This is a genomic window from Pantoea sp. EEL5, assembly GCF_049892805.1.
Lineage (GTDB): Bacteria > Pseudomonadota > Gammaproteobacteria > Enterobacterales > Enterobacteriaceae > Pantoea > Pantoea ananatis.
Genome location: NZ_JBNDNJ010000002.1, coordinates 57,672 through 285,107, shown reverse-complemented (window position 1 = coordinate 285,107; position 227,436 = coordinate 57,672). Strand labels below are relative to the sequence as shown.

Annotated in this window: 221 protein-coding genes, 1 tRNA gene, 1 other RNA gene, 4 pseudogenes and 1 riboswitch (2 of these 228 running past the window's edge); of the genes and pseudogenes, 96 read left to right on the top strand and 131 right to left on the bottom strand. The window is 54.4% G+C overall.

All coding sequences use genetic code 11. From position 1 onward, the window contains the following. Positions 1-361: the beginning of an amidohydrolase gene (locus ACPXSQ_RS12925; RefSeq protein ID WP_014605053.1), read on the bottom strand. Its footprint begins 794 nt before the window's first position; only the first 361 of its 1,155 coding nucleotides appear in the window; the start codon lies at positions 359-361; its stop codon lies beyond the left edge, outside the window. Positions 362-387: 26 nt separating this feature from the next. Then, on the bottom strand, positions 388-1,389 hold the full coding sequence (locus ACPXSQ_RS12920; RefSeq protein ID WP_426143976.1) for an LLM class flavin-dependent oxidoreductase: 1,002 nt from the start codon (positions 1,387-1,389) through the stop codon (positions 388-390). Between the two features lie 295 nt (positions 1,390-1,684). Here ACPXSQ_RS12920 and ACPXSQ_RS12915 point away from each other — a divergent pair, with 295 nt between their 5' ends. The 3 genes from ACPXSQ_RS12915 to ACPXSQ_RS12905 all read left to right on the top strand — a co-directional run bounded on the left by ACPXSQ_RS12915 (position 1,685) and on the right by ACPXSQ_RS12905 (position 3,703). Beyond that, entirely contained in the window at positions 1,685-1,924 is a 240-nt protein-coding gene (locus tag ACPXSQ_RS12915; protein ID WP_022623165.1) for a hypothetical protein, read from the top strand. A 53-nt stretch (positions 1,925-1,977) separates the two neighbouring features. Continuing rightward, positions 1,978-3,144 (top strand): amidohydrolase, encoded by a 1,167-nt coding sequence (locus ACPXSQ_RS12910; RefSeq protein ID WP_013027197.1) that lies wholly within the window; start codon positions 1,978-1,980, stop codon positions 3,142-3,144. A 76-nt stretch (positions 3,145-3,220) separates the two neighbouring features. After that, positions 3,221-3,703 carry a YlaC family protein gene (locus ACPXSQ_RS12905; RefSeq protein ID WP_014594608.1) on the top strand — a complete coding sequence of 161 codons (483 nt, stop codon included), beginning with the start codon at positions 3,221-3,223 and terminating at the stop codon, positions 3,701-3,703. Here ACPXSQ_RS12905 and ACPXSQ_RS12900 read toward each other — a convergent pair. Further along, complete coding sequence (locus ACPXSQ_RS12900) at positions 3,700-5,103, bottom strand: PLP-dependent aminotransferase family protein (protein WP_024471042.1); 1,404 nt, start codon at positions 5,101-5,103, stop codon at positions 3,700-3,702. The genes ACPXSQ_RS12905 and ACPXSQ_RS12900 overlap by 4 nt on opposite strands. A 70-nt stretch (positions 5,104-5,173) precedes the next feature. Then, positions 5,174-7,270 (bottom strand): putative bifunctional diguanylate cyclase/phosphodiesterase, encoded by a 2,097-nt coding sequence (locus ACPXSQ_RS12895; protein WP_022623167.1) that lies wholly within the window; start codon positions 7,268-7,270, stop codon positions 5,174-5,176. A gap of 694 nt (positions 7,271-7,964) precedes the next feature. On the opposite strand from ACPXSQ_RS12895, the gene ACPXSQ_RS12890 reads away from it, so the two are divergent. From ACPXSQ_RS12890 to ACPXSQ_RS12870, 5 genes are read left to right on the top strand one after another with little or no spacing between them, the layout of a single operon-like run. After that, positions 7,965-8,531: a spore coat protein U domain-containing protein gene (locus ACPXSQ_RS12890; RefSeq protein WP_014594610.1), complete on the top strand. Its 567-nt coding sequence runs from the start codon at positions 7,965-7,967 to the stop codon at positions 8,529-8,531. 24 nt (positions 8,532-8,555) lie between these two features. Further along, positions 8,556-9,077, top strand: coding sequence for a Csu type fimbrial protein (locus tag ACPXSQ_RS12885; protein ID WP_013027201.1), 522 nt, complete (start codon positions 8,556-8,558; stop codon positions 9,075-9,077). A 23-nt stretch (positions 9,078-9,100) separates the two neighbouring features. Further along, positions 9,101-9,799 (top strand): fimbrial biogenesis chaperone, encoded by a 699-nt coding sequence (locus tag ACPXSQ_RS12880; protein ID WP_014594611.1) that lies wholly within the window; start codon positions 9,101-9,103, stop codon positions 9,797-9,799. Positions 9,800-9,805: 6 nt separating this feature from the next. After that, complete coding sequence (locus ACPXSQ_RS12875; RefSeq protein WP_426143971.1) at positions 9,806-12,250, top strand: fimbria/pilus outer membrane usher protein; 2,445 nt, start codon at positions 9,806-9,808, stop codon at positions 12,248-12,250. Then, a complete protein-coding gene (locus ACPXSQ_RS12870) occupies positions 12,247-13,218 on the top strand; it encodes a Csu type fimbrial protein (RefSeq protein ID WP_014605046.1) in 972 nt (323 codons plus the stop codon). Before ACPXSQ_RS12875 ends, ACPXSQ_RS12870 begins: the two co-directional genes overlap by 4 nt. Here the strand turns inward: ACPXSQ_RS12870 and ACPXSQ_RS12865 are convergent. The 3 genes from ACPXSQ_RS12865 to exbB all read right to left on the bottom strand — a co-directional run bounded on the left by ACPXSQ_RS12865 (position 13,215) and on the right by exbB (position 16,010). Beyond that, a complete protein-coding gene (locus ACPXSQ_RS12865) occupies positions 13,215-14,537 on the bottom strand; it encodes an MFS transporter (RefSeq protein ID WP_019104833.1) in 1,323 nt (440 codons plus the stop codon). The two genes, ACPXSQ_RS12870 and ACPXSQ_RS12865, sit on opposite strands and share 4 nt — an antisense overlap. Positions 14,538-14,856: 319 nt before the next feature. Continuing rightward, positions 14,857-15,279 (bottom strand): TonB system transport protein ExbD, encoded by a 423-nt coding sequence (exbD, locus tag ACPXSQ_RS12860; protein WP_013027206.1) that lies wholly within the window; start codon positions 15,277-15,279, stop codon positions 14,857-14,859. 5 nt (positions 15,280-15,284) lie between these two features. After that, on the bottom strand, positions 15,285-16,010 hold the full coding sequence (exbB, locus tag ACPXSQ_RS12855) for a tol-pal system-associated acyl-CoA thioesterase (protein WP_014594615.1): 726 nt from the start codon (positions 16,008-16,010) through the stop codon (positions 15,285-15,287). A 415-nt stretch (positions 16,011-16,425) separates the two neighbouring features. Between exbB and ACPXSQ_RS12850 the strand changes: the two genes are divergently transcribed. The 3 genes from ACPXSQ_RS12850 (at position 16,426) to ACPXSQ_RS12840 (ending at position 19,873) form a co-directional block, all read left to right on the top strand. Continuing rightward, the gene (locus ACPXSQ_RS12850; RefSeq protein WP_013027208.1) at positions 16,426-17,922 is read left to right on the top strand and encodes a PTS transporter subunit EIIC; all 1,497 of its coding nucleotides are present in this window, start codon (positions 16,426-16,428) and stop codon (positions 17,920-17,922) included. A 72-nt stretch (positions 17,923-17,994) separates the two neighbouring features. Further along, positions 17,995-19,011 carry a Mal regulon transcriptional regulator MalI gene (malI, locus tag ACPXSQ_RS12845; RefSeq protein ID WP_013027209.1) on the top strand — a complete coding sequence of 339 codons (1,017 nt, stop codon included), beginning with the start codon at positions 17,995-17,997 and terminating at the stop codon, positions 19,009-19,011. A 244-nt stretch (positions 19,012-19,255) separates the two neighbouring features. Then, positions 19,256-19,873 (top strand): hypothetical protein, encoded by a 618-nt coding sequence (locus ACPXSQ_RS12840; RefSeq protein ID WP_426143967.1) that lies wholly within the window; start codon positions 19,256-19,258, stop codon positions 19,871-19,873. Between the two features lie 41 nt (positions 19,874-19,914). Here ACPXSQ_RS12840 and ACPXSQ_RS12835 read toward each other — a convergent pair whose 3' ends face one another. Next, positions 19,915-21,291 (bottom strand): MFS transporter, encoded by a 1,377-nt coding sequence (locus tag ACPXSQ_RS12835; RefSeq protein ID WP_210501726.1) that lies wholly within the window; start codon positions 21,289-21,291, stop codon positions 19,915-19,917. Positions 21,292-21,575: 284 nt separating this feature from the next. Continuing rightward, entirely contained in the window at positions 21,576-23,468 is a 1,893-nt protein-coding gene (locus ACPXSQ_RS12830; RefSeq protein ID WP_072139051.1) for a bifunctional sugar phosphate isomerase/epimerase/4-hydroxyphenylpyruvate dioxygenase family protein, read from the bottom strand. Positions 23,469-23,696: 228 nt separating this feature from the next. On the opposite strand from ACPXSQ_RS12830, the gene pcaH reads away from it, so the two are divergent. Genes pcaH through ACPXSQ_RS12815 form a run of 3 tightly spaced genes read left to right on the top strand, consistent with a single transcriptional unit; the run spans position 23,697 to position 26,047 of the window. Then, positions 23,697-24,437 carry a protocatechuate 3,4-dioxygenase subunit beta gene (gene pcaH / locus ACPXSQ_RS12825; protein WP_024471045.1) on the top strand — a complete coding sequence of 247 codons (741 nt, stop codon included), beginning with the start codon at positions 23,697-23,699 and terminating at the stop codon, positions 24,435-24,437. Next, the gene (gene pcaG / locus ACPXSQ_RS12820) at positions 24,434-25,054 is read left to right on the top strand and encodes a protocatechuate 3,4-dioxygenase subunit alpha (protein ID WP_013027214.1); all 621 of its coding nucleotides are present in this window, start codon (positions 24,434-24,436) and stop codon (positions 25,052-25,054) included. The genes pcaH and pcaG overlap by 4 nt, the downstream gene beginning before the upstream one ends. A 60-nt stretch (positions 25,055-25,114) precedes the next feature. Next, the gene (locus ACPXSQ_RS12815; RefSeq protein WP_028715803.1) at positions 25,115-26,047 is read left to right on the top strand and encodes a LysR substrate-binding domain-containing protein; all 933 of its coding nucleotides are present in this window, start codon (positions 25,115-25,117) and stop codon (positions 26,045-26,047) included. 9 nt (positions 26,048-26,056) lie between these two features. On the opposite strand, the gene pcaC is transcribed toward ACPXSQ_RS12815, so the two are convergent. The 6 genes and pseudogenes from pcaC to ACPXSQ_RS12785 all read right to left on the bottom strand — a co-directional run bounded on the left by pcaC (position 26,057) and on the right by ACPXSQ_RS12785 (position 31,106). Beyond that, entirely contained in the window at positions 26,057-26,443 is a 387-nt protein-coding gene (pcaC, locus tag ACPXSQ_RS12810; protein WP_210497953.1) for a 4-carboxymuconolactone decarboxylase, read from the bottom strand. After that, positions 26,444-27,199, bottom strand: a pseudogene (gene pcaD / locus ACPXSQ_RS12805) (3-oxoadipate enol-lactonase); the annotation flags it as partial. Then, positions 27,196-28,536, bottom strand: coding sequence for a 3-carboxy-cis,cis-muconate cycloisomerase (locus ACPXSQ_RS12800; protein WP_072138313.1), 1,341 nt, complete (start codon positions 28,534-28,536; stop codon positions 27,196-27,198). The gene ACPXSQ_RS12800 and the pseudogene pcaD, both read right to left, overlap by 4 nt. A 3-nt stretch (positions 28,537-28,539) precedes the next feature. Then, on the bottom strand, positions 28,540-29,742 hold the full coding sequence (gene pcaF / locus ACPXSQ_RS12795) for a 3-oxoadipyl-CoA thiolase (RefSeq protein ID WP_072138314.1): 1,203 nt from the start codon (positions 29,740-29,742) through the stop codon (positions 28,540-28,542). Between the two features lie 10 nt (positions 29,743-29,752). Next, positions 29,753-30,406: a 3-oxoacid CoA-transferase subunit B gene (locus ACPXSQ_RS12790; RefSeq protein ID WP_013027219.1), complete on the bottom strand. Its 654-nt coding sequence runs from the start codon at positions 30,404-30,406 to the stop codon at positions 29,753-29,755. Between the two features lie 10 nt (positions 30,407-30,416). Continuing rightward, on the bottom strand, positions 30,417-31,106 hold the full coding sequence (locus ACPXSQ_RS12785; protein WP_014594624.1) for a 3-oxoacid CoA-transferase subunit A: 690 nt from the start codon (positions 31,104-31,106) through the stop codon (positions 30,417-30,419). 186 nt (positions 31,107-31,292) lie between these two features. Here ACPXSQ_RS12785 and ACPXSQ_RS12780 point away from each other — a divergent pair, with 186 nt between their 5' ends. The 3 genes from ACPXSQ_RS12780 to ACPXSQ_RS12770 all read left to right on the top strand — a co-directional run bounded on the left by ACPXSQ_RS12780 (position 31,293) and on the right by ACPXSQ_RS12770 (position 34,247). Then, positions 31,293-32,099 (top strand): IclR family transcriptional regulator domain-containing protein, encoded by an 807-nt coding sequence (locus ACPXSQ_RS12780; protein WP_013027221.1) that lies wholly within the window; start codon positions 31,293-31,295, stop codon positions 32,097-32,099. A gap of 77 nt (positions 32,100-32,176) precedes the next feature. After that, a complete protein-coding gene (gene metC / locus ACPXSQ_RS12775; RefSeq protein WP_013027222.1) occupies positions 32,177-33,367 on the top strand; it encodes a cystathionine beta-lyase in 1,191 nt (396 codons plus the stop codon). 217 nt (positions 33,368-33,584) lie between these two features. After that, positions 33,585-34,247, top strand: coding sequence for a DedA family protein (locus ACPXSQ_RS12770; protein ID WP_013027223.1), 663 nt, complete (start codon positions 33,585-33,587; stop codon positions 34,245-34,247). Between the two features lie 12 nt (positions 34,248-34,259). On the opposite strand, the gene ACPXSQ_RS12765 is transcribed toward ACPXSQ_RS12770, so the two are convergent. After that, a complete protein-coding gene (locus ACPXSQ_RS12765) occupies positions 34,260-35,168 on the bottom strand; it encodes an AraC family transcriptional regulator (protein WP_014605038.1) in 909 nt (302 codons plus the stop codon). Positions 35,169-35,360: 192 nt separating this feature from the next. On the opposite strand from ACPXSQ_RS12765, the gene dkgA reads away from it, so the two are divergent. Together dkgA and ACPXSQ_RS12755 are read left to right on the top strand one after the other, a co-directional pair. After that, positions 35,361-36,188: a 2,5-didehydrogluconate reductase DkgA gene (dkgA, locus tag ACPXSQ_RS12760; RefSeq protein ID WP_014594626.1), complete on the top strand. Its 828-nt coding sequence runs from the start codon at positions 35,361-35,363 to the stop codon at positions 36,186-36,188. Positions 36,189-36,691: 503 nt separating this feature from the next. Continuing rightward, positions 36,692-37,627, top strand: coding sequence for a flagellin (locus tag ACPXSQ_RS12755; RefSeq protein ID WP_014594627.1), 936 nt, complete (start codon positions 36,692-36,694; stop codon positions 37,625-37,627). 56 nt (positions 37,628-37,683) lie between these two features. On the opposite strand, the gene ftsP is transcribed toward ACPXSQ_RS12755, so the two are convergent. The 3 genes from ftsP to parC form a co-directional block, all read right to left on the bottom strand. Continuing rightward, positions 37,684-39,114, bottom strand: coding sequence for a cell division protein FtsP (gene ftsP, locus ACPXSQ_RS12750; protein ID WP_013027227.1), 1,431 nt, complete (start codon positions 39,112-39,114; stop codon positions 37,684-37,686). 145 nt (positions 39,115-39,259) lie between these two features. Continuing rightward, positions 39,260-39,997 carry a 1-acylglycerol-3-phosphate O-acyltransferase gene (locus ACPXSQ_RS12745; RefSeq protein ID WP_014594628.1) on the bottom strand — a complete coding sequence of 246 codons (738 nt, stop codon included), beginning with the start codon at positions 39,995-39,997 and terminating at the stop codon, positions 39,260-39,262. 44 nt (positions 39,998-40,041) lie between these two features. Further along, the gene (gene parC / locus ACPXSQ_RS12740; RefSeq protein WP_014605037.1) at positions 40,042-42,315 is read right to left on the bottom strand and encodes a DNA topoisomerase IV subunit A; all 2,274 of its coding nucleotides are present in this window, start codon (positions 42,313-42,315) and stop codon (positions 40,042-40,044) included. A gap of 392 nt (positions 42,316-42,707) precedes the next feature. On the opposite strand from parC, the gene ACPXSQ_RS12735 reads away from it, so the two are divergent. The 6 genes from ACPXSQ_RS12735 to ACPXSQ_RS12710 all read left to right on the top strand — a co-directional run bounded on the left by ACPXSQ_RS12735 (position 42,708) and on the right by ACPXSQ_RS12710 (position 48,007). Next, a complete protein-coding gene (locus ACPXSQ_RS12735; protein ID WP_015699499.1) occupies positions 42,708-44,270 on the top strand; it encodes a BglG family transcription antiterminator in 1,563 nt (520 codons plus the stop codon). An 18-nt stretch (positions 44,271-44,288) separates the two neighbouring features. Then, the gene (locus ACPXSQ_RS12730; protein WP_014594631.1) at positions 44,289-44,759 is read left to right on the top strand and encodes a PTS sugar transporter subunit IIA; all 471 of its coding nucleotides are present in this window, start codon (positions 44,289-44,291) and stop codon (positions 44,757-44,759) included. A gap of 22 nt (positions 44,760-44,781) precedes the next feature. Continuing rightward, positions 44,782-45,096 carry a PTS fructose transporter subunit IIB gene (locus tag ACPXSQ_RS12725; RefSeq protein WP_013027232.1) on the top strand — a complete coding sequence of 105 codons (315 nt, stop codon included), beginning with the start codon at positions 44,782-44,784 and terminating at the stop codon, positions 45,094-45,096. Between the two features lie 11 nt (positions 45,097-45,107). Then, positions 45,108-46,199 (top strand): PTS fructose transporter subunit IIC, encoded by a 1,092-nt coding sequence (locus tag ACPXSQ_RS12720; protein WP_013027233.1) that lies wholly within the window; start codon positions 45,108-45,110, stop codon positions 46,197-46,199. Positions 46,200-46,208: 9 nt separating this feature from the next. Beyond that, positions 46,209-47,060, top strand: a complete 852-nt coding sequence (locus tag ACPXSQ_RS12715; RefSeq protein ID WP_014605035.1) for a class II fructose-bisphosphate aldolase — start codon at positions 46,209-46,211, stop codon at positions 47,058-47,060. Positions 47,061-47,146: 86 nt separating this feature from the next. Further along, on the top strand, positions 47,147-48,007 hold the full coding sequence (locus ACPXSQ_RS12710; protein WP_014605034.1) for a ketose-bisphosphate aldolase: 861 nt from the start codon (positions 47,147-47,149) through the stop codon (positions 48,005-48,007). Positions 48,008-48,334: 327 nt separating this feature from the next. Here ACPXSQ_RS12710 and ACPXSQ_RS12705 read toward each other — a convergent pair whose 3' ends face one another. Further along, a complete protein-coding gene (locus tag ACPXSQ_RS12705) occupies positions 48,335-49,147 on the bottom strand; it encodes a transporter substrate-binding domain-containing protein (RefSeq protein ID WP_426143956.1) in 813 nt (270 codons plus the stop codon). Positions 49,148-49,260: 113 nt separating this feature from the next. Between ACPXSQ_RS12705 and ACPXSQ_RS12700 the strand changes: the two genes are divergently transcribed. Both ACPXSQ_RS12700 and ACPXSQ_RS12695 read left to right on the top strand, forming a co-directional pair. After that, positions 49,261-49,842, top strand: a complete 582-nt coding sequence (locus tag ACPXSQ_RS12700; RefSeq protein WP_014594633.1) for an NAD(P)H-dependent oxidoreductase — start codon at positions 49,261-49,263, stop codon at positions 49,840-49,842. A 31-nt stretch (positions 49,843-49,873) separates the two neighbouring features. After that, positions 49,874-50,182, top strand: a complete 309-nt coding sequence (locus ACPXSQ_RS12695; protein WP_013027237.1) for a putative quinol monooxygenase — start codon at positions 49,874-49,876, stop codon at positions 50,180-50,182. 60 nt (positions 50,183-50,242) lie between these two features. Here ACPXSQ_RS12695 and parE read toward each other — a convergent pair whose 3' ends face one another. From parE to nudF, 5 genes are read right to left on the bottom strand one after another with little or no spacing between them, the layout of a single operon-like run. After that, positions 50,243-52,138 (bottom strand): DNA topoisomerase IV subunit B, encoded by a 1,896-nt coding sequence (gene parE / locus ACPXSQ_RS12690; protein ID WP_014594634.1) that lies wholly within the window; start codon positions 52,136-52,138, stop codon positions 50,243-50,245. A gap of 48 nt (positions 52,139-52,186) precedes the next feature. Beyond that, positions 52,187-52,768 (bottom strand): esterase YqiA, encoded by a 582-nt coding sequence (gene yqiA, locus ACPXSQ_RS12685; RefSeq protein ID WP_013027239.1) that lies wholly within the window; start codon positions 52,766-52,768, stop codon positions 52,187-52,189. Positions 52,769-52,771: 3 nt separating this feature from the next. Beyond that, on the bottom strand, positions 52,772-53,599 hold the full coding sequence (cpdA, locus tag ACPXSQ_RS12680) for a 3',5'-cyclic-AMP phosphodiesterase (RefSeq protein WP_014605032.1): 828 nt from the start codon (positions 53,597-53,599) through the stop codon (positions 52,772-52,774). Positions 53,600-53,641: 42 nt separating this feature from the next. Then, complete coding sequence (locus ACPXSQ_RS12675; RefSeq protein WP_014605031.1) at positions 53,642-54,067, bottom strand: DUF1249 family protein; 426 nt, start codon at positions 54,065-54,067, stop codon at positions 53,642-53,644. Beyond that, a complete protein-coding gene (nudF, locus tag ACPXSQ_RS12670; RefSeq protein WP_013027242.1) occupies positions 54,064-54,699 on the bottom strand; it encodes an ADP-ribose diphosphatase in 636 nt (211 codons plus the stop codon). Before nudF ends, ACPXSQ_RS12675 begins: the two co-directional genes overlap by 4 nt. A gap of 211 nt (positions 54,700-54,910) precedes the next feature. Here nudF and tolC point away from each other — a divergent pair, with 211 nt between their 5' ends. The 3 genes from tolC to ACPXSQ_RS12655 all read left to right on the top strand — a co-directional run bounded on the left by tolC (position 54,911) and on the right by ACPXSQ_RS12655 (position 58,363). Next, the gene (tolC, locus tag ACPXSQ_RS12665; RefSeq protein WP_024471050.1) at positions 54,911-56,380 is read left to right on the top strand and encodes an outer membrane channel protein TolC; all 1,470 of its coding nucleotides are present in this window, start codon (positions 54,911-54,913) and stop codon (positions 56,378-56,380) included. 142 nt (positions 56,381-56,522) lie between these two features. Then, positions 56,523-57,194, top strand: coding sequence for a DUF1190 family protein (locus ACPXSQ_RS12660; RefSeq protein ID WP_013027244.1), 672 nt, complete (start codon positions 56,523-56,525; stop codon positions 57,192-57,194). A gap of 8 nt (positions 57,195-57,202) precedes the next feature. Next, on the top strand, positions 57,203-58,363 hold the full coding sequence (locus ACPXSQ_RS12655; RefSeq protein WP_426143950.1) for a glutathionylspermidine synthase family protein: 1,161 nt from the start codon (positions 57,203-57,205) through the stop codon (positions 58,361-58,363). A 38-nt stretch (positions 58,364-58,401) separates the two neighbouring features. On the opposite strand, the gene ygiD is transcribed toward ACPXSQ_RS12655, so the two are convergent. Both ygiD and ribB read right to left on the bottom strand, forming a co-directional pair. Next, a complete protein-coding gene (gene ygiD, locus ACPXSQ_RS12650; protein ID WP_029570670.1) occupies positions 58,402-59,184 on the bottom strand; it encodes a 4,5-DOPA dioxygenase extradiol in 783 nt (260 codons plus the stop codon). A gap of 182 nt (positions 59,185-59,366) precedes the next feature. Continuing rightward, the gene (gene ribB / locus ACPXSQ_RS12645) at positions 59,367-60,023 is read right to left on the bottom strand and encodes a 3,4-dihydroxy-2-butanone-4-phosphate synthase (RefSeq protein ID WP_426143948.1); all 657 of its coding nucleotides are present in this window, start codon (positions 60,021-60,023) and stop codon (positions 59,367-59,369) included. A gap of 112 nt (positions 60,024-60,135) precedes the next feature. Beyond that, a riboswitch (FMN riboswitch) is annotated at positions 60,136-60,284 on the bottom strand. A 171-nt stretch (positions 60,285-60,455) separates the two neighbouring features. On the opposite strand from ribB, the gene ubiK reads away from it, so the two are divergent. Further along, positions 60,456-60,788 (top strand): ubiquinone biosynthesis accessory factor UbiK, encoded by a 333-nt coding sequence (ubiK, locus tag ACPXSQ_RS12640; protein WP_013027248.1) that lies wholly within the window; start codon positions 60,456-60,458, stop codon positions 60,786-60,788. 36 nt (positions 60,789-60,824) lie between these two features. Here ubiK and hldE read toward each other — a convergent pair whose 3' ends face one another. From hldE to ACPXSQ_RS12625, 3 genes are all read right to left on the bottom strand, one after another. Continuing rightward, on the bottom strand, positions 60,825-62,249 hold the full coding sequence (gene hldE / locus ACPXSQ_RS12635; protein ID WP_029570671.1) for a bifunctional D-glycero-beta-D-manno-heptose-7-phosphate kinase/D-glycero-beta-D-manno-heptose 1-phosphate adenylyltransferase HldE: 1,425 nt from the start codon (positions 62,247-62,249) through the stop codon (positions 60,825-60,827). 70 nt (positions 62,250-62,319) lie between these two features. Further along, complete coding sequence (gene glnE / locus ACPXSQ_RS12630; protein ID WP_426143945.1) at positions 62,320-65,172, bottom strand: bifunctional [glutamate--ammonia ligase]-adenylyl-L-tyrosine phosphorylase/[glutamate--ammonia-ligase] adenylyltransferase; 2,853 nt, start codon at positions 65,170-65,172, stop codon at positions 62,320-62,322. Between the two features lie 29 nt (positions 65,173-65,201). After that, on the bottom strand, positions 65,202-66,512 hold the full coding sequence (locus ACPXSQ_RS12625) for an inorganic triphosphatase (protein ID WP_426143944.1): 1,311 nt from the start codon (positions 66,510-66,512) through the stop codon (positions 65,202-65,204). 265 nt (positions 66,513-66,777) lie between these two features. Here ACPXSQ_RS12625 and ACPXSQ_RS12620 point away from each other — a divergent pair, with 265 nt between their 5' ends. Both ACPXSQ_RS12620 and ACPXSQ_RS12615 read left to right on the top strand, forming a co-directional pair. After that, the gene (locus ACPXSQ_RS12620) at positions 66,778-67,398 is read left to right on the top strand and encodes a TIGR04211 family SH3 domain-containing protein (protein WP_013027252.1); all 621 of its coding nucleotides are present in this window, start codon (positions 66,778-66,780) and stop codon (positions 67,396-67,398) included. A gap of 156 nt (positions 67,399-67,554) precedes the next feature. Continuing rightward, entirely contained in the window at positions 67,555-68,772 is a 1,218-nt protein-coding gene (locus tag ACPXSQ_RS12615; protein WP_015699493.1) for a multifunctional CCA addition/repair protein, read from the top strand. Between the two features lie 34 nt (positions 68,773-68,806). Here the strand turns inward: ACPXSQ_RS12615 and bacA are convergent, their stop codons facing one another. Next, positions 68,807-69,625 carry an undecaprenyl-diphosphate phosphatase gene (bacA, locus tag ACPXSQ_RS12610; RefSeq protein ID WP_014594643.1) on the bottom strand — a complete coding sequence of 273 codons (819 nt, stop codon included), beginning with the start codon at positions 69,623-69,625 and terminating at the stop codon, positions 68,807-68,809. Between the two features lie 194 nt (positions 69,626-69,819). Then, positions 69,820-70,179, bottom strand: coding sequence for a bifunctional dihydroneopterin aldolase/7,8-dihydroneopterin epimerase (gene folB / locus ACPXSQ_RS12605; RefSeq protein ID WP_133344943.1), 360 nt, complete (start codon positions 70,177-70,179; stop codon positions 69,820-69,822). A gap of 108 nt (positions 70,180-70,287) precedes the next feature. Between folB and plsY the strand changes: the two genes are divergently transcribed. Beyond that, positions 70,288-70,887 carry a glycerol-3-phosphate 1-O-acyltransferase PlsY gene (plsY, locus tag ACPXSQ_RS12600; protein ID WP_013027256.1) on the top strand — a complete coding sequence of 200 codons (600 nt, stop codon included), beginning with the start codon at positions 70,288-70,290 and terminating at the stop codon, positions 70,885-70,887. A gap of 35 nt (positions 70,888-70,922) precedes the next feature. Here the strand turns inward: plsY and tsaD are convergent, their stop codons facing one another. After that, the gene (tsaD, locus tag ACPXSQ_RS12595) at positions 70,923-71,936 is read right to left on the bottom strand and encodes a tRNA (adenosine(37)-N6)-threonylcarbamoyltransferase complex transferase subunit TsaD (RefSeq protein ID WP_426143940.1); all 1,014 of its coding nucleotides are present in this window, start codon (positions 71,934-71,936) and stop codon (positions 70,923-70,925) included. A gap of 278 nt (positions 71,937-72,214) precedes the next feature. On the opposite strand from tsaD, the gene rpsU reads away from it, so the two are divergent. The 3 genes from rpsU to rpoD all read left to right on the top strand — a co-directional run bounded on the left by rpsU (position 72,215) and on the right by rpoD (position 76,575). Then, entirely contained in the window at positions 72,215-72,430 is a 216-nt protein-coding gene (rpsU, locus tag ACPXSQ_RS12590) for a 30S ribosomal protein S21 (RefSeq protein WP_001144069.1), read from the top strand. 116 nt (positions 72,431-72,546) lie between these two features. Beyond that, the gene (gene dnaG / locus ACPXSQ_RS12585) at positions 72,547-74,292 is read left to right on the top strand and encodes a DNA primase (protein ID WP_426143938.1); all 1,746 of its coding nucleotides are present in this window, start codon (positions 72,547-72,549) and stop codon (positions 74,290-74,292) included. 438 nt (positions 74,293-74,730) lie between these two features. Further along, positions 74,731-76,575 (top strand): RNA polymerase sigma factor RpoD, encoded by a 1,845-nt coding sequence (gene rpoD / locus ACPXSQ_RS12580; RefSeq protein WP_013027259.1) that lies wholly within the window; start codon positions 74,731-74,733, stop codon positions 76,573-76,575. A gap of 70 nt (positions 76,576-76,645) precedes the next feature. Here rpoD and mug read toward each other — a convergent pair whose 3' ends face one another. Next, on the bottom strand, positions 76,646-77,161 hold the full coding sequence (mug, locus tag ACPXSQ_RS12575) for a G/U mismatch-specific DNA glycosylase (protein ID WP_029570675.1): 516 nt from the start codon (positions 77,159-77,161) through the stop codon (positions 76,646-76,648). Between the two features lie 299 nt (positions 77,162-77,460). Here mug and ACPXSQ_RS12570 point away from each other — a divergent pair. From ACPXSQ_RS12570 to ACPXSQ_RS12555, 4 genes and pseudogenes are all read left to right on the top strand, one after another. Further along, positions 77,461-77,536, top strand: a tRNA-Ile gene (locus tag ACPXSQ_RS12570). 94 nt (positions 77,537-77,630) lie between these two features. Continuing rightward, positions 77,631-78,526 (top strand): annotated as a pseudogene (locus tag ACPXSQ_RS12565) (phage integrase). An 11-nt stretch (positions 78,527-78,537) separates the two neighbouring features. Continuing rightward, positions 78,538-79,152 (top strand): hypothetical protein, encoded by a 615-nt coding sequence (locus tag ACPXSQ_RS12560; protein ID WP_426143935.1) that lies wholly within the window; start codon positions 78,538-78,540, stop codon positions 79,150-79,152. Next, entirely contained in the window at positions 79,152-79,589 is a 438-nt protein-coding gene (locus ACPXSQ_RS12555; protein ID WP_070099681.1) for a hypothetical protein, read from the top strand. Before ACPXSQ_RS12560 ends, ACPXSQ_RS12555 begins: the two co-directional genes overlap by 1 nt. A gap of 537 nt (positions 79,590-80,126) precedes the next feature. On the opposite strand, the gene ACPXSQ_RS12550 is transcribed toward ACPXSQ_RS12555, so the two are convergent. Next, positions 80,127-80,318 carry a toxin-antitoxin system HicB family antitoxin gene (locus tag ACPXSQ_RS12550; protein ID WP_014604974.1) on the bottom strand — a complete coding sequence of 64 codons (192 nt, stop codon included), beginning with the start codon at positions 80,316-80,318 and terminating at the stop codon, positions 80,127-80,129. Positions 80,319-80,455: 137 nt separating this feature from the next. Between ACPXSQ_RS12550 and ACPXSQ_RS12545 the strand changes: the two genes are divergently transcribed. Then, complete coding sequence (locus ACPXSQ_RS12545; protein ID WP_426143932.1) at positions 80,456-80,986, top strand: hypothetical protein; 531 nt, start codon at positions 80,456-80,458, stop codon at positions 80,984-80,986. Positions 80,987-81,365: 379 nt separating this feature from the next. Here the strand turns inward: ACPXSQ_RS12545 and ACPXSQ_RS12540 are convergent, their stop codons facing one another. The 9 genes from ACPXSQ_RS12540 to ACPXSQ_RS12500 all read right to left on the bottom strand — a co-directional run bounded on the left by ACPXSQ_RS12540 (position 81,366) and on the right by ACPXSQ_RS12500 (position 88,428). Beyond that, positions 81,366-81,587 (bottom strand): ogr/Delta-like zinc finger family protein, encoded by a 222-nt coding sequence (locus ACPXSQ_RS12540; protein WP_014604972.1) that lies wholly within the window; start codon positions 81,585-81,587, stop codon positions 81,366-81,368. A 73-nt stretch (positions 81,588-81,660) separates the two neighbouring features. Next, complete coding sequence (locus ACPXSQ_RS12535) at positions 81,661-82,818, bottom strand: contractile injection system protein, VgrG/Pvc8 family (RefSeq protein WP_426143930.1); 1,158 nt, start codon at positions 82,816-82,818, stop codon at positions 81,661-81,663. Position 82,819: 1 nt separating this feature from the next. Further along, complete coding sequence (locus ACPXSQ_RS12530) at positions 82,820-83,323, bottom strand: phage tail protein (protein WP_014604970.1); 504 nt, start codon at positions 83,321-83,323, stop codon at positions 82,820-82,822. Positions 83,324-83,329: 6 nt separating this feature from the next. Beyond that, entirely contained in the window at positions 83,330-85,576 is a 2,247-nt protein-coding gene (locus ACPXSQ_RS12525) for a phage tail tape measure protein (protein ID WP_426143928.1), read from the bottom strand. After that, positions 85,569-85,691 (bottom strand): GpE family phage tail protein, encoded by a 123-nt coding sequence (locus ACPXSQ_RS12520; protein ID WP_013027268.1) that lies wholly within the window; start codon positions 85,689-85,691, stop codon positions 85,569-85,571. The genes ACPXSQ_RS12525 and ACPXSQ_RS12520 overlap by 8 nt, the downstream gene beginning before the upstream one ends. Before the next feature lie 32 nt (positions 85,692-85,723). Further along, positions 85,724-86,020: a phage tail assembly protein gene (locus ACPXSQ_RS12515; protein WP_013027270.1), complete on the bottom strand. Its 297-nt coding sequence runs from the start codon at positions 86,018-86,020 to the stop codon at positions 85,724-85,726. Between the two features lie 54 nt (positions 86,021-86,074). Continuing rightward, positions 86,075-86,587: a phage major tail tube protein gene (locus ACPXSQ_RS12510; RefSeq protein ID WP_013027271.1), complete on the bottom strand. Its 513-nt coding sequence runs from the start codon at positions 86,585-86,587 to the stop codon at positions 86,075-86,077. 12 nt (positions 86,588-86,599) lie between these two features. Next, positions 86,600-87,769 (bottom strand): phage tail sheath protein, encoded by a 1,170-nt coding sequence (locus ACPXSQ_RS12505; protein WP_014594650.1) that lies wholly within the window; start codon positions 87,767-87,769, stop codon positions 86,600-86,602. 80 nt (positions 87,770-87,849) lie between these two features. Then, on the bottom strand, positions 87,850-88,428 hold the full coding sequence (locus tag ACPXSQ_RS12500) for a recombinase family protein (protein ID WP_022623189.1): 579 nt from the start codon (positions 88,426-88,428) through the stop codon (positions 87,850-87,852). 584 nt (positions 88,429-89,012) lie between these two features. Here ACPXSQ_RS12500 and ACPXSQ_RS12495 point away from each other — a divergent pair. Together ACPXSQ_RS12495 and ACPXSQ_RS12490 are read left to right on the top strand one after the other, a co-directional pair. Then, complete coding sequence (locus ACPXSQ_RS12495; RefSeq protein ID WP_158639816.1) at positions 89,013-89,165, top strand: hypothetical protein; 153 nt, start codon at positions 89,013-89,015, stop codon at positions 89,163-89,165. A 35-nt stretch (positions 89,166-89,200) separates the two neighbouring features. Beyond that, the gene (locus tag ACPXSQ_RS12490; RefSeq protein WP_105078894.1) at positions 89,201-89,419 is read left to right on the top strand and encodes a hypothetical protein; all 219 of its coding nucleotides are present in this window, start codon (positions 89,201-89,203) and stop codon (positions 89,417-89,419) included. A 165-nt stretch (positions 89,420-89,584) separates the two neighbouring features. Here the strand turns inward: ACPXSQ_RS12490 and ACPXSQ_RS12485 are convergent, their stop codons facing one another. Continuing rightward, positions 89,585-89,773, bottom strand: a complete 189-nt coding sequence (locus ACPXSQ_RS12485; RefSeq protein ID WP_104932939.1) for a hypothetical protein — start codon at positions 89,771-89,773, stop codon at positions 89,585-89,587. 309 nt (positions 89,774-90,082) lie between these two features. Between ACPXSQ_RS12485 and ACPXSQ_RS12480 the strand changes: the two genes are divergently transcribed. Continuing rightward, the gene (locus ACPXSQ_RS12480; RefSeq protein WP_128391736.1) at positions 90,083-90,400 is read left to right on the top strand and encodes a gp53-like domain-containing protein; all 318 of its coding nucleotides are present in this window, start codon (positions 90,083-90,085) and stop codon (positions 90,398-90,400) included. A 1,080-nt stretch (positions 90,401-91,480) separates the two neighbouring features. Here the strand turns inward: ACPXSQ_RS12480 and ACPXSQ_RS12475 are convergent. The 12 genes from ACPXSQ_RS12475 to ACPXSQ_RS12420 form a co-directional block, all read right to left on the bottom strand. Next, a complete protein-coding gene (locus tag ACPXSQ_RS12475) occupies positions 91,481-92,089 on the bottom strand; it encodes a tail fiber assembly protein (protein WP_105078895.1) in 609 nt (202 codons plus the stop codon). Next, positions 92,089-93,168 carry a phage tail protein gene (locus ACPXSQ_RS12470; RefSeq protein ID WP_105088577.1) on the bottom strand — a complete coding sequence of 360 codons (1,080 nt, stop codon included), beginning with the start codon at positions 93,166-93,168 and terminating at the stop codon, positions 92,089-92,091. Before ACPXSQ_RS12470 ends, ACPXSQ_RS12475 begins: the two co-directional genes overlap by 1 nt. Continuing rightward, positions 93,165-93,773 carry a phage tail protein I gene (locus ACPXSQ_RS12465; RefSeq protein WP_426143922.1) on the bottom strand — a complete coding sequence of 203 codons (609 nt, stop codon included), beginning with the start codon at positions 93,771-93,773 and terminating at the stop codon, positions 93,165-93,167. Before ACPXSQ_RS12465 ends, ACPXSQ_RS12470 begins: the two co-directional genes overlap by 4 nt. Continuing rightward, complete coding sequence (locus ACPXSQ_RS12460; protein ID WP_013027277.1) at positions 93,766-94,674, bottom strand: baseplate assembly protein; 909 nt, start codon at positions 94,672-94,674, stop codon at positions 93,766-93,768. Before ACPXSQ_RS12460 ends, ACPXSQ_RS12465 begins: the two co-directional genes overlap by 8 nt. 3 nt (positions 94,675-94,677) lie before the next feature. Then, entirely contained in the window at positions 94,678-95,028 is a 351-nt protein-coding gene (locus tag ACPXSQ_RS12455) for a GPW/gp25 family protein (RefSeq protein WP_015699482.1), read from the bottom strand. Next, positions 95,025-95,609 carry a phage baseplate assembly protein V gene (locus tag ACPXSQ_RS12450; RefSeq protein WP_013027279.1) on the bottom strand — a complete coding sequence of 195 codons (585 nt, stop codon included), beginning with the start codon at positions 95,607-95,609 and terminating at the stop codon, positions 95,025-95,027. Before ACPXSQ_RS12450 ends, ACPXSQ_RS12455 begins: the two co-directional genes overlap by 4 nt. A gap of 92 nt (positions 95,610-95,701) precedes the next feature. Continuing rightward, a complete protein-coding gene (locus tag ACPXSQ_RS12445) occupies positions 95,702-96,172 on the bottom strand; it encodes a phage tail protein (RefSeq protein WP_028715821.1) in 471 nt (156 codons plus the stop codon). Then, a complete protein-coding gene (gene lysC, locus ACPXSQ_RS12440; protein ID WP_227008744.1) occupies positions 96,102-96,377 on the bottom strand; it encodes an Rz1-like lysis system protein LysC in 276 nt (91 codons plus the stop codon). Before lysC ends, ACPXSQ_RS12445 begins: the two co-directional genes overlap by 71 nt. Beyond that, on the bottom strand, positions 96,259-96,693 hold the full coding sequence (gene lysB, locus ACPXSQ_RS12435) for an Rz-like lysis system protein LysB (RefSeq protein WP_041930921.1): 435 nt from the start codon (positions 96,691-96,693) through the stop codon (positions 96,259-96,261). Before lysB ends, lysC begins: the two co-directional genes overlap by 119 nt. Further along, positions 96,690-97,199: a lysozyme gene (locus tag ACPXSQ_RS12430; protein WP_426143918.1), complete on the bottom strand. Its 510-nt coding sequence runs from the start codon at positions 97,197-97,199 to the stop codon at positions 96,690-96,692. The genes lysB and ACPXSQ_RS12430 overlap by 4 nt, the downstream gene beginning before the upstream one ends. After that, positions 97,183-97,407 (bottom strand): HP1 family phage holin, encoded by a 225-nt coding sequence (locus tag ACPXSQ_RS12425; protein WP_426143916.1) that lies wholly within the window; start codon positions 97,405-97,407, stop codon positions 97,183-97,185. The genes ACPXSQ_RS12430 and ACPXSQ_RS12425 overlap by 17 nt, the downstream gene beginning before the upstream one ends. Before the next feature lie 5 nt (positions 97,408-97,412). After that, positions 97,413-97,616, bottom strand: a complete 204-nt coding sequence (locus ACPXSQ_RS12420; RefSeq protein ID WP_014604961.1) for a tail protein X — start codon at positions 97,614-97,616, stop codon at positions 97,413-97,415. Between the two features lie 927 nt (positions 97,617-98,543). Here ACPXSQ_RS12420 and ACPXSQ_RS12415 point away from each other — a divergent pair. Beyond that, entirely contained in the window at positions 98,544-99,125 is a 582-nt protein-coding gene (locus ACPXSQ_RS12415; RefSeq protein ID WP_024471099.1) for a DUF6886 family protein, read from the top strand. A 29-nt stretch (positions 99,126-99,154) separates the two neighbouring features. On the opposite strand, the gene ACPXSQ_RS12410 is transcribed toward ACPXSQ_RS12415, so the two are convergent. Then, positions 99,155-99,592: an NUDIX hydrolase gene (locus tag ACPXSQ_RS12410; RefSeq protein ID WP_024471100.1), complete on the bottom strand. Its 438-nt coding sequence runs from the start codon at positions 99,590-99,592 to the stop codon at positions 99,155-99,157. A 433-nt stretch (positions 99,593-100,025) separates the two neighbouring features. Here ACPXSQ_RS12410 and ACPXSQ_RS12405 point away from each other — a divergent pair, with 433 nt between their 5' ends. Beyond that, on the top strand, positions 100,026-101,327 hold the full coding sequence (locus tag ACPXSQ_RS12405; protein ID WP_024471101.1) for a hypothetical protein: 1,302 nt from the start codon (positions 100,026-100,028) through the stop codon (positions 101,325-101,327). Then, the gene (locus tag ACPXSQ_RS12400; protein ID WP_024471102.1) at positions 101,324-101,962 is read left to right on the top strand and encodes a LysE family transporter; all 639 of its coding nucleotides are present in this window, start codon (positions 101,324-101,326) and stop codon (positions 101,960-101,962) included. Before ACPXSQ_RS12405 ends, ACPXSQ_RS12400 begins: the two co-directional genes overlap by 4 nt. Here the strand turns inward: ACPXSQ_RS12400 and ACPXSQ_RS12395 are convergent. Beyond that, a complete protein-coding gene (locus tag ACPXSQ_RS12395) occupies positions 101,933-102,751 on the bottom strand; it encodes a helix-turn-helix transcriptional regulator (protein ID WP_024471103.1) in 819 nt (272 codons plus the stop codon). The two genes, ACPXSQ_RS12400 and ACPXSQ_RS12395, sit on opposite strands and share 30 nt — an antisense overlap. 346 nt (positions 102,752-103,097) lie before the next feature. Here ACPXSQ_RS12395 and ACPXSQ_RS12390 point away from each other — a divergent pair, with 346 nt between their 5' ends. The 3 genes from ACPXSQ_RS12390 (at position 103,098) to ACPXSQ_RS12380 (ending at position 105,203) form a co-directional block, all read left to right on the top strand. Beyond that, positions 103,098-103,694, top strand: a complete 597-nt coding sequence (locus tag ACPXSQ_RS12390) for a hypothetical protein (RefSeq protein WP_024471104.1) — start codon at positions 103,098-103,100, stop codon at positions 103,692-103,694. After that, positions 103,666-103,893, top strand: coding sequence for a hypothetical protein (locus tag ACPXSQ_RS12385; RefSeq protein WP_126843381.1), 228 nt, complete (start codon positions 103,666-103,668; stop codon positions 103,891-103,893). The genes ACPXSQ_RS12390 and ACPXSQ_RS12385 overlap by 29 nt, the downstream gene beginning before the upstream one ends. Before the next feature lie 392 nt (positions 103,894-104,285). After that, positions 104,286-105,203, top strand: coding sequence for a restriction endonuclease (locus tag ACPXSQ_RS12380; RefSeq protein WP_426143912.1), 918 nt, complete (start codon positions 104,286-104,288; stop codon positions 105,201-105,203). 141 nt (positions 105,204-105,344) lie between these two features. Here the strand turns inward: ACPXSQ_RS12380 and ACPXSQ_RS12375 are convergent, their stop codons facing one another. Beyond that, on the bottom strand, positions 105,345-106,241 hold the full coding sequence (locus ACPXSQ_RS12375) for a PhzF family phenazine biosynthesis protein (protein WP_024471107.1): 897 nt from the start codon (positions 106,239-106,241) through the stop codon (positions 105,345-105,347). A gap of 233 nt (positions 106,242-106,474) precedes the next feature. On the opposite strand from ACPXSQ_RS12375, the gene ACPXSQ_RS12370 reads away from it, so the two are divergent. Further along, on the top strand, positions 106,475-106,930 hold the full coding sequence (locus ACPXSQ_RS12370; RefSeq protein WP_014593516.1) for a GNAT family N-acetyltransferase: 456 nt from the start codon (positions 106,475-106,477) through the stop codon (positions 106,928-106,930). Between the two features lie 222 nt (positions 106,931-107,152). Here the strand turns inward: ACPXSQ_RS12370 and ACPXSQ_RS12365 are convergent, their stop codons facing one another. From ACPXSQ_RS12365 to ACPXSQ_RS12340, 6 genes are all read right to left on the bottom strand, one after another. After that, entirely contained in the window at positions 107,153-108,148 is a 996-nt protein-coding gene (locus ACPXSQ_RS12365; protein WP_024471108.1) for an IS110 family transposase, read from the bottom strand. Between the two features lie 497 nt (positions 108,149-108,645). Continuing rightward, the gene (locus ACPXSQ_RS12360; RefSeq protein WP_227008678.1) at positions 108,646-108,813 is read right to left on the bottom strand and encodes a hypothetical protein; all 168 of its coding nucleotides are present in this window, start codon (positions 108,811-108,813) and stop codon (positions 108,646-108,648) included. 264 nt (positions 108,814-109,077) lie between these two features. Beyond that, positions 109,078-111,141: a replication endonuclease gene (locus ACPXSQ_RS12355; protein ID WP_426143908.1), complete on the bottom strand. Its 2,064-nt coding sequence runs from the start codon at positions 111,139-111,141 to the stop codon at positions 109,078-109,080. Then, a complete protein-coding gene (locus ACPXSQ_RS12350; protein WP_014594660.1) occupies positions 111,138-111,365 on the bottom strand; it encodes a TraR/DksA C4-type zinc finger protein in 228 nt (75 codons plus the stop codon). Before ACPXSQ_RS12350 ends, ACPXSQ_RS12355 begins: the two co-directional genes overlap by 4 nt. Further along, positions 111,365-111,583, bottom strand: coding sequence for a DUF2732 family protein (locus tag ACPXSQ_RS12345; protein ID WP_014604959.1), 219 nt, complete (start codon positions 111,581-111,583; stop codon positions 111,365-111,367). The genes ACPXSQ_RS12350 and ACPXSQ_RS12345 overlap by 1 nt, the downstream gene beginning before the upstream one ends. 66 nt (positions 111,584-111,649) lie before the next feature. Further along, positions 111,650-112,018: a hypothetical protein gene (locus tag ACPXSQ_RS12340; protein WP_014604958.1), complete on the bottom strand. Its 369-nt coding sequence runs from the start codon at positions 112,016-112,018 to the stop codon at positions 111,650-111,652. Between the two features lie 423 nt (positions 112,019-112,441). Here ACPXSQ_RS12340 and ACPXSQ_RS12335 point away from each other — a divergent pair, with 423 nt between their 5' ends. Next, entirely contained in the window at positions 112,442-113,026 is a 585-nt protein-coding gene (locus tag ACPXSQ_RS12335; RefSeq protein WP_015699474.1) for a phage repressor protein CI, read from the top strand. Positions 113,027-113,232: 206 nt separating this feature from the next. Here the strand turns inward: ACPXSQ_RS12335 and ACPXSQ_RS12330 are convergent, their stop codons facing one another. The 7 genes from ACPXSQ_RS12330 to ACPXSQ_RS12300 form a co-directional block, all read right to left on the bottom strand. Then, positions 113,233-114,090, bottom strand: coding sequence for a ketose-bisphosphate aldolase (locus ACPXSQ_RS12330; protein WP_014594662.1), 858 nt, complete (start codon positions 114,088-114,090; stop codon positions 113,233-113,235). 3 nt (positions 114,091-114,093) lie between these two features. Next, positions 114,094-115,503 (bottom strand): PTS fructose transporter subunit IIC, encoded by a 1,410-nt coding sequence (locus ACPXSQ_RS12325; RefSeq protein WP_426143904.1) that lies wholly within the window; start codon positions 115,501-115,503, stop codon positions 114,094-114,096. Positions 115,504-115,523: 20 nt separating this feature from the next. After that, positions 115,524-115,997: a PTS sugar transporter subunit IIA gene (locus tag ACPXSQ_RS12320; RefSeq protein WP_014594664.1), complete on the bottom strand. Its 474-nt coding sequence runs from the start codon at positions 115,995-115,997 to the stop codon at positions 115,524-115,526. Continuing rightward, the gene (locus ACPXSQ_RS12315) at positions 115,990-117,495 is read right to left on the bottom strand and encodes a BglG family transcription antiterminator (RefSeq protein WP_230957776.1); all 1,506 of its coding nucleotides are present in this window, start codon (positions 117,493-117,495) and stop codon (positions 115,990-115,992) included. The genes ACPXSQ_RS12320 and ACPXSQ_RS12315 overlap by 8 nt, the downstream gene beginning before the upstream one ends. Before the next feature lie 212 nt (positions 117,496-117,707). Then, on the bottom strand, positions 117,708-119,186 hold the full coding sequence (locus tag ACPXSQ_RS12310) for a SulP family inorganic anion transporter (protein ID WP_013027296.1): 1,479 nt from the start codon (positions 119,184-119,186) through the stop codon (positions 117,708-117,710). Positions 119,187-119,641: 455 nt separating this feature from the next. Continuing rightward, on the bottom strand, positions 119,642-121,186 hold the full coding sequence (locus tag ACPXSQ_RS12305) for a methyl-accepting chemotaxis protein (RefSeq protein ID WP_013027297.1): 1,545 nt from the start codon (positions 121,184-121,186) through the stop codon (positions 119,642-119,644). A 198-nt stretch (positions 121,187-121,384) separates the two neighbouring features. Next, positions 121,385-121,804 carry a hypothetical protein gene (locus tag ACPXSQ_RS12300; protein WP_426143900.1) on the bottom strand — a complete coding sequence of 140 codons (420 nt, stop codon included), beginning with the start codon at positions 121,802-121,804 and terminating at the stop codon, positions 121,385-121,387. A gap of 500 nt (positions 121,805-122,304) precedes the next feature. On the opposite strand from ACPXSQ_RS12300, the gene ACPXSQ_RS12295 reads away from it, so the two are divergent. The 3 genes from ACPXSQ_RS12295 to ACPXSQ_RS12285 all read left to right on the top strand — a co-directional run bounded on the left by ACPXSQ_RS12295 (position 122,305) and on the right by ACPXSQ_RS12285 (position 125,132). Continuing rightward, positions 122,305-124,233: a methyl-accepting chemotaxis protein gene (locus tag ACPXSQ_RS12295; RefSeq protein ID WP_022622442.1), complete on the top strand. Its 1,929-nt coding sequence runs from the start codon at positions 122,305-122,307 to the stop codon at positions 124,231-124,233. Positions 124,234-124,547: 314 nt separating this feature from the next. Continuing rightward, positions 124,548-124,805 carry a hypothetical protein gene (locus ACPXSQ_RS12290; protein WP_426143897.1) on the top strand — a complete coding sequence of 86 codons (258 nt, stop codon included), beginning with the start codon at positions 124,548-124,550 and terminating at the stop codon, positions 124,803-124,805. Between the two features lie 129 nt (positions 124,806-124,934). Continuing rightward, positions 124,935-125,132: a hypothetical protein gene (locus ACPXSQ_RS12285; RefSeq protein ID WP_071785155.1), complete on the top strand. Its 198-nt coding sequence runs from the start codon at positions 124,935-124,937 to the stop codon at positions 125,130-125,132. An 85-nt stretch (positions 125,133-125,217) separates the two neighbouring features. On the opposite strand, the gene ACPXSQ_RS12280 is transcribed toward ACPXSQ_RS12285, so the two are convergent. The 4 genes from ACPXSQ_RS12280 to ACPXSQ_RS12265 all read right to left on the bottom strand — a co-directional run bounded on the left by ACPXSQ_RS12280 (position 125,218) and on the right by ACPXSQ_RS12265 (position 126,864). Beyond that, positions 125,218-125,493, bottom strand: coding sequence for a biofilm development regulator YmgB/AriR family protein (locus ACPXSQ_RS12280; RefSeq protein WP_014604950.1), 276 nt, complete (start codon positions 125,491-125,493; stop codon positions 125,218-125,220). A 142-nt stretch (positions 125,494-125,635) separates the two neighbouring features. After that, positions 125,636-125,905, bottom strand: coding sequence for a hypothetical protein (locus ACPXSQ_RS12275; RefSeq protein ID WP_014604949.1), 270 nt, complete (start codon positions 125,903-125,905; stop codon positions 125,636-125,638). 141 nt (positions 125,906-126,046) lie between these two features. Next, a complete protein-coding gene (ycgZ, locus tag ACPXSQ_RS12270; RefSeq protein WP_014604948.1) occupies positions 126,047-126,286 on the bottom strand; it encodes a regulatory protein YcgZ in 240 nt (79 codons plus the stop codon). Positions 126,287-126,555: 269 nt separating this feature from the next. Then, positions 126,556-126,864, bottom strand: a complete 309-nt coding sequence (locus ACPXSQ_RS12265; protein ID WP_015699467.1) for a hypothetical protein — start codon at positions 126,862-126,864, stop codon at positions 126,556-126,558. A 736-nt stretch (positions 126,865-127,600) separates the two neighbouring features. Between ACPXSQ_RS12265 and ACPXSQ_RS12260 the strand changes: the two genes are divergently transcribed. Beyond that, the gene (locus ACPXSQ_RS12260; RefSeq protein ID WP_019104876.1) at positions 127,601-127,843 is read left to right on the top strand and encodes a biofilm development regulator YmgB/AriR family protein; all 243 of its coding nucleotides are present in this window, start codon (positions 127,601-127,603) and stop codon (positions 127,841-127,843) included. A 617-nt stretch (positions 127,844-128,460) separates the two neighbouring features. On the opposite strand, the gene ACPXSQ_RS12255 is transcribed toward ACPXSQ_RS12260, so the two are convergent. From ACPXSQ_RS12255 to ACPXSQ_RS12245, 3 genes are all read right to left on the bottom strand, one after another. Continuing rightward, positions 128,461-130,635: a sensor domain-containing phosphodiesterase gene (locus tag ACPXSQ_RS12255; RefSeq protein ID WP_028715829.1), complete on the bottom strand. Its 2,175-nt coding sequence runs from the start codon at positions 130,633-130,635 to the stop codon at positions 128,461-128,463. A 245-nt stretch (positions 130,636-130,880) separates the two neighbouring features. Next, the gene (locus tag ACPXSQ_RS12250) at positions 130,881-131,120 is read right to left on the bottom strand and encodes a hypothetical protein (RefSeq protein WP_014604946.1); all 240 of its coding nucleotides are present in this window, start codon (positions 131,118-131,120) and stop codon (positions 130,881-130,883) included. A gap of 422 nt (positions 131,121-131,542) precedes the next feature. Further along, the gene (locus tag ACPXSQ_RS12245) at positions 131,543-133,006 is read right to left on the bottom strand and encodes a methyl-accepting chemotaxis protein (RefSeq protein WP_014594672.1); all 1,464 of its coding nucleotides are present in this window, start codon (positions 133,004-133,006) and stop codon (positions 131,543-131,545) included. A 340-nt stretch (positions 133,007-133,346) separates the two neighbouring features. Between ACPXSQ_RS12245 and ACPXSQ_RS12240 the strand changes: the two genes are divergently transcribed. After that, complete coding sequence (locus ACPXSQ_RS12240) at positions 133,347-135,128, top strand: GGDEF and EAL domain-containing protein (protein ID WP_014604945.1); 1,782 nt, start codon at positions 133,347-133,349, stop codon at positions 135,126-135,128. Between the two features lie 16 nt (positions 135,129-135,144). Here ACPXSQ_RS12240 and ACPXSQ_RS12235 read toward each other — a convergent pair whose 3' ends face one another. Next, positions 135,145-136,722 (bottom strand): sensor domain-containing diguanylate cyclase, encoded by a 1,578-nt coding sequence (locus ACPXSQ_RS12235; RefSeq protein ID WP_014604944.1) that lies wholly within the window; start codon positions 136,720-136,722, stop codon positions 135,145-135,147. Positions 136,723-137,086: 364 nt separating this feature from the next. On the opposite strand from ACPXSQ_RS12235, the gene iraP reads away from it, so the two are divergent. Together iraP and ddlA are read left to right on the top strand one after the other, a co-directional pair. Beyond that, positions 137,087-137,440 (top strand): anti-adapter protein IraP, encoded by a 354-nt coding sequence (gene iraP, locus ACPXSQ_RS12230; protein ID WP_022622436.1) that lies wholly within the window; start codon positions 137,087-137,089, stop codon positions 137,438-137,440. A 98-nt stretch (positions 137,441-137,538) separates the two neighbouring features. Beyond that, positions 137,539-138,636: a D-alanine--D-alanine ligase gene (ddlA, locus tag ACPXSQ_RS12225; RefSeq protein WP_019104881.1), complete on the top strand. Its 1,098-nt coding sequence runs from the start codon at positions 137,539-137,541 to the stop codon at positions 138,634-138,636. An 18-nt stretch (positions 138,637-138,654) separates the two neighbouring features. On the opposite strand, the gene ACPXSQ_RS12220 is transcribed toward ddlA, so the two are convergent. The 4 genes from ACPXSQ_RS12220 to ACPXSQ_RS12205 all read right to left on the bottom strand — a co-directional run bounded on the left by ACPXSQ_RS12220 (position 138,655) and on the right by ACPXSQ_RS12205 (position 143,827). Continuing rightward, the gene (locus tag ACPXSQ_RS12220; RefSeq protein ID WP_014604943.1) at positions 138,655-140,079 is read right to left on the bottom strand and encodes a GGDEF domain-containing protein; all 1,425 of its coding nucleotides are present in this window, start codon (positions 140,077-140,079) and stop codon (positions 138,655-138,657) included. A gap of 261 nt (positions 140,080-140,340) precedes the next feature. Continuing rightward, positions 140,341-141,816, bottom strand: a complete 1,476-nt coding sequence (locus tag ACPXSQ_RS12215; protein WP_042677132.1) for a SulP family inorganic anion transporter — start codon at positions 141,814-141,816, stop codon at positions 140,341-140,343. After that, positions 141,813-142,445 (bottom strand): carbonic anhydrase, encoded by a 633-nt coding sequence (locus tag ACPXSQ_RS12210; protein ID WP_013027314.1) that lies wholly within the window; start codon positions 142,443-142,445, stop codon positions 141,813-141,815. The genes ACPXSQ_RS12215 and ACPXSQ_RS12210 overlap by 4 nt, the downstream gene beginning before the upstream one ends. A 572-nt stretch (positions 142,446-143,017) precedes the next feature. Continuing rightward, positions 143,018-143,827, bottom strand: coding sequence for a 5'-nucleotidase, lipoprotein e(P4) family (locus ACPXSQ_RS12205; RefSeq protein ID WP_013027315.1), 810 nt, complete (start codon positions 143,825-143,827; stop codon positions 143,018-143,020). Between the two features lie 108 nt (positions 143,828-143,935). Here ACPXSQ_RS12205 and ACPXSQ_RS12200 point away from each other — a divergent pair, with 108 nt between their 5' ends. Together ACPXSQ_RS12200 and ACPXSQ_RS12195 are read left to right on the top strand one after the other, a co-directional pair. Then, positions 143,936-144,643, top strand: coding sequence for a polyphenol oxidase family protein (locus ACPXSQ_RS12200; RefSeq protein WP_426143890.1), 708 nt, complete (start codon positions 143,936-143,938; stop codon positions 144,641-144,643). A gap of 162 nt (positions 144,644-144,805) precedes the next feature. Beyond that, entirely contained in the window at positions 144,806-146,827 is a 2,022-nt protein-coding gene (locus tag ACPXSQ_RS12195; RefSeq protein WP_105080636.1) for an NADPH-dependent 2,4-dienoyl-CoA reductase, read from the top strand. On the opposite strand, the gene rlmG is transcribed toward ACPXSQ_RS12195, so the two are convergent. Beyond that, a complete protein-coding gene (gene rlmG / locus ACPXSQ_RS12190) occupies positions 146,828-147,946 on the bottom strand; it encodes a 23S rRNA (guanine(1835)-N(2))-methyltransferase RlmG (protein ID WP_014594681.1) in 1,119 nt (372 codons plus the stop codon). Positions 147,947-148,028: 82 nt separating this feature from the next. On the opposite strand from rlmG, the gene ACPXSQ_RS12185 reads away from it, so the two are divergent. Next, a complete protein-coding gene (locus ACPXSQ_RS12185; RefSeq protein ID WP_014604939.1) occupies positions 148,029-148,532 on the top strand; it encodes a M48 metallopeptidase family protein in 504 nt (167 codons plus the stop codon). Here ACPXSQ_RS12185 and ACPXSQ_RS12180 read toward each other — a convergent pair. Next, positions 148,529-150,217: a chloride channel protein gene (locus tag ACPXSQ_RS12180; RefSeq protein WP_013027320.1), complete on the bottom strand. Its 1,689-nt coding sequence runs from the start codon at positions 150,215-150,217 to the stop codon at positions 148,529-148,531. The two genes, ACPXSQ_RS12185 and ACPXSQ_RS12180, sit on opposite strands and share 4 nt — an antisense overlap. Before the next feature lie 135 nt (positions 150,218-150,352). Here ACPXSQ_RS12180 and ACPXSQ_RS12175 point away from each other — a divergent pair, with 135 nt between their 5' ends. Both ACPXSQ_RS12175 and ACPXSQ_RS12170 read left to right on the top strand, forming a co-directional pair. Continuing rightward, positions 150,353-151,333, top strand: coding sequence for a Gfo/Idh/MocA family protein (locus tag ACPXSQ_RS12175; protein WP_426143886.1), 981 nt, complete (start codon positions 150,353-150,355; stop codon positions 151,331-151,333). Positions 151,334-151,593: 260 nt separating this feature from the next. After that, on the top strand, positions 151,594-152,565 hold the full coding sequence (locus ACPXSQ_RS12170) for a TerC family protein (protein ID WP_013027322.1): 972 nt from the start codon (positions 151,594-151,596) through the stop codon (positions 152,563-152,565). 54 nt (positions 152,566-152,619) lie between these two features. Here ACPXSQ_RS12170 and ACPXSQ_RS12165 read toward each other — a convergent pair whose 3' ends face one another. From ACPXSQ_RS12165 to uxaC, 3 genes are read right to left on the bottom strand one after another with little or no spacing between them, the layout of a single operon-like run. Next, positions 152,620-154,110, bottom strand: coding sequence for a UxaA family hydrolase (locus ACPXSQ_RS12165; protein ID WP_105088587.1), 1,491 nt, complete (start codon positions 154,108-154,110; stop codon positions 152,620-152,622). Between the two features lie 2 nt (positions 154,111-154,112). After that, on the bottom strand, positions 154,113-155,561 hold the full coding sequence (locus tag ACPXSQ_RS12160; RefSeq protein ID WP_072139065.1) for a tagaturonate reductase: 1,449 nt from the start codon (positions 155,559-155,561) through the stop codon (positions 154,113-154,115). A gap of 2 nt (positions 155,562-155,563) precedes the next feature. Beyond that, positions 155,564-156,979 carry a glucuronate isomerase gene (gene uxaC, locus ACPXSQ_RS12155; protein ID WP_105088588.1) on the bottom strand — a complete coding sequence of 472 codons (1,416 nt, stop codon included), beginning with the start codon at positions 156,977-156,979 and terminating at the stop codon, positions 155,564-155,566. 399 nt (positions 156,980-157,378) lie between these two features. Between uxaC and ACPXSQ_RS12150 the strand changes: the two genes are divergently transcribed. The 11 genes from ACPXSQ_RS12150 to ACPXSQ_RS12100 all read left to right on the top strand — a co-directional run bounded on the left by ACPXSQ_RS12150 (position 157,379) and on the right by ACPXSQ_RS12100 (position 164,600). Further along, positions 157,379-158,683 (top strand): MFS transporter, encoded by a 1,305-nt coding sequence (locus ACPXSQ_RS12150; protein WP_013027326.1) that lies wholly within the window; start codon positions 157,379-157,381, stop codon positions 158,681-158,683. A gap of 87 nt (positions 158,684-158,770) precedes the next feature. Then, on the top strand, positions 158,771-159,547 hold the full coding sequence (gene exuR / locus ACPXSQ_RS12145) for a transcriptional regulator ExuR (RefSeq protein WP_014594687.1): 777 nt from the start codon (positions 158,771-158,773) through the stop codon (positions 159,545-159,547). Between the two features lie 312 nt (positions 159,548-159,859). Further along, on the top strand, positions 159,860-160,534 hold the full coding sequence (locus ACPXSQ_RS12140) for a DedA family protein (protein WP_014594688.1): 675 nt from the start codon (positions 159,860-159,862) through the stop codon (positions 160,532-160,534). After that, on the top strand, positions 160,531-160,878 hold the full coding sequence (mzrA, locus tag ACPXSQ_RS12135) for an EnvZ/OmpR regulon moderator MzrA (protein ID WP_013027329.1): 348 nt from the start codon (positions 160,531-160,533) through the stop codon (positions 160,876-160,878). Before ACPXSQ_RS12140 ends, mzrA begins: the two co-directional genes overlap by 4 nt. Positions 160,879-161,065: 187 nt before the next feature. Then, positions 161,066-161,440 (top strand): DUF1090 domain-containing protein, encoded by a 375-nt coding sequence (locus tag ACPXSQ_RS12130; protein ID WP_013027330.1) that lies wholly within the window; start codon positions 161,066-161,068, stop codon positions 161,438-161,440. 35 nt (positions 161,441-161,475) lie between these two features. Then, on the top strand, positions 161,476-161,781 hold the full coding sequence (locus ACPXSQ_RS12125; RefSeq protein ID WP_014604934.1) for a DUF883 family protein: 306 nt from the start codon (positions 161,476-161,478) through the stop codon (positions 161,779-161,781). Positions 161,782-161,783: 2 nt separating this feature from the next. Further along, complete coding sequence (locus ACPXSQ_RS12120) at positions 161,784-162,179, top strand: phage holin family protein (RefSeq protein ID WP_013027332.1); 396 nt, start codon at positions 161,784-161,786, stop codon at positions 162,177-162,179. Further along, the gene (locus ACPXSQ_RS12115) at positions 162,179-162,463 is read left to right on the top strand and encodes a YqjK-like family protein (RefSeq protein WP_014604933.1); all 285 of its coding nucleotides are present in this window, start codon (positions 162,179-162,181) and stop codon (positions 162,461-162,463) included. Before ACPXSQ_RS12120 ends, ACPXSQ_RS12115 begins: the two co-directional genes overlap by 1 nt. A 202-nt stretch (positions 162,464-162,665) precedes the next feature. Further along, entirely contained in the window at positions 162,666-163,076 is a 411-nt protein-coding gene (locus tag ACPXSQ_RS12110) for a DoxX family protein (protein ID WP_024471122.1), read from the top strand. Between the two features lie 205 nt (positions 163,077-163,281). Continuing rightward, on the top strand, positions 163,282-163,842 hold the full coding sequence (locus tag ACPXSQ_RS12105) for a cytochrome b/b6 domain-containing protein (RefSeq protein WP_105082827.1): 561 nt from the start codon (positions 163,282-163,284) through the stop codon (positions 163,840-163,842). A 65-nt stretch (positions 163,843-163,907) separates the two neighbouring features. Continuing rightward, positions 163,908-164,600 carry a VIT1/CCC1 transporter family protein gene (locus tag ACPXSQ_RS12100; RefSeq protein WP_042677125.1) on the top strand — a complete coding sequence of 231 codons (693 nt, stop codon included), beginning with the start codon at positions 163,908-163,910 and terminating at the stop codon, positions 164,598-164,600. Between the two features lie 33 nt (positions 164,601-164,633). On the opposite strand, the gene ACPXSQ_RS12095 is transcribed toward ACPXSQ_RS12100, so the two are convergent. Then, positions 164,634-165,554, bottom strand: a complete 921-nt coding sequence (locus tag ACPXSQ_RS12095; RefSeq protein ID WP_015699449.1) for a formyltransferase family protein — start codon at positions 165,552-165,554, stop codon at positions 164,634-164,636. Between the two features lie 257 nt (positions 165,555-165,811). Here ACPXSQ_RS12095 and ACPXSQ_RS12090 point away from each other — a divergent pair, with 257 nt between their 5' ends. Beyond that, entirely contained in the window at positions 165,812-166,786 is a 975-nt protein-coding gene (locus tag ACPXSQ_RS12090; RefSeq protein ID WP_014604930.1) for a glutathione S-transferase family protein, read from the top strand. A gap of 89 nt (positions 166,787-166,875) precedes the next feature. Here the strand turns inward: ACPXSQ_RS12090 and tdcC are convergent, their stop codons facing one another. The 5 genes from tdcC to rsmI all read right to left on the bottom strand — a co-directional run bounded on the left by tdcC (position 166,876) and on the right by rsmI (position 173,320). Continuing rightward, entirely contained in the window at positions 166,876-168,204 is a 1,329-nt protein-coding gene (gene tdcC, locus ACPXSQ_RS12085) for a threonine/serine transporter TdcC (RefSeq protein WP_013027339.1), read from the bottom strand. Between the two features lie 10 nt (positions 168,205-168,214). Next, positions 168,215-169,204, bottom strand: a complete 990-nt coding sequence (gene tdcB / locus ACPXSQ_RS12080) for a bifunctional threonine ammonia-lyase/L-serine ammonia-lyase TdcB (protein WP_426143877.1) — start codon at positions 169,202-169,204, stop codon at positions 168,215-168,217. 731 nt (positions 169,205-169,935) lie between these two features. Next, complete coding sequence (locus tag ACPXSQ_RS12075) at positions 169,936-171,546, bottom strand: glucan biosynthesis protein (RefSeq protein ID WP_013027341.1); 1,611 nt, start codon at positions 171,544-171,546, stop codon at positions 169,936-169,938. A 474-nt stretch (positions 171,547-172,020) separates the two neighbouring features. Beyond that, an RNA gene (gene rnpB / locus ACPXSQ_RS12070) (RNase P RNA component class A) lies at positions 172,021-172,396 on the bottom strand. A 63-nt stretch (positions 172,397-172,459) separates the two neighbouring features. Further along, positions 172,460-173,320 (bottom strand): 16S rRNA (cytidine(1402)-2'-O)-methyltransferase, encoded by an 861-nt coding sequence (rsmI, locus tag ACPXSQ_RS12065; protein ID WP_014594693.1) that lies wholly within the window; start codon positions 173,318-173,320, stop codon positions 172,460-172,462. Positions 173,321-173,382: 62 nt separating this feature from the next. Here rsmI and ACPXSQ_RS12060 point away from each other — a divergent pair, with 62 nt between their 5' ends. Genes ACPXSQ_RS12060 through dolP form a run of 4 tightly spaced genes read left to right on the top strand, consistent with a single transcriptional unit; the run spans position 173,383 to position 176,958 of the window. Further along, entirely contained in the window at positions 173,383-175,416 is a 2,034-nt protein-coding gene (locus tag ACPXSQ_RS12060) for a penicillin-binding protein activator (RefSeq protein WP_019104890.1), read from the top strand. After that, positions 175,374-175,769: a YraN family protein gene (locus tag ACPXSQ_RS12055; protein ID WP_014604928.1), complete on the top strand. Its 396-nt coding sequence runs from the start codon at positions 175,374-175,376 to the stop codon at positions 175,767-175,769. Before ACPXSQ_RS12060 ends, ACPXSQ_RS12055 begins: the two co-directional genes overlap by 43 nt. A gap of 14 nt (positions 175,770-175,783) precedes the next feature. Next, complete coding sequence (gene diaA / locus ACPXSQ_RS12050; RefSeq protein WP_013027345.1) at positions 175,784-176,371, top strand: DnaA initiator-associating protein DiaA; 588 nt, start codon at positions 175,784-175,786, stop codon at positions 176,369-176,371. Positions 176,372-176,385: 14 nt separating this feature from the next. Continuing rightward, positions 176,386-176,958: a division/outer membrane stress-associated lipid-binding lipoprotein gene (gene dolP, locus ACPXSQ_RS12045; protein ID WP_014604927.1), complete on the top strand. Its 573-nt coding sequence runs from the start codon at positions 176,386-176,388 to the stop codon at positions 176,956-176,958. 199 nt (positions 176,959-177,157) lie between these two features. On the opposite strand, the gene ACPXSQ_RS12040 is transcribed toward dolP, so the two are convergent. Then, entirely contained in the window at positions 177,158-177,862 is a 705-nt protein-coding gene (locus ACPXSQ_RS12040) for a pirin family protein (RefSeq protein ID WP_013027347.1), read from the bottom strand. Between the two features lie 129 nt (positions 177,863-177,991). Between ACPXSQ_RS12040 and ACPXSQ_RS12035 the strand changes: the two genes are divergently transcribed. Beyond that, positions 177,992-178,915 carry a LysR family transcriptional regulator gene (locus tag ACPXSQ_RS12035; protein WP_013027348.1) on the top strand — a complete coding sequence of 308 codons (924 nt, stop codon included), beginning with the start codon at positions 177,992-177,994 and terminating at the stop codon, positions 178,913-178,915. Positions 178,916-178,918: 3 nt separating this feature from the next. On the opposite strand, the gene ACPXSQ_RS12030 is transcribed toward ACPXSQ_RS12035, so the two are convergent. The 12 genes and pseudogenes from ACPXSQ_RS12030 to yihU all read right to left on the bottom strand — a co-directional run bounded on the left by ACPXSQ_RS12030 (position 178,919) and on the right by yihU (position 189,296). Next, the gene (locus ACPXSQ_RS12030) at positions 178,919-180,829 is read right to left on the bottom strand and encodes a BglG family transcription antiterminator (protein WP_014604926.1); all 1,911 of its coding nucleotides are present in this window, start codon (positions 180,827-180,829) and stop codon (positions 178,919-178,921) included. Positions 180,830-180,955: 126 nt separating this feature from the next. Next, positions 180,956-181,696, bottom strand: coding sequence for a 2-dehydro-3-deoxy-phosphogluconate aldolase (dagF, locus tag ACPXSQ_RS12025; protein WP_013027350.1), 741 nt, complete (start codon positions 181,694-181,696; stop codon positions 180,956-180,958). Position 181,697: 1 nt separating this feature from the next. Further along, positions 181,698-182,813 carry a DgaE family pyridoxal phosphate-dependent ammonia lyase gene (locus tag ACPXSQ_RS12020; RefSeq protein WP_019104892.1) on the bottom strand — a complete coding sequence of 372 codons (1,116 nt, stop codon included), beginning with the start codon at positions 182,811-182,813 and terminating at the stop codon, positions 181,698-181,700. Then, positions 182,797-183,930, bottom strand: coding sequence for an amidohydrolase/deacetylase family metallohydrolase (locus ACPXSQ_RS12015; protein ID WP_013027352.1), 1,134 nt, complete (start codon positions 183,928-183,930; stop codon positions 182,797-182,799). The genes ACPXSQ_RS12020 and ACPXSQ_RS12015 overlap by 17 nt, the downstream gene beginning before the upstream one ends. Before the next feature lie 54 nt (positions 183,931-183,984). After that, positions 183,985-184,629: a DUF4310 family protein gene (locus ACPXSQ_RS12010; protein WP_013027353.1), complete on the bottom strand. Its 645-nt coding sequence runs from the start codon at positions 184,627-184,629 to the stop codon at positions 183,985-183,987. A gap of 13 nt (positions 184,630-184,642) precedes the next feature. Next, positions 184,643-185,419, bottom strand: a complete 777-nt coding sequence (locus ACPXSQ_RS12005; RefSeq protein WP_014604922.1) for a DUF4311 domain-containing protein — start codon at positions 185,417-185,419, stop codon at positions 184,643-184,645. 33 nt (positions 185,420-185,452) lie between these two features. Continuing rightward, positions 185,453-185,749, bottom strand: coding sequence for a DUF4312 family protein (locus tag ACPXSQ_RS12000; protein WP_013027355.1), 297 nt, complete (start codon positions 185,747-185,749; stop codon positions 185,453-185,455). 3 nt (positions 185,750-185,752) lie between these two features. Next, entirely contained in the window at positions 185,753-186,109 is a 357-nt protein-coding gene (locus ACPXSQ_RS11995) for an SFCGS family glycine-rich protein (RefSeq protein WP_013027356.1), read from the bottom strand. Between the two features lie 27 nt (positions 186,110-186,136). Beyond that, entirely contained in the window at positions 186,137-186,481 is a 345-nt protein-coding gene (locus ACPXSQ_RS11990) for a glycine dehydrogenase (protein WP_013027358.1), read from the bottom strand. A 294-nt stretch (positions 186,482-186,775) separates the two neighbouring features. After that, positions 186,776-188,212 carry an MFS transporter gene (locus tag ACPXSQ_RS11985; RefSeq protein WP_014604920.1) on the bottom strand — a complete coding sequence of 479 codons (1,437 nt, stop codon included), beginning with the start codon at positions 188,210-188,212 and terminating at the stop codon, positions 186,776-186,778. A 124-nt stretch (positions 188,213-188,336) separates the two neighbouring features. Further along, positions 188,337-188,573, bottom strand: a pseudogene (locus tag ACPXSQ_RS11980) (AGE family epimerase/isomerase); the annotation flags it as partial. 63 nt (positions 188,574-188,636) lie between these two features. Further along, positions 188,637-189,296 carry a sulfolactaldehyde 3-reductase gene (yihU, locus tag ACPXSQ_RS11975; RefSeq protein ID WP_426143869.1) on the bottom strand — a complete coding sequence of 220 codons (660 nt, stop codon included), beginning with the start codon at positions 189,294-189,296 and terminating at the stop codon, positions 188,637-188,639. A gap of 165 nt (positions 189,297-189,461) precedes the next feature. Between yihU and ACPXSQ_RS11970 the strand changes: the two genes are divergently transcribed. Both ACPXSQ_RS11970 and ACPXSQ_RS11965 read left to right on the top strand, forming a co-directional pair. Continuing rightward, positions 189,462-190,358 (top strand): sugar kinase, encoded by an 897-nt coding sequence (locus tag ACPXSQ_RS11970; protein ID WP_072137243.1) that lies wholly within the window; start codon positions 189,462-189,464, stop codon positions 190,356-190,358. Between the two features lie 34 nt (positions 190,359-190,392). Further along, positions 190,393-191,190, top strand: coding sequence for a DeoR/GlpR family DNA-binding transcription regulator (locus tag ACPXSQ_RS11965; RefSeq protein ID WP_128574250.1), 798 nt, complete (start codon positions 190,393-190,395; stop codon positions 191,188-191,190). A 36-nt stretch (positions 191,191-191,226) separates the two neighbouring features. Here ACPXSQ_RS11965 and cybC read toward each other — a convergent pair whose 3' ends face one another. Then, positions 191,227-191,613, bottom strand: coding sequence for a cytochrome b562 (gene cybC, locus ACPXSQ_RS11960; protein ID WP_426143866.1), 387 nt, complete (start codon positions 191,611-191,613; stop codon positions 191,227-191,229). Positions 191,614-191,708: 95 nt separating this feature from the next. Beyond that, entirely contained in the window at positions 191,709-193,049 is a 1,341-nt protein-coding gene (pmbA, locus tag ACPXSQ_RS11955; protein ID WP_013027370.1) for a metalloprotease PmbA, read from the bottom strand. Positions 193,050-193,162: 113 nt separating this feature from the next. Here pmbA and yjgA point away from each other — a divergent pair, with 113 nt between their 5' ends. After that, complete coding sequence (gene yjgA / locus ACPXSQ_RS11950) at positions 193,163-193,708, top strand: ribosome biogenesis factor YjgA (protein WP_014594709.1); 546 nt, start codon at positions 193,163-193,165, stop codon at positions 193,706-193,708. A gap of 85 nt (positions 193,709-193,793) precedes the next feature. Here yjgA and mpl read toward each other — a convergent pair whose 3' ends face one another. Continuing rightward, entirely contained in the window at positions 193,794-195,149 is a 1,356-nt protein-coding gene (gene mpl / locus ACPXSQ_RS11945; protein WP_014604911.1) for a UDP-N-acetylmuramate:L-alanyl-gamma-D-glutamyl-meso-diaminopimelate ligase, read from the bottom strand. 167 nt (positions 195,150-195,316) lie between these two features. On the opposite strand from mpl, the gene fbp reads away from it, so the two are divergent. Continuing rightward, positions 195,317-196,324, top strand: coding sequence for a class 1 fructose-bisphosphatase (gene fbp / locus ACPXSQ_RS11940; protein ID WP_006118345.1), 1,008 nt, complete (start codon positions 195,317-195,319; stop codon positions 196,322-196,324). A 34-nt stretch (positions 196,325-196,358) separates the two neighbouring features. Here the strand turns inward: fbp and ACPXSQ_RS11935 are convergent, their stop codons facing one another. Continuing rightward, on the bottom strand, positions 196,359-197,918 hold the full coding sequence (locus ACPXSQ_RS11935) for a methyl-accepting chemotaxis protein (protein ID WP_014594710.1): 1,560 nt from the start codon (positions 197,916-197,918) through the stop codon (positions 196,359-196,361). Positions 197,919-198,097: 179 nt separating this feature from the next. Here ACPXSQ_RS11935 and ACPXSQ_RS11930 point away from each other — a divergent pair, with 179 nt between their 5' ends. The 3 genes from ACPXSQ_RS11930 to ppa all read left to right on the top strand — a co-directional run bounded on the left by ACPXSQ_RS11930 (position 198,098) and on the right by ppa (position 199,649). Further along, on the top strand, positions 198,098-198,508 hold the full coding sequence (locus ACPXSQ_RS11930; RefSeq protein WP_072138345.1) for a lysozyme inhibitor LprI family protein: 411 nt from the start codon (positions 198,098-198,100) through the stop codon (positions 198,506-198,508). Positions 198,509-198,568: 60 nt separating this feature from the next. Then, a complete protein-coding gene (locus ACPXSQ_RS11925) occupies positions 198,569-199,018 on the top strand; it encodes a DUF441 domain-containing protein (protein WP_022622414.1) in 450 nt (149 codons plus the stop codon). Positions 199,019-199,118: 100 nt separating this feature from the next. Beyond that, positions 199,119-199,649 (top strand): inorganic diphosphatase, encoded by a 531-nt coding sequence (gene ppa, locus ACPXSQ_RS11920; protein WP_013027376.1) that lies wholly within the window; start codon positions 199,119-199,121, stop codon positions 199,647-199,649. A gap of 143 nt (positions 199,650-199,792) precedes the next feature. Here the strand turns inward: ppa and ACPXSQ_RS11915 are convergent, their stop codons facing one another. The 4 genes from ACPXSQ_RS11915 to tamA all read right to left on the bottom strand — a co-directional run bounded on the left by ACPXSQ_RS11915 (position 199,793) and on the right by tamA (position 207,461). Continuing rightward, positions 199,793-201,274, bottom strand: a complete 1,482-nt coding sequence (locus ACPXSQ_RS11915; protein ID WP_426143862.1) for a glucosyltransferase domain-containing protein — start codon at positions 201,272-201,274, stop codon at positions 199,793-199,795. A gap of 348 nt (positions 201,275-201,622) precedes the next feature. Then, on the bottom strand, positions 201,623-201,979 hold the full coding sequence (locus tag ACPXSQ_RS11910) for a gamma-glutamylcyclotransferase family protein (RefSeq protein ID WP_013027378.1): 357 nt from the start codon (positions 201,977-201,979) through the stop codon (positions 201,623-201,625). 2 nt (positions 201,980-201,981) lie between these two features. Beyond that, positions 201,982-205,749: an autotransporter assembly complex protein TamB gene (gene tamB / locus ACPXSQ_RS11905; protein ID WP_426143859.1), complete on the bottom strand. Its 3,768-nt coding sequence runs from the start codon at positions 205,747-205,749 to the stop codon at positions 201,982-201,984. Further along, entirely contained in the window at positions 205,746-207,461 is a 1,716-nt protein-coding gene (tamA, locus tag ACPXSQ_RS11900) for an autotransporter assembly complex protein TamA (protein ID WP_014594713.1), read from the bottom strand. The genes tamB and tamA overlap by 4 nt, the downstream gene beginning before the upstream one ends. 163 nt (positions 207,462-207,624) lie before the next feature. On the opposite strand from tamA, the gene ACPXSQ_RS11895 reads away from it, so the two are divergent. Together ACPXSQ_RS11895 and ACPXSQ_RS11890 are read left to right on the top strand one after the other, a co-directional pair. Further along, positions 207,625-207,792: a hypothetical protein gene (locus ACPXSQ_RS11895; RefSeq protein ID WP_165971879.1), complete on the top strand. Its 168-nt coding sequence runs from the start codon at positions 207,625-207,627 to the stop codon at positions 207,790-207,792. A gap of 182 nt (positions 207,793-207,974) precedes the next feature. Next, positions 207,975-209,294 carry a hemolysin family protein gene (locus ACPXSQ_RS11890; protein WP_013027381.1) on the top strand — a complete coding sequence of 440 codons (1,320 nt, stop codon included), beginning with the start codon at positions 207,975-207,977 and terminating at the stop codon, positions 209,292-209,294. A gap of 32 nt (positions 209,295-209,326) precedes the next feature. Here the strand turns inward: ACPXSQ_RS11890 and ACPXSQ_RS11885 are convergent, their stop codons facing one another. Further along, positions 209,327-209,533: a DUF1107 domain-containing protein gene (locus ACPXSQ_RS11885; protein WP_003855513.1), complete on the bottom strand. Its 207-nt coding sequence runs from the start codon at positions 209,531-209,533 to the stop codon at positions 209,327-209,329. 313 nt (positions 209,534-209,846) lie between these two features. Here ACPXSQ_RS11885 and ACPXSQ_RS11880 point away from each other — a divergent pair, with 313 nt between their 5' ends. Further along, positions 209,847-210,404: a YtfJ family protein gene (locus tag ACPXSQ_RS11880; RefSeq protein ID WP_426144115.1), complete on the top strand. Its 558-nt coding sequence runs from the start codon at positions 209,847-209,849 to the stop codon at positions 210,402-210,404. Positions 210,405-210,441: 37 nt separating this feature from the next. On the opposite strand, the gene cysQ is transcribed toward ACPXSQ_RS11880, so the two are convergent. Continuing rightward, positions 210,442-211,185, bottom strand: a complete 744-nt coding sequence (cysQ, locus tag ACPXSQ_RS11875) for a 3'(2'),5'-bisphosphate nucleotidase CysQ (protein ID WP_014604907.1) — start codon at positions 211,183-211,185, stop codon at positions 210,442-210,444. A gap of 294 nt (positions 211,186-211,479) precedes the next feature. Between cysQ and ACPXSQ_RS11870 the strand changes: the two genes are divergently transcribed. Next, positions 211,480-213,420 carry a bifunctional 2',3'-cyclic-nucleotide 2'-phosphodiesterase/3'-nucleotidase gene (locus ACPXSQ_RS11870; protein WP_042677605.1) on the top strand — a complete coding sequence of 647 codons (1,941 nt, stop codon included), beginning with the start codon at positions 211,480-211,482 and terminating at the stop codon, positions 213,418-213,420. Between the two features lie 36 nt (positions 213,421-213,456). Here the strand turns inward: ACPXSQ_RS11870 and fklB are convergent, their stop codons facing one another. Further along, positions 213,457-214,077, bottom strand: coding sequence for an FKBP-type peptidyl-prolyl cis-trans isomerase (gene fklB, locus ACPXSQ_RS11865; RefSeq protein ID WP_014604905.1), 621 nt, complete (start codon positions 214,075-214,077; stop codon positions 213,457-213,459). Between the two features lie 220 nt (positions 214,078-214,297). Between fklB and ACPXSQ_RS11860 the strand changes: the two genes are divergently transcribed. Then, the gene (locus ACPXSQ_RS11860) at positions 214,298-214,963 is read left to right on the top strand and encodes a LysM-like peptidoglycan-binding domain-containing protein (RefSeq protein WP_024471140.1); all 666 of its coding nucleotides are present in this window, start codon (positions 214,298-214,300) and stop codon (positions 214,961-214,963) included. Positions 214,964-214,997: 34 nt separating this feature from the next. Here ACPXSQ_RS11860 and ACPXSQ_RS11855 read toward each other — a convergent pair. The 6 genes and pseudogenes from ACPXSQ_RS11855 to yjfP all read right to left on the bottom strand — a co-directional run bounded on the left by ACPXSQ_RS11855 (position 214,998) and on the right by yjfP (position 218,547). Further along, positions 214,998-215,962: pseudogene (locus tag ACPXSQ_RS11855) on the bottom strand (DMT family transporter). A 122-nt stretch (positions 215,963-216,084) separates the two neighbouring features. Further along, positions 216,085-216,534, bottom strand: a complete 450-nt coding sequence (gene rplI / locus ACPXSQ_RS11850) for a 50S ribosomal protein L9 (RefSeq protein WP_013027389.1) — start codon at positions 216,532-216,534, stop codon at positions 216,085-216,087. Positions 216,535-216,572: 38 nt separating this feature from the next. Beyond that, positions 216,573-216,800, bottom strand: coding sequence for a 30S ribosomal protein S18 (gene rpsR, locus ACPXSQ_RS11845; protein WP_000135199.1), 228 nt, complete (start codon positions 216,798-216,800; stop codon positions 216,573-216,575). A 4-nt stretch (positions 216,801-216,804) separates the two neighbouring features. After that, positions 216,805-217,122 carry a primosomal replication protein N gene (gene priB, locus ACPXSQ_RS11840; RefSeq protein WP_013027390.1) on the bottom strand — a complete coding sequence of 106 codons (318 nt, stop codon included), beginning with the start codon at positions 217,120-217,122 and terminating at the stop codon, positions 216,805-216,807. A 6-nt stretch (positions 217,123-217,128) separates the two neighbouring features. Continuing rightward, positions 217,129-217,524 carry a 30S ribosomal protein S6 gene (gene rpsF, locus ACPXSQ_RS11835; protein WP_013027391.1) on the bottom strand — a complete coding sequence of 132 codons (396 nt, stop codon included), beginning with the start codon at positions 217,522-217,524 and terminating at the stop codon, positions 217,129-217,131. A 273-nt stretch (positions 217,525-217,797) separates the two neighbouring features. Next, positions 217,798-218,547, bottom strand: coding sequence for an esterase (yjfP, locus tag ACPXSQ_RS11830; protein WP_014594719.1), 750 nt, complete (start codon positions 218,545-218,547; stop codon positions 217,798-217,800). 156 nt (positions 218,548-218,703) lie between these two features. On the opposite strand from yjfP, the gene ACPXSQ_RS11825 reads away from it, so the two are divergent. Further along, a complete protein-coding gene (locus ACPXSQ_RS11825) occupies positions 218,704-220,635 on the top strand; it encodes a methyl-accepting chemotaxis protein (RefSeq protein ID WP_013027393.1) in 1,932 nt (643 codons plus the stop codon). 57 nt (positions 220,636-220,692) lie between these two features. Continuing rightward, positions 220,693-221,019, top strand: coding sequence for a biofilm peroxide resistance protein BsmA (gene bsmA, locus ACPXSQ_RS11820; RefSeq protein ID WP_014594721.1), 327 nt, complete (start codon positions 220,693-220,695; stop codon positions 221,017-221,019). On the opposite strand, the gene ACPXSQ_RS11815 is transcribed toward bsmA, so the two are convergent. The 5 genes from ACPXSQ_RS11815 to ACPXSQ_RS11795 all read right to left on the bottom strand — a co-directional run. After that, entirely contained in the window at positions 220,993-222,621 is a 1,629-nt protein-coding gene (locus ACPXSQ_RS11815) for an isovaleryl-CoA dehydrogenase (RefSeq protein ID WP_426143852.1), read from the bottom strand. The genes bsmA and ACPXSQ_RS11815 overlap by 27 nt on opposite strands. Before the next feature lie 85 nt (positions 222,622-222,706). Further along, a complete protein-coding gene (rlmB, locus tag ACPXSQ_RS11810) occupies positions 222,707-223,441 on the bottom strand; it encodes a 23S rRNA (guanosine(2251)-2'-O)-methyltransferase RlmB (protein ID WP_014604900.1) in 735 nt (244 codons plus the stop codon). 68 nt (positions 223,442-223,509) lie between these two features. Beyond that, the gene (rnr, locus tag ACPXSQ_RS11805; RefSeq protein ID WP_013027397.1) at positions 223,510-225,945 is read right to left on the bottom strand and encodes a ribonuclease R; all 2,436 of its coding nucleotides are present in this window, start codon (positions 225,943-225,945) and stop codon (positions 223,510-223,512) included. 16 nt (positions 225,946-225,961) lie between these two features. Then, on the bottom strand, positions 225,962-226,405 hold the full coding sequence (nsrR, locus tag ACPXSQ_RS11800; protein WP_014604899.1) for a nitric oxide-sensing transcriptional repressor NsrR: 444 nt from the start codon (positions 226,403-226,405) through the stop codon (positions 225,962-225,964). A 221-nt stretch (positions 226,406-226,626) separates the two neighbouring features. Next, positions 226,627-227,436, bottom strand: the 3' portion of a protein-coding gene (locus ACPXSQ_RS11795) for an adenylosuccinate synthase (RefSeq protein ID WP_426143849.1). It continues 489 nt past the right edge of the window; the window shows 810 of its 1,299 coding nt (coding positions 490-1,299); its start codon lies off the right edge, out of view; its stop codon occupies positions 226,627-226,629.

Below are 227,436 nucleotides of genomic sequence, written 5' to 3'. Positions count from 1 at the left end.
GCACCCGCCCACGAAGCTGATGTTGCTGAGCCTGCAGTTCGAGCGCCGCCCCAAGCATCACGGCACTATGTAAATCGTGGCCGCAGGCGTGCATGACTCCCGGCTGGCGAGAGTGAAAACTGACGCCGCTGGCCTCGTGGATAGGCAGCGCATCAATATCGGCACGCAGTGCAATCAGGTTTTCACCACTGCCGATTTCCGCGACCACGCCGGTTTCCAGTGGATAGTCCAGCAAGCGAATGCCGGCATTCTGAAGCCACTGGCGTAACCGCGCGGTCGTCGCAAACTCCTGGCCGGAGAGTTCAGGCCAGGTATGTAATTCACGTCGCCATTCAATTAACTGTGCTTCGTTCAGACTCATGGTTTACCTCGGCTAACACATCGTGCTCAGGCGGCGACCCACTGATGGGTGGCCAGTAGCTCCAGCGATCGGTAACGCGCGCGGGGATCGGCAATCGGCGTGTCGATAACAAACTCGTCAATGCTGAAGTTGCGCTGCAGGGCCTCCAGTTGGGCGTGGACCTGTGAAGCGGTGCCTTTCAACAGGGACGGCGTACGTGGCTCAATCAGGTAGTCCGTAAAACCGCCCTGACGGACATAACGCTCCGCCTGTTCCAGGCTGGCGACGTTCACGCCTGGCCCGTTTTTGGCCTGCACGTGAAAATGCCTGAGATCGGCCACCAGCAGCTCGGCCTCGGCGGGCGAGTCAGCTACGACCACCTGCACCGCCACCAGCGCCCGTTTGCCCTGAGCCTGTTGTGAATAGGCCCGCAGAGATCGCGCCAGAAGCTGACGATCGCCGTTGATATGCGCGGCAAACACGAACTGCCAGCCCAGCCGGGCCGCCAGCCGTGCACTCTCTTCGCTCCCGCCTAACAGAAACCGCTGTGCCGGACGGGCCGGTAACGGCGTCGCGCGCACGGCTTCGTCCTCGTCCCGCGGTCCTGTCTCAGGCTTCAGCCAGCTGTCCAGTTGCGTAAGCTGTTCGTCAAAACTGCCCTTTTCGTCCTGATGGACCCCAAGCTGCAGTGCCCGAGTTGAAAGCGGCAGGCCGCCCGGTGCTTTACCGATGCCCAGATCGATCCTTCCCGGCGCCAGCGACGCCAGTAAATTAAAGTTTTCTGCCACTTTGTAGGGGCTGTAGTGCTGCAGCATCACCCCGCCAGAGCCGATACGAATATGTTGAGTTTGCGCCACCAGCCAGGCGATCAACACCTCAGGTGACGGGCTCGCCAGCTGCTCAATATTGTGGTGTTCAGCCAGCCAAAAGCGGTGATAGCCCCATTTTTCAGCCTGTTTCGCCAGCTGCAACGTGCGCTGGAGCGACGCCGCCGGTGTTTCACCTTCCGCTACGGGGGCTTTGTCTAACAGACTTAACTGATATGCCATTCACCTGTCCTCACTCATTTCCGTTATGGGCCAGTGTGGCGATGAGGATATATTTCGTAAAACAATAAATATGAGAATATGAAGTTAAAAAACGGCAATAGAATTTAAATAATAAAGTAATCAACCGAGGAGATTATTATTTCCGCGCGTAAAACATGATCGCGGAGAAGAGTAAAAAATCGCTCAATCACCATTTGCGTATTTTAACTAAGCTTTGATTAATTCCTTATTTTATCCGCGAAAGATCTCGCCTGATGATGATTCATCAAACTCACGATCTCAGGGCAAAAAAAGCATGGCAAAATTCAGCATGTTATTACACCGTCTCTTTTCAGGTAAACAGGGTTCAGACTGCCAGCACAGCGCAGTAAAAGCGCAGACGGCGCGGGCGGGCTCAGCCTCTGACAGCGCGTTATCCCCCCGCCATCATGTGTCGCGAGATAATAATCAACCTGCCGGTGTGCCGGTTTTATTTACCCATGAAAACGCCCCGACGTTATTACGCGATTACCCCTGGCAACCGAATCATCTTTAATCACCCGTCAGCAGCCTCAGATAAGGCGTTGGCCTGTTTAAATAAGGAGACTCATGACGTCATTATTAACGGAACAGCTGGTGCAGTGGCGTCGGGAATTGCACCAGCATCCCGAACTCTCTCATCAGGAGTTTGCCACCACGGAACGTATTACACGCTGGTTAAAGCAGGGTGACATTCGTTTGCTGCCCCTGCCGTTGAAGACCGGCGTGGTGGCGGAAATCGGCCAGGGAGAACCGTTGATCGCCTTTCGCGCCGACATTGATGCCCTTCCCATCGATGAAGGGGTGAACGTACCCTGGCAATCCCAGCGGTCAGGCGTAATGCACGCCTGCGGGCACGATATTCATACCGCGGTGATGCTCGGCGTGGCACATCAGCTTAAGCAACGCGAAGCCACGCTGCCGGGCCGCGTGCGGCTTCTTTTTCAGCCCGCAGAAGAGACGTTTGAAGGGGCCAGCCAGCTGCTTGCCGCAGGCGCGCTGAACGGCGTAAAGGCCATCTTCGGCATGCATAACGCGCCCGATTTGCCGCTGGGCACGCTGCGAACCCGGCCAGGCGCGTTTTACGCCAACGTTGACCGCTTTACGATTCGGGTGCACGGCAAGGGCGCCCATGCCGCACGGCCTCAGGAGGGGATTGACGCTATCGTCATTGCAAGCCACATCGTCACCGCCCTACAGACGCTGCCTGCGCGGGTGTTTAGCGCTCTGGACACAGTCGTTTTGAGCGTCACGCGTTTTACGGCGGGGAACACCTGGAATGTCCTCCCGCAGCAGGTAGAGCTGGAAGGCACGGTCCGCACCCATAATGCAGCGCTACGTCAGCAGATACCTGAGCGTATGACCACGCTGATTCAGGGCCTCGCAGCAGGCTTCGGCGCGCGGGCAGAACTGGAGTGGATAGCAGGGCCGCCTGCCCTGATCAATACGCCAGAATGGGCAGAGGTTGCGCTGGACCAGGCCGCCCAAAGCGGCTATTGCGCGGAAGAGGCTGCAACGCCGCTGATGGGCGGGGAAGATTTTGCTTTTTATCTGCAGCAGGTACCGGGCGCCTTTGTGAATATCGGCAGTGCCAGCGCGTTTGGCCTGCATCATCCAGCTTTTAATCCCGATGAGGCACTGTTGCGGCCTGCTGTCGACTATTTCACCCAGTTGGCACCGCGCGCCCTGAACATCGTGGCGGCACAGTCCGTGCGTGAAAGCGAAACTGTTATATAAAAAATGGCGTCATCTGTGTCTGAACGGCTTGACTGTTATCTGTTCTAATTGCTATCAGTTGAAAGTGAGGGGAACGATGGACGCCATTAAACAGATCTTGATCGACGAAATTAATACGCTCAACCGTGAAGAACGCCGCGATAACCTGCCGCGTTTCAGCTTCTCTTTTTTGAAAAAGCATCCCGGGCTGTGGGCGGTGATGTACCTGTGCTACGGCCTGTGCGTGGCTCTGATTTTTTCCACTGAGATGCTGGGCTGGCCGGCGTTTTGGTTTGCCACCGCTTTTGTGCTGGTGATGAGCTTTCTGATGTTGCTGGACATCAATCCCAAATACCGCTTCGAAGATATCGATGCGCTGGACCTGCGGGTTTGCTACAACGGCGAATGGTATTACGTGCAGCCGGTGCCTGAACAGGCGGTCTCGCGCATTATGTCTTTACCAGATGCGCCAGAGCGCGTGAAAACAGGGATTGATCGTTTGCTGAAACAGAAAGGCGAAGTGGACTTTTACGACGTTTACTACCTGACATGGGGACATCGCCAGGCCGCGCAGGTTTAATCGCCGGCCATTTCCGCCATAATTTCACCCAGCGTAACGACTGCCGCCTCGGCCCGTGAATCCCAGGGCCAGGCGGTATTGAGCCGGAAACAGTGGCTGAACTGTTCACCTGCAGCAAACATCTGCCCCGGCGCAATACTGATGCCTTTCGCCAGCGCCCGCTGGTAAAGCTGCGTGGTGTTGATGCTGTCCGGCAGCGTGACCCATAAAAAATATCCCCCCGCCGCGTCACTTACCGTTGACTGCGCAGGCAGAACCTTTATCAGTGCCTGGCGGGCCAGCTGCTGGCGCTTGACCAGGCTTTGCCGCAGCCGTTTCAGATGATTATCGTAGCGGCGGGTTGCCAGAAAATCGGCCAGCGCCAGCTGCATCGGTGCGCTGGTAGAAAGCGTGCTCATCAGCTGCAGACGTTGAATGCGCTGTGCATGCTGACCTGCCGCCACCCAACCCACCCGAAATCCCGCCACCAGTGATTTTGAAAATGATCCACAGTGCAGCACGTTGCCCTCGCGGTCCCAGGCTTTGGCCGGCAGGGGCGGTGCGCGTTCGTCCCACAGCTCTGCGTACACATCGTCTTCAATAAGCGGCACCTGATGACGGGCCAGTAACGCCACCAGCTGCTGTTTACGCGCGGGCGTCAAGGTAACGCCTAACGGATTTTGCAGGGTCGTCATCAGCCAGCAGGCCTTCACCGGCCAGCGCTGAAGCGCATCCTCAAGCTGCTGTAAATCAATGCCGTTCTGGGCATCGCTCGGAATAGCCAGCGCCTTGAGCTTAAGCCGTTCAATCGCCTGGAGTGCGCCATAAAAGCTGGGCTGCTCAATCACGACATAGTCGCCGGGTTCGGTCAGGGACTGCAGACTGAGGTTCAGCGCCTCCAGCGCACCGCTGGTGATGACGATTTCATCGGGCGATAAGGTCATGCCCTGGCGGGCGTAGCGCTGGGCCAGCAGCTGGCGCAGCGTCGCATTGCCAGGCGGCAGGTTATGTAACGCATCGGTAGGCGTCAGCTGGTGGGAAACGTTCGCCAGCGAGCGCATAAGCTGGCGCTGGGGAAACAAAGCCGGATCGGGAAACGCTGAACCAAACGGCACGATGGCCGGATCGCGCGTGGCCTGCAGGATGTCGAAGACAAAGTCGTTGATATCTACCCGCTCGCTAATGGCCACGCTGAGCGGCGCGGCCGCCAGCGCCCGCGGCGCCACGTAATAGCCGGACTGCGGACGCGAGACGATCCATCCCTGACTTTCCAGCAATTCATAGGCATGCAGCACGGTCATCAGGCTCACCCCCTGCCGGGCGACCTGCTGGCGCAGCGAAGGCAGTCGGGTGCCTGGGGGCCAGATACCGGCTTCTATTTGCTGCTGAATGTCGTCCATTAATCGCTGATATTTCGCCACGGCATGTTGCTCCTGATGCTGAGGCGTCACTTTAGCATGTTGAACATCTGTAACAAAAAAAGCCGTGGCGCTAACACTCCAGTTCAGCGGGTTTGTCTGTTTCTGCGCGGGCAAACACGTCCATCTCTTCAATCCGCTCCGGTGGAAGGGGGCGACCGAGCAGATATCCCTGCAGAGTGTTGCAGCCAAGATCGGTAAGAAACGCCTGCTGTTCAGGCGTTTCGACGCCTTCGGCTACCACTTTTAAATGCAGTGACTGCGCCAGCGCAACGATCGCCGACACAATGGTGGCATCTTCTGACTGATGCTGAAGTTCGTTCACGAAGGCCCGATCGATTTTCAGCTCGCTGGCCGGCAGACGTTTGAGATACAGCAGGCTGGAATAGCCAGTACCAAAGTCATCGATCGACGCTTTGACGCCCAGTTCGGTGAGTTCGGTCAGAATGCGCACACTATCATCAGGATTGCGCATGGCCGTGGTTTCGGTCACCTCCAGCGTTAGCTGCGCGGCCGGAATATGGTGCAGCGCCAGCGCCTGCTTAACGGTATCGACCAGGTTACTCTGCTCAAACTGCATCGCCGACAGGTTTACCGCCACCGACCACTCAGGATGGCCCTGCAGGTGCCACTGGTGCAGTTGGCGGCAGGCCTCATTAATTACCCAGTTACCAATATTGACTATCATGCCGGTTTTTTCCGCCATCGGCAGAAAGCAGTCCGGCGACAGTAAGCCGTGCCTTGGATGCTGCCAGCGCAGCAGCGCCTCGAAGCCCAGAATCGGGCCATGCGGGGCACAGAATTTTGGCTGGTAATACAGGCGCAGCTCATCGTTATCCAGCGCATGCCACAGGTCGTTATTAAGCTGTAGCTGGCTCTGCGCCAGGATATTCATGGACGGCTGGAAGAAGGTGTAACCGTTTCGACCGTTGTTTTTAGTGTGATACATCGCAGCATCGGCATTAAACATTAGCTCGCGTTCATCCTCGCCATCGCCGGGATACACCACGATACCAATGCTTAACGACACCACCAGATCGTAACGGGAAATGGAGAACGGGCGATCGATGGCTTTCACCAGTTGATCGGCCACCGCTGCCGCATCGTTCGGTTCGGTAATTTCAATCAGCAGAACAAACTCATCGCCACCCAGCCGCGCCAGGGTGTAGTAGCCTTTCATCTGCTCACTCATCCTTTCCGTCACGCTGATCAGCAGACTGTCGCCAATATGGTGACCAAAAGCATCGTTTACCGCTTTAAACCCATCAAGATCCATGAACATCAGGGCAAACTGACTGCACTCCCGGTTGGCTTTGTTAATGGCCTGTTCAAGACGATCTTCCAACAGGATACGGTTGGGCAGTCGGGTCAGGTTATCGTGCAGCGCCAGCTGTGCCAGCTCACGATTGGCTTCCGCCAGCGAACTGGCCAGGATCGACGTTCGGGCCTGCATACGCGCATCCAGCATGGAAACCAGTAGCGTAATGCCGAGAATGGCAAGGGTCACCACGGTCACAACCATGGCTAACCAGTTGCTGTTAACGCCAGCGTCCATGCTATGGCTGCCCGCAGGGAATTCAGCCGCCATCATGCCGGTGTAGTGCATGCCGGCAATCGCGGCGCCCATCACCACCGAGGCGCACACTCGCAGAGTCGCGACGCGTCCCTCATGCCCTTCCCGTAGTTTAAATGCCAGCCACAGTGCGGCAACGGAGGCAGCCAGCGCAATGATCACCGATATCAGCACCCAGCCCCAGTTCCAGACGATCCCCTGCGACAGCATCAGCGCGGCCATGCCGGTATAGTGCATGGCTACAATGCCCGAGCCCAGCACGATGGCTCCGCCGGCTAAGCGCGGCAGGGGCAACTCCCCATGACAGACCAGCCACAGCGCGAATATTGAGGCGCACACCGCAATACCGGCAGACAGCGCCGTCAGCCGGGCGTCGTAACTCATCATCATGTCCAGATCCATAGACAGCATGCCGATGAAGTGCATTGCCCAAATGCCGATGCCCATGGCAAAGCCGCCGCCAAGCAGCCATACGAGCGCCACTTTACCGGTTGAGGTCGCCACGCGTCCCGCCATATCCAGCGCAGTAAATGAAGCCAGCATCGCCACCAATACCGAAATGACGACAATAAATGCGTTATAAGAGGCCACTAACATAGGGTTTTCCGAACAGCGCCGAATACGCAGCTGTAATAATGGAGTTGAAAAAGATCTTTTGCCTTGTTTACCGTTTATCGGCGCAGAAAAATACTAACTTAGGCTTTTTTAATAGAAGATATCGATGCTTCCGAGCGTCAGGATCAATCAATCCTCATTACAGGCAAAATACATGATAGTCATGCAGCGCGATTTTGCCCGGACGGCTGGGGTGCCGCTTTCCCTTCTCCGCTATCCTCCCATGCGTCTCAGTGACATAGAGCCACCTAAAAACGAGACTTTTTCAAGAACTTAACAGGCGAAGACACCCCAATACTTTCCTTGACGTTCGCCCGTAACCGAAGCGTTTCGGTGAGCGTTTCAGACCGGTGCGAAAACATATCATCGAAACCGAAAGTGGGATAGAGGGCCGGCAGTTTCGCCTTTTTTATTTTCATGCATTAACGGGCGAGGCAGATGAAGGGGGCTAATGTAACAAAATAATAAAAATTTTTACGCGGAGTTTCGCCACAGCGCATAAGCTGATGTATAGTAAAAAAAACTAATATAAAACGTTCAACCCGATGACGCGGTTATCGTCAAAAACGCTGGCAGGATGCTAATAACTTACAGCAAGATTCTAATTTTTCTGGTTTTTTGTATTACGCCATCAGGTGAAAAAGCACTGATCCTCAATAATCGGTAAGGAATGGTTATGAAATTCAAGCTTTTTCTGTTCGTTGTCGGGTTGACTACGGCGCTGCCTTCCGCGACGTTTGCTGCCACCACCACGGGTGCGATTAACGCGACGCTAACATTAACCACGGGTTGTCTGGTGAACGGGCAGTCCGCCACCACTGGCGTAAATTTCGGTTCGTTAAACTTTGGCAGCAGTGCCGCGACCTTCGATACCCTGAATGCCACCTTAGTGGGCGCGGCGGGTAACGGTATCTACGTGCGCTGCACAACCGGTCAAACCTTTAACGTCCAGGTGACCAGCAGCAATGCGGCACCGGGAACCGTCTACGGCACCGTGTCATCCGCTCCACGCTACCTGGTGCTGGGGGCGGATAATACCCAGGGCATCGCTTATACCCTCTATAGCGACGCCTCCTTTAGCACCGCCATCGCAAATAACACCAATATTGCGCCCAGCGGCACCACCGATCCGACGCTTGGTACCAATTACGCCATCTACGGGCGCGTCGTGGGCGGCGGCTTTAACCCTGTGATACCGGCCGGGACTTACACCGATACGATTAACGTCGCCGTGAACTATTGAGTGCTCGTGTTTGAGTAGCGACAGATGACGGCAAAGTGGTCACCTGTTTCGGTCACCGTTGGCGGGCTGCTGCTGTGGGTGAGTGGTAATGGGTGGGGCATCACGACCAGCTCCACCACATTCCAGGTGTCAGCGTCAATCGTTGCGGGTTGCGTGGTCTCAGGCACGAATACGGGGATCTTTGGCACGCTTAATTTTGGTACCCAGTCGGGGCTGGCCACGAACAGCGTTAGCGCCAGCTATGTACAAAGTTCCACGATTAACCTTGCCTGCACACCGGGCACCACGCTGAGCATGACCATCAATGGCGGCAGTAACTATACCTCGACCCGTAATTTGAAGCTGGCTAACAACACCAACACGGTTCCCTATTACCTCTACAGCAATGCTGCACGTACCACGCCGATTCCGGTGAACACGGCAGTGCCGTTGAGCTACAGCAATGCGAATAACATCACGTTACCGATATATGGCTCGCTGCAGTTACCCGGCCCGACGCGCGCCGGGGTTTATTCGGACACCCTCAGCGTCACGCTGACCTGGTGATAAAAGGACAAAGGAGCTTTACCATGCCATCCCTGCGCGCCCTGTTTTTTCTGTTCACATTCCTGCTGTTGCCTCAGGCTCAGGGCGCTAACTCCGTCATGATTTGGCCTATCGATCCGGCGATTAACCCGGAGGAAAAAGCCAGCGAGCTGTGGCTGGAAAACCGTGGCAGCAGCACCACCCTGATGCAGGTGCGCATCTTCGCCTGGCAGCAGACGCACAATCAGGAGCAGTATCAGACCCAGCAGCAGGTTGTCGCCAGCCCGCCGCTGATACGCATCGAACCCGGGCAAAAGCAGCTCGTTCGCCTGATTAAACAAGTCCCGCCCGTGGCAGGTAAAGAGATGGCCTACCGCGTCGTGCTGGATGAGATCCCCACCCCACGGTCGGTCGGCGATAATCAGGCCGGACTGAATTTTCAGATGCGCTATTCGGTTCCCCTGTTTGTCTACGGCAACGGACTGGTTCGCGATGACGCCAGGTCTGTACTGAGCTGGCGCCAGGTCAACACTGGCGGTCAGCGTTATCTGGAGCTGACTAATCGCGGTAACGGCCACGCACGTCTCAGTAATGTCACCGTGGGCGGTCAGCGACTCGGAAACGGACTTTACGGTTATGTGCTGGCTAACAGCACCCAGCGTTTTCCTCTGAGAGCCGCGGTCAGCGGTGAACTGCGCGCAGAAACCAACCACGGGCAGTGGCGCAGCGCTGCGGCTCAGTAAAGTGTAATGATGTCGTTTTCGCCGCATCCCGTTGCGCTGGCTATCGCGGGGCTGTGCTGCCTGACACCCGGTTCTGTCTGGGCTGAAACCTTTACGTCGCTCCCGCCGCCGCCCGCCGTGGACAACAGCGCCGCCGGTCAGCGCTACATGTTAGAGCTGGTGGTGAATCAGCAGGCACGGGGCGATATCGTGCCGGTAGAGCAACAAAACGGTCACTTTCTGGTGCGGGCAGGCGATCTGCAGCGTGCGGGGATCCCGCCGGAAAAGTATCAGGGACAACAACAGGTTGATGTTAATCAGCTCGCAGAGGTGAAAGTGGACTATGACGATCGTCGCCAGCGCCTGCTGCTGAAGGTACCGCCCGGCTGGCTGCCCGAACAGACGATTGGTGAGAGCAACACCGGACCGCGCTTTCCCGGACGCGTCAGCCCTGGGGCGCTGATAAATTACGATCTCTACGCCACGCGCACCGACGTTGCGGGTACACGTCTGGCGGCCTGGAACGAACTGCGCCTGTTTGGTGATGCCGGACACATCTCCAGCAACGGCGTCTGGCAACAGCAGCTGGAAGGACAAAATCGCTACCAGGATGATGGCTATATCCGCTACGACACCTGGTGGAGCAATGAAAACGAAAACGCCATCCTGAGCTGGCGGGTCGGCGACCTCACGACCGATGCGCTGGCATGGACCAGCAGCGTCCGGCTTGGCGGCATTCAGGTTGCGCGGGACTTCAGCGTACGTCCGGATCTGGTGACCTATCCCCTGCCCGCGTTTTCCGGTCAGGCGGCGGTGCCCTCAACGGTCGATCTGTTTGTTAACGGCTACCGCTCCACTCAGGCCAACGTTCAGCCCGGTCCCTGGTCGCTCACGAACGTGCCCTTTGTAAACGGCGCGGGCAACGCGGTGATTACCACCACGGATGCCGTCGGGCGTCAGGTGGTCACCACGCTGCCGTTTTATGTTTCCAGTAATCTGCTTAAGCCTGGCCTGTCCGATTACGCCTTTTCCGCCGGTGCGATGCGACAAAACTACGGCATTAAAAACGCGGATTACGGTGCGGCGGCGATGAGCGGCTCATGGCGCTATGGCATGACAGACTGGCTTACCCTGGAAACCCATGGGGAGGGCAGTAACCACCTGGGCATGGGCGGAGCAGGCGCGCAGTTTAAAGTGGGCAGTTTGGGCGTGATCAACGGCGCAGCCGCGCAGAGTCAAATGGACGGGCAGTCTGGCGCGCAGTACAGCTGGGGCTATCAGTACAACAACAGTCGCTTTAGCCTGGGTACGCAGCACCAGGTGCGCAATGCCGGCTTTGGTAATCTGGCCCTGCTGAGCAACCAGCGCAACGGCGGTTCGGATTACCGTTACAGCCTGGCGCGGCGAACGGCGCAGTACAGCGCCAGCATATCGCTCAACCGTTATGGCAGCCTGGGTGCAGCCTATATTGATATTTCCGGCGGCGATAACCAACGCACCAGCCTGTGGAACCTCTCCTGGAGTAAAAACCTGTGGGGCAATGCCAGCCTGTACGTTTCCGCCAGCCGTGACAGGCAACAGGGCGAATGGAGCGGCGCCGTCTCGCTGGTGATTCCGTTTGGTGAAAACAGCAATGCCTCACTGAGCGTTGAGCGCGATCAGCAAGGTCGACACAATCAACGGGCTTATCTGTCCCGCGCCATGCCCAGCGACGGCGGTTTTGCCTGGGACGCCTCCTGGGCGAACCAGGGCGGGAATAGCGGTGATTACCGGCAGGGCAGCCTGCGCTACCGTAACAATAAAATCGATACGTCTGGCGGATTCTACGGGGATGATGACAACACTACGCAGTGGGCAGATTTATCTGGCGCGCTGGTGTTAATGGATAACCAGGTCTTTGCCGCAAACACGATCAATGATGCCTTTGTGGTGGTGAAAACCAACTACCCGGACGTCAATGTCCGCTATGAAAACCAGTCGATGGGACGTACCGACAGCAAGGGCTATCTGCTGGTGCCCTCCATCAGCAGCTATTACGCGGCCAAATACGATATCGATACGCTCGACCTGCCCGCCGACATGACCACGCCCAAAGTCGAGCAGCGTTTTGCCGTGAAGCGCCAGAGTGGATTTTTGCTGAATTTTCCGGTTGAGCGTTTACGCGCCGCCAGCGTGATTCTGTATGACAGCCATAACCAGCCGTTGCCGGTATCCAGCCAGGTGATCCGTCCCGGCCAGGCAACGGGCTACGTTGGCTGGGACGGTATCGCCTGGCTGGACGATCTCAGCGAACACAACCCAATTAAGGTCATCGCGCCTGACGGCCGAACCTGTAAAACCGAACTGACTCTGGCGGGTGGCCAGCCGCAGGCATTGAAAACCTACGGTCCGCTGACCTGTCCCCTGCCGCCGCTGCCCGACGGCGCACCGGTACCCAACCCCGAAAACGCGACAGCCGGAATAACACCATGAAAAACCTGATGCTGCTTTGCCTGCTGCTGCTACCCTCGCTGGGCTATGCCGCCTGTACCCTTCCCGCGTCCAGCGCCAGCTTTGGCACACAAACCACGTTTGTTGCCAATACCAGCGTCAGCACGACCTCCACCAACGCTAACGTTAACTGCGGATCAGGCACGGCCCTGACTCTGCTGAGTAATAATCAGATTACGTTTCAGCTGACCAGCGCCAGCAACACCAACGGCACGCGCGGCACGCTCAAGCGAAGCGGCGATACCGGTAGCGACAATATTCCGGTGCGGCTGTGTACCGACAGCGCCTGCGCCAATGAGCTGACCATTGGCGGATCGGCTTTTGTGTATAACTCGGCCACATTGATCAACCTGGCGGGATTACTCGGCAGCCTGAACTTCGCGATTCCGGTGTATTTACGCACCGTCGCCGGGCAAACCGTGGCGGCGGGCAGCTATACGCTCACCCTGAACATGACCGTCACCTATAACATCTGCACCTCTGTTTCCGCCCTGGGCGCTTGTCTGACCCCGCAGACCGGCAGCGGCGTGATCCCCATTACCGTGACCGTCGTTCTGAGCAATGACTGTACAGCGATTACCGCCCCCAACATTAGCTTTGGCAGCGCGCCGCTGGTCGCCAGCTTTGGGGCAATTTCGCAAACCATCAGTGTGTTATGCAGTAAAGGCAGTACCTATACCGTGGGCTTAAGCAATGGCAACAACGCATCAGGCAGCGTGCGGAATATGGCGAGCGGAACCAACCGTTTGAGTTACGAAATCTACAAAGGAACCAGTAGCGATCGCTGGGGGCCGAGTGGCACAGAACGGGTGGGCAGTGCGGCGGCCAATACCGTCAGCACCGATGGACTGACGCGCAGCTATAACTACACTGCGCGCGTCCTCACCACGCAAAACACGCCGCCTGCGGGAAACTACAGCGACAGCGTGGTGGTGGATATTGCGTTTTAAAGGGATGTGCTGACCGGCGTGCTGCCGTGACGAGCGCGATACTGCTTAACCATGCGACCAATGAGCAGCGTACCAAACAGGCCACAGACGGCCGCAAAGGTCAGCCACACGCCCGGCATCGCCTTGTCACCTGTGGCGTGAATCAGATAGCTGGATACTGCTGGCGTAAAGCCGCCAAACAGCGCCGTTGCCAGGCTGTAGGCCATAGAGAAGCCCGCGGCGCGCACTTCCGCTGGCATAATTTCCGCCAGATAAACCACCATGGCGCCGTTATAGCTTGCGTAGAGAAAGGAGAGCCATAATTCCGCCTCGACCAGATGCGCGAAGCTGGGCGAGCCCACCATCCAGTGCAGCACCGGCCAGGCGGTGGCAATCATCAGCAAGGTAAACGTCAGCAGCAGCGGGCGACGACCTATGCGATCGGAGAGCGCGCCCATCACCGGTAGCCAGAACAGGTTCGAAATCCCGACAAACAGCGTCACCATAAACGCCTGGGTGTCGCTCATCATCAACACCGTTTTGCCGAAGGTGGGCGTAAAGGCGGTAATCATATAGAACATCACGGTGGTAGTGACGACCATCAGCATACCTGCCAGCACCAGCGCCCAGTTGCTGGCCACCGAACGCATAATTTCGGTCATGGCCGGGTGGTGTTTACGCTGACTGAAGGCTTCGGTTTCTTCCAGCATACGGCGGATATAAAACAGGAAGGGCACGATCAGGCAGCCCACCACGAAGGGAATGCGCCAGCCCCACTCGGTGACGTCATCATGAGAAAGCAGATGGTTCAGGCCCAGTCCCAGCAGCGCAGCGAATATCACCGCAATCTGCTGACTTCCGGATTGCCAGCTGACAAAGAAGCCTTTGCGGCCTTTCGGTGCGACTTCGGCCAGATAGACCGACACGCCACCCAGTTCCACACCGGCTGAAAAGCCCTGCAGCAAACGCCCCAGCAGAATCAGAACCGGTGCCGCCGCGCCCAGCGTGGCATAACCCGGTACCAGTGCAATCGTGAGCGTGCCCAGCGCCATCAGGCCAAGCGTTAACAGCAGCCCTTTGCGACGACCATGGTGGTCGATGTAAGCCCCCAGAATAATGGCCCCCAGCGGACGCATCAGGAAGCCCGCACCGAAGGTCATCAACGTCAGCATCAGGGAAGAGAACGGATCGTCACCGGGAAAGAAGGTTTTGGCGATGGCCGTGGCGTAGTAGCCAAACACCATGAAATCGTACATCTCAAGGAAGTTACCACTGGTAACGTTGAAAATGGTTCTGGCCGCGCTGGCTGGCGGCTTTTGTAAAGTTTCACTCGGGTTCATCACGGCTTCCTTGGTTTTTTATCCGTTTTAGCCTGCGACAAGCCAGATTAATGTGACACCGATCACCATTGCAGTTTACAAGTCTATAAGTTTCCGTAACAAGAAATTAACAGGAGAGTTACAGCAGCATCTTTGCCTGTTATCAGGCGGAATGAGCAGAAGAAGATTCTGTGAAAACAGACATAAAAAAAGCGCGGCGGAATGCGCGCTTTTTAGCCGTGATAGCGTATTGACGAGGCGCGTTTACCACGCCTGAAGGCCCCGAATGTTGGCTGAATGCGTTGAGCGTTAAGCGGGAAAGCCCGACCGGCTCCAATCGCTATTTCTTGACCGTTTCCATTCCCATCAAGCCGATTTTTAAATACCCGGCCGTGCGCAGTTCGTCCATCACGCTCATCAGGGTTTCATAATCGACAGACTTGTCCGCCTGGAAGAAGATCGTGGTGTCCTTGTTGCCTTCCGTCTGCTGGGTCAGCACGTTGATCAACGACGCTTTATTCACCACCTCGTTACCCACGTACAACTGCTTGTCGGCTTTGATCGAAAGGTAAACCGGTTTTTCCGGACGCGGTTGGGGCGCACTGGTGGAAGCCGGAAGGTTAACACGGACATCAACGGTCGCCAGCGGCGCTGCAACCATAAAGATGATCAGCAACACCAGCATCACGTCGATAAACGGCGTGACGTTGATTTCGTGCATTTCGCCATCTGTTTCGGCCTGGTCGTTTAATCGCATCGCCATAACGCTTACCCCAGACGCAGTTTTTGTGCGGCTGCCGGGCGGTTAACGTCAGGCTGGGCCAGGTTTCCCAGGTCGATATCGCGGCTTTGCAGCAGCATGATTTGCGCGGCCACATCGCCCAGCGAGGCTTTGTAGTTGGCGATCATGCGGGCAAACACGTTGTAGATCACCACGGCAGGAATGGCGGCAACCAGGCCAATAGCGGTAGCCAGCAAGGCTTCGGCAATGCCGGGGGCAACCACGGCAAGATTCGTGGTTTGCGTTTTGGCGATACCAATGAAGCTGTTCATGATGCCCCAGACGGTGCCGAACAGGCCGACAAACGGCGCGACCGAACCAATCGTGGCCAGGAAACCGTTACCGCGGCCCGCGTGACGGCAGAAGGCAGCCACCCGACGTTCAAGACGGAAAGCGGTACGCTCTTTGATCCCGGCGGTATCTTCAACGCCAGCAGAAAGTTCCAGCTCATTTTGCGCATCGTTAAGGAGTACCGCGCTGTGGCTGGCGGTTTTGAACTGCTGGGCAGCGCGCGCGGCATCATTCAGGTTGCGGGCTTCACCTAACGCCAGCTGCTCGCGCTTGAGGCGACGTTTGGCCGCGCTCAGCTCAGCATATTTACCGAAGAAAATTGCCCAGGTCACGACCGAGGCCAATAACAGACCAATCATGACCACCTTTACCACGATATCGGCATGCTGGTACATGCCCCATACGGAAAGGTCTGCTTGCATTAAGTCACTGGCTACCACGCTGCTTCTCCAACTTCATCTACTACATGGGTGCGGAATGAAGTGCCGATGATAGCAAAAAACAATCGAATTGATAGTGGTTCTCATTAGTATTTACAATCTTGCAGCCACTAATGACGGTGAGCCAGCACCTGAATAAGCCGCGCCTGCCCTGCCGTTTCTCTAGTCCAATCCTGACGGGATGACTGGCGTTGATCGTTTCGCCCCTGTTGGCGGCATCCCGCCCCAAAACGGTTAATTAGCGATCGCTCTCATAAAATAACTTTTTCGTTTCGATGAATGTGAAAATTATGTTGCAGCTAAAAACCGCCTACAGCAGGATAAGTAGAACGTTCTACTAAAACGTTCTACTTACAATAAAAACGCCAATAGGGGCGCAACATCGGGAAAACTCGGTATGACACTGCTATCAGGGTTGGTTAAATCGTTATCGAAGTTATCAATGATTGGTCGGGCGCTCATGCTGCCTATTTCGTTGCTGCCTGCCGCTGGCTTACTCCTGGCATTTGGTAATAAGTTCGAGTTACCGCTGATGATGAACGCTGGTGGGGTGATTTTTGATAACCTGCCGATGCTGTTTGCGATTGGCTCAGCTGTGGGACTGGCCGCCGAATCCGGGATAGCCGCACTTTCCGCCGCGGTTTCCGTCTTTGTCACCAACATCACCATTGGCACCATGCTGCATATCACTCCGGAAATGGCGGCCCAGGGAGGAAAATATGCCATGGTCGTCGGCATTCCGACGCTACAGATGGGCGTATTCGGCGGCCTTATCTGCGGCATTCTCGCTGCCTGGTGCTACAACCGCTTCCATACCCTGCAGCTCCCTGAGTTCCTGGGTTTCTTCTCGGGTAAGCGTTTTGTTGCCATTGCGACGGCATTTTTATCCTTTCTGCTCGGCCTGCTGATGCCCTATGTCTGGCAACATATTCAGGCGGGCATCGATGCACTTTCGGTGATCGTCAACGGCGATAATCAGGCGGCCTCCACCTTTATTTTTGGGCTGGTGGAGCGCGCCCTGATCCCGCTTGGCTTGCACCACATCTGGTATCCCTCGTTCTGGTACTCCTTCGGTGATTACGTCACCAAAACCGGCCAGGTGATTCATGGCGATCAAACCATCTGGTTCAAAATGCTGGAGGAAGGCGTGAAATCCTTTAGCAGCAACGGCTACCAAAATGCGGGCAAGTTTATGCAAGGTGAGTATCCGCTTATGCTTTTCGCCCTGCCTGCCGCCTGTCTGGCGATGTACCACGAAGCCCATACCAGGAATAAAAAGATCGCGTTCGGTATCCTGTTTTCAGCGGCGTTGACCTGCTTTTTGACCGGCATCACCGAGCCAGTGGAGTTTACCTTTATCTTTGTCGCACCCCTGCTTTATGTCTTTAATGCCATCATGGCGGGCCTGGCCTATATGACCATGTATTTACTGCATGCCCATATCGCTAAATCTTTTTCCGCCGGATTGATTGACTACATTAGCTTTGGCATTGTGCCCTCGCTCAACGGATACCAGACTCACTATCTCAGCGCGGTTATCGTGGGCGTACCGATGGCATTGATTTACTATTTCACCTTCCGCTTCGTTATTCGTCGGTTTAATGTAAAAACACCGGGACGAACGGACGTCACGGCGACGACCGATGATAAAACCGATGCAGAGCTGGCTAGCGAAATCATCGTCCTGCTGGGAGGTGAGAAAAACATCCGCTCGGTGGGCGCCTGTATCACGCGCTTACGGCTTGAAGTCGTCAACAGCCATGACGTTGACCGTGAAGGGCTGAATAATCTTGGCGCACGCGGCGTGGTTTTTGTCGGCGATAACGGTATACAAATTATTTTTGGCGCCAGAGCGCAATTTATTGCCCAGACGCTGTCCGGGATGACAGGCTGATGCAGGCCTGGCTTTCTGACGATGGCGGGCAAGGCGATAGCAGGCTGAGCAGGTGAATTTCAGGGAGCAGGTTTGAAGAGAGTCAGCATTACTGATGTGGCTAAACACGCCGGCGTGTCGGTTTCGACCGTCTCGCTGGTGCTGCGTCAAAAAGGAAAAATATCCGATGCCACCATCAGGAAAGTTCACGCCGCCATTGATGCGCTCGACTACGTTCAGAATGTGGCAGCCGCCAACCTGCGCGCCAGCACCTCTAACCTTATCGGTCTGATTCTGCGTGATTTCAGCGACAGTTTCTCCGTGAAGGTCATGGCAAGCCTTGTGCAGCAGTTGGAAAAGCAGGGCTATATGGTGTTTTTGGGGCAGCCCACTGACGACGGCGAATCGCTGACGCGCTGCCTGCTCTCCTTTAAGCAGCAGGGCGTCGCTGGCGTTGTCTGTCTGGCGTCAGACAGGCGAAATGCCAGCCTGCCGTCGCAGCTTCTCCACTGCCCTTTACCCCTGGTGGTGGTGTCCCAGTCGCTGCTGGCGGAGAAGTGTAATCTGGTCATGCGTGACAACCACCAGGCCGCCCACCTGGCGACCCGCTATCTGATTGAACGCGGTCACCGCAATATTGCCTATATTGGGGGAATTGAAGGCGACCTGATCCGTCAGCAGCGCTTACTGGGGTTTCGCAGCGCCCTGACTCAACACGGGCTGGCCGTAAGGGAAGGATTTACGCCATCCTGCCGTGACGATACCCACTCAGCCGCCTTTGCCACGCGTCAGTTACTGGAGCAAAACAACACCATTACCGCGCTGCTCTGTCACTCTCCGGATGCGATAATCGGGGCGATGTCCGGTATTCATCACACCGGTCGCACCGTGGGTAAAGACGTGTTTCTGACCCAACAGGTCGCTCTGATGGGCTTTGAGGACATGCTGCACGTGAACCTCACCTCGCCCTCTTTTACCTATGTTTCCTCCGCCAGTGAAGAAACCGGCCGCCAGGCGGCTGAGCTTATCCTGCGTCAGCTACAAGACCCTGAGCGCCCAAGGCAGCGTATTTTATTATCGGGCCAATTAATTACACGAGAGTCGGCATAAATCGGCATTTTGATTGTCAGAGAAGCGAGTATGTGAAAAATCGCTTTCGGGCGCAGCGGTTAGCCTCTGCGAACGGTGGGTGCGCAAACATAACGATAAACAGCCTATGAGCAACACAATCATAACCAGCCTAACGTCACTTTTACGTCGGAAACGACAGCAGCGCTTATTACGGGATCGCCGTATAGGCTTTAACCGTGCACGCGCGCAAGATCACGCATCACGCGCAGCGCACGCTTCGATATTGCCTGGTCCTGACGGCCATCGCGCTGACGCCACAGGGCCGCTTACTGCGCCCGCCCGTTCTGCAGACGGCTCGTCACCGCTTCCCATCACGACGCCAGACCGGACGATGCTGCTGTGGCTATCCCGCTGCCTGTTATTTGTGTCGCTACTGCTACCGGGTTCAAACATGATCTCATCCTGCTCTGGTGCCTGTTATGCGGCGACCAACACGCTGATCACCCTGCACTTTTTCAGGCGCTGTTATGAGTCAGATAAACCCTCATCCGGCATCGTGAAGTGTTTCAGTCGCCAGTTGCGCAGCGTGGCCCTGATTCGTTTTATCCACGCCTCACGCAATGCGGCACCGCCGGGCAGACTAAAGCGTTTTCACTACGGTCATCAGTCGGATAAAACGCGAAGGCGCAACGTGCGCCCGCCGTTCCGTGCGGCTCCCGAATCGGACTCAGCCATCCATGTCAGCCCGGCAGAGCGCTCTCTGTTTTCACCGGATGCCTTGCTCAGGTCGCCGCAGGCGCAATCGTTACCGCCCTGTACCACTCCGCGCTACAACGCCGCTCCTGCGTTGATCACGCCGCCGCAGAACCCGCTGGCGGCATCCCCGGGCTGTCAGCCCTGAGCAGGCGACACGTCCACAAAGCCTGGCCCAGTGGCGGGTGATTAGCGGATATCGCCAGGGCTTATCCCCCAGCGGGAAGGCGTGCTTCTTTCGCCCGCCTGGTGCTGCTGACTGCGCCCCTTGGCCGTTATCATCGCCACCGTTAACAGGGCCGGGATGGCCAGCACGGCGAAAATAGTGGCGAACCCCCAGCCCAGCGCCAGCATCTCTGCCCCCACCAGCGCGCTGAGAATGGCCCCAATGCGCCCTACGCCGTGCATCCAGCTGGAGCCCGTTGCACGCGCCTCGGTGGGATAAAAGCTGGCCGAAAGCGCATTCATTCCCGTGTTAGCGCCACCGATGCAGAAGCCGATCATCATGGCGCAACCGCCCAGCACCACCGGGTGCGCCAGCGAAAATCCCATCCCCACCGTGAACAGCGCGCCCGCGCCGTAAATCATCGACAGCGCCCGGTGCGATTCAATCCTGTCCATCAGCCAGCCCGAAAACAGCGAACCGCAGGTTCCACCCGTCTGGAACAGAGCCGTGATAATGGCGGCCTGCACCACGTCAAAACCGTTATCCTTGATCAGCATGGGGAGCCAACTGCCCAGGGTATAGAATAAAAACAGTGCGGTAAAATAGGCGCCCCACAGCATCAGGCTGCCAAACCGGTACTGGTCGTTAAGTACGACTTTTACTGGCTGCGCCCTGGCCTTGCTGACCGGCGGCAGCTCGACGCTGCACTGCTGCAGATCCAGATCCGGTGCCAGCTTAGCCAGAATACGGTGAATTTTTTTGCTGGCGGCACGCCTTACCACTAAAAAGCACACCGATTCCGGCAGCGCCCAGAGCAGTAACGGCACGAACAGCATTGGCAGGATCCCGCCCAGCATCAGGACAGAATGCCAGCCGAAGTGCGGCATCAGCCAGGAGGCGGCAAAGCCACCCAGCGCTGCGCCAAACGTGAAGCCACAAAACACCACGGTGATAAGGAATGCCCGTCGTCTGGCAGGAGCAAACTCGGCCACCAGCGTGCCCACGTTGGGCATCGCCGCGCCTAATCCCAGACCGGTCAGAAAACGGAACAGGATCATCTGTTCCATATTTTGCGAAAAGGCGGTTATCAGCGTCCAGGCGCCAAAAAAGAACACGCTGTTAATAATCACGACTTTGCGACCCAGCCTGTCTGACAGCGGGCCGGAGAGCATTGCGCCCAGCGCCAGCCCCACCAGGGCAGCGCTGATGATCAGCCCCAGTTCGCGATTGGTGATGCCCCAGTCCGCTTTCAGTTCAGGTGCAATGAACCCCATGATGGCAATATCAAACCCATCGAGAGCGATGATGCAGAAGCCAAACAGCACCACCATTTTTTGCCACATCCCCAGCGGGCGGCTGTCGATTAACGCCCGAACATCAATTGCTTTGCTTTCCGCCACGGTGACTCTCCGGTGAAATACGTAATGTGGGGTTACTATATGCAGGCGCTGTAATGCGTTAAACGGCGATAATCGAAATTTTGTGCGTTTATCGCACGATTATGCGCGAATTAAACGCCAAATCTGCGTTAATAGATTGTTAAAAAAGACAATTTTTCTGGCAGCATGGGTTCCGTTATCGGCAAAGGATTGTGAGCGGGATCGGGCGGATTTGAGCGGGCGAGAACAGGCAGAGAAGCGGTCTGAGCAGGATAGCGGGCCAGCGAAACTGGCCCATCAACGTCTTACCGCATGGCGGTCAGCCGCACGGGAGCATTGGCCGCGCCAAAGCCACGATAGCCGCCACGTCGTTCCAGCAGCTCAAAGAAGAAGCGGCCCTTTTCATAGGGAAGCGTATAGACGTGCAGCAGCTCCCCGCCCTGTTCGTCCCGATCGTACAGCACATCGTAACGCTGCAGCTGCGCCAGAAAATCGGCGTCGAGATCGAAACGCGCCATCAGGTCCTGATAATAGTTATCGGGAATGTGCAAGGTTTTCAGCCCACGTTCGCGCGCGGCCTTTACCGCACTGAACAGATCGTCACAGCCAAAGGCGACGTGCTGCAACCCTGCGCCCTGATAGGTCGTTAAAGCGCGGGCTATCTGGGTTTCCCGACTGACCGACATGTTTAGCGGCAGGCGAATCGCATCGTTGGGGCTTCGCAGCACGCGGCTACGCACCAACCCCAGCGGATCGGGCAGTTCCCACTCGGTATCCTGCACAAAACCCGGCACGCTACGCAGGAACATAATCCAGTTATCGCGCGTATCATCCGGCAGGGCTATCGCCAGATGGTCGATGGTCTGCATCGCAGGCTGGGGCGCGGCGCGGTGCGTTAAGTGGAAGTCGCTGTGGTAGCCGTCCTGACCGGCAGGCTCATCTTCCACCAGATAAATCAGGCTGCCGTCAGGCGCACATAACGCCGGGATCTGGCGTTCGTTGGGGCCGGTTTCCCCCTGCCAGATGGCGTAACCGTAATCCTGCGCGCGCGCGATCAGCTTATCGACCCCGCGAACCCGCCAGGCCACCGCACAGAGCGAAATACCGTGCTGATGATAATACCCGCTGGCCTGGCTCTCCGGCTGCGCATTCAGAATCACATGCACCTTGCCGTTACGATACAGCGACACCTGCTTGGAGCGATGATCGCCCGCATGAACCAGCCCAAGCTGCGTCAGCCACTGTCCGAGTGCCAAAGCGTCATTGTGGCTGACGGCAAACTCGATGAACTCCAGCGACAACAGCGGCGGCTGGGGCGCAGAGTGGAACAGCCCTTCCCCGGCCAGGGAGGCCAGCGCGCTCGGCAGCAGCGGCTGTCCAACCAGCCAGTCACGGGTTTGCTCCTCCAGCCACAGCAGCGATCGATAACCATCCTGCGCGGTAGGCACCACCGGTGAGGCGCGGAATCCATCGTTGAAAATTTCCAGCGACCAGGCATCCCGGTAGCCATGCGCCGACAGTTGCGTCATAAACTGAGTCAGATTGAATTCGCCCTGGCCGGGAAAACAGCGGAAGTGGCGACTCCACGACAGCACATCCATTTTTAGCAGCGGTGCATCCGCCAGCTGTACGAACACAATTTTCTCCGTCGGGACCGCTTCCAGCCCGTCCAGGCTGTCGCCGCGCGACAGAATATGAAAACTGTCGAGCACGATCCCCAGCGCGGGATGGTTGACGGCCTTGACGCGGGCCCAGGCGTCGCGCCACAGGCTGACGTGTCGTCCCCAGGCCAGCGCCTCATAACCGAGAGTAATACCGTGCTCAGCCGCCAGCTCTGCCAGAGCGGTGAGATCGCTGACCTGTGTGGCGAAGTCGTCACTGCAGTCCGGTGAGACATTGCTGCAGACCAGCATCCGCTGACAGCCCAGCTGTTGCATGACCTCAAACTTGCGCGCCGCGCGCGCCAGGTTTTGCGCCAGCCTGTCACGGGGGCCGCCTTCGAAGTCGCGGAAAGGTTGAAACAGCAAGATTTCCAGCCCGAGCGCTTCACACAGCTGGCGGATTTCCACGGGTGAGCCGGGATAATAGACCAGATCGTTATCGAAAATTTCAACGCCATCGAAGCCTGCGGCGGCAATTGCTCGCAGTTTTTCCGGCAGCGTGCCCGATACCGAGACCGTTGCGACAGAACGTTTCATTGTTGCCTCCTGATAAGCGGTCACGGGGTGACCTTAAAGCAGCCGGTCAGCAGCGAGGCATTCTGCTAACGGAGATTGGCAATTGTTATGAACCAGTTGGAACATTTCGTCAATGTGTAACTGGTCATGATTTTTGGTTATGACAAAGCCGACGATTTTTCACTTTTCTTTTACAAGTTGCGCTTCCTACACTTCCCGCTCTGTACCGAAAATAATAAGGATGCCTGGATGAAAAATGACTGGCCCGCCCGCGAACTGGTGCATCGTGACTATCGTGATCACCCACCGGCGCTTGCGCCTTTGTATAAAACAAGTCTGCTGCGCTCGCCACGCAATGCACTGATTTCTTTGCAGAATTCGCTATCCGAAATCACGGCACCGGTGTTCACCCAGCAGGAACTCGGACCACGAGACAGTGACCTTATCCTCAATTACGCCAAAGAGGGTTTACCCATCGGCGAACGGATTATTGTGCATGGCTACGTGCGGGATGCATTTGGTCAGCCGGTGCGCAACGCGCTGGTTGAGGTATGGCAGGCCAATGCCGGGGGGCGCTATCGTCACAAAAAAGATCAGTATCTTGCGCCCATCGATCCAAATTTTGGCGGGTGCGGTCGCATGCTGACCGACGATAACGGCTACTACTGCTTCCGCACCATTAAGCCCGGTCCCTACCCGTGGCGGAATCAGGTGAGTGACTGGCGTCCGGCGCATATTCATTTCTCACTCTCTGGCGAAGCCTTTGCCCAGCGCCTGATTACCCAGATGTATTTCGAGGGCGATCCGCTGATCGGCCGCTGTCCCATTGTTCAGTCAGTCGGCAGCGAAGCGGCCGTGCGCACGCTGATTGCCGAGCTGGATACCCACTCTGCCGTGCCACTGGACTGCCTGGCCTACCGCTTTGACCTGGTCCTGCGCGGGCACCGCGCAACCTGGTTCGAAAACCGCACTCAGGGGGCGGCATCATGAAACGCTATCTTGCCGAAACGGCGTCACAAACCGCCGGACCTTATGTGCACATTGGTCTGGCGCCCCATGCGGCGGGCTTCGACATTTTTGAAAACAACTTCAGTGAGGTGCTGACCCAGCCGGAAACGCGCGGCGAGCGCATTGTGGTAGAAGGCTGCGTTTACGACGGTTCCGGCACGCCGGTGCGCGACGTGCTGATTGAAGTGTGGCAGGCGAATGCCGAAGGGCGTTACAACCATCCCGCCGATCGGCAGCACGATAAGCCGCTGGACCCGGCGTTTCGTGGCTGGGGACGGACCTGCTCCGACTTCGACAGCGGGATCTGGCGTATCAAAACGATCAAACCCGGTAGCGTGACCGGGCGCGACGGTCGCCCCATGGCGCCGCATCTTAACCTGTGGATTGTGGCGCGCGGCATTAACATCGGACTGAACACCCGGCTCTACTTCGCCGATGAACAGGCGGCAAATGACGCCGATCCGGTGCTGAATGTGATCGAATGGGAGAAGCGACGTCGCACCTTGCTGGCGCGGCGTGAACAGCGCGGCGACGAGACGGTCTACCGGTTCGATATCTGGCTGCAGGGTGAAAACGAAACCGTGTTCTTTGATGTCTGAACCTTAATCTGCCCACGACAATGTCCTTGCCGCTTCGGCGGCAAATTCATAACATGAGTCATGGATAGGGTTTCCCGGTTTAGTCAGCGCGTGCGCGTGCGCCATCTTCACGCTTTTGTGGCCACTGCACAGCAGGGGACGCTGGGGCGCGCCGCGCTCCATCTGGGGATTACCCAGCCCGCCCTGTCCAAGACCCTCAACGAACTCGAATACCTTGCCGGTGAGCCGCTGTTGCTGCGCAGCCGCCAGGGGACGGAACTCACCGCCAGCGGCACGCGATTCCTGCACGATGCCATCCGTATTCTTGATGCGCTGAATATTGTGGACCAGGTGATGCGTCCCGGCAGTGTGCCGCAGCCCGGACCGATGCACATCGGCGCACTGCCTACCGCCATTGTCAGCGTGGTGGCGCCGGTACTAGCTGGCCTGCAGCAGCACTATCCGGGCTGGCGCATTCAGGTCAGCACGCTGGCGAATGATGCGTTGCTGATGGGGATAAAATCAGGGCAGATGGCGCTGGGGATTGGGCGCATGGCCGAACCCGTATTGATGGATGGCCTGAACTTCGAGCTGCTGTATCTGGAAACCCTGCGTCTGGTTGTGGCCCCACATCATCCTCTGCTGCATGCTGGCGTAACGCTGGCTGAAGCCCTGAGCTGGCCGCTGATCCTGTCTCCACGCGGCACGGTGCCGCGCCAGAATGCCGAATCGCTGATGACAAGCCATGGCCTGAGATTACCGGATGGCGCAGTGGAAACCCTGTCAACCACGCTGGCCCGCCGTCTGACGCTGAGTCACGGCTACGTCTGGCTGGTGCCCTACGGCGCGGTGCGCGACGACCTGACCAGCAACCAGCTACGCACGTTGCCGCTTCCCAGCCAGGGGATGGCTGAGGCGGTCGGCATCCTGACCCGCCAGCAGCACGCGCCACCACCCGAGCAGCTGCAGCTGGTGGCGGCCTTGCGGCAACGGGTGCTGGACGTGCCTGTCTGACAGCGCAGTTTACTGGGCGCTGTCCTGCTCATCGAAAACGCTCTGCGCCAGATGGAACGCGGCGTTGGATGCTGGCAGGCCGCAGTAGAGCGCAGCGTGCATCAGCAACTCTTTGATTTCATCCCGGCTGACGCCGTTATTGAACGCGGCCCGCAGGTGCATCTTCAGCTCCGCTTCGCGGTTGAGCGCAATCAGCATGCCGATGGTGATCAGGCTGCGCGTGTGGCGAGTCAGGCCAGGCCGGGTCCAAATCTCGCCCCAGGCGTAGCGGCTGATAAAGTTCTGGAATTCGTCATTCAGCGGCGACAGGTTTTCGAGCGTCCGCTCAACGTGGGCGTCGCCGAGCACCGCCCGGCGCACGGTCATGCCCTGCTGGTAGCGCTGCTGCTGGGTCAGCTGTGCGTCAATAAAAGGCTGCAGCGCGCGGTTAAACGCCAGCCAGACCTCGACGCTGGACAAGTGCGAGGCGGGCAGCACGACACGCTGCGCGCCCGGGATCTGTTCAGCCATGCTGTCAGCATCGGCCAGGGTCGTTACCCTGTCGTCACGCCCGGCAATCACCAGCACGGGTAATGAAATCGCCGCCAGTTCGTGGCGCAAATCGGCTGTCGCCAGGGCTTCACAACAGTCAGCGTAGCTGTCGGCGTCACAGGCGCTGAGCTGGGATACCAGATGGTTTACCGTCGCAGGCGCACGTTCACAGAAGGCCGGGGTAAACCAGCGTGCCGCCGCGCCCTCTGCAATGGCGGCCATGCCGTACTGACGAGCCTGCGCGGCCCGCTCTCGCCAGGCGGCCGACTCGCCGATCTTTGCCGCGCTGTTGGCGATCGTGAGCGTGATCAGGCGTTGCGGATGAAAACGCGCCAGCCAGAGTCCGGTCAGCCCGCCCATTGAAATGCCGCAGAAGTGCACCCTGTCGATGCCCAGTTGGTCCAGCAGCGACAGGACCGCCATCCCCAGCTGTTCCAGCGAGCGGGTTTGTCCGTTCGGTGCCGAAGCACCGTGGCCGGGAACGTCGTAACGCAAAAGGCGATACGTCCCTATCAGCGCATCACGCTGCGGCTGCCACATCTCGGACGTTGTGCCTAAGGAGTTACTGAATAAAATCACCGGGGCATCGTCTGGCCCCTCAAGTATGTAATGCAGCATCATGTGGCCCTCGCAGCCGCTAAAACCTGGTGAATAAAGCGTGACGCGCTGCCCGTGGCGTTCGCCGGATCGAGCAGCCTCTCCAGTTCGGGCCGACTCAGGTGCGAGGCAACGGTTTCATCCGCGCACAGGACGGTCAGCAAACGCTGCTGCGTCGCCAGCGCCCGACGGCAGCACTGTTCAATATGATGATGGGCCTGCTGCCGTCCCAGCGCGTCTGCCAGCGCCAGCGTGACCGCTTCCGCCATGATGAGCCCCTGTGTCAGGCCGAGATTGCGTTGCATGGCTTCTTCATGGACTTCCAGTCCGTCGATCAGCTCTGTGCTGTGTACCAGCGCCGCGCCGCTGAGCATAATCAGCTGCGGCAGGCTCTGCCACTCGGCCTGCCAGCCGCCCAGCGCACGCTCGTGCTCCTGAACCTGACCGGCATACAGACCTGACATCAGGGCCGGCACCCGGTTGGCCGCGCTGAGAATCGCCGCGCTGAGCACCGGATTCCGTTTGTGCGGCATGGTAGAAGATCCCCCGCGCCCCGGCGCCAGGGGTTCACTGACTTCGCCGACTTCGCTCTGCATCAGAAGCGACATGTCCCGGGCCAGCTTGCCCAGCGTACCGGTAAGACCGGCATACCAGCCCGCCAGCTCGGTGATTCTGTCGCGCTGTGCATGCCAGGGCGTAGCGCTTCGCGGCAGCGCCAGCACATCAGACAACGCCTGCTCGACGCGTTCGCCCTTTTCCCCCAGGGACGCCAGCGTGCCCGCCGCCCCGCCAAACTGCAGCGCCAGCACCCGCGGTCGCATGGCCGTCAGTCGCGCACGAAAACGCACCAGCGCATCCAGCGTGCCCGCCAGCTTCAGGCCTAACGTCACCGGCAGCGCGTGCTGCAGCCAGGTCCGGCCGACCATCAGCGTCGTGCTGTGCCGCTCGCACTGAATCGTCAGGGCGGCAATCAGCCGATCCAGCAGCGAAGCCGTGTCGTTAAGCGCAGTGCGCAGTTGCAGCATCAGTCCGCTGTCGATGGCATCCTGACTGGTTGCGCCCCAGTGCACATAGCGCGCGGCCTCGGGCGACGTCGCCGCAACCACGGCAGTGAGCTGTTTAACCAGCGGAATCGCCAGGTTGCCCGCCAGGCCCGCCGCCTGCGTCAGCGCCGCCGTATCGATCGCCTGCGCCTGGCAACAGGCCTGAATACAGTGAGCGGCGGCGTGATCGATCACGCCTGCCGTGGCCAGCGCCTGTGCCAGCCCGGCTTCGAAATCCAGCATTCCCTGTAACAACGCCGTATCGCTAAAGCAGTCGTCAAGGGGAGAGGCCATAAACATGGCGCGGTAAAGAGACATTGGTTATACCCGTTCCAGAATGAGTGCGATGCCTTGCCCCACGCCCACGCACATGGTGCACAGCGCGTAACGGCCGCCCGTGCGCCGCAGCTGATACGCTGCGGTCATGGCCAGCCTGCCGCCTGACGCGCCCAGCGGATGTCCCAGCGCAATCGCGCCGCCGTTGGGATTCACATGGGCAGCATCATCGGCCAGTCCCAGTGCGCGCGTCACCGCCAGCGCCTGGGCAGCGAAAGCCTCATTTAATTCGATCACGTCCATTTGCGCCAGCGTCAGGCCACTCTGAGCCAGCACTTTACGCACGGCAGGCACCGGACCATAGCCCATAATGCGCGGCTCCACGCCACAGGCCGCCATCGCCACAATCCGCACCAGCGGCGTGAGTCCATGTTCTGCCGCCGCGCGCTCGCTTGCCAGCAGCAAGGCGCAAGCGCCGTCGTTAATGCCTGATGCGTTACCCGCCGTCACGCTGCCGTCCGGGCTGACCACGCCTTTTAAGCCCGCCAGCGCCGCCAGCGAGGTGCTGCGCGGATGCTCGTCACAGGTGACGGTCAGGGCTTCGCCTTTGCGCTGCGGGATGCTCACCGCCATCAGTTCGTCACTAAACAGCCCCATTTCCTGCGCCCGGGCGGTACGCAACTGACTACGTAGGGCAAAAGCATCCTGATCGGCGCGGCTGATAGCGAAATCACGCGCTACGTTTTCTGCCGTTTCCGGCATGGTTTCGACACCAAAGCGAGCGCGCATCTGCGGGTTGATGAAGCGCCATCCCATCGTCGTGTCTTCCATTTTCAGGGAACGGCTAAACGCGCTGTCTGCTTTGCCGGTCACAAAGGGCGCGCGAGACATGCTCTCCACGCCGCCCGCTATCATTATTTCGGCCTCACCGCATTTGATCGCCCGGGCCGCCGTGCCGATGGCATCCAGCCCCGAGCCGCATAAACGGTTGAGCGTGGTGCCCGGCACGCTGGACGGCAGCCCGGCCAGTAACAGCGCCATGCGCGCCACGTTACGGTTGTCTTCTCCCGCCTGATTTGCGCAGCCGTAAATCACATCGTCAATAGCCTGCGCCACCGAAGCCGGCTGGCGGGCTAACAGCGCCGCTAAGGGTAAAGCAGCCAGATCGTCAGCACGCAGGCTGGCAAGCGCGCCCGCGTAACGGCCAAAGGGCGTACGGAGTGCATCGCAGATAAACGCCTGTTGCATCAGCTTCTCCTCAGGCGGTAGCCAGTTCAGGTTGCAATAAACGCACCGGCGTTAACGCCTGCAGCGCATCAAAACTCAGCCCGGGGCAGCACTCCACCACCAGCGGGCCCTGTGGGGTAATATCGATCACGGCCATATCGGTATAGAGACGACTGACGCAGCCCAGACCGGTAAGCGGATAGCTGCACTGTTTGACCAGCTTGCACTCCCCTTTTTTGGTCAGGTAATCCATCATCACATAGACTTTGCGCGCGCCGATGGCGAGATCCATCGCCCCGCCTACAGCAGGAATCGCGTCTTGCGCCCCGGTGCTCCAGTTAGCCAGATCGCCGCCAACAGACACCTGATAGGCCCCCATCACGCAGATATCCAGATGCCCGCCGCGCATCATGGCAAACGAGTCGCCGTGGTGGAAAAAACAGCCGCCGGGCAGCAGCGTTACCTGCTCTTTCCCGGCGTTGATCAGCTCCGGATCCTCCTCTCCGGCGACGGGAGCGGGCCCCATGCCGAGGAGCCCATTCTCGCTGTGCAGGAAGATCTCTTTATCCGCAGGCAGATAGTTGGCAATGCGGGTGGGCAGGCCGATGCCCAGATTGACGTAGGCACCCTCAGGAATATCGCGCGCCACGCGCTGTGCCAGTTGGTCTCGGGTGAGTTTTTGCATAGCCTACTCCTCAGGCGGAAAGGGTCAGGGTTACGGGATTAGCCACGGCCACCAGCCGCTGCACAAAAATGCCCGGCGTGACGACGTTTTCAGGATCGAGCTGGCCGAGCGGCACCAGTTCTGCCACCTGCGCAATCGTGGTCGTAGCGGCCATCGCCATCACCGGACCAAAATTTCGTGCCGCTTTGCGGTAAACAAGGTTGCCCCAGCGGTCGCCCTGATGCGCTTTGATCAGGGCAAAATCAGCCTTGAGCGGCTTTTCAAATACGTAATGACGACCGTCGATTTCACGGGTTTCTTTGCCCTCCGCCAGCGGTGTACCAAAGGCGGTTGGCGTGAAAATCCCCCCCAGCCCGCTCCCTGCCGCCTGCATTCTGGCGGCAAGGTTGCCCTGCGGCACCAGCTCCAGTGCAATTTCTCCCCGGCGATAGCGTTCGTCGAACACCCAGGAATCGACCTGGCGGGGAAAAGAGCAAATCATCTTCTCAACACAGCCGGCCTTCAGCAGCGCGGCCAGGCCACTTTCGCCGTTGCCCGCGTTGTTGCTGATCACCGTCAGCCCACGCACGCCATGGTCAATCAGCGCATCAATCAGCTCCAGGGGCTGGCCTGCGGGTCCAAATCCGCCAATCATGATGCTGGCCCCGTCCGGTATCACCGCAACGGCCTCTGCCAGCGTTGCCACACTTTTATCGATCATCTGCTCTTCCTTTCGCCCGGCACAGGCCGGCTTGTCGTGAATAGCCAAAAAGTAGATCGCTCTGTGACAGCAAACAATACCGATAATCGAAATAGTGTGCGATTATCGGTCATTGACGAGATAAAACAGGACATTGTGATCGCGCACACAGGCGTGCGCGCATCCAGCCACTGACAGGAGAAAACCATGACGGATGAACAACAACGACTGCGCGGTAACAGCGATCCCTGGAAAGGCGATCCCAATTTTATGGCCTCCCTGGCGCGGGGACTGGAAGTGCTACAGGCGTTTACGCCACAGCGCCGCCTGATGTCCGTGTCGCAAATCAGTCAGCGTACGGGCATTCCCCGTGCGGCCGTGCGGCGCTGTCTGTATACGCTGAGCAAGCTGGGGTTTGTGTATGCGGAGGATGGCAAAAACTTTGAACTGCGTCCGCGCGTGCTCTCTCTCGGCCACAACTGGTTAGGCGCAACGCCGCTTGCCAGCGCCTCGCAGCCGGTTTTGCGTCAGCTCAGCCAGACGCTGAACGAGTCCTGTTCGATGGCGGTACTGGACGGGGACGACATTCTCTACATCGCCCGTGCGTCGGCATCGCGCATTATGACGATTGACCTGCACATCGGCAGCCGCCTGCCTGCCAGCACCACCTCCATGGGAAGAGTGCTGTTAAGCGGCCTGGCCAGTGAACCGCTTAACGATTACCTGGCGCGCTTGACTCAGCTGCGTTATACCAGTCATACGCTGGTAAGCAGCAGCGCGCTGCGTGAAGAACTGGCGCGCGTCAGGCAGCAGGGCTACGCCATTAACGATCAGGAACTGGAAATCGGGCTGCGATCTCTCGCCGTGCCGCTCAGCGCGCCGGGGGGCCGAATAGTGGCCGCGCTCAACGTGGGCGTGCATGCCGGGCAGGTTTCTGCCGATACGCTGCGCCAGCACCATTTGCCGCTGCTGCAGGAGGCGGCCCGGGAAATCTCCCTGCTGCTGCGTCAATAATCTGTTTTGCCCCTCAACGTCGCTACAAAATTCGTGGTAACGTGAAGGCTGAGTTGCAAGCGGCAAAGTAGAGAGTTATGACCACGAAAAAAATTGATACCACCCTCGTCAGCGCTGGACGCAACAAGCGTTATACCCAAGGCTCGGTGAATGCGGTCATTCAGCGAGCCTCTTCACTGGTTTTCGATAGCGTTGCAGAGAAAAAACGGGCCACCGCAGGGCGCGCGAAGGGCGAACTGTTTTACGGCCGTCGCGGCACCCTGACGCATTTCGCCTTGCAGGATGCCATGACGGAGCTGGAGGGCGGCGCAGGCTGTGTTCTCTATCCTTGCGGCGCAGCAGCCGTCTCCAATGCCATCCTCGCGTTTGTCGAAGCGGGCGACCACATTTTAATGAGCGGCGCCGTTTACGAACCGACTCAGGACTTCTGCACAAAAATACTCAGCAAGCTCCAGGTCTCGACCACCTGGTTTGATCACTGTATTGGTCACGACATTGCCGCGCTGGTTCAGCCCAATACCCGCGTGGTTTTCCTGGAATCTCCTGCCTCCATCACCATGGAAGTGCAGGACGTGCCGGCTATCGTTGCGGCGATACGCGCTAAAGCGCCAGACGCCATCATTATGATCGACAACACCTGGGCGGCAGGCGTGCTGTTCAGCCCGCTGGCCCTGGGCGTGGATATTTCTATTCAGGCTGGAACGAAATACCTGATCGGCCACAGTGACGCCATGATTGGCACCGCTGTCGCCAACGCCCGCTGCTGGGATCAACTGCGCGAAAACAGCTACCTGATGGGCCAGATGGTGGATGCCGATACGGCTTACATGGCAAGCCGTGGCTTACGTACGCTGGGCGTGCGCCTGCGCCAGCATGAAGAGAGTGCGCTGCAGGTAGCAGAGTGGCTTTCTGCGCGCCCTGAAGTGGCGCGGGTTAACCATCCGGCGCTGCCCTCGTGCCGCGGGCATGCATTCTGGCAGCGTGACTTCACCGGCAGCAGCGGTTTATTTTCATTCGTGCTGCGGCAAAAACTGAGCCGTGAACAGCTGGCGAATTATCTCGACCATTTTCATCACTTCAGCATGGCTTATTCCTGGGGTGGATATGAGTCACTGATTTTAGCCAACCAGCCCGAAGAGTTAGCGGCCATTCGCCCGGCCGGTGGCGTTGACTTTGAGGGGACGCTGATACGGCTCCACATTGGTCTTGAGCATGTCGATGACCTGCTGGTCGATCTTGAGGCAGGCTTTGATCGCCTGACGCGCTAAAATAGTAAACATGATATAAACCAGGCGCCGACCGTCGTGATATTACACCCGGTCATGGCTGGTTAGCTGTTAACATTCGATCTATAAAAAAGTGTTCAGTCAGCAGAAGAACCGCAACATTTTACCCCTTCACCGCGCAATGCTGTGGCGGGAAGTAAGAGGTCAGCCAGGTCTGAACAGAACAATTGAGTTTCATTTTGACGTAATGGGATAGCTAATGGGTGTTTTACACGAGATTGTGCACGCGCTTTGGCATCAGGACTTTGCCGCGCTGGCCAATCCAGAAGTGGTCTGGATCGTTTACAGCGTAATGTTTATGACGCTATTCCTGGAAAATGGTTTGTTACCTGCCTCTTTTTTGCCTGGCGACAGCCTCTTGCTACTGGCCGGTGCCATGGTGGCTAAAGGCGTGATGGACTTTTTCCCGACGCTGGTGATACTCACGGTCGCCGCCAGTCTGGGCTGCTGGCTGAGTTATCTGCAGGGGCGCTGGCTGGGCAACACGAAGCTGGTGAAGAGCTGGCTGATGCAGCTGCCGGCGCAATATCATCAACGCGCCTGGAATATGTTCAACCGCCATGGTCTGATGGCGCTTCTGGTTGGCCGCTTTCTGGCGTTTATTCGTACCCTGTTGCCTACCATGGCGGGCATTTCCGGACTGTCTAATGCCCGTTTCCAGCTGTTTAACTGGCTCAGCGGCCTGCTCTGGGTCGGCATCGTGGTCACGCTGGGTTACGGTATCAGCCAGGTGCCCTTTATCAAACGTCATGAAGATCAGGTCATGGCGATCCTGATGATACTGCCGATGGTGCTACTGGTGGTCGGCCTGGTCGGCAGCGTCATCGTGATCTGGAAAAAACGTCGCCAGAAACACGCCTGACAGCGGGTAGCGTCAGGCGGGCGGTTCGGCCACCGTCTGGCGCACCCGATTCACTTCCTCTCCCGGCGTCACGCCAAAATAGCGTTTAAACTCACGCGAAAATTGCGACGGACTTTCATAGCCAACCCGCACGGCCGCCACGCTGGCTTTCAGGCCATCGTGCAACATCAGCAACCGCGCCTGATGCAGACGATAACGTTTAAGGTACTGTAACGGCGACGTCTGCGTGACGGCCTTAAAGTTATGGTGAAACGCCGACACGCTCATGTTCACTTCCGCCGCCAGCGCATCCACGCTGAGGTTATCGGCATAGTGATTCTCAATGCGGCGCAGCGCGCGGGCGATCTGGCTGAACTGCGTCTGCCGACTCACCAGCGAGAGCAGCGCGCCGCCTATCGGCCCGGTCAGCACGTAATAAATAATCTCCCGCACAATATGCGGCCCCAGCACGCGCGCATCGCGCGGCTGCGTCATCACATCCAGCAGGCGTTCTGCGGCACACAACATGGGCTCGGTTAACCAGCCGGAGTGAATACCGGAGGTGAGCGGCTGTGGCTGAAACCCTTCGTCGTCACCTATATCCATCAGCAGATCCTGCAGACTGGCCGTGTCCACGCGTAAACACATTCCGGCCAACGGCTGCTCCGGTGAGGCCCAGGTTTCGCATTCGACCGGCAAGGGCACGGTCAGCATTAAATATTTTGTGGCGTCGTACTGAAAAACCGTACTGCCGAGATAGCCGGTTTTACCGCCCTGAAACAGAATGACGATGCCCGGCTGATACATGATGGGCGTGCGCGGACGATACTGATCGGCGTAGATCAGAGAAACGTTTTCTACCGGACAGCGCTGGTGACGGCCATGTGTCATCAGCGTGACCACCTGCTGAGCCAGACGTTGGCACAATGCGTCGTGAGGCATAATCACTCCAGAAAATAAAACAGCAGTTTGCCGCGCGCCTGGTTAATTCGCCAGCAAAATGGAGAATCAGGCAAGAAGTTTACAGGATCAGGCAGGGTTATCCTGTGCGGTTCACAGGCAGCCTGAAAATTGTTAGCTAGACTTAAGCACAGCGAGGATTCACTGGTTTACTGCAAATGTAAGGAGCATGTTATGGCAGACCAACCCATTATCAAACTGCACGATGGTAACATGATGCCGCAACTGGGACTTGGCGTGTGGCAAGCCAGCGTCGAAGATGCCCGTCATGCCGTGCTGAAAGCGCTGGAGGTCGGCTATCGCTCAATTGATACCGCCGCCGCGTATAAAAATGAAGAAGCCATAGGTCAGGCGCTACAGGAAACGGAGGTCGCGCGTGACGATATCTTTGTCACGACCAAGCTGTGGAACAGCGACCAGCAAAACGTTCAGCAGGCGCTGGAAACCAGCCTGGAAAAACTCAAGCTGGATCAGGTTGACCTCTATCTGATGCACTGGCCGTGTCCTGAGAATGATCACTACGTTGAAGCCTGGAAACACATGATCGCACTGCAGCAGCAGGGCCTGGTGAAGAGCATCGGCGTGTGCAACTTTAATCAGCCGCACCTGAAGCGACTGCTGGAAGAGACGGGCGTGACTCCGGTCATCAACCAGATCGAGCTGCATCCCATGCTGCAACAGCGCACGCTCCATGCCTGGAACGCCATGCACCAGATTCAGACTGAATCCTGGAGTCCGCTGGCCCAGGGCGGTGAAGGCGTATTCGATCAGGACATCATCAAATCGCTGGCGAAAAAATACGGTAAAACCCCGGCGCAAATCGTCATCCGCTGGCACCTGGACAGCGGCCTGGTGGTGATCCCTAAATCCGTCACGCCTGCGCGCATTGAAGAAAATTTCAAGGTGTTTGATTTCCGTCTGGATAAGACAGAAATGAGCGAGATTGCGAAGCTGGACAGCGGTAATCGCCTCGGGCCTGACCCGGATACGTTCAACGGCTGACCATCGCCTGCCTCGACTTAACAAGAGAATGGGTACGCATCGCCTCTCCCGGCTGGGGGAGGCTTTTTTTATGGCTGCGCGGGAACGGGGAGTTTTAAGATTTTTTAAAATCTGTGTCAAAGGACATCATTGATGATCAGCCTGCGTCAGGCGCATTCGTCTTCTCCGGCACAAGATGAGCGTCTCGCCAGCACATCGCCACATCCTGCGCCTCGTTAAGTCAAATCCCCCCTCTAAAACCTTGCCCTATCCGCCAGCAATACGGTTATCTGTGCCGTTTAAAAACGGGCTTAGCCTGCTGGTGGCCCCGTTCCCTGTTAGCGCGACACGCTTTGCAACACACCGCCGGGCTGACTGACTGTGCCGGTCTGATAACCGGGGTGATAATGATTAACGTTATGATCTTTTAGCCTGGCTCTGCTGCCTGCCCGCCCCCGTTCAAGGGATCGCGGCATTAAGGCGCAGTGAAGTAAAGCGTAACGTTATCAACCCAGGAGCCTGTCATGTCGGTTATCAATACCAATATCCTGTCATTGATCGTTCAGAATGACCTTTTCCTTTCGCAAAACGCGATGTCGACGGCCATTGAACGCCTCTCTTCCGGACTCCGCATTAACAGCGCTAAAGATGATGCTGCCGGGATGGCGATAGCTAACCGTCTGACCTCAAGGATCAACGGAATGACGGTTGCCACCCGAAACGCCGGTGAGGGTATTTCGCTGTCACAAACCGCTGAGGGCGCGCTCGATGAAATAAATAACAACCTGCAACGTATACGCGACCTGACGGTACAGGCACAAAATGGAAGCAACTCCGCTGCGGATATCGACTCGATTCAGACCGAAGTGAACCAGCGAATGGAGGAAATTAACCGCATTACGGCGCAAACGGATTTCAATGGCATTAAGGTGCTGAATACCGGATCGGGTGCGTCCGAGTATCGCTTTCAGGTCGGTGCGGAAGACGGTGAAACCATCAGCATCGATATTGACTCGAGTGACCGGTACAACCTGCTAAAAGCGGGAACAACCGGCACCACGCTCAACGTCCGGCAGATGACATCAGGTGACACCGTTAACGGGGCCGCACGTACGGTTGCCGCAGAGGGTTTTGACGTTCTGAAAGGCGCAGTGACTGGCGGAGCGAACGGGACAGCGACGGGGAACTCGCCTCTGACTGATATTGACCGGGCGATTCAGTTCGTTGACACGCAACGCAGCATGATGGGGGCAGACCAGAACCGCTTTCAGTCCGCTATCGCCAACCTGGGGAGCATGGTGACCAATCTCACTGCCGCACGGAGCCGGATAGAGGATGTTGATTACGCGACAGAAGTATCGGCGCTGTCACAGGCGCAGATTTTACAGCAGGCCGGCGTAGCGATGCTGGCTCAGGCCAACCAGATGCCCCAGTTGATGCTGCAGCTTCTTCGGTTTTAATCTCCGAAGGGCACGGGCAGGAGAGGCTCTCCTGCCCTGTTGAAGCACGTGTGCCGCTAAGACAGCGTAGGTTGCGTCAGCAGCTGACCTGCCGTGCCGCGATCCGCCAGTTCCAGCGTCTGGCTGTGATAGACAAACGGAAAATGCTCAGAAGAACTTTGCGTAAAGCTCACCAGAAGCTCTACGTCTCCGTCCACCCAGACCGTGTCCTTCCAGCCGCGATCTTCGCCCATGGGCTGAGCGCCGTTTACGCTCTTAATCAGGAACATAACCCCCTGGATGTGGAAAGATTGCGGACGATCGGCGCGAATAATCCAGCGTTCGAACGTGCCCTGCTGTGCGGTAGAATCAATGCGGTTCATATCCCAGACGGCACCATTGATGCCCGGCAGGCTGTCGCCAATGCGGAACTCACGCGTGCGCACCGAGGCGCCATCCAGAATCTGATCGGCCAGCAAACGCATCGGCAGGTTATCCGTCACCAGCGGCAGCAGGCCGGTAGGCCGCAGCGTAAGCACCAGCGTTGAGGTCAGGATCGTGGAGGGCTCAAAGAAACCGCGCAAACGATCCATAATGCCCGCCGCCGTGCCTGCCGTGATGGAGACTTCATCCCCTTGCGACATATCCACTAAGACTTCACGCCGTTCGCCCGGCGCCAGAGTTAAGCGCTGTACGGCGACGGGTGACGGCAGAAAGCCCTGATCGCTGGCAATCACCGTGAAGGGCCGGTTGTCACTGAGGCTCAGTTCATAACGCCGCGCATTGGAGGCGTTCAGCAACCGCAGACGGACCCAGCCACGTGATACCTCGACAAAAGGGTTACGCACACCGTTGACCAGCAGCGTATCGCCGAGAAAACCGCCGTCGCCCGGTGGGTCATAAACCGGCGTGGCAAAGTTATCCAGCCGTTTATCCTGAATAATCAGGGGGAAATCATCCACGCCATAGTGTTTCGGCAAAGGTAGCTGCTTGCTGATGTCATCCTCAATCAGCCACATACCCGCCAGGCCGTTGTACACGTGCGGAGCCATGCGATTTGGCGTGTTGGCGTGATACCAGCAGGTCGCGGCACTCTGGCGAATGGGTAAAACCGGCGCCCAGTCGACCCCGGCTGACATCATGCGCGGCGCGCCGCCCATCAGTGCGCCCGGCACCTGCAGGCCGCTGACCGTCATTGAAACGGGTTCATTGAGGCGGTTGCTGTAAATCAGTTTGACATCATCACCGCTGTACACGCGCACCGTGGGGCCGAGGTACATGCCGTTGATGCCCCAGACCGGGACTTTATTGTTATCGCCGTTAAACGACCAGTGGCTGCGCTGCAGGGTCAGAAACAGCGGCTGACCGCGGCGAGATTCCAGTAGCGGCGGGACAGGCAGGGGCGTATCACCGCCCGCAGAAGCGGCACGCGCCGCATGAGGCACAAGCGCGGCACTGAGCGCCGCACCGGCAGAAAGCTGGATAAACTGACGTCTGCTGAAAGACATTGAATTTCAGACCTTTTACGCGTGGCGCTGAACCGCCAACTCTGTTTTTATTGCTGTCATTGCTGTGCTGCGTGCACGGCGAGCAACGTCATGCTGACTCGCCGTGGGGCATCCATGCAGAATAGTCCGATAAAGGGCTAATCGGTTAGATTTTACCGTTTTTTTCGCGTTCTTCGACTTCGGCGTTCAGCTCTTCCAGCTTGGCCGCCATCAATTCCCGGCAGTGAGTCGCCAGCTTGCGCACCGAAGAGGATTCAAATTGTTTCACGTCCACCGGCGGCAGCATTTCCACAATCACCAGTCCGTTTTTCAGGCGGTTGAGGTTAATCTTGCCGTGAGTATTCGATACTACAATCGGAATGATCGGCACGCCTGCGGCAACGGCGGCATGAAATGCCCCGGTTTTAAAGGGTAACAACCCACGACCACGGCTGCGCGTGCCCTCCGGGAACATCCAGAAGGAGATGCGTTTTTTATTAAACTGATCCACCAGCTCACCGATCGTCCCGTGTGCTTTGGCGCGGTTGTCACGATCGATCAGCAGGTTGCCGGTCAGCCAGTAAAGCTGACCAAAAAAAGGTATCCACAACAGGCTTTTTTTACCGACGGTGACCGTTGTTGGCTGCACAATCTTGGCTGCGGTGACCATATCGTAGTTGTTCTGGTGGTTAGCGATGTAAATCGCGTTGCCGTAGTTATCCGCGCCTTCGGGGCGACGAAGCTCAACTTTAAGCCCAAACAGCGTCGATAATTTGCCAAACAGGTGACCAAAGGTCGCAACGTGGCGCGGATTACGTGGCGAGAACAGGCACCAGATACAGCCAAAAAAACTCAGCAATATTGAATAAATCACTACGATAATAGTGCGTAATATCAGTAACATATTTTCCTCAATGTGACACGGCTGGCCGGGGCCAGCCGGGTGAATTACGCGTCGCTGTCCGCGCTGCCGGGACGTGCCGGCGCATCCAGTTCGACCCGATCAATTTTTTGCAGGCCGCGCGGCAGCAGTGTGCCACGACGGCCGCGATCGGCACGGAACTTCTGCAACTCTTCACTGCGTAACAGCAGCTTGCGTTTGCCCACGTGCAGCGTAATCGCACTGCCCGGTGGCAGGATCATCAGCCAGGCCAGTTTATCCGCTCCCGACGCGGCATCCGCAGACGGAATCGAGATAATCTTGTTGCCCTTGCCCTTTGACATCTGCGGCAGCTCGCCGACCGGGAACATCAACATCCTGCCCGCCTGCGTAATGGCCAGCAGCATGTCATCTTCGTGATGGACAGCCATGGGCGTCATCACGCGGGCATTTTCAGGCAGCGTCAGCAGCGCTTTACCCGCACGGTTGCGCGAAATCAGATCGTTGAAGGTACAGATGAAACCGTATCCGGCATCAGACGCCATCAGCAAACGCTGCTCTTCCGGCTCCATCAGCACCTGCTCCATAACGGCACCCGGCGGTGGCGTCAGCTTACCGGTCAGCGGCTCGCCCTGCCCGCGTGCCGACGGCAGCGAGGTGGGATCCAGCGTATAGCTGCGTCCGGTGGAATCGATAAAGGCCACAGGTTGGTTACTCTTGCCGCGCGCCGCCGCCAGATAGCTGTCGCCCGCTTTGTAGCTCAGCCCTGCCGGGTCGATGTCATGTCCTTTCGCACTGCGCACCCAGCCCATCTGCGACAGCACAATGGTGACAGGCTCGGACGGCACCAGCTCGGTTTCACTCAGCGCTTTCGCTTCTTCACGCTCACGCAGCGGTGAACGGCGGTCGTCGCCAAAATTGTTGCTGTCTGCCTGCAGCTCTTTTTTCAGCAGCGTATTCATTTTGCGTTCGGACGCCAGAATCGCCTGCAGCTGATCGCGCTCTTTTTCCAGCTCGCTCTGCTCGCCGCGAATCTTCATCTCTTCCAGCTTGGCCAAATGACGCAGCTTGAGTTCAAGGATCGCTTCAGCCTGGGTTTCGCTAATGTCAAAGCGCGACATCAGTACCGGTTTCGGCTCGTCCTCGGTACGGATGATATGAATCACTTCATCAATATTGAGGAACGCCACCAGCAAACCGTCAAGGATATGCAAACGGCGCAGCACGCGATCTAAACGGTAGTTCAGACGGCGGCGCACGGTGTCACGACGGAACACTAACCATTCAGACAGGATCTCCAGCAGGTTTTTTACCGCCGGACGGTTATCCAGGCCGATCATATTGAGGTTGATGCGATAGCTTTTTTCCAGATCGGTGGTGGCGAACAGGTGGTTCATGACCTGCTCAAGATCGACGCGATTGGATCGCGGCACGATCACCAGCCGGGTGGGGTTTTCGTGATCGGATTCGTCACGAAGATCCTCTACCATCGGCAGCTTTTTGTTGCGCATCTGGTTGGCGATCTGCTCCAGCACGCGCGCACCGGATACCTGATGCGGCAGCGCGGTGATCACCACTTCGCCGTCTTCTTTTTTCCACACCGCGCGCTGACGCACCGAACCGCGTCCGTTCTGATAGATTTTGCGAATCTCGTCACGAGGCGTGATGATCTCGGCTTCAGTCGGGAAATCCGGGCCCTGCACGATTTCCAGCAGCGCATCCAGGCTGGTTTTCGGATCGTCAATCAGGGCGATAGCGGCCTGCGCCACTTCACGCAGGTTGTGCGGCGGAATATCCGTTGCCATGCCCACCGCAATGCCGGTGGTGCCGTTCAGCAGGATGTTCGGCAGCCGCGCCGGCAGCATCTTGGGCTCCTGCATCGTGCCGTCAAAGTTCGGCACCCAGTCAGCCGTGCCCTGCCCCAGCTCGCCCAGCAGCACTTCGGCATACTTCGACAGGCGCGACTCGGTATAACGCATGGCGGCGAAAGATTTAGGATCGTCCGGCGCGCCCCAGTTTCCCTGGCCATCGACCAGCGGATAGCGGTAGGAGAACGGCTGTGCCATCAGTACCATGGCTTCATAGCAGGCACTGTCGCCATGAGGATGGTATTTACCCAGCACGTCACCGACGGTACGGGCGGATTTTTTAAATTTGGCGGTGGCGTTCAGCCCCAGCTCTGACATGGCATAGACAATGCGGCGCTGCACGGGCTTTAAACCGTCGCCAATATAAGGCAGCGCGCGGTCCATGATGACGTACATGGAGTAATTTAAGTACGCATTCTCAGTAAACGTATGCAGGGCAAGACGCTCTGCACCATCCTGCGTCAATTCGCTCATTAAGTCCTCATCCTCACATCGTGACCCGCAACGGCGGATCACCCGGCGGTTGTTTGGCGAGGATAGTACCTTATTCGTGGGTGTTAGTCACAGGCCAGACGCAGTCAGGCCTGGGGTTTTTTCCCGGTTGACCGATCGCGGAAAATCCGCCTCAGGACAAAATGCCGAATGTCTTATTTCTAATAGTTTGTGACCGCGCTCGCAATTAATTACCGGCGACGTTATAGCGTATTAATCCTGTCCCGTTTCGGGGACAACATTTAGTATTGTTGATTCGCCTTCCACGCCCTACATTCAATTTTAACGCTGTTACACACTTTTATTTTTTTCCAGGTTGGATTTAACGAATTGCCACTTAAGCACCGCTAACGAAATAATAGACAGGTGACTGAATGCAGAATCTGACTTCACGACAACACCGGTTACTGAAATTACTGCTGCAGGCGGGTACGCCGCTGGCTTTAACGCAATTAGCCCAGCAGCTGACCGTTTCTGAAAAAAGTATTTATCGCGATTTGCAAAGCCTGGAAATCTGGCTGGGCGCCTGGCAGGCACAGCTGATCAAGCTGCCCGGTCGCAGCGTGATACTGCAAACCGAGGATATCGCGCAACGCCTGCGATTACAGCAGCATCTGGCCAGTGAAGAGAACTGGTCTGAAGGTTTAAGCAACAATGCACGCCGGGTGAAAATTCTGTCACAGCTGCTGAGGGATGCGCCGCGTGAAACCTCCATCAGTAAGTTATCTGAACGCTATTTCATTAGTCACGCTTCTATCGTCAACGATTTAAAGGTCATTGAAGAGTGGCTACAACCGCTGGCGCTGGCGCTGGTAAGAAGTCAGAGCGGTACGCATGTCGAAGGCAGTGAGCAGGCATTACGTCAGGCGATGGTATCGCTGATTAACGATGTTATGCAGCATAACGGTGGCAGTAACACGGCGCTACCGCGGCTGGACCCGGGCAGTTACCAGGCGCTGATCCACTATTTTGGCGAGGAGGATGTGGCGTTTGTGCAGACCTTACTGCAGCAGATGGAGCAGCAGCTTGGCTATCCACTGAGCGATGCGTACTACATCAATCTGTCCACCCACATCCTGATTATGATCCACCGCATGTCGCAGGGTAAGGCTTTATCTCTGCCCTTAGAGCTGAGCGCTCAGGAAATGGATAATCGCATTCTGAAGATTGCCCGTCAGATGGTGCGACAGGTTGAACAACGTTTAGACCAGTCAGTGCCGGCGGATGAAGTCGGATTTATTTATCAGTACATTATTTCGTCGGGCATTGTGGTTGAAGAACGCGGCAGCGATATGTTGCCGCAATATCAATTATCGAATGAAGCCTCGCGTAATATTACGGTTGAATTAATTCGCTGCTTCTCAGAACTTATTCAACAGGACCTCACTGCCGATCCTTTATTATTTGAAGGTTTACTTTTCCATATTAAGCCATTACTTAACCGGCTGAAATATCATATTAGCATTCGTAATCCATTGCTCGATGATATTAAAACGGAGCTGAGTGAAATTTTTACGCTGACTCAGCGGGCCATGCAGCTTACCGCCGCGCGTTTTCATTACGGGTCGATTGCGGACGACGAAGTGGGCTATTTATGTGTCCATTTTCAGGCCGCGCTGGAACGGCAAATCGCCCATAAACGCATTTTGCTGGTCTGTTCCAGCGGCGTCGGCACCTCGCATCTCCTGAAGAGCCGTATTCTGCGCGCGTTCCCGGACTGGATTATTGCGGGCGTCATTTCGGCCAGTAACCTCGGCGATTTTTGCCAACAGGAGCCGGTTGATCTGGTGATCTCGACTATTCACCTCGACACCTCGCTGTTTCCTACCGTGTATGTGACCGCGTTTTTCAATGACGACGATATTCGCCGTGTGACTGACGCCATGATTGGCAGCCAACTGCCGAAGGCCGTTAACAGCGCCCTGGCAGAACATTAACTGAATGAGGTCTGACTGATGGATATTTCTCGCATTCTTACGCCACGCCGCGTCAATCTCAACCTGCAAGCCAGCAGTAAAGAGGAGGCCATCATTGAACTGACCGATTTGCTGTTCAGTGACGGTGCGATTAGCGATAAACAGGCCTTTATCAAGGATGTCTGGCTACGCGAGGCAGAGGGATCGACAGGGTTTGAAAATCACATTGCCATTCCCCACGGGAAATCGTCAGCCGTGAAACAGACCACGTTAGCCATTGGGCGCAGCCAGCAGGATATTCCCTGGGAAACGCTGGATGGCAGCCAGGTGCGCTGCATCATCCTGTTTGCCGTTCGCCTTGAAGATCAAAATACCCCCCATATTCGCCTGCTGTCCCAGGTGGCCAGTGCGCTGGCCGATGATGAGGTGATTGCGCAGTTGCTGGTGGAAAACGACCCCAGCGAAATCATTCGGCTGTTCAGTCAGTACGCCGAAACCGACCTCTGTTAATCCTACACGTCCGAGGTAGACCATGAACATTGTCTGTGTTGCCGCCTGCACGGCGGGTATCGCGCATACCTACATTGCGCGCGAAAAACTGATCAAGGGAGCCCATGCCCTTGGTCACACCATCCACGTGGAAACGCAGGGCACCATTGGTACTGAAAACGCCCTCGATACGGAAACCATCGCCGCCGCCGATGTCGTCATTCTGGCGGTGGATGTCAAGATCAACGGTGAGGAACGCTTTCGCGGCAAACCGATCGTCAGGGTGAAAACTGAAGTGGTGATCAAGTCGCCGATTAAGTTTCTGGAAAAAGTGGCGGATTCACTGGCGCGTGCCTGAGGAGATCCACAATGAACGATAACAAAAGACAGTACGGACAGGAGATCAAAGGTCATCTGTTGACGGGGATCTCCTGGATGATCCCGCTGATTGTCGCCGCCGGGATCTGTATCGCGCTGGGCCAGGTCATCGGTGGTCCGGACGTAGGCAAACATCCCGGCACGATTGCCTGGATGCTGAACCAGATGGGCGGCTGGGGCATGGGATTGATCGTGCCGTTGATTAGCGCCGCCATCGCCTACTCGATTGCCGACAGGCCGGGCTTTGCGCCTGGCTTAATCGTAGGCTTTATCTGCGGCCAGATCGGCACGGGTTTTATCGGCGGCATCCTTGGCGGCTTCCTGGTGGGTTATACGGTGATTCTGTTGCGCCGCAGCATTCGGCTGCCGCAGTCGATGCAGGGCCTGATGCCGATCATGGTGTTACCGGTGCTGAGCACCATTATCGCCGGGCTTTTGATGATGACCTTCATCGGCCAGCCCATCGTCTGGTTGCAGAAGGCGCTGATTGCGCTGTTGGAATCCATGCAGGGCGGTTCGAAGTTCGTTATGGGCGCCATTCTGGGGGCGATGGCCACCTTCGACTTTGGCGGGCCGGTCAATAAAACCATGTCGCTGTTCGCGGATGGCATGCTGGTCGACGGTATTTACGGACCGGAAGCGGTCAAATTTGTCGGTTCGATGATCCCGCCCTTTGGTATCACCCTTTCCTGGCTGTTAACCCGCCATAAGTACACCCGCGCGGAAAAAGAGGCGCTGAAGGCGGCCTTTCCCATGGGGATCTGCATGATCACTGAAGGTGTGATCCCGATTGCCGCCCGCGATCTGCTTCGTGTCGTCGGCAGCTGTGTGGTGGCTTCCGCCGTCGCCGGCGGCCTGATTATGGTCTGGGGCGTCGAAGCGCCCGTGCCTCACGGCGGCATGTTCGTAGTGCCCCTCTTCACCAAACCCTGGCTGTTCTGCCTGGCGCTCGGTATCGGCAGCACGATCTGTGGCGTGATGCTATCGCTGCTGAAAAAGCCGGTGACCGAAGCCGACGAAGAGTTTGACGACGTGGAAGACCACAGCGTTCGCGACGACGACATTAAATTCACACTGGAATAAGGAGTGCGTATGTACGCGGCAATGAACGACCTGATCGCACGGGCTGCCCGTAATCAGTATGCGGTACTGGCCATCAACTGTTTCAATCTGGAGAGCGCACGTGCAGCAGTGAAGGCGGCGGAGGAGCAACGCGCGCCCCTGATCCTGAATGTTTATCAGGGGCACAGCCGCCATTTCCCGCCCGCTGTCGCCGTGCCCTTGGTTCAGGCGCTGGCAGCGAATGCCCGCGTGCCGATCGCGCTGGCGCTTGACCACGGAAAAGCCTTTCCGCTGATTGGACAGGCCTTTCGCGCCGGGTTTACCGGACTGATGATCGATGCCTCCTCCGAGCCGCTGGCAGAAAATATTCGCCAGACGGCAAAAGTGGTCGAGATGGCGCATACCGCCGGGGTTTGTGTGGAGGGCGAACTGGGGCATATCGCCGATGCCCCAACCTATGCGCTGGCAGACGCTGCGGTGAAAATGACCCAGGTGGCGGACGTGGTGCCCTTTCTGCAACAGACGGGCATCGATCTGTTAGCTGTGTCGGTTGGGACCGCGCACGGGCTCTATCCCGCTGGCGTCAAACCGCAAATCGACTTTCAGCGTCTGGCTGCGCTGCATGGGGTTTCGCCGGTTCCTCTGGCGCTGCACGGCGGCAGCGGCACGCCAGCCGACGATATTCGACGCGTCAGTCAGCACGGCGTCGCCAAGATTAACGTTGGCGCGGCGGTCTTTGATGCAGGCAAGCAGGCGCTCCATCAGGCGCTTAAGCAGCATCCCGCTGCTGAGCTGCCTGATCTGCTGGCGCTGATGGAGGCCGCCTGCTGCGAAGTCGTACATGACTATCTGAGCTGTTCCGGCTCCGCTAATCAGATCTGATTTTTTTCTGCTGTAACCCGGTGCGCGTCTCTGAACGTCAGCGCAGGGCATCCCTTTGTCGTAAAACAAGCTGAGGAAGATTTAACATGTTGATTTCAATGAAAGAGATGTTAAGCCCCACCCGCCAACACCGCTTTGCTATAGGCGCATTTAACGTGGCCGACAGCTGTTTTATCCGCGCGGTGGTGGAAGAAGCCGAAGCCACACAAACTCCGGCCATTATCTCTATTCACCCCAGCGAACTGGCGTTCGTGACGGATGCGTTTTTTGGCTATGTTCGGGAGCGCACTCTGAAAAGTACCGTGCCCTTTACCCTGCATCTGGATCATGGTGCTTCGGTTGCCCACGTGCTGCGCGCTATTCAGTGTGGCTTTACATCGGTCATGATTGACGGCTCGCTGCTGCCCTATGAAGAAAACGTGGCGCTGACCAAAGAGGTAGTGAAGCTGGCGCACGCGGTGGGCGTATCTGTCGAGGGCGAACTGGGGACCATTGGCGATACCGGCACCTCGGTAGAGGGCGGCGTCAGTAAAGTGATTTACACCGATCCCGCGCAGGCGGAAGACTTTGTGCAGCGCACCGGCGTGGATACTTTAGCGGTGGCAATAGGCACGGCGCACGGTATCTATCCCAAAGATATGAAGCCCGAACTGCAAATGCATATTCTGCGGGATATCTCGCAACGCGTGTCCATTCCGCTGGTCTTGCACGGCGGTTCGGCGAATCCCGATGCCGAAGTGGCGGAGGCGGTTACGCTGGGCGTCGGTAAAATCAATATTTCCAGCGATATGAAATATGCCTATTTCCAGAAGGTGCGCGAAGTCTTAACCCGCGAAACCTGGTGGGATCCAAACGTTATCTATCCCGAAGCGATTGAAGCCGCTAAAGCGGTGATCCGCTACAAAATGAATTTGTTTGGTGGACTGGGAAAAGCGTCGCTGTATTGAGTACTGAAGGGTAAAAATGTGTGGTTGGTGTTCCGTGCGGTTCCCACCGCCACGGTATCGAATCTGACGTCCTCGCGCCGCTAACGCGGTGCCTTCGCGGCGTTCGTCAGCCTGACGAACCAGCGGAGACGGTACTTCCTGTACCGGCTCCGCTTTTTGCCCGCGTCCTGCGGGCAAATTCTGGCTTCCTCGCTTTGCTCAGCGCTGCGAATTGTCTGTTCCGCTCCCGTGGCTGTGGGCACAGTGACGCATGTGCGCCGTTTCGGACGGCTATCTGCAGTTTTGAAGCCCGGCGTTAACACATCAGATAAACCCTCTGCTTTCTCCTTACTTCATCACACCCATCCACTGCTGGGCGATCTGCGCATATTCCCCGGTCGCGGTGCTCAGGTGCAGCCACTGGTCGACATACTGCTTCCAGCTCATATCATCACGTGGAATCATATAGGCCTTTTCGCCGTACTGGAGCGGTTTATCCGGGTTGAGCGCGCATAACGTCGGAAAGCGTTTCTGCTGGTACAGCGCCTCGGAGGCATCGGTGATCATCACATCGGCTTTATTGTCCACCAGTTGCTGAAAGATGGTCACGTTATCGTGAAACAGCGTTAACGCAGCCTGAGGTAAGTGGCTGTGAACAAACGCCTCGTTAGTGCCTCCCGCGGGCTCAACCAGACGCACGCTGGACTGGTTCATCTGGTCGACCGTCTGGTACTTCGCCTTGTCGGCGCAGCGCACCAGCGGAATTTTACCGTCCACGCCCAGCGGCTGCGCAAACCAGGCCGTTTGCTGGCGCTTCAGCGTGACCGATACGCCACCCAAGGCGATATCGCACTGCTTCGCGATAAAGTCCTGCATCAGGGTTTTCCAGGTGGTGGGTACCCATTGCACCTTCGCCCCCAGTGACGCGGCCAGGGATTCAGCCATGCTGATATCCAGCCCTTCATAGCTGCCATCCGGTTTCAGGAAGCTGTAAGGTTTGTAGTCCCCGGTAGTACAGACTTTCAGAGTTTTGGTGTTAAGAACGCTGTCCAGACGCGACTGGGCCTGCGCGCCGCCAGCCACCAGCAGTAACGTGATTACGAGTGTTTTTTTCATCATTGTATTTTTTTCGACAGTGAGTTTGCGCTGGTATGGTGACATAACCTCGGGGGTTATTGCGCTATTCGCAAAAGTGTTGTGATCATTCTCGCATTTTTCTCCCGCCCGCCACAGCCTAAGCTACCCCCCATTGACGCATACGGGAGACAAGCTTAATGAGTAACATTTTAATTATCGATGGCGGTAAAACCTTCGCCCATTCGAAAGGCGAGCTGAATCATACGCTGACCGAGGTGGCCGCCAGCCAGCTGCGTGATCTGGGCCATGAGGTCACGATCACCGTTGCCGACCACGCGTATGTTGTGGCCGATGAGGTGCAAAAATATCTCGACAGTGACGTGGTGATTTATCAAATGCCGGGCTGGTGGATGGGTGAACCCTGGACCGTGAAACGTTACATCGACGAGGTTTTCACCGACGGCCACGGTAAGCTGTATGCCAGCGATGGCCGCACCCGTGCCGACGGCGCAAAAAAATATGGTTCAGGCGGACTGATTCAGGGCAAAAAATATATGCTGTCCCTGACCTGGAACGCACCACTGGAGGCCTTTACCGACCCTGAACAGTTCTTTGAAGGCGTGGGCGTTGACGGACTATATCTGCATTTCCATAAGGCGAATCAGTTCCTGGGCATGGAAGCATTGCCGACCTTTATCTGCAACGACGTGATGAAACAGCCGGATGTTCCACGTGATATTGCACGTTATCGCACGCATCTCAGCAAAATTTTTGCTTAAATAGCGTTTCACCCAGAAAGAGGAAACGTAAATGTTAACCGTCGTTGCTGAAATTTGTGTTAAGCCGGGCTGTCGTCAGAAAGTGCTGGATGCGTTTCACCAGGTGATCCCTACCGTGCTGGAAGAAGAAGGCTGCCATCAGTACAGCCCTCTGGTCGATCACCAGGCGCAGGTGCCCTGGAAACACAATTCACCTGATTCGATTTTTATGCTGGAGCAGTGGGAAACCCTGCGCCATCTTGATCAGCATCAGCAGATGCCGCATATGGAAGCCCATCGTACGGCGATTAAAGACTATGTGACTGACGTGAAAATTCTGGTGCTGGAGCCGGGTAAATAATCCTGGCGGAACACGCACAAAAAAAGCCCCGTTCAGGGGCTTTTTCCATCAGGCTGCGGATTACACTTCAATATCCGCTTTATCGCCTTTTTCCTGCAGCCAGTTACGACGATCTTCGGATCGCTTTTTCGCCAGCAGCATATCCATTACCCGCAAAGTCTGTTCAATGTCATCGTCACTGACGGTGAGCTGCACCAGACGGCGCGTGTTGGGATCGAGCGTGGTTTCGCGCAGCTGCAGCGGGTTCATTTCACCCAGCCCTTTAAAGCGCTGCACGTTTGGCTTGCCCTTCTTGCGCTTCAGCTGCTCCAGTACGCCCTCTTTCTCGTCTTCATCCAGCGCGTAATACACTTCTTTGCCCAGATCGATGCGATACAGCGGCGGCATGGCGACATAGACGTGGCCATTTTTTACCAGGGTGCGGAAGTGCTTCACAAACAGCGCACACAGCAATGTGGCGATGTGCAGCCCATCCGAGTCCGCATCAGCAAGGATACAGATTTTGCCGTAGCGCAGCTGTGAGAGATCTTCGCTATCGGGATCGATACCGATCGCCACCGAAATATCGTGCACCTCCTGCGAGGCCAGCACTTCATCGGACGAGACTTCCCACGTATTGAGGATCTTACCTTTAAGCGGCATGATCGCCTGATATTCGCGATCGCGCGCCTGTTTCGCCGATCCGCCCGCCGAATCCCCTTCCACCAGGAAGAGTTCGGTTTTATTCAGATCCTGCGCAGTGCAGTCTGCCAGCTTACCCGGTAGTGCCGGGCCGCTGGTCAGTTTTTTACGCACCACTTTTTTGGCTGCGCGCATACGGCGCTGGGCGCTGGAGATCGCCAGCTCCGCCAGCTGTTCTGCCGCCTGCACGTTCTGATTCAGCCACAGGCTAAAGGCATCTTTTACTACGGCAGACACAAAGGCGGCGCACTGGCGCGAGGATAAACGCTCTTTTGTCTGGCCTGCAAACTGCGGATCCTGCATTTTTACTGACAGCACATAGGCGCAGCGATCCCAGATATCCTCTGCGGACAGTTTGACGCCGCGCGGCAGGATATTGCGGTATTCACAAAACTCACGCATGGCATCCAGCAATCCCTGACGCAGACCGTTGACATGGGTACCGCCCTGCATGGTGGGAATCAGGTTCACATAGCTTTCGGTCAGCAGCTCACCGCCTTCCGGCAGCCACAGTAATGCCCAGTCCACCGCTTCGATATCACCGGCAAAGGTTCCGACGAAGGGCTTCTCTGGCAGGGTTGGCAGGCCGTTGACGGCTTCGCACAGGTAATCCGTCAGACCATCTTCGTAGCACCAGCGCTGTTCGGTATTGTTCAGCTTGTCTTTGAAGACAATTTCCACCCCTGGACACAGCACGGCTTTCGCCTTAAGCAGGTGTGATAAGCGGGACACCGAGAAGCGCGGGCTGTCAAAGAAGTGCTCATCCGGCCAGAAATGGACGCTGGTGCCGGTGTTGCGCTTCGCAACCGTGCCCGTGACGGTCAGATCCTGCACTTTTTCACCGTTTTCGAAGGCGATACTGTAGATCTCACCATTACGCCGCACGTTGACTTCAACACGTTTAGAGAGGGCATTGACCACCGAAATGCCGACGCCGTGCAGGCCACCGGAAAACTGGTAGTTTTTATTAGAGAATTTACCCCCCGCGTGCAGCCTGCACAGGATGAGCTCAACGGCCGGGACGCCTTCTTCCGGATGGATATCCACCGGCATGCCGCGTCCGTCGTCAGTCACTTCTAACGACTGATCGGCATGTAAAATCACTTCTACGCGCCTGGCATGGCCCGCCAGTGCCTCATCGACACTGTTATCAATCACTTCCTGACCCAAGTGGTTAGGGCGCGTCGTATCGGTATACATTCCCGGGCGACGGCGAACCGGCTCAAGGCCAGTCAGGACCTCAATGTCACCCGCATTATAGCTTGATTGACTCATGGTAACTGTCTGATTAGAAGAAGAAAATGGTTGCGATTTCCGCGTTACTCAAGCGTGATTCAGGCCCAGAAAGTCCAGAATTTGCGGGAAATGGCGTTCGAATCCAGTAAATGCATGATTTCCGCCCTCTTCCACCGTATGACGGCACGCGCTGTAGTAGTCGAGCGCCTGGCGGTAATCGAGCACTTCATCGCCGGTTTGTTGTAGCAACCACAACAAATCAGGTGCTTCCAGCGGTTCAATCTGCATCACTTTCAGATCGTAAATGTGGCGAGACTCTAACACATATTGCTGACCGGTGTAGGGATTCTGATTCTCCCCTAAAAAATCCACCAGCAACTCGAACGGCCGCACGGCAGGGTTGACGACCACTGCAGGCAACATAAAGCACTGGGACAGCCACGTCGCGTAGTAACCGCCCAGCGAGGAGCCCACCAGGCCCATTTCACGCCCGCTGTGACTTAACACGATGTCTTCCAGCATCGCCGCGGCCTCGGCCGGAAAAGTGGGAAGCTGCGGCACAATCATCTCTATGTCGGGATGATTGTGACTCAGCCACTGTTTGAACAGCGTCGCTTTCGCTGAGCGCGGGGAGCTGTTAAAGCCGTGCAGGTAAAGCAGCGCCTTCATCCGTCAGTATCCTTCGGCATCAAGATCGGGGCAAAACGCCTGAGTGCTGAGCCGGTTCACTTCTGTATCAAGCTGACCGTCATTGTGCAGCGTAAACCAGCGCCAGCCTGGCGCAAGGGTATCAATGGTAAAGCTGGTGCAGTGCGGTTTGAACTGCACGCAAGTGGAAGGCGTGGCCAGCACGCGGCGACCGTGCCACGCCACATCCATTTCCTGATGGATATGGCCGCACACCAGTGTCTTTGCCAGCGGATAGTGCTGTAACACGGCATCAAGCTGATGGGGATTGCGCAAACTGTGTTGATCAAGCCAGGTGCAGCCTGAAGCAAGCGGATGGTGGTGCAGCAGCACCAGCGTATGACGCAGGGGAAAGCGCGCGAGGGCGTTATCAAGCCAGTCGAGCTGATAGTCGCTTAACATGCCATGAGGCACGCCGAAGACCTGACTGTCCAGCAGCACGACCTGCCAGTGTTCGCCCACCAGCACATGCTTATGCGCGTTGATGCCGGCCCTGGCCAGCGTATCCACCATTGCGGGCTGGAAATCATGATTACCCGGCAGCCAGACACAGGGTTTTGGCAGGCGCGAAATGCCCTCAACAAAATGCTGATAGGCTTCGACCGAGTGATCCTGAGAGAGATCGCCGGTGGCCACAATGAGATCATAGTCGCGCTGTTGTGCGATGATCGCGTCCAGCACGGCGTCATAACTCGACCAGGTATTCACTCCCAGCAGCGATTCGTGTTTTCCTGCGAACAAATGCGTGTCCGTCACTTGCAGAATCCGCACCCCAGATTCTGTTGCCGCAGGAAGAGTTAGCAGGCTATCCAAAGCGTTTCCTTCGTCTCTACGCCGTTCAATGCATTATACGTATCAGCAAGCCGGTACTGCCATGGCGCCATGCGTCAGACAGTAGCGTAACCAGTCAGCGAGGAACTGATTGATTTGATGCTTTTCATCACGCTGATTCATCTTTTTATTCGGGTAATCATAACGCGCTTTAAACCGATAGATCTGCTGTGTTGAACACACTTCAGCGACCATGGCGTCATGATACAGCCTGACAGACATGGAAGGCAGGCTCCAGTAACTCACCGCCGGTGCCGTCTGGCGAATTTCAACCAGAGTAGTGTAACGTGTTGATTCTTCTATTGTTAACTGATAGCGGGCGCCGCTCACCTGATAGCTAACCGATGCGCCTGCCTCGTCATCGCGCGGGAGCAGACGGCGTAACTGGGCGAAATTGGTTTCGCACAGCCGCATCATCTCGGGGAAATCAGGGATATAGCGCTGTTTCATTTTTGCGTCCACTCTTCTCGAAGTTCTTTATGGTGCAGTGCCAGCCATTGCAAGGCGATGACAGATGCCGCGTTATCAATAATCCCCTGTTCCACCCAGTGGTAAGCCTGTTCACGGCTTACGACATGCACAAGAATATCCTCATTCTCTTCCTCCAGACCATGGCATCCTGTTGCCAGGCCGGCATCCACTTCTCCCACCATAACCGATAAACGTTCGCTGGTGCCGCCCGGGCTGGCAAGATAGTTCAACACGGGCTTCACCCGGCCAACGGTCAGACCGGCTTCTTCTGATGCTTCACGGCGCCCCACCTGTTCCGGAGTTTCACCGGGTTCAATAATGCCCGCAATCATTTCCAGCAGCCAGGGCGTTGGGCTGCAGTCGAAGGCCGGAATGCGGATCTGCTCAATCAGCACCACTTCATCACGGATGGGATCATAAGGTAGCAGGACGGCAGCATGGCCGCGCTCAAAAACTTCACGCGTCACTTCTCCGCTCATGCCGCCTTTAAACAGACGATGGCGAAAACGGTAGCGAACGATGGAAAAAAAACCGTCGTAGGCCGTTTCACGTGCAATAATTTCTACATCATTTTTTGTGAAAGTCACAGGTGATGTTTTATTGTCCTTCATCGTTTGGTTCCTTTTGCAGATTGGGATGACACAGATAAAACACAAGCCCGGGCACTATCTAAACAGTCATTACAGAGTTATTTACCTGAAACACGCAAATATGGCACGTTCAGCCACCTTATCTCACAGTTGCCCTCTGCTAGAATCTGCGATAATTTTTGGCTTACCGGCGGCACTATCATTGCGATTTGCTGCAACAAAAGGAATGCAAATGAAAAAACTGCTCCCATTATTTATTGGGCTGAGCCTGGGCGGTTTCAGCGTCGCCAGTCAGGCAGAAAACCTGCTTCAGGTTTACCAACAAGCGCGTTTAAGCAACCCGGACCTGCGGAGCTCCGCTGCCACTCGCGATGCTGCGTTTGAGAAAATCAACGAAGCGCGCAGCCCTTTATTACCACAACTGGGTTTGGGTGCAGATTACAGCTATGCAAATGGCTATCGTGATAGTAGCGGTATTCATTCCAACACGACCAGTGGCACACTGCAATTGACGCAAACCATTTTCGACATGTCAAAATGGCGCGCGCTGACCCTGCAGGAAAAAACCGCAGGTATTCAGGACGTCACCTATCAGGTTGCTCAGCAGGATTTGATTCTGAATACCGCGACGGCCTATTTCAACGTGCTGAAAGCCATTGATACGCTTTCTTACGTCGAAGCACAGAAGATGTCCATCTACCGCGAGCTGGATCAAACCACTCAGCGCTTTAACGTGGGCCTGGTGGCCATTACCGACGTGCAGAACGCCCGCGCCCAGTATGACAGCGTGCTGGCCAATGAAGTCACGGCGCGTAACAATCTGGATAACTCGGTGGAGTCTCTGCGTCAGATCACCGGCATGGACTATCTGGCACTGGCCTCACTGAACATCGATCGCTTTAAAACCACCAAACCTGATAACGTTAACGCGCTGCTCAAGCAGGCAGAAAGCCGTAACCTTAATCTGCTTTCTGCCCGCCTGAATCAGGATTTAGCTCGTGAACAGATTCGTTCTGCGGAATCAGGCCACCTGCCAACGCTCGATCTGACCGCGTCTACCGGTCTGTCTAACAGCAAATACGGCGGAAGCCGCGCTGAACAGAGTGCAAACTCAACAGACTCGATTACAGGAAACAGTAAAGTCGGCCTGAGCTTCACGCTTCCGCTTTACAGCGGTGGCAGCGTGACCTCACAGGTGAAGCAGGCGCAATATAACTTTGTCAGCGCCAGCGAACAGCTGGAAGCGGCTCACCGCTCTGCGGTTCAGACGGTACGTTCTTCTTACAACAACGTGAACGCGTCCGCGAGCAGCATTGCGGCGTACAAGCAAGCCGTGGTCTCTGCGCAGAGTTCATTAGACGCCATGGAAGCCGGTTATCAGGTCGGTACGCGTACCATCGTTGACGTGTTGAACGCCACCTCAACCCTGTATAACGCGAAACAGCAGTTGTCCGATGCACGTTACAGCTATCTGATTAATCAGCTAAATATCAGCTATGCGCTGGGCACGCTGAACGAGCAGAGTCTGGGCATTCTCAACAGCCAGTTAGGCAAAGAGATCTCCACCTCACCGGAAACCGTTCAGCCCCAGAACGTTCAGCAGGTACTGGGTGAAGATCACATCGCGAGTTCTTCTGAAACCGCGACGGCGCCGGTGCGCCCGGCCGCCCATAAAAGCAGCCGTAACCCTTTCGCTAACTGATCGCCCTGCGGGCCGCTTTGCGGCCCGCTTCTCTTAAAAACGTATAACTAAGTAAAGATCCCCGTCCTGCCTGGCCGTTAGCTTCATTTCTCGCCACTCATCCCCTATTCTATGCGCTACCTTTGGGCACAGGATATTTATAATGAAACGGACTAAAACGATCCGCTATGCCGCCTTTCGTAAGAGCTGGCAAGCAAGACACTTAACGCCTGTTGCTATCGCTGTATCAGCGGTATTTATGCTGGCAGGCTGTGAACAAAACGACGAAACCGTCTCGCTCTATCAGAACGCCGATGATTGTACGAAAGCCAATCCCGGCCAGAGTGCGCAATGCACCACCGCGTTTAACAACGCCAAAAAGGAAGCGGAACGCACCGCACCGAAATACGCCACACGTGAAGACTGCGTGGCAGAATTTGGTGAAAACCAGTGTCAGCAGGCGCCTGCACAGGCTGGCGTGGGCAGCACTAATGCCGAGTCGCAGCAAAGCGGCAGCTTCTGGATGCCGCTGATGGCGGGCTATATGATGGGCCGCATGATGGGCGGCGGCGCGGGTTTTGCGCAGCAGCCGCTGTTCTCACCTAAAACGCCAAACAGCCCGGCTAACGGTCAGTTCGTTGATGCGTCCGGCCGTAACTATGGTAACGCCACCTCCGGTAAAACCATGACGGTTCCTAAAACCGCCATGGCGCCTAAACCGACCACCACCTCAACGATTACGCGGGGTGGCTTTGGTGAAACGGTCGCGAAGCAAAACAGCATGCAGCGTAGCAGCAGCGCGTCCGGCACCTCCAGCCGTTCGCTGGGAGGCTAACCCCGCTTATGCAACGCATCGCGATTTCAGAGCGCCCGGGCTGGCGGGAAAAAGCCACGGAGTTTGGTTTTCGTTTTCACACCATGCACGGTGAGCCCTACTGGTGTGAAGAGGCTTACTATCAGTTCACGCTGGCGCAGATTGATTATCTTGAGGACGTCACCGCCGAGCTTCATCAGATGTGCCTGCAGGTCGTGGAAAAAGTGGTGAAGAGTGAAGCGCTGCTCACCAAATTTCGCATTCCTAAGCATACCTGGGACTTCGTGCGAGATTCATGGCAACAGCGTCAGCCCTCGCTTTATTCGCGTCTCGACCTCGCATGGGACGGCAAAAGCGATGCCAAACTGCTGGAGAACAACGCCGACACGCCGACGTCGCTGTATGAGGCGGCGTTTTTCCAGTGGCTGTGGCTCGAAGACCAGCTCAATGCCGGTCAGCTGCCGCAGGGCAGCGATCAATTCAACAGCCTGCAAGAGAAACTCATTGAACGCTTTACGGTGCTTCATCAGCAACAGGGGTTTAACTGGCTGCATTTCGCCTGCTGTCGTGATACCGATGAAGATCGTGGGACGGTGCAATACTTGCAGGACTGCGCCACGGAAGCCGGACTGCCGAGCGAATTTCTCTACATTGATGAGATAGGGCTGGGGGAAAAGGGCCAGTTTACTGACGCCCAGGATCAGGTCATCAGTAATCTGTTCAAGCTTTATCCGTGGGAATTCATGCTGCGCGAGATGTTTTCTACCAAGCTGGCCGATGCGGGCGTACGCTGGCTGGAGCCGGCATGGAAGAGCATCCTGTCAAACAAAGCGTTGCTGCCTCTGCTGTGGGAGATGTTCCCTAATCACCCTAACCTGTTGCCCGCCTGGTTTGCCGAAGACGATGTGCCACCGATGGAGAAATACGTGGTTAAGCCACTGTTCTCGCGCGAAGGGGCCAACATTCGTATTGTGGAAAACGGCAAAGAGATTGCCCGTGTGGACGGTCCTTACGGCGAAGAAGGCATGATCGTCCAGCAGTTCCATCCGCTGCCGAAATTTGGCGACAGCTATACCCTGATTGGTAGCTGGTTGATTGACGATCAGCCTGCGGGCATCGGCCTGCGCGAAGATCGCGACCTGATCACCCAGGATCTTTCGCGTTTCTATCCGCACGCGTTTATCGAGTAGCGCTTTCCTCCAGGCCAGTACGCTGGCCTGGTTTTCCTCTAGCCGACCTGTACCGACAGCATACTGATTGCGCCCATTTCCATACCTTCAACAGGGACGGTTACGGCCTCGCCTGGCTGACGGGACCCCAGCACGTACAGCAACGGCAGGAAGTGTTCCGGCGTGGGATTGGATAACGCCGCATCCGGATGCTGCATAAAATTCACCAACGGATGGGAATCTGCTCCGGCGTCAACCGCCAGATTATCGCGCACATAGTTGTTGAATCCGGTCGCCCAGTCATAAGCGTTTCCGCCGCCCCACAGCACCTTACGCAGGTTGTGTACCACATTGCCGCTGGCAACGATCATCACGCCGCGATCGCGCAGTTCAGACAGCTTTTTGCCCATCTCAAAATGCCAGGCCGCAGGCTTGCCGCTGTCGATACTAAGCTGGACTACCGGAATATCCGCCTCAGGATACATTTTAATGAGTACGCCCCACGAGCCGTGATCGAATCCCCATGCATGATCCTGATGAACCGGCACAGGCGATAAAATCTCAGCAATTTCATTTGCCAGTTCAGGCGAACCCGGCGCGGGATAGCGGGTATCAAAAAGCGCCTGCGGAAAACCGCCAAAGTCATGAATGGTGCGCGGGTTTTCCATCGCTGTGACCGCCGTTCCCTGGGTGTACCAGTGAGCCGAAATGGCCAGGATGGCCCGCGGTCGTGGCAGCGTGGCACCGGCTTTACGCCAGGCTTCGGTGTAACGGTTTTCTTCTAACGCATTCATCGGGCTGCCGTGTCCCAAAAACAGTGCTGGCATACGTAACTGGCTCATAGCGATCCTTAATGTGTTCACTCTATGAGCACTACGATACGCTGTTTGCAAGGGTTATCACGCGGATAAGCATGATGTTCTCTGTCAGGAAATTTGAACGAAAGAGATGAGTCAGATAAGCAGGAAGGATGGGGAAGAGGTGAAGCAATCAGGCCAGTATTTCTGGCCTGACAGTAAGCCGTTTAGCTGGCCTGACGCGTTTCGTGCTCGCGACGATAGGCAACCAGATCTTCGATCGTCACGACCGGCATCGCATGCTGTTTAGCGAACATGATCACTTCAGGCGCATGCGCCATAGAGCCGTCGTCGTTGGTCAGTTCACACAGGACGCCTGCAGGTTTAAAGCCCGCCAGCGTGACCAGATCGATGGTCGCTTCAGTATGACCGCCGCGGGTCAGAACACCACCATCGTGGGCACGCAGGGGAAAAACGTGGCCCGGACGGTTCAGATCTTCGGGTTTGGCGTTATCGGCAATCGCCGTGCGAATGGTAGTGATGCGATCCTGCGCGGATACGCCGGTAGTGACGCCCTTCGCCGCTTCAATGGTCACGGTAAACCCTGTGCCATAGGCGCTGGTGTTGTTTTCCACCATCATCGGTAATGCCAGCTGTTGGCGGCGTTCTTCGGTCAGGCAGAGACACACGATACCGCTGCCGTGGCGAATGGTGAGAGCCATCTGCTCGACGGTCATGGTTTCGGCAGCGAAAATCATATCGCCTTCGTTTTCACGATCTTCATCGTCGAGCACCATCACACCGCGTCCTTCACGGAGTGCGGCGATAGCACGTTCTACACGCTGTTTCGGCGTGCCAAATTCAGAAAGTAGAGTCTGATTCATGGTAATAAAACCTTTTAAATGTATTGGGTTACCAGAATCAGGGCAAGCTTAGGAGTGACGCCGTGTATAGACGTAGCAATGACGCAAAACAGACATAATGCCTGACAGATGTCGTTACCCTCTCCCATCCGGACTTTAACCGTCGGCCCCGGAATTTCACCGGATCTGCTGACCTTCACCATCACAATGAAGCGCTCGCGGGCTGTCAGCCTGGGCTGATTTACCGCCGGTGGGGAATTTCGCCCCGCCCTGAGAATAAGCGTTTTAACTATAACGCTTCCTATTCGGGGCGGCAATCCACAAAGCCATTATTGCTTTAGCATTTTTTGCGCTAAGGATTTCAGGTTTAACCTTTTCAATTCAGGCATTACACTTAAGTGACTCTAGCGTTGGTACAATGCTGCCATAGCAACCCGTAACCAGGAAACCATCATGATCGACACGAAAAAAATTGAACAAATGGCCCGTCAGGTTCATGACGCGCTGCCGAAGGGAGTTCGTGAATTTGGCGATGATGTCGAGAAGAAAATCCGGCAGACGCTGCAGGCACAAATGACCCGCATGGATCTGGTCAACCGTGAAGAGTTTGATGTCCAGACTCAGGTTTTACTGCGTACGCGTGAAAAACTGGCGGCGCTGGAACAGCGTCTCGCTCAGCTGGAAAGCAAGAGTTCAGCGTCTGCCGCGCCCGCTGCCACCAGCACACCTGGCCCGGCACCGGCCATCGTGCCAGCCGCACATCCTGCTGACAAACCGGCTAAATAAAGGGCGGGCGGGAGCCCGGGCTCCCGCCGCCATGACTCAGTCGCCGCGAATGGTTTTGATGATATTGGTGGTCGAGATGCCATCTTCAAAGTTCAGCACCCGCACGTCACCGCCATTGGCCCAGACTTCCTGGCAGCCCGCGATATCTTCCGGTTTGTAATCCCCGCCTTTTACCAACAGATCGGGCAATACGCTGGCGATTAAGCGCTGTGGCGTGTCTTCTTCAAACAGCACGACCCAGTCCACCGCTTCCAGCGCACCCAGCACGATCATACGGTTTTCCTGCGGGTTCACCGGACGGCTGTCGCCTTTGAGGCGTTTGGTGGACGCATCGCTGTTTACCGCGACAATCAGGCGATCGCCCAGCTTGCGCGCGTTGGCAAGGTAGGAAACATGGCCGGCATGCAGAATGTCGAAGACGCCGTTGGTCATCACCACTTTTTCGCCGCGCTGACGCGCCATAGCGACGGCCTCTTTCAGCTCGGATTCAGTCATGATGCCAAAACCGCGCTCTGGACGCGCACGAATGGCGTTTTCCAGCTCCACGATGCTGACGGTTGATGTCCCCAACTTCCCAACCACCACGCCTGCAGCGGCGTTAGCCAGAAAACAGGCTTCTTCCAGCGAATCCCCTGCGGCTAAAGCAGCGGCCAGCACGCCAATGACGGTATCCCCGGCGCCGGTCACGTCAAACACTTCCTGCGCCTGGGTCGGCAAATGCAGGGGCGCTTTACCCGGCTGCAGCAGCGACATGCCGTTTTCAGACCGCGTGACCAGCAGGGCGGAAAGGTCGCAGTCGGCGATCAGCTTCATGCCACGTTCCACAATCTCATTCTCTGTCTTGCATTTGCCCACCACGGCTTCGAACTCAGACAGATTAGGCGTCAGCAGCGTCGCCCCGCGGTAGCGCGCAAAATCCGTGCCTTTCGGATCGATCAACACCGGTACATTCGCCTCGCGTGCCAGCGCGATCATCTGCTGAACGCTGTCCAGTGCGCCTTTGCCGTAATCCGACAGCACCACCGCACCGCTACGGGACAGTGACTGGCGCATTTTTTCGTGCATCGGGGCGGCGTCCACCTGCTCAAATCCCTCTTCGAAGTCCAGACGGATGAGCTGTTGGTTGCGAGAGAGGACACGCAGTTTGGTAATGGTGGGATGGCTTTTTAAGGTGACAAAATCGCAGTCAACACGAACATCCTTCAGCGTTTTACTCAGTACCTGAGCCGCATCGTCTTCTCCGGTCAGTCCGATCAGACGGGAACCCGCCCCCAGCGCAGCAATGTTCATTGCCACGTTAGCGGCGCCGCCTGGGCGTTCTTCAACGGTTTCCACCTTGACCACCGGCACCGGCGCTTCAGGCGAAATACGGCTGGTGGGGCCGTACCAGTAACGATCCAACATGACATCGCCAACGACCAGCACCGAGGCCTGGCCGAACGCGGGCAGAGTAACTTTCATTCCAGACACTCCAGACTGCATTCAAAATAGTGCGCGGATGATAACACAGTTGCGACAGGTGCTATCAGCATCACGCCGTGAGAGAGTGTGGTGACTGTAGCCATCGCTGCCAGCTGGTGTTCACCGACTCTTTTTCCTGCGCAAAGGCGTCAGGTTCAACATGCCCGGGCTGCTCCTGAAGCGCCAGATGATGCAGCGCATCGCGCAGCGTGACATAAGCATGCGTGAGCGCTGCCGCTTCCTCGTCAGACATTTTGTGGTGGATTGCCATCCGTTCAAAAATCCGCACATTGTCTGACCAGCGCGTCAGGTCGGGCTGCTCCGCCGCATAGCGCAGCACCAGGTACTGGGCGATGAATTCAATATCCGTAATGCCGCCTTCGTCCGTTTTGATCTCCCAGCGGCCCTTGTGCTTGTTGCTCAGGTGCGCGCGCATTTTGTCACGCATCTCTCTGACTTCCGTTTGCAACGCTGCCGCATCGCGCGGCAGACAGAGGATCGCACGGCGAATGGCGCTAAAACGCGCGCTCAGATCGGGCTCACCGAACACCACGCGGGCGCGGACCAGCGCCTGATGCTCCCACGTCCAGGCTTCGTTGCGCTGATAGTCGTCGAAGGCTTCAAAAGTACTGACCAGCATGCCAGCCGCGCCCGAAGGCCGCAGTCGCGCATCCACTTCGTACAAAATGCCGGACGACGTACGGGTGCTGAACAGATGCATGATGCGCTGCGCCAGCCGCAGGTAAAACTGCCGTCCGTCTATGCTGCGCTCGCCTTGCGTGACGGCTTCCATCGGGCAGTCGTGCAGGAAAACCAGATCGAGATCGGAGCTGTAGCCCAGTTCCCATCCGCCCAGCTTGCCATAGCCCAATACCGTGAAGCCCCGTTCGTGTTCATGCACAAGGTGCGACGGTCGGCCATAGCGCTGCACCATCATATTCCATGCCTGCTGCACCACCGATTCGATAATGGCCTCGGCCAGCCAGGTTAAGTGATCGCTCACTTTCATCACCGGCAACGTGCCCGCAATATCCGCCGCCGCGATGCGTAATAACTGTGCCTGTTTAAACTGGCGTAATGCTTCAAGCTGCTGCTCTTCATCATCCGCAGGAATGCGCATCAGGTACTGACGCAGCTCATCCCGGTAGGCATCCGTAGCGGTTGGCTGATAGAGCGTGGCGGGATCAAGCAGCTCATCCAGTAACAGCGGATAACGTGCCAGCTGGCTGGCCACCATCGGTGAGGCTGCGCAAAGACGAATCAGGTGACGCAACGCGCCGTGATACTCGGTGAGCAGCTCAAGGTAGGTACTGCGGGTCAGAACGCTCAGCAGCAACGGCGCCAGGCGGCTGAAGGTCACCGCGGCATCGCTGCGTGAACAGACTTCACTCAGCAGTTGAGGCATCAGCTGATCCAGCGCCTGACGGCCGCGCGGGCCGATAGTGCGGTGACCGATATCCTGGCGAAACGCTTCCAGCGCCTGATTGAGAGCATGACACTGCGTGGTATCCAGTTGTGGCACCAGCGGGGCCAGCTCAGTGTCCTCCAGGCTGTCGTGCCACAGCATGTTAAAGTCGGCCAGTTCGGGGCGATCGCCCACATCCGGCGTATCCTCACCGATTAACTCATCGAAGATGGCACGCACGGCGGCCATATGCGTTTCCAGCCGGGCGCTCAGCGCAGCCCAGTCATCACAGCCCATCGCCCACGCCAGCCGGGCGCGGGGTAACGCCTCTTCCGGCAGCGTTTGCGTTTGTTCGTCCGCCAGACTTTGCAACAGGTTTTCCAGCCGACGCAGAAACAGATAAGCCGCGCGCAATGCCGCAACCTGCTCGGGTGGCAGTAAGGCCAGAGATTCAATAGCAGACAGCGTAGGTATCAAGGCCCGGAGCTGGAGCGAGCGCTCACGTCCGCCACGAATCAACTGAAAAACCTGCACGATAAATTCTGTTTCGCGAATCCCGCCCGCGCCCAGTTTGATGTTGTTTTTCAGCCCGCGGCGACGCACTTCACGCGCGATCATCGCTTTCATATTGCGTAACGACTGGATGACGCTGAAATCGATGTAGCGGCGATAAACAAAGGGCCGCAGCATCTGCTGCAGTTCCTGGCTCCAGCGATCCTGCTCATCGCCCATCAGCCGCGCCTTCACCATGGCGTAGCGCTCCCAGTCGCGGCCCTGCTCCTGGTAATAATCTTCCAGGGCGGCAAAGCTCATGACCAGCGGCCCGCTGTCGCCAAACGGGCGCAGGCGCATATCGACCCGGTAAACAAAGCCGTCGGCCGTGGGCTGATCGAGTACTTTGATCAGGCGCTGGCCCATGCGGGTAAAAAACTGCGCATTGTCGAGTTCGCGGCGACCACCGCGCGTGGTGCCGTTTTCCGGCCAGGCAAAAATCAGATCGATATCGGAGGAGAAATTCAGCTCGCCGCCGCCCAGCTTGCCCATTCCGAGGATCAGCAGCGGCTGTGGTTCACCCGCGGCATTGCAGGGCGTGCCGAATTCGCGACAGCAGTCCTGATAAACCCAGTGGCGCGCGGCGTCGATCAGCACCTCGGCTAATACGCTCTGCTGCTGCAGCGTCTGCTCTGTCGTGGCAAGCTGCAAGCACTGCATCCAGGCAATGCGAACCAGCATGCGACGGCGAAACAGGCGCAGCACGCGCATCAGGCTGGCTTCACTGTCCACCGCCGCCATGTCACTGCCCAGCCACTGCGTATACTGCTGCCACTCGTCGGCCTCGGGCGACTGTGCGGCAATCTCCTGCCACCAGTGCGGATTCTGCTGCAGGTTATCCAGCACAAAGTCGCTGAAGGCCAGACCGGCAAGCTGCGCCTCGCTGAGAGCGGTATCCGCAAGACCGAGCTGTTCAACTGCCCGCGCGGCCTGCGTGCGCAATACTGTGGGTAAGGATGGCAACATGTTCTCTCCCTGATAGCGTGCTGTATGACTTAACGTGGCGAACCGCTGGTTAACCAAAAGGGTGACTGTTTCATCGCCTGCGCCGTTAACCAGTCCAGGCTGGCGTGCTGCTGTTCCCTGATTGCGCGCTGCAGCTGCTGCCACGGCACCAGCCAGTCGTGAACAGCATCCGGCGAGTAAGCGCCCGCCAGCAAATGCACCGCCAGCAGCTGTCGATCCAGACGCGTGGCCTTGTCCTGATACTCATTCACCTGATGGACGGTGCTGAAGGTTTCTTTCAGATCGGCATTGATGCGGCCCAGCATGATATCGCCAAAGCGTTTAAAGGAACCGTTGAGCTTGGTTTGCCCCTTTTCATCAATCCACTGCCGCCAATGGGCCTCGGCTAACCAGTGAGTAAGTGCTAACTGGGTCTCTACCGAGAGAGCCGAAAAACAGAAGCTGTCGGCATCGACATCTTCATTCAGCAGCGTTTCTTCCAGCGTGGTCAGCTTCTGACGCAGCTCGCTACTGGCCTTGCGCGGGACTACCGCCCCAAACAGCGCAAACGCCTGACGCAGGACATCCAGCGCCTCACGAACCGCTTCTCTGGCGCGCTTATTGCCACGCAGCCACACTTCTTCATGATATTGCCAGTGGTGAAGGCCTGCCGCCATGGCCGCCGCCATGCCCTCTTCCACCGTGGCTTTCGCCCCGGCTTTTAACAGCGGAAAGGCAGTTACCTCACGCGAGGGATTACCCTTGGCTAACTGATAGCCGCGCGCCGCCTTGCTCAGGCTGCCCATCCGCAGGTCGCCCACGGCCACTAACTGCTGAGCAAACGTCAGCAACTCGCTGCGCTGGCCACCTTTTAGCTCAAGCTCAACCTCTGACAGAGGTTCGCTCAACTCTCCCGCCGTCACGTCGCCCCGATCGCAGGCAATTTCTATTTCACTACTGCCCGCCGTGACTACCCAGATCTCTCGTTCAAAATGGGTACTGAACAGCGGCTGCAGGCGCTGCTGTAGCGCTGCTACATCCGTTCCTTCCGGCCAGATGTCTGCGGGCAGACGGCTGATGTCCAGCGTTGGCTCAGTGAGGTCAACGTTGTATTCGCCGCGCTGATGTAGCCCACCCAGCGTTTTGCCGGCGGTTTTCAGCGTCATTTCGTAGCGTTGATCAACGCCCCGAATGCGCAATCCCATATTCCAACGACGTAACTGATTATCGTCGGTTTCAAAATAGATATTGGTCAGCTGACGGGCAGCCTGGTGCTGATGCGGAAACGCCGCCAGCCGTTCTGCCAGTTTCCCGGCAGCATTGGGTTTAGCAATGAACTTAAGTTCGATTTCGATGGTCATATTTTTTATTCACTAACGCCGCTGGCACTTAAGGATATATTCCCTGCCTGTTTAAGGTTATCTTCTGCTGCATCCACTGAGCTGAAGGTTAGGGTTTTCAGGCGAAGAGTAATGCACAGAAGCCGGACTGTCTCTGCTTTCTTTGTGCTTTCGCTACCCTTTTCGCACTGTCATGAGACCAGGATAGTTCTCATTCAGATTTACGCGAAGCCTCTACAGACTGTGCCGGTAAATTATCTTTAATTTTTAAGCAAAACGAAATCTAATGAAAAAAATCACACTCGCTGGAATCACTTTGCTGGCCCTCAGCACCCTTGCACCTGCTCACGCCGATGAAAAACGTTACGTTTCTGACGAATTATCCACCTGGGTTCGTAGCGGTCCCGGCGACCAGTTTCGCCTGCTGGGCAAGCTGAATGCGGGTGAACAGGTACAGCTGCTGCAGACCAATGATGCCACCAAATATGGCCAGGTACGCGATGCCGAAGGCCGCACCGTCTGGATCCCCCTGTCGCAGCTGAGTGAAAATCCCAGCCTGCGCACCCGGGTACCGCAGCTGGAACAACAGGTTAAAGACCTGACCGCCAAGTTAGCCAATATTGATAACAGCTGGAATCAGCGCACCGCCGAAATGCAGAACAAAGTGGCCAGCAGCGACAGCGTGATCAACGGCTTAAAAGAGCAAAATCAGAAGCTGAAAAACGAACTGATCGTGGCGCAGAAGAAAGTCAGCGCCGCTAACGTTCAGCTGGATGACAAACAGCGTACGATCATCATGCAGTGGTTTATGTATGGTGGCGGCGTGCTAGGCGTCGGCCTGCTGCTTGGGCTACTGTTGCCGCACATGGTGCCGCGCCGTAAGAAAAACGATCGCTGGATGAACTAGTTTTACCACCGCTCGCTATCAGGGGATCGTAAGATGCCCCTTTTGGCCTGTCTGCAATATGTCGAATTTGTGCAACAATAGAGTTTGTGCCCGTCTGGATTCAGGTGCCGGAAGCCCACAGACGCGCAGATCACTTATTTATCTCTGGAGTTGTGCGTGAAGACGTTTCTTGTTGGCGGTGCAGTGCGCGATGCGCTGTTGAAGTTGCCGGTTAAAGACAAAGACTGGGTGGTGGTAGGCGCGACCCCGGAAGCCATGCTGGAACAAGGCTACCAGCAGGTCGGCCGCGATTTCCCCGTGTTTCTGCATCCCGACAGCCGGGAAGAGTATGCGCTGGCACGTACCGAACGGAAGAACGGCAAAGGCTACACCGGGTTCACGACCTGGTCGGCGCCAGACGTCACGCTGGAGCAGGATTTACAGCGCCGCGATTTGACGATTAACGCCATTGCCCGCGACGATCAAGGCGAGCTTTACGATCCCTACCACGGACAAAAGGATATTGCCGACCGGCAGCTGCGCCACGTTTCCGATGCCTTTAGTGAAGATCCCCTGCGCGTCCTGCGCGTCGCGCGTTTTGCCGCGCGCTTCGCCCACCTTAATTTTCGTATTGCCGACGAAACGCAGGCGCTGATGCGACAAATGGCAGAGAGCGGCGAGCTGGCCGATCTCACGGCCGAACGCGTCTGGAAAGAGACGGAAAAAGCCCTGTCCTCCCATAATCCCCAGGTTTACTTCCAGGTACTGCGCGACTGCGGCGCATTGCAGGGACTGTTTCCGGAAATCGATAACCTGTTCGGCGTGCCGGCGCCCGCCCGATGGCACCCGGAAATTGATACCGGGGTTCACACGCTGATGGCGTTAACCCTGTCTGCTGGCCTCTCGGAAGCGATTGACGTGCGCTTTGCGACGCTGTTTCACGATGTCGGTAAAGCCTTAACGCCGGTGGAAAAATGGCCCAGCCATCACGGACATGGCCCGGCAGGCGTTCCGCTGGTCGCCGCGCTGTGTCAACGGCTACGCGTGCCGAATGCGATCCGTGATCTGGCGCTGCTGGTCACGGAGTTTCACGACATGATGCATACTATTGAGCAGCGCCCTGCCGACGCGTTGATTGGCTTATTTGACCGTCTTGACGCCTGGCGCAAACCCGAGCGGGTTAACCAACTGGCGCTGTGCAGCGAAGCGGACGCCCGCGGACGCGGTGGCCTTGCCAACATGCCTTATCCCCAGGGCAACTACCTGCGACGTGCGTTTGCCCTGGCTCAGGCCGTGCCATCTAAGGCGGTCGTGGAGGCGGGATTTAAAGGGATAGAGGTGCGGGAAGAGCTCACGCGACGTCGTATTGAGGCTGTCGAACAGGGCTTAGCGTAACGCGACCAGTTGCCCGACCGCGTTACCCTGTGGCTTACATGAAAATCATGTACACCGCGCCCGCCACGATAAAGCGGTAGATGGCAAATGACACGAAAGAGATGCGTTTGATCAGCTCCAGGAACACTTTGATGGCCAGCAACGCGACAACGAATGCGGTGATAAAGCCCACCGCAAACATCGGGAAGTCGGCCATCGTCAGGAAGCCGAGGCTTTTATAGATATCCAGCCCTGTCGCCCCGATCATCATCGGTACGGCCAGGATAAACGAGAACTCGGATGCGGCATAGCGGCTCACGCCCATCAGCATCCCACCTGAAATGGTGGCGCCCGAACGCGAGAAGCCCGGCCACAGCGCCAGACACTGGAAGCAGCCAATCATAAACGCCTGACGATAGGTGATATCATCAATACCTGGTGATTTTGGCTGTTTCGGTTTCAGGAATTCCGCTGCCAGCAGCAGTAAGCCCCCGACCACCAGCGCATACATCACGTTAATCGGATTAAACAACGTTTTAATCTGATCGTGCAGCGCCAGACCAACCACCACCGCAGGGATCATGCCCAACAGGATATGGATCAGGGTTAACCGACCTGTCCCGACACCTTCATGTTTCACTTCACCAAAGTGAATGCCGATCAATCCAAACAAACGCCGCCAGAACATCACGACGACGGCAAGAATGGAACCTAACTGAATGACCACTTCAAAGGTTTCTGCTTTGTCGCCCTCAAAGCCCAGCAGGTGCCCCACTATAATCATGTGCCCGGTAGAAGAGACCGGTAAGAACTCGGTTAACCCTTCTACCACGCCCAGGATTGCAGCTACCCACAGCTGATGAAGATCTGCCATCAATGTATTCCCTCTGTCCGTTTTAAAACCATGAAAAAGGCGCTAGCTGTTGCGCTATCGCCTTAAATCTTATCTGCTTAAGTCTGAGTAAAACCTTAAGCTCAACTGCCGTTTAGTCTGTCGTAACGAAACGGCACGTGCTGAGACAAACAGTAATTTGGTTTGGTTTCATTGTGATGGCAATCACATCGTAACTATTTAGGAATAGTCCCGCGATCAATTCGCACGCCAACCTGCGCTGCCTGAGCCACCGCGCCCGGTTTTGCTACCCTGATGCGCACGCCAGGTGAATTGAAACGGTTCATCAACAGATCCGCAATTTCTTCCGCTACGCGCTCCACCAACGCAAAACGCTGTCCCGTCAGATGCGACAGAATCGCTTCTGAGACATCGGCATAGCTCAGGCAGTCTTTCACATCGTCGCTGGCGGCGGCCTGACGGTTATCCCACGCCATTTCTACATCGATCACCAGCTTCTGCTGAATTCCCTGCTCCCAGTCGTAAACCCCTATCGTGGTGAAGACGGTGAGTTGTTCTATAAAGACGATATCCATGATGATGCTCTCTGTTTTTGGTCGCGCCGGATACCACTTCCGGCAGATTGTGCGTATTATCCATGGTAGACGTGATCAAAACGACCCCAAAGGAAACGGGACGGTGTTATGAGTGCTTTCGCGCTTGGTATGATTATTTTCGCGTATCTGTGCGGTTCAATTTCCAGTGCGATTCTGGTTTGCAAACTCGCCGGTTTACCCGATCCCCGCACCCACGGTTCAGGCAACCCGGGCGCAACCAACGTACTGCGTATCGGCGGCAAACTGGCGGCTGCGTCTGTGCTGGTGTTCGATATTGTGAAAGGTATGCTGCCCGTGTGGCTGGCCTATCTGTTTCATGTGCCCCCGCTTTATCTGGGCTTAACCGCCATTGCTGCCTGTCTGGGCCATATTTATCCGGTGTTTTTTCGCTTTCGTGGCGGGAAAGGCGTGGCGACGGCGTTTGGTGCAATCGCTCCCATTGGCTGGGACCTGACCGGACTCATGACGGGAACGTGGCTGCTGACCGTGCTGCTGAGCGGCTACTCATCGCTTGGCGCGATTGTCAGCGCGCTTATCGCGCCGTTTTATGTCTGGTGGTTTAAGCCACAGTTTACGTTTCCGGTTTCCATGCTCTCCTGCCTGATTTTACTGCGTCATCATGACAACATTCAGCGCCTGTGGCGCGGTCAGGAAAGCAAAATCTGGAAGCGAAAAAAGAAAAAGTAAGCGTAAAAAAAGCCGGTTAACCGGCTTTTTGGATCTCAGATGGCGGGCAGTTCCGACAAGGGCCAGCGCGGCCTGACGCTCACGCCCAGTTCTCCCCGCGTGCCGCCTTTAAGGCGCACCATGCCCGCGTAGGCAATCATGGCCCCGTTATCGGTACAAAATTCAGGACGGGCATAGAACACCTCACCGCCCCGCTTTTGCATCATCACGGCCATCTGTTCACGCAGGGTGCGGTTAGCACTGACGCCGCCCGCAATGACCAGACGTTTAAAACCCGTATGATCCAGCGCGCGTTTGCATTTAATCGCCAGCGTATCGACAACCGCATCTTCAAACGCCCGGGCGATATCGGCGCGGGTTTGCGCGTCATCGTCATTGCCACGAATGGTATTCGCGGCAAAGGTTTTCAGGCCTGAGAAACTAAAATCCAGCCCCGGACGATCCGTCATCGGGCGCGGGAACGTGAACCGCCCGGCGGTGCCCTGCTGCGCCATTTTCGACAGCATCGGGCCGCCAGGATAATCCAGCCCCAGCAGTTTGGCGGTTTTATCGAAGGCTTCACCTGCGGCATCGTCAATCGACTCGCCCAGCAGTATGTATTCGCCAATACCGGTGACGCTGATTAACTGCGTGTGACCGCCTGAAACCAGCAATGCGACAAACGGGAACGCGGGCGGATTCTCTTCCAGCATCGGTGCCAGCAGATGACCTTCCATATGGTGCACCGGCACCGCAGGTACCTTCCACGCAAAGGCCAGCGCGCGTCCAACCGTTGCGCCCACCAGCAACGCGCCCACCAGGCCCGGTCCGGCGGTATAGGCGACCGCATCAATTTGCTGCGGTGCCAGTTTGGCCTGCTTCAGGGCCGCCTGGATCAGCGGCACCGTTTTGCGCACGTGATCGCGCGATGCCAGTTCCGGCACCACGCCGCCGTAATCGGCATGCAGTTTTACCTGGCTGTACAGTTGGTTAGCCACCAGGCCAGCCTCGTCATCATAGATTGCGATGCCGGTTTCATCGCACGATGTTTCAATACCCAGAATTCGCATTGCTTCACCTCATTCTTGCGGCGCGCAGTTTAGCATAGCCCTTGCACGAAAAGAGGATGCAATCCACGCAAAAAGTCATTTTCTGCTGCCTAAAGAGTGCGCTATACTCCCGCCCCTGGAAAAAACCGGCAGCCGCACAGGCAAACGCTCCTGTTGGTTCTAAATTATCCATGGTGCTTTACAAGCCGACGCGAGTTGGAGTAAAATGCTGCACCATTTTGAAATGTGCTGGCGCCGCAGTCAGCAGCAAAACCGAATTTTATTGAGGTGAGAGTTACATGCCGGTAATTAAAGTACGTGAAAACGAGCCGTTCGACGTAGCACTGCGTCGCTTTAAGCGTTCCTGCGAGAAAGCAGGCGTTCTGGCTGAAGTTCGTCGTCGTGAGTTCTATGAAAAACCAACGACCGAACGTAAGCGCGCTAAAGCATCTGCAGTTAAGCGTCATGCCAAAAAACTGGCTCGCGAAAACGCACGCCGCACTCGTCTGTACTAATTTCCCGGAGGTTCGCCTCCACAGCGTGATAAACGCAGACCGAGTCAAGTAAAAGGCCGTGCTTTCCGAAAGGAAGCGCGGCTTGTTGTCGTTTATGAGCTGAAAAAACGGGGCTTATGGCAGGACGTATTCCACGCGTATTTATCAATGACTTACTTGCCCGCACGGACATCGTGGAGTTAATCGATGCCCGCGTTAAGCTGAAAAAGCAGGGAAAAAATTATCATGCGTGTTGTCCTTTCCATAATGAGAAAACGCCCTCTTTTACCGTAAATGGCGAAAAGCAGTTTTATCACTGCTTTGGTTGCGGCGCTCACGGTAACGCAATCGACTTTCTGATGAACTATGATCGTCTTGAGTTTGTTGAAAGTATTGAAGAGTTAGCCACTTCCCATGGTTTAGACGTACCTTACGAAGCGGGCAATGGGCCAAGCCAGATGGAACGCCATCAGCGCCAGAGCCTGTACCAGCTGATGGAGAACCTGAACGGTTTTTATCAGCAGAGTTTGCAGCAGTCCAGCGCCCAGTCAGCACGCGATTATCTTGAACATCGTGGTCTGAGCGCCGACATCATCAACCATTTTTCGATTGGCTATGCGCCCGCCGGTTGGGACAACATCCTGAAACGCTTCGGCAAGCAGCCTGAAGATCGTGAATCGTTGATGGAAGCGGGGATGCTGGTCAGTAACGACAAAGGCCGGGTTTATGACCGCTTTCGCGAGCGCGTGATGTTCCCGATTCGCGATAAGCGAGGCCGCGTCATCGGTTTTGGTGGCCGCGTGCTGGGTAATGATACGCCTAAGTATCTGAACTCACCGGAAACGCCGGTTTTTCATAAAGGCCGTCAGCTCTATGGCCTGTATGAAGCGTTAAAAAATCATCCTGAACCTAAACGCCTGTTAGTGGTGGAAGGCTATATGGATGTGGTTGCCCTGGCGCAATTCGGCGTGGATTACGCGGTTGCGTCACTGGGGACATCAACCACGGCTGAACATATTCAGCTGCTGTTTCGCAGCACGGACAACGTGATCTGCTGTTATGACGGCGATCGGGCCGGGCGTGAGGCAGCATGGCGTGCACTGGAAACCGCATTGCCTTACATGAATGACGGTCGTCAACTACGCTTTATGTTTCTACCCGACGGCGAAGACCCGGATACGCTGGTTCGCCAGGAGGGTAAAGCCGCATTTGAGACGAGGATGGAGCAGGCGATGCCGCTCTCTTCGTTTCTGTTCGACAGCCTGCTACCTCAGGTAGATTTGAGCTCTCGCGACGGTAAAGCACGTTTAAGTACGTTGGCGTTGCCGCTGATCACACAGATTCCTGGTGAAACACTGCGTATCTATATGCGTCAGGCGCTGGGTAACAAGTTAGGTATTCTGGATGACTCTCAGCTTGAAAAGCTGATGCCAAAGCAGGCCCCGGGCGGAAGCGCACCGGTCGCCCCACCGCTTAAACGCACCACGATGCGCGTTTTAGTGGCGCTGCTGATTCAGAATCCGCAGCTGGCAACCCTGGTGCCGTCACTGGACGGGCTTGCCGAGTCGAAAATTGCCGGTTTACCGTTATTTATTGAATTAGTGACGCGCTGTAATGAGAATCCTGGATTGACCACCGGTCAGCTACTAGAGTTATATCGCGGAACAAATTTTAGCCAGACGCTTGAAACACTGGCCGTCTGGAACCACATGATAGTGGATGAGGAAAGCGAGGCGGTATTTCAGGACTCCCTTGCCAGCGTTTATGACTCGGCGTTGGAAGAGCGACTGGAGTTCCTGATTGCGCGTGAACGTACGCACGGGCTCAGTACCGACGAGCGACGCGAGCTCTGGGCGCTGAGCCAGGCCTTCGCGAAAAAGTAACGCATTATCCGGCCTGCGGCTTTCCCTAAGCGAAGCGGCATGCTGAAAAATTGAGGGGCGAAGCACGTTTTGTTTCTGTTGGCGCGCAGTCACCGGCGCGTACTGATGTACGTGAGGATGACGAGCACTTGGCAGCGGCAAAAATGGCGAGTAAGCCAGCTTCCGCCCTCGGGCCGTCGGCGTCGAAGCAAGTTTTGTCGCTGAAAGCGCGCAGTCACCGGAGCGTACTGATGTACGTGAGGATGACGAGCACTTAGCAGCGGCAAAAATGGCGAGTAAGCCAGGCCCGACATAAAATTTGCGGCTTAAGTGCCGATTACTGATGGGCAAAGCCCAGGCCGCGACGAAGGCAGCGGCGAGAATAAATGCCTTCACTGTTATTGTTGGCACGCTGCCGACCAACACCAATCTAATTAACAGAAGTGTGGATACCGTCTTATGGAGCAAAACCCGCAGTCACAGCTCAAGCTTCTTGTCACCCGTGGTAAGGAGCAAGGCTATCTGACCTATGCTGAGGTCAATGACCATCTGCCGGAAGATATCGTCGACTCCGATCAGATCGAAGACATCATCCAGATGATTAACGACATGGGCATCCAGGTGGTTGAAGAAGCCCCGGACGCCGACGATCTGATGCTGAATGAAAACAGCTCCGATACTGACGAAGATGCCGCGGAAGCTGCCGCTCAGGTATTATCCAGCGTTGAATCTGAAATTGGCCGCACCACTGACCCGGTTCGCATGTACATGCGTGAAATGGGTACCGTTGAACTGCTGACCCGCGAAGGCGAAATCGACATCGCGAAGCGTATCGAAGACGGTATTAACCAGGTTCAGTGTTCCGTTGCTGAATACCCGGAAGCCATTACCTACCTGCTGGATCAGTACGATCGCGTTGAAGCAGGCGAGTCGCGCCTGTCAGATTTAATCACTGGCTTTGTTGATCCTAACGCTGAAGAAGACCTGGCACCGACCGCCACTCACGTGGGTTCTGAGCTGTCTGAAGCCGATCGTAATGACGACGAAGATGACGACGAAGAGAGCGATGACGACAGCTCTGACGACGATAACTCTATCGATCCAGAACTGGCGCGCGAGAAGTTCTCTGACCTGCGCACGCAGTACGAAACCACGCGTGACGTGATCAAAAGCAAAGGACGCAGCCATGCTGCCTCGGTTGCCGAGATCCAGAACCTGTCTGACGTCTTTAAGCAGTTCCGCCTGGTACCGAAGCAGTTCGACTACCTCGTGAACAACATGCGTGAAATGATGGAGCGTGTCCGTACTCAGGAACGTTTGATCATGAAGCTGTGTATTGAAGTGTGCAAAATGCCGAAGAAAAACTTCATTACGCTGTTCACCGGTAACGAGACTAACGAGAGCTGGTTCAAAGCCGCACTGGCCATGAACAAGCCGTGGTCTGAAAAACTGCTGGACGTGCAGGATGACGTGATGCGTTCTCTGCAGAAACTGGCCCAGATTGAAGAAGAAACCGGCCTGACCATCGAGCAGGTGAAAGACATCAACCGTCGTATGTCGATCGGTGAAGCGAAAGCCCGCCGCGCGAAGAAAGAGATGGTTGAAGCTAACCTGCGTCTGGTCATTTCAATCGCGAAGAAATACACCAACCGTGGTCTGCAGTTCCTGGATCTGATTCAGGAAGGTAACATCGGTCTGATGAAAGCGGTTGATAAGTTCGAATACCGTCGCGGCTATAAGTTCTCAACTTATGCCACATGGTGGATTCGTCAGGCGATTACCCGTTCTATCGCTGACCAGGCGCGTACCATCCGTATTCCGGTGCATATGATTGAGACCATCAACAAACTCAACCGTATCTCGCGCCAGATGCTTCAGGAGATGGGCCGCGAGCCGACGCCAGAAGAACTGGCTGAGCGCATGCTGATGCCTGAAGATAAGATCCGCAAGGTGCTGAAGATTGCCAAAGAGCCTATCTCTATGGAGACGCCGATTGGTGATGATGAAGATTCACATCTGGGTGATTTTATCGAAGACACCACGCTGGAGCTGCCGCTGGACTCTGCCACCTCTGAGAGCCTGCGTTCTGCGACCCATGACGTGCTGGCTGGCCTGACCGCCCGTGAAGCCAAAGTGCTGCGCATGCGTTTCGGCATCGATATGAACACCGACCACACGTTAGAAGAAGTGGGCAAACAGTTTGACGTAACCCGTGAGCGTATCCGTCAGATTGAAGCGAAAGCCCTACGTAAACTGCGCCATCCGAGCCGCTCGGAAGTGCTGCGTAGCTTCCTCGACGACTAAGTCAGTTAAAACCCCGGTTCGCCGGGGTTTTTTATATCTGCCGCCCTTCCCCACTTTTCACGCCTGACCTTTAACCTTGTGCCTGTAGCGCATCGTACATCTGACGATACATCGCCACCATCTCTTCCAGTGATGCCCGATTCAGTCCGCTGGGATTCGGCAGCACCCAGACATGGGTTTTCCCCATGTAAATCGGCTGCTCGCCCCACTCCACCTTGCTCTGCCGAAACGCGCGTTTAAAGGCATCCTTACCCAGGATAGCCAGCGCAGCAGGTTGATAACGTATCACCTTATCCATCAGCCGCTGACCGCCATCGCGAAGCTCATCACCACCCAGTTCATTCGCCTGAATGGTCGGACGCTCGACCAGCATCGTGATACCGCATCCGGTCTCCAGTAAGCGCTGCTCCTCTTCCGGCTTCAGCTGCTGCTCGGTAAACCCTGCCAGATAAATCACCTTCCAGAAGCGGTTACCCGGATGCGCAAAGTGATAGCCGGTGTGCGCGGTTGACTGGCCGGGATTGATGCCGCAAAACAGCACGTTCAGGTCCGGTGCAATGATATCGGTGATGTTGTGTTCGCTCATGGTGCTCCTGGCTTTGCGCTGCGCCTTACAGCCGCTCACGCATCCTTATTCGTCATAATCTTGCCACTGATTAAAGCGCATTTGCCGGTTAACGTCCTGGCCTGAGTGGGCTTTTTTTATTGTTAAGCGGGGAGAGACATTTAAGGATAACAGCGTCAGTTGCACCGCCGCCCATCAGCCAGAGATTTTCGTCTGTTTTATCATAGTTATCAGCAAGTAAAACATTGCTGCTTATTTCAGCAACCAGCCGAACAACGCTGGATTGCCCCGGACAGATACTTTATAATCCCCGCTCCATTGGCCCCTTAGCTCAGTGGTTAGAGCAGGCGACTCATAATCGCTTGGTCGCTGGTTCAAACCCAGCAGGGGCCACCAGATTTAGTGATGAAAATCATGAACTTAAGCCACCTCACAAGGGTGGCTTTTTTGTTTTCAGAATTCGTCATTGGTCGTAAAATACCAGATATAGATCTTCTCAAACGGCCGAGACGGCAAAATGATTCGCCGCCAGTTTGCGACGAAGGGCTAAGCATAGTCCTTTGAAAAGTTCGCAAAATAGCAGGCTTAGGACAAGCCCTGGCTGGGAGAGAAGGCAGATAAGCAGCAAACCATAATGGCTTTTGCCTGCGAGGCAATGGGAAACCCACTCGCAACCGAGTTTAACGCAAAAATTTTTGCTTCTTATCGTGAGCAGCGATTACGCGGCAAAATTACCTGCTCCAACCGAGTGAAGACGGTTACGCCGCGTACAGTAAATTGAGAACTGGCGTATTTCAGAGCAATTTTTAACGAGTTGCGCCGGTTAGATGAATGGACCACGCCAAATCCGCTTGAGAACGTACGAGTGTTTAAGATTAGTGAATCAGAGATGGCGTATCTCACTATTGAGGAAATTAGAACCCTACTCGCCGAATGTGAGAACAGCCGATCTAAAGATCTGACGACCATTGTGAAAATCTGCCTGGCAACTGGCGCACGATGGAGTGAAGCTGAAGGCTTGAAGGGGAAACAAATCCGCGCCGGTCAGATCATCTACGTTAAAACTAAAGGCAAGAAAAACCGAGCGGTGCCGATAACTGAAAAATTACAGGCTGAACTGCCATCGAGCAGGAAAGCGCAGTTGCTCTTTAAACCATGCTATTCAGCCTTTAGAAAGGCTATGCAACGCGCCGGCATCGAGACACCTGCTGGGCAGCTGACGCATGTTTTACGACACACCTTCGCGTCTCATTTCATGATGAACGTCTCGTACTTCAGCGGATATTGGGGCATACAGATATTAAGGTGACGATGCGATATGCGCACTTGGCACCGGATCATTTGTCTGAGGCCTTGAGGCTTAATCCCTTGAGTATAATGGACTAAAGAAGATGTTAATGGACAACAAAAAATATCAATACAACTTGTACGAAATTCTTTGCCTAATGACATATGGTGAAGCATTTGAAGCTTATCGTGTTGATGACTACGACAAAGAGATTACTGAATGGGCTGAGAGGGAAATCATAGCAGGAAATGATTCAGAAACCGTTTTAATTCTCGCCTCTCTAAACTTAGATAAAAAATCTGATCAGTATGAGGTAAAATATTACCTTTCAGCTTATATGCGCCAAGAAGGTATTTTCATGCCGAATCTTAGCGAAAGCTCTGTTGTATGGTTAAGAATTAAAACTTGTTTTTTACTTCATGTTGAATCTGTCGCCGAAATCGGACTCAGATTACACCAAATTCCTGCGTTCCCACTGAGTTCTAATTCTCTTTTATCTAGCAAAATCACTTGGCAATACTATCATTTATACGAAGAATTGTTTGAAGACTGGGGACCAGATTATCCTGCCAAAGCGTCTAAAATGAGCGAGCCAGAAATAATTAACTACATAAAGGACAGATTAAAACCGTTTTATCGAATCCTTACCAATAAAGATTGGGTTGACTTATTATCTGGAAACTATCGCAATTCTCCTAAGGTACGTAAACAGGAAATAAATTGATGGGCGTTGAATTTCATATAACAAGAGCAGAGTTTTGGGCTGAAAACGATGATAATCAAATCAGTTCTGATGAATGGTTAAATATCATAAATAACGATCCCGAACTTAGTCTTTCCCCAAGAAATGGAGAGTTTAACGCCATATGGAATGGGGATGGTTCGGACGGAGAAGACTGGCTTGATTGGTCTAAAGGTAACATTTATACCAAATGGCCACCAACTCCTCTCTATCGGAAAATGCTCCAAATTTCTCAGGAGCTGAACGCGAAGGTGATGGATGATGATGGCACGTTATACGAGACTCCAAACGCTTGGCAATTCGATCCAGAAAACAGGGAAACCACGGCTTCTGCTAACTCTCAAAATGGCAGCAAAGTGGCAGCAGAGCGCAACGCTATTCAACGCTTTCTGTTGCTATTCGGTCTAAAGAAAAGATAAAGATCAGTAAGTTACTGATTTCACTCACTTCAAATTGGGACTCATAATCACTTGCTCACTGACTTAAGTCTAACGAAAATGAAGCTTGTAAGGTTAGCCAAAATTTCAAAATGACTTGCTGGGGTAACATTCAATTTTTTTCGCTTACATCGATAAACAGGTTGCAGCAAAATACGATATTACTGTGAGGCATTTAAAATTGTAGATATAAACCCTGTATTTAGAATTAAACCCACTTACTATATCTTACATAAAAATAAGCAACGATACCGACCCAGGAAAAGACAAACCCCATTGGGTAAAATGGAACAAATCGCACAATAAAATAAGCGCCAACAGCACTGGCTATAATCGGTACAAGATAGAAAAAAGATTGCATTAACCATACAATAAAAAGCTTCATTTACTCACAACTCCATCAAAGCCTCTACTATTTAATCAAACTCGTAATGGCCACATTAAAAACTTCACAATATCGAAATTTAGTTTTTTTTCATTTACCACACATATAATTAACTCAACATTTCACGCACAAATTTACCCCTTCGGCTCAATTCCCCTTGCCTTTAATGCCTCCCTCGCCAAATTCTTCAACCAGTTTGCCAGACTAATTCCTTCTTCAGTTGCAACCTCATTGAGCTGTTTTTTCAAGGCAGGATCAATGCGCATTTTAAATTGTGGGGACTTGCCTCCACCTTTTGGTTTTTTTTCACGCATTATTATTGACATGTGGCTACCTACTCCTTCAGTTTAGCCTTATAAAAGACCACACTAACACGAGGTCTTTTAAGAGAGCAACGCTCCGGCAGTGATGCAACACATACCGGAGCGTTTAACCACAACGTTCAGTGTTAAGGAACAACGCTATGGCTAATACCGATAGTAACACAACCGCCCATCATCAAATCGTGGACATTCAGCCAGTTATCGAATCTGCGATCTCAAACCTCTTGAAAACGCCGCTCGGCACCACGCACGATCTCTTTCAGGTGCTGGATACGTGCGTGCGCTATGTCGATGCCCTGGTGGAATGTAACGAGCTCGCAGCTCGCATGGCGCTGTGCGGTCGTCTGCTGGCTGCACTGGAAGTCTTGAAAGTTCTGTTAGACAAACCACTGCCAGAACACCTGATTAAGCGCCTCACGCTGGAGAAAGGTGATGACAAAGCCTGTCACAGCAGGGATTCGATAGACTCGGAAGAAATGCGGCAATATTGCAGCGCTTTAACGTTAGTATTGCTGAATCAGCAGGCCCCGGCAGAATTGCAGAAACATATCACCGGCTTGTTATTCCAGATGGTTAACATTATGAGTGACGACTTAACCGCGCCTCGCTTTGTGCGAACAGAGTCGGGGCTGGTGATGATTGAGAGCAAATTTACACATATCGTTCACTGATTTTGGACCCTTCCCTTCTTCCGCAGGGAAGAAGGGAATTCGCATGCAAAATTTAAAATCTCACTGTTGACTCACTCTCAGTGCCAAAATGCTTTATAGCCCTGAGTTTTCTTCTGCCGAAAATACCGCCACGATTCATCTCCATTCACTGGACATATATTTTGTCGTGCTGACACTCCTGGAATCTTTTCATTCCCGTACAGTTATTGCCACTGTCCCCAAGGGTCCGCGCGCCCTACCCGCCGTACAGTTATTAACAGCACGCCCAGAGGGCGCTGTCGCCCCCTTAAACGTCAACAGCTCGCTGGCCTTCAGCCTCATCTCCCAGCCATCCCATCCAGACCGCAGCCATAAAAAAACCCGCTTTCGCGGGTTGGGCTTACAGCAGCTGCGGTGAGGGGTTATTGCTGCCTTTTGCCATCATCGGCACCGTATTGATCTGCGCCGGTTCGACGATAATCCCGGACACGCTCTCCAGGGTTTTAAAGGTACAACTGCAGTTAATGTTCTGACACTGGTGATAACGTTCTTTCGTCTCTTTCGAAACGTAGCGACTGCTTTTCGTATGGGCGGCGGTCTGACATTTTGGGCAATGCATCATGGTGGTTCTCCTCTCTGGCATACAACAACATTAGCCAAAGACTAAACAAAAAGCAACTTAAATTAGACTTAATCTAACCCGCCTGTTTTTCCACTAAGATGTAATCCACGTTTTCAACCATCAGCTCCAGGTTCAACAAGGTGGTAAATCCACTTTTATCGATGGTATGCACGATATTGGTAATCAGCCATTTTTGATTATCGATGACCGATTTAAAGCCCTGGGCTTTGACCGGCGTTTCAGGAATCAGCTTTGCAGCGCCCAGTGCCAGTAGGATCTTCAACGTAGCCCGGTTACGTTGCAGATCCTGCCACTTCGCTTTAGCCGCCTCCTCTGCTTCCTCCTGGCTACTGAAATGCGTATTCAGTACGAACAGCTTCTTATTGCTGCCAAAAACATAGGTTTTTCCCGGGTCTTGTTGCCCGATTGTGGGGATATTTTTGGCCGCCGGATGGACAGGGTTCACCGCCGGTGTTGCTGGCGGTATCGTGTTGACGGTTATCCCTTTCTGCTGCGCCTTTTTCTGATCGTACCATTTTGCTTCAACGCCACTGTAATCGTCGCGCTTAAACAATTTGTACTCATACTTATCGCCATCCTGTCGGTTCAGATTCAGAAGTGGAATCGGCTGTCCGCTCACGGTCACGCCCTTCCCGGGGGCAAAGAACAGCAGCGTCTTATCTTTTATTGCCGCCACAGCGCCAACCAGCATTGCCAGCCGGGTAATGAACGTGCCGTCCGTTTCCTGCGTCTGATCGATATGCTTAATCTTTTTTTTGGCTATCTCCGGCCGCACGTCGGAGGTAAGTCCGTTACGTTTTGCGATTTTCTCCACAACCTCGCCAACCGTCATGTCTGGATACGAATCAGTGATTTTAACATCGAGCGAACCGCTAAAATCGGCGCTTCGGGCGACCACCGTTATCGTGTCCGGCGCGCCCTGGTAGGTGACCTGATCAATGATGTAGGAGCCTTTATCTGCAAGCGGCTGCCCCTTCCAGCCTATCTCTAAGACTATTTTCGCGCCAAAGGGCGGCATGACCAACTGGCCGTCACTGTCGTCGAGTACCAGGTCCAGCTGATCGACCTCCAGGCCGCGGTTGTCCGTCAACTTCAGAGAAATCAGCCGTGGGCGAATATCTTCTGTTTTATCCTTCGTCTCAATTTTGATAGTAAAGTCCGGCGTAGGCGCAACGCGCAGGGGCACTGGAATCGGGACGATATCGCTCATCTCAGCGCCCTCCATTCAGCGCAGAAGTGGCGCTGTTGATGACAGAGCCGACCCGTTGCGCTGCGTCGCTGGCCCGGTTTTGCAGTTCTTCCGCCTGCCTTTTTAAGTCCCCGAACATACTGGTTAGTGAATCGTCTACCCGCATCAGGTTGAGGGTAAAGCCTATCTTGCGCGCGCTGCCGTCGCTGTAGAACTCCGTATGCGTGGCCGAGAAATCCGTCACAACAAACATGCCGTAAATAATGCCATTGCCGCCAATCAGCGGCCACGCCAGCCCTTCATCGGCCATGGCCTTCAGCGCCAGCAGCGTGACATTGCCGCCGGTGATTTCAGGCCGGAGCTCGCCAGACAGCTTGATTTTATCGTCGCCGCCGCCCAAAAACTGGGTCGACTCACGGCGCCCCACGCGACTGTTTTTCGCCCAGCGATAGGTAATGTCATGCTGTAAATTGTCGAAGGGAAGGGTTTGCCGTACAAACGGCATCATGCCTAATATCATCATCATGGTTAATTAATCCAGACTAAACATGGAGTTATAGCTATGGTCAGACGTGGACCACGGCGATGCAGTGGAATACTGCGCAACGGCCTGTCCAATCGCCAGAGGCTCACCTGTCGCATAGATATTGTTGGTGACCGTGTGCTGGCGGTTATCCACGTTTGAATTGTTAACCGAGGGCAAAGGCTGATTGAGCGTGCTGTTCAGGCTGGCGCGCGATGCGGCCGGACGGGCATCCGCGTTATCCTCATCCTCTTCATCCTGCTCACGCATTTTGGGCGGAGGCAGCTTGTCTTTCACCTTGTCAGATTTCTCATCGATGATGCCAAGCTTGCCCAGCACCCAGTCAATGCCGCCTCGCAGCTGATTCAGGGCTTCACCGGGTAATTTGAGTGCCGTCGCCAGCATATTGCCGAAGCGCTGTCCCATCTCACCTGCCGAGGCCAGTTCCTGCTGAGAAAACTTCACGGGTTCCAGCAGCTTTGAGAACCAGGCCCCCAGCTCGGACACTTTATTGCTGAACCACTCAAATACCGGCTTCAGCGGCGCGAACGCGTCGCTTATCGGCCCCATCGCCGCACTGAAGCCCTGAGCGATGCCGCTGATAAAGGCGCTAATCGGTTCCCAGTACTGATAAACCAGCATGGCCCCCGCCGCGATAGCGGCACCAAGCACCACCACCGGCAGCGTGATCGCTCCCAGCGTGGCCGTAATCGCGCCGCCGATGATGGCAAATGCACCGCCCAGCAGCTCTACGCCCGCCATGATGGTGCTCAGCCCGCTAATGACCGGCCAGGCAATGTTCCCGACGCTGGCCAGGGAATCCACCAAGGTCAGCCCACCGGCCGCCAGCGTCAGCAGGCTGTCAGAAAGTTGAGGATTGATATTCATGACGCCGGTCAGAACGGACTGGACGGATAAGCCGTCCTGACTGATAGCTTGCAGGTTGGTATCCACAGAGGCATCTGCTGCAGGCGACTGGGCAGCGGGCGCCTGAGACAGCTGATCCAGCCGGCCACTTGCCGCGCCCTTCATCAATGCTGCGGCAGGTGCGGCGCCCTGTTCACCAAATATTGCCTGCAGATAAGTGGCCTGCTGGGCAGCGTCGAGCTTGTTTTTCTCAAACGCCGCCTGCACCTGGCTGAGCACCGCGAAAATGGGCTGACTGTTGCCCTGGTCGTCAGCGGTTTGCACATTCAACGCTTTAAGCGCGCTGTCTGCGCTGGCATCAGGCGCCTGAACGTGCGTTAACATCGCACTGGCACCGGCGCCTGCCTGGCTGCCCGTTATACCGTTTTCCGCCAGCACGCCCATCATGGCCGCAGTCTGGCCAACGCTTACACCGGCGTCCTTCGCGGCTGGCCCTACGGCGACCATCGCCGTCTTAAGTGCGGCAAAATCGGTTGTTTTATTGGCAAAGGTCGATGAGAGCACGTCGCCTAACTGACCAACCTGGTCATCTGCAATGCCGAACGCGTTTTTAATATTGAGCACCAAAGACGCGCTTTCTTGCATGCTACGTTGCGTCGCGTTTGCAAGGTTAGCTACTGCCGGTGCTGCAGCTTTTGCCTCACCCGATGAGCCACCCGATTGCGTAATCGCCGCGCGGGCTTGCACAACCTCATTTGCAGGTGACAGATAATCGATAACTTTGCGCCCCTTCTCGACAAAGTCTTTGGCTTTCGAACTGGCGCTTTGTACGTTATCTGCCAGCGCCATGCCCGCACGGTAACGTTCACGGGTGCGGTTGAGCTTGTCCTGACGCTGATTTAGCAGATTCATGGACTCACCCTGCGCATTAAGGGTGGATGTCGTGCGCTCTGTTTGTTGATTTAGCTTCTGGCGCTCGCTGCTCAACCGGCGCGTGGAAATTCCCGCCTCGTTCAGGGACTGGCGCTGATCCTGTACTGACTGACGCAGTTGAAGGTTTTTTTGCTGCAGCGCGTTAGCCGACTGACGCAGCTTATCCAGCGCCTGGGTTTGTTCCGCGGTAGGGTTTTGAGTGTTTTTAAGTTGAATGGCAAGTGCCGCTGCTTCTGCCCGGGTATTTTTAAGATTTTGTTGGGTCAGCGTCAGTTCTTTGCGGGTTTCACGGAACCCTTCAATCTGCGCGGATTTAGCATTGAGCTCGTCCAGGCGATCCTGCGTTTCCTGAATATCCGCAGACAGCTTTTCGGTTTCTTTACGTACGGCATTGAACGGGCGCGTAGCCCGATCAACCGCTTCCAGCAGCACTTGCAGCTTGAGCGTGTTACTCATCTGAGGTTACTCCACTGCGGATCATCACTCTATGCCGCCAGTCGAGTAACTCTTCCAGCGACATGGGATACATTTCTGAGGGTGGCCAGTGAAAAACGCTGGCAATATCGGCCATCAGGTCATTGACCGTCAGATCGCGGGGCCAGCTTACGCGGCCGATTTCGCTGACAAAAAACCAATCACCTTGCCGCCCAGGGCAATCAGGTCAACTGGGTCCAGTGCGTTGCACTCTGCTTTGGTCAGCGAAGGCATAGTAATGCGGGGCAGCACCATCAACAAGGCATCCACATCGGACGAGGCTAGGTCAGCCAGCCGCACACCGCGCAGCGCGCCGGCGGTCGGTTTCACCAGCTCAACCTGAGCGATCACCACATCGCCACGTGAAATCGGGCTTTCCAGCACCACCAGGTTTTCTTTCAGTTCTGGCTTATCAAGCTGTTCCATTTTTTCTCCATCCCAATCAAGAGGGGCCAGCGCAGGACGCGCCGGCCGTTGTTATTACACCAGGCCGAGGTTTTTACGGCGCTGTTCCAGACGATCGACGCCGTTGACCTTCTCCACCATGTTGACGGTGTCGATTTCAATCAGCTCTTTGCCATTCCAGGTCAGTTTGAAATAGGTGTTTTTACTGGTGATTTTGGTTTCGGTGTTTTCGCCCTGTTTGGCTTCACCGAAGTCAAAGGACTGGTGCTTACCGCGTACTTCGATTTCCACGGCGATTTCTTCGCCGGTGTCATCACGCTGATAAGAACCGGTGAAACGCAACGGTACGTTCGCCATCGCGCCCCACTGGCTTAATACCAGCTCATCCATACCGCCCAGCGTCCACTCCATATCGAGTGCCGCATCGTCCAGGCCGTTATCAATGAATGCCGCACCGTTCATACCGCCAGCGCGGTAGGTATCCAGCTTGCGTGACAGCTTCGGCAGCGTAACTGCGGTGACGATGCCCTGATAGCTGTTTGAATCGTTGAAGAGGTTCAACCCCTTGAGTTTACGTGGCAGTGCCATTTATCCGGCTCCTTAGCTGTTTACGGATGCGGCGAAGTTCGCCAGATAGGTATCGGTGATGCGCTGACGCAGGGTCAGATCTTCCAGCGGCGGCACCGGCGTGTAGTCGTAATCGATAAACAGTTTGCCCGCCTTCAGGCTCTCTTTATCGTTGGCGCTTTCGTCGTACCAGCAGTTGGCGCCCAGCAGATAACCGGCACTGACCAGCTCACGGAACTTGGCATTGATACCGGCGATGATTTCGCGTACCAGTACTGGCGTCAGCGGTTTGTCGTTGGCCCACATGTGCGCTTCCGCCATGGTATCGGCCAGCACCTGCGCTGAACGGGTGTAGTTTTCAAAGGCAAAAAGTGGATCATCGCTGCAGGTGCGGTTGCCCCAGAAACGGAAACCGTCCTTACGAATCAGCGTGGTAACACATTTTTCGTTCAGCAGATCGGCATCGGTGCCGGTCTGTTGCAGATCCCAGAAAACATCTGCAGAGATACCCGTCACGCCATTGACGCCCACGTTAGACAGGGTTTTATGCCAGCCGGTGTCGTTGTCAATTTTGGCGCGCAGGCCCAGCGCACGTGCGGTGGCATAAGCCATTTCAGATTTATTGGTTGCCGTGTTCCAGGCAATAAAATCTGGCCAGATCACCATCAGCTCGCGCTGGCTGAAGTTTTCGCGGTACTTCATGGCGTCAGAAATGGTTTTGCTGTTCCAGGCAGAGACGTAGGCAAAGCCACGCAGCTGCTGGGCAATGCTGGCCAGCGCTGTCGCCACTTCCAGCGAATCCAGACCCGGCACGCCAAGAATGCGCGGTTTAACACCCAGCTGCGTTTGCGCGCTGAGCAGCGCCTTCATGCCGGTGTATTTACCGTTCGCATCCGTCGAGCCAATCAGGTTAGAGGTGGTTTCAGCCTGGCTCGCGCCTTCTGCAACGCGAACCACGACGGTTACCGGCTTCGCCTGGTCAGCAATCGCCTGCAGCGCGGCCGCTAAGGTGCCTTTGGTACCGGCTTTACCGATAGCTGCCTGCACGTTGGTCAGCAGAACAGGTGTGTTAAGAGGAAATGCCGTTGCATCAGCATCTTCTGCGGTGCAGATCATGCCAACAATGGCGGTTGAAACTGTTGAAATGGTGCGTGTACCGTCATTGACTTCGACGACGCGGACACCGTGATGAAAATCAGACATCTGTAGCACTCCGTGTTGTGGGTGTGCTCAGAGTGTCAGGTCAGTGAAAAGGATGCATTCGATTGCGGTTTGCTGATCGTTCAGTAAGAAGAACCGCGTAAATGGTGCTGTTTTGGCGCTGGAATATAACGATAAATGGTTTTGGTTGAAACATCTAATACGAGTGCAACCTGATGAAGCGTGGCGCCATTCGCCATCATGCGTTCCGCTCTGGCAACGACTTCCGGTGTCATAATGCGCCGGCGGCCACCAATGCGTCCTTTCTCACGCGCAGCGGTCAGGCCGGCACGCGTTCGCTCGACAATCAATTCGCGCTCCATCTCCGCCAGTGCGCCCATCACATGAAAGAAAAAACGGCCCATCGGTGTGCTGGTATCGATGCTGTCCGTGAGGCTACGAAAGTTTACCCCGCGTTCGCGCAGCTCTTCGGTGAGCATGACCAGGTGACGCATGCTGCGGCCCAGTCGATCGAGCTTCCATACCACCAAAGTATCGCCCTCTTTTAACGTCCGCAGCGCCCGCTTTAAACCAGGCCGCTCGCTGGTCTTGCCGCTGATTTTATCCTCAAAAATCTGTTCACAATTTGCGCTCTGCAGCGCATTCCGTTGCAAATCGGTGTTTTGGTCATTTGTTGACACCCTGACATAGCCAATCAGCATCGTTTTTTCTCCGGTAAAAGGTGAGGAGTTTGCCATTGTGCAGGTGAGGCGGGCCAGGGGTTTGTTTCATCAAAACCTCGGTTTTGTAGAAGCGGTCCAAAATGAAATTTCGCGCTCTCGAGGCGTTAAACAATTCATCAGTAGCGGTAAGTTCCAGGTGCCTGATGGTGTAACGACTATTTATCTATCCGGATGTGCTGGCGGCGGCGGTGGCGGTGGCGGCGGTTGCCGAACCAACACCAGTGAATTTGGCGGTGGTGCTGGAGGTGGTGGTGCTGGGCAGTCAGTTATCAAGCGCGCTATAACCGTTAAATCTGGAGAGATAGTTGATGTGATTATCGGGGCGGGTGGTGTCGGTGGAACCACGTCAGTAAACTCAGATGGTAAGGCTGGGGGTACTGGTGGCAATACTGTTTTTGGCAGTTATTTGACCCTTATCGCCGGTCAGGGTGGAGACCCTGGTGGCGGAGGTTCAGCGCAGTATGGCGGGGCTGGCGGAGGAGGATATCCTCGGGGAAGCTCCGGCGGAGATGGTGCGGGTGATAGTGGCAAAACTCTCTTAGTCATTGGAACGGGAAATAGCGGTGCAGGCGCATCTTGCCCATTCGGTGGCGGCGGGGGAGCAGTGCGATCTTCTGGTAATGGCAGTGCCGGCGGCCAAAATGGTTACATTGGAGACGGTTTTGGTGCTGGCGGCGCAGGGGGATCTACTGGCATTAATGGTAACGGTGCTGTAGGTCAGCCCGGTATCCTCATAGTGGAGTGGTAACAGATGACTAATTTCGCACTTATTCAAACAGGTAGTAATTATGTCGAAAATATCATTATCAGGGACAATGAATTTGACATATCCGGCTTCACCATGGTGAAAATAGAAAGTGGTGTTTTTTGCCAGCCGGGTATGTTTTTAAATAAAGTTGATGGTTTATTTTATCAAGACAAAGGGTTTAGTATGATCTATCCATCAGCGAAAGAAAAAATAATTTATTAGTTAAAATCATTTCTTAACAATGAGTTATAGCTCTCGATCTATTTGCCCTAAGCTGGTTTAATGTAAGTATTTAGTTTGCCTGCGGCTTCATGATTTTTTTATGCATTTTTTAAGCGATTAATAGTGCTTGGCTTTTAAAAAAAACCCGCGTATGCGGGTTTTTAATTATAGGATGTTAGTCTTTTTTTCCGGAATGAATGTGTTGTTTATATAATTCCAACCTTCAGATATTTTCACCCCGCTTGCTGTAATATCCACCCAATGCATATCGGGATGGAAAAGCTTTGTGATTTTTTCCTCAGTGGAAAATAGTTCTTTAACTATATTTTTTTCAATTCTTACATACGTTTTCATGCATATTCCTCAATGATAATCAACCCATCGCCCCCATTCCCACCAGTTTGAGCAGATGAATTACTAACGGAAAATCCTCCGCCTCCTCCTGAACCTAATGCGCCTGGATAACCGGAAAAAGCTGAGCCGGCAGCCATGGGATTCCCTCCCGCACAAAAATACGATGCACCGCCGCCTCCACTCTCATAGCCCGAGGTTTTTATCCAAACGCAATTGTTGATAAAAAGCTTAGAGCATCCTAAAAACCTCGGTTTGGGAGAAGCCGCAATAAGGAATGGGATTACCGCGCTTGATAGTGATGATGGCTGGATGTCTATTCCAGTTAGCATTGGTGGTAAAGTTAGAAATATAATTATTCAATGGGGAACATGGAGGAGTGGCACAACCGCAGATAATTATAAATGTAACATTACTTTTCCCATTCCGTTTCCGGTTAAGTGCGCTTGTGTAACAACCAGCACAGGTGTTTCAACCCCTGATTATGAATTCTCAAGTGCTTATCGTTCACTTAGACAACAAGTCTCTATTGGTTCACCTGGTCGCACAGGTGCCGATGCACATTTCTTTATAGAATCTGGTGATGTTGGTCATTCTAGGTGCTTTTCTTGGTTGGCAATAGGATTTTGAATCGATGGTTGAGTTGCTTAATACTGAAGTCTAACTGCGATGTTGTTGGTGATGACGATCCTTTCATTAGGGTACTGGATAAGTGTTTTATTTAAAGATGTAGTTAAATAAGGGAATGGGTTCGTGACTCATACTAATAAGGATATAAAATACAAGTTTTTTATTTTAACTAAAAAACTAAATATAATTTAGTTGGTGTTGAAGGTTTATAAATAAATATGGTGCTGCATATTACCCTTAAAATGAATGAAAAGGTGGTTAGGCTTTTTAAATATGGTCAGTTGATATTGGTGCATTTAAAATATACTGATATTATTACCTTTTCTAAAGCTGAGTAATCATAGCTTCCTATATGCCCGCTCAACCCACATTAAAAGCCGTAAGTAATTTTACGGCTTTTTCATAACTTACAGTCAAACTGGACAAGCTTCATGGAACAACATTTATCTGAAAATATCTTTTAGGTTTACATTAAAAACTGCCTTAAAGAATTTCATTCATATTGGTTAGTAACATCTTGTAAGCATCAGTTATAATCACGGAAAGTAACTGGTCTTGCCAAATATGAATAACATTATCAGTCTCATTAATACGAGTATTCATTTTTACAGAAAAGTCCGGGGCGCCCATTTGTGAGCCAGGTTCCATGGTAGTCAGCAATTCCGCAATTTGGTTAGTTAAATACAATGGTGTGCTATTTAGCACTGCTACTTATTCGCTTATGGCGAAGCGTTTACCACAAATTGAATTAATATTTTACATGGAAATCTATTCTATGATGAAATCATAATCCAAATCTCTATGATAGAAACAGCCAGATTTTTAATAAGATTAACACTTTTAAAAATCGATTAGCGAGATGATGAGTCATGGAAAAATGATAACAACCTAGAGCAGGAAGCAGGGTTGTACGCAGCAGAATAGGCATGAAATTTATTACTAGTCAGTGCAATAATAATGATTAACCGCTGACATTCTTAACTCCGGACAGGCATAATTAGTCACAATGATGAGGCCAGCCTGATTGACTGACCTGTATCAGAGAGTTAAAAGAAGTCAAAACTGATTATGAACACAATATCACATAGCCAGCACCACCGGAAGTACTGGCCAGTTAACATCCGGAGCCGTCGACATATCGACAGCTTTGACTGCCGATTTATACACCATCCATGCTGATAATTTCGATTTATCGTTATCGCTAATATCTCCCAGTAAAAGTTCAATCCGCCAGTCGGATGTCGTCTTTTCAATATTGTCTAAAAGACTTTGCCGATGCTTCTCTGCACTCGCTATATCTGCTTCATGCCTCTTCACCAGATTCATAACCCAATCCTCTCCATCCCATTCATCATATTGGGATAAAGGTATTTTAGGTGTGGTATTTTCAGGGTAATCACCCAGCTCTGTTATTATGAGAGATTCACCTGTTTTAATGTCATGAACAGTTTCACCACGATGATCGTTGATATACTCCCACGCAGAAAGGTCTTTAGTTCTACAAACCACCATGCCCTCTTTTTTCTCTAAAGGAGCATCGATACACGAATTAGCAGGAAGGCCTACTCCTTTAGCAAGAATTTCAGTGATAGTTGAAAGGTATTCACGTGAAACACCATCATAATTACAAACGCTAATTTCCCCAGCGTTAATAGCGACGAAATCTTTATCTAACTGAGCTTTTAACATTACGCAGCCCTCAAAATATAATTGAATGCAATATTGCGTGGTCTGGTTTCATTGCCACCAGTTTTCTCCATGAAAATGTACGTCCAGGCCCGTAAACCACTTACATTATTTGCCTCAGCGTTTTCGTTATTTTCATCCGTGTATGCGATTATCCGGTCCGTAGGTGTACCATATTCGTTTACAAATCTGTGGTTATGGGACTTAAACATATCTTCTTGGGATGAAAGCAAGTTGCGCGAGCTATCCACACCTCGACCATCATCCCAACCACGAATAAATTCGCCGCGTAAGTCCGGCAATTTCAACCCTGGATAAAGTACAGCCAGTTTAGGGTAGGTTGTACTGGAGAATGAAGCACCATTAGCTTTGACAAAAACCATTCCAGCCATTGATGCAAACAGCTCATTGGGCATTTTTGAATGCGGCCATGCAAAAGGAGAACCGATGAGTGGAGCACCTTCTCCCAAACCGAGGTTTTTAAGAACCTCCGCCACCAGCCCCGCGTCTTTAATTTCTGCCAGCGCTTTAGCCGTTTGCAGATACTGACTATGGGGATTGGCCGCATCAACGTGCTTCTTCATCACATCGTCGGTGTAGGCTTTCACCTCGATGACTTTGTCATCCACATACTGGCGCGTGGCGAGCACAACTGAAGGGTCAATTTTCAACGTGACGGCACTGGTGCTGTTCACGATCAGGATCATGCGCACGGTCTGAGTACGACCGCTGCCCTCCTGCAGTTGCGGCTTGTAGGTTTCCGCGCAGTTCGCGACGGCAATCAGCACGCCGTCGGCGTCATACAGGCCAATCTCACGGATCCAGAAGCCGCCTTCGCCTTCAGGGATAATCTGTTCAGCGATAATCTGGCTGCTGTTCGCGGCATCCACCTTCAGCGAATTCAGCGCGGCACGGCGCTTTTCGCCCACCAGTTTGGTCTGCGCAGGATCGGGCGTAGGCAAAACACCGCCGCCGTCACCCACCGCCATCTGGGTAATCTGCAGTTGGGTTCCCAGGGCCGCGGCATTGGCCAGCTTTGCCGCGCCCTGATTGGTCAGTAGGGCAAAATATTTCGTTGTCATGCTCTCACTTCCGTCAGGTCAATAAGATGGACCGCTGCGCCGGTGTAACCGGAACCGCCTGCGGTGATAACTTCAGGTGTATAGGGGTAAACAGTAAGCTCATCGCCACTGTAACTGGCGGCCGCAACAGGAACGGTGCCGGTGCTGTCCAGGTTGATGGATAACCCAGTCAGGTGGCGACTCACCGGCTTGGCATCGGCAATCAGCCGCTCCAGCTCGTTGTACATCGCTTCGGTAATACCGGTTTCCAGTACGCCGACATCAAGGCGAAAGGTGCCGGGCGCTTCATTGGTTTGCCACCATTCCTTAATGCGAATCAGGTAGCCCAGTGGCTCCACCACACGACGCAGAGAGCCAATCGTCCCTTTGTGTTTATGGATATATTCCGATGCAGCAACCACGCTGCGTTTCGTGCTTTCGCTCCAGCCCGAATCCCAACGATCCACCGACCAGGCCCAGGCCAGGTAAGGCAGTAGCTCCACCGGACAGGTCTGCGAATTCCATAACTGGCGCAAATGAACAGGAATGGATTCCAGCGCAGAACAGGCTTCAGCAGCGGCAACTTCCAGGGCTGATGAACCCGTTGGCAGCAGGCGTTTACTCATCGGAACCTCCTACCGTGATCTGGTAGCCGGTACAGAACGCGGCCTGAGTTTTATCCAGCACCACATCGGCCACCGGCTGGGCCAGTTCGACGCGCTGTACACCTTCTACATGCAGCGCGGCATACAGCGCAGACTTGCGAATATCGCGGCCTAAACGAGCCTGGGTGTTTACAAATGCCTTGAGCTTCGCCTCGGATGCGGCACGGATGGGCTCCGCCTCGGGACCGGGATACAAATACAGCGTGGCGTCAACGCGGTAATCCACAATCTGTGCCGACTGGACGGTGACCCGATCGGCAACTGGACGAACATCTTCATCATTTAGCGCGGCATTCACGATCGCCAGCAGGTCGCTGCCCGCCGCACCGTTGCCTTCGCGGGACAGCACGGTAATCGTGACGCTGGCGGGAGAGGGACTGATAGCCGAGGCATCGGCTACGCGGCCATCGGCGCTGCGAGCATGAAATTCGTAAGCACCGGACGGCCCCGCAACACTCAGCCCTTCAAACGCAGCGGCAATGCGGGCGCGGAAGTCTTCATCCCGCTCCATTACCGCCTCAACAGGGGGCGTAACGGTATTATCCGCAGGCGTCAGCACCAGCCGCGTCACGCCGTTGTTGGCGCCCAGTTGATCCAGATCGCTGCCGTTGGCCCAGGCCACCATCACCGCCTTGGCCGCCTCGTTGATGCGCTGACGCAAAATGACTTCCCGGTAGGCGTTCTCCTGCAGGAGTTTCACCAGCGGGTCGGACTCCAGCGCCAGAACCCGGGCAACCGATGCCTGCTCGTCTGCAGGATAGAGCGAAATCAAGGTGGCTTTACGTTCGGCAAGCAGCGTTTCATAGTCCAGCGTTTCCACCACGTTTGGCGCAGGCAGCTGGCTCAGGTCGATAGTAGGCATGATTCAACTCACAGGGACGGTTAACGAAAAATCCTGCGCGGTGTCCGCACGGTTGCCGGTGATTTCCACCACCATCCCGCCGTCAAACGCAGATTCAAAATTAATGGCAGTCAGGCTGATGCGCGGCTCCCACTGCAGGATCGCCATATAACAGGCCGACATGATTTGCAGGCGCAACCTGTCGTTCTGCGGCTGGTCGATTAGCGCCGACAACAGTGACCCGTAGTTACGGCGCATCACCCGCGATCCCAGCGGCGTCGTCAGAATGTCACGGACGGACTGGCGGATATGCTCCAGCTCAACAAGGTTTACGCCTGTTTCGCGGCTCATGCCGGTGTAGCGTGCTGTTGTCATAATGGTGCTCCTGTGGTGCCACCGCTGTCGCCCGGATGCTGGTGCGTATGCAGCACTTTGCCGTTGGAGGCGAAGCTGCCGCCGCTGTGCGACACATCGCCCTTCATGGTGCCGCCCTGGGTCACTTCCAGCGTGGCGGTTTTCAGTAACGTGGTGCACTCCACCTCTGGCGTATCCAGCAGGATTTTGACAGCCGCCTTGATCGTCGCCGTCTGAATCCCTTCGGCTTTCAGCGCGCCGGTTGCAGGCTCGTATTCAATGACCGCACCATCGGGAAAAGAGTAGTGCAGCGCATCGGCAGAGGCCGAGGGCGCCGGGCTGGCGTCAGAGAACACGCCGGGTAACACGAAGCCGCTGTTCAGCTCACCGCCCAGGCTTATGATCAGCACCTGCTCGCCTGGCGACGGCGCATTCCATGAACGGGTTCTTCCCGCCCGGGCACTTAGCCAGTGCAGCCAGTCAGTGGTGTTATCGCCGGTTTTTACCCGGCAGGTTCCCGCCTCAAGATTGATGGCGGCAACGGTGCCAATGCGGACCATGTTGCGCAGCAAGCGCTTGATTTCTAATATTTGCTCGTTCATGGCATTAGTTTCTCGTTGCAGGAGAAAAGCGGCAATCGAATGCCGTTTACCCAGGGATGGCTAAACAGCGCGTCAGCGGATAAGGGTTATCGCTATGTTTTCCATTCGCTGACCAGCTTGCCTTTGATGTACAACTGCCAGGGGCGCTCAACATTTTCCGGCATAGCCGGTTCTGGCAGATGCGTGATGTGTAATGCGCCGTTCTGCTGCTCAACCCAGACGCGTTCGGTCAGTTGCAGAGTGATATTCACCTTACTGCGCCCATCGCCGGTTGCCTCAAGGGTGAAGGTAAAGCCGGTGCGACGTTTCTCATCCGAAACCATGATGTCGGGCTGGTTTTCCCGAAGCCATGTCAGCAGGGGAACCATGATCAGATCGATATCCTCTGCATAGTCAGTAATCGTGACGGCCAGCTGGAAGTGGTATTCAAACGACAGCGAGCTGGCCAGCGTGGAAACCAGGTTTCCGGACTGAATCGCTATCGTCAGGTTGTCAGGATTTTGCTGAAGCAGCGGAACGCTGTTTATCAGCACCTGGCGTAGTTGGGTCACTTTCAACATCATGCTGCTCCTGGCACGCTTTAATCATCTCAATCTGCAACCCGCACGATGCGAGCGCAGCCTCTAACTGGCGGTTATCCGCCGCCAAATCACCCTGCGTCTGCAGGTTGTTTTCCGGAATGGGGCAACTTGTCACGCGTGGACAACCAGTCCAGATAATCTCGGGCATTGCTGAAGGCCGGACGGCTGTGCAGCCGGATAACGTCAGCAGGCAAAGCAGCAGCGCTCCAGGCACGTAAAGCGGGATTGGCATCGGTTTCTCTTCTGATAATGGTTTCACGATGGAGCGCCTGCGCGCTGGCCTGGTTCTGAAGCAGCCGCAGCGCCGCCTCGCGTTTTCGGCTAGCCTGGATATCCGCATCGAGTTGGGCCAGCGCCTTGTCCCGGCTGCTGACGTCAGCCGTCAGCGTACTCACCCTGCGCTGTGCCTCATCCCGTTGATGAGTCATCACGCTAAGGCGCCAGCCGGTTAAGCCCAGGGCAATAAGCAAAATGGCGATCGCCAGTGCAAGCAGTCGCATCATGCCGCTCCTTTTAAACACCACGCCATTTCGCGCTGACGACGGTTATCCAGGCCCGAGTTGTAGGTGCCTTTGACATATACCCAGCGCTTAAGCTGCAGGCAGGCATCGTGCCAGCGGCCGCTGTTGATCAATCCCGCCAGCGTTGAGTGACAGGCGGCGTGCACGCCAACGTTAAAACCGAATGACACCACCGCGTCATAAACCTGGAACGGCATTTCACGTGGCATGCACTGGTCGATCCCGCGTTCAACGCGCATCACGTCGTAAACCAGGTTAACTGCGGCCTGGCGCTCGTTCACCACGCTGGTCGGGGTAACACCTTGCGTGTGACCAATGCCGTTGGTCCAGACGCCGGCGCTGCACTGATAGGGCGAGGTGCGGCAGCCTTCTGCATCGGCAATCAGCTTCAGGCCGGCTTCAGAGGTTTTCAGCATGTTGATTTGCGGTAGCAACGCGGCCAGGGCCAGTACGGCCGCCACGGCGCAACGTTTAGCGGTCTGGCTCAAAGTTAAGCCCCTGTGAGTTGCGCTGCTGTAGCTCGTAAGTTTTGCGACGGTAGTGCCAGTTGATAAAAAACGTCGCAACGTTGGTGCACATGGTCAAAACGGCGACGCCAGAGCCAACCATAAAGGCGATATCCTGCGGTGTGTGACGTCCAAACCACATCAGGACGATCCCGATGAGGTAATTAATCAGAGAACTGATTTTTTCCATTGGCGCTAATCCCACAGATTGAGGGTTTCACCCGTGGCCGCCTGAGGCAGCTCCGGTAACACCACTCTGCATCCGTGCGGTAATGTTGGGCCTTGTTCTGCCAGGCCAGGATTGGCGGCATAAACCTGTTCAACCGCCTGCTGCGTGCGTCCGTAGTAACGCCAGCAGATCTCATCAACGGTTTCTTCCTGTTGTGCGTAAATCAGCATTGATTGGCCCCTTATGAGCGTAAAAGCCATGGTCGAGTAGGCGATAAGTTGAGAACATCCGCTGTCGTGGTGACAGGCAATAAAGGCCCCGTTGGCCAACAGAAACCTGTTCAGAGAATTGCACCGTCGGGCCACCAAACCGCCCTGAAGCCGAATCCGGATAACCCGGATACGCGATGTGCATTGGCCTTCGCGCAGAGCGATCCAGAGATTGCTGTGCCTGCCGCTTGTCAGAAGTAGTGTGTGCCTTAGCCGGCGCTTGCTCAACGCAAGGCCGTCCGCTCAAGGCTGGGCGGGCAGAGGGTTACACCCTGAATGCGGGCGCCGATGGAAGGGTCGCGAAAGCGCTGGGATGACGTCAGCGTATTTGCTTTCACAGCGACGACCGGGAGAGGTCGTAAGCCAGCAGCTACCGTGTTAAGTTCCACATCCATCGCTGAAAGTTATGATGAACACCCCCCTAAGCGTCAGCAGCAAGCTGCCGACGCCAAGGCCCCGGAAATCACGCCCTTCACGTCGCAAGCGCCGTGAAGCCCGCTCACCGGGGTTAAAAGGGGTTACATAAGCTTATTCATTGCTGAAAGCCCGCAGGGCTGTTCGGGGAAAGGTAGGGTATGGCACGATTTATGCATCTGTAACCGGCTACGCCGGGCGTACGGCGCCGTTCAGCTCTGCGCTATCTTTTACGTCATCTGGCGCCTTCATGCCGCTGAAGCGGCATTCTGGATACGGCTCTCACTGCAGGGGTTAATTCAGATTAAAACGTCCACTTTGTGCCAGAACCGGACGTTTCGCACATCCAGCTTCAGACCGGAACGCTCTGCATGCCTCAAAAAATTATGGTAAAAAATCGTTCATATGGAGGAAACCTGTTTTATTCAAAATGCTCTATCAGGAGTGCTGGATACATCTTAAACGGAGCCTTAAGTGCGTCTTTTTCATTTCAGCGACAGCCCTGATATCACTATATTCAAACCTCGCCAGTTAAGAGTTCATGTTGATCGCCCTGCCGGACAGGAATGGCTAAACGGGTCACTGATATGGGCTACGGATGAAGCGCATGAGTTACTTTATCTTTTTCCTCGTGAGTGCCCACGCATCGTATTCTGGCCATTACCTGACACATGCAAACTGGACATCGAACAATGGATGGGCAGAGACTCCCGTACCACTGCAGTAGCCTGTATCGAGCATGCATGGTTATCACGCTTTCTGAGTGGCAAAATTTACAGATACGAATTGCCTGTAGATGGCTTTGAACCAACAGGAGAAGTCGGTATGTGGGTATCACGAACTGATGTTATCCCAACTGGCCTGAAAGTGATTTCCAACCTTAATGCTGAACTTGCATTGCGCAATATAACGCTTCGGGTAATGGAAAGGCTTACGCCGCTCAAAAGTGTATGGCTGACATCACTTCACGCCAGCGGCATCAGACTGAGAAACGCACAAGACTGGGGAAAACCAGGCTGGACGCATTCTAAGCCGGGCCGCCAGGTCATTTTATAAACGTATAACCGGCAGGTCAGGCCCTCAAGCTACCAGCCATACTCTGAGTAATTTTCGTCAGAGTTAATTGCGTCAACAGCTTGCCTGACGTAGGGTATTGTTTCTTCAGGCAGTGCCGATATTCTTTTCCATTCAACTTTGCTGTGTTTGTCAGGCTCAGCAAGGACAGGTTCTCCGGCCCATTTTCTGCAGATAAAGTAGTGTCCCATCCATGAACGGTTATCTGTCCAAACATGCATGCTGTGCGCAAGTATCAATTCTGAAGGCAACACCTCAATACCTGTTTCTTCTTTAAGCTCTCTGGATGCAGCAACTGAAAGAGTTTCTCCCTTTTCTAATCCACCAGCAGGCAAGCTGAAGTAACCGTCCATCCAGCCAGTATTAGCCCTTCGAAGCATGCAGAGTTCATCCCCGCGTAAAAGCAAAACAAACACTGCAACGGACAGGTTATATCTTTCACGACTCATAGTTATGTTGCGACCTCTCAGTTACTGAATCTACGGCCTATTTACACATAAATTCATGACATTATGACCTTTTTTTTAATGACTGAACCAGTGACCGCAGCATCCGTTGCGCTTTTTTAAATAGCGGTTCATACAAAATTTCCGTGCTTTGCTCATAGCTGTAACCGGCCTGTTCGTGAGTCCGCTTTGTGCCAGAAGCGGACAGTTGTTGTCATGAAACCTGTTGATTTATGTGATGCAGGGCATTTCTCGCGTAAACAAACCCCCTTGTCCCACTTTATCTCGCGCCCTTTAATTTACTGATAAGCAAAGTAGTCGATTATGGTTATGAAGGGCACCGTTCTCCCTAACCCGTTCGCGCAATTCCTTCCAATACCAATTACAGATGCAATGGTTAAGTAAACCTCTCGTTACTTTAATGGAAGGGAATTTCATGTTTACGACACCGTTCTGGCCCGCTGCTGACTCATACCATATCCACATGATGGATATCCCTCTGCCAGACTCACTTTCGCCCGCGGCCCTGGACCTTATCCACCAGGCTACTCGTCTTGCTGAGGCGGCCGGTCATATTCACCCGGTTTCCACACGGACCGGGAGTACGTTGCTTCAGTCTGTTGAAGAAAAGCTCAGCATTATCTGCTTCAAGCTTGCTCAGGAATTTGATGATCCGGATACCTGCAAAGCGTTGCTGTTACGTGCAGAAATCCTGTCTGACACCAGTACAGCAAAAGAGCTTCTCCCGCAGATAGCGGGGCTGGATGAACAGGAGCTAGTGCAGGGAATAGGTTACATGTCAACATGGGTTGGTAAGTCTCGCATGCAGCATTATTCCGCCTGGTTTGGGTTAGCCGAACGCAGGCTACAGGAAGTTTCGGATGTGATGGATGAGCTCTTTCCGGACAACCTATACTGGCTGCAAAATCATATCGACCAGCGGCTGGTTGCGCTGCCTAGATGCCGCTACAAAATTGTCGATCTGTTTGCCATTGCTGGCGAAGCTAACAGCTATCCCAAGCATTTCGCCTATTTCTTTCCTGAAGATGAAGGGGTGAAATACGCAGCCCAGAAGCGCACCATTGTGTTTGCAAATACCTATTTAAACCTGTTTGAACGCTTTGCCCGCTCCCAGGCTTCCCTGCTTGGCTGGCAGCATGAAGCTATCCCGGACAGCGCTCTCTGTGCCCGCCACCTGATCGCCTGGTTCCGCGGCCATGATCTGGGACATTCTGTTGTCCTTGAAAAGATGATGTTTGGCAAATTAAGTAAACAGGATAGATGGGGATCAATGGTTGTGCAGGAAGCACTGGCGGATGTGTTTGGGCTGCTGATGTGCCTGACAGAGCCTTCCCGGGAGACCCTACAACTGAACGAGACGTTACAGTTAAAAATTTTCCTGCTGGAAATGCTGAGATATTTGCGCCGCGGCCCATGTGATTATCCTGATGCAGGGGCGGCCTATATACAACTCAAGTGGCTAACTGAACGCCGGTGTCTGAACTGGAATGGGGCGCATTATGTCGTGGACCTCAGCGCTGTGAAGCCGGCTATGACGGCACTGGCAACAGCAATGACAGGCTCAGTTTTACAAGGTAATACAGAGACGGCCCTGGCGTTCCTGCAAGGCTATTCACCTCATTATCAGCGTGAAGAGGCGGATCAGCTTCTAAACAGGCTGGGTAAAACTGTCGACATGATCGAGTACGATCAGAAGATTAAAGGCTTTACGTTATGATCGAGTTTTCAAACGGTTTCTTACTGAGTCTTTCGCTTTGTCTTGATATCGGGATTGCCAACATAGCCATGATTACCCTGGCTATGCAACGCGGATACTTTCATGGTTTCTGGCTGGGAATGGGGACTTGTGTGGGTGACCTAGCATATGCATTACTGGCGCTGGCGGGAATGGCCGTACTGCTTCAGTATGAAGCAGTACGCTGGATGCTCTGGATTGGCGGTGGAGCAATGCTTCTGTTTTTCGCCGTCAAAATGCTGATTGCCGCTTTCAGGAAGGTTTCGGAACTTAACGTGAGCGAAACTCATCAGTGTCGCCCACTGCTACGTGAATTTGGACGGGGCGTGGCGCTTGCCATGTCCTCCCCCACGGCGATTCTGTGGTTTGCGACAGTAGGTGGTGCGCTGATATCCCGGATGGGCCAACACAGCGTTACAGCAACTTCCTGGTTTCTGAGTGGCTTTTTCATCGCGGGAATGTTCTGGACCTGTGTCTTGTGCCTGGTTGGAAGTTTTGGCGGCAGACTGCTTGGTCAACGCCTGCTTAAATATTCCTACATAGCTTCAGCGCTCATATTCAGCTATTTTGCGCTTTATGTAATTGTGTCAGGGTACCGGGAGTTTATGGTGACCTGATCTGACCTGCGAAGCATAGTGATGGGGAGTTGTTCCCATCACTTTGCGAAATGCATTAATGAAATGACTCTGATCGTAAAATCCCAGCATTATCGCCGCATCGAGAGGATGCACGTTTCTGCGAAGCAAGTCGCGGGCATGGTGCAGACGAAGCTGCATATGGTACTGCAGAGGCGGCATACCCGTATGCCGGGTGAAGAAGCGAACCAGATGATATTTGCTCATCCCCGCCAGCTGCGCGAGCAGCTCCAACTGCGGTTTTATGCTGAGGTGCTCCCGCAAGTACTCAATAACAATATTGATTTTCTGTTCGTCAGATCTCTCAAGCAGAGCTGGGGTCTCGAGCAGCTCACCACAAAGCAGAATCAATTCCTGCTCCTCATCCATGCCCCGCTCCAGTCGGGCTGATGTTGCAAAACGGTACAGCGCGTCAAACAGGCGAGTGTTATCAATTATGCCTTCTCGCAGAACAGGGGCTTCATGAGCGCTAGTGAGATTGTCCTCATCTGCAAGCATTTTTATCACTGTCTGAGGTATGTGCACGCTAATGAATTCCACGGCTTGAGTCTCAAAACGCGAAGCCTGAATGGTTCCCGGATTATATAAGGTAACCTGACCACTTTTAACATAGGCCATTTTCCCTGCGAGCCAGATTTCTTCTACCCCTGTCAGGTTTGCACTGATGACATATTCATCGTGCAGATGTTTCGGAAAGCGCGAATTACGGGCTCTGACCCGCGAACACTCTATGCCATTTCGGCTAAACCATTCTGCAGACTCTAGTGACAACGTATCTGACCTCATGCAGCAATAGTGCATAATTATTAATGAATTATAGAACCATTTATTGAACATTTTTTCAACTGGTCGCCTTTGAGCGCCAGCGAATAAATTACTCACAGGGTGCAGTCTGTCAGTAACCGGACATGTCACTCCCTGACCAGATCGTGTCCGAGCGGCTTGGTAAAGTTAGCTGGCTTTGTCGGAAAGTTCACAAGAACATACGGACTGGCAATGCAGGAAAGGGACATAAGAGTTGTTCCAGATGTCCGCCTTGTGCCAGGAGCGGACATTCCACACTTCTGCTAATGTGGTCAAAATCGGTATGCCACTGCAATCTAGCAAAGGATAGATAATGGATAAAAATGAGCCATCAATATGGCCTCCGTACCAAGTCTTCTATATCCAATCGATGTTGTTCAACACAACATCGGCTCTACAGGCCGTGGATAGAGCATCTAAGTACATCCAAGCTATCAGTGAAGGGAAGCTAGGGCCACAAGATCGGAAAGATGAGCTTCTAGACTGTCTACAAAACTTCATCAATCATAGTGCTGCTATAGCTCGGTACTTCTTTCCATCAATGATTGGTGGAAAAGGTGAGAAGGTTTTACATAAGAACCGTGCTGAGTTTCTGAGGCAAATTTTTGATGTGACAGAAAGCAGCCCTTTGCATGATAAGAAACTTAGAAATGCAATAGAGCACTTTGATGAACGACTGGATATGTATCTTGAAGGTGGAATTGTAGGAAATATCTTCCCAAGTCTAATCTTGAACAAGCCAGAAGAAACAGATGTGCCGCATCACATCTTCAGAGCCTACTATCTAAATGATGGAATTTATCAAGTATTGGGGGAAAGACATAATGTTCAACCTATTCTTGATGAAGTCATGAGAGTTCATGAACTGTTGGAGATATTTGATGAAAATGGTGGAATGTTTGGGAAATAAAAAAGCACCTTCGGGTGTAATACCATTTTTTCTTTGCTCGTGTGCCATTCCCAAATCAGAAATGGATGACAGTCAATATAATTTTGTGGCGGGCATGGCGGGCGGCATTGACGTTTTTTTAAATAACGACCTTATGGATTACCAGATAGCTGGGACAGGAAAAAGTTTTATCGGAAAATACTTGGACGTGTGGAACTAAGATAGCGCGAAATATCAGCAACGTTACCAACAGGCTGTCAAAACGTTTACGAATAAACTGATGACAAAAGGAGATTGTAATCAACTGAGTGCTGATATTTACAGGCAGAATTAGGCACTGGCCAGCGTCGACCAACAGCGCCAGCAGGAGCAACAGGAACGCCAGACCCAGTCTCTCAATGATGTCTTGAAAGGACCTGTGCAGACCAACTGCACCCGGTACGGGAATTCCGTTTACTGTACGTCCTATTAGCTCTTTATGACGCGTATTGTCACCACTATCTGGCGCCACGCTGATTTATCCCGGTAAAGGAAATGCGCGCCTTTACACCCTGTTCAGAGGTAAAGTAAGAACATTCAGTTAGGAAATTTGTTTAGTGGAGTGATTGCATTTTGGAAAAGATCCAGGCGACTGCGGTTAAATATATCAAGCTGGGAGAGGGAGGCGAATGGGAACATGAGTGCCTGACATCTGGCATTATTAAGTTTGGGTACCACAAAACGCCCCATCAGATGTGCCTTGAGGGAAAGTGGGAGGACGTGAATAAAGTCTGGTTAGAAGAAAGGAAAAATAACCAGTCCACTGCCACCAGTGATGTCAGACAGATAAGGACGTTTTACACCGCCACCCCCGATATACTCTTCATTACGTTCAGCCAGGGGTTATTGCATTGGTGCCAGCCTTCCGGAGAGGTCACCGAACTGGATGATGGCAGTAGGACCCGCCCCACGGTGAGCGGATGGCACAGCCATAGTCTGTCCGGGAACCTTCTATCCCACAGCGTCCTGAGCGGTGCTTTACTCGCTACACAGAATTACCGGGGGACCATCTGCGATGTGCGTTTGGCCGATTACGCCCTGCGAAAAATCAATGATGAGCAATCGCCGGGAATCATCAGCGCTGATATTGCTAAAGCTCAGTACCTGAAGGCTATTACCAGGCTGTGTAGTTTGCTTACCTGGCAGGACTTTGAGTTGCTCGTAGATCTGATTTTCTCCGCCAGCGGATGGAGAAGAACCGGGAGCCTTGGCAGGACACAGAAGACTGTCGATATTGAGCTTGAACTGCCCACCACCGGAGAACGGGCATATGTGCAAGTGAAGTCTGTTGCTGAGCAGTCTGTATTCTCTGACTATCTGTCACGGTTCCAGACCAGTGACAGCTATGATCGGATGTTCTTTGTCTGGCATCAAGGGACATTGAGTGAGGATCTCCGTGCTGAAGGCGTCACTATGATTGGGCCTACGAGGCTTGCAGAACTCATACTGGACACCGGGCTGGCACGATGGCTTAGAAATAAGGTTTCGTAATAGCCCGGTACCTTATCGGTTACGGGCATTTATGCTAGAAGATGCCTTTTCTTATTCTGTGTAGTGGATAGCTAAATTTGGCCACTTTCAAAGGTATGTTAATTTCCGCTCCTCGCTCAAAGCGGACCATCTACTCATGCTTCAGAGCAGGTTAAATGAGCCTTCCATTACAATAACGGTTTTGCCTCCTACCCGCACGGCCGGCACTTCTGACGTGCCATCGAAGACTGAATACAACATGCTGGCCCGTCCCATGTCTACGCCCTGGCTTACCCGGAGCGAGAGCACTTTCTCATTGCGAAGCTGTGCCAGCAGGGCTGTAACTGCTGCTGTTGCACTTCCTGTCGCCGGATCTTCGGTCATTCGCGGAGTAAACATGCGTGCATGAATATCACACTGGTCTTCCGGAGCAGTTTCCATCGTATAGGCATAAACAGAAACCGCACCATTGAGAGGCAGAACAGCCCGGAAACCCTGTAAATTTGGCACGCAACGGCTAAGTGCATCCCGGGTTGCGAGTTCGGTAATCAGAAAAGGCAGGCCTACCGAGGCGATAAGGGGCAAATGTGTTTCTGTACGAATATCACTGATTTCCAGAGACAGGCAGGCAGCTATCTTTTCCGGGCTGACTTCTGTGCGGCGGGATAATGCCTCTGGCACAAGAAGTTCTGCACCGGTGACGCTCTCATTTTCTTTAATAAGCCTAACCGGCACCAGCCCGGCTGCCTCTTCAAACAGCAGAATCTCAGGCAGCGACCTGCCATTCAGTGTGGCTTGATTTGCCAGAACAAAAGCAGTCCCTACATTGGGATGACCAGCGAAAGGAATTTCACGCGACGGGGTAAAAATCCGGATCTGAGCCGTATTTAATACATTTTCAGGAGGTAGTACAAAGGTCGTTTCACTGTAGCCAAACTCTATGGCGAGCAGCTGCATTTGCTCAGTGGTCAGTCCCTCAGCATCCAGAACAACTGCAACCGGATTACCGCTAAAAGGTTTGTCAGTAAATACGTCTGCAATCACATAGCGCCTTTTCATCAGTCCTCCATGAATTTAAATTCTATGAGAATGAGTAGTTATTCAATCATTCTGATGTTTTTAACATACTCTATATTATTCACAGATGCTTATGATTATGCTTTGTACAGGGTTAACTTACGAGAATTGAAAAGGTGATTTTATGCTTATCAGTGTGTTGGAACACTATGATGTGCAGACATGGGAAATGCTGTGAAACAGTTATCTGGGGTTTCTAAGGGACTCACAATACTATGACCGAGACGATGCGAATTGCAACGATTAGCGATGCTGAGGCCGTTACGGAACTCACAAGAATGGCTTACGCTAAGTGGGTCCCCGTGATTGGCCGGGAGCCTCTTCCGATGAAGACAAATCACGCTGCGTTCATACAGGAGAACAGAGTCGATCTTTTGTTCTGTGGCGCAGATTTGGCCGCGCTTGTGGAAACAATTCAGCGCAAGGACGATATCCTAATTGAAAACGTGGCCGTTGACCCGCGTTTCCAGAAGCGCGGTTACGGAAGAAAAATGGTGGCCCATGCAGAGCAACTGGCCATTCAAGCCGGTTTAGATGTCGTCCGACTCTATACGAACTCGTTGTTTGAAGTGAACCTTCGCCTCTATGCATCATTAGGTTATGAAGTTGAACGCACTGAAGTACGAAACGGCGGCTTAGCAATCCACATGCTTAAGCGCGTGCCCTGGTAGCTATCTTATACGATCAGTCAACTCACGTATCGGGAAGCGCAGCCTCCAGACCACGATGCATAACCCAGATGTAATATTCAATCCGGTTGGTGCTGCGGGTTACCAGCAAATATGGTACATCGCCCGGACGTGAACGAAGCACGTCCGCTTTTCGCTCATAGCGGGCTACGCCCAGTTACCCTCATGAGCGCTTCAGTCGGTAAAGTGTCAACTCAACCTGAGTCAGCTATTCAGCGCAGCACGCGGGTCTCCGTCACAAAAAGCCGTTCCCGTCTTCAGGATGCCATAACACCAGTGAACCAGTTTTCGCATCAGTGCACCGATAGCCACCATTTTAGGTTTGCCCCGCAGGCACATCTCCTCGTAGATATTACGCATACGTTTGTTATGAATTTTCCCGCACAGAGCCGACATGTAAAGTTTGGCTCTCAACTGAGGCGGGCCGATTTTAGACATGCGTGGACGCCCCCGAACCGACGTGCCCGAGCGCTTCTCGACTGGCACCACCCCCAGAAAGGCAGCCGCCTGGTCTGCTGATTCAAAGTGATGGCTGCGGAGCACAACCAGCATGTGCATCCCCAGCTGGGGCCCGACAGATTTAATCGACGTCAGCAGCGCGTAATCCCGTTTCAGGTCTGGGCTGGCCTGAATGTGCGCTTTAACCTGTCGTTCAATACTTCTCACTTCTTCACGGAGCAGCTGCGCCATCCTGATGCATGAACTGACGACATCTGCAGGCGTTTCGGTAGACTGATATTTTTCGAGCCGGTTTTCCTCGCGCACAGCGTCAGCGAGCAGCACATCCCGCCGGCGCAGAAGTGCGCTGAGAAACCTGATATCCGCTGCGGGCGGCTCCCACCGGTGCGGTTTTTTCAGCAGTGCGTAACAGGCCAGCATATACGCATCCACCTTGTCCGTTTTGGTCATTATCCCCATGCCTCGGGCAAACTCCCGGCTGCGGTGAGGGTTGGCCAGAGACACAAAGAAACCGGCATCGTGCAGGGCCGTGGCCAGCCGTTCGTGATACACGCCGGTCGCTTCCATCACCACGTGGACGTCTTCCGGACCGCAGTGCTGAAGCCTGAGCCAGCGAAGTATATGCTCAACCGCGCTGCGGTCGTTGCGGATATTTCGTGTTTTGACGCGACCTTTCATGCCGTCGTAAAGCATGCAGAGGTCGAGCGTTTCTTTACTGACATCAATACCGACTGGAAACATGGTTTCACTCCTCTCACATTAACCGTCACGCCTGTTCGTCTTGTACATTCGGAGTCGTGCTCCCGGTAACCGTTCAACCTGATGTGCTGGCGTGAAAGGTGAAGCGGAGGGCCATTAGCTGCAAGGCAGGATCGGTATTTAAACCGTCCTCAGGAAAGGGACCGGCTCACTCTGCTTCAGTGGTGGTAGCTAATCACCACGTATGGTTAGATACAAGGAAAGGGGCAGTAACCAAAAGATTGCCGCGAACGCTGACAGGAAAGCGGCCGGGATAACGTTATTCAGTAAAGGTGGGGGAAGACTACGCCTGGCGAACAGGGGTTGCTGCAAACGCCTGCAGGCAGCAGATGCCCCGCGTTTTCGGTCGGTCATGACGCAATGTCAGCGATAAAACGCACTGGCGCGGTTTTGCTGTTGCCCGCACCTGAACCCTCTCATCCGTTAAGATGGCTCAGGCAACGGACAACCGTCCTGATGTCACAGTGAACGCGTCGCCATCATGATTTTTTTAAAGGCGTCGCCGCAAAGACAACAGAAAAGTGGTTATCGGAAAGGGTGTAGTTCGCAGCGATTTCAGCGATCAAATTTAACGCGATTTCCCTGTCACGCTCCCGGCAGGCTCCTTCACTGGTAAGCCTGGCGATAAGTTCGACGCGTTCAAGCATGACTCGCTCATGTAATTCATTTCCCACAATTCCCTCCCCCAAATAAATACTGTACATACATACAGTAGCATAGCATTCGTTAACTGTGGAAGCGTTTTAAGATAGTTCGTAAAAAATTATATCATGTTGATAGGCATCAACTTTTGTTGTACTGCCTGCCAGACAGGTGAAGGCACACTTACGCCAGAAGCGTAAGAAAAATCAATAGATTTTCTTCATTTACCTATCCAAAACAGCAGGTTTTCACTCCGCCTTTTCGTCACGTCAGGGCGAAAAAGAAATCCTCATCGTTGGCTGGGCCGCAGGAGAAGCATCGCCTCTGTCGTCGCCTGAAACAGGGCCAGGAATGCGTAAAGGCGAAGCCCGGCAGATAAACCTGGAAGCCCTTTCGCCTTGGTGACCTCTGCGCCACGGATCTGTGCGCAGATCGCCAGATACCTCACTTCCGGCATAAAAACGGCTTACGGGATCCGTACAGTTATTAACAGAACTCCAAGACAACGAAGCGGACTGGCTTTTTTCGTCGCCCGCATCTTCAGCACGTTTGGGCACCAGCTTCCATAGCTTTAACCGCGTCAGGACTGGCGTATCAGCACCAACGGCAGTGGCGTAAACGCCTTTAATTGACTGGATTTCCTCACTAAACGCATTACAGCTTTCGGCGGGCTGGTACCAGGTGCGCACCACAAGCGCGTCGCGTTTAACGAACGGGCCGCCCTGGGCATTGATGTAGTCGGCCCATTGACCGGCATCGGCCGCATCGTGCACCGCGGCGAATTCCACGCTCAGGCCATGCGCGGTTTCGGTGTCCGCCATGCGGCGAAGTTCGCGATAAACTGTTACGGGCGCACCTCCAATAAACTGAAACTGGCGGATGTGCCAGCGAGCTGCCCATGCCGACACCGCCATCGCCGTCTCCCTTAGCGGTTTACCGCTCTCGTTATCCCGCTCGCCCTCTAGCGCATAGCCGTCAATGTTTTTAGAAACATATTTGGCAACATAGCCGGTCGCGCTGCCTTTCGCCGGATCGATCGCTTCGACGTGAAAACGGGCTTTGCGCGCCTTTGCGCTGTCTAGTTCCTCACTGTCCTGCTGGCAGGCGTAATGGCGCAGGATCTCGTCTACGCGGTTAACGTCTTCAGGGCGCATAAACATCAGCAAATGCCAGTGGGGCGTGCCATCATGATGCGGCTCCGCAACCCGTAAACCAAAAATGCTGATCTTTTCACGGTGCAGTTTGGCCCGCACTTTTTGCCAGAGTGAGCAGAGATAGCGCTGTGTTTCAGCCGGGCTGGCCCCCGTCCATTTAGCGTTACGGTGACCACTCTGCAAGGTCGCGTGATAGCGTGACGGCGCGGTTAACGTGTAGAAGCAGGCCCGAAAGCCCATATCCTGACAGATGGTTTCGAAGCCACGAATACGCGTCATCAGTTCAGCACGACGAATAGCCGGATTGGCTACGCTGCCGTCGTATTTTTCAATCAGGCTGATGCGGTTGCCCTCTTCATCCTCCAGATCCATTCCCTGGAGGAAATCACGGGTACGGCGGCGTTGCTCACGCCATTCCGCTACGGCCATAAGGCTGGCATAAGGGGAATGCGTTTTATTAACGTTCGCCAGGGCGATATGCAGATGTTCACGCCAGAAGGCACTGATACGACGCAGCTGGCCTTTCCACCATTTTTCCGCCTGCATACGCAGAATGGCTGAGGTCACCGCTTCAGGGCAGAATACGCGGGCGCTGACGGTTTCCCATAAAGGCGGCGTCTGACCCAGCTCACGGGTGATCACCGCCGCGGTCATATACAGTCTGTGGGTATAACGGTAGTCCGTATCGGTTTGGGCGTGAGTGTGCAGTTGCACCAGCTCCGCGTGAATGAAATGCGCGATATCCCCTGCCAGCACATCAGTGTCGGCACGGGACATATCCGCAAGGCGGTTAAAGCGTTTCATCAGTTCCCACAGCGTGCCGGCGGCTCTGGCTGCCCCCTGCGGGCAGGACATGCTGCGGGTCAGCTGTGCGACAACGCCCGTGCGCATATCATGCAGTTGATAACGTCGGTTAACAGCGTCAACACGTGGCAATGTGCGCTCAACAAAGGTTTTTGCTAAGTAGGCATTGGCCCGGGCTGTTCCCTGCTGCTGCTCCAGACTGGCAAGACGACGCTTCACGTCCATCTGGACAATGCTGGGCTGGGCACGAAGAATTTTCTGTCCGTGCAACCACGCCGCAATCTGTCGATGACGGTGCTGCTGCTGGTCATGGGTCAGATACGGGCTGGCTATCGCCAGCCGCGGGGCATTCCACGGGTAAGCGAACGACATCATCGCGTATTCCCGTAGTGAAGACGTGCTCTCAGCTCGCTCAACTCCTGACAGGAGAGGCAGCGGGTCACGCCCTGCAGCGCACGACGGCGCGCTTCAGGAATCGGTGCGTCGCACTCTTCACAGAGCGAGGCGCCGATCGCCACAGGACGTTGCGTAACCTGCGCGATATTTTGCGCCAGGATTTCCTCGCTGCGCTGCTGCGCAATATCGATTGCATCTGCCATTAGCGCATCTCACCTGATTCGTTTTCATAACGCTCAGCTTCAGATCGCAACAGCTCTGCTGCTTCGATGCCGTTTAGCGTCTGCCGCGTAATGTGCGCTGCCATCGCACTCAGCCGCTTCGCCACGGCCAGCGCGCAGGCTTTACGCTCATTATCGAGCAGTTTATTGAGGGTAAAGGCCATGGCGTCGTTCATTGGATGTGTCTCGGTATTCATCATTTCTCTCCAGATTTTGGGCAAAGGCATGCCCGACGGGTTTACGTCATCACGTCAGGGGTGATTTATTTATTCAGGCAGAAAGCAGTCAGCCGTTGAGAACTGACGCGGCAACATGTTTCCCCAGCGGGCCAGCTTATTCATTGCTAAAATGATGTGCTCACGGCGCGCCTGGTCAAAAAACTGGAAAGGCCTGCCAATGTCTTCCAGCCTGAACATGCCCGGGCAGTCGCGGTTAGCCAGGGTTAATACGCAAAATTTAAAGTCATCATTTTGACGATTAAAATAGCGAAGCGATGGGTTTCGGTTGTGATCGCGCAGCAAGCGCCAGTGTTGTCGAAACGCATCAAACGTCATTTTTTCGCTGTGGCAGTCTTGCTCTGCGGTGAAACGTGGCCCGGCAGATGACTGACTGATGACCTGGACGGTGCGGTTCATAGGCTCCTCCGAAAACGTTGCAGCGGGTTTTGACGAATCAATACCCTCATCGTTATTACAGTGACGTTTTACTGGCGGCGGATTCGCGCCTGTCTCATCCATAACGCTCGTTAAGCATTAAGCGAAACGGCAGGTGCGCAGACGGTTTCCCCCCAGATTGCCCCGGGCAGGGCGCGTTGCTGCGCCAGCCGCGGCCTGAGAGCGCTTTCGACCCTGAAAGCGCGCTTTTACGCGCCTCTCCACGTGCGCTGACTGCATTAGCCCTGCATCTCATTGCGACAATAAGGTTCTGGCTTGATGATTGTAAAAATGAGCCTCATCAGGCAAAATCCTGAGTTATCAGATAAAGCCGCACCCTGTTGCATCATTCAAAGGCTAACTTAAACTGGAGGATACTTAGACTAAATCTAAGTGTCAATAAAAATGAGCGTTTATACTAATTTCAAATTTCCGAACTCGAGCGCAGAAGCTCTGGATCGCGTTGTCGATGCCTACGGCTTTACCATGAAAATGCAGCTTGCAGATCACCTTGGAATTGCAGCAAGTAGCCTGTCTGCACGCTATAAACGTGATGTTTTTCCTTCAGATATCGTTTTACAGTGCGTGATGGAAACGGGCGCAGACCTGCAATGGTTGATCACAGGCAAAGGCTCAAAATTCTCTGAAAGCAAACCCGACACGCCCACGCTGGTTAGAAAAAAGCTAATCAGCGGCAAAATCGAGGAAGCGGGTTATGTGATGCTGGATAAAGCGCTATACGCGCCATTGAAACAGGAACCGCGCAGTGCTTTCTTACTGTTGGCGGAAACCACCCAGTACATCATCGATACCGATTTTGAAGATATGCATGACGGCGTCTGGTTGGTCGAAATTGAAGGAACCGCCAGCGTCAGGACGCTAACGCGCATTCCGGTCAGGAAGGTGCACGTCAGCGGCATCGGCGTAGCGTTTGATTGCGGGATTGATGATATCAGGCTGATTGGCCGCGTGGTTCTGACGATTCAATAAACCGGCGTCTTGCGCACGGCAACGCCTTATCACGGCCTCAGCGTTACTCACAGAATGCGGTACAACGCGGGCCGCCTGCCTCAGGCCGCCCGCTCCGCTCTTAGCGGCAAGGGGTTCCCACCAAAGCGGCTTGCTGATCGCTGAGGTTGGCTCCCCGGTCAATACAGGTTTAACCGCGGCTCGCCCGTTACCGCCAGCGTTAACGCTTAATACAGTCCGGCCTTCCCCGCTGAAGAGAAAAGCCGCATCTTGTGCTCGACAACGGCTTTCGCCGCCGCCATCGGGCGCACGTAGAGTGCGCTGGGTTCATGTCCGTTTGACTGCAATTCTTCCTGCAGCGCGACATAAAACGCCTTCTTCATATCGCTGGAGATATTGATTTTCCCTACGCCATACTTAATCGACTCCGCGACCTCGCTGTCTTTGTTGCCAGAGCCGCCGTGCAGAACCAACGGAATCGTCAGCCGCTGTCTGATGGCTTTGAGACGGTCAATATCCAGTACAGGCTGTTTACCGGCAGGATACAAACCATGCGACGTGCCGATGGCCACGGCAAGCGTATCCACCCCGGTTTCTCTGGCAAACCGTTCCGCCTGGTCGGGATCGGTATAGAGAATTTCACTGTGCCCCCCTTCCGCGCTCCCCTCTGCCACGCCAATCGTTCCCAGTTCGGCTTCTACCGAGACGTTAACCTTGTGGGCAATGGCGGTGATTTCACGCGTCAGCGCAATATTCTCTTCAAATGGCAAGCCTGAGGCATCGATCATGACCGAGGTATAGCCGGTGCGGATGGCGGTTAAAATATGCGCCAGCGTCTGGCCGTGATCCTGATGAATCACCACCGGCACGGAAGCGTTAACCGCCAGCTCCCTGAGATAGGCGATGAAACTGTCGCCGACGAAAGCGTGCTCATCGGGATGCACTTCCAGGATGACGGGAGATTGCAGGGATTCCGCCACCTCAATGACCAGCCGGGCAAACTCAGCGGAGGCGATGTTGAAGGCACCGACGCCGAACTGATTCTCCTGCGCCACCTTCAGTAACGCCTTCATATTTATCAACATAATTCACTCCTGCGGTAAATGTTGCGGATGATCTTTTTTAATCACTCTGAGGATCAGTGCGGTAAACAGCGCACCGGCGAGAATGGCAAACAGGTAGGCTGAGACATGGGTAATGACGTTCGGTATGAACATAACGAAGATCCCGCCATGCGGTGCGCGGGAAGCACAGCCGAGCATCATTGACAGTGCGCCAGCCAGTCCCGAGCCCGCCACAATGGCGGGAATGACGCGAAGCGGGTCCGCCACGGCATACGGAATGGCCCCCTCGGTGATAAAAGAGAGGCCGAGCACGTAGGTGACCTTGCCGGTTTCGCGCTCCTGAACGCTGAATTTCTTTTTAAAAAGGGTGGTGGCAAGGGCAATGCCCAAGGGAGGAACCATTCCCGCAGCCATGCATGCTGCGATGGGTTCGTAGATTCCGGTCGACATCAATCCAATCGCGAACATACAGACGGTTTTGTTAAGCGGCCCGCCCATATCGAAAGCCACCATCATTCCGATAAGCAATCCGAAGATAGCAGCGTTGGCATTTCCCATATCCGTCAGGAAGGTAGTCAGGCTCTGTAACAGCAGCTTAATGGGCTGGCCGACGACCAGAATCATCAGCGCACCGGTCAGGAACACGCTTAACAGTGGCACAATCAGAATGGGTTTAAGTCCGGCAATGGCCTTGGGTAAGTTGATGTACTTCACCACGAGCAGCGTGATGTAGCCCGCCATAAAGCCCGCCAGTAAGGCGCCAAGAAAACCCGATCCGGTATGAATGGCTAACATGCCGCCCACCGCGCCCGACACAATCCCCATATTGCCACTAATCGACTTGCTGATGCCCAGTGAAAGAATCGGCAGCATTAACGCAAAAGCGGCACCGCCACCAATATCGGACAGCATCTTCGCAATGGGGTTATAGAGGGGATCGCCTGGCGTGGCGGCAGTGATCCCAAAAGAAAAACTGAGGGCAATTAATATCCCGCCCGCCACGACAAAGGGGATCATCAGGTTGACGCCGGTAATCAGATGCACATAGATGCTCGACAGCGCCGCTTTTTTGTCTTTGTCTCTGCCCTGCAAGGTTACGTCTTCTGATGAGGCAGAACAGATTTCGCCGGTTAAGGCCCCGGATAAAATCTCGTCCAGTAATCCAGCGGCATCTCTCGCGGCTCGGGTAACGGACACGGTAATCATGCTTTTGCCGATAAAGCGGGAGCAATCAATCTTTTTATCCGCGGCAATAAGCACGATATCAGCACGTTTAATATCCTCTTCAGTGAAAATATAGTCACTTACAACGGCACCCTGTGTTTCAACAAGGATCGTTATGCCTTTTTTCTCTGCGCTCTTTTTTAAATTGGCTTCCGCCAGATAAGTGTGTGCTACGCCTGTGGGACAGGCGGTAATCGCAATAATATTCATTTTTCCTCCCGGTGAAAGGCTTACTCCTGGGTGTTATTGACTAATAAATTAAATAAGGCCTCTTTTGTCTCTGCGTTTAGTAATGCCTCAACGACTTCATCATCGCCAAGGGCAATTGAAATTTTTGCCAGTAGTTTTATATGTCCCGCGCCGCTGTCGGCTTCTTTAACCGCAAACAGAATCACGAGGCTGACCGGCGAATCGTCCATGGTTTCCCATTCCACGGGGGACGCCAGTTTGGCTACCGCGATCCGGGTTTCGTTCACCCACTGCGATTTTCCATGCGGGATCGCTATCTGATTTTCGAAGCCGGTAGAACCTAATGCTTCGCGCAGCATGACGTCATGAATAAAACCTTCTTTGTTGCTGATAATATTTAATTCACACAAGCTTTGCGTTAATTTCTCAATAACCTCATCTTTATTTTTTGCATTTAGATTCATAAAAACACAGGTCTGACTTAACAGATCGGCCACAACAATTTTATTATGCATCCGTTACTCCGTTAGCATTATCTTCTTTATTAAGGCACTCCATCACCCGCAAAACATCTCTGTTTGAAAACAGGGCAGAAACATAGGCCACAGGATGTTCAGTCTCCTCCAGTCTGATCGTGGAGATAATTAAATCGCACCTGACTTTCTTAATGGCTTCGTTCAGGCGGGCACCCGGCACAATATCCACGATCTCCCATTCGGGAAAGGCCCGGCTGATTCGGCTGGAAAGCAGCTGAGATGTACCAATGCCGCTGGAGCACACCAGCATGACGCGTTTAGTTGCATGACACTTTTCTAACGCGTTCTGGATGTAAATAGTCAGATAGGCAATCTCATCATCCGACGCTGTCGGAAGCCCCCACTGCTGATTAAGGTGCAACACGGCCTGTTTGACGACGTTAAATACCGCGGCAAATTCTTTACGTATCTCGTCCAGCAACGGGTTGTGAATAACAATGCGGTAGGCCAGCCGATTAAGCATGGGCTTCACATGTGACACCAACGCGTTAAGCAGCACGCTGTCGCTGCCAATATTCTGTCTTAATAACGAAGAAAGCCGGGTGATTAAGGTCGTGGCGTAGTTCACGGCGTCTTCGTCGTAGTGCGATGGAGAGGGAAAACCGGCGCTAAACGGATGCCGACCCGACGAGATGAGGTATTGATAAATATAATGAACCTCAACGGGCGCGAAGGAGACCGCGTAATTTTCCTCCAGCCATCTGACCGCTTGCCGGGCGACTGACCATTCGTGATTGTTGTAACCTGCCATGTCCGACTCCGCTGGCGCGGGTGGCGTGCCGTTAAGCGCTCTTTTAATCGTCACCAGCAGATGGGAAAACAGGTTGGTATAATAGGGCTCGCTAATGGCGCAGTGCAGCGCCTCTTCAATGTAGGTGATCAGATTAATGCAGCAGGCCACATTGTCGCTGCCAAACTCCGCCACCAGCTGAACGCGCGAAAAACGATCGATGCGGCTGTCGGCGACAGGGTAACCACTCATCACGCTGAAGGTAATAATCTCTTTCAGCGCCAGACGAATATCCCGGTCGCTGCCGGTAATACAGGTTCCGCTATGGCTACGCGCGATGCGCAGTGAAAAAGGCGCTAACCAGACCTCAATTTTTCGTAAATCTGCCACGATGGAAGAGCGGCTGATAAAATATTTTTCCGCCAATGCGCTCAACGTGAGCGGTGATGGAGAACAGGTAAGCAAGTCTGTTGTGATGGCGACCAGCCTTTTATTTTTCAACAAACCTTTTACCTCTTCCCCATGCAGATCCACGGGTAAGGCGACGCCATTTTCCAGCAACAATCCCAACCCGGGTTTGCTGAGGATTCGGCTCTCCTTGTCGGCGAAATAGTGATTAACGGAATCCACATCGCGGCGCAGCGTACTGGCTGAAACCTTCAGCGTCCGGGCAATATCTGTTGCCGAGCGCCATTCGCCCTGGGAAGCTAAAAGATGAATTAATGCCTTTTGTCTTTGGGTCAGCACGTTGACTCCCGGCTTCGCTAGGTGATCCAGATGCTCGGTCATTACCGTTATATCTGCCTTGTTCCGGTAGAGAAATACCAAACCATGGCGTCGATATGACCATAATAGTGAACAGTGCACCTGCAATGCTGCTAACCCGGTTCCATTCGTGCAAACTCCAGTGTGTCGCGGCGTGACAGCAAGAACGGGCCTGAACATCAGGCCCGATGCGGTTAATGTCCGCCAAAGACTTTTTCAACTTCTTCGGGTTTGTCATGTACGCCAAAACGATCGACAACGGTTTTTGTCGCCTCGTTCATGCCACGAATCTCGACATCCGCCCCTGTCCGACGGAATTTAACCACCACCCGATCAAGCGCGTTAACAGACGTGATGTCCCAGAAATGGGCATGGGTTACGTCAATCACCACCTTTTCCAGATCCTCCTGAACGTCAAAGCTGCGGACAAAGCGATCGGCGGAGGCGAAAAATACCTGCCCGGTAATGGCGTAATGGCGACAATCGCCTGATCGCGTGGAACTGACCGCCATAAAGCGTGCCACTTTGGTGGCAAAATTTAATGCAGCAATCAGCACGCCCACGATGACGCCAAAGGCAAGATTATGGGTAAAAACCACGACCAGGACGGTAGCTATCATGACGACGCTGCTTGAGAGAGGATGGGTGCGTAACGTCGCCACCGAACGCCAGGAGAAGGTACCTATCGAAACCATTATCATGACCGCGACCAGTGCCGCCATGGGAATCTGAGATACCCACTGGCGCAGAAACACCACCATCACCAGCAACGTGATACCCGCCGTGAGTGTGGAAAGCCGTCCACGACCGCCTGATTTTACATTGATCACCGACTGACCAATCATCGCGCAGCCTGCCATTCCGCCGATGAAGGAGGTACAGATGTTGGCGATGCCCTGCCCCTTACATTCGCGGTTTTTATCGCTCGCGGTGTCCGTCATGTCATCAATAATGGTCGCCGTCATCATCGACTCCAGCAAGCCAACCACGGCCAGACCTGCGGAGTAAGGCAAAATGATCAACAAGGTGTCGATGTTCAAAGGCACGTCGGGAAGCAGAAAAATGGGCAGGCTGTCAGGCAGTTTGCCCATATCGCCCACGGTTCGCACATCCAGGTGCAGAAACAATGAAACTGCCGTCAGAATCACAATGCAGATCAGCGGTGACGGCAGTGTTTTGTCGAACAGTGGATAAAGATAAATAATCGCCAGTCCGGCGGCGGTGAGCGCATAAACATGCCAGGTGACATGAGTGAGTTCAGGCAACTGCGCCAGGAAAATCAGAATGGCCAGCGCATTAACGAATCCCGTGACCACCGAACGCGACACATAGCGCATCAGGTTGCCGAGTTTACAGTAACCCGCAATGACCTGAAGTACGCCGGTGAGCAACGATGCGGCCAGCAGATACTGCAGCCCGTGCGTTTTGACCAGCGTCACCATCAGCAACGCCATCGCGCCGGTGGATGAGGAAATCATCGCCGGACGCCCACCAAAAAAAGCCATGACAACCGGAATACAGAAGGCGGAGTAAAGACCCACTTGAGGATCGACACCCGCGATGGCAGAAAAAGCGATCGCTTCAGGAATCAGCGCGAGCGCGACAACAATACCAGCCAGCACGTCACCACGGACGTTACCCAGCCAGTCCTTACTCGTCGAGGACAGCAACATAGTATTTTCTCAAATTTTGAATGCAGTTCGCCCAAAAGGGCAGATTTCAGACAGAAAGCGTCACATCCACAGACGGGATGTCAATGAGGTGCGTCCGAATGGGATCGGGACGACAGGGAAGGGATAAAACTCAGGGTGGCGTGATACGCATGACGGTTAAAAACTCCTTATCAGCATGGGCTGGCTGCAGCAAGGCACTGCAGTAACATTGCCGGGTCATCTCAGGCAACGCCCTGTTCAGCTAACTACTCTACACAAAAAATCACCCGCACTGGAAGCCTGAATTTGCCTTACAGCCCAGGCACTCCCGGCCAGCGGCGGGAGAAATCCTCAATAAGCGCTTGTAAAACTGCTGTTTATTGATTTTATAACATTGCGTGCCGCAGGCGCATATAGCCTAACTGACCGCATAAATGAACGGTCAGCCAGGCGTGACGCATCGCTTCGGCGCGTCGTTACACTCTGAATGCCTCAACCATACCGCGTAATGAATGTGCCTGTTCAGACAGGGACTGCGAAGCAGACGAAGACTCTTCGACGAGTGCCGCGTTATTCTGGGTGACCCCGTCCATCTGGCTGACCGCAATGCTGACCTGAGAAATGCCCTGCATCTGCTCCGAGGACGCCATCGAAATCTCATCCATTGCGCCCGCCAGTTCGTTCACCATGCCCACGACTTTTAAGATGCTTTCACCCGTACCGGCCGCGACGTGCACGCCGCTGTCCACCTGCTCTACGGCACGTTCGATAAGTTCTTTAATCTCTTTCGCTGCGGTGGCGCTTCGCTGCGCCAGCGTTCTGACCTCGCCGGCAACAACGGCAAATCCGCGTCCGTCTTCACCCGCCCGCGCCGCTTCGACAGCGGCGTTCAACGCCAGGATGTTTGTCTGGAACGCGATACTTTCAATCACGCCGGTGATGTCACGAACCTTGGTAGCACTGGATGCGATTTCATTCATGGTGTGAGACATCAACTGCACCTCTGACTCACCAGTGCGTGCCAGGGTTGCAGCCTCTCTGGCAACGGTGGCGGTATGCTGAGCACTGGCAGTATTACTTTTCACCGTCGCGGTCAACTGTTCCATACTGGCCGCCGTTTCCTGCAGGGCTGCGGCCTGCTGTTCAGTGCGTGATGACAGCTCAGTATTGCCCTGGGCGATCTCGTCTGAGGCGGAGGCGACCGAACCTGCCGATTCTTTGATTTGCGTAACCAGACTTCGCAGGCTGGACTGCATGTTAGCCAGCGAGGCAAGCAGGCTGCTGGAATCGTTGTGGCGGAGTATGACCGGCGCTGTGAGGTCGCCGCTGGCGATGGCCGCAGACAGTGCCTGGGCCTGGGCCGGTTCCCCGCCCAGTTGGCGCATCAATACTCGGGTAATGATAAAGCCCGCCGCAATTGAAATCGCCACGGAAAGCGAGGCCAGAATCATTAAGATTGTGGTTGCTCTGTGAACGTTTTGACTGGTGTTTTCAACCGACCGCTCACTGTCTTCCATTTGAATATTCGTCATTTCCTTGAGGGCCTCCAGCAACTGGCCCTGCAGCGGCCTGACCGTTTTTATCAGGTAGCTTATCGCTTCTTGCTGTTTATTTTGCAGGCCTAACTGCCCTGCGTGATCCAGCACGGCGAGAACGGGGCCTTCGCTGCTGACGATCTTGTCGAAGGCTTCCCGGGCCTGCGGGGTTGAATCTTCGGCGACCATGGCAGCAAGCCGTTCGCGGTTTTCAATATAACGGGCTTTTTGCGTGACAATACGCTGCCATTCCTTCTGCATCTGGTCGGCTTCGGTCAGCAGGGCAAGGTTACGAACGATGACGGCCATATCACGTAACCCGCCGTACATTTCCATCCCCAGACGGTATTTCTTCATTTTGACATTGACGGCGTTGTCCATGCCATTACGGGCATTATTCAGGCCGTTATAGGCCACCGAGGTGCAGATAATGAATAACGTAATCAACAGGCCAAAGCTGATAGTGAGACGCGTAGAGATTTTCATGGGGACTCCTGTTTATGTTAGGAAACAGGTATCGGTTGAAATAATAAAAACCACAGTAAAAAAATCATAAATAATAGTTATAATAATGTAAGGCATTGATAATTGTGTTATTATAATAATTTCCTTTAATAATTTGACGAATGCGACTTTATATTCTATCGCGCCATGAAAAAATAAATATCACCAACCAACCATTTATTAAAAAATATTCCATGCTTCCTTTTCGATTAAGAAAAATAATATAAAACGTCGTTGCTGCGGCATACTCTGCTGATTGATGGGCTTAACGCTATGGATTTTTGCTGTCAGCCGCGATTGTCCGGTCAGGAAGACCCGCAGACTGTCCAGGGAGTGGGTTTGTGCAACGGACAGGATAACGAAAGGATAAGTCACTGGCTGTGCCTGACGATCACCGCTGCTATCATGGCAACGAAACCGGTAGCGATGACGGTTTGGATTTGGATTTGGGTTTGGGTTTGGGTTTGGATTTGGGTTTGGGTTTGGATTGAGGTTTGGATTTGGGTTTGGATTGAGGTTTGGATTGAGGTTTGGATTGAGGTTTGGATTGAGGTTTGGGTTTGCGGGTGAGATAACAGGAGCCAGACTGCCGCCATTCATAATTAGCGCTGCGCGAGAGAAACTGAGTAGCGTTGAGCGTTATCACTTTAATTTTTATGCATGCGCATGCCAGCATCCCGACAAGGGCGCTTTTTTAAAACACACAGAATAATTAAACGGGGATATTATCGGCACATTTTTTAAAAACTTTACTATTTTTATATTTTTTAATAAATGAAAAGGTTTTCATTTATCACAACCCCGGACATACCTATTTATGATTAGCCTGAGGTTATCGAAAAAATATTAATTTGGCTTAACCGGATCCAAAAGAAAATATTGTGCATTTCTAACGTGGAAAATAACACACCACATTCTATAATCTCCTCTACTATGGAAAGTAGATTTTCCCCTGCGCATTTCAACAGACACATAGTGACCAAGAGTCACGCGCAAGGCCTTGATAAATAGAAATTTAACAAAGATTATTATAAATAAATTACACGAATAATATTTGATGGCATTCATCAAAAAACACCATTTCACCTGGAATTCAATAAATGAAAAACATTCTCAATAACATTAGTCTGCCGACTAAATTCCTGATCCTGGGGATTTTCGCGTTGGTATTATTTGTCTTTCCCACCTATTTATTTATCCAGACGGGTAATCAGGCTATTGATGCGAAGAAACAAGAGCTGCAGGGCGTACCGGTCGAAAAAGATATCCTGACGTTGCTTAACCTGATTCAGCGTCACCGGGCTGAAAGTGCAATCGCCATTTCATTGAATAAACCTGATAATGCGCCGCGCCTGGCACTTGCCTCTCAGATAGATACCCTGACAGATACTATTGCCGCAGAATTACGCCAGTATGATGCCAGTGCGCAGCCGACCCAGCGCTTCAACGGCGTCAAAGCCGCCTGGTCTCAGCTTCAGCAAGATGTTGCATCGGGTAAACTGACGCTGGCTACCAGCCTTTCGCATCACGCGCTGCTGATTCAGAACTTACTGGACACCAACCAGGACATTCTTGATTTATATGGTCTTTCTTTGGACGCGGACCTCAATACGTATCAACTTATCATGAGTATCTATGGTCGGTTACCTGAACTGACCGAGACGCTTGGACGCATCAGAGCCAGCGGTACCTCTGTGATTGCCGCGGGTGACAACGCATCCGATTCTTCACGCGGCACGATGGAGTACCAGATTGAAGGGGGTAATGCGGCGCTGGAAAAATTCAGTAATGTGTTAAATAAAGCGTTTGCCGTAGAGCCGGATCTCAAATCTGAATTTACCGCGCTGGCGAATGATGCCTTCCAACGTTCAGCCAGCGTCCTTAAACTGGCTGAAGATGTCTTTATTACAAAACGTGTTCAAATTACCCCTGTTGAATATGTAAAAGACTTCACCCAGGCTATTAACACTTATAACGATCTTGGCATGAAACTCAGCCTGCAGCTGGGAAAAACACTGAACGACCAAATCGACCAACGTCGTCGTTCACAATATATATTGCTGGCTTCACTGATCGCCGTGGCCTTGCTGGCCGTATGTGTGGCGGTGATGATCAGCCGGTCCGTTACCCGTCCGGTAAAAGAAGCGGTTTTACTTGCCAGTAAAGTGGCCGCCGGTGATTTAACGACGACGATTACCGTGTCAGGTAAAAATGAAATTGCTGAGTTGCTCAATGCGCTCTCGCAAATGCAGCAACGTCTTGCGCTTCTGGTATCGAATATTAAAAACAATGCGTCAACCATCGCAAACTCCTCTGAAGAGATTGCGATGGGGAATAACGACCTCTCTTCCCGAACTGAAGAACAAGCGGCCTCACTGGCGGAAACCGCGGCCAGCATGGAGCAGCTCTCTTCAATCATCAAGCAGAATGCTGACAACACGCGCTACGCATCAGATATGGCGGTTTCAGCCACTAACGCAGCGCTGAAGAGCGGCGAAGCGATGACTTCTGTAATGACTACTATGCAAAAAATTCGCAGCAGTTCGGGGCAAATCGAAGAAATCACCTCCGTTATTGACAGCATCGCCTTCCAGACGAATATTCTGGCGCTGAATGCGGCCGTGGAAGCAGCGCGTGCGGGCGAGACGGGCAAAGGTTTTGCCGTGGTTGCCGCTGAAGTCCGGGCGCTGGCCCAGCGTTCGGCCAGCGCAGCGAAAGAAATTAAGGGCCTGATTGAGCAGTCTGTTGGGCATTCGAATGAGGGCTTAATGCTGGCGCAGGATGCCGGCAGCAAAGTAAAACAGAGCGTCGAAGCAATTGAACAGACATCTCAGTTGATTCGCGATATCTCCTCATCCTCTGAAGAGCAAAGCAGCGGCGTAAGCCAGATAAATATTGCGGTTAATCAGATGGACCAGGTCACGCAGCAAAACGCCGTGCTGGTTGAACAGTCGGCGTCTTCTGCTGACGAGCTGGCAAAACGTGCAAGCGATCTGCGCGACATGGTCTCTGTGTTCCGCACCGCTTAATCTTCTCCTTTTGCCACTGCCGTCAGCCTTTGGCTGGCGCAGTGGCCGTTATAATCCCTCATGCCCGGCGTTAGCCAGGCAACTTTCGACCAGAAAAACAGCGAAATCACACGGATGATTAATTGAATGATTACCGAAAGAAACTTATTCTGTTCGCCGTAAAAAAACAGTAAGCGGTCAACGGCACTCTGCTAATGTCCGAAGGCTGGGGTTGTTACGGTCCATCGGTGCATTCTCATTTTGATATAGAGCACCTACCCGTTGGGCTAAGCTGTGCTAACCTTCCGGTCTCAGAATCGCCATTCGGGGAGAATATGAACAACGTTTTTGACGAAAAAATGACGGACATCATCATCGGTGAGATGGTGACGCAGCTACTGAATGAGGATGCGGCTATCTCGTGGAGCATTCTCCTTGAGAGGCTGCAACAGTTTCTGGACATCGAGCGGGATGAAACCCGGCTCAGAGCGGCTTTGCGGGCGATGGATGAGATACGCGCCGAAATGCTGTTACATCCGGCCGAGAACAACGTGGTTGAACCTCATCCGGCAAATCTTCATCAGCTTCACTAAGTATTGAGCAACACGGCTGGACATTCCGTTTACGCGTTGTGAGTGGTCTACCGTCTGAACGACAATTTATAATATCGAAACAATGACAGTAATAATCCAGAAGCCACTGCTCTGGCGGATAACCGCCCCATGAGCGACGAGACCGCCACTGAAGATATCTATACCCTGATTGGCAGGATAGTTACCCATCTGCTCAGGCCAGATGGGGAAATACACCTGCAGGACATACTCAGTTCGTTGCACCACTTCAGCCAGCAAAGTTCCGATAAAGGTGAAAAGCGAGCCTGCGAGGAAGCCATCCGTTTGCTCTCCAGACAGCTCCACTGAGAGACAGTCACTCAGCTCGCTGCCGGGTGTTACCTTATATCGCCAGGCCTGCTAACGCCTCAGAACAGAACCCGGTTTTTTGCCCTTATGCCTGTTCTTCCTGAGAGCACGTGCGGCCGACCACAATCTCAAGGCAACTCCGCAATACATCCAGCTGTACAACATCTTCTGTACTCTCCAGCTCGGCAATCAGATTGATAATAATGGCCTTGCTGGTCACTTTTTGTCCCTGAATGACAATATTACGGATCACTGCATCCAGCACTGCACTTTCAGCCTCAAGTTTATCGCCCGCACCGCGAAAGAGGCGCATAATTTCCGCTTCGGTCGTGCTTTGCTGAGTGTCGATGGTGTTCTGCATGATGCTCTTCTTAATCAATGTCAATTTAGTGGACACGTGGTAATGCCGCGAAGCGGGCAGAAATACAGACGTGTCTGTCCTGAGTAGTGATGATTACACTACGCACTGTAAAAAAGTATTTTGAAAAGGCGTGAGACGAGCCTTAATGCTTGCGACTGTTGTCCGGGACGCTTTGACCGAATGCAAGTGCCGCAGAATCAACGGGATCACGCGCGGAGGCAAACTCGCTCTGCACTTCAGCAAGCACCTTTTCAATGGCCTCTTGCCGCCCGGCATCCGTTTCATCTCTGAGCATAGACTTTAGCCTGTTAGCCAGGGTTGCACCGCTGATTCTGTCATTGCTGTCCAGTAGCGCAATCACCGCCTCGCCCATGATGTGCTCAGTCAATTTCTCAAGTTTGTCTTTCAGCATACCCGCACCTCTGATGACATTGTGCCCATACAACCGGGCAAACCAGCCTCAAACGCTCAGGCTTCTAATGACCTGCTAATTTGGCCGATCAGATTGATGCTGCGAGACGTTATTACCCTTTAACGCAACGCGGCACGAATCTCAGCGGTCAAAAAGCATGCCGATAAGTTTCTGGTAATGCTGCTCTTCTTGAGGCCCGGTCGACTGGCTAAGGCGACGGATCAGCGCGCTGCAAATGGCCTTACGGTTAAGGCTTTTACCTGCATGCAGGATCTCAAGAATGACCTGACCCAGCGTCTCTTTTTCAGAAGGCTGCGTGTCATTGCCGAAGTAGCGCGCAATGTCACGGACGGTATTTGTAGTGGTTTCGTTCTGATGCATGCTAAACCCCCAGATGTGAAATTGAGTGAACTATAACCAAGCCTTGTCCACTAAACTTATACAACATCTGGAAAATTGTACAGGAATTCCGTTTATTCCCTGCGCTGAGAATTGTGCATAAAGTGCTATGCCCTGTATAACAATTACTTGCGTGAGTATCAGATTCTTAACCTTTAGAACGTTACCCACTCTTTAACAGGCAAAGACTGTCTTAGACATTTCTGTTTCATGTCGCAAGGTGAACCTTGTACAAGTCTCTGGCAGCGAAGCTATCTGTCATCGTCCTCATCCGAACGGAATCGGATGACATCATCATTGCGCTTCGCGTTTTCATTCTGGTTCGCCGACATAAGCCACCTCAGACTCGCATTGGGGCGGGCATGCGACTGCCTGAACTGTTTCAGCCAGCTACGGGCAGCAAAAATCTCTGCCAGTCTGTTGTCACAGGTTTCCTCTTCGGCCATCTGGTTGAGCTCTGTGATGAGCGTATCAAAACTTATTTCTTTCTCACCAAGAGCCAGGCTGACCACGGCTTCACCAAGAATGACGTGCTCTTTCTCATCGTCATGAAATAACACTGTATCCTCCTGCTTTATAAATTACATCGTTACTACATAAGCTATTTTAGTGACCCGAGGCCAGATGACAAAAATATTTCCTGGCCATCAGAACAATATTTTACAAGTGCGAATATCTTATATTTTAAATGCTTTTTTTAACCTGATGAAAAACAATCATTTTGTGGGTTAATTTACATACTAAAATCCTGTAAAAGACTATTCTTAAAGCGCAGCCTGGCTGAAAATGGTCGAACCAGGCCTGACGCTGCAAGGCTTGCGGGTCGGTGGTCATTAACGTCTCGACATCTTTAAAGAGGCAATCTGCGCAACATTTAACCCTATAACCTGCCTTATTTTATGATTTTCATCTGATAATTTCACTTGTCACTTTTTAAGCGCCCGCTTATCACAGCTTATAAAACCACACTCAATGCAGTGTTGTTTTTTTACTGATGCAGAAGACAGGATTTATTGCGGATAACATTTCCCGACGAGGTGACCAGCCCAATTTCCCCCTCCTGCAACGTTCAAAAAATCAGGCAGGTTTCGCGGTGAGTTTGGAAAACAAATATGCGCGGGTATGCCGGTATTCGTGTTTCTCAGCGGCGTGCAGACATTGTCACACCGGGCCCAGAGAAAGTAAGCCAAACGGCACAGATTTTTGTTAGGGCACGATCGGTAATACTGCTGTACAGCAGCCCCCAGGATCGGTTAACTTGCGCACAACTCTTCCTACTTTACTCAAGGGAACACTATGCGCCAGAACGGTTTACCACCTTCGGGGAAAACCAGCAGTCTGGCCCACTATTTCAGCCAGATTGATCATCCCCACCAGCTCGAAACGCTGGGCAGGATAGCGGTTGAAATACTTCGCGAGAATAAGCCCGTCAGTCGACGGATCATCTGTCTTAAGCTCATCGGTTATCTTGAAAAAGCCACCCGTGAGGAAGACGCTTTGCATTATCGTGAACTACTGGCCATGCTATTCAGTCAATAACACCTGCTAAACCGTGCTTCCATCAATGAGCACGTCAAACCCAACACCGCCCTCTACGTAACATCACGTCGGAATCCGTCTCTCCCTCGCTGCGCTCTGCTGTAAAGCACAGTGCGAGTAGCGGTTTTCAGATGCGCTACGGAGGGCGAGCTCCCCCCTTACGCTTTACGACAAAATGCAAACCCCCTGACGCCGACAAAAAAAATGCCCGCACCTCGTTAAAGGGTCGGGCCGGAGTTCTCAGGGAAATCCTAAATGACTTCCAAACAGCGTTTTTAAATTAGTTCACCATCTGAATTGTCGCCAGTCGAAATCGGACAAATTTTTTCTGTACCTGAAATACGTCTCTAATTTTTTGCTGATAAGTGCCGTCTGACAATAAGAATTAAGCTTCATATCACATTTTTGCAAAGTCTTATCGGGCCGGTTCCATGTTCTGCCTGGCAAGCCGATAAGGGTAATGTGAGCTGATTATCACAATGATTGTCCTGACCACATGTTGCTTACTTCGGCACCCTTGCGGTGCCGTTTTTTTGTCATGCGTGGGGTCAATACGTGCCTGGCGGGGTTTGCCAGGCACAGTGAAACGCTATCCCTGGCGGGAACACGGCGAAGGCTTAATTCAACGGGGTGAGATAGAGTTGTTCAAACCGGGGTGCGCTGACCGGAGAGCCCGTCTGGTTGCCCTGCAAAACGTCGCATTCAGCCGCGCAAATCAACGCGTGCTGTGCGTCGTTCTCAATGCCCTCGGCGGCCACCGTAATCCCCATATTTTTAGCCAGTGACGCGATAGCGTTGATTAACAGCCGGGTTTTGTTGCTCTTCTCCAGTTGCAGAGTCAGTGATTTATCAATCTTAAGCCCCGCGACGCAGCGATGTTGTAACAGGCTCATTGAGGCAAGGCTTCGGCCAAAGTGATCGACGATCAATAATGCTCCCGTCGCCTGAATGGCTTCTAAAACCTGCGATTTGATGTCCACAGTATTGGTCAGCAAGGGTTCGTCCACTTCCAGGTCGATAAAACCTGCGTCATCGCCGGCACACTGACGGATCACCTCTTCAAGGCCAGCCTCCATTAGCTGGCGCGGAAACAGGTTAATACTGACCCGCAGGGACAGATTTTGCGCACGCCACTGCTTAACCTGACTGACGGCAGACTGAACAATCCACGTCCCCAGAGTAATGGACAAAGGGCTTTTAATCAGCATATCGATGAAATCAGCGGGAAACAGCAGGCCCCGCGCCGGATGCATCCAGCGTACCAGGGCTTCACAGCCGATTAACTCGCCATTCTGGGCATCAAACCGCGGTTGATAATGCAGAACAAACTGCTGCTGGCGAACGGCGGCTTCCAGCTCACGTTCAAACCGACGCCGCCCCAGTTCCGCCTCACGAAACTCAGACTTAAACAGCACTGACTGGCCTTTGCCGCTTGCCTTAGCCCGGTACAACGCCAGATCGGCTGCTGACATCACCGATGAGGTATCCGTCGCGTGATGGGGAAAACTGGCCACCCCGGTGCTGGCACCGACCGCTATAGTCGAATCCATGTAATGAAAAGGCGTCTGAATCGCGGCGGTGAGTTGCTGGGCAATCTTCATCGCCTCATCGCTACCGCAGGGCAGTAAAACGATAAACTCATCGCCCCCCAGACGAGCGGCGGCGATAGCCTGAGTGCAGACAGCGCGGATTTGCTCAGCCACATGGCAAAGCAATGCATCACCAGCCGCATGACCGCGGGTGTCGTTAACGTCTTTGAAACTGTCTAAATCTGTCATCAGCAGCGTATAAGGTACGCCTGATTCAGTTAGCTTGCTGAGCTGCGTCATGAAGGCGCTTCGGCTGGCAAGCCGTGTCAGCATGTCCAGTGAGGCCAACTCGCACAGACGGGCTTCGCTCTCGTAACGAAGCGTCACATCCCGAATGATCATACCGATGTAACGCTCAATGCCTTCCCGCCAGCCGGAAAAAGAGACTTCCGCCGGAAACTCTTCCCCATTGCACCGCTTGCCCCAGATCTGCAAGGTACGCGGCGCTGAGATAGCCGCCTCTTCATGTTCAAGGCGCTCAAGCTCATTGCGGTAATCCGTCTGGCAGCGCTCTGGAATGAGTCCGGCAACGTATTTACCCGCCATCTCTTCAGCATCATAGCCAAACATGTTGGTCGCCGCAGGGTTCCAGAAGGTAATCCCCCGGTTCAAATCCGTACAGATAATAGCATCGGGCGAGGTTATCGAGATGGCTTCGAGGCGCTGCTGACTGGCATGACGCAGCACCTCCATACGATGAACTTCCATGCGATCCATGACCAGTGCGGCAAGATCGGTCAGATTCTGACGGTCGGTCGTACTCATCGCGGGGCGTGGATGATTATCGGTCAGACAGAGCGTACCAATGCGATGCCCGTCCGGCGTAATCAGCGGCACACCCGCATAGAACCGGATAAAAGGATAACCCTGCACCAGCGGGCTGTTTGCGAAACGGGGATCGTCGAGCGCATTGGGAACGCAAAGGATATCGTCACTTTCGAGCGTGTGGTGGCAGAACGCGACGCTTCGCGAGGTTTCTGTGATTTGCAAACCATAACGCGACTTAAAAAACTGCCGTTTTTCATCAATCAGCGACACAAATGCGACCGGCACGCTGAACAGTCTGGCCGCCAGGATAGTCAGTCGATCAAAGGCTTCATTGGGCGGCGTATCCATCAGATGGTACTGGGCAAGCGCACGCAAGCGTGCGACTTCACAGCCGCTTTCAGTTGAGTGCTTCAGAGTTTGTCCTCCTGAGGTCATATACTGTGGCCGGGCATCTCACAGTAAAAAGAGGACGCCTGCAATCAGACAGAACCAGGTAACGCACTACACATCAACCTGAAGCCGCAACATAGGTCCGCCTGTACAGCATAATGTCAGAGATCAGAAACCTGTACTGATAACGACATCTACTCTTACATAGTGCCCGATGTTGCAATTATCGTCCGTTCAGGAGCGAACTTCATAGCTAAAACCGTGTTTACGCTTTCAAAGGGTAAAAATCGTCATTTTTTCTGTTGCGGCACCAGTTCGTAATGGGGATGGCGCCCTGCAAGCAGCAGCAGAAGCTCATACTCCCCCTGACTTAGCAGGGCGACCTTGGCGGTGGCCTCTTTGGTTTGCCATGCCCGCAAACTCAGGTCGAAGCGTTCGGCAGCCCCTTCCTGCGACAGGCCAGCGGCAATCCGCAGTTCACGCACGTTATTCTGGACGGTAACGGGCCGTCGGACGATTGAATTTCCCAAACCAGGCTCCCTGTGGATAAAGTAGGGTAACAGGTCGTCAGCCGATCCCTTCGGTGTCCGCTGACACATCTGTCTGCAACCGTTGCAGCACACATTTCATAAGGATTTTTAATCTTATCTGTTGAAATGTCAAACAGGGGGCAGCTCGTCTGTAGGGATTATTTATCTCTAAAAGGAGGGTCAGTTCAGCCCGGCTTATTTTGATTAAGCGAAACGCCTTTATATTTAACTGGCTCAAAATTTTGGTTTTTATTCTGTGTTGTTATTATGTAAGTAAATATTTATCACGGAATGCTCTATTTAATGCAAACAAAAAACCCCGCATCCAATACGGGGTTTTAAAAGGCATCGCGGCAGGTTAGCGCGTTTATAAGGTATCAGGTTGTTCCCAGTCCCTTAATATCTTATGAGACAGGCACGAATTAACGGCCAAACGCGACCCACGCATCATCATCTTTGGTCGGTGCAGAGACGATGTGACGCTTCGCCGGTGCTGGCGTGACTGGGGAAAACTGAGCGGGGGACGTCGCGGGTAGCGTAAACCGCGTGATCACGCTGGTCAGCGTTTCCGTCTGATTATTCATGCTCTCTGCTGAAGCCGATATCTTATGAACCAGCGTGCTGTTTTGCTGCGTCACACGGTCAATCTCGGCAACGGCGATCGTCACCTGAGAAAGGCCCTTGCTTTGCTCTTCGGATGCCAGCGCTATCTGGCTAATCAGCTCGTTAACGCTGCTCACGTTCTGCAGGACCTCTTCCATCGTGCTGCCGGCGCTGTCGGCTGCTCCGCGCCCTTCACCAATGCGCGCGACCGTGTCCGCAATCAGTCCTTCTATCTCTTTCGCCGCTTCAGCACTGCGCTGGGCCAGCGACCGAACTTCGCTGGCAACAACCGCAAAGCCACGCCCCTGTTCCCCGGCACGTGCGGCCTCAACCGCGGCGTTGAGGGCCAAAATGTTGGTCTGGAACGCGATGCCATTAATAGTGGCAGTAAACTGGCGGATTTTTTCAGCCCCCACGGCAAGTCCCGTCATCGCGGTCACTACCGTTTTAACCAGCTGCTCGCCTTTCTGCGTTGTCTGGGCTGTTATACCTGCCAGCTCACGCGCTTCACGACTGTTTTCAGCATTGTGCCGAACGGTGGCCGTCAGTTGCTCCATGCTGGCAGCCGTCTCCTCCAGCGCCGCAGCCTGGGTGGCCGTTCGGTTCGACAGGTCAGCATTCCCTTTCGCAATATCCCCCGCTTCAAAGTTCAAAACAGAGGCGTTATCGCGAATAGCCAGAACGGTATTTAACAAACTTTGTTGCATTTCTTTTAATAAAGGAACCATTTGCCCGACACAATTCCTGCCAAGATCTTCGGGTTCACGGGTCAGATCACCTTCGGCAATCACGCGGAAGTGAGCGCGCAGTTTCGCGACCGGTCGCACCAGGTGCACCACCAGATAACGGTCGCAAAAGAGCAGCAGCGCGGTGACGGCGGCCAGCGTCACCAGAAAGAGATCGACCAGCTTCTGATGCTCATTGCGCAGCGGTGCCTGATCAGCGGAAAGCTGCTGTTCAAGTGCCGTGAGCCGTTCCTGAGTTGCTGCGGGATAATCCTGAGGCGCGCTGGTGAGAGCGGTACGATACCGCTGCCAGTCAGCCTCTGCCGGTGCCTGGGCGGCAATGTCTGCATGCGTAGCCGTTGCGTTAGCCTGCACCTGCAAGCTGGCGCGATTAAGAAAAACCAGCTGCTGAGTCAGGCTGTTACTGCGGCTGGCCTGATGGTCGATTTCATTGATGATGAACGATCCATATGCGCCGGCTAACGCGATAATCATGACAGCAGCGATAAGGATCCAGAGGACAACGCGTCTGATTGTAAAATTTTTTAGAATATTCATGGTATTTCCCCGGTGTGGCGACGTAAAAAAAGCTAAAATAAAATATTCACGGCTAATAGTTGCGAGCAAAACAATAGCGCGCTACTCTTATCTGAGTATTGTGGCAGCGTTATTGAAAAAATAAAAATCAAAAATTGATTAAATGTATGCATCGTCGATAACTAATAAATTCATTAAAGAAAATAAAAAGAGACATAAAACCAGAACGCGCCTATTATTTACCGAGAAAAAAACTATTTTTTATTTTCCTTTCGCCGAGTCCGGCCTCATTCCGGTGTTTTTATTCGACATTTTTTCTTTTTAATTTCGCGCCGTGAGCAATCCGGAGCGGAGGACACACATGCTTATGAATCTCGACGGCGATCATGAACGCCGCACGCGTGCCCTTGAGGCCCTTCGCTACCCCGATGAAAGTCGGGATGATGTGCTGAGAAAATTCGTCAGGCTTGCCAGTCAGGCGCTGAATATTCCCGGAAGCTTTATTTCGGTCATTGATGACGAATTCCAGTACATTCGTGCCTCACACAACTTCAAGCTGGAGCGCTCCTCCCGCGAGGACTCCCTTTGCCGCTACGCGGTAGACAGCGATGCTGCGGTGGTGGTGCCAGACACGTTTCTGGACAACCGGTTCGCGGCACATCCGCTGATCATTGGTGCCCCCTTTATTCGTTTTTATGCGGGCGTACCGCTTAAAAACCGCGATGGCATTAATCTGGGCACGCTGTGTGTGACCGATATTCAGCCGCATCCTTTCACCCCGGCACAAATCACGACGCTGACACTGCTGTCATCACTGGTGATGTCATTTCTGGAAGCGTGGCATTCTGCAGGATTTATCGATCCGGTGACGAATCTGCCAAATCGTCAGCGCCTGATCCGCGACATGCATTATCTGGCGGCTGCCGGTGACACCACGCTGCGTCGCCTGGTCCTGATTGACTGTATAGATATGCCCCGTGCCTATGAACTGGCCCGTTCAATGGGCATGGCCCCGGTCGAAAGCCTGCTTAAAGATGTTGCGACACTGCTGCCTTTACGCCTGCGTCCTGCACCCAGCGATATTCTTTACACCGTGGCGACTGGACGTTTTGCCGTGCTGACCCGGGCGGACAGCCGCATCAGTGCTAACTGGGTGGCCTGCCAGATGGCGGGCATCAGTGCGGATTTGGGTGAAGGCCTCTCGGTGGGGCTGAGTACACACACCGGTGAAGTCGATTTTGTCTCCGGCATTTTCCCCCCTCACGAAACGCTGCGTCAGGCAGTCAGTGCCTTGCATGAAGCCATCGATCGGGGATTGCCCTCTTTACGCTTTAGCGAGGCCACCGACAACAAACGTACCCAGGACTTCACCCTGGTAAACGATCTGGCAAGGGCGTTGCGGGAAAATAGCGGCCTGTATTTGGTTTACCAACCCAAAATTTGCTTACAAAGCGGCAAGCCTATTGGGCTGGAGGCGCTGATTCGCTGGCGCCATCCCGTACACGGTGAACTCTCCCCTGCCTCATTTATTCCGCTGGCCGAGCAGACAGAGATACTCACGAGCCTGACCACCTGGGTCATAGACAACGTGATTACACGCCTGAAACGTCTGCGCAATAGCTGTATCCAGTTGCCGATCACGATTAACGTTAGTGAGCGTGATTTCTCGATTGATGGCTTCGCGGACGTGCTGGAAGAGAGAATGTTAAAGGCGAAACTCCCCACGTCGCTGCTGGGAATTGAGTGCCTGGAAACAGAGCGCATTGTGGAAAGCCCTTCCGCCATGCGCGGACTTGAAATGCTTAAACTGCGCGGCTTCGGTATTTCTCTTGATGATTTTGGCACTGGCTACAGCAATATCAGCTATCTTCGCCGTATGCCGCTGGACGTGATTAAACTGGACAGATCGTTGATCAGTGAGCTGTCGTCAGATACGGCGTCACGCATCATCGCCCGCAACATCATCGCCATGCTGAAAGAGCTGGATTATGTCGTGCTGGCTGAAGGCGTAGAATGCGTCGATACCGTCGAGGCATTAACAGAATATGGTTGTGACCAGGCGCAGGGCTTTTTCTACTCCCGGCCGCTGGCAGACAGTGAACTGGATCACTGGCTGCACTGGAAACTGCGTGAGATGTGCTGATATACGGCGCGCAGGCTTATCCGGCAGGATAGCGAGAGATCGCGCCCTCGTGGCTTATCATCACCCGATTACGGCCATCCCCTTTGGCCGCATACAACGCTTCGTCTGCCCGTCTTAACAGGGCGTCTTTGTCCTCCGTTTCACTTAGCGTCGCGACGCCGAGAGAGACAGTCATCGCACTGATAAACGGAAATGACGTTTTGCTGACGGCTTCACGGATGCGTTCCGCCATCGCGGCCGCGTCGTTCAGTGCCGTACCGGGAAGCAGCAAAATAAACTCCTCCCCCCCAAAACGGCTTATCACATCCAGCGTGCGGCATCGCTTACGCAACAACCCTGCCAGGCTTACCAGAACCTCGTCTCCCGCATCATGCCCGTAGCGATCGTTGATCTTTTTGAAGTGATCGATATCAATAGCGATGGCGCTTTGCACAGGCTCTTCGCTGTGCTGCGCCGCCTGAATATAAAAGCCGCGCCGGTTATTCAGTCCGGTCAGCGGATCGGTCATGGCTTTATCATTCAGGTCGGCAACGTGCCCGGCGACCGCCCGACGATGCTGCTGAACCGCCTCTCTCAACCTGTCCGCTTCGTTATACCAGGTGTTAACCGATGAGAGCAGCTCCGGGCTGGCATCGCTACCACCATCGCGCACCATTCCGGCCAGTTTTTCCAGCGGATAAGAGATGCGCGTCGCCAGAAAGGCCATACAGGTTGCGGTGAGCACGATAACACCGAGGATAAACCAGAACGCGCTCCTGGCCGTGTGCGCCATCAGGCTACCCACGGTTTCTGAGGTGCCTGACATAAAAATATTCCAGTCGGTTTTTTGCAGGCTGGCATAGCCGATGAGGTATTTTTTGCCCTCCTCCTGAATCATTAACTGACCACTCGTGGTTGAGGCCAGCCGCTTTTGCAACTGTGGGCTTAGCGCCATGCGTTTGCCAACCTGGGCTGGATCGTGACTGAAAATAACGGAGCCGTCATCACTGACAATACTCACCGAGGTGCCATCCCCGTAATAATGCTGGCTCAGCACATCACTCAACATGCTCTGTTTCTTCAGGTAGATGGTTCCACAGATAAAACCAAGATAACGACCATCCGCTGCAAACAGGGGCTGTGACAGCAGCACGACGTAATTGCCTGAAGGGGAGTTGAAAGGCGAGGAAATAAAGGGCTTACGGAACGTAATAGCCTGCTCTGTCTGCGGAGTGTCTACTTTCACGCCCACGAGGCTGAGGCTTTCAGGCGAAACGGAAGCGATAACGGCATGACGATCAACAACAGCGACCGAATTGAAAAAGCCGGACTGCTGCAGTAAACGCGTGGTTTCGCGATGCAGCCTGTTCAGATCGTTGAGATCGGTGATCTGATTAGCACTCCAGGCCAGTTCGCGCTGAGCAATAGTCAGGTAATGATCGGTCGTATCCGCCAGCTTGCGCGCGTAGGCGATGTTACTGTCTAACAACGACTCTTCAATATTGCTCTTTTGAAAAATAAACAGCGCGCCCAACAGCAGACCTGAAGTCAGTATGACGCTTCCAATGGATAACGCGGTAAGGAGCGTTCGTAGATGTATTTTTCTGCGATACATATTGGGTTGCGCTGAGGATGAGTTAGTCAAATTTTAACCGCCGCAGCGCCAGACAAACGCGAGAATAAACGCCTGTTTACTTGTCTTTCATACTGAATGACGTTACGCATTGCTGTAAAAGCAGCCTGATACTCTTTTTTTTACGTTGTGCAGCATTTAGGCGCCGTGAAGGTGTAATCTGGGCCAGCGGTTACCCGGGCGTTTTTGGGTTTACCCTTGCCAGGCATTCCTGCCGGATAACGCCTCTGGCGGCGGCGCATAGCCTTTCGTGATAAGCGGAATCATCCGATCACGGCACGGTTGCCTGTGCTTTTCTCCGCGCTAATAATGTTCAACACCTACACAGACTTTGAGGAAGACCATGATGAAAAGCGCTGTTCTTAGCATGCTGGCCAAAATTTCAAAAATGGATGCTGAAACGAAAGAACTGGTTGCTCAGACAGAAGCGCAGTCGCTGTTGCTCAGCGCGTTGACGCTGACCGTGGGCAAAAGCGGCGGTGTCGAAGAGCTGATTTCAGCGATCAGCCAGGCCATCAATACGGTTCTGGAGTCCTCTGACGGCCTGATTAAATCCGATGCGGAGCTTCTGCTGACCAAATTTCAGGAGCAGTTAACGCTGACCCGGCTGGTGGATGAGGAGTCAAAAGAGTTTCTGAAAAGCGTTCCTCAAAAATCGCTTCCCTCCGTCTCCGGTAATGAAAAAATTACCGACTGCTAGCCACCGCCTCTGAGGGCGATGCGTTAAGCGCGTCTGTCTGTCTTTTATCGTCACGCCTGTGGTAGGGTATTTATTTGCCTGTACGTGGATAAGGTTCGATGAAAAAACAGCGAGTTGGCATCGTGTTCGGTGGCAAATCCTCTGAGCATGAAGTGTCATTGCAGTCGGCTAAGAATATTGTTGATGCGATTGATAAAACCCGGTTTGAGGTTGTGCTGCTGGGGATTGATAAGCAAGGCCAGTGGCATCTTAATGATGCCTCAAACTTTCTGCTGAATGCGGAAAATCCGTCGCTGATTGCCCTGAACCGCACGGCAAAACAGGTCGCACTCATCCCCGGCGAACCCCAAAACCAGATCATTGACCGAAAGGACGCCCATCCGCTGTCGCAGCTCGACGTGATTTTTCCCGTGGTTCACGGCACGCAAGGCGAAGACGGTTCCCTGCAGGGTTTGCTGCGCATGGCTTCGCTCCCCTTCGTTGGCTCGGACGTGCTGGGCTCTGCCGTCAGCATGGATAAAGACGTCACAAAACGCCTGCTGCGGGATGCCGGTTTAAAGGTTGCCCCCTGGCTGAGCGTGACGCAGGCGCAGATGAACAATCTGGACATCGAAGCCGTTATCGCACGCTTTGGACTCCCGCTTTTTATCAAGCCAGCGAATCAGGGATCGTCCGTTGGCGTCAGTAAGGTCACCACCGCTGCAGCGTTTCGTGCGGCGCTGGAGCTGGCGTTTAGGTTTGACAATAAGGTTTTGATTGAAAAAGGGATTAAAGGTCGCGAGATCGAGTGCGCCGTGCTGGGCAACGATTACCCAGAGGCCAGCCCCTGCGGCGAAGTCGTGGTGAGCGATGCCTTTTATTCCTATGACACCAAGTACATTAGCGAAACCGGCGCACACACGGTGATTCCGGCGGACATTCCTGCGGCTGTCGATGAGGCGATTCGTGAGGTGGCGCTCACCGCCTTCACCGCGCTGTCCTGTTTTGGTCTGGCCCGTGTTGACGTGTTCTATACCGAAGACGGTGAGATTATCGTGAATGAGGTGAATACCTTACCCGGCTTCACCAACATCAGCATGTATCCTAAGCTGTGGCAGGCGGCAGGTCTGAGCTATCAGGATCTGATTACCCGCCTGATTGAGCTGGCACTTGAACGTCATCAACAGAACGCGTCGCTCAAAACCAGCGTTAATTAATCGCCACCAGCGGCCTGCTCAGGCAACGTCGCTGGTCATCTCACTGCGCGCATTGCCGGGTGAGGTCTGATTGCGGCCGTTTCGCTTAGAGATATAAAGGTTTTTATCCGCGGCAGAGATCAAACGATTAACCGTTTCGGCCCACTCCACACCGGGTTGCGCCTGGCCGTATGCCAGCCCCAGGCTGACGGTGACGGTGACCGCGTTGCCATGCAGTAAGAATTTCTCTTTAACGATGCTCTGACGAATGCCTTCAGCCAGTGAATAAATCATTTCCGGCGAGAGGTCGAACTGCACAATCACAAACTCCTCTCCGCCAAAGCGGCAGATATGGCCGTGGTTGCCCACCAGCGGCGAAATGCGCCGCGCGATCTCTTCCAGTACCCTGTCGCCCGCATCATGGCCAAAATTGTCATTGACCGATTTAAAGTAGTCCACATCCAGCAGGATCACCCCAACCTGACGTTGCTCAGAACAGGCTTCATTGCGGAGATGTTCATACAGCCCCGAACGCGACAGGAGCTGGGTCAGAAAATCGTAGTCCGCACGTAGCGCCAGACGTTCATTGAGCTGGCGAATCGCATCCATGCTTACTGCCACAATTAACGGACTCAGGGCGATCGTGGCTACGCCGAGGCGCGCTGAGGTCAGATGGCTGATGGGCAGCAGACTGTTATCGCCCTGAATATTCATCACACCGTGAGAAACCAAAATAATTTGGCTAATCCCGGTTATCAGGGTGATCAGGCTGGTCAGCGGCACAGGCAACACGATGGCACACCAGATCAGGGCTGGCACCGGTAAGGTAAGGCTGCCCGCCCCGCCCATTAACGCCCCGGCGACCAGTGACAGCACGACGGCAATTAACGGGACAATTTTGCCCATTTGCAGCCGCCGGGCTGAAATCCTCACGCGCCAGCTTGAGGTTAACAGAAACGGCAGCAGCATGAGTCCGGTCGAAAACTGCTCGCTGAACCAGTTCATCCACGCGTCGGCAAATTCGGCATTTATGCTGCCGACCTGCGCCAGGCCGCCCCAGGTGGCGCAACCGAACGCCGCCAGCAGGCAAGCCGGAAAAATGCGCATGGCGTTAGCGATACGCTCGCTGCTGGAGTCGTGCTGATACTGCCGCCCCATCACCACGACGCAAATCAGGATAAACAGAATATTGGCAACGTTCAGTGTGAACGCCGGTAAGGTCCAGCCTGAAAACACCGCGTCGTTAAATACCATGGCGCTGAAACAAACAAGATAAAAACGGGTGCGATGAAGAAAGGGATAGCGCAGCATCATACCGGCAATAAAGGCGTTAACCGGCCAGAACAGGGATAAGTCATGGGGAATACGCAGATGTCCGCCGACAAAACAGAACATCAGAGTAATCATAAACAGCCAGAGGGCACTTTTTTTAGCATTGTGCTCTTCAAACAGCTTAACGCGCATACGTCTGGACCTTGTCACAAAGAGGCTTACCATCACGCCGCTTACGGGGTATATGGCGTTATGATTATTTAACCCTGAATCTTGTCTGCGCCATTCAAAGAAAAGCACCCTTAAATGAACGAACGTTAGCGATTTGAAGCCCGTTACTGGGTATAAGCATGCACGCAGAGATCCCCATTCATTATGTCTTACAAATAAAAAAATCGGATATCCGAGATATCCGATTTTTCACGTTTTGTCTGACTGTTTTGGTCTGAACGGTTATTTCACCGCCACCGGCCATTGACTCAGACGGATTCCCCGCTTATCCGCATTCTCACCAAAATCCTTCAGGACGGCTTTGACGTCCGGATCGATGTATTCTGCATTATCGTTATCGACGATTACCACGCTATTTTCGGGTATTTTATCAAGCAGCCCCTGCAGTTTAGGATTGTGCATAAACGTCAGATTTTGCTGGAAACGTAAAACGTAGTGGTCGTCATAACGTGTAAGCTGCAATGCGTTACGGTGGCTCTTGTAGATGCTGTAAAGGATCTGGGTGGCAATACCGATACCGATACCGACCAGCATCCCCAGCGTAATAATCCCAATAATCGTGGCCAGGAACGGTACGTACTGTTGCGCGCCCATGCGGAACTGCTCAATAAACAGACGGGGTGCGGCCAGCTTGTAGCCGGTGTACAGCAGCACCGCCGCGAGGCTGGCGAGCGGGATAGCATTCAGCATTTCACTGAACCACATTCCGCAAATCAGCAGCATGACGCCATGCAGCAAAATGGACAGTTTAGTTTGTGCGCCAGCGTTGACGTTAGCCGAACTCCGTACGATCACCGCCGTAATGGGCATAGCACCAAGGAAGCCGGCCGTCAGGTTACCTATGCCCTGGGCAAACATTTCTTTGTTGGGTGACGGCGCTGGGGTTTGCGGCCGCAGCTTTTTCAGGGCTTCCTGGCTTAACAACGTTTCCAGACTCGCCACCAGCGCCAGGGTCAGGGCCACGACCCAGACCTGTGGATTTTTCCATGCCATCCAGTCCGGGGTTTCCAGCTCCGCCATCATCGCGGAAACGCTGTCAAAAGCGGGCAGTGAAATGCGCGGTAAGGCACCGGTGAGTTCAGGGAACAGTCGCGCGCCTGCAACGGTCACCACACAGCCAAACAGCACGGCGAACAAGGGGCCAGGTATCCATGCCAGTGCCTTGATTCGTTTAATGGGTCCGGTTGTCCATACAAACAGAATGAACAAGCCCACTAAAGAAACCAGCAGGGCGGACAGCGAGAATGTCATTTCCCCGTTGACCAGCGACACTAACTTCACGCTGCCGCCCGCGCCCAGCGCGACCGGTATCTGCTGCATAATCAGCAGCAACCCAATCGCCGCCAGCATGCCCTTGATGACGCTGCCGGGCACCAGGGCGATGAAACGCCCGGCGCGTAACAGGCCAAACAGACATTGCAGCACCCCGGCGATAATCAGGGCGGTCAGAAACGCGGAGAAGCTGCCCAGCGTCGCCATAGAGGCCACGACGATGGTCACCAGGCCCGCGGCCGGTCCGCTGACCGCAAAACGTGAAGGGCTCAGGGAGGTCACGAGTATCCCGCCAATCACCCCCGTCAATAAACCGGCAAACGGCGGTAGTCCGCTGGCCTGTGCGATGCCCAGGCAGAGCGGCAGTGCGACCAGAAACACAACCAGCCCTGCCGGCACATCGCGGCGTAATGTATCCAGATTCATGGTGAAGACTCCTCTGCAGATTGCTGAATCAACTCTTTAAGATGACCCGATTGCAGGTCGTAAACACAGCCAAACACGTCCAGTTCCTGACCAGACTGCCAGGCCTGCCGTACCGGTTCGGCCGTCACCAGATTGGCAAACTGCACCAAAACATTGGCCTCAACCAGACGATTCAGTTTCTCGCTTTCCGTCTCCTGCGTGGCTTCGCTGTGAAGATGACTCGCTAACCCACGCCGCAGAAAAGTAATACGCCGTGCCAGTGCCGAATCCTCTGTGGCCAGCGGGCTGTCGGGCAGGGATAAGGCCGCCTGAACGCCTCCGCAGCCGTAGTGACCGCTCAGCACGATTCGCTTTACCCCAAGGTAAAAAACGGCATATTGCAGCACGCTAAGCAGGTTATCGTCCTCTGCCACGACCATATTGGCGATATTACGGTGAACAAACAGTTCACCGGGATGCGATCCCGTTAATACCTCCGCCGGTACCCGACTGTCTGAACAGCCTATCCATAATGAGTGCGGTTTTTGCTGATATAAGGATTTTTCAAAATAGGCGGGGTTACGCTGGCGGCGCTGAAGTGCCCAACTGCGATTTTTCGCTAATAAGGGTTTAAGTGTCGTCACAATCATCTTCTCTCTACGACCGGGAACAGGACGTTCTGGCTGACCACGGAGTGAACCCGCTCACTTAATATCCGCGAATGGGTTACGAAACCTGAAGCTCATCACATTAAAAGGTTATAGCTGCTTATCATTATCAATGCACACGGAATATTTCAGCCCAGAAAAACAGGGCGTTTTATGTAAGCACTTATTCAACAAACGTCATGGTTACGTAAATAAAATTAAGAGGTCATACCACTGAGGCATCTGGTTATTTTAATTATTTATCATTAAAATCATTTAGTTAAATATTTATCAGGAAAAGCAAAACTGACAAATAAATACAAAACACTTTCCGGGCGAGAATGAAAAAAAACAGAGGTCGCGCATCAGACCAGGATTACTCTTAAATGCAGAATTTATGAATAGCACAATCCACCGCCTTTATTCGAATTAGGCAGTTAAATGAACTTTGTTAGAGGGAATATTAAAGCAAGAGATAGTTAATTTAATTTGCGTGAGAATAGTGACGACAGTAAGTAAATGCCCACAGCGATGTAAAAAGAGCCTACTCATTGCAGGCTCTCTGTATTGACACATTATTTACCGTTCCAGGCCCTCAGGCGCGCTTCACGGACGGAGAGCTGCTGTTCAGGCGTCAGTTTATTGTAATTCTCGGCCATCCCGCTCTCCCAGTCGCCGTAGAGCGGGTTCGGCAACACAATGAACTGTGTACCAAACTGTGCATGGTTACGCTCAACAAACGCCTGGCGCTGTGCATTCCCCTGATGCCAGGTTGCCCCACCAAAATCGTTCAGGTTGTCACCGATATACAACACCACGTTGTAGCCCGCATTTTTGATTGCATCGAAACGTGCCTGTTTGTTTGATGAGTCCGTTTTCAGGCTCACCGTTTTTTCGCTCACGCCGCTAAAACCAAGCTGTTCAAGGTTAGCCACCGTCGCAGCGTAATCTTTCTGATCGCGGTTGGAGACATAGAATACGGTGCCGCCATGGCTGTTGACATAACGGGCAAACTCCACCGCACCGGGAACGGCTCTGGCCTGACGCGCCTGGGTCCAGGCTGACCAGGTTTTATCGCTGAAAGGCTGTCCATTTTTTGCCTGCCAGGCACTGTAGGCGCTGTTATCGAGCATGGTTTCATCTAAATCGACGATGACCGCTTTAGGCTTGCCGGTCAGCGAAGCCGATTGATCAAAGGCCAGACGGGCGCTGTTAAATGCCTGCCAGCTGAGCGCCTGATATTCGCCGGACTGCTGGAACCAGTCTAACGCCAGCACCGATTGCTGCCCCAGTTGCTGCTGTGCCTGCTGCCGGGCAGGTTGCGCACAGCCCGCCAGCGCCAGCACAACCATGGCTGACAGCGCGACATTCACTGAATTTTTCATCGTTTCATCCTAAGGTGTGAAAGATTTGAGTGGGTAACGCTTCAAAAATGTAGCAGTTAACGTAAGCTGAGGGCAGCAGATTGCACGCTGACCTGACAGGAGAAGAGGATGTCCGCCATGCCGCGTTCGCCATTACTTGATGCACTCGACTGGGTCGATTACGCTTTTCAGCCCGCAGGTGAGCCGCCGCCCGAGGATGCGGCCTATGGTCATCAGCGCCACAGCGCCGTGGTCGTCACCGATATCCATAATTTCCCCCCTAAAAGCTGTGATGCAGATGGCGTGATTGCCACCGGACACCGACCCGTCGCCGTGTACACGGCCGACTGTTTACCCGTATTGTTTGCCGACCGGCAAGAGAAACAGGTGGCCGCCGTGCATGCCGGCCTGCAGGGCACGCTGGCCGGGGTGCTGTACCGCGCCGTGGAGCAACTCTGTGAACGCGGCGCAACGCCCCAGAGCCTGACAGTGGCGATTGGCCCGGCGCTGGCGCCCTGCTGTTTTGAGCTTGATCGGCAACGCCTGGCAGATATTGAGCGGTTGCTAGGTATCCCCCTGCCGCTGCGCTATCACGAGCAGCAGCCTCGTAATCCGTTCGCACTGCGCCCCCAGGCCGTTGCCACCCAGGCAGGCATCTGGTTCGATTTACCGCAGTTGGCTAAGCAGATGCTGGTCAATACAGGCATACCGGCAGCACAAATCGACCTGATTCCTCTGTGTACCTACTGCGCCACCGAGTCTGGCTCCAGCTACCGTTTCAGCACCCATCACGGCAGCGGCTATCGTTCGCGCTATTCCTGGATTCGCCGCCGCTGAATTCCACTGAGTCTGCTCTTTTGCGGCGTGTTTAAGGGGCGGACTGCCGCGCCGGGTAGTGACGCTTTTATGATGTTTCTCACACCCTGATGCCATTTCACTTTTTTTTAACATAGAAATGGTTGAAGCTAACTCATCCGACCACTTTATCTGTGAGTGATTATGACAGCGCTGCCCTCCCACTATCCTGCTTTATTCACCCCGCTCGATCTGGGCTTTACTCAGCTCAGAAACCGTTTTCTGATGGGGTCAATGCATACGGGCCTTGAAGAGCGTGAAGATGGCGCGGCCAGGCTGGCGGCATTCTATGGCGAGCGTGCACGGGAAGGCGTGGCGCTGATCGTCACAGGCGGCGTGTCACCGAATCCCCAGGGCGTGACCGCCGAACACGGTGCCGTACTGAATGACGACGCACAGTGTGACTGGCACCGACAGATTACCGCCGCGGTGCATCAGCATGAGGGGAAAATCGCCCTGCAGATATTGCATACGGGCCGCTACAGCTTTCAGCGCGATCTGGTTGCCCCCTCTGCGATACAGGCCCCCATCAATCGCTTTACTCCGCGTGAACTGAGCGATGCCGAGGTTGAACAGACCATTGCCGATTTCGCCCACTGTGCCCGGCTCGCCCAGAAGGCGGGCTACGATGGTGTGGAAATCATGGGTTCCGAAGGTTATCTGATTAACCAGTTTCTGGTGCAGCATACCAACCAGCGCCAGGATCGTTGGGGCGGTGATTTTACCGGGCGCATGCAATTTGCCCTGGCAATTACTCGTGCGGTACGCGCGGCCACTGGCGAGCGCTTTATTATTATCTTCCGGCTGTCGATGCTGGATTTAATTCACCACGGCAGCACGTTAGAAGAGACGCTGCAGCTGGCCAGCGAGCTGGAACGCTGCGGTGTGACGCTGTTTAATACTGGCATTGGCTGGCATGAGGCGCGAATTCCAACCATTGCCACCTGCGTCCCCCGCGCCGCCTTTGCCTGGGTCACGCGCCGTTTGCGTCAGCACGTCGCGGTGCCGGTAGTGGCGACTAACCGTATCAACCACCCGCAGGTGGCCGAACAGCTATTACAGGATGGCTGTGCAGACATGGTGTCGATGGCGCGACCTTTTCTGGCCGATGCTGCCTTTGTCAGCAAGGCGCAGCGGGGGGATGACAACAGCATCAACACCTGTATCGCCTGTAATCAGGCCTGTCTGGACCAGATTTTTGCCGGTCATGTGACCTCCTGCCTGGTTAACCCCCGCGCCTGCCATGAATCCCTGATGCCCGTTACGCCGACGCGCGCAGCTAAACGGCTGGCCGTGGTCGGCGCCGGACCGGCGGGCATGGCGTTTGCGTTGCAGGCGGCAGAAAGGGGGCATCAGGTAACACTTTATGATGCCGCGCCAGACATCGGCGGGCAGTTCAATATCGCCCGTCAGATCCCTGGCAAAGAAGAGTTCAGCGAAACCCTGCGCTATTTTCGTCATCGTTTACCTGCGGCAGGCGTGGTCATTAAAACAGGTTGCCGGGTCAGCGCCGCTATGCTGGCTGACGTCGATGAGGTTATCCTGGCAACCGGCATTAAACCCCGCACGCCAGAGATTCCCGGTATCGATCATCCCAGCGTGCTGAGCTATCTGGATGTGCTGGCGGATAAACGTCCGGTTGGGCCGCGCGTGGCGATCATTGGCGCAGGCGGGATCGGGTTTGATACGGCAGAATACCTTTCTCAACCGCATCAGACCGAAACGGTGGACGACTTTTATCGTGAATGGGGCATCGATCACAGCCTGACGCAGCGCGGAGGTCTGATCGCCCCCGCGCCGCTGCGATCCCCTCGCCAAATCTGGCTGCTTCAGCGTAAGGCGGGCAAGCCCGGCGCAACGCTGGCGAAAACCACCGGCTGGATCCACCGCAGCAGCCTGCAGTCACGCGGCGTTGAAATGTGGGGCGGGATTACGTATCTGGCGATTGATGATGAAGGACTACACATCAAACGCGACAGCGAACCGCTTGTCCTGCCGGTTGATAATGTGATTATCTGCGCCGGTCAGGAGCCGCAACGCGAACTGGAAGCGGCATTGCGGGCAAACGGCAAACCGGTGCAGGTAATTGGCGGGGCCGATGTGGCGCAAGAGCTGGATGCCCGTCGGGCAATCGCCCAGGCCACCGCACTGGCGTTAACGCTTTAGTTAACGCATTTTTACGGCGCGCAGCACCACAAATTTTTTGTTGGAGGCCACCAGCGTGCAGTTACCGAACAGCTTTTTCAGCTTGTGGTGGTAATCAAGGTGGCGGTTGCCAACGATGCGCAGTTCTCCACCATATTGCAGGCAGCGTTTCGCATCGCGGAACATCTGCCAGGCCAGGTGGTCGGTGACCGCGTGCTGCTGGTGGAAGGGTGGATTACAGAGCACGGCATGCAAGGTATCGGATGGATAGCCACTGAGCACGTTGTTGACCCGGAACTGGCAGCGCGACAGATCGTCTGGGCGGTTGACCTCAACGTTTAACCGGCTGGAGGCCACTGCCATATAAGACTCATCAAGGAAATGCACCTCTGCCTCAGGATTCTGCGCCAGCGCCATCAGCCCGATAACGCCATTGCCACAGCCCAGATCGACGATTTCGCCCTCAATATTTTCCGGCAGATGCTGCATGAACAAGCGCGCACCGATATCCAGAGAAGATCGGGAAAACACGTTGGCATGGTTGTGAATCTGGTAAGGCGTTCCGTCCAGCGGCCAGACCTGCGTTGGCGCTTTTTCACGCAGCGCGGGTTGGGTGAACTGGCTGTATATCACCCGCGCTTTTTTTACGGCCAGCGAGGTTTTGGTTTCACCAATAATCTGTTCAAACAGTTGCAGCGTGGAGGTATGAATCTCTTTCGCACGCCCCGCCGCCAGCACCACGGTTTCCGGGGTAATCACCTGACGCACCGCACGCAGTTGCTGCTCCAGCAGGGCCAGCGTTTTAGGAACTTTAATCAACACCAGTGCGGGCGCCGCCGGTAAGTCAGAGAGGCTGTCGAGGAAATGGACGTCGCTGTCATCCAGCGCATTCAGGCGCAGGTTCTGGCGCGTTGCCTGCTGGCTCAGCCAGGAATCACTAATATGCCACACCGGACGCGAATGCAGCGCGCAGGTTAACGCCCCGAAACTGTCGTTAAAAATCAACGCCGGACCCGATGGCAGGCTTTGCTGCAACAGATATTCATCAGCGGCATCCCAGGCTTGTAACGGACTCTCGTCACGCATCTGCGGGAAACGATGCAGGGTTAGTGCGCGATCGTTCAGTTCAAGTTGGCTCATGAATTCTCCGGCGTGGTACACTTTGGTTGATTTTCGCCCCAAAAAGGGGGCGCAGTATACTGTCTTTCGCCGGGAATCTCTAATGTCCTCACTTATCTATCTTCAGGGTTATCCTGAGTCCATCCTTGAGCAGGTGCAGACCCTTATCGATCGCCAGCGTTTAGGCCCGGTGCTGCAACAGCGCTATCCTGATATGCATGACAGAGTGAGTGATAAGGCGCTGTACGACTTCACACTGGCGCTGAAAAACCGCTACATGCGAAATGCTCCGCCGATCAATAAGGTGGTATGGGACAACAAGATTAAGGTGATGAAGCATGCGCTGGGTTTGCACACCGCCATCTCCCGCGTGCAGGGCGGCAACCTGAAGGCCAAAGCCGAGATCCGTATTTCGACGTTTTTCCGCCAGGCGCCCGAACCCTTTTTACGCATGATCGTGGTGCATGAGCTGGCACACCTGAAAGAGAAAAACCACGACAAGGCGTTCTATCAGCTGTGCTGCCATATGGAGCCGGACTACCACCAGCTCGAATTCGATGCGCGCCTGTGGATGACGGAACAGGCGATGCGGGGCAACGCAGCTTAGAGAAACTGCTGCGCTTGCTGAATCAGGCTGGTTTTGGTGAGCGCCCCCAGGAAACGGCGCTCCTGCGGGTTATTCAGCACCGGCAAGCGTTCCAGCGTCACGGCCGCAAAGGCTTCCCACCCTTCCCGTAGGCTTTGATTCTGATAGGCGACCGGGAAATCCTGATCCATCACGCACTGCACCGGCGAGTCCAGATTAATCTCCTGTGCCAGCACCCTGCGCGATATCTCATGAATCGAGACAACGCCCAGGAATGCACCTTCCGCGTTGATCACATAAACATAGCGTTCGCGCTTAAGCGAACTCACCGCCAGCGCTTCGCCCACCGACGCTTCAGGCTGGAGCGCCGCGCCCGGAATAATCAGCTCGCTGATGCGCATATTATCGAAGTCATATTTGGCTTCAGAGCGGTTGAAGTGGTGAGTCACGACCGGATAGGTACTTGCCATTTGCAGGCGATAAACCACCATTGTCGCCAGCACGGAAGCGATCATGACCGGGAACAGCAAGCTACTGTTGAGCGTCATTTCCAGCACCATCAGCATCGCCATCAGGGGAGCCTGACTCACAGCAGCCAGCACCGCCGCCATGCCTACGGCGGCGAACAGCAAAACGTTATCTAGCGGAAGATGCAGCGCCACGCCGCCGAGTGCAATGACCATGCCCAGCAGCGCGCCAATGAGCAGGGACGGCGTAAACAGCCCGCCCACCGCATTGGACCCCACGGAAAGAGTGGTCGCCAGGGTTTTTAACACCAGTAGCAGCAGTAACCCGGACAGCAGATAATGACCCGCCATCACCTTCACAATCACCTCGTAACCATTCCCGAGGATATCGGTTGAAATCAGCGCCAGCAGGCCCACGGCAAATCCCCCTGCCCCAAGGCGCAACGGCAAGGACTTGACCCGACTGAACAGCGTTTTAGCGCGCGCAATCAGCCGAATAAGGAGTAAGCCGGCCAGACCAGACAGTAAACCGATCAGGATGGTAATCAGCAGGCTGTAACTATCCATCGTGAAGCTGACATCGGCCAGCGGATACAGCGCATTACGAAAGCCTAACGTCCACATGGTCATAACCGCCACAGCGGACGACACCACGAGCGGAATCAGCCGTTGTAAAGCCGACATGCCAAAAGCAATTTCCGCCACGAAGATAGCCGACGCCAGCGGCGCATGATAAACCGACGAAAGACCGGCGGCGGCGGCCATGGCGACGACGTCACTGTTTTTTAACTGCAACGCGCCGGGCAACACGCGCCCAATGATGCTGCCGCACAGGGCGGCAAGCTGAACCATTGGGCCTTCTTTACCGATTGACGCGCCGCTGCCAATACTGGCTATCGACGACAGTGCCCGGAAGAGCGAGGTTTTGGTGGGCACAACATCAAGGCGCGCGTTGATGACTTCCAGATAATCTGTTTTTACGGTTTGCTGCTGCTCGATTGCCACCGCATAGCGCAGGAAGAATCCCGCCAGCAGTCCGCCGACACCGACCAGAACCGGCCAGAATATCCAGGGCCAGAGATGCAGAGATTCGGTAATGTCGTTGCTGCGGCCAAACAGCAACTGATTGATAAACTCGATCGTTTCACGAAATAACAAGGTAACTAACGACGCCGCACAGCCAACCGGGATGGCGATAAGCAATGTGGTCCAGTTTAGTGCATGTTTACTTCCTTTCACCTGCGCTCCCCGTCTTGTGCTTAACGTGCGTTATCGAGACATATTATTGGAATGGAGATCTCAGGATCAACGTCTGGCGTTGCCTGCCCGGTTTCAGATGCTACTCTGCGTTTTTATCTGTGCAGGAGGCTAACTGTGATTCGCTTTGCCATTGTGGGAACCAACTGGATTACGCGTCATTTTATTGAAGCGGCACATGAAACCGGCAAGATGACGCTCTGTGCCGTCTATTCGCGCACTCTGCAGCAGGCAGAGGCATTCCGTCATGATTATCCCTGCGACCAGCTTTTTACGTCGCTGGAGGCCATGGCCGCCCATCCTGAAATCGATGCCGTGTATATCGCCAGCCCCAACGCCCTGCACTGTCAGCAGGCCATGCTGTTTATGTCGCAGGGTAAACACGTGATTTGCGAAAAGCCGCTGGCCTCGAATCTGCAGGAAGCTGAGGCGATGATCGCCTGCGCCTTCCGGCATCAGGTCGTGCTGTTTGAAGCCTTTAAAACCGCCAGCTTACCGAACTTTATTCAACTGCAACAGGGGCTGGCAAAGACTGGCACACTGCGCAAGGCGCTGCTGAACTATTGCCAGTATTCCTCTCGTTATCCGCGTTACCTGAATGGCGAGCGGCCTAATACTTTCGATCCCCGCTGGTCCAACGGCTCCATCATGGATATCGGTTACTATTGCCTGGCGCTGGCCGTCACGCTATGGGGCGAGCCGCAGCAGGTTAACGCCTCCGCCACCCTGCTGGAAAGCGGCGTCGATGCGCACGGCACGGTGATCCTCAATTATGGTGAGTTTGATGTCACGATTGTGCACTCCAAGGTCAGTGACTCCGTGCTGGCCAGTGAAATTCAGGGTGAGGCGGGATCGCTGGTGATAAACCGCATCGCTGAGTGCCAGTCAGTGACCTTTATCCCGCGTGAAGGGGATAAACAGGCGTTAACCCAGCCGCAGCATATCAACAGCATGTTGTATGAAGCAGAGACCTTTGTGCGGCTGGTTGAACAGCGCCATGTCAGCCATCCGGCGCTGGCGGTTTCCCGTTGCGTGGCCGGATTACTCACCGAGATCCGACGTCAGACGGGCGTCGTTTTTCCGGCCGATGCATCATGAATGTAAATATTTCAAAATATGACTGGCAATGATTGATTCCTGAGCGCCAGCCACGTAACTTACCCGCTTGCAAAGGGGAGTAACTTGTAAGCTGATTGATCGTCACTACGTTGCGCACGCATCCGGTCATCAGGCAACCCAGAATCAATTCCTGAGTTGTAAGTGAGACCTTGCCGGAAGGCGAGGTTTGCTTACACTGAATAAGCGGCTGACGTCTTCTGACTTCAGCCGTTTTTTTATTTTTCAGACAGGATACGATTATGCAAACTGTAGGTACGCCACTCCTCTGGGGCAGTTTTGCGGTTGTAGTAGTTATCATGCTGGCGATTGACCTGTTCTTACAGGGTCGTCGCGGTTCGCAAACCATGTCCTTTAAACAGGCTGCGGTCTGGTCGCTGATTTGGGTTTCCGTCTCGCTCCTGTTCAGTGCTGCATTTTGGTGGTATCTGGACGGCACCGCCGGACGCGAAGTCGCCACCAGTCAGACGCTGGCTTTCCTGACCGGCTACGTGCTGGAAAAATCCCTCGCGGTCGATAACGTTTTCGTCTGGCTGATGCTGTTCAGCTACTTCTCTGTTCCTGCCAACCTGCAACGTCGTGTGCTGATCTACGGTGTACTGGGCGCTATCGTGCTGCGTACCATCATGATCTTCGCGGGTAGCTGGCTGGTCACGCAGTTTAGCTGGATCCTGTATATCTTCGGTGCCTTCCTGCTGTTTACCGGTATCAAAATGGCGATGGCGAAAGAGGATGATGCGGCGGTGGGCGACAAACCGGTGGTGCGCTGGTTGCGTAAACACCTGCGCATGACCGACACGCTGGAAGGGGAGAAATTCTTTACCCGTAAAAACGGCGTACTGTTTGCGACACCGCTGCTGCTGGTGCTGATCATGGTCGAATTAAGTGATGTGATCTTTGCCGTCGACAGTATCCCGGCCATCTTTGCCGTCACCACCGATCCCTTTATCGTTCTGACCTCAAACCTGTTTGCGATTCTGGGCCTGCGCGCCATGTACTTCCTGCTGTCTAACGTCGCGGAACGCTTCTCAATGCTGAAATACGGCCTGGCTGTCGTGTTGGTGTTTATCGGTATCAAGATGCTGATTGTCGATATTTACCATATCCCGGTGGCGATATCGCTGGGCGTCGTGGGCGCGATTCTTGCCTCAACCCTGATGATCAACGCCTGGGTGAATCACAAGAACGATAAGAAGAAGCTGACTAAGCCTTAACGGCAGGGTAAGGAAACACAGTGAAAAAGGGCAGCAGACATGCCGCCCTTGCGTTTACAGCGTCACGCCGCTTTTAAAAATAGCCAGCTCACGGAAATCATTCTTTTCATTGTTGGTTAATTGCCCGTTGGCAATCGCCACGATGGTGTCAACAAAGTCGGCTAACAGCGCGTCCATGCTCATGCCTTCGACCAGCCTTCCGGCGTTGAAATCAATCCAGTGCGGTTTCTTTTCGGCCAGCGGCGTGTTGGTGGCCAGCTTGACCGTAGGGACAAATCCGCCGTACGGCGTGCCGCGCCCGGTGCTGAACAGCACCATATGGCAGCCCGCACCGGCCAGCGCACTGGTCGCCACCGCATCGTTCCCCGGCGCGCTGAGCAAGTTAAGGCCCGGCGTTGTCAGACGTTCACCATACTTGAGCACGTCCACCACCTGACTTTGCCCCGCCTTTTGTGTACAGCCGAGTGACTTCTCTTCCAGCGTGGTAATACCGCCTGCTTTATTACCCGGTGACGGGTTTTCATAGATGGGCTGATGATGATCGATAAAGTACTGTTTGAAGTCGTTAATCATCGACACGGTTTTGTCGAAGGTAGCCCGATCCCGGCAACGGCCCATCAGAATCCGTTCGGCCCCAAACATCTCCGGCACTTCCGTCAGTACCGTGGTACCGCCGTTGGCGATCATCTGATCGGAGAAGCGCCCCAGCAGCGGATTCGCCGTAATGCCTGAGAAGCCATCGGAACCGCCACATTCCAGACCGAACCTGAGCTCGCTGAGTGTGCCGGGCGAGCGGCGATCGTGACGCATTTTTTCATAGAGTGCGTGCAGCCGTTCCAGTCCGGCTTCCACTTCATCGTCGTGCTGCTGGCACACCATAAACTCAACGCGATCGCTTTCAAACGCGCCCAGGGTTTCACGAAACACATCCACCTGGTTATTCTCGCAGCCCAGGCCGATGACCAACACCGCGCCGGCATTGGGATGGCGCACCATGTTTTGTAGCATGGTGCGGGTGTTGTCATGATCCTGGCCTAGCTGTGAACAGCCAAAAGTGTGACTAAACAGAAAAGCGCCGTCTGTACCGGCGGCATCCTGCGTCTCCTTCAGAAAGCGCTGTAAAATCTGTCGCGCAATGCCATTCACGCAGCCGACGGTGGGTAAGATCCACAGCTCGTTGCGAATGCCGACCTCACCATTGGCACGACGGTAAAGTTGTACCTCACGGTCGCCTGGCTGGGTGGCTGACGCAATCTGGTCGGGCTGATATTCATAGTGATCCAGGTCACTAAGATTGGTGCGCGCATTGTGGGAATGAATCAGCTCCCCTGCCCCAACGGCCTGAGTCGCATGCGCAATCGGCAACCCATATTTTATGATCAACTCGTCCTTGCCGATGGCGCGCAAGGCAAACTTGTGCCCCCGTCCCACGTCCTGAAGCAGCGTGACGGGCTGGGCGGCGAGTTCAATCGTGGTGTCGGCTTCCATATCATGCAACGCCACGGCAACATTGTCCTGCGGATGAATTTTTATGGCGTCTTGCATGGTTATCTCCGTTGGCTCAGCGCGTCACGCATACCGTGCGCGAGGATGCGTTGCAGGTGCTGGCTGACCGTTTCGGCCAGGCCGGGTTGCTGTGTTAAATCTTGTCCCCAGTGCTCGGCATCACTTAATACGCGACTGACCAACGCTAAAGGAGAGATCTGCTCTGCTGCCACGGCGGCCCAGCCCTCTGAGTAGCGTTCCAGCCAGTGCGGCTCATCCTGCAGAGGCCAGCTTTTATCCGCCGATTCCCCGCGATAAAACGCAATCAGGGCTGCCAGCGCAAACGTCAGGTGCTGTGGCCACTGCCCTGTTTTCGCATGCGACATCAGCAAAGGTTGTAGCAAGCGCGTACGGAACTTGGTCATGCCATTCAGGGCGATGGAAAGCAGTGCATGGCGAATAAACGGATTGCGGAAGCGACGCAGTACCGCATCGGCAAAAGCGTTAAGCTCATCAGCGGGCAAATCCAGCGTGGGAATAATCTCTTTGCGCAGCAGCGCATCCACGTACGCCGAGATTTGCTCATCGTCCATCGCCTCTCCTACGCTCTCCAGCCCCGCCAGATACGCAACCGGCACCATGGCCGTGTGAGCGCCGTTCAGAATCGCGACTTTTTGCGCTTTGTACGGGGCAATATCGTCAACGTGGCGGACATGCGGCGCCAGTGCGGCCAGCTTCAGTTCGTCAAACAGCGCAGCTGGCCCCTGAAGAACAAATTGATAATAAACTTCACCGGCCACCAGAAAACGGTCCTGATAGCCCAGTTGGGTTTCAAGCGTGGCGCTCTCGGACGGGAAGCCGGTTACAATGCGATCCACCAGCGTGTTATAGAATGCGCAGCGCGTATCAACCCAGCGTTGAAATTCCCTGGGCAGTTGCCAGAGATCGGCATAGCGCAGCACATGTTCACGCAGCATATCGCCATTGTGATCGACCAGCTCACAGGGCACGATGAGCCAGCCTTTCTCTTTATCACCGTCGAAATGCTGGTAACGCGCCCAAAGCAGTTGCGTCAGCTTGCCCGGAAAGCTGGATGCAGGCCGATCGTCCAAGCGATCCGTTTCGGTAAACGCGATGCCGGCTTCGGTGGTATTGGAGAAAACGAACCGCATAGCAGGCTGACGTGCCAGCGCCATAAAATCGTCAAACTGCTGGTAAGGCTGAATCTCACGGTTAAGGCTGCGGATCAGGCGGCTTTCGCTCACCTGTTCGCCTTGCGCGTTCAGCCCGCGGATCAGCGTGGTATACAGACCGTTCTGCTGATTCAGATTGTCGCTGACGTCGCGATTACGCGGCCTGACCACCACCACACCGGCGTCTGTGCCCTGATGTTCATTGAGCCAGTCAAGTTGCCAGTCGATAAAGGCACGCAGAAAGTTACCTTCACCGAACTGAATCACGCGATCGTGGTAGACCGCGCCGGGAAAGTCGTGGCGGTTTAGCCGCTTCATGGTCAGGCTCCCAGCTCAATGCCAAAATAGTCACGGGCATTGTTGAAGCAAATGTTTTGTACCATCTGGCCCAACAGCGCTTCATCTGCAGGCGCTTCGCCCTGTTCGACCCAGCGGCCAATCATCTGGCACAGCAGACGACGGAAATATTCATGACGGGTATAAGAAAGGAAGCTGCGGCTGTCGGTTAACATCCCGACGAAGCGGCTCAGCAGGCCAATTTGCGCCAGCTGCGTCATCTGGCGCTGCATGCCATCCAGTTGATCGTTAAACCACCAGGCGGAACCAAACTGCATTTTCCCGGCCTGGCCTTCGCCCTGGAAATTTCCGGCCATGGTCGCCAGCACTTCATTATCCCGCGGATTCAGACAATAGAGGACGGTTTTAGGCAAGGCGTTATTGAGGTTTTGCGCACCGAGTAAACGGGCCAGCGGCTCGGCGACGGGCTGATCGTTGATGGAGTCAAAGCCCACATCTGCGCCCAGAAGTTGGAACTGGCGTTGGTTGGTATTGCGCAGCGCGCCAATATGGTACTGCTGCACCCATCCGCGACGAGCATATTCCCCCCCGAGCCATACCAGCACTGCGGTTTTAAACTGGGCGATAGCCTGGGCATCCGGCTTAGCGCCTCCGCGACGATGCGCCAGAATGCTGTCCAGCGTGGTTTCATCGGCATCGGCATAACATACGACGTCCAGCGCATGGTCGGAAATCTTGCAGCCGTGTGCCGCAAAGTGATCCAGACGTTTGCTCAGCGCCTGACGTAAATCATCAAAGCGCTGCACGCTGATATCGGTCAGGCTTTCCAGTTTTCCAATCCACGGCAGGAAGGTGTCGGCTTCGATATTAAAGGCTTTATCCGGACGCCAGCTTGGCAACACCTTCACCTTGAAGCTGTTGTCTTCAGCCAGTACGCGGTGATGCGTCAGATCGTCCAGCGGATCGTCGGTGGTCCCGACCATCTTAACGTTCATCTGCTGCATGATGCCGCGCGCGGTGAAAGCGTCCTGCGCCAGTAAATCATTGCAACGCTGCCAGATCTCATCAGCCGTTTTTTCGGACAGCAGCACGCCGGTAATGCCGAAGGGACGGCGCAGCTCCAGATGCGTCCAGTGGTAAAGCGGATTGCCAATGGTTTGCGGCACGGTGCGCGCCCAGGCATTGAATTTATCCCGATCGCTGGCGTCGCCGGTGCACAGCGCCTCTGCCACACCGTTAGCCCGCATCGCCCGCCACTTATAGTGATCGCCTTTCAGCCAGATATCGTAAAGGTTGGCAAAACGATAGTTTTCAGCAATCTGCTGCGGCGGTAAATGGCAGTGATAATCGTAGACAGGCTGGTCTTTGGCGTAGTCGTGATAGAGACGACGGGCGAACTCAGTGTCCAGCAAAAAATCCTCGGTCATGAAACGCGACATAAAAAGCTTCCTTATGGGATGACCCCTGAATGGCTCAAAGTTATCATACCAATTTTGGCTGACTGCAGGTTTTTTTACGACTCAGGTCACATTTAAGCAAGATGATCACATCCCATATGGACCTTATTGTCGCCCGCAGCGCGCTAACTGGCTGTGTTCTCGTCTGTTTGCAGTATCCCACAAGCTATTGCGGGTTTTTGTGATGGCTTTCAACTTTTAAAGTTGTATAACAAGTTAGGCTCTCGCTTTACCGCAAGGTAACAACTTTCTTACACAAGGCAAGGCAGATAACGGTCGCTGGTGCAGGGCCGGCGGGCGTGAGCAGAGCTGTATCACGAGATGTCCCGCTCCAGATAACAACAGCGGTAAGACCGCGCAAACAACTGGAAGAGGTACAGAATGCGTAAGATCAAAGGATTACGCTGGTATATGATTGGCCTGGTTACCCTGGGTACGGTACTCGGCTATCTGACGCGTAACACGATTGCCGTGGCAGCCCCGACGCTACAAACCGAACTGCATATCACCACCCAGCAATACTCCTATATTGTGGCGGCATACTCTGCCTGCTACACCGTCATGCAGCCTGTCGCAGGTTACGTTCTTGACTTACTGGGCACCAAAGTGGGCTACGCGGTGTTTGCTGTGCTGTGGGCGATCTTTTGCGCCGCGACGGCGCTGGCGGGAAGCTGGGGCGGTCTGGCCCTGGCGCGCGGCGCAGTGGGTGCCGCAGAAGCCGCGATGATCCCTGCCGGGCTAAAAGCCAGTAGCGAATGGTTTCCGGCGAAAGAACGCTCGGTAGCGGTGGGCTATTTTAACGTCGGCTCCTCCATCGGCGCGATGCTGGCACCTCCCCTGGTGGTCTGGGCGATTGTTGCGCACAGCTGGCAGATGGCCTTTATTATCGCGGGCGTACTGAGCATGATTTGGGCGCTATGCTGGCTGGTGTTTTATAAGCATCCCAAGCAGCAGAAAAAGCTGAGTGACGAAGAGCGCCACTACATTATTTCGGGTCAGGAGCTGCAGCATCAAACCGGCAACACCACCAAAATGTCGGCCCTGCAGATCCTGCGCAATCGCCAGTTCTGGGGCATCGCCCTGCCACGCTTTCTGGCTGAACCGGCATGGGGAACGTTCAACGCCTGGATTCCGCTGTTTATGTTTAAAGTTTACGGCTTTAACCTGAAAGAGATCGCGCTGTTCGCCTGGATGCCCATGCTGTTTGCCGACTTTGGTTGTATCCTGGGCGGTTACTTGCCCCCGCTGTTTCAGCGCTGGTTTGGGGTCAACCTGATTGTGTCACGTAAGATGGTGGTCACCATGGGCGCGATCTTAATGATCGGCCCGGGCACCATTGGTTTATTTACCAGCCCTTATATTGCTATCGCGCTGCTGTGCGTAGGCGGCTTTGCCCACCAGGCGCTGTCTGGTGCGTTGATTACCCTGTCTTCCGATGTGTTTGGTCGTAACGAAGTTGCCACGGCGAACGGACTGACCGGGATGGCGGCCTGGACAGCCAGCACCCTGTTTGCGCTGGTCGTCGGTGCGCTGGCCGATACATTAGGCTTTAGCCCACTGTTTGCCGCCCTGGCCGTGTTCGACTTGCTCGGTGCCGTGGTGATCTGGACAGTGTTAAAAAACAAACCCATTTCTGAACTGCAGACCGCCCCTTCCCCTTCTCAGGCTGCGCCGATACGTAGCTGATCCTGAGGGCTGGCCCGTGCCAGCCCTTTTCTTCTCTTGCCGCAAAGTGGTATAACAACTTATCTGCTCGTTACTTTGGATTGCCTCATGGACCTCACTGAATCTCGTCGACTTTATCAACAGCTGGCCAGCGAGTTAAAACGCCGCATTGAAAACGGGGTTTACCAGGTGGGAGAGAAACTGCCCGCAGAGCGCCTGATCGCTGAAGAAATGGAAGTCAGCCGCACGGTGGTGCGCGAAGCCATCATCATGCTGGAGGTTGAAGGCTACGTTGAGGTGCGCAAAGGCTCGGGCATTCACGTGATTTCCAGCCAGCAGCAAAACCGGGTCACCGAAAGCAGCAGCCAGCTAGAGTTTGCCGCCTTTGGCCCGTTTGAACTGTTGCAGGCGCGCCAGCTTATTGAAAGTAACGTTGCCGAGTTCGCGGCAACCCAGGTGACACGTCAGGATATTGTCGATTTAATGGCGATTCAGGAGAAAGCGCGACAGGAGGACCATTTCAGGGACTCTGAATGGGATATGAGGTTTCACGTTCGTATTGCTCAGTCGACGCAAAACAGCGCCCTGGCCGCGATTGTCGAGAAGATGTGGCTGCACCGTTTACACAACCCTTACTGGCTTAAGCTGCATGAGCATATCGATCAGCGCAGTATCGTAAGCTGGTGCGACGATCACGATCAGATTCTTAAAGCATTAATCCGCAAAGATCCCGCCGCCAGTAAGCTGGCAATGTGGCAACATCTCGAAAATACTAAGCAGATGTTATTTAACGCCACCGCCGACGATTTTGAGTTCAATGTTGACCGCTACATGTTCAGTGAAAATCCAGTTGTCCTTCCGGATGCAGATACGATTCAGCGTTAATTTGACTGAAAAACAGTCAGTTAATCTGCAATAGTGTCAGGACATGTAAAACTCCTTTTTACATCGAGATACAGAGGGTAAAACTCCTGTTCGTTTAGGAGTAGTTCTGTCTCCGAAGCTTGATTTTTGTTACAGTTATCATCCTTTTCTTACCTTTTGCGATAAGGGCTTATCAAATCGCTGATTTAACAATCAGTTCTGGAAGGATCCAGAAACGCTTGCTCAGACTACGCTCTCAGAATCGATAAAAAATGTCAGTCTGCGCTGAGGTCCCTGTGGGACATGTTCAACGATGATGTTCGGGAATGATTGATGGAAATTTTGCAAGCGCTGCTGCATGCCTTGTGGCAACAGGATTATGAAACGCTTTCCGATCCAACACTGGTGTGGGCAATTTACGGCGTCTTATTTATGATCCTTTTTCTGGAAAACGGCTTATTGCCTGCCGCTTTCCTGCCCGGTGACAGCCTGCTGATTCTGGTGGGCGTGCTGATTGCCAAAGGAACCATGAGTTTTCCGCTGACCATTCTGGTCCTCACCACCGGCGCCAGCCTGGGTTGCTGGGTGAGCTATATTCAGGGCCGCTGGCTGGGGAACACGCCGACGGTGCAAAACTGGCTATCACACCTTCCTGCCCGCTATCATCAGCGTGCACATAATCTGTTTCACCGTCACGGCTTATCGGCACTGCTCATTGGCCGTTTCATTGCTTTCGTGCGTACGCTGCTGCCTACAATTGCGGGCCTTTCCGGTTTAAGCAACGCCCGTTTCCAGTTTTTTAACTGGATGAGTGGCTTTCTGTGGGTCGTCATTCTCACGGTTCTGGGCTTTGCCTTAGGCAAAACGCCGATCTTCCGCCGCTACGAAGATGAACTGATGTTTTTCCTGATGATGCTGCCGCTGGTGTTGCTGGTGATTGGGCTGGTGGGCTCGCTGATTGTGCTGTGGCGTAAACGCCGCGCAAACCAGCGTGGTGAGGGCTCATGAAACCTTTACACGCTTTTCCTAAACGCTGGCTTCCCTGGTTAATTGGCGGGGCATTTGCGCTGGTAGCGGTCAGCATGATGCCCAGCCTGATGCGCCATGAAAACGTGGTACAGATTCGCGTTTCGCACGCGGGTGCCCCGATGCCCGATGGCTTCTATCTCTATCAGCAGCTGAGCGCCCAGGGTATTCGAATCAAAAGCATCACGCCCTCAGGGGATGCGTTGATTATTCATTTTGACAACGAAGAGCAAAGCCTCGCCGCGCAGAAAGTTCTGCGTCGATTGCTGCCGGACGGGTTTATCGTCGCGCAACACGACCAGGCGGCTCACCTTTCACTTGCTTAATTCGTCGCCCTTCTTAAACGCTTAGCGCACTTTCAGGCTGTGCTAAGCGTTTCTCTGTATATCGGTGATCTTTGGACTTTTTCCACCTGATGTCTATGCTTAAACTAAGGCGCGTTATCAGCGCACTGCGGAGGGTTCTTGCAGTGCGCTGAATTAAGTCAGGCAACAATGGAAGGTACAAAGCCGAATGAAACATACGTTACTACTGGGAATCACGCTGTTTTCTCTTTCAGGCTCCCTGATGGCGGCACAGTCGCTGTGTCAGCAAAAAGAGCAGGACATTCAGCGTGAAATCGAGATGGCTCAGAAGCACAACAATCAGCGCCGTGTGAACGGTCTGGAGCGCGCCCTTACCGAGGTGCGCGCGGGATGTACTGATAAAAAGCTTAAAGCCTCGCATCTGGAAAAAATCAACGCTCAGAAAGAGAAAGTGGCTGAGCGTGAGCGCGAACTCAAGGAAGAGCGCGACGAAGGTCATGACAAGGACAAGATTGCAAAACGCGAACGCAAGCTGGAAGAAGCACGCCAGGAGCTTAAGAAGTTACAGGCGGAGCCCTATTAATCGGATTCAATCTACTGATGTTAAAGGAGTATTTTATGTCTAAAGACACATCATCGGAATATTTGCGTGCTGAATTGAAAAACCTGGCGGATACGCTGGAAGAAGTCCTGAGCAGCGGGACTGAAAAGTCCAAAGGTGAACTGGATAAGCTCCGTCACAAAGCGCGCGTTGCGCTGGACAGCTCTCGTGAGCGTTTAGGTGAATCGGGTGAGCGCCTGGCGGCGACTACGCGCGAAGCGGCGCAGAAAGCAGATGGTTATGTGCGTGATAATCCATGGCATGGCGTGGGTATCGGTGCCGCCATCGGCGTTGCCATCGGTATGCTGATCTCGCGTCGTTAATCATGACGGATTCACAGCAGAACCACGGACCGGCCAAAGGGGTCATCAATATTGGTCAGCGTATCGTCACCACGCTGGTTGGTATGGTCGAAACACGCGTTCGTCTTGCAGTGGTAGAGCTGGAAGAAGAGAAGGCCAATATCATCCAGATGCTGTTGATGCTTGGCCTGACCATGCTCTTCACGGCTTTTGGCCTGATGAGCCTGATGGTGCTGATTATCTGGGCAGTTGATGCACAGTACCGTTTAATGGCTATTGCCATTACCACTGGCGTGCTGTTCTTGCTGGCGTTGATCTTTGGGCTATGGACATTGCGTAAATCACGTCAGTCAACCCTGCTGCGCCACACGCGCAAGGAACTGGCGAACGATCGTGATCTGCTTGAGGATAACCGGTAATGAGCCGCCGCGAGCGTGAAGCGCGTATCGATGAACTGCTAAAACAGGTTCAGCAGCAGCGTCTGGACATGAGTGCCGCGCGGCGTAGCTGGCTGGAGATTACCGCGCCCTACGATCGTGGCTGGTTTACGTTTTTGAGTCTGAAACGCTATCTGGCCATTGGCAGTAGTGCATTAGCTATCTATTCCATTCGCAGTCCTAATCGCCTGCTACGCTGGGCGAAACGGGGCTTTGGCCTGTGGAGTACCTGGCGCATGGTTAAATCAGCCCTTCCCCCGCGTTGAATCCCCAAAGCCAGTCCAGTGCGACTGGCTTTTTCTTTTTTCAGTTTTACTGAATAACATCGACAGTTTATATCGCTTACAACTGTCACTTCGCGCGACTATCATCTCCAACTATCAGCCCGGCCAATTGCAACCATGCAGTTAACGGGAATATTCACCGCGGGCATTGCTGCCTTGCAAACTTTTAGCGTTGGAGTAGATGATGAAAAAATTCGAAGACAGTGGTTTGTTAGCCGCCCGTATCCTGATGACTATCCTGTTTATTACTGCAGGCTGGGGCAAAATCACCGGTTACGCCGGCACTCAGCACTATATGGAAGCCATGGGCGTGCCCGGCTTCATGCTGCCGCTGGTTATTCTGCTGGAGTTTGGCGGCGGCCTGGCCATCATGTTTGGCTTCCTGACCCGTTTTACCGCGCTGTTTACCGCTGGCTTTACGATTCTGACCGCGTTTCTGTTTCACAGTAACTTCGCCGAGGGCGTGAACCAGCTGATGTTCATGAAGAACCTGTCTATCGCTGGTGGTTTCCTGGTGTTAGGTCTGGTAGGTCCGGGTGCGTACAGTATCGATCGCCTGATCAGCAAAAAACCTCAGGGTGCTCTGGCGCGCTAACTGACGCCTGACTACACCGCTTTTCTGACGCACCGGTTGCTTTCTGCCGGTGCGTTTTGCTTTTATGAGCAAAATCCTTTGCTGGGCGGTTTGAAGCGATCATGTCCTACCATCCCGCAGAGCCCCAGGCCCACCCGGTGCTTAAGGTAAGCCTAATCTAGTCATGGAAATATAGCGTTCCGTCCCTCTTCTTTTTGGCAACGCTATGAAAGTATCTTATGGTCAGTGGCTTCCCCATCACGATGCACCCTTTTTTCGACGGCTTCATCTTTTGGTCGCCGTGCTGATCCTTTCGCAGATCATCAATTCCAATTTTACCGCACGTGAAGCGCTCGGCGAGCACAGCCTGGAGACGCTGATAACCTGGCTACATATACTCTCAGGACTGTTGCTGATCGCTGCGAGCGTTATCATGCTCATCTGGATGCTGGTTCAGCGAGGTTTTCGCTGGTACTTCGCCTGGCTCACGCTGGATTTTCGGGGTATTCGAAACGATGTCGTACAGCTGACCGGCCTGAAACTCCCAGAGGCACATGGCGGTGGCATAGCCGCGACGGTGCAGGGCCTGGGGGTTATCGCGTTGATCGCCGTCGCCTGTTCTGGTGGGCTATGGTTTTTATTTAACAGTACGTCGCTCGCCACGCCTGATTTGACGCGTAGGGTATTGCACTGGCATAAATTCCTGACCACCTTTGTAGAGATTTATTTTTACAGCCATGGCGCGATGGGCGTGCTTCATATCCTGCTATCCCGCTATGAAAAATAGCACAGGGCACGCATGCAGGCTGTTGCCCTCCTGATTAGACGAATCGCTTATCACTGGAAGACCCGATGCTACATAGTGAATCGCATAAAATTGAACACGCCGGATGGCTAAGGGCTGCCGTATTGGGCGCGAATGATGGCATCGTTTCGACCGCCAGCCTGCTGGCCGGCGTCGTTTCTGCCAGCAGCAGTCATCACAATGTTTTGCTCGCCGGGCTGGCAGGTATTGTTGGAGGCGCAATATCGATGGCGACGGGAGAATACGTCTCGGTGTCCTCGCAGTCAGATACTGAAAAAGCTTCTCTGCGGCAGGAGAAAGCCGAACTCGAGGCCGATTTTGCGGCTGAAACGGTGGAGCTGTCAGCCATATACAGGGCGCGTGGCCTGTCGCCCGAGCTGGCTCGTCAGGTCGCAGAACAGTTGATGGCCCATGATGCCTTAGCCGCTCATGCCAGAGATGAGCTGGGCATTACCGATTTCAGCAGTGCCAAACCCCTTCAGGCCGCTCTGTTTTCTGCGGTCAGTTTTGCCTCAGGCAGTATTTTACCCTTCGCCGTTGCCATGCTGATCACCGGCCCCTTCGCCTTGCCCGCCATTGCGGTCTCGGCGCTCCTGGCATTGACGCTTCTGGGCGCGACGGCGGCCAAAGCCGGTGATGCGCCGGTGAGGAAAAGCGTCACGCGCATTTGCTTCTGGAGCCTGCTGGCGATGACGCTGTCTGCATCAGTCGGCTATCTTTCAGGTATGGCGCTTGGCTGACGCGCTGACTGGGTAAGGATGCATCTGCCGCCCTCAGCGCGCCAGATGCTGCCCGACAATCAGCCCGAGCTGGCCTGCCAGCGTCGTGCCCGTGACAGATTCGCCGCCCGCAGACTGCCCCTGCAGAATTTCAAGTTGTCCCTGCCCACAGCCAATAACCAGCGGTGTAACTGAAACAACTTCACCCGGCTGGCTGGCTTTACGCGCATCAATAACACGGGTTTGCCAGACGGTGAATCGCTGTGAGTCTGCCAATGTAAAAGCGCCGGGCCAGGGAAACGCCAGCGCCCGAACAAGGTTATGGATATCGCGGGCGGGCGCCTGCCAGTGAATTTGGCCATCTTCCGGCTTACGGCTGCCAAAACAGCTTGCTGCACGCTCGTCCTGAGGGGTTTCGGTAAGCTCGCCCGCCACCAGCGCATCAAGCCAGGTCGGTAGCATTTGCGCCGTGGTCGCAACCAGTCGGGTATGCAGTGCCAGGGCATTGTCCTGTGGATGAATTTCAACGGCCTTCTGCGCCAGAATCGGGCCGGCATCAGGACGTTTAATCATGCGGTGCAGGGTCACACCGGTTTGCGTCTCGCCTTTAATAATCACCCAATTGAGATGGGCACGGCCCCGATAAGCCGGCAGCAAGGCGGCATGCACGTTATAGGCCCCTTTTTTAACAGAGGACAGGATGGCTTCGCTGAGAACCTGACGGTAAGAGAAACAGAACAGATAATCTGCCTCAAGGCTGGCTATGCGGGCTTGCCATTCGGCTGTATTGACATCCTCGGTGATAAAAACCGGGATGTTGTGGCGCTCAGCCAGGCGGGCGACGGAGCCGTAAAACTGCGCGCCGGACGCGGGATCTGCATGGGTAAACAGGGCACTAACCGTGAATCCGGCATCCATTAACGCCTTCAGGCCGGTACAGGCCATTTCGTGATAACCAAAGAGTACCGCTTTCATTCCGCTTTCCTTCATCTTTTTTTCGCCTGATCCTGCGGGACGGGCGTGATGGACGGCTTGTCCGTTACAGGCCGTAGACAGCCCCATGATAAGGCATTCTTAGCCCGATTACGCCTCTGGCCCGTTCGCCGTATAGCGCGCATTTATGCGGGTGGGCGAAATGTTTGGCAACGCACGTGGTGCGCTGTCGAAGTTATCCATAACCGCCTATGGTTAAAGTCGGAAATATTCTTTTTATCGTTTGTACGGGAGACAAGATGGGTCAGCTAATTGATGGTGTCTGGCATGACACATGGTATGACACGAAATCAACCGGTGGGCGCTTTAAGCGCTCGGAATCCGCATGGCGTAACTGGGTTACGCCCGACGGTAGCGCAGGACTGAGCGGCAAAGCCGGGTTTACGGCGGAACGCGATCGCTATCACCTCTACGTGTCGCTTGCCTGCCCGTGGGCGCACCGTACCCTGCTGATGCGTCAGCTTAAAGGTCTGGACAGCATGATTGATGTCTCGGTGGTGCATCCGCTGATGCTGGAAAACGGCTGGACGTTTGATGACAGTTTTCCGGATGCAACTGGCGATAAACTGCACCAAAATGAATTTCTTTATCAGCTCTATCTCCATGCGGATGCCGACTACAGCGGGCGTGTCACCGTGCCCGTGTTATGGGACAAACAGCAGAACACCATCGTCAGCAATGAGTCTGCCGATATTATTCGCATGTTTAACAGCGCGTTCGATGCAGTCGGGGCGCGGGCGGGGGATTACTATCCGGCTGACCTGCGAGAGAAGATTGATGCGCTCAATGGCTGGATTTACGACACCATTAACAACGGCGTGTACAAAGCCGGTTTTGCCACCTCTCAGTCCGCTTACGATGAAGCCGTAACCGCCCTGTTCCACTCACTGTCGCGGGTAGAGCAGATCTTGGGTCAGCATCGCTATCTGGCTGGCGACAGGTTAACCGAGGCCGATTTACGCTTATGGACCACGCTGGTGCGCTTTGATCCGGTTTACGTCACCCATTTTAAATGCGATCGCCACCGTATCAGCGACTATCTGAACCTGAGCGGTTTCCTGCGCGACATTTACCAGATGCCGGGTATCGCCGACACAGTAAACCTGCCTCACATTCGTCACCACTACTACTGCAGTCATAAAACCATCAACCCGCACGGGGTGATCTCTGTCGGCCCGGCCTTTGACTGGGATGCGCCGCACGGTCGCGGTTAACAACAGAACACCGCGTTGAATTGGATGTGAAAAGACCTGACGTGCGCTGACTAACAGCACATGTCAGGTCAAACAGGGCTGAATGACGGTCAGAAAAACTTATAAGCGATATTTAAAATGGTGAGTAAGCCAATCGCGCTGACAAAAACATTGTCAGCCCGGCCTTTGTATTTTGCCAGTGCAGGGACTTTGCTGATGGCATACATGGGTAACAGGCAGAGCAGCGAGGCGATAATCGGCGCGCCCATCGCCTCAATCAGGTCGAGAATATTGGGGTTAAGGTAAGCTACCAGCCAGGTCGAGCCCATAATAAAGACCATGCTCAGCGTATTCAGCTTACGGCTGGACACAGCGTCTTTATCGCCCTTATAGCGAAATTTGATAATCAATCCGTTTAACCCTTCCAGCGTGCCCAGATAGTGCCCAAAGAAGGATTTGAAAATAGCGACCAGAGCAATCACCGAGGCGCTGTATTCCAGTACCGTAGAGAAGGTGGACTTCTCACCCGACAGGGCGGAAAAGTGATTCGCCAGGTAGGAGAGCACAGGGATATTTTGAGCCTTCGCGTCCGCCATATCCTGCGGGGATAAGGTAAACAGACAGCTAAAGGCAAAGAACATCACTACCGCCACCATCAGTATGCTGGCGCGGGAGATGATCTGGCTGCACTTGTTTTCGGTATAGGTCCGGCCCATTTCCGGCTCGTATTCTTCCCGCTTTGACACCACAAAAGAAGAAACAATCGGCGAAAAATTGAACGAGAACACCATAATAGAAATGCCTAACCACACGGTAACCAGAATGCCATCGTGCCCGGTCAGGGCGATGTCGCTCAGGTTAACCTGATCGATCACGGCGGTATTCCAGTAGGGGATTAACGACAGCGAAATCAGCACCAGGCTGGCGATAAACGGAAACACCAGCCAGCTCATCACCTTTACCATCAGGTCTTTACCAAACCAGATCACAAAAGCCATCAACAGCAGCAGCAACAGCGCCACCACACCGCGATTGAGGGCCGGCAGCAGTAGCTGATATTGCCAGAACGCCATGAAGGTATTGGTGATGGTGACGCCATAAATCCAGAGCAGCGGGCAAATCGCGAAAAAGTAGAGAAAAGTAATGACCACCCCGCCCGTTTTTCCGAAATGCTCTTCTACCGTTTCGGTAATATTGCCCGATACGTTACTGCCTGACAGACACAGTCGGGCCAGCGCCCGATGGCAGTAAAACGCGATGGGCCAGGCCAGCACCAGCATGATCAAGATAGGGATCAGCCCACCGTAACCGGCCCGAATGGGAAAGAAAAGCACGCCGGCGCCAATGGCCGTGCCAAACAGTCCGAGTGTCCATGTGGTATCGGACTTACGCCAGGTTGAGGTTTTTTCCTGGTCGAGAATATTTTCAGAATTACTCATAACTTATCCTTTATGCGTCAGCAAAACCCGTAATCTGGGAAACCCGGGACAAATCAATATTGCCGCCTGAGATAATGCACACCGTTTTCCGCCCCTGAATGTAGTGGTCGACTTTGCCGCTCAGTAACGCGGCGCATGCCAGCGCGCCGGCACCTTCTGTGACCACTTTGTTTCGCTGAATCAATGCAATCATACTTTTACGAATGTCGTCTTCACTCACTAACACCATCTCATCGACCAATTCTCTCACAATCGCGAAGGTGAGATCGCCCGGACAGGCGACATCGCAGCCGTCCGCAAGGGTGCCGGTAAGACGATGGCGCGTAATGGTATCAGCAAAAAAGGAGGCTGCCATAACGTGAACGTTTTCAGACTGCACGCCGATGACGGTAATCGTGGGATTAATGGACTTGATCGCCGTGGCAATCCCGGCAATGAGCCCGCCGCCGCCTACGGGAACGATGACGTTATCGACATCAAAGAGATCCTCAAGAATTTCCAGACCGATGGTGCCCTGTCCGGCAATGATTTTCACATCATTATAAGGCGGGATAAATATGCGGCCTTCGCTGGCCACAATGTCTTCCACTTTGGTTAGCGTGTCATTAAAGTTTTCACCATAAATGACCACCTCCGCGGAGTAATCGCGCGTCGCCGCTTCTTTGGATTTTGGCGCACCCGCAGGCATGACCACTTTGCCGTCAATATGCAGCATGGCGCACGACAGTGAAACGCCCTGCGCATGGTTACCCGCTGAGCAGGCGACAACGCCCTGACGTTTTTCTTTCTCCGTCAGTGAGCTCATTTTATTGAATGCACCACGAATCTTAAAAGAACCCGTTCGCTGCATATTTTCAAATTTAAGGAATATTTCTCCGTCGCAGCGCTCGCTGAGATAGTTTGAACGTGGCATGCCGGTTTTATAAACTTTCCCTGTGAGTCTCTCTCTGGCAGCATAAATTTCATCAAGGCTAACGGGAAGGTTTTTATTGATATTCATATCGACTCCTTTTTCAGGCAGGGTTTATTCAGCAAAATTCCCCGAAGAGAAATGCGATCGTATAAAAGCTGAAAAAAAGTAATAAACTTACCGTTTTCGCTTCGCAGCATGCTGTAACAGCATGAGCTTACGCAGTTGATTTAAAAAGAAACGGGCAGCGAGAGGATAGGAAAAGGATGGCGATAAAACAGCGTATTGTGTGGAAGAAACTGTATTACTGACGGAAGGGATAAAACGTATTCTTGCAGAAGAGACGGGGTTAAAGCGATTCGTTAATAGGGGGCGAACAGTGCTCTGATACAGTGTTAGCCGGGGCGTTCGTCGTTGCGTATACCTGTGCATGATGTCATTCCTTTACGTCGCCTTTATCCGCTACGAATCTTAATCATCATAAAAAAATGGGATTGTGCTGTTTCTCACACTTCACTCTTTTCTTATGAGAACCAATGCTTTTATTTATACTGACTTTGTGAAGATCAATAAAATATCTTTTTTTCACTTAAGAATATTTCGCCGAAAAAAGCAGAGCGATGAAACAGCCGTTAACAGAACAAGGATAAGGGAAGACAATCACGCTATTTAAGACGGGCTTAGCCGGGAAAGGGGGAAGGTCATTATTATCCCTGAAACGCTGAAGATAACGCATCCAATAGCATTTTAATGCGCGACGTTTGCCGATGAGTCGCGTTAAAAGATTAACGCCCATCTGTTCAATGGGCGTTATTTAAAAGTTATTTCGTTTCGCACGCAACGGGCCAGGGCTTCGCAGGGGAGTTGAACGGATGGTACTGGTAGCACCAGGTTTCCGACACCACCTTGTCTTGCGCTTTCAAATAGAGCTTAAGCTCTACCGGATCGCCTTCGCCGGCGACCAAATCAAACTGCGCCAGCCAGTTGCCTGAATCGTCCGGCAATTTAGACACGAGCACGTTCTCAAAAGTACCACGCGATGCAGAAAGCACGGCTTCGGGGGAAACGCCTGACGGCAGATGATTAAGCACATCGCCACGGAACTCGACGGCAAACTTACGGCTGTCATGCGGACGATCGGAACCCGGTACACCGCCCCGGCCCAGTCGGGTAGCCCCACAACGCGCCAGAGGAGAGGGATAGGGCTCATCGGCCAGCCAGTGCAGACGATAATGGAAATGATGCTGATCGCCCGCTTTCGCTGGCGCATCCGGTACCCACATGGCGACGATATTGTCGTAGATTTCATCGTCAGTCGGGATTTCCATCAGTTGAACTGAGCCTTTGCCCCATTCCCCTCGCGGTTCCACCCACAGATCGGGACGTTTCTCGTAGTGCGCAGCGTCCAGATAGCTGTCGAAATCCCGATCTTTCTGCAGTAAACCAAAGCCGCGTGGGTTCTCATCATGAAAACTGGATGTGACCACGCGTAATGGGTTGTTCAACGGCCGCCAGATATGTTCGCCGCTGCCGGTCCACATCGCCAGACCATCGGAGTCATGCACTTCCGGGCGCCAGTCTGTCGCCGCTCCTTTAACCGTTTTTGAGAACCAGTACATGGAGGTCAGAGGCGCGATACCGAAACGCTGAATGTCCTTACGCAGGAAAAGCGTACATTCGACATCCTGTATAACCCCTTTGCCGCGCTGCAGGATAAATTTGTAGGCGCCCGTGATACTCGGCCCGTTGAGTAGCGCATAGACCGTGAGATGTTTGCTGTCGTCTTTCGGCGCTTCAAACCAGAAATCCGTAAAGTCAGGGAACTCTTCATCGACACCCGGCTGAACGGTATTCAGCGCAATACCGCGCGCGGATAAACCAAACTGCCCCAGCTCGCCGATGGCGCGGAAATAAGACGCGCCCATAAAGGATATCCAGTCATTTTGTGGATTGGTTTTTAGCGTGTCCTGGCTGGCCAGCACTCTGAAACCTGAGAATACGTTACCTTTCAGCGCCGGCAACGTAACGTTTTTATCCGTCGTGGTGAAGTAGTCAATATTTTGAATAATTTCACGCGCGGCGTTATTTTCCACGACGTGCATTTTCACCGGCATACGGTGTAAACCGTTTACCATGAAAAAGGTAACAGGAAACCGTCCGGCATTTTTAAACAGCGCATAGTCCGGCTTGTAGACGGTTTTCATGTAGGCGTCATAGGTTATGTTGGATAACAATGACGGGTCGAATGAGGTCGGTTTTTCATAGGGTTTGGCTGCCAGGGCTTTGGCCTGGGCAATCAAGGTTTCAAAGTTAAATGCTTCGCTGTTACCTAACTTGAGAACGCCTGCTGCGATAGCGCCGGGAGAAATGCCTAATGCAGATAAGGCAGCAAACGCCCCGGAATAAGTCAGTAAAGTCCTTCTTGTAACCATGATCCACCTGTTTTTTTAATCTTCATTCAATGAATTCGCGCCCAATGGGGCAAAACGTAAAATAATGACGTGTGGCAAGCTGCCTTCAACTATAGACGAGAGAAACCGTTGCCTCCCAAACAGATGGCAAGCCATCATCTGACACATCGGATGAGCCTATAGTGCATTGGAAAGAAAATGGATGGGATTTGCCTGAGAAACAAAGCCTCTGGCAACGCGGCCCATTTTTCTTGCCAGATCAGGAGAGTGAATCGCGTTTCCTCTCAGGGTCGCCAGCGCAGAAGCGCCCTGACCGGCTAACGCCACATTGTTTTACAACGGTATCGGGCAACGCCCTTCATCGCGCTGGTCAGCCCGCGTCAGCAAGGAGCCGTGGCCTGCTTGCCGATATCCCCCGCGTCTGGTGGCGGCAGCGACGCCTGCTTTGCCGCGCCATAAAGCAAAAACCCCGCTTGCGCGGGGTTTGCATTAAGAAGTCGAAACTGACCGATAAGCCGGGTTCTGTCGTGGACAGTCATTCATCTAGGCCAGCAATCGCTCACTGGCTCAAGCAGCCTACCCGGGTTCAGTACGGGCCGTACCATGTGAACCCCTATTTGGCCTTGCTCCGGGTGGAGTTTACCGTGCCACGGACTGTTACCAGCCGCGCGGTGCGCTCTTACCGCACCCTTTCACCCTTACCTGATCCCATTACTGGGCCATCGGCGGTTTGCTCTCTGTTGCACTGGTCGTGGGTTTCCCCCCCAGGCGTTACCTGGCACCCTGCCCTATGGAGCCCGGACTTTCCTCCCCTCCGCCCGTCTCCTTCAGAGAAGGACGACGACGAAGCGGCGACTGTCTGGTCAGCTTCGGCGCGCATTATAGAGGGTTTAGCCCGCGCTGTCACGCCCGGCGCGCAGGCAACTCAACAGGCTCAGGCCTGCTGCTCAAGCGCATGTTTATAGAGCGCATTCTTTTTCACACCGTGTATCTCAGCCGTGAGCGCCGCCGCCTTTTTCAACGGCAGTTCCTGCTGCAACAACGCCAGCGTGCGCAGTGCATCTGCGGGTAATGCCTCTTCGTCAGGATGATGGCCTTCAACGATGAGCACCATCTCACCTTTACGGCGATTTTCATCCTCTTTCACCCAGGCCAGGAGTTCCCCCACCGGTGCGCCATTCAGGTTTTCCCAGGTTTTGGTTAATTCGCGCGCCAGCACGACGTAACGGCCAGCCCCCAGCTCCGTGACCATATCCTGCAGGCTGTCCAGCAAACGGTGCGTGGATTCGTAAAAGATTAAGGTACGCGGCTCCTCGGCCAGCGCCCGAAGCGCATCACACCGCGCCTTTGTTTTGGCGGGTAGAAATCCTTCGTAACAGAAACGATCAGACGGCAATCCCGCTGCGCTTAATGCTGTTATCGCTGCGCAGGCACCCGGTAAAGGAACGATGCGAATACCGGCCTCACGGCAGCGGCGAACCAGGTGATAACCCGGATCGTTGATCAATGGCGTGCCAGCATCAGAAACCAGAGCTATGCTTTCTCCCTGTTGCAGCCTGGTTAGCAGGATTTCTGCTTTCTGCTGTTCGTTGTGGTCATGAAGTGCGAAGAGTCGCGCATTGATGGCGAAATGTTGTAGCAACAGTCCGGTATGACGTGTATCTTCCGCTGCGACCAGATCGACGCTGGAAAGTACCGCTAGCGCCCGCTGGGTAATGTCAGCCAAATTACCTATTGGGGTTGGCACGATGTAGAGCGTGCTGGCGGAAATGTCTGCCCGATCGAGTTGTTTCATTGTTTCATCCGAATTGCCGATTTAATATTGAGCATCTTGAAAAAAACATCACTGGATACAGTATGCTTCCTTCAAAAATCGTTCGTCATAAAGCAGGACGCTTTGTGCCTGTCCTTCTTGCTGGTCTGATTTTAGCCGCGTGTAGTGGCCAGGGCCCGAAAAGCCAGTCCGTAGACATCCAGGCACCCGTTACTAATAATTCCGCCTACTATCTGCAGCAGGTGCAGCAAAGCAGCGATGATAGCAAGACCGACTGGCAATTACTCGCAATCCGCGCCCTGTTGAAAGAAGGAAAATATCCGCAGGCTGCTCAGGCGATCGGCGAACTGCCTAATCAGCTTTCTGATAAACAGCAGCAAGAATTACTGCTGCTGAAAGCCCAGTCTCTGGTTGCTCAGCAAAAGATTGCCGATGCCCAACCGATATTGAGTCAGGTGAAAACCAGCGAGCTGTCTCAGGATCAGCTGGCGCGCTACTACGGTTTACAGATTGCCAGCGCACAGGGTAAAACTTCGCTGGCCCTGCTCCGCGCCTATATTGCTCAGGAGCCGTTGCTGAAAGGCGATGAACGCCAGCAGAATATCGATGCCACCTGGCAGGCGCTGACCCAGCTGTCGCAGCAGGATATGAATTCGCTGGTGATCAATGCCGACGAAAACATTCTGCAGGGCTGGCTGGATCTGCTCACGGCGTGGCATGCCAACGCGCAGGATGCCAACATGCTGAAGTCAGCCATTAAAGACTGGCAGACGCGCTATCCCGATAACCCTGCTGCAAAAACCTTACCGACCCAGTTGAGCCAGGTGCAAAACTTTACCAAAGCGTCCACCAGCACTATCGCGCTGCTGCTGCCGCTGAACGGTCAGGCTCAGATGTTCGCCAGCGCTATCCAGAAAGGCTTTAACGACGCGAAGAACGGCACCCTCGCTACCGCGCCTCAGGCGATGCCGGGCAGCGCCCAAGATCCTATCGCGATAAATCAGCAGCAGCCTGCGGATGCGAATGCGGTCGTCAGCCCGTCAGCTAACCCGGCGGCTGCGCAGCAGAGCGGCACGGCGCAGCAACCGGCAACGACGCAACAGCAGCCTCAGCAACAGCCGGCCGCCGAACCCGCCAGCAATGCGCAGGTGAAGGTTTACGACACCAGCAGTCAGCCCATCGCGCAGGTGATGCAGCAGGCCCAACAGGATGGTGCCACGCTCGTTGTTGGACCGCTGTTGAAAAACAACGTTGAAACGGTCGCGAACAGCCAGACACCGCTGAATGTCCTGGCGCTGAACGAGCCAGAGCAAATCCAGAACCATCCGAATATGTGCTATTTTGCGCTGTCGCCTGAAGATGAAGCGCGCGATGCGGCGCATCATATCTGGGACCAGGGCAAACGCCAGCCGCTGCTGTTAGTGCCTCGCAACGGCTTGGGCGATCGCGTAACGGCGGCCTTTACGAAAGAGTGGCAGTCACTGGGCGGCGGCACCGTGCTCCAGCAGCGCTTTGGTTCTGTTTCAGAACTCAAGCAGGGCATCAATAGCGGTGCAGGCATCAGCATGAGCGGTACGCCCGTGGTTATGCCCTCGTCTTCTCAGCCGCAAAGCGTTTCCGTTGCGGGCCTGAACATTCCGGCACCGCAAACCAGCGCATCGGCCGCCAGCAGTGGCGGAGCCATTGATGCCGCTTATATCGTCTCGACTCAGGATGAACTGCAACTGATCAAACCGATGATCAGCATGCGCACCGGTAGCCGCAGCAACGTTGCGCTCTACGCCAGTTCGCGCAGCGCGCAGGCGGGCGCAGGGCCGGATTTCCGTCTGGAAATGGAAGGGCTGCAGTTCAGCGATATCCCCCTGCTTTCCGGCGCAAATCCGGCGTTGATGCAGCAGGCCGCGAAGTCGTTCAATAACGATTACTCGCTGGTGCGTCTGTACGCAATGGGGATTGATGCGTGGACGCTGGCTAACCACTTTAACCAGATGCGTCAGGTGCCGGGCTTCTCGCTCGACGGCAATACCGGCAAGCTGAGCGCCACCGCTGATTGTGTGATCAACAGGAAGTTGACATGGAACCAGTATCGCCAGGGCAACATCGTACCGGCCAGCTAAACCGCCGCCGTACGGGTGCCGAGCACGAACAACTCGCCCGCCGCTATCTTGAGCGGGCGGGGTTAACATGGGTCGCCAGCAATGTTTACTATCGCGCAGGGGAACTAGACCTGATAATGCGAGACAACCAGTGTTGGGTGTTCGTCGAAGTGCGTTACCGGCGTAACGCACGCTTCGGCGGCAGTCTGGCCAGTATTACCCGACAGAAACAACACAAGCTGCTGCGTGCCGCCTCTCTGTGGCTGGCGCAACGCGGCGGCAGTTTTGAAACAGTGAATTGCCGTTTCGACATCATTGCCATTACCGGCACGGCGCTTGAATGGTTGCCGAATGCCTTTAATGCAGACGTTTAGAACCAGGTGGTCGTGTGCAGGAAAGAATTAAAGCGTGTTTTACCGAAAGTATTCAAACTCAAATCGCTGCTGCAGAGGCGTTACCCGATGCCATTTCGCGTGCAGCAATGACAATGGTGCAGTCACTTCTCAACGGTAACAAAATACTGAGCTGTGGTAATGGTGCGTCATCCGCCAATGCTCAGCACTTTGCCGCCAGCATGATCAACCGCTTTGAAACCGAACGCCCCAGCCTGCCCGCGCTGGCCTTAAGTGCGGACAACGTCATGCTGACGGCGATCAGTAACGATCGTCTGCATGACGAGATTTACGCTAAGCAGGTGCGTGCACTGGGACAAACCGGTGACGTTCTGCTGGCAATCTCTACACGCGGGAATACACGGGACATCGTGAAGGCCGTCGAAGCCGCCGTCACGCGCGATATGACTATCGTTGCGCTTACCGGTTATGATGGGGGCGAATTAGCCGGATTGCTGGGACCGCAGGATGTGGAAATTCGTATTCCTTCACATCGTAGTGCTCGCATTCAGGAGATGCATATGTTAACACTCAACTGTTTGTGCGATCTGATTGATAACACCTTGTTTCCCCACCAGGAATGACGGAAGGAGCACCAATGAAAGCATTGAACGCTATAGCCATTGTTTTAACCGCCATGCTGCTGCAGGGCTGTGTCGCGGTGGTTGCCGGTAGCGCCGCTGTGGCGACCAAAACCGCCACCGATCCCCGCTCTGTCGGAACGCAGGTCGATGACGGCACGCTGGAATTACGCGTCAGCAACGCGCTGGCAAAAGATCAGCAAATCAAAACCGATGCTCGCGTCATTGCTACCGCCTATCAGGGTAAAGTCCTGCTAACCGGTCAGGCCCCGAGTCAGGAGATTGCCAACCGCGCGAAACAGATCACCATGGGCGTTGATGGCGCAACCGAAGTCTATAACGAGATTCGGATTGGGCCGAAAGTCAGCCTTGGCACCTCGTCGTCTGATACCTGGATTACCACCAAGATTCGCTCGCAGCTGTTGGGCAGCGATCAGGTGAAATCATCAAGCGTCAAAGTCACCACGGAAAACGGTGAAGTGTTCCTGCTGGGCCTGGTGACGCCAGAAGAAGCCAAAGCCGCCGCGGACATTGCCAGCCGGGTCAGCGGCGTGAAACACGTCACCACCGCGTTTACCATGGTGAAGTAATGCTGAGTTAACCCCAGGACAGCTGTCCGGGTTGTTACTGGCGCAGACAGAAAAGCCGCACCCTGTTGGGTTGCGGCTTTTTTATTGCGGGTTTAGCCGTGACCGGGTCAGAGCCAACAAACGTTTTCCGGCTTGCCGCCCAGCATTATCGCGCCGCCCGAGGTTGTCTCCGCTGGCGGCGGCGTAACGAGAGAAGGCCTCAGACCGGAATATCGATCACCAGTGCGCGGGTCGGGGTTTTCGCTGACAGCCACAGCTGTTGCTCTTCCTGCAAAAATGCGCCATCGCCACAGCCCAGCTGTTCCTGATGAGCGCCCCCGGCCGAGGCCTCAAACGCGCCATGGATAGATTGCAGATAGGCGCGCGCGCCCTGAAGCGGCACCAGATGCTGCTCGCCTGCCGCCAGCTCAACCTGATGAATCCAGACCTGCTGACGCAACTGCAGGCTGCTGTCGCCGCCATCCGGTGAGGCCAGCAGTTGCGAACGCATGCCGCCCGACAACGTCATTTTCTGCATACGGGGATTTTCACGTTCCGGGCAGGCCGCCAGCCAGAGCTGCATACGGGTTAACGGGCGATCTTTACTCGGATTAAGTTCGCTGTAGCTCACGCCAGGCTGAGCGGAGAGCAGCAACGCCTCACCTTCACGCACGCTGATGTGATTACCCTCGCTGTCCCGGTATTCCGCCTCACCCTGTAAAACGATATTCAGCACATCCACCTGAGGATAGGTGCGCGGCTGAAACGCCGCGCCAGGTGCCAGGACTTCCTGATTCAAAACGCGTAAGGAGGCATAACCCATTAATTTGGGATCGAAATAGTGGCCAAAAGAGAAGCTGTAGCGCGCCTGTAACCAACCGTAATCGGCCTGACCACAAGCGGATGCACTGCGTGTCGTAATCATTATGTACCTCCAGCATCCGTCGGCAAGAATCGACGACGGGAAATATGCCTTTATGGTAAAAGTCTGGACGCCGGATTGTTAGCCAGTTAATCTGCCGTGCATATTCAAATTTCCTGACAGAGAACCGGGATGGCCAAAGACCGTGCGTTAACCCTTGAAGCTTTACGTGTGATGGATGCTATCGATCGCCGCGGCAGCTTTGCCGCCGCCGCCGATGAACTGGGCCGCGTGCCCTCAGCGCTTAGCTACACCATGCAGAAACTGGAAGAAGAGCTGGATGTGGTGCTGTTTGACCGTTCGGGCCATCGAACGAAGTTCACCAATGTCGGAAGAATGTTACTGGAGCGCGGTCGGGTGTTGCTGGAGGCCGCCGACAAGCTCACGACCGATGCCGAGGCGCTGGCACGCGGCTGGGAAACCCAGCTGACTATCGTGACGGAAGCGTTAGTGCCCACCGACGCGCTGTTTCCGTTGGTCACGAAGCTGGCTGACAAAGCCAATACCCAGATCGCCATCATCACAGAAGTACTGGCTGGCGCCTGGGAGAGACTGGAACAGGGGCGGGCTGATATTGTCATTGCACCGGATATGCATTTTCGCGCCTCGACCGAAATAAACACCCGCAAACTTTACAGCATCATCAGCGTTTACGTTGCCAGCCCTGACCATCCAATACACAACGAACCCGAGCCGCTTTCAGAAGTCACCCGGGTAAAATATCGCGGCATTGCCGTGGCAGATACAGCCCGCGAACGTCCGGTTCTGACCGTGCAACTGCTGGACAAGCAACAGCGCCTGACCGTCAGTACGATGGATGACAAACGTCGCGCGCTCCTGGCCGGTTTAGGGGTCGCCACCATGCCTTATAACATGGTGGAGCAGGACATTGCAGAGGGCCGCTTGCGGGTGGTCAGCCCGGAGTATTCGCGTGAGGTCGATATCATCATGGCCTGGCGGCGTGACAGCATGGGTGAGGCAAAAGCCTGGTGCCTGCGCGAAATTCCTCGCCTGCTGGCCCGGAAAAACTCACCGACGCCGGGCGCCCATCCCTGAAGATTACAGCCGGCTCAGACAGTCCAGCGCGACGCTTTTAAAGCAGGCAAAGTCACTGCTGTCGCGCAATCGCGTCATCGCCCGCTCGCGCATAAAGGTCACGAACAGGTCATAGATAGCCATCGCTTCCTCATACTCGTTTTTGCTGATTGCCAGCAGGAAAATCACGTAAGCCGTGTCCTCGCCCCAGGGGATACCCTGCGGGGCCAGCACGGTGTACACCACCGTTTTTTTCGCCATCAGCCCCAGCGAATGCGGAAGCGCAATCCCTTCGCCCAGCATGGTGCTGACAATGGCTTCACGCTCCTCAACGGAAGCATAAAACGCATTATCCACCACGCCTTCTGCCTCCAGCCGATCGCATAACAGCCGAAACAGCGCAGACTGACTCATCGGCCGATCGATGATGCAGAAATGGCGGGCATCAAAAAATTTCTCCAACATATAGGGCCGGGTGCGGTCCACCAGCACCAGCTTGCCTATCTGCTCCCGTTGAAATTCCGTCGGGAAAGGCGCGACCACGACAACCGGTTTCTCTTTTTCACTCAGCCGCGTGGTGGAAATCACAAAATCTTCTTCGATGCGCTGGCGGGCCTCATATTCACGCTGCGACAGGCACTGCGTCACCTGCAACTGGGGATAGTTGCGCATTAACATGGCTTCGATCATGCGGAGCGTCGACGTACCGCTGTCGCACACCAGCAGTACCTGAGGGCGACGCTGGTAACCCACGTTATAATGGCGCTCCAGCCCGACGCCGATATGAAGCACCAGAAAGCCAATTTCATTTTCGCTAATCGTATAGGGCGAATATTTTCCCCAACTGGACACCGCCGCCAGCGTCACATCATAGGCCATTGGATAGTGCTGCTTGATGTTGCTTAATAACGGGTTAGGAATATGGATCTGATAACGCACGCGCGTGATCATCGTTTTAATATGGGTAAGCAGATCGGCACGGAGTTGAGGATCGTTCTGCAGATCGTAATAGTAGTGAGTGTTAATAAAGCTGAGCAGGTAGTTAACCAGCGCCTCCGCATCGTCAGCATTAATGGCGCTGGGGGCAACGTCCTGAATGCGTCGGGCGGCGATATTCACCCGCAGCCAGCTCTCTTCCGCCGGAGAAACCGGTTTAACGGTGAGCGGCCGCAGCGCATGGATCAGCGTCTGCGCAGACTCGCGCACGTCATCCCCGATCTCTTCCACCTGTGGATCGCTCAGCGGATAGCCTTCATTGATGCGACGTAGCGCCACCGCGCAGTAAAAACGCAAATAGCGTTCGCCTTCATCACTGAGGCGGATATTGTGCTGGGCAAGGCCGTTTTGCAGCAGCGGCTGAAGGGTTTCCAGCAGGCCGCTTTCCAGCGATTCGGGCACGATCAGCGGGCTGTCAGGCTGCTCCTGATCGATCTCAAACAGCAGATCGGTTAAGCAGGTGCGGATCGCCACTTCACTGCCAAACAGCTTCATGCCGTGATGGGGTTTGCTTTCGATACTCAACTGATAACGGCCGAGCCATTCGCGCACGTCGGCCATGTCATTCTGCAGCGTGGCACGGCTGACAAACCACTCCTCTGCCAGGGTTTCCAGCTTCAGGGAATAGGCGGCGGTGAGGAAACGCACCAGCAGGTAGCGGATTCGGTCGTGTGAGGTGCGCGGCACCCGCAGAGGCGCACGCGTCTGCTGCTGCAGCACGTTAAAGCGCAGCGCATCAATAATTTTAAGCTGGTAGCCCGCACCGCGATTCAGGACAAACTGCGCGCCGTGCTGCTGCAGCATGGCGTTGAGCGCGGTAATATCCGTGCGTACGGTGCGCGTGGACACCGCAAACCGCCGTGCCAGTTCGTCCTGGGGGAGCGTTTCGTTTTTCAATGCGTCGAACAGTTGCGCAAGGCGCTGATTCGGGAATCTCACGTCGGGTTACCTGCTTCAGCGGTTAACAAGAACAAAGTAAACGTCAGACTGCCGGAAAACAGGCGGCAGGTCTATTATGCCCTGCGCGCCCGTAATCTGTCCTTGAAGTGGCGCACAGGCCTGGGCTCAGTCCAGCAGACTTTTACAGATGGCCAGCAGTTGGCGCACGTCTTCCACGCGGGTTTCGCCACTGGCTTTGTCGATGATCGAACTGTAAATGTGGGGAATGATCTTGCTCACGCCAGCGTCCAGCGCAATACGCAGGATCGGCCCAACGTTTTGCAGATCGATCCCGCCGGTCGGCTCCAGCCAGAAATCCTGTTTCGCACAGGCTTCGGCCACCGCGCGGTACTCGTCCACCGTATCCAGACCGCCCATTGGAAAATACTTCACGGAACTGCCGCCCATGTCCTTCAGTAACGCAATCGCGGTATCAATGGGCACAATTCCGTCGCTGCTCTGTGAACTGAGGGGACCGGTGGAAATTTTCACCTTGCCCGGCGTGCCGGTTGGTGAAATCAGCCCGTTGACTACCGTTTGTGACTGACCGAGCAGCGCACGGCTGGTGCCGACGCCGGTAAACACCTGATTAACATGTTGCGGCTGTAGCACGGCGGCCAGTTCGCTGACCATTCGCGACTGCCGGGGATCGCCCGCGCCCAGGCCGATGGACAGCGCGTTATCAATCAGCGCGGCGTACTCGCGCATATCCGCAATAGCGGCCTCGTTGCTGGGGTAGTTTTTTGATAACACGCCGACCAGTACGTGGCCTTCTGCGGCCTGCCAGATGGCTCGCGCGTTCTCTTTTGAACCCGCCAGCACGTTAAGACACAGGCGATCCTGATAAAAATTGGGGGTTAGCGTCATGCTATTTTTCTCCTGTTAACAGCGCCTGAATGCGGGTGAAAATAATCTGCAGCTGCTCAGCGCTGACGCTGCGCACGTCGGCTTCAATAACGCCCTCATTGGCTTTGTAGCCACGGAAGTAAATGGCGATATCACCGTTTTTTAGCGCCTGCACCAGATCGCCGGTCTGATGCCCGATTGTGGTCTCATCGAATTTGATCTCTGCCCGGGCAATGTCGCGCCCGGCGGCATCCCATACAACGCGCGCACTGACGCCATCCAGACCGTTAAGGTTGTTGATGAAAGGCGTCATTTTTTCCACCATCTGGGCGCCGGTGGTTTTCGGCAGGGTCAGGTAGGATTCAATGGCCTGGGTCAGTCCCAGAATCCCCTCTTTGCCCACTTTCATGGTGCGGCCAATGCCGTTGCTCTGGCGCTTCACCCACTCGACAAGCTGATGTTTCCCGATAACCAGGCCGCTGGTGGGGCCTTCAATGGCTTTGGCCCCGCTGTAAATAACCAGATCGGCACCCGCCTGGTAATAGCACTGCAGATCTTCCTCAGCGGCGGCATCCACGATAAGCGGCACGCCATGCTTACGTGCCACCTCGGCGGCCTGCGCGACGCTCAGGTGGCTCTTTTGTACGCAGTGATGGGACTTCACATAGAGAATGGCCGCCGTCTGGGCGGTGACTGCAGCGGAAAGCTGCTGTGGCGAGCACTCGTTACTGTAACCCGCCTCAACCGTCCGACCGCCGCCCAGCGCAATCATGCTGCCAACGGGCGCGCCGTAATTCACGTTATGCCCTTTTGGCACCACGATGTCGTGCGGCACGGTCAGCGGTGCGCTGTGTAAATTATCCAGCAGCCAGTCGTCATCTTTCACAATGACGGCAGCCACACTTTGGGCGATGCCCGCAGAAGCACAGGACACCACCAGCGCATTTTCCACCTGCAGCAAATTAGCGATGTAAGCCCCGGTCTTATCAACCAGGTCCTTCACTTCAAAATAGTGCTCCAGGCCGTATTTAACCGTATCAACCACGTCGCTGGCCGGTGTAGACACGCCAAGAATGGTCATGCGGCCAGAGGCATTAATGACCTGCTTCAGGCCATATTTCTCATACAGTGAAGACATTGTGTTTTTTCCCTTCTTCAGTCATCCAGCACTCACCGGCGACGATAGCCGCCAGAGGAATCAATTGGCGATCGCCCTGCTCCGCCAGCCCTTCCGCATCCACAAACGACACGGATTCGTGCGCCACGGTAAACAGGGTAAAGTCGGCATCAAGTCCGGGCTCAATAGCACCTTTGCTGCGTAATCTCAGCCCGCTGGCCGCCTGATGCGTTACGCAGGCAATAATCTGTGGCAGCGTCATGCCTACATTGAAAAATTTCGACATCACGTGCGCCAGGGTATAAACCGGTCCGTTCAGACGATTGCGGCAGTAGATGTCTGAACTGATGGTGTCAGGCAGAATGCCTTGGGCAATCGCCGCGCGCGCCACCTCAAAGCTGAAGCTGGCACTGCCGTGGCCAACATCAAGCCGCAAGCCCCTTGCCAGTGCCTGTTTTACCGCTGCACGCAGTTGCCCTTCGGGCGTCAGGATGCGGTTTGGCTTGCCGTTGTAGCAGTGGGTGATGATGTCGCCGGAGGTCAGCAACGCGGCGATTTCATCGAGGTTGGGGGGATTGTTACCAATATGCACCATCAGGGGCAGGTTGCCATTTTCCTGCTGAATCGCCTTCGCCAGCACCAGCGGCCGAATGCCGTTTTCGCCCACCACGCTGCTGCTCATCCGGGCTTTAAGCCCGACGATAAAATCGGGATGACGTCTTACCGCATCGGCAATCGCCGGGCGATCAATCTGGGTCATGTCCGCCAGTTCATTTTGGGTAACGATGCCGGTGCGGGCGATATTCAGCAGCGCAAAAACCTGGGTGGTGACCGCTTGCGTGCGCTGTCTGAAATCATCAATGTCGTCTGCACCTGTACTGCCTGCATCGACAACACAGGTGACGCCGCTTTCCACGCCAATCCGGTCGGGATGATCGTGATAGATGGGCGATTTTTCATAGCAGTGTACGTGGGAGTCGATCCAGCCCGCACTGAGATAGCAATCCACCGCCAGGGTTTGTTCCACTTTTGCCCTGCCGGTTACCTCACCCACGGCGGCTATTTTTCCGTCGAGTATGGCGATATCGATCAGACGTTCATCCGGCAGTCGCGCCCGACGCAGAATCAGATCGTACATAGGAATCTCCTTTGACTGCCCCGATCGGCCTTCACCAATCGGGCATTAACGCGATCAGATCGCGACCGGAAAAATCGCGCCGAGGATCATGGCACCGAGGATCGCCCCGCCGGTGATCGGTTTGTTCCACAGATAGAACACCAGCGCACCCAACAGCGAACCGAGACCGATAGGAATGGAGGCGCCCATGGCGGCCAGGATAATCAATGGCCCCAGGAAGCGTCCTGATGCATTGCCCGCGCCCATCATCACGTCCGCACCATAGGTGCTGTTGCTTTGATTAATGGTGAACTTACGCGCCAGAATGATGACGTAGCCTATCGCCACACCGATAACCAGACCGGTGACCAGCGAAGCCGCAAAATTCGCCACCGGGAAGACAAAACCGGCGCCCAGCAGCAGCGCGGGCACGCCCAACCCGACGCCGGTCTGGATGGCACCACCGATATCCAGAATCCCGACCAGCGATCCTTCAATGATGCGGGCGAACAGAAAGCTGGCACCGAAAGCGGCCACCGCGCCGTAAACGCCGGTATCGATGCCCGCCCGTAACATCGAGACGAAGGCCACTTCGTTAAAAGCGCCGATACCGTACAGGTAGTACATATGGGTCCCGGCAAACACGCCGGAGGAGAGCAGACCGACAAAAATCGGGAATGACCAGTCGGCATACCAGAAACCTTTGTTTGATTCTTCCATTGCAGACGCTCCGTTATTTGCCGCTCAGGCTGTTATGAATACTGTCGAGCCAGCCAGGAATGCCGAGCTGGAAGGATTGCAGCATCTTCATATCGAAACCGCGGAAGAAGGCGCTGAGAACAAACAGGGCGACGATGGCGGTCATCATGATTTTGGTCACTTTGTTCCAGCCGCTCTCTTCAACCCCTTTACCAATCAAAATGCCCAGCACCAGGCCCGGTACGGCATTGCCCATAATCAGCTGTGCCAGACCGCCGAAGATGGTGGCCCAAAAGCCCGATTTCTTACCGGCGTCAATTGCCGCCAGCCAGAAGATCACCGGCATGACCGTGTTCACCAGCAAATTAGCGGCCGGTACCAGCACCTTTACCGCCGTGACCTGCAGAGCCGCCGGAACAGCAGAGGCGGTCGAGTTGAGAAAAGCCACCACCACCATGCCGATGATGCCGCAGGCGATAGCCATCTTTTTCGGGTCGTGTAGCGTCTCTGCCACATTGCGGTTTTTGATCATGATCGCCGCCGCGCCCCAGTTGGGGATGATGCGATGATCCACGTCCTGCGTGAACGCACCCGCCGCCACGGAGGAGGCCCAGGCGTTAAAGAAGAATCCCAACCCAAAAGAGAAGTGAGAGGCAGGATCGCCTTCACAGGAGTTAAGTTCACCCAGTGTGCGAAAGGCGCCCATACCTTGTGTCGTCGGGGCATGGAACATGCGGGCGGCACCGGCGCCCACACCGACGCCCACGAGGCCGCCGATAATTAACGACTTGAGCAAAATGATGAGAAACATCCTCTTTCCTTATATGTGTTGTTTGAGGCTGACTTACACGCGGGTGAACTCGACCTTATCGCCGTCCAGGCAGGTCACGTTAATGGTGACCTCCAGGTCGACGCTGAAGAGCCTGCGCTCGCGTGCCAGGAAAAAGAAAAGGAATTTTTCGGTTGTGACGCGTTCCCGCGCGCGCACCACCTTTACGTCCTGCGGTTCAATGCGCAGCAGAATCTTATTGGCGTTGCGCAGGACTTCGTGCTGTACACGACTCAGCGCATCTGCGAAGGCTTTCGCCTTGGTGTCGCCCTTACCGCTTACGGCAACCGAGGTTGTAAAGGTCTCTTTCATTCCTTATCCACCGTGTTTTTTGTTCCAGGCCTGAACCAGACGTTCACCCAGCTCTTCTTTGTCCATAAAGCCGAAGCCCAGCACGTTCGCGCCTTCATTAATGGCGGTTACGCCTTCATCCACAGAGCGCATACCATGTTTGGCCTTATAGCCGTATTTGTTTTGCGCCGTAATCGCGCCTGCCCCTCCGCTGCCGCAAAAGGAGATACCGAAATCGGCATTCTCTGCTTTCATGACGTCGCCCAGCTTCATGTCTGCCGCGACGCCCGGCACCACAACGGCACGGCCACCGGCTTTTTCTACGCCAGCCGCCACTTTTTGTCCTTTACCTAAACGATCGCCGATCACTACGGTTACCATATGTCTGTTCCTCTCAGGGTTGGAAAATTAGTCGTTCTTCGCCACTTCAAAGTGGACAGAAAGCAGCCAGGCTTCTTCTGGTGGCAAATTGCCAAACAGGTCCACCACCTGCTGTGCCAGCGCCATCGACTCTTTGGAAATTTCGTCAAACAGCTCAGCCTCAACCTCTGGCAGACTCTCGCCGGTGACGGATCGCAATGCCATTGCCCGCACGTGCGAAGCCAGCATTTGTATCTGCACGGCATTCGGCTGGATGGCCCGCTCGGCAAAAAGCACCTCAATCTGCGCCATCACGCGATCCGTCAGGGCCTGAATCCTTTGCTGTTCGTCTTGTGACGCATTCATCGCTACCGCTCCCTTACCCGTACTCATCGTCTGCTTCCCATTTCGCGCTTAGCGTGATCTCAAACTAACCAGAGGCGGCAGCGCTGTGGAGAACGACTTTTTCCGTTTCGAAGTGGAAATCCGGCCCTTGTGAGTGATCCGGAACGCAAACTTGCGCGTTCGCTTAGGGGACGAATTATTTTTAACAGATTAAACAGTGAGTTAAAAAAGGGATATCACACAGGAAAGGCGGCAGATGAGGAATAAACAGAAAACCGGGTTGCTGGTCAGCCGTCACAAAACTGGCAAACAGCAACCCTGAGGGCAAGGTAACAGAGAAACTTATGACTCAGCGTCAGTGGGCTGACGTAATGGCGTAACGCGGTTTTTGTCGTCAACGGGCTGGAGGCGATGCGTTTTACGTCGGCTAATGGCGGCCACGATCAGGGCAAAACGCGCTTCATTCAGCTTGTAGCAGAAGCCCATGATCAACGCCGCCGCAATCGCCAGCGAACAGGGCCAGATAAAGATCAGCTGCCTTAAACCTGCCAGCGTGCCATCGCTTTGTACGGCATTGGGCACGTAGCCTATTTGCGTCAGCATCAGACCGGGCAAAAATCCTGCCAGCGCGGCGGATATCTTGCGAAAGAAGGTGTAGCCCGTGTAACAGGCACCTTCTGCCCGAATGCCGGTTTTCCACTCCCCGTACTCTACGGTATCCGGCACCAGCGCCCAGTTAAGGCTATTAACGAATGCCGTACCGAAAAACGCCACGCAGGAGAACATGACGAACAGCAGAGAGCTGCTTCCCCAGAGAAAGTTACCCAGATCGCCCAGGGCCCAGAGGATGAGTCCCCCCAGATAAACCTGTTTCTTACCAAACTGTTTTACCGCTGTGGGCACCAGCAGTACGCCCACCAGAATACAGCCCATGCTGAAGAAGCCCATCCAGGAGAGCAAATGAACATCGTTCAGCACGTACTGCGTGTAGTAGACCTGAATGGCCAGCTTGATATTAAACGCCGCCAGGGTACAGAGGTTCGCGAGGCACAGAACCAGCAACGGTGGATTGTGAAAGATGGCGCGGAAGGCCGTTGCCACACCGGGTTTATGATGCGTCGGGGTGAGCTCAACATAGCGCTCTTTAACCCCGCTGTAACAGAACCACATGCACAGCAGCCCGGCGACCACAAAGACGGCGGCGGCAACCTGATAGCCCAGCGCACTTTTGCCAACAAACAGCGACTGAATGGGCATAAAGCACACGGTGCAAACCAGTAATCCCACCGTTGCCCCGCCCTGCCGCCAGGCGGCGAGGTGGGCGCGTTCGTGGGGATTTTTGGTTATGGCTGGCACCATTGCGCCATAGGAACAGTTCATCAGGCTGTAAAACAGACCAAACGTCATAAACAGGGCGGTCGCGATCGTTGTCTTTATCGTCAGGCTAAAGTCGTTAGCAACAAACTGTGCCGCAGCCACCAGCGCTACCGGCAGCGAGAAATAGAGAATAAAAGGTCTGAATTTTCCTCTCGTGCCAATATGGCGGCGTGAATCCAGCACAATGCCGGTGAACATATCGGTTAGGGCGGTAAAGAATTTCGCCACCAGGAAAATCACCCCGCCGTACCAGGCTGGCATGCCCAGCTCATCGGTGTAGAACTTGAGTAAATAAAGCGTCCCGATAGTCAGCATCAGGTTGGAGCCAAAATCACCGACGCCGTAAGCCACCTTCTCACGCAGCGGGAGTTTCAGCGTTAATGGATCGGAGCCTGTCTTCATAAGTGATCCTTTTAGCGCCGCGACCGGCGCAGTCACAAAGCCAAATTAGCGCTGACGCTTACGTGCATCGATCTCCTCAATGATGCGGACATACATCTTCTCATTGAGATTGTAGAAGCACCCCATGGCCACGATGGTGATCACGGCCAGCGCCCAGCAACACGAAAAAGTGCTGATAACCCTGTTTGGACGCATCAACGACGCCTTCATCGTTTACGCAGGCATACCAGCCGCCGAACTGTTTATCGCGCAGCGCGCCATTCAGGGCGCTAATGCCGTGATCGACCAGTTGATAAGCTCCCGGCCGTCCCATTGAGGCCGCAACGGCATAGACATGCAGCATGCGTGCGGTAATCCCCAGGTCCTTATGCGCCAGATCGATCATGAAGGCCGGTGAGCGATCCCCTTTCAGTACCTTGTCAGGCTAGGTCGTGGTGAAATGCCCTTTGCCCGCAGGCGTGCCGTTCATCACCTGCAACGCCACGTCAAACGACAGCCCCAGACCTTCACACAGCACCGCCGCTTCCGCCGAGAGGGCATTCAGGGCGATGCTCATGTAGTTGTTGATCAGCTTGACGCGAATCCCCATACCAGGGCCGCCTGCCACGACCAGCTCATTGCCCATCGCCCTAAGCACGGGTTTTGCTCGCGTAACCTGTTGCGGCGTGCCGCCTGCCAGCAGCAGCAGTGAACCGGCTATCGCATGGTCTGATGTGCGGCCGACGGGCACGTCCATCATGCTGAAACCGCGAGCGGCCATCTCACCGATCAGCCGATCGGTTTGCAGCGGATGGATCGTGGACATATCAATCACCAGCGCAGTGGATGCCAGCGTGGTACACACACCTTTGTCGCCAAGCAGTACGGAACGCACTAACTCGCCGTTGGGCAGCATGGTGATAACAAACTCGGCCCCGGTTGCCGCCTCCGCAGCAGAAACGCTCGCCCGGGCGCCCTTATCAACCAGACGCGCGACGGCCTGAGGATCCACATCAAAGACGTTGAGCTGATGGCCCTGCTTCAGCAGATTGCTCGCCATCGGCGCGCCCATTTGTCCCAATCCAATAAACGCAATTACCGACATACCGCTCTCCCAACCCCGTTATTGTCATATTTTGTCATTACAGACGACTTTTACTGTCTTTTTTGGGTCAGATTTGTAATTTATGGTTAAAAAATTGACAGGTGTCACTTTTAAAACATTTGATGAAATTAAAATGACAACACCAACAAAATGTGAGGAAGCGTTATGACGCGTATTGCTTGTGTAGGGATCACCGTATTAGATCGCATTTGGTATCTGGATACCTTGCCGTCTCAGAGCGGAAAATATGTGGCAAACAACTATCGGGAAGTCGGCGGTGGTCCGGCTGCTACAGCGGCCGTTGCCGCAGCTAAACTGGGTGCAGAGGTGGATTTTATTGGTCGGGTCGGTGACGATGACACAGGGAAGAGACTGCTGTCTGAGTTAAATGAGTACGGTGTAAAGACCCGATATACTAAAGTTTTTGAGGCCGCCCGCTCTTCACAATCCGCGATTCTGGTGGATGCCGAGGGGGAACGGATGATTGCCAACTACCCTAGCCCGGACTTAGCAGAATGCGCAGACTGGCTAACAGAGATCGACTTCTCACAATGGGATGCGGTGCTGGCAGATGTTCGCTGGCACCAGGGTGCCAAGTGCGCGTTTACCGTGGCCCGCCAACAGGGCGTTCCCACCATTCTGGATGGGGATGTGACCCCGCAGGACATTGGGGAGCTGGTGGCGTTAAGCGATCATGCGGCATTTTCAGCGCCGGGTTTACAGCGCTTAACCGGGCTGGAGGGGGAAACGGCGGCGTTAAAAAAAGCACAAATGCTCACAAATGGTCATGTCTATGTTACCCAAGGCGCTCAGGGCTGCGTCTGGCTGGACGCCGGCACGCTACAGCATCAGCCCGCCTTTGAGGTACAGGTCGTCGATACCACCGGCGCGGGCGACGTCTTCCACGGGGGGCTGGCCGTGAAACTGGCGCAGAAGGGCTCTGTCACAGAGGCCGTGCGCTTTGCCAGTGCGGTCGCGGCGCTAAAATGTACGCGACCGGGCGGGCGAGACGGGATCCCTGATTATGATCAAACCTGTTCTTTTATGTCGGTAAATGTATAAACTGTGTGCCATGGTGGTATTCAGAGAACAATCCATGATCCTCACGGACGTAACCGGTAATCCTCGCCACGATCGTTTGCTCAGGCTGATCGCTGAACGTGGCTACATGAATATTGATGAACTCGCCTTGCTGCTCGACGTTTCCACACAAACGGTCAGGCGCGATATTCGTAAACTCAGCGATCAGGGGTTAATCACGCGTCATCATGGTGGTGCGGGCCGTGCATCCAGCGTAGTGAACACCGCTTTTGAACAGCGCGAAGTCTCACAGACTGAAGAAAAACGTGCGATTGCGGAAGCCATTGCGGACTATATTCCCGATGGATCAACGGTATTTATCACTATTGGCACTACGGTTGAACACGTCGCCCGGGCGCTGGCAAATCATAAGCATCTGCGCGTTATCACCAACAGCCTTCGTGTCGCCCATATTCTGTACAAATGCCCACAGTTTGAAGTGATGGTGCCCGGCGGCACGCTGCGTCCCCACAACGGTGGCATTATTGGCCCGGTCACGTCCGCGTTTGTGGCCGGTTTTCGGGCAGATTATCTGGTTACCAGCATGGGCGCCATTGAGAGCGATGGGGCGCTACTGGAATTTGATGTTAACGAGGCCGCCGTGGCGCAAACCATGATGGCGCATGCGCGTCATATTTTGTTAGCGGCAGACCACACCAAGTTTCAGGCATCGGCAGCGGTAGAAATGGGCAGCGTTACCCAGGCGACCGCCCTGTTTACAGATCGGTTGCCGGCAACGGCGTTGCAGAACGTGCTTAAAGCGCATCAGGTGGAAATCATTCAGGCGACGCCAGGCGGCGATGAAGAGCCCTGAGCAATTAACCCCGGCAAGCCGGGGCTATCGGTAAAATTAGCGGAACTTCTTGTGGTTTTCGTTACGGATAGCCGCCAGCTTCTGCGCTTCTGCTTTGGCTTCATCCAGTTTACCCTGCTTAGCCAGCGCATCCGCTTTATCAATCTGGGCGAGCAGGTCATCCATACCTTTGTGAAAGTCTTTCATTTCCGGGCTGTCCGGGGCTTTGCCTTCCAGCTTGTCCGGCGTGCCTTTTTTGGCATCCTCAGCTTTAGCACGCAAATCACTTAACATCTTGTGCAACTGGTCGGCGCTTTTCGCCCCGTCCAGTGACTTATAGATACCCGACATATCTTTCATATCGTGCTCAAGAGAGGCAGCACCGGCGGTCACGCTCACGGATAACACGGCTACAGCTAACAACGACATAAGCTCTTTACGCATGCTCAGCTTCCTTTTTATTGTGGGAATGCTTTTTATAAAAAAACGGAGGGTCGATGCCCTCCGCTTGCTATCGCATAAACAACTTAAAAGAGATTTTACTGTCCGGCAATATACATTTCGGGGAGTAAGACCGAACCGCACTGAATATTGCTACGGGTTTCAATGTCATCGCCCACGGTGACAATGTTCCGCCACATGTCACCTAAGTTACCGGCGATAGTAATTTCGCTTACCGGATACTGGATTTCACCGTTTTCTACCCAGAAACCGGCTGCGCCGCGTGAGTAGTCGCCCGTGATCGCACTGACGCCCTGCCCCATCAGTTCTGTCACCACCAGGCCGGTGCCCATCTGCTTCAGCATAGCGTCGAAGCTGTGCCCCTGACCGGCGATGCGCCAGTTGTGGATACCGCCCGCGTGGCCGGTGCTGGTCAGGCCCAGCTTGCGCGCCGAATAGCTGGTCATCAGCCAGGTTTGCAGCACGCCATCTTTGATAATGTCGCGAGCCTGGGTGCGAACGCCTTCGCTGTCAAACGGCGTTGACGCTAAACCTTTCAACAAGTGCGGCTGCTCCTGAATGGTCAGCCACTCAGGCAGAATCTGTTTGCCCATGGCATCCAGCAAGAAGGTGGATTTCCGATACACGCTGCTACCGCTGATGGCGCCCACCAGGTGACCGAACAGACCCGTTGCCACTTCGGGGGCAAAGATCACCGGCGCTTTCATGGTGTCGAGCTTGCGTGGCGCAAGACGCGACAGCGTACGGCGCGCGCATTCTGCGCCGACCCAGTCCGGGCTTTTTAAATCGTCGATTGCCCGGCCGATGGTGTAAGCATAGTCACGCTCCATATTGCCGTCCTGCTCAGCAATTACGCAGCTGGAAAGCGAATGGCGGCTGGAGCAGTAGCTCTGTAACATGCCGTGGCTGTTACCGAAGACTTTAATCCCGATGTGGCTGTTAAAGCTGCCGCCTTCGGTGTTGGTGATGCGTTTGTCCGCCTGCAGCGCCGCCTGTTCTGCCTGGGCCGCCAGTTTGATGGCGTGATCGGCATCGATCTCCCACGGATGGTAAAGATCGAGATCCGGAGCCTCATAAGCCAGTAATTCTGCATCCGCCGGTCCGGCAAAAGGATCGGGTGACGTATAGCGTGCAATATCGATCGCCGCCTGCACAGTCCGTTTGATCGCATCCGGGCTGAGATCGGTCGATGAAGCACTGCCTTTACGGTTTTGATGATAAACGGTAATACCCAGTGCGCCGTCGCTGTTGAACTCAACGTTTTCTACCTCGCCGTAGCGGGTACTCACACCAATACCGGTCGTCTTGCTCACCGCGACTTCCGCGCCATCCGTACTTGCTTTTGCCAGTTCAAGCGCCTGCGCAATTGCCTGTTCCAGTGCTGTTCGCTGTTCTGCAACTTGAGTTGATACGTTCATCGACCTGCCGTCTAATCTTATGGTTGAATAATTTGAGTCTATCAGAGTCAGAGAACAATTTCGCAGTCACCCGATAAACTGGTAGGATTAGCCTCTTTTTTTTGGAGCCAGATATGACTAAGCAGCCTGATGAGTGGCTCGACGATGTACCCGATAATCACGAAGAAGAAGATGAAGAGATTATTTGGGTTAGTAAGAGCGAAATAAAACGTGATGCTGAAGAGCTGAAACGCCTGGGTGCCGAGCTGGTCGATCTGGGTAAAAACTCTCTGGATAAAATTCCGCTGGACGAGCGTTTACGTAACGAGATTGAACTGGCACAGCGCATCAAGAAAGAAGGTCGCCGCCGTCAGTTACAGCTTATCGGTAAACTGTTGCGCAGTATGGATGTTGAGCCGATCCGCATCGCACTCGACAAACTCAAGAACCGTCACAACCAGCAGGTCGCCCTGTTCCATAAACTGGAAATGCTGCGCGATCGTCTGATTGATGAGGGTGATGAGGCGATGGCGGACGTGATCGCCCTTTATCCGCAGGCCGATCGCCAGCAGCTGCGTAGCATGATCCGTAATGCGCAGAAGGAAAAAGCCGGTAACAAACCGCCAAAATCTGCCCGTCAGATTTTTCAGTATCTGCGTGAGTTAGCCGAAACCGTCTGACCTTTCCGCTGATTTGCGGCTGAGCAGCGCCCAGCCGCAGGGTTTTCTTCTCCCGTCTGAGGGAGAGGAACGGGTCCGCTAGTGATCAGCGCGCCAGACGATCCAGCAGCTTCTGATGAATCCCACCAAAGCCCCCGTTACTCATGACCAGGATGGAATCGCCCGGCTGGGCCGTTTTCGCGATCGTCTCTACCAGCGTATCGATATCCGCGCTGCAGTGAGCGGGCTGCATGCAGGCTTCTGCGACGTCCGCGACCTGCCACGGAATATGGCTCGGCTGGAACAGGAACACTTCGTCTGCGCGCGCCAGCGACGGCGCCAGCTCATTTTTATTCACGCCCATTTTCATGGTGTTTGAACGCGGCTCCAGCACCGCCAGAATGCGCGCGGTGCCGCCCACTTTACTGCGCAGTGCGCTCAGCGTGGCCAGAATCGCCGTCGGATGGTGGGCAAAATCATCATAGATCTTGATGCCGTTGACCTCACCGCGCAGCTCAAGACGGCGACGGGCATTAATAAAGCTGTCCAGCGCCTGGCTTGCGTCCTCAGGTTTTACGCCGACATGGCGCGCTGCCGCAATCGCCATCAGGCCATTGTGCATGTTGTGCTCGCCGACCAGTCCCCAGTTCACCTCGCCCACTTTTTCACCCGCCAGCAGCACTTCCCAGCGGGAGGCATCCGGCGTCAGCTTCTTCGCCTGCCAGTGACCGCCGTCGCCCACATGCTCCTGTTCGCTCCAGCAGCCCATTGCCATCACCTGCTTCAGGTTATGATCGTGCTCTGGCAGCAGGATCTTGCCCTGACCCGGCACAATGCGTACCAGATGATGAAACTGTTTCTGGATGGCCCGCAGATCGTCAAAAATATCGGCATGATCGAATTCAAGATTATTCAGAATCAGCGTACGTGGGCAGTAATGGACGAATTTCGAGCGCTTGTCGAAAAACGCGCAGTCGTATTCATCAGCCTCAATGACAAAGAATGGGCTTTTTCCTAATTTTGCAGAAACATCGAAGTTACCGGGTACGCCACCAATAATAAAGCCAGGTTCCAGGCCGCAGGCTTCCAGAATCCACGCTGCCATGCCTGCTGTGGTGGTTTTACCGTGCGTGCCCGCCACGGCCAGCACCCAGCGATCGCGCAGCACAAAATCGTGCAGCCATTGGGGGCCAGAGAGGTAAGGAATGTTGCGTTCCAGTACCGCTTCCACGCAGGGGTTACCGCGCGTCATGGCGTTGCCAATAATGACCAGGTCCGGTACGGGCTCAAGCTGGCTCGCATCGTAACCCTCTGTTAATTCAATGCCTTGCTGCTCAAGCAACGTGCTCATCGGTGGATAGACATTGGCGTCAGAGCCTGTCACCTGATGACCAAGGGAGCGGGCCAGCATAGCCAGTCCGCCCATAAAAGTGCCACATATCCCGAGGATGTGAATGCGCATAACGAGGTCCATAACTCAAAAGTTCGGCGCACAGTGTAACCTCGCTTGCACACGGAAGAAACGGATTAGGACTATGGTTTTTAAAGTTCAATCGGCTAAACTGCGTACGCATCCACGGGCAGTTAAGTATGCCGCTGCCACTCCATCGATGATTCAGGGAATGTGTTATGAAAACGTTGGGCGAATTTATCGTCGAGAAGCAACACGACTTTCCGCACGCCACAGGTGAACTGACGGCACTTATCTCAGCCATTAAGCTGGGTGCTAAAATTATTCACCGTGATATCAACAAAGCCGGCTTAGTCGATATTCTTGGTGCCAGCGGCGTTGAGAATGTTCAGGGTGAACAGCAGATGAAACTGGATCTGTTCGCCAACGAAAAACTCAAAGCCGCACTGAAAGCACGCGGCATTGTTGCCGGTATCGCTTCTGAAGAAGAAGATGAGTTTGTTATCTTTGAAGGCGAGGAAAACGGAAAATACGTCGTATTGATGGACCCGCTCGACGGTTCGTCGAACATCGATGTTAACGTCTCCGTCGGCACCATTTTCTCCATCTATCGCCGCGTCAGCGAGCCGGGTACGCCAGTTGTCGAAGCCGACTTCATGCAGCCAGGCAACAAACAGGTTGCCGCCGGTTACGTCGTTTATGGCTCATCCACCATGATGGTGTACACCACCGGTTGTGGCGTCCATGCGTTTACCTATGATCCCTCTCTGGGCGTGTTCTGCCTCAGCCATGAACGCATGACCTATCCGGAAGTGGGTTACACCTATTCCATTAACGAAGGTAACTACATTCGTTTCCCACAGGGCGTGAAAAAGTACCTGAAATTCTGTCAGGAAGAGGATGTGGCGACGCACCGTCCTTACACATCACGCTATATCGGCTCTCTGGTCGCGGATTTTCACCGTAACCTGCTGAAGGGCGGCATTTATCTTTATCCCAGCACCGCCAGCCATCCAAAAGGCAAGCTGCGCCTGCTGTATGAGTGCAACCCAATGGCTTTCCTGGCGGAGCAGGCCGGCGGTAAAGCCAGCGACGGTCAGAACCGTATCCTGGATATTCCCCCGGTCACGCTGCACCAGCGCTGTCCGTTCTACTGTGGTAACACCGCCATGGTTGACGACGTAGAGCGTTTCCTGGCTGAATTCCCCGAGTGCCGTCAGGGCTAAACATCAAGGGCGCGCGTGACGCGCCCTTTTTGCGTTACGACTGCTGCAGCCTGAACTGCGCCATCGCCGCCTGGAGCTGCTCGGATTGCGACTCCAGTGAATGGGTCGCCGCCGTTGCCTGTTCTACCAGCGCCGCGTTCTGCTGCGCCGCTTCATCCATCTGCGTGACCGCGTGATTCACCTGATCGATTCCCCTGCTCTGCTCTTCTGACGCCATGGAAATCTCTTTCATCAGGGCCGTAACCCGCATAACTTCAGCGGCAATCTCATCCATTGTTTCGCCCGCACGCGTCGCCATTTCACTGCCCTCTTTGACGCGCGTTTGTGAATCACCGATCAGCGTACGGATCTCTTTCGCCGCACTGGCACTGCGCTGTGCCAGCGTACGAACCTCGTTGGCGACCACGGCAAATCCGCGCCCCTGCTCTCCGGCACGTGCCGCTTCCACCGCCGCGTTCAGTGCCAGGATATTGGTCTGGAAAGCAATGCCGTCAATGACGCTCAGGATATCGCCGATACGGTTAGCGCTGTCGGTGATTTCATGCATTTTTTCCATAACATAATTCACCACCTCTGCGCCGCGATCGGCACTGTCAGACACGGCGTTAGCCAGTTGATGGGCCTGCTGGGCATTGCTGGCGTTAAGACGGACCGTTGCAGTTAGCTGCTCCATGCTGGCCGCCGTTTGCTCCAGCGATGCCGCTGACTCTTCGGTACGTTGGGAAAGATGGACATTGCCGGCGGCCAGTTCACGGCTACCGATATCAATTTTCAGGCCGGCTTCGCGCACCTGATTAACCGATTCGCGCAACGCATGCTGCATGCCCGCCAGCGCATTGTTCAGGCGCCCCAACTCATTATTGCCCGCCAGCGGCAACGTCTGGGACAAATCGCCCGCCGCAATCTGCTCAAGATGGATGATCGCGTTGTTTAGCGGAATCAGCAGCATGCGGCGCAACAGCACCCAGGCCAGCACCAGCAGCAACAACGAGAGTCCGACGGCCACGGCTATCAGCACTTTCATCATGATTTCATTGCGCTGGGCTTCAACTAATTGCGCCTGGGTAATCTCATCGGCTTTTTTACCGAAGGTTTCTACCGCTTTGCTGTATTTCGCCGAAAGCGGCTCCAGCTTGCCTTCCAGCAGCTGGTAGTATTCATCGTTGTACTGTTTATCCAGCGCCTTCATCATTGGCAGGATGCCCTGATCGAGGTAGTCCTTATAGCTGGATGCGATGGCATCGGCCATAATTTTCCCTTCAGCGGTCACGGTACCGGCATCGACAAATCGCTTAAGATTCTGCTGCGATGCCGCGACATCAGCCTGCGCCGTTTTGGTGACCTGCGCGCCCTCATCCAGTAAACCAATCTCAATTTTACGCACCGCCAGCGCAGCACTGGCCCGTGCGCGCATTAAATCGGCATTACTTTGATACAAGCTGTTTAACTCGATTCCCTGAATGCGGTTGATTACATCCAAAGAACGGTTACCTTTATTAATGGCCACAATGCCCATCACACTCACCGCCAACAGCAGCAGTGTCATGAATGCCAGCAACGCCAGCAACCCCGTGCGTAGTGATAACTGTTTCATCTTGATCGTTTCCGTATGAGTAGTAAAAGGCGAAAAAAATTTCGACAACCCTTAAACGGAGAAAGTATCGGCACTGCGATTCGTAAACTTTAGCGCCAGTGAATGATTAACCCATTCATTACCGCTAATCTGTTAATGAATCTGAAGGTATTGTGTTAAAAAAACAAAAGGGGAAATCCATGAAAAGAAGATGGGTGTTGCTGTTACTCTTAAGCTGCAACGCAGCAGTTGCGGAGCAGTCCACTATTGATGTCACATTAAATCAATGCCTTAATCAAGCTGATACCACGTTGGCCTTGATGCAATGCCAGGATGCGGCGACCCAGGAATGGGATAAGGAAATGAACACGCAGTACAGTGCATTGATGAAAAAATTAAGCGGACAGCCCAGAGAAAAACTGCGTGCCGCACAGCGCGCATGGATGAAATACCGTGAGGCATGGTTAGCGGCGAGCCGCAGCCAACTGAATACGCAGGGCACCCTTGGTCCCGTTGCGCTGGCGGCGCAGAGTACAGCCCTGGTACGCAATCAAACGTTACAACTGCAATCTTTGGCCAATGGCAGTTGCGCTAACCCCGACGATTGTTGATTAATGTCAGTCCGTTGTTGGCTTTTTGCCAATGTTGTCTTTTACCTGCAGGGAAAAATCATGGCTGCTTATGCCTCTACGCTGATATTAATCGGCCTTGCCATACTGAGCTATTTTGTCCACAACACCGCCGTCACCCTTTCTATATTGATTCTGCTGGCCATCAAACTGACCCCGTTGGCGCAGTTCTTCCCTTACGTGGAAAAACAGGGCATTACGATAGGCATTATCATCCTTACGGTGGCGGTCATGGCCCCGCTCGCCAGCGGTTCGTTGCCCGCCTCCTCCCTGATTAAGTCCTTTGCCAGTTGGCAATCCATTGTGGCGGTGCTGGTGGGTATTTTTGTCGCCTGGCTGGGCGGCCGTGGCGTCAGCTATATGAGCGTGCAACCTTCGGTCATTGGCGGGTTGTTGATGGGCACGGTGATTGGTGTAGCGTTTTTCCGCGGCGTCCCGGTAGGGCCATTGATTGCTGCGGGCATTGTTTCCCTGTTCATCACGGCCAAATAGCGTTGAGGAGCATTCCGAAACGCCAAAAAGGGGGCGTACTTTCACAGTCAGTTGGCTATAATAGCCAACACTCAACACACGACGACTGAAGGAATTCCCGATGAGTTTGAACCAGGTGCCAGCAGGTAAAGACCTGCCAGAAGATATCTACGTAATTATTGAGATCCCGGCCAATGCCGATCCGATCAAATATGAAGTTGATAAAGATTCTGGAGCCCTGTTTGTAGATCGCTTCATGTCCACTGCGATGTTCTATCCGTGCAACTATGGTTACATCAACCATACCCTGTCACTGGATGGTGATCCGGTAGACGTGCTGGTTCCTACCCAGTACCCACTGGAGCCAGGCTCAGTGATCCGTTGCCGCCCGGTTGGCGTATTAAAAATGACCGACGAGTCAGGTGAAGATGCCAAGCTGGTTGCCGTTCCGCATACCAAGCTCACCAAAGAATACGATCACATTAAAGATGTGAACGACCTGCCAGAGCTGCTGCGTGCGCAGATCACCCATTTCTTTGAGCACTACAAAGATCTGGAAAAAGGCAAATGGGTTAAGGTTGACGGCTGGGATAACGCTGAAGCAGCGAAAGCTGAGATCATCTCTTCTTTCGAGCGTGCGGCGAAGAAATAAATCCCCTTGCGCTGAAACGCCCTACCGCTTTTCAGCACAGGACAAAAGGCAAACGACATTTCCTTTGTCATACATACAGGCCCTGCTACGGGCCTGTATTTTTTTGTCGTTATTCAGCTGCTTCGTTGCGGGCTGGCCGCCTGTTAGTGCTGGCATCCCTTTAATGTGAAATCGACGGTTAAACGATCGCGATACTTATACAGGTCATAGTCCTGATTATGCGCAATGCGTTCTCCATGGCACATCGACATGACCACATCCTCATGGCTTACCGTAATATCGTCCTGTATGGGATTGGACGCTTTAAAGCCTCTTATTGCCATATAGGGAAACGGAAACCACCAGTTGGCAAAATATTCAGGAATCAGCGCACTGAGCACAGGATAATTATTAAGAGAATTGAGATAGACAGGTGAACGAGGCGCGGTCCCGTTAAACTGCATATAGAGCGCTCCCACAGACAATGCATTCGTGTCCCGTTTTAACTGATTCGTAATCCCGGCATTAATTTCGTCCTGTTGATGAACCGCATTACCGTACACATATATGCCCGTAAATGCATAGAGCAAAGGAATCGCGATAATGACGTTGACGAAGGCGCCTTTTCCCTTCATTGCCCATGCCAGTAATGTTGCACTGAACAGCATAAACCCACTCACTGCCAGCATCACCCGAGGAGCAAGAAGGGTATTCTGTAAAATAAGCAGACTCCCCGGAATAATCACGAAGGCAGCGAAGGGGAACAGCAGCGTCAGTATGGCAACCATAATACGGATGGGGTTACGCTGTTGTTGTACATAGCGTAGGGCAATTATTGCTGCGGACACGACAGCCACGACCAGAACTGAAAGCAGCACCGCCATCCCTTTGCCATCTTTATAGAAGGTAGCATCAATAAAATGCCAGTAGGCCAGCGCATTGTTGCAGAGAGTTCCCCATAGCTGGTTACTGGCAATACCGGGATGATTGGCAGCATGCTCACCAGAGAAGGTTAGCGGTAACAGGATCTTAAGGTAGATAACAGACGCGACCAGAAACGCTGCACCTCGCTGAACAAGATCGCGAATAATCTGTAACGGCGGCGTATTGTTCACCATCTGACCAAATGCCACAACAAAGACCATCATGACCGCAATATTGATGGCTATTTGATAAAGGCAATAAATAGCGAGAAGAACAAAGACCGCTGTCAGGAACTGGATAATCGTTTTTTGTACCGGAAATAATACCCAGGCCAGGCTCAACACGAGCGCAGAACCGATAGTGAGCACATCAAAACGATAGGAAAATATTTCAGCCAGATACGGATTAGCAAAAAAACTCAGCGTGGCTAACACGCCAACCCAGGTTTTCGACGCGGTGAAGTGGCGATGATGATAGTGTGCCAACGTTACAGCGATAAGAACGGCAGTGATAATGAGCGGTAAAGGAAAAATGTCTGAAACATGGGAACTGAGGAACAGCGCTTTCATTAGCAGGTCAGCTAATGGCCTTCCGTCTCTCCCCCAGAGTGCATTGCCCGTTATTGCTCTGCCGTTGTCATCAATATAAAAAGTATTGGCAAGTAACAGCGGTAAAGAAAATATAAAAGCAGCGATAAGATAAATATTGATTGTTTTTTTCATTACTCTTCACTTTGATGATATTTGTACGGTCATTCGCTGAGTGAGTGATAACCGGGCGTTCATGCGACGCACTTACCCGCCCGTAAGCTTACCGGAAAAGGTTTTGTATCATTAACGACATTAACCGCCCTTTCCACACTTTTTCATAAATTGCCCATGATTAAATCCTGTCTTGCTTACGGCCGCACGACACCGAAGACATTACGTCTCGTCTTAAAAGCCCTGTGAAGACACGATAATGAGGCAGGCTGGAGAGTCGCCTGAAAACAAGAATAAAAGGGTTCATCAAGATCATGAACCCTTTTATCTGAATGGCATTCAGCTTAACTGGCTGGTGAGTCCAACGAATTAATCGCTTTCCTGCTCCTCTTCACGTTTCAGCCAGTCGCCGCTCATAATGCGCTGACGTCCTGAAACTGAACGTTGATAAACATAAAGCCACGCGCTCCCAAACGGCGTCTGAATCAGAAAACGTTTGTATTCTCCACCTTTGGTGCGAAGCGCATCTAACTCGGCGAGGATGGAGGCATCAATTCGGTATACTTCGCAATATACCGTTCCTTCGCCAGTAATCACGCCGGGATAGTGACCGAGACTGTAAAGCTCATAGCCCTCAATCTGATGGTCACCCAACCATTGCGCGTGTGTCATCCAGTGACTGTTTCCCTGTTTGCGCCGTAAACTGCCATAGACAATTATTCGCATTGCTAAAACTCAAACTGATAAAGCAAATCAAGAGCCTGATCCACACCGGACACGGCTTCCAAATAGAGTTTGGGCATCAGGCGGTAACGCAAGGTTAACGTTGCCAGTGAATCAAAAATGCCCACTCCGTATTTTACTTGTAGACCCGGCAGTACATAGCCGCTGACCTGCACCTGTTGACTGTCGCCAACGCCGGTGGTGTCGAGAGCAAGGTTACTTACACCGAACGTCTCGCCGATTTTACCCACAACCTGCCCACTTTGTGCAACCCCTAAGCCGACTAACGCCGAAGTTAGTGCGTTACCGTCACCGTCGCTTTTCAGTCCCTGACCCCGTAACAGGTATGAAAGGGCTTCCTGCTGTGACATCGCCGGATCGGAGAACACTTCTACTTTTGGCTCGTCTGCCAGCCCCGTGACGCGCAATCCTGCGGTTACGCCATCCTCTGTTGCATCCGGATTACGAATCGCCTCCAGGTTGAGATAAGGCTGGTCTGGCGGGCCTGCAAACTGCAGTTCACCTTTGCGTACGATCAAGTCCTGACCATAGGCATGGAAACGGCCGGATGGAATGTTGATCTGTCCATTAAGCCCCAGTCCGGATTTATCCTGCACCATTTTCAGATCGCCATTGAGCCGGGCTTTTAGTCCAAAGGCCGACAGACGTACGTCGTTTCCGACGTGAATGGTCAGGTTACTGTTAATCGGTATTGAGGCGGTTTTAGGCTCAATCGGTTTGAGGTTCTTATCCAGCATCACCTCGTCAGAGGAGACGCCCACGGCGCTCTCTGGCACCTCTTGTACCGTGATGCGCGCCCATGGGATATCAACCCGGCCGTCAAGGTTAAAGGCGGCTGGCGTAGCCTCAAAGACCACATCCGGGGAAACGTCCATGCGCACCATGGGCGGCACGGTGACGCGAACCCGACTGCCTTTAGCGGCAACGCGCGCACGCCAGTTATCCAACTGACTCCAGTCCGCATCGCCACTCAGGTTAATGTTGCCCTGTGCGGTCTGGAGCAGGCCATTCAGCGTCGAACTCATGCCGTTAAACACCATATTCAGGCTGGCACTGGTCAGATCCACCGGCATGAAGTTGCCTTTTACGTTCACATCTTTGAGGCCGAGTTGACCAAAAATCTGCGGCTGCTGTGCCGTTCCTCCCAGACGCAGATTACTGTTCAGATTGCCTTTGATGCTTTCGCCCTGCATCAACGCCGGGTTGATCATTGCCAGCGAGATGTTGCGGATATTCACGTTGCCGCCCAGCGTACGGCGCTGCTGCGGATCGGTAATCTGCACATTGCCGTCCAGCTGACCGTTATTCACGATGCGAATCAGCCAGTCGAGCTGAGCCCGTCCGTCCCGCAGTGCCGCATTAACGTTAATCGTGTTAAAGGCGATGGGCAGCGTATTGCCCTGCACATCCTGCGCGACTTTCACGTTGTTACTCTTCAGCGCCAGCGTGCCGACGGGCAGTTTACCCTCCGCCGTCCAGTTGACGCGGGCATCGCCGCTGAACACGCCGCTCAGCTGCGTTTGATCGGTCAGGAAGGGTTTCAACATTGCCAGATCGAAGCGGTTTAACACCACGTGAGCATGACCACTGGGGCCGGCTTCAATGGGCTCTGGCACACAAAGCTGTGCATTGGGGTTTTGCCAGCAGTGGGGGCCGATCGTCGCGCTCTGTTTCTGATTAAAATAGTCAATGGTCATCGCACGCGTCAGGCGCCATTCACCCACCGGCGTGTCAAAACGCGTGTTATTAAGGCTGCCTTTCCACGTCTCTGTCTGACGGTCAAAGCTGCCGTTGAGCGCAAGCTGTCCTGATACCGGCTCACCCTGTACGTTGAGTTTGAGCTGGTGCTGCTTTTCATCACCCTCGGCATTGAGCGTCAGCAGGCTGATGTTGAGTGCATCCTGTTTTAGCTGTTCAACCCGCAATTGAAGTTTACCGGCGATCTGATCGCTGGAGCGCACGTCGCTTTTCAGGGTGATGCGGCGGACAAGCAGTTGCTGCCAGCGTAACCCCGTGGCGGTAAGATCGGCCAGCAACTGTGGCGCTTTCAGCGTACCGCGTGCTTTGATATCCCCTTTCACCACGCCGCCCAGGCCCGGCAGTGCATTATCAAGACGGGGCGCATCAACGTTGGCATCCAGGTTCAGGCTATCTGCCAGACTGCCTTTTATCTCCAGGTGATTGCGTCCCAGCGCTATTTTGATACCGGGGATATCCCATTGGTTGTAGCTGTTGCCCCTTAAGGTCCCCTCTGCGCTGACCGCATTCTGCTTAACGTTACCTTTTAGCATCAGTTGCGGTACGCTGACCTGCCAGCTGCCGCCATACAGGCTGCCGCGCGTGGTAATGTTGCCGTTCAGCTTTGCCGGCCAGTCAGGATACTGGCGTGCGGTATTGATGCCGTCCAGCGTCAACTCACTGCGCCAGCTGATCGCTTTGCTCCAGTCCACCAGCGCTGTCAGATCAACGTTGCCCTGCAACACCGCCACACGTAGCTTATCCAGACTGAACTGCTGAACGTTGCCTTTCCCCTCCAGGGCGACCGTCGCAGGCGGCACCGACTCCCCTTTGACCGACGTACGGAGCGACATGACATAGTCAGTCGCCTTGCCGTTGAACTGGTAGTGAAGATCGTCGGCCTGATACTGAACCGGCCCGGTCAGGGGCCAGCGTAACTGCGGACTGGTCAGGTTGAGCGCCAGCGGAAGCCCAACAACGGCGGGTTGGGCGCTGGCATCAAGCTGCGCGCGCACCGGGCCTGAAAGCGTTAGCGCCAGTTTCAACTCGTCGCGCATCGCACCTTTTACTGTCAGATTTAGCTTTTCGCCTTTCACCGGATCAACGTTCACGTCACCGTTTAGCGTCAAATCAACGGGCCAGTTGTCGGCCAGCGTCGCCTGACCGCTGCCGTTCAGCTTGCCCAGGTTTGAATCCACCGCCAGCGTTTGCAACTGCATATGCCGGTCGAGGGTTTTTGCCTTCACCTGCAATCGGCTCACCGTAATATCGGTATCCCCAGTAATCCGCAACTGCTCGCCCACAATGTCCTTTACATCAATGTCCAGCGGAAGCTGAAAGTCGGGCAGTTCAGGCAACAGCGGTTTGGCAAACATCGCCTGTAAGGTTTCGCCCAGCGGCTTCTCGTCGGGCTTCGGCTGCTGTATTTTGGGCTGCACCACCTGCTCTTTTGCCACCTGCGCCGCTTTCGGCAGCGCAATCAGCAGGCTTTGAATATGGGTGGGATTGAGCGTCAGCGCACGATCCTGCCACTGCAGGCCGGTGGTAAAATCCACCAGCGAAATAGCGGTATCATCCACTTTCACGTTTATATTGTGCAGGCCCACGTGGCGCAGGGTGATCGGATAGGGCGTGCTAAGGTTTGTCTTGCCGCTTTCTTCTTCCGGCGGCGCGGTGGAGGGCGTCATCTTTTTGCTGTCGACCACCACGCTGATATCCTTCAGCGTAAGATCGTTCACACAAACAGACGAGTGCAGCAGGCAGTTAAGATCCACGGCCAGATGGATATTGCCCGCGTTCACGCTGACGCCAGGCATCTCATAGCGCAATCCACTGAGGGTAAGATTACGCCAGCCACCGTCCACTTTATTGATGGATAGCCCCGGCACCCAGCGCGAAGCGCCCTTCAGCACCAGATGTAATCCCGGCGTTGTGCCAATCAAAAATGCCAGGCCGGCAAACAGCAGCACTAAAAAAATCAAAAAGCCAATCAGGACCTTTTTCCAGCGCGTCATAATTCAGGCCCCAATCCTACGTAAAATTGCACACCATGCTCCTCGCTGTCCCCAATAGGGCGGGCAATATCAAACTTAATGGGCCCCACGGGTGATGCCCAGCGTACGCCGATACCGGCACCGGTTTTGATATTGCTTTGACTGATGTCATTAACGGCCTCACCGGAGTCAATAAACACCGCACCCCACCATTTGCCGCTGACGTTGTATTGATATTCCAGCGAACCGGTGGCCATTTTTGAGGCCCCGGTCAGTTTGCCGTCACTGTCACGGGGCGAAACGTTTTTGTATTTATAACCGCGAATGCTGCGATCCCCGCCGGCAAAGAAACGCAGGTCCGGCGGCACCCTGTCGAAGTCGTTGGTTTCAATCCATCCCACTGTGCCGCGCGCGATAAAGCGGTTCTTTTCGCCCAGTGTGCGGATCCAGACGTTTTGCGCCTGCAGGATCAAGAAATCGACATCCGATCCCCAGGTGGTATCGGACACATCGGCGGAATAACGCTGCGAGTCGCCCCAGGTGGGCATTAAGCCCCCGCGCGAACGGGTGCGGTTGAGACTGACGCCGGGATAGAGCAGCATCGTGGTGTTAGTGACGTTACCCTGTGTAAAGTGGTCCAGGCTCCAGCGCAGATTAAGGGCTCTTTGCCAGCCGCTGCTGCTGTCCCAGTTACGTGATACCGCCAGCGTACTGGTGTCCGCCTTGGTATCGTTGAGGTCGGTGCGCTTCAGGCCGCCCGAGAACGTGTAGTACTGCTCCAGGGGGCTTTTCAGCAAGGGGACTTTATAACTGAGATCGACCTGCTGCTCGGGGGCAGAGACATAGGCACTGGCGACCATGCTGTGACCGCGATCGTTAACCCAGGGCTTTCTCCACGTTCCTTTCAGGCGCGGTCCGACATCGGTTGAATAACCGACACCGGCTTCGATGGTGTTTTTAGCGCGGGGCGATACCACCGCATTCAAGGGCAGGACTTTGGTTTTACGTCCCTGCTTAAACTCAGGCGCAACCACAACTGACTGGAACCAGCCGGTCGCAGAAAGACGGCGGTTAAGCTCAGCCAGATCGCGCGAGCTGTAGTAATCGCCCTCTTTAAAAGGGACTAAATTTTGCAAATAGGCTTCGCGAATCTGCGAACCTTCAAAGCTGACATTGCCAAAACGATAGCGCGGGCCGCTGTTGTAATCGAGATCCCAAAAGGCTTCGTGGCGCGCAACGGAAACGCCCAGCTCGCTTTTCTCAAACTCACCGTCGAAATAGCCGTTACGGAGGGCAAGGTTAGTGAAGCCGCTTTTGAATTTGTCGTACTGCCCGTGATTCAGCACCGTTCCGACTTTGGGGCGCCCCTGCGCGATCCAGTTTTTATAGTCCGCATCGTTTTTAGCCTGGCCGGTGACGATAATCGTACTGCCCGCAATTTTTACCGGCTGACCGGGCGTGACGCGGGCGATTAACACCGGACGGCCGCCCTGAGGTGGCGCGGGCCGGGATACGAAGTCGATATCCGGCTCATAATAGCCAAGCGCACGCAGCCCCTCTTTTATTGCCGCGGATACGCGGGAGCGAAAGCGGCCATCGTTGGTGACTTCATCGCTGCCAATAGTCGACAGGCGTGCCCTGACGTTTTTTTGCAGTTCTCCGGTTAGCCCTTCCAGCTGTAGTCGAACCGGCGCTGCCCCGAAGGCGGGCGCGACGAGTAGTAAACCCGCCATGCAATAAACATAAAATCGTGGCACCTGTACTCCTGTCTGTCATGCCTGCCCCATTCCACAGGGCGCGTGTTAATCCTCGTTACCGATACGATCGCGACGGCAACTCACTCATCATAGCCGCACTTTTTGCTAACTGGCAGTGTACAACGAGTTATAAGTCAAATTGAGCATTATTGTCGGCAAAACCCACTTACGTTACAACGATGTTGTTACGTCGCAGGCGCGATTGCCGTTTGTACGCCTGACCGGGCGGTTGATGACAGACTGCCCGATAGCCTCACAGGACGCCACCGATTGCCCTCTGGCGGCGGCATCGTCGCTGCTGCTATAATCACCCACCACAGGCATCCCGCCTGTCTTCATTTCTGCCCCGACGCTCACGCATTGTGTTAAATGGGCGCAGACATTTTTGGCACGGATAGCTCCCCTTGCGTCACCAGCACAGGGAATGACCGCCTAAACCGCACGCTGCCCAGGCCAAAAATGACAAGTGAATAACTCTTTGGATCTCATATGCTTGATAGCTTACTTGTCATTCTGCTACTGATCGTAATCAGTGCTTTTTTCTCTCTTTCGGAAATCTCGCTGGCCGCCGCCCGCAAGATTAAGCTGAAACTTCTGGCCGACGAAGGCAACATCAACGCTCAGCGCGTTTTGAAAATGCAGGAAACCCCCGGCATGTTCTTTACCGTGGTGCAAATCGGCCTGAATGCCGTGGCGATCCTCGGTGGTATCGTCGGTGATGCGGCGTTTTCGCCCGCGTTTTCCAGCCTGTTTAACCGCTTTATGTCGCATGAACTTGCCGAACAGCTTAGCTTTATCTGCTCGTTTACCATCGTGACCAGCCTGTTTATTCTGTTTGCCGACCTGACCCCGAAACGCGTCGGTATGATCGCGCCCGAAACCATCGCCCTGCGCATTATCAATCCCATGCGCTTCTGCTTGCTGGTGATGCGCCCGCTGGTGTGGCTGTTCAACGGTCTGGCCAACGTCTTCTTTCGCATTTTTAAACTGCCGATGGTGCGTAAAGACGATATTACCTCTGACGATATTTATGCGGTTGTCGAAGCCGGTGCGCTGGCCGGTGTGCTGCGTAAGCAGGAGCACGAACTCATTGAGAACGTGTTTGAACTGGAGTCGCGTACCGTCCCTTCCTCCATGACCTCACGCGAAAACATTGTCTGGTTCGATCTGCACGAAGATGAAGTCAGCCTGAAAACCAAAATCGCTCAACATCCTCACTCTAAATTCCTGGTCTGTAATGGCGATATTGACCATATTGTGGGCTATGTCGACTCTAAAGAGCTCCTGCTGCGCGTGCTGGGAAATCAGAGCATGGCGCTGAACAGCGGGGTTCAGATCCGATCGGCGCTTATTGTGCCCGATACGCTGACGTTATCTGAGGCGCTGGAAAGCTTTAAGACGGCGGGTGACGATTTTGCGGTCATCATGAACGAGTACGCGCTGGTGGTGGGCATCATTACGCTTAACGACGTCATGACCACGCTGATGGGCGACCTGGTGGGCCAGGGCATGGAAGAGCAAATCGTCGCACGTGACGAAAACTCCTGGCTGGTGGAAGGCGGTACGCCGATAGATGATGTCATGCGCGTGCTGGATATTGATGATTTTCCGCAGTCAGGTAACTACGAAACCATTGGCGGCTTTATGATGTATATGCTGCGCAAAATCCCGAAGCGCACAGACTTTGTGAAGTTTGCCGGTTACAAGTTCGAAGTGGTGGATATCGACAGCTACCGAATTGACCAGCTACTTGTGACGCGGATTGATGAACGCCCGCCGATGCTGAATGTGGCAAAAACCGAAGAGTAGAAACACTAAGGGCGCCAACGGCGCCCTGCTATTTAGTTGAACTCTAGCTTGAGACGAACGACCTGGCGGTTAATTTCTGACATCACGCTCAGGTGCTGTTTGTCTTTGACCCGTGGGATCAGGACTTTACCTTTATCAAACTCGAATGCGCCAACATCCTTGATGTACAACCTTCCTTTAAACAGCGTCTTAACATATTTTGCTATCTGTAGTGGATTATAGCGCTGGAAGATTTTCATAGTTATTAACTCCTTAATTTTTAAGCACGCTTCACCGTTGCCAAATTCGGTACGGATCCATGAAGCGCGAATTCGAGATAAACTATAGAACACTCTGTTTGCTTCGCACGATAAGAAATAAATTTTTTTACCGTTCTGACACAACATTACAGAATACTCTGTTATTTACTTTTCACTATTCAGTGTAAACCTTCATTGGTTAAAGAATTGTGTTGTCGATAGCAAAGCTGACAGCTTTTTGAGACAGCCGCATCATCCCTACTTAATATGACAGTGGAATGACTAACTGGTCTGATCACTGGAGAGAATAATGATGCGTGCAACACTGGCAGCACTGGCTTTATCGTTCTTGATTCCCGTTAGCGCGCTGGCGCATAACATTGAGCTGGGCAAACGTGTGCCAGCAGTGGGCGTCAACGACAAAGGCGAGCTGATTTTACAGCAGGAAAAATTCAGTTATAAAAACTGGAACAGCGCTCAGCTGAGCGGAAAAGTCCGCGTAGTACAGCATATTGCCGGGCGCTCATCCGCGAAAGAGATGAACGCGGCGCTGGTTGAAGCTATCAAGGCAGCGAAATTGCCTCACGACCGCTATCAGACCACCACCATTGTTAATACCGATGATGCCATTCCTGGCACCAGCATGTTCGTACGCAGCAGTATTCACAGTAATAAGCAGCAGTATCCCTGGTCGCAGTTTATCGTCGACAGCAATGGCAATGTGCAGCACGCCTGGCAATTACAGCAGGGCGGCTCGGCTATTGTGGTACTGGATAAAACGGGTCAGGTTAAATACGTTAAAGACGGGGCGCTCTCTCAGCAGGAGGTGCAGCAGGTGATGAGCTTATTAAAATCGCTGTTGCAGGACTGAAGGCGGGAAGCGGGAGGGCTGCGCCTCCCGCACTGGGTTAAAACAGCGAGACGCGAAAGCCGGGATTAAGAAAAGATTCACGCGGTGCATAGTCCAGTGTTCTTCCCTGCCAGTCGTGAACGTGAGCACCCGCGGCCGCGGCAACGGCATGACCCGCTCCGGTATCCCAAATATTGGTTGGCCCAAAGCGCGGATAGAGCTGTGCTTTCCCTTCTGCCACCAGGCAAAACTTCAGTGATGACCCGGTTGCCACCGTCTGATGTTCCCCCAGTTGCTTGAGGTATTCTTTCATCTCGTCGTCGTCGTTGTGCGAACGGCTCACCACCACTAACGGTGGACGCGCATCAAGCACATGAATCTGTTGTCGCTCGCCGTTCTCTTCTTTCCAGGCTTTGCCCTCTGCGGCGGAATACATCACGCCCAGCGCGGGGGCATAAACCACGCCCATTACCGGTTTGCCCTGCTCAATCAGCGCAATATTCACGGTAAATTCGCCGTTACGTTTGATAAATTCTTTGGTGCCATCCAGCGGGTCAACCAGCCAGTAACGTTGCCAGTGCTGGCGAACCTCCCAGCCGGGCGGATCTTCCTCTGACAGCACCGGAATATCCGGTGTCAGCTGTTTTAAGCCCGACACAATCACATCATGAGCGGCCAGGTCTGCCGCCGTGACAGGAGAATCATCCGCTTTGTGAGAAACGTCTGTCGGAACGGAACCGTTGTAGACCTGCATAATCGCGTCGCCTGCTTCACGCGCCAGTTGGCTTATTTGCTCTAACATTTTCCACCTCATGTATGAGAATGCTACGCGTTAACTGTCATACCCGTTGGAATACAGTCTAGCAGCTTCACGTTCATCTCTGATTTCAGGCAAACATTCTGAATCATTTTTCAGGTATATCAACATAATAGAAAAAAATGGCAACGATATCCTTTTACAAAGCCTGCAACGCGTTTCGCCCGACCCCAGCGTGCGGCTGACTCAAAACGTTATCTTCATCACGATTTAACCTGCCCTTTCATCAGAGTTTTACATTATTTTTGTAGCCTTGATCTATTAGCTTTGGGAGCGAGCATGTTTAAGGCGGGAATGATGTTACTGGCGTTGAGCGTTTCAGTTGCAGCACAGGGAGCCACCGTGGATTTACGCGTGCTGGAAACGACCGATCTGCACAGCAATATAATGGACTTCGACTACTACAAAGATACGCCCACGGAAAAATATGGTCTGGTGCGCACCGCCTCGTTAATCCATGCGGCGCGTCAGGAAGTCACCAACAGCGTTTTGGTAGACAATGGCGATCTTATTCAGGGCAGCCCGCTGGGCGACTATATGGCCGCAAAAGGGCTCAAACAGGGCGACATCCATCCTGTCTATAAAGCCATGAATACGCTTGATTACAGCGTCGGTACGTTGGGCAACCATGAGTTTAACTACGGCCTGCCGTACCTGCAAAAAGCGCTGGCTGGCGCGCGCTTCCCCTATGTGAATGCGAACGTTATCGATCTGAAAAGCGGTAAGCCTCTGTTTACGCCCTACCTGATTAAACCGACCCGCGTGACCGATCGTGAGGGTAAAACACATACCCTGCAGGTGGGCTATATCGGCTTTGTTCCGCCGCAAATTATGGTGTGGGATAAAGCCAACCTGCACGACAAGGTGCGGGTGGATGACATCACAGAAACCGCACGTCGCTATGTCCCAGAGATGCGCGCTAAAGGCGCGGATGTTGTTATCGCCCTTGCCCACTCCGGTCTGAGTAGCGAACCTTATCAGGCCATGGCTGAAAATTCTGTTTATTACCTCAGCGAGGTCGCAGGCATTGATGCCATTATGTTTGGCCATGCGCACGCCGTTTTCCCGGGCAAGGAGTTTGCACGGATTAAAGGTGCGGATATTGAGAAAGGAACCCTTAACGGTATTCCTGCGGTGATGCCGGGCATGTGGGGCGATCATCTGGGCGTGGTGGATCTGGCGCTGAGCAACGCAGGTGGCCGCTGGCACGTTACTCACGGCACCGCACAGGCGCGCCCTGTCTATGACACCGCAAACAAGACATCGCTGGCCGCAGAAGATCCGGCACTGGTTAACGTCCTGAAAGACGATCACCATGCCACCCGCGAGTTTGTCGCTCAGCCCATCGGAAAATCCGCCGACGTGATGTACAGCTACCTGTCGCTGGTTCAGGACGATCCCACCGTTCAGATTGTGAATAACGCTCAGCGCGCCTACGTGGAGCATTTTATTCAGGGCGATCCCGATCTGGCGACGCTGCCGGTGCTGTCGGCCGCTGCGCCGTTTAAAGCCGGTGGACGTAAGAACGATCCTGCCAGCTACGTGGAAGTGGAGAAAGGTGACCTGACGTTCCGCAATGCGGCGGATCTTTATCTCTATCCCAATACGCTGGTGGTGATGAAAGTGAGCGGCGAGCAGGTAAAAGAGTGGCTGGAATGCTCCGCAGGCCAGTTTAATCAGATCGATCCGACCAGCACCCGAACGCAATCGTTAATCAACTGGAATTTCCGCACCTATAACTTCGACGTGATCGACGGTGTGAGTTACCAGATTGATGTGACACAGCCGGCCCGTTATGACGAAGAGTGCCAACTGATTCATCCTGATGCCTCACGTGTTAAGGATCTTCGCTGGCAGGGGCAACCCATCGATCCTAAAGCGACCTTCCTGGTGGCGACCAATAACTACCGGGCCTACAGCGGTAAATTCGCGGGCACGGGCGACAAGTACATTGCTTTTGCCTCACCGGATGAAAACCGCGCTATCCTGGCGGCCTATATCAGCGCAGAAACCAAAAAGCAGGGTGAAGTGCGCCCTCAGGCTGACAATAACTGGCGGCTGGCGACGATCAAGGCTGCACAGCCTCTTGATATTCGCTTTGAAACCGCGCCCGGTGATAAAGCCACGCACTTTATTCAACAGCATGCGCAGTATCCAATGAAGGCAACAGGGAATGACGAGACGGGATTTGCTCTCTGGCAGGTAAATTTACAGCAGTAAGAGGGCTAAGGGCGGCATCGCGCCGCCCTTTTATCCTTACAGGATTTCCAGCAGCTCAACTTCAAAAATCAGGGTGCTGAATGGCGGGATGGACGCACCCGCACCGCGCTCGCCGTAAGCGAGGTTGTGTGGAATAACCAGTTCCCATTTGGAACCCACCGGCATCAGCGTCAGCGCTTCGATCCAGCCCGCAATCACGCCGGTAACCGGGAATTCAGCCGGTTCGCCGCGAGCGACTGAGCTGTCAAAGACGGTGCCGTCGATCAGTTTACCGGTGTAATGCACGCGTACGCGGTCCTGGCGCGATGGAATCGGACCTTCCCCCTGCGTCATCACGCTGAACTGTAAACCTGACTCGGTGCTGCTGACGCCTTCGCGCTGGGCATGGTCCTGCAGGAAAGCCTGGCCTTCTGCGGCCATCGCTTCCACGCGCTCACGACGCACGCTTTCCGCACGCTCATGGACTTCACGCAGCGCGCGATGGACCACATCAACAGGCACCGCGGGTGAGTTCCCTTCCAGCGCGTCGCGCAGGCCCGCGAGCAGTGCTTCTGGCTGCAGCCCCTGCAGACCAGACTCCAGCAGCTGCTGGCCAACCTGTAAACCAATACCGTAACTTGCTTGTGCTTCGACGCTGTCGAAAGAAGGGGTAGTCATCTTCGTTCCTTTCACTCTCGGATATAGTAAGACGGGCAGCATAGCAGCGCAGGCCGCTGGCGTAAAATCCACAGCGCCGCAGATGACTTTTGCTGGCGAAAGAGAAACAATACGCAGGTCAAATTTATCAATGCTGGCAGGCACTTCGCGTCCACATTGCCCATACTGTATAAGTGACAAGTTTTTCCTTGTCAGTGGCACTATAAGAAAGAGAGAAAATATGGGCCAGATTGCCCCTCGTCGCCGCAGGACGCACGCACTGCGTATTTTAACCCGGTTACAGGCCTGGCTGCCGCAACGAACGCGGCCGCAAGGTGCCGGAGCGGAGGAACCTGATATGCCTTCAAACGTCTCGTCTCGCCTGCCTCACTGGCTTTATCGAATCTGGCATTTCACAGACGATATCCGCTGGATGGACCCGCTGCCGGCTTTCCACCGTCGTGGGATCGTGCTCGCTTTACTCATCCTGCTGCTGGCCTTTCTCTGGCCGTCCAGCACGCCACAGTATCCGGTAGAACGGCCTGTGACGCCTTCGGCAGAAAAAGAGGTGCCGATGCAGGCGGACATCTACAATAACAAACCGGCTCAATCCGCGTCTCAGCCAGAGGCAAAGGCCGATTCTCAGGGTGACTGGCATAGCTACCAGATTGCGTCCGGGCAGACGCTGGCGCAGCTGTTCCGCGACAATAATCTTCCGGTGAATGACGTCTTTGCGATGGCGCGCGTCGAAGGTAACGATCAGCCGCTCAGCACATTAAAAGAGGGCCAACAGGTGAAAATCCGTCGGGATGCAAAAGGCGTCGTGACAGGTTTAACGCTGGATGGCGCGAACGGCCCGGTGCTGTTTACCCGTCAGCCGGACGGCAGCTTTTTACGGGTAGAATAAGCGATAACCGGTGGCTCACGTCACCGGCTGTCCGTTATCCCGCTTTTTTGATTTTATTGACCAGCACGATCCCCGAACAGACCAGCAGCAGGGCAAGCAGATACTTGATGCCCAACATATCTTCACCCTGGAAAACGGCGAAGAGCACCGTTCCTGCTACAGGCATCACGACGTTAAACGGCGCAATTATGCTGACGCGGTTATATTTTAGCAGCACGCTCCAAAAGGCAAAGGTCACTGACGAGATCAGCGTCAGATAACCCAACACCGCCCCAGCACCGATACTGTTGATCTGCAGCGTCTCACTCGCCAGGCCACCGCCCATTACCATGACGCCCCCGCCCAGAGCCAACTGCCAGCCGGTCATCACCTTCGGATCGATAGTGTGAGAAATGCGTTTTCCCTATCGCGTGGCGGCAGAGAGGAGAAACGCGGCCAGCACCACGAAGCCGTTACCCTGCCAGACAAACTGAAAATCACTCAGTCTACTTTCGAGGTTGACCAGCATCACGCCGCTAAAACCCAGAAGGCAGCCAGGCGATTTGTTGTCACTGAGCCTGTCATTTTGATAGATAAAATGCGCCAGCATGATGCTAAAAAATGTGTCCGTGGCGTTCATGATCGAACCTTTTACCCCTGTGGTAAACGCGAGCCCGATTTAGAAAAACGTGTATTGAAGGGCGGTTTGCATGCTACCCAACAGGGCAAGCTGACTAAACTGGCGGGGGGATAAACGGTAAACCGGTTTGCGCTGCACCAGGGCAAAAAGAAACAATATCAGCCCCGCTAACAAAAAACGATAACCGGCAAAAACTACTTTCGAGGCAATATCGTCTGGGCGATTCGATACAGCGCGTATCCGCTTTTGATCGCGGGGTAAGAACGTCCCCAGAGCAAACAGCACCGCGTTGCGCAGGCAAAAACCCCATTTCGACGGGTGAACACGGACTCGACAGAAGGATATGCATGGGCGTAGCCAATAATAAAATCGCGTTTCATTTTATATTCAACATGCCCGGAGGAGCCTGAATCTGCAAGACAGAGAAGGGAATTCTGTTACGTCGTTAAAACAAAAACGCCGACACAAGTGTCGGCGTTCAGGTGTGGCAGGTAACTAAAAATTAGCCTGCTACTACGTTCACGATCAGTTTCGCGAAGACTTCGCTGTGAACCTGGAAGTCCACTTCGTGCTCACCGGTGGTGCGCAGAACGCCGTTCGGTAAACGAACTTCGCTCTTAGCGACTTCAACGCCAGCTGCAGTGACTGCATCAGCGATGTCGCGGGTACCGATGGAACCGAACAGTTTACCTTCATCGCCTGCTTTAGACGTGATGGTAACGGTGCCCAGTGCGTTGATTTTCTCTGCGCGAGCATTAGATGCTGCCAGAACGTCAGCCAGTTTGGCTTCCAGTTCTGCACGACGTGCTTCGAAGAATTCAACGTTTTTCTTGGTAGCAGGAACAGCTTTACCCTGTGGAACCAGGAAGTTACGAGCGTAGCCCGCTTTAACGTTAACCTGATCACCCAGGCTGCCCAGGTTTGCTACTTTATCAAGCAGAATAACTTGCATTACCTTATCCTCTTAAAGTCGTTAATGGACAACAGCCGTTACTGATGACGATCAGTGTACGGCAGCAGAGACAGGTAACGCGCGCGCTTGATAGCACGAGCCAGCTGACGCTGGTATTTTGCGCGAGTACCAGTGATACGGCTTGGTACAATCTTGCCGCTTTCAGTGATGTAGTTTTTCAGCGTTGCGATATCTTTATAATCGATCTCTTGAACGCCTTCCGCGGTGAAACGGCAGAACTTGCGACGACGGAAATAACGTGCCATTTGGCTAGTCTCCAGAATCTATCAATTCAATCTGCTCGGCATGTAACACCATTTTACTCTGACCATTTCGCGCCTGATGGCAGCTGATAAAGCCTTCGAGAATGAGTTGCGTGCCGACCGTTATATGTTGAGTAATCACCTGATGGGCGCTGCCGCTAATAATAACAGGCATTCGACACCAGGCTTGCCGGTGAAATCCGGCCTCCTCCTGCACCGAGTTGTGCTCAAGCACGAACTGACAGTGCGGAATTCCTGACGGGCTAATTTTACGGACTGGCGTCTTGCACACCGTGCCAGACAAGCGCAGCCGATTAACCGTCACGATGGATTACTCTTCAGAATCCCCAGCATCTGAGTCATCAGCGGATTCGTTAGCAAAATCTTCGCGGCGCTCACGACGCTCGTCTTTCGCTTTAACCATCGGTGATGCTTCAGTTACCGCGTTTTTAACGCGCATAACCATGCTACGGATAACGGCGTCGTTGAAGCGGAAGTTCGTTTCCAGCTCGTCGATCACTTCCTGCGGCGCTTCTACGTTCAGCAGAACATAGTGTGCTTTGTGCAGTTTGTTGATCGGGTAAGCCAGCTGACGACGGCCCCAGTCTTCCAGACGGTGGATCGTGCCTTCTGCACCAGTGATAGCACCAGTGTAACGCTCGATCATGCCCGGAACCTGTTCGCTCTGGTCAGGATGAACCATAAATACGATTTCGTAATGACGCATCGAAATTGCTCCTTACGGATTATTCAGCCTCCTGTCAGGGTCAGCTGCGGCCCACGGAAGCAAGGAACGTTATAGGTCGTGGGTCACCGTAATGACACACACCTCTGAATGCAGCTGAAAAATTGACGCGTAATCATACTGGCGGCAACGCACAAACTCAAGCGGGGATTTCATTTAAATTGTCGGGAGACGCCCGCTTTCCGCCCTTGTGTGCGGAAAGCGGGAATGCAGAGGCAAACAGAGGCTGAAACGGAAGGCGCTGTCGTTTATGGGTTAGAGTTGGCGCTTAAAAAAGCTGACCAGCGCCGTCAGGCCCGACGGCGTAATTTTGTGTCCGATATGCTTTTCGGACAACGAAACAAGATGGGCATCCAGCCTCTGCTCGTGCAGAGCCCGTTCCAGCCGCTGGGTTTCTGCGAAAGGGACGACCTCATCGGCCTCACCGTGCCATAGCAGGAGGGGGCGGTCCGCGAGATTATGTAGCCGGGCAGCGGGATCGTAATCCGCCAGCGGCGCCATCCGTTTTGTGAACTGTGCCTGCTGTTCCGGGCCCGTTACCGTGACAGGCGGGAACAGCGTGTGGCTGAGTTGCATAAAATAGCCGGACCCCATCATGCAGGCGACGCTGTGAATATGCGCATAGCGCGCCATCACCCCTAACGCCGTCATTCCGCCCATTGAGGCCCCGGCGACGGCAAGACGGTCGCCGGCAATCAGGTCATCAGCGCGTAACGCGGCCTCTATCAACGGGAATTCATCAATGTTTTGTTTGAGGATGTCCCAAAAATGGCTAAACCGCGCGTCGGCATCGCCGTTATAGCGTGCGCCATGCATATCGGCGTCGGGCATCAGGGTACGAAACCCCGCCTGGGCCAGGGCCACCGCAAAGTAGGCATAAACCTCTTTCGACGAGGTAAAGCCATGATAAAACACGACCGTTGGCAGCCGCTGCTGGCGCTGGCCTGCGGGTGCTGCATGCAAACATTCAATACCTGCCAGCCTTTCCGTGGTGAGTTCAATCATATTTTCTCCTGAAGCAGGGGCGGCCTTTAGCGCCTCGCCAACGACGATAACCTGGGTAATGGTTTACAACATTACAATAGTAATAATTTCTAAACTAAATATTTCCGCTGCGCTGCCGTTGTTAATGCATATTTGACAAGAAAACAAAGGTAATCTATGAAACGTTTCTCTCTTAGCAGAACGAGCCTTGGAGTGAAGCTATGCGTCATCACTTCCTTCAGCGTAGGCGTTTTGTTATTGGCGTTAACCCTTATCCAAAGCCAGAATGCTTCACGCCAGTTGGAAAGTCTTGCCGTCGATGACATGGTTAATCAGGTGCAGGGCATCACCGAGATGGCATCCATGTTTAATGCGACGCTGACGCAGGAAGTCGGCAACTATACTCAGCTCTTCGTCAGCTTTTTACCTAAACGCTTCAGCCGCGATGAAACCGCACGTGTTCAGGTCGGCGAATTTTCCACACCGACCCTGCGTGCCGGCCTTAAAACCCTTAACCTCGATCAGATCGCCGTCGATGATTTTACGGATCGCACCTCGGCTGTCGCGACGATTTTTGTCCGCGATGGTGATAATTTTATCCGTATTTCCACGTCCCTGAAGAAACAGGATGGCAGCCGGGCGATCGGTACCCAACTTGATCCTGCCAGCGCCGCCTGGAAAAGCGTCATGAAGGGGGAAACCTTCCGGGGCCTGGCCACCTTATTCGATCACCGTTACATCACGCAGTATCAACCGATTAAAGACGACAGCGGTGCCGTCATCGCGATTCTGTTTGTCGGCGTCCAGATCGATAAGCAGTACGGCCTGATGCGCGAAAAAGTGCTGGCTCGCCGCCTGGGCGACAGCGGGCATTTCTATGTGCTCAATGGCTCGCCGGGCGCGGCGCAGGGACAATATCTGTTTGATAAACAAAATGAAGGCAAGCGTCCAGACTGGCAGGATAGCGTCATGAAGCAGATGCTGGCGCAGCCCGAGGGTGTTCAGCAAGTCGAAATCGACGGTGAAACGAAGATGCTCGCCTGGCAACAGCTGCCCGGCTGGAACTGGATTGTGGTCGGTGAAGTTAATCGTGACAGCCTGCTGGCTCCGGTTATTCACAGCCGAAATCTGTTTCTTATCACCGGCCTGATTCTGGTGTTGCTGTTTGCCCCCTGCTTTGTCTGGTACAGCCGCCGCGCCATCACGCGACCGTTACAACAGGTTATTCACTTAGCTGAGCAGTATGCCGCCGGCAATTTGCTGGAGCATCTGGACACCACGCGTCATGACGAAGTGGGTCAGTTGATTAACGCCATTAACGGCATCGGCGAGGGGCTGGAGAAGATTGTTGCCCAGGTTCGCCGCGCCGCGCAGGAGATCAGTGACGGCACAGATACCATTGCAGCCAGCAGCCACAACATCAGTGAGCAGATTGGCCGCCAGGCCAGCAGCGTTGAAGAAACCTCTGCCAGCATGGAGCAGTTTGGTGCGACCGTTGAGCACACCGCCGATAGCCTGCGTCAGGCCATGTCGCTGGTCGCGGAGGCTAGCGGTATCGTGAGTAATGGCAACCAGACGGTGACGCGCTCGGTCAGCACGATGTCGGCCATTAACGTGTCTTCGCAGAGCATTGCCGAAATTACCCACGTTATCGAGTCCATCGCGTTCCAGACCAATATTTTGGCCCTGAATGCCGCTGTCGAAGCCGCGCGTGCAGGTGAGCACGGTCGTGGATTTGCCGTAGTGGCAGCCGAAGTGCGTGCGCTGGCACAGCGTTCGGCACAGGCGGCAAAAGAGATCGATACGCTGATCGCGACCTCGATACGTCACGTTGCGGAGGGACATACACTGTCGGAGCAAACCCGTGACGCGATGAGCGATATCGTGACGCACATTGAGCAGGTTCAGGCATTAATGGGTGAGATTAACGTTGCCGCACAACAGCAGACGGCGGGCATTGGTCAGGTCAATCTGGCGATGAACCAGATAAGCCAGGCTACCCATCAAAACAGTGAACTGGTTGCACAGGCAGAAAACACGGCCCAGAGTCTGAGCGACAAGGGGCATCATTTGACGCAGCTGGTCAGTGTTTTCTCGATCAAATCGTGAAGATAACGGGCGGGTAGCTTACACTTATCCACTTAACCTGACGGCGAGAAATCTGCTATGCGTTACGCTCTGTTACTGACGTTAAGTTTGTTGTTAAGTGGCTGCTCGCTGTTCCAGGTGACGCCAAAGGCCCCGCCCGCGCCAACAGGTCACGCGCAGTCTATTACCCGTGCCCAGAGTGGCGGTTTACCGAAGCTGGGCACCATCAGCGCCAGCGTAAGAGGCTCGCCTGACGACGCGCAGCGTGCCATTGCTGCGCGCGCGAATCAGGCCGGTGCCGTTTATTATCAGATTTTGATGGTCGACGAAACGGTTACCCCCGGGATCTGGTACACGACCGCCATCCTGTATGGCGCCTCACCTGCCGCTGGCGCGCGCCAGTAAGCGGTCGGTCAGTGGCCCCTCGATTTTGCGCGTGCCGCGCGGGTCGAGCCACTGACTGCACCATGCATCCGCCACTGACGGCTCGGCGTGCTTCAACAATTGTGCCGCCGTCGCCAGTTGCAGCAGCCTGTCGGTAAGTTCACGGGCCTGCGACTCATCCATTTTGCTCAGGTGCAGAGCCAGCTGTCGCCAGCTGCGATCGAAATGGCGATTACAGCCTTTAACGGCGTCAAACTCCTGCCTGAGCATGTCCAGCGTGCCGCTCTGGCGGCCCACCACTCTTAATACGTCAAGGCACATCACGTTGCCCGATCCTTCCCAGATACTGTTAACCGGAATATCACGATAGAGGCGAGGCAGTTCGCTGTCTTCGCAATAGCCCACGCCGCCCAGTATCTCCATGGCCTCAGCGATAAAGGGGGCGCCTGCTTTACAGATCACATATTTCGCCGCCGGGGTGAATAACCGGGCGAAGGCGGCTTCATGGACGTTGGCGGGAGAAGACCAAGCACGAGCCAGACGTAGCAGCAGTGCCGTTTGCCCTTCTAACTGCAAGGCCTGACGCGCCAGCACCTGACGCATGATCGGTTGATCCACCAGAGTTTTGCCCATGACCTGACGCTGATGTGCGTGGTACAGCGCAACGGAAAACGCCCGGCGCATTTGGCCGTGGCTGCCCAGCGCGCAGTCAAGACGCGTCATGCCCGCCATTTTCAGGATCAGACGAACGCCTTCGCCCTCTTCGCCCAGCAGCCAGCCGGTCGCCTCCCTGAACTCCACCTCACTGCTGGCGTTGGATCGGTTACCGAGCTTGTCTTTTAACCGCTCAATGACGATGGCATTTCGTGAACCGTCCGGCAGCAGCCGTGGCAGAAAGAAGCAGCTGAGCCCCTGCTGCGTTTGCGCAAGAATCACATGCGCATCGCTTTGCGGCACAGAGAAAAACCATTTATGCCCGACGATACGATAGGCTTCACCGCTTCCGCGCCTGTCCAGGGGCTCTGCGCGCGTCGTGTTGGTCAGCACATCGCTGCCGCCCTGCTTTTCAGTCATGCCCATGCCAATCAGCAGACCGCGCTTCTGATCGCCCGGAACCGCATGCGTGTCGTAACGATCGCTGAGTAAGGGTTCAAGCCAGGACTCAAACCGGGCAGGCAAATAACGCTGTAGTAAAGGGATTGCCGCGTGGGTCATGGTCACCGGACAGAGTGTTCCGGCCTCAACCTGAGCATGCAAGATAAAGCGTGCCGCACGGGCCACGCTGGCATTTGGCTGTACGTCAGGCTGCCAGCTGAGGTTATGCAGACGGCTGGCGCAAAGGCCCTGCATCAGTAGATGCCAGGCTGGATGAAAGCGGACGTCATCCAGCCTGACGCCGCGTGCGTCATAACGGTGGAGTTCAGGCGGACTAGCATTGGCGAGCCTGCCCAGCTCCAGCGATTCTGCACTGCCCAACTGCCTGCCGACTGACGCCAGCCACTCGCTGTCCCAGCCGCCGCCTTCACGCTGCAGTGCGTCACACAGCGGAACATCAGACAGAAACAGATTGCTGTGACTGAGGGGAAAAGGTTGGTTGAAAACGGTGTGAGTTGTCCAGGTCATAACGGCTCCTCGCGGATATCACTCACTCAGTATGTAAGGTGAGCCACCATTATGACCGGACAGAAAGACTAAATTGCGGCAGCGATCACGCGTTACGCTGACGAACCGCTTCAAACAGGCAGACGCCAGTGGCCACTGACACATTGAGGGACGAAACGCTGCCTGCCATAGGGATACTGATTAGCTCATCGCAGTGCTCACGCGTCAGGCGACGCATCCCTTCACCTTCAGCCCCCATGACAAGCGCCATCGGCCCGGTCATCTTGCTTTGGTATACAGTATGGTCGGCTTCGCCAGCGGTGCCGACGACCCAGATGTTATATTCCTGCAGCAGGCGCAAGGTGCGTGCCAGATTGGTTACCCTGATGAGGGGAACGTTTTCTGCCGCACCACTGGCAACCTTTTTCGCCGTCGCGTTCAGCGGTGCGGAGCGATCTTTAGGGACGATCACGGCATGGGCGCCTGCGGCATCGGCGCTACGTAAGCAGGCACCGAGGTTGTGGGGATCGGTAACGCCGTCGAGCACCAGCAGGAACGGCTTTTCCAGGCTCTGCAGCAGATCCGGCAGATCGCCTTCCTGATACTGGCGGCCCGGCTTCACACGCGCCACGATCCCCTGATGTACGCCGCCTTCCACCTGGCTGTCCAGCCATTTACGATCGGCCAGTTGAATCACGATCCCTTGAGCTTCTAACGCGGTCACCAGCGGTTGCAGGCGACGATCGTCGCGGCCTTTGAGAATAAAGACTTCCTGGAAACGCTGAGGATCGCGTTCCAGCAGCGCCTGCACGGCATGGATACCAAAAATAATTTCGCTCATCAATCTGCTCAGTGGTTGGAAATGAATGGATAACAGCCCCTGCATGCACGCAGGGGCTGATGTGCGCATCAGGCCGGCTTCGCCTTCTTCGCGGCACGCTTAGCCTTGGTGGCGGCGGCGATTTTACGGGTTTTCTCGGAAACTTTTTTACTTTTTTTCTCAGTCTTTGCTGCAGCAGGCTGACTGCTGCTGTTGCGGAAGGCTGAATCCGGCTCGAAATTCGTTTTGCGACCGGCCTGGCGGCGATGCTTCGTCGGTGCCTTAGCGTTCCGCTTCGCCTTATCCCGTTCCGTTTTGCCTTCGCCACGTACCTGGCGCTTACTGGAAACCAGCGCAAAGTCGATTTTACGCTCGTCCATATGGACCGCTTCGACCCGCACTTCAACGGTATCGCCCAGGCGATAGGTACGACCGCCAGATTCGCCAATCAGTCGCTGCCCTACCGGATCGAAACGATAGTAGTCGTTGTCCAGCGTAGAGACATGAACCAGCCCGTCGATAAAGAGATCGCTCAGGCGCACAAAGAAACCGAATCCGGTCACGCTGGAGATCACGCCGTTAAAGACGTTGCCTACCTGATCCTGCATAAAGTCACACTTCAGCCAGTCTGCCACATCGCGAGTGGCCTCATCGGCACGGCGCTCTGTCATGGAGCAGTGCTGGCCCAGCTGCAGCATCTGTTGCATATCGTAATGGTAGCCGCCGGTAGCCGTGGTCAGGCCTTTTACTTCGCCCTGCTCTTTTGCCAGCAGATACTTGATGGCGCGATGCAGTAACAAATCCGGATAGCGGCGGATTGGCGAAGTGAAGTGCGCATAAGAGGCCAGCGCCAGGCCAAAGTGGCCCCGGTTTTCCGGATCGTACACCGCCTGTTTCATGGAACGCAGCAGCATGGTTTGCAGCATTTCCGCGTCGGGGCGATCGGCAACCTGATCCAGTAGCGCGGCGTAATCGATCGGCTGCGGTTTGTTACCGCCCGGTAAGCTCAGACCCAACTCATTCAATACCGTGCGGAAGCTTTTGATACTGTCATCGCTGGGACGATCGTGATCGCGGAACAGTGCCGGTTCCTGATGCTTCTCGACGAAACGCGCGGAGGCAATGTTTGCCAGAATCATGCACTCTTCAATCAGCTTGTGGGCATCATTACGTGAGGTGCGCTCGACACGTTCAATTCGACGTTCCGCGTTGAAGATAAATTTCGCTTCTTCGGTTTCAAATGAGATGCCGCCGCGCTCTTCACGGGCCGTTTCCAGCACCTGATACATGTTGTGCAGTTCCTGCAGGTCTTTCACCAGCGGCGCATATTGCTCACGCAGTTCCGGATTGCCCTGCAGAATATTCCAGACTTTGTTATAGGTCAGACGTGCATGGGAGTTCATCACGGCTTCATAATGCTTAAAGCCGGTGAGCTTACCTTTTGACGACACGGTCATTTCGCACACCATACACAGGCGATCGACCTGTGGATTCAGCGAACACAAGCCGTTCGACAGCACTTCCGGCAGCATCGGCACCACCTGCGAAGGGAAATAGACCGAGGTACCGCGCTGCTGCGCTTCGTTGTCCAGCGGTGTGCCGGGACGAACATAGTAACTGACGTCCGCAATCGCGACCCACAGCCGCCAGCCGCCGCCGCGTTTTTTCTCGCAGTAAACCGCATCATCGAAGTCGCGCGCATCTTCACCATCAATAGTGACCAATGGCAGATCGCGAAGGTCAACACGGCCTTTTTTTGCCGACTCCGGAACCTCTTCATTCAGTTTGCCCACCTGAGCCTCAACTTCTGGCGGCCAGCTGTGCGGAATTTCATGCGTGCGCAGCGCCATATCGACCGCCAGGCTGGTGCCCATGTCATCGCCCAGAATCTCTGCAATTTTGCCGATCGCCTTCGAACGACGCGTCGGGCGCTGCAACAGTTCAACCACCACCACGGAGCCCATTCGGGCATTCATGGTTTCGTCAGGGCCAATCAGGATGTCGAAGCTCAGACGGCTGTCATCAGGCACCACAAATCCCACGCCCGCGTCCGTAAAGTAGCGGCCGACGATTTGATTGTTACGCGGTTCCTGTACCCGCACCACACGGGCTTCACGGCGGCCTTTGCGATCCGCACCCAGTGGCTGGGCCAGAATCACGTCGCCGTGCATGCAGAATTTCATCTGTTCCGCAGACAGGTAGAGATCGTCTTTTTGTCCTTCTGCGCGCAGAAAGCCATAGCCATCACGGTGGCCAATGACTTTTCCACGGAGCAGATCGAGACGTTCTGGCAAGGCATAACACTGGCGGCGGGTAAAAACTAACTGACCGTCACGCTCCATCGCACGTAAACGACGGCGCAAGGCTTCGAGGTGTTCTTCTTCCTGCAGGTTCATCTCTTGTGCCAGCTCTTCACGGCTGGCCGGTTTTTCTCGTTTTTCTAATAACGCCAGAATAAATTCACGGCTTGGAATAGGGTTTTCGTACTTTTCAGCTTCTCTGTCCAGAAAAGGATCTTTTGACATTACGGTTCCTCCGATGTCATTTAATATTCATTGCCACCGGCGGTTCGGACAATATAATTTCATATAAAGGTGTATTACCTTCTACTAAGTCTGCCAGCGTGTAGCCATCCAGCTCCTGTAAAAACAGCTGCACGGCGTCATGTAAGGCCTTTTTAAGGCGGCAGGCGGGCGCGATAGAGCAGTTCGAGCAATCCACTAACTGTAGTGGCTCCATTTTGCGTACCACTTCACCTATCACGATGTCCCTGGCGCTCATGCCCAGGCGGATACCACCATTTTTACCACGAATGGCGGAGACGAATCCTGCACGACTAAGCTGATTGATAATTTTGACCATATGATTACGCGATACGCCATAGGTATCGGTGACTTCAGTGATATTGGTCAGCCTGCCTTCCGGCAAGGTGGCCATGTAAATCAGCGCCCGCAGGCCGTAATCGGTAAAACTTGTTAGCTGCACAGTGACCTCAGTCAATCATCCGGTGGCACGTCTATGCTCGCCCGTCCTGCTCTTTATTTCAATGTTGAACTGGCTCTTTCGTATTGAGTTACGATGATAAACCAGACTGTTGACGACCGTGTATTTTTTTCAGCCAGTGAAGGGTTTGACAAGCGAAGGGGCGTTTAGTGGCATCAAATTACATAAAAACAAAGGCCGGACAATGTCCGGCCACAGGATGATTATGCGTTGAAGGGATCACGCAGAATCATCGTCTCGCTACGGTCTGGACCCGTTGAAATAATATCAATTGGCACACCGGTCACTTCTTCTACACGTTTAATGTAGTTACGCGCGGCCTGGGGCAGGCCTTCCAGCGTTTTCACGCCAAAGGTTGTCTCGCTCCAGCCCGGCAGGGTTTCGTAGATCGGCTCAATGCCTTCCCAGTTTTCCGCTGCCAGCGGCGTGGTGATGACTTCGCTGCCATCAGGCATGCGGTAAGCCACACAAATTTTCACTTCTTTCAGACCATCCAGCACGTCCAGCTTGGTCATGCAGAAACCGGAGAGCGAGTTAATCTGCACGGCACGACGTACAGCGACCGCATCCAGCCAGCCAGTACGGCGGCGACGGCCTGTTGTGGCGCCAAACTCATTGCCCTGCTTGCACAGGAACTCACCGGTTTCGTCGAATAACTCGGTCGGGAACGGGCCTGCACCGACACGCGTTGAGTAAGCTTTAACGATACCCAGGACGTAATCCACAAAGCGTGGACCAATACCTGACCCCGTCGCCACGCCACCGGCCGTGGTATTTGAGGAGGTCACATAGGGGTAAGTACCGTGGTCAATATCCAGCAGCGTGCCCTGGGCACCTTCGAACATGATCAGATCGCCACGCTTACGCGCAACGTCTAACAGTTCAGAAACGTCAACAACCATGCTGGTGAGGATGTCGGCAACCGCCATCACATCGCTCAGCACTTTGTCGTAGTCAACGGCTTCTTCTTTGTAGTAATGCACCAGCTGGAAGTTATACAGGTCGATCACTTC

Coding starts and splice junctions, on each gene's coding strand:
- ACPXSQ_RS12920 (WP_426143976.1), bottom strand. CDS start 1,389: ATGGCATATCAGTTAAGTCTGTTAGACAAAGCCCCCGTAGCGGAAGGT.
- ACPXSQ_RS12915 (WP_022623165.1), top strand. CDS start 1,685: ATGGCAAAATTCAGCATGTTATTACACCGTCTCTTTTCAGGTAAACAG.
- ACPXSQ_RS12910 (WP_013027197.1), top strand. CDS start 1,978: ATGACGTCATTATTAACGGAACAGCTGGTGCAGTGGCGTCGGGAATTG.
- ACPXSQ_RS12905 (WP_014594608.1), top strand. CDS start 3,221: ATGGACGCCATTAAACAGATCTTGATCGACGAAATTAATACGCTCAAC.
- ACPXSQ_RS12895 (WP_022623167.1), bottom strand. CDS start 7,270: ATGTTAGTGGCCTCTTATAACGCATTTATTGTCGTCATTTCGGTATTG.
- ACPXSQ_RS12890 (WP_014594610.1), top strand. CDS start 7,965: ATGAAATTCAAGCTTTTTCTGTTCGTTGTCGGGTTGACTACGGCGCTG.
- ACPXSQ_RS12885 (WP_013027201.1), top strand. CDS start 8,556: ATGACGGCAAAGTGGTCACCTGTTTCGGTCACCGTTGGCGGGCTGCTG.
- ACPXSQ_RS12880 (WP_014594611.1), top strand. CDS start 9,101: ATGCCATCCCTGCGCGCCCTGTTTTTTCTGTTCACATTCCTGCTGTTG.
- ACPXSQ_RS12875 (WP_426143971.1), top strand. CDS start 9,806: ATGATGTCGTTTTCGCCGCATCCCGTTGCGCTGGCTATCGCGGGGCTG.
- ACPXSQ_RS12870 (WP_014605046.1), top strand. CDS start 12,247: ATGAAAAACCTGATGCTGCTTTGCCTGCTGCTGCTACCCTCGCTGGGC.
- ACPXSQ_RS12865 (WP_019104833.1), bottom strand. CDS start 14,537: ATGAACCCGAGTGAAACTTTACAAAAGCCGCCAGCCAGCGCGGCCAGA.
- exbD (WP_013027206.1), bottom strand. CDS start 15,279: ATGGCGATGCGATTAAACGACCAGGCCGAAACAGATGGCGAAATGCAC.
- exbB (WP_014594615.1), bottom strand. CDS start 16,010: ATGCAAGCAGACCTTTCCGTATGGGGCATGTACCAGCATGCCGATATC.
- ACPXSQ_RS12850 (WP_013027208.1), top strand. CDS start 16,426: ATGACACTGCTATCAGGGTTGGTTAAATCGTTATCGAAGTTATCAATG.
- ACPXSQ_RS12830 (WP_072139051.1), bottom strand. CDS start 23,468: ATGAAACGTTCTGTCGCAACGGTCTCGGTATCGGGCACGCTGCCGGAA.
- pcaH (WP_024471045.1), top strand. CDS start 23,697: ATGAAAAATGACTGGCCCGCCCGCGAACTGGTGCATCGTGACTATCGT.
- pcaG (WP_013027214.1), top strand. CDS start 24,434: ATGAAACGCTATCTTGCCGAAACGGCGTCACAAACCGCCGGACCTTAT.
- ACPXSQ_RS12815 (WP_028715803.1), top strand. CDS start 25,115: ATGGATAGGGTTTCCCGGTTTAGTCAGCGCGTGCGCGTGCGCCATCTT.
- ACPXSQ_RS12800 (WP_072138313.1), bottom strand. CDS start 28,536: ATGTCTCTTTACCGCGCCATGTTTATGGCCTCTCCCCTTGACGACTGC.
- pcaF (WP_072138314.1), bottom strand. CDS start 29,742: ATGCAACAGGCGTTTATCTGCGATGCACTCCGTACGCCCTTTGGCCGT.
- ACPXSQ_RS12790 (WP_013027219.1), bottom strand. CDS start 30,406: ATGCAAAAACTCACCCGAGACCAACTGGCACAGCGCGTGGCGCGCGAT.
- ACPXSQ_RS12785 (WP_014594624.1), bottom strand. CDS start 31,106: ATGATCGATAAAAGTGTGGCAACGCTGGCAGAGGCCGTTGCGGTGATA.
- ACPXSQ_RS12780 (WP_013027221.1), top strand. CDS start 31,293: ATGACGGATGAACAACAACGACTGCGCGGTAACAGCGATCCCTGGAAA.
- metC (WP_013027222.1), top strand. CDS start 32,177: ATGACCACGAAAAAAATTGATACCACCCTCGTCAGCGCTGGACGCAAC.
- ACPXSQ_RS12770 (WP_013027223.1), top strand. CDS start 33,585: ATGGGTGTTTTACACGAGATTGTGCACGCGCTTTGGCATCAGGACTTT.
- ACPXSQ_RS12765 (WP_014605038.1), bottom strand. CDS start 35,168: ATGCCTCACGACGCATTGTGCCAACGTCTGGCTCAGCAGGTGGTCACG.
- dkgA (WP_014594626.1), top strand. CDS start 35,361: ATGGCAGACCAACCCATTATCAAACTGCACGATGGTAACATGATGCCG.
- ACPXSQ_RS12755 (WP_014594627.1), top strand. CDS start 36,692: ATGTCGGTTATCAATACCAATATCCTGTCATTGATCGTTCAGAATGAC.
- ftsP (WP_013027227.1), bottom strand. CDS start 39,114: ATGTCTTTCAGCAGACGTCAGTTTATCCAGCTTTCTGCCGGTGCGGCG.
- ACPXSQ_RS12745 (WP_014594628.1), bottom strand. CDS start 39,997: ATGTTACTGATATTACGCACTATTATCGTAGTGATTTATTCAATATTG.
- parC (WP_014605037.1), bottom strand. CDS start 42,315: ATGAGCGAATTGACGCAGGATGGTGCAGAGCGTCTTGCCCTGCATACG.
- ACPXSQ_RS12735 (WP_015699499.1), top strand. CDS start 42,708: ATGCAGAATCTGACTTCACGACAACACCGGTTACTGAAATTACTGCTG.
- ACPXSQ_RS12730 (WP_014594631.1), top strand. CDS start 44,289: ATGGATATTTCTCGCATTCTTACGCCACGCCGCGTCAATCTCAACCTG.
- ACPXSQ_RS12725 (WP_013027232.1), top strand. CDS start 44,782: ATGAACATTGTCTGTGTTGCCGCCTGCACGGCGGGTATCGCGCATACC.
- ACPXSQ_RS12720 (WP_013027233.1), top strand. CDS start 45,108: ATGAACGATAACAAAAGACAGTACGGACAGGAGATCAAAGGTCATCTG.
- ACPXSQ_RS12715 (WP_014605035.1), top strand. CDS start 46,209: ATGTACGCGGCAATGAACGACCTGATCGCACGGGCTGCCCGTAATCAG.
- ACPXSQ_RS12710 (WP_014605034.1), top strand. CDS start 47,147: ATGTTGATTTCAATGAAAGAGATGTTAAGCCCCACCCGCCAACACCGC.
- ACPXSQ_RS12705 (WP_426143956.1), bottom strand. CDS start 49,147: ATGTCACCATACCAGCGCAAACTCACTGTCGAAAAAAATACAATGATG.
- ACPXSQ_RS12700 (WP_014594633.1), top strand. CDS start 49,261: ATGAGTAACATTTTAATTATCGATGGCGGTAAAACCTTCGCCCATTCG.
- ACPXSQ_RS12695 (WP_013027237.1), top strand. CDS start 49,874: ATGTTAACCGTCGTTGCTGAAATTTGTGTTAAGCCGGGCTGTCGTCAG.
- parE (WP_014594634.1), bottom strand. CDS start 52,138: ATGAGTCAATCAAGCTATAATGCGGGTGACATTGAGGTCCTGACTGGC.
- yqiA (WP_013027239.1), bottom strand. CDS start 52,768: ATGAAGGCGCTGCTTTACCTGCACGGCTTTAACAGCTCCCCGCGCTCA.
- ACPXSQ_RS12675 (WP_014605031.1), bottom strand. CDS start 54,067: ATGAAACAGCGCTATATCCCTGATTTCCCCGAGATGATGCGGCTGTGC.
- nudF (WP_013027242.1), bottom strand. CDS start 54,699: ATGAAGGACAATAAAACATCACCTGTGACTTTCACAAAAAATGATGTA.
- tolC (WP_024471050.1), top strand. CDS start 54,911: ATGAAAAAACTGCTCCCATTATTTATTGGGCTGAGCCTGGGCGGTTTC.
- ACPXSQ_RS12660 (WP_013027244.1), top strand. CDS start 56,523: ATGAAACGGACTAAAACGATCCGCTATGCCGCCTTTCGTAAGAGCTGG.
- ACPXSQ_RS12655 (WP_426143950.1), top strand. CDS start 57,203: ATGCAACGCATCGCGATTTCAGAGCGCCCGGGCTGGCGGGAAAAAGCC.
- ygiD (WP_029570670.1), bottom strand. CDS start 59,184: ATGAGCCAGTTACGTATGCCAGCACTGTTTTTGGGACACGGCAGCCCG.
- ribB (WP_426143948.1), bottom strand. CDS start 60,023: ATGAATCAGACTCTACTTTCTGAATTTGGCACGCCGAAACAGCGTGTA.
- ubiK (WP_013027248.1), top strand. CDS start 60,456: ATGATCGACACGAAAAAAATTGAACAAATGGCCCGTCAGGTTCATGAC.
- hldE (WP_029570671.1), bottom strand. CDS start 62,249: ATGAAAGTTACTCTGCCCGCGTTCGGCCAGGCCTCGGTGCTGGTCGTT.
- glnE (WP_426143945.1), bottom strand. CDS start 65,172: ATGTTGCCATCCTTACCCACAGTATTGCGCACGCAGGCCGCGCGGGCA.
- ACPXSQ_RS12625 (WP_426143944.1), bottom strand. CDS start 66,512: ATGACCATCGAAATCGAACTTAAGTTCATTGCTAAACCCAATGCTGCC.
- ACPXSQ_RS12620 (WP_013027252.1), top strand. CDS start 66,778: ATGAAAAAAATCACACTCGCTGGAATCACTTTGCTGGCCCTCAGCACC.
- bacA (WP_014594643.1), bottom strand. CDS start 69,625: ATGGCAGATCTTCATCAGCTGTGGGTAGCTGCAATCCTGGGCGTGGTA.
- folB (WP_133344943.1), bottom strand. CDS start 70,179: ATGGATATCGTCTTTATAGAACAACTCACCGTCTTCACCACGATAGGG.
- plsY (WP_013027256.1), top strand. CDS start 70,288: ATGAGTGCTTTCGCGCTTGGTATGATTATTTTCGCGTATCTGTGCGGT.
- tsaD (WP_426143940.1), bottom strand. CDS start 71,936: ATGCGAATTCTGGGTATTGAAACATCGTGCGATGAAACCGGCATCGCA.
- rpsU (WP_001144069.1), top strand. CDS start 72,215: ATGCCGGTAATTAAAGTACGTGAAAACGAGCCGTTCGACGTAGCACTG.
- dnaG (WP_426143938.1), top strand. CDS start 72,547: ATGGCAGGACGTATTCCACGCGTATTTATCAATGACTTACTTGCCCGC.
- rpoD (WP_013027259.1), top strand. CDS start 74,731: ATGGAGCAAAACCCGCAGTCACAGCTCAAGCTTCTTGTCACCCGTGGT.
- mug (WP_029570675.1), bottom strand. CDS start 77,161: ATGAGCGAACACAACATCACCGATATCATTGCACCGGACCTGAACGTG.
- ACPXSQ_RS12560 (WP_426143935.1), top strand. CDS start 78,538: ATGGACAACAAAAAATATCAATACAACTTGTACGAAATTCTTTGCCTA.
- ACPXSQ_RS12555 (WP_070099681.1), top strand. CDS start 79,152: ATGGGCGTTGAATTTCATATAACAAGAGCAGAGTTTTGGGCTGAAAAC.
- ACPXSQ_RS12550 (WP_014604974.1), bottom strand. CDS start 80,318: ATGTCAATAATAATGCGTGAAAAAAAACCAAAAGGTGGAGGCAAGTCC.
- ACPXSQ_RS12545 (WP_426143932.1), top strand. CDS start 80,456: ATGGCTAATACCGATAGTAACACAACCGCCCATCATCAAATCGTGGAC.
- ACPXSQ_RS12540 (WP_014604972.1), bottom strand. CDS start 81,587: ATGATGCATTGCCCAAAATGTCAGACCGCCGCCCATACGAAAAGCAGT.
- ACPXSQ_RS12535 (WP_426143930.1), bottom strand. CDS start 82,818: ATGAGCGATATCGTCCCGATTCCAGTGCCCCTGCGCGTTGCGCCTACG.
- ACPXSQ_RS12530 (WP_014604970.1), bottom strand. CDS start 83,323: ATGATGATGATATTAGGCATGATGCCGTTTGTACGGCAAACCCTTCCC.
- ACPXSQ_RS12525 (WP_426143928.1), bottom strand. CDS start 85,576: ATGAGTAACACGCTCAAGCTGCAAGTGCTGCTGGAAGCGGTTGATCGG.
- ACPXSQ_RS12520 (WP_013027268.1), bottom strand. CDS start 85,691: ATGGCCGATATTGCCAGCGTTTTTCACTGGCCACCCTCAGAAATGTAT.
- ACPXSQ_RS12515 (WP_013027270.1), bottom strand. CDS start 86,020: ATGGAACAGCTTGATAAGCCAGAACTGAAAGAAAACCTGGTGGTGCTG.
- ACPXSQ_RS12510 (WP_013027271.1), bottom strand. CDS start 86,587: ATGGCACTGCCACGTAAACTCAAGGGGTTGAACCTCTTCAACGATTCA.
- ACPXSQ_RS12505 (WP_014594650.1), bottom strand. CDS start 87,769: ATGTCTGATTTTCATCACGGTGTCCGCGTCGTCGAAGTCAATGACGGT.
- ACPXSQ_RS12500 (WP_022623189.1), bottom strand. CDS start 88,428: ATGCTGATTGGCTATGTCAGGGTGTCAACAAATGACCAAAACACCGAT.
- ACPXSQ_RS12490 (WP_105078894.1), top strand. CDS start 89,201: ATGACTAATTTCGCACTTATTCAAACAGGTAGTAATTATGTCGAAAAT.
- ACPXSQ_RS12485 (WP_104932939.1), bottom strand. CDS start 89,773: ATGAAAACGTATGTAAGAATTGAAAAAAATATAGTTAAAGAACTATTT.
- ACPXSQ_RS12480 (WP_128391736.1), top strand. CDS start 90,083: ATGTCTATTCCAGTTAGCATTGGTGGTAAAGTTAGAAATATAATTATT.
- ACPXSQ_RS12475 (WP_105078895.1), bottom strand. CDS start 92,089: ATGTTAAAAGCTCAGTTAGATAAAGATTTCGTCGCTATTAACGCTGGG.
- ACPXSQ_RS12470 (WP_105088577.1), bottom strand. CDS start 93,168: ATGACAACGAAATATTTTGCCCTACTGACCAATCAGGGCGCGGCAAAG.
- ACPXSQ_RS12465 (WP_426143922.1), bottom strand. CDS start 93,773: ATGAGTAAACGCCTGCTGCCAACGGGTTCATCAGCCCTGGAAGTTGCC.
- ACPXSQ_RS12460 (WP_013027277.1), bottom strand. CDS start 94,674: ATGCCTACTATCGACCTGAGCCAGCTGCCTGCGCCAAACGTGGTGGAA.
- ACPXSQ_RS12455 (WP_015699482.1), bottom strand. CDS start 95,028: ATGACAACAGCACGCTACACCGGCATGAGCCGCGAAACAGGCGTAAAC.
- ACPXSQ_RS12450 (WP_013027279.1), bottom strand. CDS start 95,609: ATGAACGAGCAAATATTAGAAATCAAGCGCTTGCTGCGCAACATGGTC.
- ACPXSQ_RS12445 (WP_028715821.1), bottom strand. CDS start 96,172: ATGATGTTGAAAGTGACCCAACTACGCCAGGTGCTGATAAACAGCGTT.
- lysB (WP_041930921.1), bottom strand. CDS start 96,693: ATGATGCGACTGCTTGCACTGGCGATCGCCATTTTGCTTATTGCCCTG.
- ACPXSQ_RS12425 (WP_426143916.1), bottom strand. CDS start 97,407: ATGGAAAAAATCAGTTCTCTGATTAATTACCTCATCGGGATCGTCCTG.
- ACPXSQ_RS12420 (WP_014604961.1), bottom strand. CDS start 97,616: ATGCTGATTTACGCACAACAGGAAGAAACCGTTGATGAGATCTGCTGG.
- ACPXSQ_RS12410 (WP_024471100.1), bottom strand. CDS start 99,592: ATGAGTCGTGAAAGATATAACCTGTCCGTTGCAGTGTTTGTTTTGCTT.
- ACPXSQ_RS12405 (WP_024471101.1), top strand. CDS start 100,026: ATGTTTACGACACCGTTCTGGCCCGCTGCTGACTCATACCATATCCAC.
- ACPXSQ_RS12400 (WP_024471102.1), top strand. CDS start 101,324: ATGATCGAGTTTTCAAACGGTTTCTTACTGAGTCTTTCGCTTTGTCTT.
- ACPXSQ_RS12390 (WP_024471104.1), top strand. CDS start 103,098: ATGGATAAAAATGAGCCATCAATATGGCCTCCGTACCAAGTCTTCTAT.
- ACPXSQ_RS12385 (WP_126843381.1), top strand. CDS start 103,666: ATGAAAATGGTGGAATGTTTGGGAAATAAAAAAGCACCTTCGGGTGTA.
- ACPXSQ_RS12375 (WP_024471107.1), bottom strand. CDS start 106,241: ATGAAAAGGCGCTATGTGATTGCAGACGTATTTACTGACAAACCTTTT.
- ACPXSQ_RS12370 (WP_014593516.1), top strand. CDS start 106,475: ATGACCGAGACGATGCGAATTGCAACGATTAGCGATGCTGAGGCCGTT.
- ACPXSQ_RS12365 (WP_024471108.1), bottom strand. CDS start 108,148: ATGTTTCCAGTCGGTATTGATGTCAGTAAAGAAACGCTCGACCTCTGC.
- ACPXSQ_RS12360 (WP_227008678.1), bottom strand. CDS start 108,813: ATGCTTGAACGCGTCGAACTTATCGCCAGGCTTACCAGTGAAGGAGCC.
- ACPXSQ_RS12355 (WP_426143908.1), bottom strand. CDS start 111,141: ATGATGTCGTTCGCTTACCCGTGGAATGCCCCGCGGCTGGCGATAGCC.
- ACPXSQ_RS12350 (WP_014594660.1), bottom strand. CDS start 111,365: ATGGCAGATGCAATCGATATTGCGCAGCAGCGCAGCGAGGAAATCCTG.
- ACPXSQ_RS12345 (WP_014604959.1), bottom strand. CDS start 111,583: ATGATGAATACCGAGACACATCCAATGAACGACGCCATGGCCTTTACC.
- ACPXSQ_RS12340 (WP_014604958.1), bottom strand. CDS start 112,018: ATGAACCGCACCGTCCAGGTCATCAGTCAGTCATCTGCCGGGCCACGT.
- ACPXSQ_RS12335 (WP_015699474.1), top strand. CDS start 112,442: ATGAGCGTTTATACTAATTTCAAATTTCCGAACTCGAGCGCAGAAGCT.
- ACPXSQ_RS12330 (WP_014594662.1), bottom strand. CDS start 114,090: ATGTTGATAAATATGAAGGCGTTACTGAAGGTGGCGCAGGAGAATCAG.
- ACPXSQ_RS12325 (WP_426143904.1), bottom strand. CDS start 115,503: ATGAATATTATTGCGATTACCGCCTGTCCCACAGGCGTAGCACACACT.
- ACPXSQ_RS12320 (WP_014594664.1), bottom strand. CDS start 115,997: ATGCATAATAAAATTGTTGTGGCCGATCTGTTAAGTCAGACCTGTGTT.
- ACPXSQ_RS12310 (WP_013027296.1), bottom strand. CDS start 119,186: ATGTTGCTGTCCTCGACGAGTAAGGACTGGCTGGGTAACGTCCGTGGT.
- ACPXSQ_RS12305 (WP_013027297.1), bottom strand. CDS start 121,186: ATGAAAATCTCTACGCGTCTCACTATCAGCTTTGGCCTGTTGATTACG.
- ACPXSQ_RS12300 (WP_426143900.1), bottom strand. CDS start 121,804: ATGAATGGCGGCAGTCTGGCTCCTGTTATCTCACCCGCAAACCCAAAC.
- ACPXSQ_RS12295 (WP_022622442.1), top strand. CDS start 122,305: ATGAAAAACATTCTCAATAACATTAGTCTGCCGACTAAATTCCTGATC.
- ACPXSQ_RS12290 (WP_426143897.1), top strand. CDS start 124,548: ATGAACAACGTTTTTGACGAAAAAATGACGGACATCATCATCGGTGAG.
- ACPXSQ_RS12285 (WP_071785155.1), top strand. CDS start 124,935: ATGAGCGACGAGACCGCCACTGAAGATATCTATACCCTGATTGGCAGG.
- ACPXSQ_RS12280 (WP_014604950.1), bottom strand. CDS start 125,493: ATGCAGAACACCATCGACACTCAGCAAAGCACGACCGAAGCGGAAATT.
- ACPXSQ_RS12275 (WP_014604949.1), bottom strand. CDS start 125,905: ATGCTGAAAGACAAACTTGAGAAATTGACTGAGCACATCATGGGCGAG.
- ycgZ (WP_014604948.1), bottom strand. CDS start 126,286: ATGCATCAGAACGAAACCACTACAAATACCGTCCGTGACATTGCGCGC.
- ACPXSQ_RS12260 (WP_019104876.1), top strand. CDS start 127,601: ATGCGCCAGAACGGTTTACCACCTTCGGGGAAAACCAGCAGTCTGGCC.
- ACPXSQ_RS12255 (WP_028715829.1), bottom strand. CDS start 130,635: ATGACCTCAGGAGGACAAACTCTGAAGCACTCAACTGAAAGCGGCTGT.
- ACPXSQ_RS12245 (WP_014594672.1), bottom strand. CDS start 133,006: ATGAATATTCTAAAAAATTTTACAATCAGACGCGTTGTCCTCTGGATC.
- ACPXSQ_RS12240 (WP_014604945.1), top strand. CDS start 133,347: ATGCTTATGAATCTCGACGGCGATCATGAACGCCGCACGCGTGCCCTT.
- ACPXSQ_RS12235 (WP_014604944.1), bottom strand. CDS start 136,722: ATGTATCGCAGAAAAATACATCTACGAACGCTCCTTACCGCGTTATCC.
- iraP (WP_022622436.1), top strand. CDS start 137,087: ATGAAAAGCGCTGTTCTTAGCATGCTGGCCAAAATTTCAAAAATGGAT.
- ddlA (WP_019104881.1), top strand. CDS start 137,539: ATGAAAAAACAGCGAGTTGGCATCGTGTTCGGTGGCAAATCCTCTGAG.
- ACPXSQ_RS12220 (WP_014604943.1), bottom strand. CDS start 140,079: ATGCGCGTTAAGCTGTTTGAAGAGCACAATGCTAAAAAAAGTGCCCTC.
- ACPXSQ_RS12215 (WP_042677132.1), bottom strand. CDS start 141,816: ATGAATCTGGATACATTACGCCGCGATGTGCCGGCAGGGCTGGTTGTG.
- ACPXSQ_RS12210 (WP_013027314.1), bottom strand. CDS start 142,445: ATGATTGTGACGACACTTAAACCCTTATTAGCGAAAAATCGCAGTTGG.
- ACPXSQ_RS12205 (WP_013027315.1), bottom strand. CDS start 143,827: ATGAAAAATTCAGTGAATGTCGCGCTGTCAGCCATGGTTGTGCTGGCG.
- ACPXSQ_RS12200 (WP_426143890.1), top strand. CDS start 143,936: ATGTCCGCCATGCCGCGTTCGCCATTACTTGATGCACTCGACTGGGTC.
- ACPXSQ_RS12195 (WP_105080636.1), top strand. CDS start 144,806: ATGACAGCGCTGCCCTCCCACTATCCTGCTTTATTCACCCCGCTCGAT.
- rlmG (WP_014594681.1), bottom strand. CDS start 147,946: ATGAGCCAACTTGAACTGAACGATCGCGCACTAACCCTGCATCGTTTC.
- ACPXSQ_RS12185 (WP_014604939.1), top strand. CDS start 148,029: ATGTCCTCACTTATCTATCTTCAGGGTTATCCTGAGTCCATCCTTGAG.
- ACPXSQ_RS12170 (WP_013027322.1), top strand. CDS start 151,594: ATGCAAACTGTAGGTACGCCACTCCTCTGGGGCAGTTTTGCGGTTGTA.
- ACPXSQ_RS12165 (WP_105088587.1), bottom strand. CDS start 154,110: ATGCAAGACGCCATAAAAATTCATCCGCAGGACAATGTTGCCGTGGCG.
- ACPXSQ_RS12160 (WP_072139065.1), bottom strand. CDS start 155,561: ATGAAGCGGCTAAACCGCCACGACTTTCCCGGCGCGGTCTACCACGAT.
- uxaC (WP_105088588.1), bottom strand. CDS start 156,979: ATGTCGCGTTTCATGACCGAGGATTTTTTGCTGGACACTGAGTTCGCC.
- ACPXSQ_RS12150 (WP_013027326.1), top strand. CDS start 157,379: ATGCGTAAGATCAAAGGATTACGCTGGTATATGATTGGCCTGGTTACC.
- exuR (WP_014594687.1), top strand. CDS start 158,771: ATGGACCTCACTGAATCTCGTCGACTTTATCAACAGCTGGCCAGCGAG.
- ACPXSQ_RS12140 (WP_014594688.1), top strand. CDS start 159,860: ATGGAAATTTTGCAAGCGCTGCTGCATGCCTTGTGGCAACAGGATTAT.
- mzrA (WP_013027329.1), top strand. CDS start 160,531: ATGAAACCTTTACACGCTTTTCCTAAACGCTGGCTTCCCTGGTTAATT.
- ACPXSQ_RS12130 (WP_013027330.1), top strand. CDS start 161,066: ATGAAACATACGTTACTACTGGGAATCACGCTGTTTTCTCTTTCAGGC.
- ACPXSQ_RS12125 (WP_014604934.1), top strand. CDS start 161,476: ATGTCTAAAGACACATCATCGGAATATTTGCGTGCTGAATTGAAAAAC.
- ACPXSQ_RS12120 (WP_013027332.1), top strand. CDS start 161,784: ATGACGGATTCACAGCAGAACCACGGACCGGCCAAAGGGGTCATCAAT.
- ACPXSQ_RS12115 (WP_014604933.1), top strand. CDS start 162,179: ATGAGCCGCCGCGAGCGTGAAGCGCGTATCGATGAACTGCTAAAACAG.
- ACPXSQ_RS12110 (WP_024471122.1), top strand. CDS start 162,666: ATGAAAAAATTCGAAGACAGTGGTTTGTTAGCCGCCCGTATCCTGATG.
- ACPXSQ_RS12105 (WP_105082827.1), top strand. CDS start 163,282: ATGAAAGTATCTTATGGTCAGTGGCTTCCCCATCACGATGCACCCTTT.
- ACPXSQ_RS12100 (WP_042677125.1), top strand. CDS start 163,908: ATGCTACATAGTGAATCGCATAAAATTGAACACGCCGGATGGCTAAGG.
- ACPXSQ_RS12095 (WP_015699449.1), bottom strand. CDS start 165,554: ATGAAAGCGGTACTCTTTGGTTATCACGAAATGGCCTGTACCGGCCTG.
- ACPXSQ_RS12090 (WP_014604930.1), top strand. CDS start 165,812: ATGGGTCAGCTAATTGATGGTGTCTGGCATGACACATGGTATGACACG.
- tdcC (WP_013027339.1), bottom strand. CDS start 168,204: ATGAGTAATTCTGAAAATATTCTCGACCAGGAAAAAACCTCAACCTGG.
- tdcB (WP_426143877.1), bottom strand. CDS start 169,204: ATGAATATCAATAAAAACCTTCCCGTTAGCCTTGATGAAATTTATGCT.
- ACPXSQ_RS12075 (WP_013027341.1), bottom strand. CDS start 171,546: ATGGTTACAAGAAGGACTTTACTGACTTATTCCGGGGCGTTTGCTGCC.
- rsmI (WP_014594693.1), bottom strand. CDS start 173,320: ATGAAACAACTCGATCGGGCAGACATTTCCGCCAGCACGCTCTACATC.
- ACPXSQ_RS12060 (WP_019104890.1), top strand. CDS start 173,383: ATGCTTCCTTCAAAAATCGTTCGTCATAAAGCAGGACGCTTTGTGCCT.
- ACPXSQ_RS12055 (WP_014604928.1), top strand. CDS start 175,374: ATGGAACCAGTATCGCCAGGGCAACATCGTACCGGCCAGCTAAACCGC.
- dolP (WP_014604927.1), top strand. CDS start 176,386: ATGAAAGCATTGAACGCTATAGCCATTGTTTTAACCGCCATGCTGCTG.
- ACPXSQ_RS12040 (WP_013027347.1), bottom strand. CDS start 177,862: ATGATTACGACACGCAGTGCATCCGCTTGTGGTCAGGCCGATTACGGT.
- ACPXSQ_RS12035 (WP_013027348.1), top strand. CDS start 177,992: ATGGCCAAAGACCGTGCGTTAACCCTTGAAGCTTTACGTGTGATGGAT.
- dagF (WP_013027350.1), bottom strand. CDS start 181,696: ATGACGCTAACCCCCAATTTTTATCAGGATCGCCTGTGTCTTAACGTG.
- ACPXSQ_RS12020 (WP_019104892.1), bottom strand. CDS start 182,813: ATGTCTTCACTGTATGAGAAATATGGCCTGAAGCAGGTCATTAATGCC.
- ACPXSQ_RS12015 (WP_013027352.1), bottom strand. CDS start 183,930: ATGTACGATCTGATTCTGCGTCGGGCGCGACTGCCGGATGAACGTCTG.
- ACPXSQ_RS12010 (WP_013027353.1), bottom strand. CDS start 184,629: ATGGAAGAATCAAACAAAGGTTTCTGGTATGCCGACTGGTCATTCCCG.
- ACPXSQ_RS12005 (WP_014604922.1), bottom strand. CDS start 185,419: ATGTTTCTCATCATTTTGCTCAAGTCGTTAATTATCGGCGGCCTCGTG.
- ACPXSQ_RS12000 (WP_013027355.1), bottom strand. CDS start 185,749: ATGAAAGAGACCTTTACAACCTCGGTTGCCGTAAGCGGTAAGGGCGAC.
- ACPXSQ_RS11995 (WP_013027356.1), bottom strand. CDS start 186,109: ATGGTAACCGTAGTGATCGGCGATCGTTTAGGTAAAGGACAAAAAGTG.
- ACPXSQ_RS11990 (WP_013027358.1), bottom strand. CDS start 186,481: ATGAGTACGGGTAAGGGAGCGGTAGCGATGAATGCGTCACAAGACGAA.
- ACPXSQ_RS11985 (WP_014604920.1), bottom strand. CDS start 188,212: ATGAAGACAGGCTCCGATCCATTAACGCTGAAACTCCCGCTGCGTGAG.
- yihU (WP_426143869.1), bottom strand. CDS start 189,296: ATGTCGGTAATTGCGTTTATTGGATTGGGACAAATGGGCGCGCCGATG.
- ACPXSQ_RS11970 (WP_072137243.1), top strand. CDS start 189,462: ATGACGCGTATTGCTTGTGTAGGGATCACCGTATTAGATCGCATTTGG.
- ACPXSQ_RS11965 (WP_128574250.1), top strand. CDS start 190,393: ATGATCCTCACGGACGTAACCGGTAATCCTCGCCACGATCGTTTGCTC.
- cybC (WP_426143866.1), bottom strand. CDS start 191,613: ATGCGTAAAGAGCTTATGTCGTTGTTAGCTGTAGCCGTGTTATCCGTG.
- pmbA (WP_013027370.1), bottom strand. CDS start 193,049: ATGAACGTATCAACTCAAGTTGCAGAACAGCGAACAGCACTGGAACAG.
- yjgA (WP_014594709.1), top strand. CDS start 193,163: ATGACTAAGCAGCCTGATGAGTGGCTCGACGATGTACCCGATAATCAC.
- mpl (WP_014604911.1), bottom strand. CDS start 195,149: ATGCGCATTCACATCCTCGGGATATGTGGCACTTTTATGGGCGGACTG.
- fbp (WP_006118345.1), top strand. CDS start 195,317: ATGAAAACGTTGGGCGAATTTATCGTCGAGAAGCAACACGACTTTCCG.
- ACPXSQ_RS11935 (WP_014594710.1), bottom strand. CDS start 197,918: ATGAAACAGTTATCACTACGCACGGGGTTGCTGGCGTTGCTGGCATTC.
- ACPXSQ_RS11930 (WP_072138345.1), top strand. CDS start 198,098: ATGAAAAGAAGATGGGTGTTGCTGTTACTCTTAAGCTGCAACGCAGCA.
- ACPXSQ_RS11925 (WP_022622414.1), top strand. CDS start 198,569: ATGGCTGCTTATGCCTCTACGCTGATATTAATCGGCCTTGCCATACTG.
- ppa (WP_013027376.1), top strand. CDS start 199,119: ATGAGTTTGAACCAGGTGCCAGCAGGTAAAGACCTGCCAGAAGATATC.
- ACPXSQ_RS11915 (WP_426143862.1), bottom strand. CDS start 201,274: ATGAAAAAAACAATCAATATTTATCTTATCGCTGCTTTTATATTTTCT.
- ACPXSQ_RS11910 (WP_013027378.1), bottom strand. CDS start 201,979: ATGCGAATAATTGTCTATGGCAGTTTACGGCGCAAACAGGGAAACAGT.
- tamB (WP_426143859.1), bottom strand. CDS start 205,749: ATGACGCGCTGGAAAAAGGTCCTGATTGGCTTTTTGATTTTTTTAGTG.
- tamA (WP_014594713.1), bottom strand. CDS start 207,461: ATGGCGGGTTTACTACTCGTCGCGCCCGCCTTCGGGGCAGCGCCGGTT.
- ACPXSQ_RS11890 (WP_013027381.1), top strand. CDS start 207,975: ATGCTTGATAGCTTACTTGTCATTCTGCTACTGATCGTAATCAGTGCT.
- ACPXSQ_RS11885 (WP_003855513.1), bottom strand. CDS start 209,533: ATGAAAATCTTCCAGCGCTATAATCCACTACAGATAGCAAAATATGTT.
- ACPXSQ_RS11880 (WP_426144115.1), top strand. CDS start 209,847: ATGCGTGCAACACTGGCAGCACTGGCTTTATCGTTCTTGATTCCCGTT.
- cysQ (WP_014604907.1), bottom strand. CDS start 211,185: ATGTTAGAGCAAATAAGCCAACTGGCGCGTGAAGCAGGCGACGCGATT.
- ACPXSQ_RS11870 (WP_042677605.1), top strand. CDS start 211,480: ATGTTTAAGGCGGGAATGATGTTACTGGCGTTGAGCGTTTCAGTTGCA.
- fklB (WP_014604905.1), bottom strand. CDS start 214,077: ATGACTACCCCTTCTTTCGACAGCGTCGAAGCACAAGCAAGTTACGGT.
- ACPXSQ_RS11860 (WP_024471140.1), top strand. CDS start 214,298: ATGGGCCAGATTGCCCCTCGTCGCCGCAGGACGCACGCACTGCGTATT.
- rplI (WP_013027389.1), bottom strand. CDS start 216,534: ATGCAAGTTATTCTGCTTGATAAAGTAGCAAACCTGGGCAGCCTGGGT.
- rpsR (WP_000135199.1), bottom strand. CDS start 216,800: ATGGCACGTTATTTCCGTCGTCGCAAGTTCTGCCGTTTCACCGCGGAA.
- rpsF (WP_013027391.1), bottom strand. CDS start 217,524: ATGCGTCATTACGAAATCGTATTTATGGTTCATCCTGACCAGAGCGAA.
- yjfP (WP_014594719.1), bottom strand. CDS start 218,547: ATGATTGAACTCACCACGGAAAGGCTGGCAGGTATTGAATGTTTGCAT.
- ACPXSQ_RS11825 (WP_013027393.1), top strand. CDS start 218,704: ATGAAACGTTTCTCTCTTAGCAGAACGAGCCTTGGAGTGAAGCTATGC.
- bsmA (WP_014594721.1), top strand. CDS start 220,693: ATGCGTTACGCTCTGTTACTGACGTTAAGTTTGTTGTTAAGTGGCTGC.
- ACPXSQ_RS11815 (WP_426143852.1), bottom strand. CDS start 222,621: ATGACCTGGACAACTCACACCGTTTTCAACCAACCTTTTCCCCTCAGT.
- rlmB (WP_014604900.1), bottom strand. CDS start 223,441: ATGAGCGAAATTATTTTTGGTATCCATGCCGTGCAGGCGCTGCTGGAA.
- rnr (WP_013027397.1), bottom strand. CDS start 225,945: ATGTCAAAAGATCCTTTTCTGGACAGAGAAGCTGAAAAGTACGAAAAC.